The 228,375-nt window shown below is 64.0% G+C and carries 215 protein-coding genes, 7 tRNA genes and 1 other RNA gene (2 of these 223 cut by a window edge); 116 read left to right on the top strand and 107 right to left on the bottom strand.

Translation table 11 applies throughout. The annotated features are described in order from the left end of the window. Window positions 1-210 carry the 5' portion of a Holliday junction resolvase RuvX gene (ruvX, locus tag KQI12_RS02600; RefSeq protein WP_216570379.1) on the bottom strand. Its footprint begins 210 nt before the window's first position, so only the first 210 of its 420 coding nucleotides appear in the window; its start codon is at window positions 208-210; its stop codon lies off the left edge, out of view. A gap of 338 nt (window positions 211-548) precedes the next feature. On the opposite strand from ruvX, the gene rpmG reads away from it, so the two are divergent. The 7 genes from rpmG (at window position 549) to rplL (ending at window position 4,016) form a co-directional block, all read left to right on the top strand. Beyond that, the gene (gene rpmG / locus KQI12_RS02605) at window positions 549-713 is read left to right on the top strand and encodes a 50S ribosomal protein L33 (protein WP_087262704.1); all 165 of its coding nucleotides are present in this window, start codon (window positions 549-551) and stop codon (window positions 711-713) included. 42 nt (window positions 714-755) lie between these two features. Beyond that, window positions 756-1,022, top strand: coding sequence for a preprotein translocase subunit SecE (gene secE / locus KQI12_RS02610; RefSeq protein ID WP_216570381.1), 267 nt, complete (start codon window positions 756-758; stop codon window positions 1,020-1,022). Between the two features lie 12 nt (window positions 1,023-1,034). Then, on the top strand, window positions 1,035-1,559 hold the full coding sequence (gene nusG / locus KQI12_RS02615) for a transcription termination/antitermination protein NusG (protein WP_216570383.1): 525 nt from the start codon (window positions 1,035-1,037) through the stop codon (window positions 1,557-1,559). 82 nt (window positions 1,560-1,641) lie between these two features. Next, the gene (rplK, locus tag KQI12_RS02620) at window positions 1,642-2,067 is read left to right on the top strand and encodes a 50S ribosomal protein L11 (RefSeq protein WP_216570385.1); all 426 of its coding nucleotides are present in this window, start codon (window positions 1,642-1,644) and stop codon (window positions 2,065-2,067) included. 19 nt (window positions 2,068-2,086) lie between these two features. Then, window positions 2,087-2,779 (top strand): 50S ribosomal protein L1, encoded by a 693-nt coding sequence (gene rplA / locus KQI12_RS02625; RefSeq protein ID WP_216570387.1) that lies wholly within the window; start codon window positions 2,087-2,089, stop codon window positions 2,777-2,779. A gap of 222 nt (window positions 2,780-3,001) precedes the next feature. Then, on the top strand, window positions 3,002-3,547 hold the full coding sequence (rplJ, locus tag KQI12_RS02630; protein ID WP_216570389.1) for a 50S ribosomal protein L10: 546 nt from the start codon (window positions 3,002-3,004) through the stop codon (window positions 3,545-3,547). 88 nt (window positions 3,548-3,635) lie between these two features. Then, window positions 3,636-4,016, top strand: coding sequence for a 50S ribosomal protein L7/L12 (gene rplL, locus KQI12_RS02635; RefSeq protein ID WP_216570390.1), 381 nt, complete (start codon window positions 3,636-3,638; stop codon window positions 4,014-4,016). Between the two features lie 156 nt (window positions 4,017-4,172). Here rplL and xdhC read toward each other — a convergent pair whose 3' ends face one another. From xdhC to xdhA, 3 genes are read right to left on the bottom strand one after another with little or no spacing between them, the layout of a single operon-like run. Continuing rightward, window positions 4,173-4,661 (bottom strand): xanthine dehydrogenase subunit XdhC, encoded by a 489-nt coding sequence (gene xdhC, locus KQI12_RS02640; RefSeq protein WP_216570391.1) that lies wholly within the window; start codon window positions 4,659-4,661, stop codon window positions 4,173-4,175. Further along, window positions 4,654-5,541: a xanthine dehydrogenase subunit XdhB gene (gene xdhB / locus KQI12_RS02645; RefSeq protein WP_216570392.1), complete on the bottom strand. Its 888-nt coding sequence runs from the start codon at window positions 5,539-5,541 to the stop codon at window positions 4,654-4,656. Before xdhB ends, xdhC begins: the two co-directional genes overlap by 8 nt. A gap of 15 nt (window positions 5,542-5,556) precedes the next feature. Next, a complete protein-coding gene (gene xdhA / locus KQI12_RS02650; protein ID WP_216570393.1) occupies window positions 5,557-7,854 on the bottom strand; it encodes a xanthine dehydrogenase subunit XdhA in 2,298 nt (765 codons plus the stop codon). A gap of 347 nt (window positions 7,855-8,201) precedes the next feature. On the opposite strand from xdhA, the gene KQI12_RS02655 reads away from it, so the two are divergent. The 4 genes from KQI12_RS02655 to KQI12_RS02670 all read left to right on the top strand — a co-directional run bounded on the left by KQI12_RS02655 (window position 8,202) and on the right by KQI12_RS02670 (window position 10,346). Further along, window positions 8,202-8,289 (top strand) — tRNA-Leu (locus KQI12_RS02655). Window positions 8,290-8,486: 197 nt separating this feature from the next. After that, window positions 8,487-9,200, top strand: a complete 714-nt coding sequence (locus KQI12_RS02660; RefSeq protein ID WP_371817930.1) for a GNAT family N-acetyltransferase — start codon at window positions 8,487-8,489, stop codon at window positions 9,198-9,200. Window positions 9,201-9,457: 257 nt separating this feature from the next. Further along, window positions 9,458-9,997, top strand: coding sequence for a hypothetical protein (locus tag KQI12_RS02665; RefSeq protein WP_216570395.1), 540 nt, complete (start codon window positions 9,458-9,460; stop codon window positions 9,995-9,997). A gap of 169 nt (window positions 9,998-10,166) precedes the next feature. After that, window positions 10,167-10,346, top strand: coding sequence for a hypothetical protein (locus tag KQI12_RS02670; protein ID WP_216570397.1), 180 nt, complete (start codon window positions 10,167-10,169; stop codon window positions 10,344-10,346). Between the two features lie 253 nt (window positions 10,347-10,599). Here the strand turns inward: KQI12_RS02670 and KQI12_RS02675 are convergent. Further along, window positions 10,600-10,691 (bottom strand) — tRNA-Ser (locus tag KQI12_RS02675). 229 nt (window positions 10,692-10,920) lie between these two features. Here KQI12_RS02675 and KQI12_RS02680 point away from each other — a divergent pair. Next, entirely contained in the window at window positions 10,921-11,490 is a 570-nt protein-coding gene (locus KQI12_RS02680) for a xanthine phosphoribosyltransferase (RefSeq protein ID WP_216570399.1), read from the top strand. Between the two features lie 99 nt (window positions 11,491-11,589). Here the strand turns inward: KQI12_RS02680 and KQI12_RS02685 are convergent, their stop codons facing one another. The 6 genes from KQI12_RS02685 to KQI12_RS02710 form a co-directional block, all read right to left on the bottom strand. Further along, window positions 11,590-12,321, bottom strand: coding sequence for an NAD-dependent protein deacylase (locus KQI12_RS02685; RefSeq protein ID WP_216570400.1), 732 nt, complete (start codon window positions 12,319-12,321; stop codon window positions 11,590-11,592). Window positions 12,322-12,542: 221 nt separating this feature from the next. Further along, window positions 12,543-13,769 carry an aspartate kinase gene (locus tag KQI12_RS02690; protein WP_216570401.1) on the bottom strand — a complete coding sequence of 409 codons (1,227 nt, stop codon included), beginning with the start codon at window positions 13,767-13,769 and terminating at the stop codon, window positions 12,543-12,545. 106 nt (window positions 13,770-13,875) lie between these two features. Then, window positions 13,876-15,075 (bottom strand): homoserine dehydrogenase, encoded by a 1,200-nt coding sequence (locus KQI12_RS02695; RefSeq protein ID WP_216570402.1) that lies wholly within the window; start codon window positions 15,073-15,075, stop codon window positions 13,876-13,878. A gap of 28 nt (window positions 15,076-15,103) precedes the next feature. Beyond that, a complete protein-coding gene (locus tag KQI12_RS02700) occupies window positions 15,104-15,541 on the bottom strand; it encodes an ACT domain-containing protein (protein WP_216570403.1) in 438 nt (145 codons plus the stop codon). Window positions 15,542-15,744: 203 nt separating this feature from the next. Beyond that, window positions 15,745-15,943: non-coding RNA, 6S RNA (gene ssrS / locus KQI12_RS02705), on the bottom strand. Between the two features lie 38 nt (window positions 15,944-15,981). Beyond that, on the bottom strand, window positions 15,982-16,284 hold the full coding sequence (locus tag KQI12_RS02710; RefSeq protein ID WP_216570404.1) for a DUF1292 domain-containing protein: 303 nt from the start codon (window positions 16,282-16,284) through the stop codon (window positions 15,982-15,984). 269 nt (window positions 16,285-16,553) lie between these two features. On the opposite strand from KQI12_RS02710, the gene KQI12_RS02715 reads away from it, so the two are divergent. The 4 genes from KQI12_RS02715 (at window position 16,554) to KQI12_RS02730 (ending at window position 21,579) form a co-directional block, all read left to right on the top strand. Further along, window positions 16,554-19,130 (top strand): transglycosylase domain-containing protein, encoded by a 2,577-nt coding sequence (locus KQI12_RS02715; protein WP_216570405.1) that lies wholly within the window; start codon window positions 16,554-16,556, stop codon window positions 19,128-19,130. Window positions 19,131-19,301: 171 nt separating this feature from the next. Continuing rightward, window positions 19,302-20,159 carry a sigma-E processing peptidase SpoIIGA gene (locus KQI12_RS02720; protein ID WP_216570407.1) on the top strand — a complete coding sequence of 286 codons (858 nt, stop codon included), beginning with the start codon at window positions 19,302-19,304 and terminating at the stop codon, window positions 20,157-20,159. 17 nt (window positions 20,160-20,176) lie between these two features. After that, window positions 20,177-20,896 carry an RNA polymerase sporulation sigma factor SigE gene (gene sigE, locus KQI12_RS02725; protein ID WP_216570408.1) on the top strand — a complete coding sequence of 240 codons (720 nt, stop codon included), beginning with the start codon at window positions 20,177-20,179 and terminating at the stop codon, window positions 20,894-20,896. A 95-nt stretch (window positions 20,897-20,991) separates the two neighbouring features. Further along, window positions 20,992-21,579, top strand: coding sequence for an AAA family ATPase (locus KQI12_RS02730; RefSeq protein ID WP_216570410.1), 588 nt, complete (start codon window positions 20,992-20,994; stop codon window positions 21,577-21,579). Between the two features lie 566 nt (window positions 21,580-22,145). Here the strand turns inward: KQI12_RS02730 and dapF are convergent. From dapF to KQI12_RS02760, 6 genes are all read right to left on the bottom strand, one after another. Beyond that, a complete protein-coding gene (dapF, locus tag KQI12_RS02735; protein ID WP_216570411.1) occupies window positions 22,146-22,952 on the bottom strand; it encodes a diaminopimelate epimerase in 807 nt (268 codons plus the stop codon). A gap of 35 nt (window positions 22,953-22,987) precedes the next feature. Continuing rightward, complete coding sequence (locus tag KQI12_RS12755; RefSeq protein ID WP_216570412.1) at window positions 22,988-23,515, bottom strand: ANTAR domain-containing protein; 528 nt, start codon at window positions 23,513-23,515, stop codon at window positions 22,988-22,990. A gap of 135 nt (window positions 23,516-23,650) precedes the next feature. Next, window positions 23,651-24,982, bottom strand: a complete 1,332-nt coding sequence (glnA, locus tag KQI12_RS02745; protein ID WP_216570413.1) for a type I glutamate--ammonia ligase — start codon at window positions 24,980-24,982, stop codon at window positions 23,651-23,653. A gap of 154 nt (window positions 24,983-25,136) precedes the next feature. After that, window positions 25,137-25,772: a histidine phosphatase family protein gene (locus KQI12_RS02750; protein WP_216570414.1), complete on the bottom strand. Its 636-nt coding sequence runs from the start codon at window positions 25,770-25,772 to the stop codon at window positions 25,137-25,139. A 14-nt stretch (window positions 25,773-25,786) separates the two neighbouring features. Beyond that, entirely contained in the window at window positions 25,787-26,737 is a 951-nt protein-coding gene (locus KQI12_RS02755; RefSeq protein WP_371817932.1) for an AEC family transporter, read from the bottom strand. Window positions 26,738-27,075: 338 nt separating this feature from the next. After that, window positions 27,076-27,678 carry a Type 1 glutamine amidotransferase-like domain-containing protein gene (locus tag KQI12_RS02760; protein ID WP_216570415.1) on the bottom strand — a complete coding sequence of 201 codons (603 nt, stop codon included), beginning with the start codon at window positions 27,676-27,678 and terminating at the stop codon, window positions 27,076-27,078. A 218-nt stretch (window positions 27,679-27,896) separates the two neighbouring features. On the opposite strand from KQI12_RS02760, the gene KQI12_RS02765 reads away from it, so the two are divergent. The 4 genes from KQI12_RS02765 to KQI12_RS02780 all read left to right on the top strand — a co-directional run bounded on the left by KQI12_RS02765 (window position 27,897) and on the right by KQI12_RS02780 (window position 31,864). Then, window positions 27,897-28,703 (top strand): replication initiator protein A, encoded by an 807-nt coding sequence (locus KQI12_RS02765; RefSeq protein WP_216570416.1) that lies wholly within the window; start codon window positions 27,897-27,899, stop codon window positions 28,701-28,703. Next, window positions 28,700-29,548, top strand: a complete 849-nt coding sequence (locus KQI12_RS02770) for an ATP-binding protein (RefSeq protein ID WP_371817933.1) — start codon at window positions 28,700-28,702, stop codon at window positions 29,546-29,548. The genes KQI12_RS02765 and KQI12_RS02770 overlap by 4 nt, the downstream gene beginning before the upstream one ends. Before the next feature lie 113 nt (window positions 29,549-29,661). Further along, entirely contained in the window at window positions 29,662-31,353 is a 1,692-nt protein-coding gene (locus KQI12_RS02775) for a glutamine--tRNA ligase/YqeY domain fusion protein (RefSeq protein WP_216570418.1), read from the top strand. Between the two features lie 55 nt (window positions 31,354-31,408). Next, complete coding sequence (locus KQI12_RS02780; RefSeq protein ID WP_216570419.1) at window positions 31,409-31,864, top strand: phosphate-starvation-inducible PsiE family protein; 456 nt, start codon at window positions 31,409-31,411, stop codon at window positions 31,862-31,864. 100 nt (window positions 31,865-31,964) lie between these two features. Here KQI12_RS02780 and gltX read toward each other — a convergent pair whose 3' ends face one another. Beyond that, window positions 31,965-33,452 carry a glutamate--tRNA ligase gene (gltX, locus tag KQI12_RS02785; protein WP_216570420.1) on the bottom strand — a complete coding sequence of 496 codons (1,488 nt, stop codon included), beginning with the start codon at window positions 33,450-33,452 and terminating at the stop codon, window positions 31,965-31,967. Window positions 33,453-33,691: 239 nt separating this feature from the next. On the opposite strand from gltX, the gene trpS (KQI12_RS02790) reads away from it, so the two are divergent. From trpS (KQI12_RS02790) to KQI12_RS02805, 4 genes are all read left to right on the top strand, one after another. Beyond that, window positions 33,692-34,699, top strand: a complete 1,008-nt coding sequence (gene trpS / locus KQI12_RS02790) for a tryptophan--tRNA ligase (protein ID WP_216570421.1) — start codon at window positions 33,692-33,694, stop codon at window positions 34,697-34,699. Between the two features lie 21 nt (window positions 34,700-34,720). Continuing rightward, window positions 34,721-35,845, top strand: coding sequence for an MraY family glycosyltransferase (locus tag KQI12_RS02795; RefSeq protein WP_216570422.1), 1,125 nt, complete (start codon window positions 34,721-34,723; stop codon window positions 35,843-35,845). Beyond that, complete coding sequence (gene wecB / locus KQI12_RS02800; RefSeq protein ID WP_216570424.1) at window positions 35,842-36,987, top strand: non-hydrolyzing UDP-N-acetylglucosamine 2-epimerase; 1,146 nt, start codon at window positions 35,842-35,844, stop codon at window positions 36,985-36,987. The genes KQI12_RS02795 and wecB overlap by 4 nt, the downstream gene beginning before the upstream one ends. Window positions 36,988-37,073: 86 nt before the next feature. Next, entirely contained in the window at window positions 37,074-37,850 is a 777-nt protein-coding gene (locus KQI12_RS02805; protein ID WP_216570425.1) for a hypothetical protein, read from the top strand. 21 nt (window positions 37,851-37,871) lie between these two features. On the opposite strand, the gene KQI12_RS02810 is transcribed toward KQI12_RS02805, so the two are convergent. Genes KQI12_RS02810 through KQI12_RS02820 form a run of 3 tightly spaced genes read right to left on the bottom strand, consistent with a single transcriptional unit; the run spans window position 37,872 to window position 38,976 of the window. Beyond that, complete coding sequence (locus tag KQI12_RS02810; RefSeq protein WP_216570426.1) at window positions 37,872-38,180, bottom strand: hypothetical protein; 309 nt, start codon at window positions 38,178-38,180, stop codon at window positions 37,872-37,874. Beyond that, the gene (locus KQI12_RS02815; RefSeq protein WP_216570427.1) at window positions 38,164-38,649 is read right to left on the bottom strand and encodes a hypothetical protein; all 486 of its coding nucleotides are present in this window, start codon (window positions 38,647-38,649) and stop codon (window positions 38,164-38,166) included. Before KQI12_RS02815 ends, KQI12_RS02810 begins: the two co-directional genes overlap by 17 nt. Window positions 38,650-38,691: 42 nt before the next feature. Beyond that, entirely contained in the window at window positions 38,692-38,976 is a 285-nt protein-coding gene (locus KQI12_RS02820; RefSeq protein WP_253290777.1) for a hypothetical protein, read from the bottom strand. A gap of 106 nt (window positions 38,977-39,082) precedes the next feature. On the opposite strand from KQI12_RS02820, the gene KQI12_RS02825 reads away from it, so the two are divergent. Together KQI12_RS02825 and KQI12_RS02830 are read left to right on the top strand one after the other, a co-directional pair. Next, window positions 39,083-39,553 (top strand): YfcE family phosphodiesterase, encoded by a 471-nt coding sequence (locus KQI12_RS02825; protein WP_216570428.1) that lies wholly within the window; start codon window positions 39,083-39,085, stop codon window positions 39,551-39,553. 141 nt (window positions 39,554-39,694) lie between these two features. Next, complete coding sequence (locus tag KQI12_RS02830) at window positions 39,695-40,336, top strand: TetR/AcrR family transcriptional regulator (protein ID WP_216570429.1); 642 nt, start codon at window positions 39,695-39,697, stop codon at window positions 40,334-40,336. 347 nt (window positions 40,337-40,683) lie between these two features. Here the strand turns inward: KQI12_RS02830 and KQI12_RS02835 are convergent, their stop codons facing one another. From KQI12_RS02835 to KQI12_RS02850, 4 genes are all read right to left on the bottom strand, one after another. Further along, window positions 40,684-41,556: a YitT family protein gene (locus tag KQI12_RS02835; RefSeq protein WP_253290778.1), complete on the bottom strand. Its 873-nt coding sequence runs from the start codon at window positions 41,554-41,556 to the stop codon at window positions 40,684-40,686. Between the two features lie 17 nt (window positions 41,557-41,573). Further along, window positions 41,574-43,394, bottom strand: a complete 1,821-nt coding sequence (recQ, locus tag KQI12_RS02840) for a DNA helicase RecQ (protein WP_216570431.1) — start codon at window positions 43,392-43,394, stop codon at window positions 41,574-41,576. 101 nt (window positions 43,395-43,495) lie between these two features. Continuing rightward, the gene (locus KQI12_RS02845) at window positions 43,496-44,179 is read right to left on the bottom strand and encodes a DUF2461 domain-containing protein (RefSeq protein WP_216570433.1); all 684 of its coding nucleotides are present in this window, start codon (window positions 44,177-44,179) and stop codon (window positions 43,496-43,498) included. Window positions 44,180-44,289: 110 nt separating this feature from the next. Further along, complete coding sequence (locus KQI12_RS02850) at window positions 44,290-46,185, bottom strand: VanW family protein (RefSeq protein ID WP_216570435.1); 1,896 nt, start codon at window positions 46,183-46,185, stop codon at window positions 44,290-44,292. Between the two features lie 611 nt (window positions 46,186-46,796). Between KQI12_RS02850 and KQI12_RS02855 the strand changes: the two genes are divergently transcribed. Then, window positions 46,797-48,002 carry a 5-bromo-4-chloroindolyl phosphate hydrolysis family protein gene (locus KQI12_RS02855; protein ID WP_216570436.1) on the top strand — a complete coding sequence of 402 codons (1,206 nt, stop codon included), beginning with the start codon at window positions 46,797-46,799 and terminating at the stop codon, window positions 48,000-48,002. Window positions 48,003-48,080: 78 nt separating this feature from the next. Here KQI12_RS02855 and rpiB read toward each other — a convergent pair whose 3' ends face one another. From rpiB to hrcA, 7 genes are all read right to left on the bottom strand, one after another. Continuing rightward, entirely contained in the window at window positions 48,081-48,518 is a 438-nt protein-coding gene (gene rpiB, locus KQI12_RS02860) for a ribose 5-phosphate isomerase B (protein ID WP_216570438.1), read from the bottom strand. A 67-nt stretch (window positions 48,519-48,585) separates the two neighbouring features. After that, window positions 48,586-49,380: a histidinol-phosphatase HisJ family protein gene (locus KQI12_RS02865; RefSeq protein ID WP_216570440.1), complete on the bottom strand. Its 795-nt coding sequence runs from the start codon at window positions 49,378-49,380 to the stop codon at window positions 48,586-48,588. Between the two features lie 19 nt (window positions 49,381-49,399). Beyond that, window positions 49,400-51,559, bottom strand: a complete 2,160-nt coding sequence (locus KQI12_RS02870; RefSeq protein ID WP_216570442.1) for a phospholipid carrier-dependent glycosyltransferase — start codon at window positions 51,557-51,559, stop codon at window positions 49,400-49,402. Between the two features lie 55 nt (window positions 51,560-51,614). Beyond that, entirely contained in the window at window positions 51,615-52,784 is a 1,170-nt protein-coding gene (gene dnaJ, locus KQI12_RS02875; RefSeq protein WP_216570444.1) for a molecular chaperone DnaJ, read from the bottom strand. Window positions 52,785-52,850: 66 nt separating this feature from the next. After that, the gene (gene dnaK, locus KQI12_RS02880; RefSeq protein ID WP_216570445.1) at window positions 52,851-54,728 is read right to left on the bottom strand and encodes a molecular chaperone DnaK; all 1,878 of its coding nucleotides are present in this window, start codon (window positions 54,726-54,728) and stop codon (window positions 52,851-52,853) included. Between the two features lie 45 nt (window positions 54,729-54,773). Beyond that, a complete protein-coding gene (gene grpE / locus KQI12_RS02885; RefSeq protein WP_371817936.1) occupies window positions 54,774-55,331 on the bottom strand; it encodes a nucleotide exchange factor GrpE in 558 nt (185 codons plus the stop codon). A gap of 11 nt (window positions 55,332-55,342) precedes the next feature. Continuing rightward, window positions 55,343-56,425 carry a heat-inducible transcriptional repressor HrcA gene (gene hrcA / locus KQI12_RS02890; RefSeq protein ID WP_253290779.1) on the bottom strand — a complete coding sequence of 361 codons (1,083 nt, stop codon included), beginning with the start codon at window positions 56,423-56,425 and terminating at the stop codon, window positions 55,343-55,345. Window positions 56,426-56,901: 476 nt separating this feature from the next. Between hrcA and KQI12_RS02895 the strand changes: the two genes are divergently transcribed. Beyond that, on the top strand, window positions 56,902-57,138 hold the full coding sequence (locus KQI12_RS02895; RefSeq protein WP_371817937.1) for a helix-turn-helix domain-containing protein: 237 nt from the start codon (window positions 56,902-56,904) through the stop codon (window positions 57,136-57,138). Window positions 57,139-57,195: 57 nt separating this feature from the next. On the opposite strand, the gene KQI12_RS02900 is transcribed toward KQI12_RS02895, so the two are convergent. The 7 genes from KQI12_RS02900 to KQI12_RS02930 all read right to left on the bottom strand — a co-directional run bounded on the left by KQI12_RS02900 (window position 57,196) and on the right by KQI12_RS02930 (window position 63,317). Further along, on the bottom strand, window positions 57,196-57,966 hold the full coding sequence (locus tag KQI12_RS02900; RefSeq protein WP_216570449.1) for an MBL fold metallo-hydrolase: 771 nt from the start codon (window positions 57,964-57,966) through the stop codon (window positions 57,196-57,198). Between the two features lie 31 nt (window positions 57,967-57,997). Beyond that, complete coding sequence (locus KQI12_RS02905; RefSeq protein ID WP_253290780.1) at window positions 57,998-59,368, bottom strand: MATE family efflux transporter; 1,371 nt, start codon at window positions 59,366-59,368, stop codon at window positions 57,998-58,000. A 93-nt stretch (window positions 59,369-59,461) separates the two neighbouring features. Continuing rightward, the gene (locus KQI12_RS02910; RefSeq protein ID WP_216570451.1) at window positions 59,462-60,595 is read right to left on the bottom strand and encodes a cysteine desulfurase family protein; all 1,134 of its coding nucleotides are present in this window, start codon (window positions 60,593-60,595) and stop codon (window positions 59,462-59,464) included. 78 nt (window positions 60,596-60,673) lie between these two features. Beyond that, the gene (locus tag KQI12_RS02915; protein ID WP_216570452.1) at window positions 60,674-61,183 is read right to left on the bottom strand and encodes a ferritin; all 510 of its coding nucleotides are present in this window, start codon (window positions 61,181-61,183) and stop codon (window positions 60,674-60,676) included. Window positions 61,184-61,268: 85 nt separating this feature from the next. Continuing rightward, a complete protein-coding gene (locus KQI12_RS02920; protein ID WP_216570453.1) occupies window positions 61,269-61,700 on the bottom strand; it encodes a cytidine deaminase in 432 nt (143 codons plus the stop codon). A gap of 220 nt (window positions 61,701-61,920) precedes the next feature. After that, window positions 61,921-62,700, bottom strand: coding sequence for a TraX family protein (locus KQI12_RS02925; RefSeq protein ID WP_253290781.1), 780 nt, complete (start codon window positions 62,698-62,700; stop codon window positions 61,921-61,923). Next, window positions 62,697-63,317 carry a LexA family transcriptional regulator gene (locus KQI12_RS02930; RefSeq protein WP_216570454.1) on the bottom strand — a complete coding sequence of 207 codons (621 nt, stop codon included), beginning with the start codon at window positions 63,315-63,317 and terminating at the stop codon, window positions 62,697-62,699. Before KQI12_RS02930 ends, KQI12_RS02925 begins: the two co-directional genes overlap by 4 nt. A 205-nt stretch (window positions 63,318-63,522) precedes the next feature. Here KQI12_RS02930 and KQI12_RS02935 point away from each other — a divergent pair, with 205 nt between their 5' ends. The 14 genes from KQI12_RS02935 to KQI12_RS03000 all read left to right on the top strand — a co-directional run bounded on the left by KQI12_RS02935 (window position 63,523) and on the right by KQI12_RS03000 (window position 76,995). Next, window positions 63,523-63,759, top strand: coding sequence for a hypothetical protein (locus KQI12_RS02935; protein WP_216570455.1), 237 nt, complete (start codon window positions 63,523-63,525; stop codon window positions 63,757-63,759). Then, window positions 63,719-64,813, top strand: a complete 1,095-nt coding sequence (locus KQI12_RS02940; protein ID WP_216570456.1) for a sigma factor-like helix-turn-helix DNA-binding protein — start codon at window positions 63,719-63,721, stop codon at window positions 64,811-64,813. The genes KQI12_RS02935 and KQI12_RS02940 overlap by 41 nt, the downstream gene beginning before the upstream one ends. A 99-nt stretch (window positions 64,814-64,912) precedes the next feature. Next, entirely contained in the window at window positions 64,913-65,740 is an 828-nt protein-coding gene (locus KQI12_RS02945; protein WP_371817938.1) for an N-acetylmuramoyl-L-alanine amidase, read from the top strand. 97 nt (window positions 65,741-65,837) lie between these two features. Next, window positions 65,838-66,164: a hypothetical protein gene (locus tag KQI12_RS02950; RefSeq protein ID WP_216570458.1), complete on the top strand. Its 327-nt coding sequence runs from the start codon at window positions 65,838-65,840 to the stop codon at window positions 66,162-66,164. Between the two features lie 126 nt (window positions 66,165-66,290). Continuing rightward, the gene (locus KQI12_RS02955; RefSeq protein ID WP_216570459.1) at window positions 66,291-67,346 is read left to right on the top strand and encodes a D-alanine--D-alanine ligase; all 1,056 of its coding nucleotides are present in this window, start codon (window positions 66,291-66,293) and stop codon (window positions 67,344-67,346) included. A gap of 40 nt (window positions 67,347-67,386) precedes the next feature. Beyond that, window positions 67,387-68,784, top strand: a complete 1,398-nt coding sequence (murF, locus tag KQI12_RS02960) for a UDP-N-acetylmuramoyl-tripeptide--D-alanyl-D-alanine ligase (RefSeq protein ID WP_216570461.1) — start codon at window positions 67,387-67,389, stop codon at window positions 68,782-68,784. A gap of 98 nt (window positions 68,785-68,882) precedes the next feature. Continuing rightward, on the top strand, window positions 68,883-70,802 hold the full coding sequence (locus KQI12_RS02965) for an ABC-F family ATP-binding cassette domain-containing protein (RefSeq protein WP_216570463.1): 1,920 nt from the start codon (window positions 68,883-68,885) through the stop codon (window positions 70,800-70,802). Then, complete coding sequence (locus tag KQI12_RS02970; RefSeq protein WP_216570465.1) at window positions 70,799-71,587, top strand: YdcF family protein; 789 nt, start codon at window positions 70,799-70,801, stop codon at window positions 71,585-71,587. The genes KQI12_RS02965 and KQI12_RS02970 overlap by 4 nt, the downstream gene beginning before the upstream one ends. A 33-nt stretch (window positions 71,588-71,620) precedes the next feature. Then, window positions 71,621-72,685, top strand: coding sequence for a peptide chain release factor 1 (prfA, locus tag KQI12_RS02975; protein WP_216570467.1), 1,065 nt, complete (start codon window positions 71,621-71,623; stop codon window positions 72,683-72,685). A gap of 19 nt (window positions 72,686-72,704) precedes the next feature. Further along, the gene (locus KQI12_RS02980; protein WP_216570468.1) at window positions 72,705-72,974 is read left to right on the top strand and encodes a hypothetical protein; all 270 of its coding nucleotides are present in this window, start codon (window positions 72,705-72,707) and stop codon (window positions 72,972-72,974) included. A 32-nt stretch (window positions 72,975-73,006) separates the two neighbouring features. Next, window positions 73,007-74,032, top strand: a complete 1,026-nt coding sequence (locus tag KQI12_RS02985) for an L-threonylcarbamoyladenylate synthase (protein ID WP_216570469.1) — start codon at window positions 73,007-73,009, stop codon at window positions 74,030-74,032. Beyond that, window positions 74,029-74,631, top strand: a complete 603-nt coding sequence (gene coaE, locus KQI12_RS02990; RefSeq protein WP_216570470.1) for a dephospho-CoA kinase — start codon at window positions 74,029-74,031, stop codon at window positions 74,629-74,631. Before KQI12_RS02985 ends, coaE begins: the two co-directional genes overlap by 4 nt. 139 nt (window positions 74,632-74,770) lie before the next feature. Beyond that, window positions 74,771-76,180: an aminopeptidase gene (locus KQI12_RS02995; protein WP_216570471.1), complete on the top strand. Its 1,410-nt coding sequence runs from the start codon at window positions 74,771-74,773 to the stop codon at window positions 76,178-76,180. A 131-nt stretch (window positions 76,181-76,311) separates the two neighbouring features. Then, entirely contained in the window at window positions 76,312-76,995 is a 684-nt protein-coding gene (locus tag KQI12_RS03000) for a ClpP family protease (RefSeq protein WP_216570472.1), read from the top strand. Between the two features lie 60 nt (window positions 76,996-77,055). Here the strand turns inward: KQI12_RS03000 and KQI12_RS03005 are convergent, their stop codons facing one another. Then, window positions 77,056-77,544: a pyridoxamine 5'-phosphate oxidase family protein gene (locus KQI12_RS03005; RefSeq protein ID WP_216570473.1), complete on the bottom strand. Its 489-nt coding sequence runs from the start codon at window positions 77,542-77,544 to the stop codon at window positions 77,056-77,058. A gap of 135 nt (window positions 77,545-77,679) precedes the next feature. Here KQI12_RS03005 and KQI12_RS03010 point away from each other — a divergent pair, with 135 nt between their 5' ends. The 9 genes from KQI12_RS03010 to KQI12_RS03050 all read left to right on the top strand — a co-directional run bounded on the left by KQI12_RS03010 (window position 77,680) and on the right by KQI12_RS03050 (window position 86,459). Further along, entirely contained in the window at window positions 77,680-78,240 is a 561-nt protein-coding gene (locus tag KQI12_RS03010; protein ID WP_216570476.1) for a GNAT family N-acetyltransferase, read from the top strand. 87 nt (window positions 78,241-78,327) lie between these two features. Further along, entirely contained in the window at window positions 78,328-79,431 is a 1,104-nt protein-coding gene (locus KQI12_RS03015; RefSeq protein WP_216570478.1) for a glycosyltransferase family 4 protein, read from the top strand. Between the two features lie 32 nt (window positions 79,432-79,463). Continuing rightward, window positions 79,464-81,005, top strand: coding sequence for an O-antigen ligase (locus KQI12_RS03020; RefSeq protein WP_216570480.1), 1,542 nt, complete (start codon window positions 79,464-79,466; stop codon window positions 81,003-81,005). Window positions 81,006-81,087: 82 nt separating this feature from the next. Further along, a complete protein-coding gene (locus tag KQI12_RS03025) occupies window positions 81,088-82,029 on the top strand; it encodes a metal ABC transporter substrate-binding protein (RefSeq protein ID WP_371817940.1) in 942 nt (313 codons plus the stop codon). After that, window positions 82,026-82,787 carry a metal ABC transporter ATP-binding protein gene (locus tag KQI12_RS03030; RefSeq protein WP_216570482.1) on the top strand — a complete coding sequence of 254 codons (762 nt, stop codon included), beginning with the start codon at window positions 82,026-82,028 and terminating at the stop codon, window positions 82,785-82,787. Before KQI12_RS03025 ends, KQI12_RS03030 begins: the two co-directional genes overlap by 4 nt. Next, the gene (locus KQI12_RS03035) at window positions 82,787-83,635 is read left to right on the top strand and encodes a metal ABC transporter permease (RefSeq protein ID WP_216570484.1); all 849 of its coding nucleotides are present in this window, start codon (window positions 82,787-82,789) and stop codon (window positions 83,633-83,635) included. The genes KQI12_RS03030 and KQI12_RS03035 overlap by 1 nt, the downstream gene beginning before the upstream one ends. 98 nt (window positions 83,636-83,733) lie before the next feature. Further along, the gene (locus KQI12_RS03040; RefSeq protein WP_216570486.1) at window positions 83,734-84,591 is read left to right on the top strand and encodes a patatin family protein; all 858 of its coding nucleotides are present in this window, start codon (window positions 83,734-83,736) and stop codon (window positions 84,589-84,591) included. Between the two features lie 136 nt (window positions 84,592-84,727). Continuing rightward, window positions 84,728-86,095, top strand: coding sequence for a citrate/2-methylcitrate synthase (locus KQI12_RS03045; protein ID WP_216570488.1), 1,368 nt, complete (start codon window positions 84,728-84,730; stop codon window positions 86,093-86,095). Window positions 86,096-86,198: 103 nt separating this feature from the next. Beyond that, a complete protein-coding gene (locus tag KQI12_RS03050; protein WP_216570490.1) occupies window positions 86,199-86,459 on the top strand; it encodes a heavy-metal-associated domain-containing protein in 261 nt (86 codons plus the stop codon). Window positions 86,460-86,534: 75 nt separating this feature from the next. Here KQI12_RS03050 and KQI12_RS03055 read toward each other — a convergent pair whose 3' ends face one another. From KQI12_RS03055 to yfcE, 3 genes are all read right to left on the bottom strand, one after another. Beyond that, on the bottom strand, window positions 86,535-87,848 hold the full coding sequence (locus tag KQI12_RS03055; protein ID WP_216570492.1) for a polysaccharide deacetylase family protein: 1,314 nt from the start codon (window positions 87,846-87,848) through the stop codon (window positions 86,535-86,537). 153 nt (window positions 87,849-88,001) lie between these two features. After that, window positions 88,002-88,520, bottom strand: coding sequence for a Gx transporter family protein (locus tag KQI12_RS03060; protein ID WP_216570494.1), 519 nt, complete (start codon window positions 88,518-88,520; stop codon window positions 88,002-88,004). Next, on the bottom strand, window positions 88,502-89,083 hold the full coding sequence (yfcE, locus tag KQI12_RS03065; protein ID WP_216570496.1) for a phosphodiesterase: 582 nt from the start codon (window positions 89,081-89,083) through the stop codon (window positions 88,502-88,504). Before yfcE ends, KQI12_RS03060 begins: the two co-directional genes overlap by 19 nt. A gap of 140 nt (window positions 89,084-89,223) precedes the next feature. Between yfcE and KQI12_RS12760 the strand changes: the two genes are divergently transcribed. Further along, window positions 89,224-89,739 carry a TIGR04076 family protein gene (locus KQI12_RS12760; protein ID WP_371817941.1) on the top strand — a complete coding sequence of 172 codons (516 nt, stop codon included), beginning with the start codon at window positions 89,224-89,226 and terminating at the stop codon, window positions 89,737-89,739. Here the strand turns inward: KQI12_RS12760 and spoVAE are convergent. Both spoVAE and spoVAD read right to left on the bottom strand, forming a co-directional pair. Continuing rightward, entirely contained in the window at window positions 89,736-90,104 is a 369-nt protein-coding gene (gene spoVAE, locus KQI12_RS03075) for a stage V sporulation protein AE (RefSeq protein ID WP_216570498.1), read from the bottom strand. The genes KQI12_RS12760 and spoVAE overlap by 4 nt on opposite strands. 18 nt (window positions 90,105-90,122) lie before the next feature. Then, window positions 90,123-91,139 carry a stage V sporulation protein AD gene (spoVAD, locus tag KQI12_RS03080; protein WP_216570500.1) on the bottom strand — a complete coding sequence of 339 codons (1,017 nt, stop codon included), beginning with the start codon at window positions 91,137-91,139 and terminating at the stop codon, window positions 90,123-90,125. A gap of 191 nt (window positions 91,140-91,330) precedes the next feature. Here spoVAD and KQI12_RS03085 point away from each other — a divergent pair, with 191 nt between their 5' ends. From KQI12_RS03085 to KQI12_RS03110, 6 genes are all read left to right on the top strand, one after another. Further along, complete coding sequence (locus KQI12_RS03085; RefSeq protein WP_216570502.1) at window positions 91,331-91,939, top strand: hypothetical protein; 609 nt, start codon at window positions 91,331-91,333, stop codon at window positions 91,937-91,939. A 37-nt stretch (window positions 91,940-91,976) separates the two neighbouring features. Beyond that, complete coding sequence (locus KQI12_RS03090) at window positions 91,977-92,720, top strand: acyl-[acyl-carrier-protein] thioesterase (RefSeq protein ID WP_253290782.1); 744 nt, start codon at window positions 91,977-91,979, stop codon at window positions 92,718-92,720. 66 nt (window positions 92,721-92,786) lie between these two features. Further along, on the top strand, window positions 92,787-94,262 hold the full coding sequence (gene guaB / locus KQI12_RS03095) for an IMP dehydrogenase (protein WP_216570505.1): 1,476 nt from the start codon (window positions 92,787-92,789) through the stop codon (window positions 94,260-94,262). A gap of 140 nt (window positions 94,263-94,402) precedes the next feature. Next, window positions 94,403-97,786, top strand: coding sequence for a PD-(D/E)XK nuclease family protein (locus tag KQI12_RS03100; protein ID WP_216570507.1), 3,384 nt, complete (start codon window positions 94,403-94,405; stop codon window positions 97,784-97,786). Further along, window positions 97,771-101,388, top strand: coding sequence for a helicase-exonuclease AddAB subunit AddA (addA, locus tag KQI12_RS03105; protein ID WP_216570509.1), 3,618 nt, complete (start codon window positions 97,771-97,773; stop codon window positions 101,386-101,388). Before KQI12_RS03100 ends, addA begins: the two co-directional genes overlap by 16 nt. A gap of 73 nt (window positions 101,389-101,461) precedes the next feature. Then, window positions 101,462-102,367, top strand: coding sequence for an AEC family transporter (locus KQI12_RS03110; RefSeq protein WP_253290783.1), 906 nt, complete (start codon window positions 101,462-101,464; stop codon window positions 102,365-102,367). On the opposite strand, the gene KQI12_RS03115 is transcribed toward KQI12_RS03110, so the two are convergent. Beyond that, window positions 102,345-103,736: a sodium:alanine symporter family protein gene (locus KQI12_RS03115; protein WP_216570512.1), complete on the bottom strand. Its 1,392-nt coding sequence runs from the start codon at window positions 103,734-103,736 to the stop codon at window positions 102,345-102,347. The genes KQI12_RS03110 and KQI12_RS03115 overlap by 23 nt on opposite strands. Before the next feature lie 194 nt (window positions 103,737-103,930). Here KQI12_RS03115 and rpmE point away from each other — a divergent pair, with 194 nt between their 5' ends. The 9 genes from rpmE (at window position 103,931) to KQI12_RS03160 (ending at window position 111,656) form a co-directional block, all read left to right on the top strand. Further along, the gene (rpmE, locus tag KQI12_RS03120) at window positions 103,931-104,137 is read left to right on the top strand and encodes a 50S ribosomal protein L31 (RefSeq protein WP_216570514.1); all 207 of its coding nucleotides are present in this window, start codon (window positions 103,931-103,933) and stop codon (window positions 104,135-104,137) included. An 88-nt stretch (window positions 104,138-104,225) separates the two neighbouring features. After that, entirely contained in the window at window positions 104,226-104,738 is a 513-nt protein-coding gene (locus tag KQI12_RS03125; RefSeq protein ID WP_216570516.1) for a flavin reductase family protein, read from the top strand. Window positions 104,739-104,775: 37 nt separating this feature from the next. Beyond that, window positions 104,776-106,080, top strand: a complete 1,305-nt coding sequence (gene hflX / locus KQI12_RS03130) for a GTPase HflX (protein WP_216570518.1) — start codon at window positions 104,776-104,778, stop codon at window positions 106,078-106,080. Between the two features lie 4 nt (window positions 106,081-106,084). Next, a complete protein-coding gene (locus KQI12_RS03135) occupies window positions 106,085-106,648 on the top strand; it encodes a GNAT family N-acetyltransferase (protein WP_216570520.1) in 564 nt (187 codons plus the stop codon). Beyond that, window positions 106,645-107,274, top strand: coding sequence for a YigZ family protein (locus KQI12_RS03140; protein WP_216570522.1), 630 nt, complete (start codon window positions 106,645-106,647; stop codon window positions 107,272-107,274). Before KQI12_RS03135 ends, KQI12_RS03140 begins: the two co-directional genes overlap by 4 nt. Window positions 107,275-107,369: 95 nt before the next feature. Further along, on the top strand, window positions 107,370-108,374 hold the full coding sequence (locus KQI12_RS03145) for a deoxyguanosinetriphosphate triphosphohydrolase (protein WP_216570524.1): 1,005 nt from the start codon (window positions 107,370-107,372) through the stop codon (window positions 108,372-108,374). Window positions 108,375-108,396: 22 nt separating this feature from the next. After that, window positions 108,397-110,157, top strand: coding sequence for a DNA primase (gene dnaG / locus KQI12_RS03150; RefSeq protein ID WP_216570526.1), 1,761 nt, complete (start codon window positions 108,397-108,399; stop codon window positions 110,155-110,157). 4 nt (window positions 110,158-110,161) lie between these two features. Further along, entirely contained in the window at window positions 110,162-111,478 is a 1,317-nt protein-coding gene (gene rpoD, locus KQI12_RS03155; RefSeq protein WP_371817942.1) for an RNA polymerase sigma factor RpoD, read from the top strand. Between the two features lie 102 nt (window positions 111,479-111,580). Next, window positions 111,581-111,656 (top strand) — tRNA-Ala (locus KQI12_RS03160). 155 nt (window positions 111,657-111,811) lie between these two features. On the opposite strand, the gene KQI12_RS03165 is transcribed toward KQI12_RS03160, so the two are convergent. From KQI12_RS03165 to KQI12_RS03190, 6 genes are all read right to left on the bottom strand, one after another. After that, window positions 111,812-112,120, bottom strand: coding sequence for an MGMT family protein (locus tag KQI12_RS03165; RefSeq protein WP_216570528.1), 309 nt, complete (start codon window positions 112,118-112,120; stop codon window positions 111,812-111,814). Further along, a complete protein-coding gene (locus KQI12_RS03170; protein WP_216570530.1) occupies window positions 112,117-113,067 on the bottom strand; it encodes a 3'-5' exonuclease in 951 nt (316 codons plus the stop codon). The genes KQI12_RS03165 and KQI12_RS03170 overlap by 4 nt, the downstream gene beginning before the upstream one ends. Before the next feature lie 27 nt (window positions 113,068-113,094). Further along, a complete protein-coding gene (locus KQI12_RS03175) occupies window positions 113,095-115,248 on the bottom strand; it encodes an ATP-dependent helicase (RefSeq protein ID WP_216570532.1) in 2,154 nt (717 codons plus the stop codon). A 145-nt stretch (window positions 115,249-115,393) separates the two neighbouring features. Continuing rightward, complete coding sequence (gene tsf / locus KQI12_RS03180) at window positions 115,394-116,311, bottom strand: translation elongation factor Ts (protein WP_216570534.1); 918 nt, start codon at window positions 116,309-116,311, stop codon at window positions 115,394-115,396. 102 nt (window positions 116,312-116,413) lie between these two features. Beyond that, window positions 116,414-117,136, bottom strand: coding sequence for a 30S ribosomal protein S2 (gene rpsB, locus KQI12_RS03185; protein ID WP_216570535.1), 723 nt, complete (start codon window positions 117,134-117,136; stop codon window positions 116,414-116,416). A 144-nt stretch (window positions 117,137-117,280) separates the two neighbouring features. Then, window positions 117,281-117,862, bottom strand: coding sequence for a hypothetical protein (locus tag KQI12_RS03190; protein ID WP_216570536.1), 582 nt, complete (start codon window positions 117,860-117,862; stop codon window positions 117,281-117,283). Window positions 117,863-117,968: 106 nt separating this feature from the next. Between KQI12_RS03190 and KQI12_RS03195 the strand changes: the two genes are divergently transcribed. The 9 genes from KQI12_RS03195 (at window position 117,969) to KQI12_RS03235 (ending at window position 125,943) form a co-directional block, all read left to right on the top strand. Then, complete coding sequence (locus KQI12_RS03195; RefSeq protein WP_216570537.1) at window positions 117,969-119,201, top strand: class I SAM-dependent rRNA methyltransferase; 1,233 nt, start codon at window positions 117,969-117,971, stop codon at window positions 119,199-119,201. 52 nt (window positions 119,202-119,253) lie between these two features. Next, window positions 119,254-119,655 carry a Mini-ribonuclease 3 gene (locus KQI12_RS03200; RefSeq protein ID WP_216570538.1) on the top strand — a complete coding sequence of 134 codons (402 nt, stop codon included), beginning with the start codon at window positions 119,254-119,256 and terminating at the stop codon, window positions 119,653-119,655. A gap of 3 nt (window positions 119,656-119,658) precedes the next feature. After that, a complete protein-coding gene (locus KQI12_RS03205) occupies window positions 119,659-121,386 on the top strand; it encodes an NFACT family protein (RefSeq protein WP_216570539.1) in 1,728 nt (575 codons plus the stop codon). 12 nt (window positions 121,387-121,398) lie between these two features. Further along, window positions 121,399-122,091 carry a response regulator transcription factor gene (locus KQI12_RS03210; RefSeq protein ID WP_216570540.1) on the top strand — a complete coding sequence of 231 codons (693 nt, stop codon included), beginning with the start codon at window positions 121,399-121,401 and terminating at the stop codon, window positions 122,089-122,091. Window positions 122,092-122,338: 247 nt separating this feature from the next. Next, window positions 122,339-122,689: a hypothetical protein gene (locus KQI12_RS03215; RefSeq protein ID WP_216570542.1), complete on the top strand. Its 351-nt coding sequence runs from the start codon at window positions 122,339-122,341 to the stop codon at window positions 122,687-122,689. A gap of 67 nt (window positions 122,690-122,756) precedes the next feature. Next, window positions 122,757-123,065 (top strand): hypothetical protein, encoded by a 309-nt coding sequence (locus tag KQI12_RS03220; protein WP_216570543.1) that lies wholly within the window; start codon window positions 122,757-122,759, stop codon window positions 123,063-123,065. Window positions 123,066-123,201: 136 nt separating this feature from the next. Next, the gene (locus KQI12_RS03225; RefSeq protein ID WP_216570545.1) at window positions 123,202-123,723 is read left to right on the top strand and encodes a hypothetical protein; all 522 of its coding nucleotides are present in this window, start codon (window positions 123,202-123,204) and stop codon (window positions 123,721-123,723) included. A 100-nt stretch (window positions 123,724-123,823) separates the two neighbouring features. Next, the gene (locus KQI12_RS03230; protein WP_216570547.1) at window positions 123,824-125,074 is read left to right on the top strand and encodes a hypothetical protein; all 1,251 of its coding nucleotides are present in this window, start codon (window positions 123,824-123,826) and stop codon (window positions 125,072-125,074) included. Window positions 125,075-125,391: 317 nt separating this feature from the next. Then, entirely contained in the window at window positions 125,392-125,943 is a 552-nt protein-coding gene (locus tag KQI12_RS03235; RefSeq protein WP_216570549.1) for a hypothetical protein, read from the top strand. A gap of 81 nt (window positions 125,944-126,024) precedes the next feature. On the opposite strand, the gene KQI12_RS03240 is transcribed toward KQI12_RS03235, so the two are convergent. From KQI12_RS03240 to KQI12_RS03315, 16 genes are all read right to left on the bottom strand, one after another. Continuing rightward, entirely contained in the window at window positions 126,025-126,600 is a 576-nt protein-coding gene (locus KQI12_RS03240) for an HdeD family acid-resistance protein (RefSeq protein ID WP_216570550.1), read from the bottom strand. A 70-nt stretch (window positions 126,601-126,670) separates the two neighbouring features. Continuing rightward, window positions 126,671-127,144, bottom strand: a complete 474-nt coding sequence (locus KQI12_RS03245) for a YbaK/EbsC family protein (RefSeq protein ID WP_216570551.1) — start codon at window positions 127,142-127,144, stop codon at window positions 126,671-126,673. Next, window positions 127,144-127,536 (bottom strand): thioesterase family protein, encoded by a 393-nt coding sequence (locus KQI12_RS03250; protein WP_216570552.1) that lies wholly within the window; start codon window positions 127,534-127,536, stop codon window positions 127,144-127,146. Before KQI12_RS03250 ends, KQI12_RS03245 begins: the two co-directional genes overlap by 1 nt. A 161-nt stretch (window positions 127,537-127,697) precedes the next feature. Then, on the bottom strand, window positions 127,698-128,762 hold the full coding sequence (locus tag KQI12_RS03255) for a PotD/PotF family extracellular solute-binding protein (RefSeq protein ID WP_216570553.1): 1,065 nt from the start codon (window positions 128,760-128,762) through the stop codon (window positions 127,698-127,700). A gap of 77 nt (window positions 128,763-128,839) precedes the next feature. Continuing rightward, window positions 128,840-129,694, bottom strand: coding sequence for an ABC transporter permease (locus tag KQI12_RS03260; protein ID WP_216570554.1), 855 nt, complete (start codon window positions 129,692-129,694; stop codon window positions 128,840-128,842). Beyond that, a complete protein-coding gene (locus KQI12_RS03265; RefSeq protein WP_216570555.1) occupies window positions 129,691-130,500 on the bottom strand; it encodes an ABC transporter permease in 810 nt (269 codons plus the stop codon). Before KQI12_RS03265 ends, KQI12_RS03260 begins: the two co-directional genes overlap by 4 nt. Then, window positions 130,490-131,617 carry an ABC transporter ATP-binding protein gene (locus KQI12_RS03270; protein WP_216570556.1) on the bottom strand — a complete coding sequence of 376 codons (1,128 nt, stop codon included), beginning with the start codon at window positions 131,615-131,617 and terminating at the stop codon, window positions 130,490-130,492. Before KQI12_RS03270 ends, KQI12_RS03265 begins: the two co-directional genes overlap by 11 nt. Window positions 131,618-131,775: 158 nt before the next feature. After that, complete coding sequence (locus KQI12_RS03275) at window positions 131,776-132,744, bottom strand: RluA family pseudouridine synthase (RefSeq protein ID WP_216570557.1); 969 nt, start codon at window positions 132,742-132,744, stop codon at window positions 131,776-131,778. A 92-nt stretch (window positions 132,745-132,836) separates the two neighbouring features. After that, entirely contained in the window at window positions 132,837-133,970 is a 1,134-nt protein-coding gene (locus KQI12_RS03280) for a nitrogenase component 1 (protein ID WP_216570559.1), read from the bottom strand. 55 nt (window positions 133,971-134,025) lie between these two features. Beyond that, entirely contained in the window at window positions 134,026-135,222 is a 1,197-nt protein-coding gene (locus KQI12_RS03285; protein WP_216570561.1) for a nitrogenase component 1, read from the bottom strand. Then, window positions 135,215-135,970 (bottom strand): AAA family ATPase, encoded by a 756-nt coding sequence (locus KQI12_RS03290; RefSeq protein WP_216570563.1) that lies wholly within the window; start codon window positions 135,968-135,970, stop codon window positions 135,215-135,217. The genes KQI12_RS03285 and KQI12_RS03290 overlap by 8 nt, the downstream gene beginning before the upstream one ends. Next, window positions 135,874-137,184 (bottom strand): ABC transporter substrate-binding protein, encoded by a 1,311-nt coding sequence (locus KQI12_RS03295; protein WP_253290784.1) that lies wholly within the window; start codon window positions 137,182-137,184, stop codon window positions 135,874-135,876. The genes KQI12_RS03290 and KQI12_RS03295 overlap by 97 nt, the downstream gene beginning before the upstream one ends. A gap of 38 nt (window positions 137,185-137,222) precedes the next feature. Beyond that, window positions 137,223-138,014: an ABC transporter ATP-binding protein gene (locus KQI12_RS03300; protein WP_216570567.1), complete on the bottom strand. Its 792-nt coding sequence runs from the start codon at window positions 138,012-138,014 to the stop codon at window positions 137,223-137,225. Further along, complete coding sequence (locus tag KQI12_RS03305) at window positions 138,014-139,054, bottom strand: iron ABC transporter permease (RefSeq protein ID WP_216570569.1); 1,041 nt, start codon at window positions 139,052-139,054, stop codon at window positions 138,014-138,016. Before KQI12_RS03305 ends, KQI12_RS03300 begins: the two co-directional genes overlap by 1 nt. A gap of 4 nt (window positions 139,055-139,058) precedes the next feature. After that, window positions 139,059-140,282 (bottom strand): molybdopterin molybdotransferase MoeA, encoded by a 1,224-nt coding sequence (locus KQI12_RS03310; RefSeq protein ID WP_371817943.1) that lies wholly within the window; start codon window positions 140,280-140,282, stop codon window positions 139,059-139,061. A 167-nt stretch (window positions 140,283-140,449) separates the two neighbouring features. Further along, window positions 140,450-141,364, bottom strand: coding sequence for an NTP transferase domain-containing protein (locus tag KQI12_RS03315; protein WP_216570571.1), 915 nt, complete (start codon window positions 141,362-141,364; stop codon window positions 140,450-140,452). A gap of 185 nt (window positions 141,365-141,549) precedes the next feature. Here KQI12_RS03315 and KQI12_RS03320 point away from each other — a divergent pair, with 185 nt between their 5' ends. Beyond that, complete coding sequence (locus KQI12_RS03320; protein WP_216570573.1) at window positions 141,550-141,879, top strand: cupin domain-containing protein; 330 nt, start codon at window positions 141,550-141,552, stop codon at window positions 141,877-141,879. 38 nt (window positions 141,880-141,917) lie between these two features. After that, window positions 141,918-142,256, top strand: a complete 339-nt coding sequence (locus KQI12_RS03325) for a cupin domain-containing protein (RefSeq protein WP_216570575.1) — start codon at window positions 141,918-141,920, stop codon at window positions 142,254-142,256. 83 nt (window positions 142,257-142,339) lie between these two features. On the opposite strand, the gene KQI12_RS03330 is transcribed toward KQI12_RS03325, so the two are convergent. From KQI12_RS03330 to KQI12_RS03345, 4 genes are read right to left on the bottom strand one after another with little or no spacing between them, the layout of a single operon-like run. Next, entirely contained in the window at window positions 142,340-143,341 is a 1,002-nt protein-coding gene (locus tag KQI12_RS03330; RefSeq protein WP_216570577.1) for a DUF4340 domain-containing protein, read from the bottom strand. A gap of 1 nt (window position 143,342) precedes the next feature. Further along, window positions 143,343-144,734 (bottom strand): GldG family protein, encoded by a 1,392-nt coding sequence (locus KQI12_RS03335; RefSeq protein WP_216570579.1) that lies wholly within the window; start codon window positions 144,732-144,734, stop codon window positions 143,343-143,345. Between the two features lie 14 nt (window positions 144,735-144,748). Further along, window positions 144,749-145,453: an ABC transporter permease gene (locus tag KQI12_RS03340; RefSeq protein ID WP_216570581.1), complete on the bottom strand. Its 705-nt coding sequence runs from the start codon at window positions 145,451-145,453 to the stop codon at window positions 144,749-144,751. Continuing rightward, entirely contained in the window at window positions 145,453-146,490 is a 1,038-nt protein-coding gene (locus KQI12_RS03345) for an ABC transporter ATP-binding protein (RefSeq protein WP_216570583.1), read from the bottom strand. The genes KQI12_RS03340 and KQI12_RS03345 overlap by 1 nt, the downstream gene beginning before the upstream one ends. 196 nt (window positions 146,491-146,686) lie before the next feature. Between KQI12_RS03345 and KQI12_RS03350 the strand changes: the two genes are divergently transcribed. Then, window positions 146,687-147,805: an SLC13 family permease gene (locus tag KQI12_RS03350; protein ID WP_216570585.1), complete on the top strand. Its 1,119-nt coding sequence runs from the start codon at window positions 146,687-146,689 to the stop codon at window positions 147,803-147,805. Window positions 147,806-147,857: 52 nt separating this feature from the next. Here the strand turns inward: KQI12_RS03350 and KQI12_RS03355 are convergent, their stop codons facing one another. The 3 genes from KQI12_RS03355 to rpmB form a co-directional block, all read right to left on the bottom strand. After that, on the bottom strand, window positions 147,858-148,199 hold the full coding sequence (locus tag KQI12_RS03355) for a cytochrome C biogenesis protein (protein WP_216570587.1): 342 nt from the start codon (window positions 148,197-148,199) through the stop codon (window positions 147,858-147,860). 13 nt (window positions 148,200-148,212) lie between these two features. Beyond that, window positions 148,213-149,040: an RNA methyltransferase gene (locus KQI12_RS03360; protein ID WP_216570589.1), complete on the bottom strand. Its 828-nt coding sequence runs from the start codon at window positions 149,038-149,040 to the stop codon at window positions 148,213-148,215. A gap of 203 nt (window positions 149,041-149,243) precedes the next feature. Continuing rightward, window positions 149,244-149,432 (bottom strand): 50S ribosomal protein L28, encoded by a 189-nt coding sequence (gene rpmB, locus KQI12_RS03365; protein WP_216570591.1) that lies wholly within the window; start codon window positions 149,430-149,432, stop codon window positions 149,244-149,246. A 244-nt stretch (window positions 149,433-149,676) separates the two neighbouring features. Here rpmB and hprK point away from each other — a divergent pair, with 244 nt between their 5' ends. The 9 genes from hprK to KQI12_RS03410 all read left to right on the top strand — a co-directional run bounded on the left by hprK (window position 149,677) and on the right by KQI12_RS03410 (window position 161,419). After that, window positions 149,677-150,621 carry an HPr(Ser) kinase/phosphatase gene (gene hprK, locus KQI12_RS03370; protein ID WP_216570592.1) on the top strand — a complete coding sequence of 315 codons (945 nt, stop codon included), beginning with the start codon at window positions 149,677-149,679 and terminating at the stop codon, window positions 150,619-150,621. Between the two features lie 348 nt (window positions 150,622-150,969). Beyond that, entirely contained in the window at window positions 150,970-151,692 is a 723-nt protein-coding gene (gene pyrH / locus KQI12_RS03375) for a UMP kinase (protein ID WP_216570593.1), read from the top strand. A 1-nt stretch (window position 151,693) separates the two neighbouring features. Next, entirely contained in the window at window positions 151,694-152,248 is a 555-nt protein-coding gene (gene frr, locus KQI12_RS03380) for a ribosome recycling factor (RefSeq protein ID WP_216570594.1), read from the top strand. 46 nt (window positions 152,249-152,294) lie between these two features. Further along, window positions 152,295-153,059 carry an isoprenyl transferase gene (locus KQI12_RS03385; RefSeq protein WP_216570595.1) on the top strand — a complete coding sequence of 255 codons (765 nt, stop codon included), beginning with the start codon at window positions 152,295-152,297 and terminating at the stop codon, window positions 153,057-153,059. 1 nt (window position 153,060) lies between these two features. After that, window positions 153,061-153,885, top strand: coding sequence for a phosphatidate cytidylyltransferase (locus KQI12_RS03390; RefSeq protein ID WP_216570596.1), 825 nt, complete (start codon window positions 153,061-153,063; stop codon window positions 153,883-153,885). Window positions 153,886-153,902: 17 nt separating this feature from the next. Beyond that, on the top strand, window positions 153,903-155,042 hold the full coding sequence (locus tag KQI12_RS03395; RefSeq protein WP_216570598.1) for a 1-deoxy-D-xylulose-5-phosphate reductoisomerase: 1,140 nt from the start codon (window positions 153,903-153,905) through the stop codon (window positions 155,040-155,042). Between the two features lie 59 nt (window positions 155,043-155,101). Further along, complete coding sequence (locus tag KQI12_RS03400; RefSeq protein ID WP_216570600.1) at window positions 155,102-156,157, top strand: RIP metalloprotease; 1,056 nt, start codon at window positions 155,102-155,104, stop codon at window positions 156,155-156,157. A gap of 25 nt (window positions 156,158-156,182) precedes the next feature. Next, window positions 156,183-157,220 (top strand): flavodoxin-dependent (E)-4-hydroxy-3-methylbut-2-enyl-diphosphate synthase, encoded by a 1,038-nt coding sequence (gene ispG, locus KQI12_RS03405; protein ID WP_216570602.1) that lies wholly within the window; start codon window positions 156,183-156,185, stop codon window positions 157,218-157,220. Between the two features lie 35 nt (window positions 157,221-157,255). Then, entirely contained in the window at window positions 157,256-161,419 is a 4,164-nt protein-coding gene (locus tag KQI12_RS03410; RefSeq protein ID WP_216570604.1) for a PolC-type DNA polymerase III, read from the top strand. Between the two features lie 84 nt (window positions 161,420-161,503). Here the strand turns inward: KQI12_RS03410 and ypeB are convergent, their stop codons facing one another. The 4 genes from ypeB to KQI12_RS03430 all read right to left on the bottom strand — a co-directional run bounded on the left by ypeB (window position 161,504) and on the right by KQI12_RS03430 (window position 165,726). Further along, a complete protein-coding gene (ypeB, locus tag KQI12_RS03415; protein ID WP_216570605.1) occupies window positions 161,504-162,868 on the bottom strand; it encodes a germination protein YpeB in 1,365 nt (454 codons plus the stop codon). Window positions 162,869-162,960: 92 nt separating this feature from the next. After that, entirely contained in the window at window positions 162,961-163,614 is a 654-nt protein-coding gene (locus tag KQI12_RS03420; protein WP_216570607.1) for an HAD family hydrolase, read from the bottom strand. Between the two features lie 70 nt (window positions 163,615-163,684). Next, the gene (locus KQI12_RS03425) at window positions 163,685-164,704 is read right to left on the bottom strand and encodes an inorganic phosphate transporter (RefSeq protein ID WP_253290785.1); all 1,020 of its coding nucleotides are present in this window, start codon (window positions 164,702-164,704) and stop codon (window positions 163,685-163,687) included. 71 nt (window positions 164,705-164,775) lie between these two features. Next, window positions 164,776-165,726, bottom strand: a complete 951-nt coding sequence (locus KQI12_RS03430) for an aldo/keto reductase (protein WP_216570609.1) — start codon at window positions 165,724-165,726, stop codon at window positions 164,776-164,778. Between the two features lie 202 nt (window positions 165,727-165,928). On the opposite strand from KQI12_RS03430, the gene feoB reads away from it, so the two are divergent. Next, window positions 165,929-168,271, top strand: a complete 2,343-nt coding sequence (gene feoB / locus KQI12_RS03435; RefSeq protein ID WP_216570610.1) for a ferrous iron transport protein B — start codon at window positions 165,929-165,931, stop codon at window positions 168,269-168,271. A gap of 88 nt (window positions 168,272-168,359) precedes the next feature. On the opposite strand, the gene KQI12_RS03440 is transcribed toward feoB, so the two are convergent. The 5 genes from KQI12_RS03440 to KQI12_RS03460 all read right to left on the bottom strand — a co-directional run bounded on the left by KQI12_RS03440 (window position 168,360) and on the right by KQI12_RS03460 (window position 175,008). Beyond that, window positions 168,360-170,636: a xanthine dehydrogenase family protein molybdopterin-binding subunit gene (locus tag KQI12_RS03440; protein ID WP_216570611.1), complete on the bottom strand. Its 2,277-nt coding sequence runs from the start codon at window positions 170,634-170,636 to the stop codon at window positions 168,360-168,362. Between the two features lie 5 nt (window positions 170,637-170,641). Continuing rightward, a complete protein-coding gene (locus KQI12_RS03445) occupies window positions 170,642-171,121 on the bottom strand; it encodes a (2Fe-2S)-binding protein (RefSeq protein WP_216570612.1) in 480 nt (159 codons plus the stop codon). Continuing rightward, window positions 171,121-171,990, bottom strand: coding sequence for a xanthine dehydrogenase family protein subunit M (locus KQI12_RS03450; protein ID WP_216570613.1), 870 nt, complete (start codon window positions 171,988-171,990; stop codon window positions 171,121-171,123). Before KQI12_RS03450 ends, KQI12_RS03445 begins: the two co-directional genes overlap by 1 nt. A gap of 17 nt (window positions 171,991-172,007) precedes the next feature. After that, window positions 172,008-174,305 carry a xanthine dehydrogenase family protein molybdopterin-binding subunit gene (locus KQI12_RS03455; protein ID WP_216570615.1) on the bottom strand — a complete coding sequence of 766 codons (2,298 nt, stop codon included), beginning with the start codon at window positions 174,303-174,305 and terminating at the stop codon, window positions 172,008-172,010. A gap of 64 nt (window positions 174,306-174,369) precedes the next feature. Next, window positions 174,370-175,008, bottom strand: a complete 639-nt coding sequence (locus tag KQI12_RS03460; RefSeq protein WP_216570617.1) for an NTP transferase domain-containing protein — start codon at window positions 175,006-175,008, stop codon at window positions 174,370-174,372. A 306-nt stretch (window positions 175,009-175,314) separates the two neighbouring features. On the opposite strand from KQI12_RS03460, the gene KQI12_RS03465 reads away from it, so the two are divergent. From KQI12_RS03465 to pgsA, 10 genes are all read left to right on the top strand, one after another. Further along, window positions 175,315-175,399: transfer RNA gene (locus KQI12_RS03465), tRNA-Leu, on the top strand. A gap of 190 nt (window positions 175,400-175,589) precedes the next feature. Then, window positions 175,590-176,999 carry a hypothetical protein gene (locus KQI12_RS03470; protein ID WP_216570618.1) on the top strand — a complete coding sequence of 470 codons (1,410 nt, stop codon included), beginning with the start codon at window positions 175,590-175,592 and terminating at the stop codon, window positions 176,997-176,999. A 29-nt stretch (window positions 177,000-177,028) separates the two neighbouring features. Then, the gene (locus KQI12_RS03475) at window positions 177,029-177,715 is read left to right on the top strand and encodes a response regulator transcription factor (RefSeq protein WP_216570619.1); all 687 of its coding nucleotides are present in this window, start codon (window positions 177,029-177,031) and stop codon (window positions 177,713-177,715) included. A gap of 31 nt (window positions 177,716-177,746) precedes the next feature. Next, window positions 177,747-179,153, top strand: coding sequence for a HAMP domain-containing sensor histidine kinase (locus KQI12_RS03480; RefSeq protein ID WP_216570620.1), 1,407 nt, complete (start codon window positions 177,747-177,749; stop codon window positions 179,151-179,153). 86 nt (window positions 179,154-179,239) lie between these two features. Beyond that, entirely contained in the window at window positions 179,240-180,220 is a 981-nt protein-coding gene (locus tag KQI12_RS03485; RefSeq protein WP_253290786.1) for a DUF1385 domain-containing protein, read from the top strand. Between the two features lie 43 nt (window positions 180,221-180,263). Beyond that, window positions 180,264-181,148 (top strand): peptide chain release factor N(5)-glutamine methyltransferase, encoded by an 885-nt coding sequence (gene prmC, locus KQI12_RS03490; RefSeq protein WP_216570621.1) that lies wholly within the window; start codon window positions 180,264-180,266, stop codon window positions 181,146-181,148. Window positions 181,149-181,260: 112 nt separating this feature from the next. After that, complete coding sequence (gene recA / locus KQI12_RS03495; RefSeq protein ID WP_216570622.1) at window positions 181,261-182,415, top strand: recombinase RecA; 1,155 nt, start codon at window positions 181,261-181,263, stop codon at window positions 182,413-182,415. Then, entirely contained in the window at window positions 182,416-183,081 is a 666-nt protein-coding gene (locus KQI12_RS03500) for a regulatory protein RecX (RefSeq protein ID WP_216570624.1), read from the top strand. Between the two features lie 446 nt (window positions 183,082-183,527). After that, window positions 183,528-184,859: a 30S ribosomal protein S12 methylthiotransferase RimO gene (rimO, locus tag KQI12_RS03505; protein WP_216570625.1), complete on the top strand. Its 1,332-nt coding sequence runs from the start codon at window positions 183,528-183,530 to the stop codon at window positions 184,857-184,859. A 4-nt stretch (window positions 184,860-184,863) separates the two neighbouring features. Next, window positions 184,864-185,391, top strand: a complete 528-nt coding sequence (pgsA, locus tag KQI12_RS03510; RefSeq protein ID WP_216570626.1) for a CDP-diacylglycerol--glycerol-3-phosphate 3-phosphatidyltransferase — start codon at window positions 184,864-184,866, stop codon at window positions 185,389-185,391. Between the two features lie 93 nt (window positions 185,392-185,484). On the opposite strand, the gene KQI12_RS03515 is transcribed toward pgsA, so the two are convergent. From KQI12_RS03515 to sigG, 5 genes are all read right to left on the bottom strand, one after another. After that, on the bottom strand, window positions 185,485-187,620 hold the full coding sequence (locus tag KQI12_RS03515; RefSeq protein WP_216570627.1) for a M28 family peptidase: 2,136 nt from the start codon (window positions 187,618-187,620) through the stop codon (window positions 185,485-185,487). 216 nt (window positions 187,621-187,836) lie between these two features. Continuing rightward, the gene (locus tag KQI12_RS03520; protein ID WP_216570628.1) at window positions 187,837-191,292 is read right to left on the bottom strand and encodes a peptidase; all 3,456 of its coding nucleotides are present in this window, start codon (window positions 191,290-191,292) and stop codon (window positions 187,837-187,839) included. Beyond that, window positions 191,273-193,831, bottom strand: coding sequence for an RND family transporter (locus KQI12_RS03525; protein WP_216570629.1), 2,559 nt, complete (start codon window positions 193,829-193,831; stop codon window positions 191,273-191,275). The genes KQI12_RS03520 and KQI12_RS03525 overlap by 20 nt, the downstream gene beginning before the upstream one ends. Window positions 193,832-193,836: 5 nt before the next feature. After that, complete coding sequence (locus KQI12_RS03530; protein WP_216570631.1) at window positions 193,837-194,454, bottom strand: TetR/AcrR family transcriptional regulator; 618 nt, start codon at window positions 194,452-194,454, stop codon at window positions 193,837-193,839. 306 nt (window positions 194,455-194,760) lie between these two features. Next, entirely contained in the window at window positions 194,761-195,531 is a 771-nt protein-coding gene (gene sigG, locus KQI12_RS03535; RefSeq protein ID WP_216570633.1) for an RNA polymerase sporulation sigma factor SigG, read from the bottom strand. A gap of 296 nt (window positions 195,532-195,827) precedes the next feature. Here sigG and KQI12_RS03540 point away from each other — a divergent pair. Continuing rightward, a tRNA-Gly gene (locus tag KQI12_RS03540) sits at window positions 195,828-195,901 on the top strand. 687 nt (window positions 195,902-196,588) lie between these two features. Here KQI12_RS03540 and KQI12_RS03545 read toward each other — a convergent pair. From KQI12_RS03545 to KQI12_RS03555, 3 genes are read right to left on the bottom strand one after another with little or no spacing between them, the layout of a single operon-like run. Next, the gene (locus KQI12_RS03545; protein WP_216570634.1) at window positions 196,589-197,548 is read right to left on the bottom strand and encodes a TlpA disulfide reductase family protein; all 960 of its coding nucleotides are present in this window, start codon (window positions 197,546-197,548) and stop codon (window positions 196,589-196,591) included. Beyond that, window positions 197,545-198,420, bottom strand: a complete 876-nt coding sequence (locus KQI12_RS03550; protein ID WP_216570635.1) for a 4Fe-4S binding protein — start codon at window positions 198,418-198,420, stop codon at window positions 197,545-197,547. The genes KQI12_RS03545 and KQI12_RS03550 overlap by 4 nt, the downstream gene beginning before the upstream one ends. A 25-nt stretch (window positions 198,421-198,445) precedes the next feature. After that, window positions 198,446-198,592 (bottom strand): CD1871A family CXXC motif-containing protein, encoded by a 147-nt coding sequence (locus KQI12_RS03555; protein WP_216570636.1) that lies wholly within the window; start codon window positions 198,590-198,592, stop codon window positions 198,446-198,448. Between the two features lie 142 nt (window positions 198,593-198,734). Here KQI12_RS03555 and KQI12_RS03560 point away from each other — a divergent pair, with 142 nt between their 5' ends. The 5 genes from KQI12_RS03560 to KQI12_RS03580 all read left to right on the top strand — a co-directional run bounded on the left by KQI12_RS03560 (window position 198,735) and on the right by KQI12_RS03580 (window position 203,601). Further along, complete coding sequence (locus tag KQI12_RS03560; protein WP_216570637.1) at window positions 198,735-199,412, top strand: response regulator transcription factor; 678 nt, start codon at window positions 198,735-198,737, stop codon at window positions 199,410-199,412. Then, window positions 199,409-200,545: a cell wall metabolism sensor histidine kinase WalK gene (locus KQI12_RS03565; protein ID WP_216570638.1), complete on the top strand. Its 1,137-nt coding sequence runs from the start codon at window positions 199,409-199,411 to the stop codon at window positions 200,543-200,545. Before KQI12_RS03560 ends, KQI12_RS03565 begins: the two co-directional genes overlap by 4 nt. A 108-nt stretch (window positions 200,546-200,653) precedes the next feature. Further along, a complete protein-coding gene (locus KQI12_RS03570) occupies window positions 200,654-200,893 on the top strand; it encodes a hypothetical protein (protein WP_216570640.1) in 240 nt (79 codons plus the stop codon). A gap of 108 nt (window positions 200,894-201,001) precedes the next feature. Then, complete coding sequence (gene pap, locus KQI12_RS03575) at window positions 201,002-202,468, top strand: polyphosphate:AMP phosphotransferase (protein WP_216570642.1); 1,467 nt, start codon at window positions 201,002-201,004, stop codon at window positions 202,466-202,468. A gap of 29 nt (window positions 202,469-202,497) precedes the next feature. Then, window positions 202,498-203,601, top strand: a complete 1,104-nt coding sequence (locus KQI12_RS03580; RefSeq protein ID WP_216570643.1) for a M20 family metallopeptidase — start codon at window positions 202,498-202,500, stop codon at window positions 203,599-203,601. Window positions 203,602-203,658: 57 nt separating this feature from the next. On the opposite strand, the gene KQI12_RS03585 is transcribed toward KQI12_RS03580, so the two are convergent. Then, on the bottom strand, window positions 203,659-204,543 hold the full coding sequence (locus tag KQI12_RS03585; RefSeq protein ID WP_216570644.1) for a DMT family transporter: 885 nt from the start codon (window positions 204,541-204,543) through the stop codon (window positions 203,659-203,661). Between the two features lie 171 nt (window positions 204,544-204,714). After that, the gene (pepF, locus tag KQI12_RS03590) at window positions 204,715-206,520 is read right to left on the bottom strand and encodes an oligoendopeptidase F (protein WP_216570645.1); all 1,806 of its coding nucleotides are present in this window, start codon (window positions 206,518-206,520) and stop codon (window positions 204,715-204,717) included. Between the two features lie 163 nt (window positions 206,521-206,683). Between pepF and KQI12_RS03595 the strand changes: the two genes are divergently transcribed. Both KQI12_RS03595 and trpS (KQI12_RS03600) read left to right on the top strand, forming a co-directional pair. Beyond that, window positions 206,684-207,253 (top strand): TetR/AcrR family transcriptional regulator, encoded by a 570-nt coding sequence (locus KQI12_RS03595; RefSeq protein ID WP_216570646.1) that lies wholly within the window; start codon window positions 206,684-206,686, stop codon window positions 207,251-207,253. Between the two features lie 13 nt (window positions 207,254-207,266). Continuing rightward, window positions 207,267-208,325 (top strand): tryptophan--tRNA ligase, encoded by a 1,059-nt coding sequence (gene trpS / locus KQI12_RS03600; RefSeq protein ID WP_216570647.1) that lies wholly within the window; start codon window positions 207,267-207,269, stop codon window positions 208,323-208,325. Window positions 208,326-208,413: 88 nt separating this feature from the next. Here the strand turns inward: trpS (KQI12_RS03600) and KQI12_RS03605 are convergent, their stop codons facing one another. From KQI12_RS03605 to KQI12_RS03635, 7 genes are all read right to left on the bottom strand, one after another. Next, entirely contained in the window at window positions 208,414-209,076 is a 663-nt protein-coding gene (locus KQI12_RS03605; protein ID WP_216570648.1) for a cyclase family protein, read from the bottom strand. 33 nt (window positions 209,077-209,109) lie between these two features. Then, window positions 209,110-210,120, bottom strand: a complete 1,011-nt coding sequence (locus KQI12_RS03610; protein WP_216570650.1) for a substrate-binding domain-containing protein — start codon at window positions 210,118-210,120, stop codon at window positions 209,110-209,112. A gap of 29 nt (window positions 210,121-210,149) precedes the next feature. After that, the gene (locus KQI12_RS03615) at window positions 210,150-211,139 is read right to left on the bottom strand and encodes an ABC transporter permease (protein WP_216570651.1); all 990 of its coding nucleotides are present in this window, start codon (window positions 211,137-211,139) and stop codon (window positions 210,150-210,152) included. Further along, window positions 211,136-212,665: a sugar ABC transporter ATP-binding protein gene (locus KQI12_RS03620; protein ID WP_216570652.1), complete on the bottom strand. Its 1,530-nt coding sequence runs from the start codon at window positions 212,663-212,665 to the stop codon at window positions 211,136-211,138. Before KQI12_RS03620 ends, KQI12_RS03615 begins: the two co-directional genes overlap by 4 nt. A 146-nt stretch (window positions 212,666-212,811) precedes the next feature. Continuing rightward, window positions 212,812-213,705: a LysR family transcriptional regulator gene (locus KQI12_RS03625; RefSeq protein ID WP_216570653.1), complete on the bottom strand. Its 894-nt coding sequence runs from the start codon at window positions 213,703-213,705 to the stop codon at window positions 212,812-212,814. After that, window positions 213,702-214,403 (bottom strand): response regulator, encoded by a 702-nt coding sequence (locus tag KQI12_RS03630; protein ID WP_216570654.1) that lies wholly within the window; start codon window positions 214,401-214,403, stop codon window positions 213,702-213,704. Before KQI12_RS03630 ends, KQI12_RS03625 begins: the two co-directional genes overlap by 4 nt. Next, on the bottom strand, window positions 214,391-216,022 hold the full coding sequence (locus KQI12_RS03635) for an ATP-binding protein (RefSeq protein ID WP_216570655.1): 1,632 nt from the start codon (window positions 216,020-216,022) through the stop codon (window positions 214,391-214,393). The genes KQI12_RS03630 and KQI12_RS03635 overlap by 13 nt, the downstream gene beginning before the upstream one ends. A 139-nt stretch (window positions 216,023-216,161) precedes the next feature. On the opposite strand from KQI12_RS03635, the gene KQI12_RS03640 reads away from it, so the two are divergent. Next, on the top strand, window positions 216,162-216,872 hold the full coding sequence (locus KQI12_RS03640; RefSeq protein ID WP_216570657.1) for a hypothetical protein: 711 nt from the start codon (window positions 216,162-216,164) through the stop codon (window positions 216,870-216,872). 633 nt (window positions 216,873-217,505) lie between these two features. Here the strand turns inward: KQI12_RS03640 and KQI12_RS03645 are convergent. Next, on the bottom strand, window positions 217,506-218,264 hold the full coding sequence (locus tag KQI12_RS03645; protein ID WP_216570659.1) for a helix-turn-helix domain-containing protein: 759 nt from the start codon (window positions 218,262-218,264) through the stop codon (window positions 217,506-217,508). Window positions 218,265-218,425: 161 nt separating this feature from the next. Here KQI12_RS03645 and KQI12_RS03650 point away from each other — a divergent pair, with 161 nt between their 5' ends. Next, entirely contained in the window at window positions 218,426-218,761 is a 336-nt protein-coding gene (locus KQI12_RS03650) for a hypothetical protein (RefSeq protein ID WP_216570661.1), read from the top strand. 54 nt (window positions 218,762-218,815) lie between these two features. Here the strand turns inward: KQI12_RS03650 and KQI12_RS03655 are convergent. Both KQI12_RS03655 and KQI12_RS03660 read right to left on the bottom strand, forming a co-directional pair. Then, window positions 218,816-218,891: transfer RNA gene (locus tag KQI12_RS03655), tRNA-Thr, on the bottom strand. 83 nt (window positions 218,892-218,974) lie between these two features. Continuing rightward, window positions 218,975-219,919 carry an L-lactate dehydrogenase gene (locus KQI12_RS03660; protein ID WP_216570664.1) on the bottom strand — a complete coding sequence of 315 codons (945 nt, stop codon included), beginning with the start codon at window positions 219,917-219,919 and terminating at the stop codon, window positions 218,975-218,977. A 229-nt stretch (window positions 219,920-220,148) separates the two neighbouring features. Here KQI12_RS03660 and KQI12_RS03665 point away from each other — a divergent pair, with 229 nt between their 5' ends. After that, window positions 220,149-221,012 (top strand): class I SAM-dependent methyltransferase, encoded by an 864-nt coding sequence (locus KQI12_RS03665; protein ID WP_216570666.1) that lies wholly within the window; start codon window positions 220,149-220,151, stop codon window positions 221,010-221,012. A gap of 56 nt (window positions 221,013-221,068) precedes the next feature. Here the strand turns inward: KQI12_RS03665 and KQI12_RS03670 are convergent, their stop codons facing one another. Further along, window positions 221,069-222,661: a potassium/proton antiporter gene (locus tag KQI12_RS03670; RefSeq protein ID WP_216570667.1), complete on the bottom strand. Its 1,593-nt coding sequence runs from the start codon at window positions 222,659-222,661 to the stop codon at window positions 221,069-221,071. Window positions 222,662-222,850: 189 nt separating this feature from the next. Here KQI12_RS03670 and KQI12_RS03675 point away from each other — a divergent pair, with 189 nt between their 5' ends. From KQI12_RS03675 to KQI12_RS03695, 5 genes are all read left to right on the top strand, one after another. Continuing rightward, window positions 222,851-223,153: a metalloregulator ArsR/SmtB family transcription factor gene (locus KQI12_RS03675; RefSeq protein ID WP_216570668.1), complete on the top strand. Its 303-nt coding sequence runs from the start codon at window positions 222,851-222,853 to the stop codon at window positions 223,151-223,153. Continuing rightward, window positions 223,143-224,015, top strand: a complete 873-nt coding sequence (locus KQI12_RS03680; RefSeq protein ID WP_253290787.1) for an NAD(P)/FAD-dependent oxidoreductase — start codon at window positions 223,143-223,145, stop codon at window positions 224,013-224,015. Before KQI12_RS03675 ends, KQI12_RS03680 begins: the two co-directional genes overlap by 11 nt. Before the next feature lie 60 nt (window positions 224,016-224,075). Continuing rightward, the gene (trxA, locus tag KQI12_RS03685) at window positions 224,076-224,393 is read left to right on the top strand and encodes a thioredoxin (protein WP_216570670.1); all 318 of its coding nucleotides are present in this window, start codon (window positions 224,076-224,078) and stop codon (window positions 224,391-224,393) included. A gap of 145 nt (window positions 224,394-224,538) precedes the next feature. Next, window positions 224,539-224,622: transfer RNA gene (locus KQI12_RS03690), tRNA-Leu, on the top strand. A 95-nt stretch (window positions 224,623-224,717) separates the two neighbouring features. Next, window positions 224,718-225,194 (top strand): helix-turn-helix domain-containing protein, encoded by a 477-nt coding sequence (locus tag KQI12_RS03695; RefSeq protein ID WP_216570671.1) that lies wholly within the window; start codon window positions 224,718-224,720, stop codon window positions 225,192-225,194. Between the two features lie 86 nt (window positions 225,195-225,280). Here KQI12_RS03695 and KQI12_RS03700 read toward each other — a convergent pair whose 3' ends face one another. After that, window positions 225,281-226,657, bottom strand: coding sequence for an MATE family efflux transporter (locus KQI12_RS03700; protein ID WP_216570672.1), 1,377 nt, complete (start codon window positions 226,655-226,657; stop codon window positions 225,281-225,283). Between the two features lie 10 nt (window positions 226,658-226,667). After that, complete coding sequence (locus KQI12_RS03705) at window positions 226,668-227,030, bottom strand: MarR family winged helix-turn-helix transcriptional regulator (protein ID WP_216570674.1); 363 nt, start codon at window positions 227,028-227,030, stop codon at window positions 226,668-226,670. 349 nt (window positions 227,031-227,379) lie between these two features. On the opposite strand from KQI12_RS03705, the gene alr reads away from it, so the two are divergent. Further along, window positions 227,380-228,375 carry the 5' portion of an alanine racemase gene (alr, locus tag KQI12_RS03710; protein ID WP_216570676.1) on the top strand. It continues 144 nt past the right edge of the window, so only the first 996 of its 1,140 coding nucleotides appear in the window; it begins with the start codon at window positions 227,380-227,382; the stop codon falls past the right edge of the window.

Consider the following 228,375-nt stretch of genomic DNA (forward strand, 5'->3'; position numbering starts at 1 on the left):
CCGGGGGCCCTCGGTGCCGTCCATGTTCCGGGGGAAGCCCATGACCAGCTCCTCCACGCCGTGACCGGCGATGAGGCGGCGGATCTCCTCCGCCACGGTCTCGCTCTTCCGGCTGTGGATGACGGTGGTGAAGCCGGCCAGCAGGCCGGTGGCGTCTGAGATGGCGATGCCGGTGCGGGCGTCGCCGTAATCGATGGCCATGATGCGCATGATGAGAGATCTCCCTTCGTTTCGTTCTCCTCTATTATCCCGGGCGGGAGGAGAAAAGTCAACACAGGGAAAACGGAAAAAATGTGCTTGACAGGACGGGGGAGAGCGTGATATGCTAAGAACACCTATGAAAGAGGGCTTTTCTTTCGTGCGCGTTTTTACGGTGTGACGGGCATGGAACCCTCCCCTCCGAGCGAGGACATAGGGAGGCAGACATGCCGAGTCCGCACCGTGACGATACGGGCGTATCACGCCCACGTCGCTGGATTCGGCCAAGAGCTGTGTCCGGCGTTTTTTTATGCCCGCACGGCTCAACAATTGAAGGAGGTGCCGAACACATGGCAAAGGCAGGTTCCCGGGTGAAGATCACCCTCCGCTGCTCCGAGTGCAAGCAGAGGAACTACAACACCAACAAGAACAAGAAGAACACTCCTGACCGTCTGGAGCTGAACAAGTACTGCCCCTTCTGCAGGAAGCACACGGTCCATAACGAGACCAAGTGATGAGAGCGACCAACAGCTCATTGAGAAAGAAGGGTGTACTGGATGCCTGATAACGAGAAGAACGAGCAGGCTAAGGCCGCCAAGAAGGACTTGAAGAAGTCCAAGCCCGGATTCGGCGCCCGCGTCAGCAAGTGGTTCCGCGAGATGAAGATCGAGCTGAAGAAGGTCCAGTGGCCGTCCCGGAAGCAGACCGTCAACAACACGTTGGTCGTCATCGCCTGCTGCATCGTCGTGGGCATCTGCATCTGGGCGTTCGACTGGCTGGCGCAGTCCATCTTCGCCGCGCTCATGAACCTGTTCAAGGGCTAAGGGGCGGCGGATATGGCAGAGAATGCGAAATGGTATGTCGCGCACACCTATTCTGGTTACGAGAACACCGTGGCCGCCTCGATCGAGAAGGCAGTCGAGAACCGCGGGATGCGCGACCTCATCTTTGAGGTGAACATCCCCATGGAGACGGTGACTGAGATCACCGACAACGGACCCAAGACCGTGGACCGCAAGGTGTTCCCCGGCTATGTGCTGGTGAAGATGGTCATGACCGACGAGACGTGGCACCTGGTGCGCAACGTCCGCGGCGTGACCGGCTTCGTGGGCTCCGGCAACAAGGCCATCCCCCTCACCGATGAGGAGGTCGCCGCCATGGGCGTGGAGAAGAAGGAAGTCGTGGTCGGCTACGAGGTGGGCGACCGCGTCAAGATCACCGACGGTCCCATGGCGTCCTTCCTGGGCGCTGTGGAAGAGCTCGACCTGGAGCGCGGCAAGGTCCGCGTGGTGGTCGAGATGTTCGGCCGCGAGACCCCTGTCGAGCTGGAGCTCGATCAGGTGGAGCGGCTCGACGATTGAGCGGACGGCCTGACCGCCCGCACGTGGGAGGGACCTGACCGGTCCCGTCTCAACCACATTTAAGTAGGAGGTGCTGTTTCAAATGGCACAGAAAGTTACTGGTTACGTCAAACTGCAGATCCCGGCCGGCAAGGCGACTCCCGCTCCCCCTGTGGGCCCCGCCCTCGGCCAGCACGGCGTGAACATCGCCGCTTTCACCAAGGAGTTCAATGAGCGGACCAAGAACGAGGCCGGCATGATCATCCCCGTGGTCATCACCGTCTACGCGGACCGTTCCTTCACCTTCATCACCAAGACTCCTCCCGCCGCTGTGCTCATCAAGAAGGCCTGCAGCATCGAGTCCGGCTCCGGTGTGCCCAACAAGACCAAGGTGGCCACCATCAGCAAGGAAGATGTGCGCAAGATCGCGGAGACCAAGATGCCTGACCTGAACGCGGCCAGCATCGAGTCCGCCATGAGCATGATCGCCGGCACCGCCCGTTCCATGGGCGTCGTCGTGGGCGACTGAGCCAGAGGAGGGATCGAGAATGTTTAGAGGTAAGAAGTACGTCGAGAGCGCCAAGAAGATCGAGAAGGGCGCCCTCTATGATGCCGCCGAGGCGATGGACCTGGTCGTCAAGACCGCTACTGCCAAGTTCGACGAGACCGTCGAGCTGCACGTGAAGCTGGGCGTCGATTCCCGCCATGCGGATCAGCAGGTCCGCGGCGCCATCGTCCTGCCCCACGGTACCGGCAAGACCCAGCGCGTGCTGGTCTTTGCCAAGGGCGACAAGGCGGAGGCCGCCAAGGCCGCCGGCGCCGATTTCGTCGGCGAGATGGACATGGTCCAGAAGATCCAGTCCGAGAACTGGTTCGACTACGATGTGGTCGTGGCCTCCCCTGATATGATGGGCGTGGTCGGCCGCCTCGGTAAGGTCCTGGGCCCCAAGGGCCTGATGCCCTCCCCCAAGGCCGGCACCGTCACCCCCGACGTGGCCAAGGCCGTCAAGGAGATCAAGGCCGGTAAGGTCGAGTATCGTCTGGACAAGACCAACATCATCCACTGCCCCATCGGCAAGGTCTCCTTCGGCGCTGAGAAGCTGACCGAGAACTTCAACGCCCTCATGGGCGCCATCGTGAAGGCCAAGCCTTCTGCCGCCAAGGGCCAGTATATCCGCAGCTGCGTCACCGCCACCACCATGGGCCCCGGCGTGAAGATCAACAGCGCCAAGCTCGTGTAAGCAACGGTATCACGACTGCAGCCCCGCAAAAAATGTATCATGTTCGGACAGGTCGTGCTTGACACGACCTGTCCGGTGTGATATAATACTCTGCGTGTTCAAAGACAGCAGGCATCCAAATAAGCCCTGCCGAGGATACAGCAACTGAAGAGCTTTCTTTGTGCTGTTTTCGTGCTTTGGGCATGGGAAGAGCATTTTTTATTTCATGGAGGTGAATCCCACATGCCTAACGCAAAAGTCCTGAGTGAGAAGCAGGCGGTCGTCGCCGAGCTGACCGAGAAGCTGAAGAGCGCCTCCAGCGGCGTTCTGGTGGATTATAAGGGCATCACCGTGGCCCAGGATACCGCTCTGCGCGCCGAGTGCCGCAAGAACGAGCTGGACTACGCCGTCGTGAAGAACACCCTGGTGCGCTTCGCGATCAACAACGTGGGTCTGGAAGAGATGGACTCCGTCCTGAACGGCGCCACCTCTCTGGCCCTGAGCCATGGCGACCCCATCGCGCCCATGCGCGTGCTGGCCAAGTTCGCCAAGCAGTTCAACGGTGAGAAGTTCACCATCAAGGCTGGCTTCATGGACGGCAAGGTGCTGTCCCTGGACGAGATCAAGGCTCTGGCCGAGCTGCCCTCTAAGGAGGTCCTGCAGGCTCAGGTCCTGGGCACCATGCTGGCCCCCATCACCAGCCTGGCCATCGTCCTGAAGGCCATCGCCGAGGAGAAGGGCGGCTTCGTCGAGGCCGCTCCTGCCGAGGAGGCTCCCGCCGCCGAATAAGGCACGCGGAAACAGACCCCAGCATCCCCTGGAATGGGGAGAACGAAACAACACATCTATATGATCAAAATTTAGGAGGTATCTTATCATGGCTAGCGAGAAGATCACTGCTCTGATCGAAGAAGTCAAGGGCCTGACCGTCCTGGAGCTGTCCGAGCTCGTCCACGCTCTGGAGGAGGAGTTCGGTGTTTCCGCCGCCGCTATGGCCGCTCCCGCCGCTGGCGGCGCTGCTGGTGGCGAGGCCGCCGCTGAGAAGACCGAGTTCGACGTCGTGCTGACCGGTTTCGACGCCGCCGGCAAGATCAAGGTCATCAAGGCTGTCCGCGAGGTCACCGGCCTGGGCCTGGCCGACGCCAAGGCTGTCGTCGAGGGCGCTCCCAAGGCTCTGAAGGAGGGCGTCTCCAAGGACGAGGCCGAGGAGCTGAAGAAGAAGCTGGAAGAGGCCGGCGCCAAGGTCGAGCTGAAGTAAGTCAGCCCGTTCAAAAGGCATCGAAGGGTCCCGGAGCATCTGCTCCGGGACCCTTTTCGCATCCGGACCGTGCCGATCGGTGGGGACGGGACCGCAGACAGGAAAAGAAATGCCCGCCGCAGGACGAATCCTGCGGCGGGCGTTCATTTTATATAGTCACTCGGCGTGCTGTCGGGCCAAGTTCTCCTCCACGGCCCGCTCTACGGCGTTCAGGATGTTCTCGTAGCCGGTACAGCGGCACAGATGGCCGGAGATCAGGCGGCGGAGCTCCTCCCGGGTGTAGCGGCGGCCGGTGCCCACGATCTCCACGGCGGTGAGGATCAGGCCGGGAGTGCAGAAGCCGCACTGGATGGCGGCCTCCTCCACGAAGGCGGTCTGGATAGGGGAGAGTTCCCCGTTGGGGCCCCGGAGGCCCTCCACGGTCAGGATGCTGTGTCCGTCGGCCCAGACGCTCAGATAACAGCAGGAATTCACGGCCTTCCCATCGATCAGGACCGTGCAGGCGCCGCATTCGCCCACCTCACAGCCCTTCTTCACGCTGGTGAGGCCCAGACGCTGGCGCAGTGTGTCCGTGAGGCATTCCCGGGGATCCACCGCCAGCTCCTGGGCTTTGCCGTTGACGGTCATATGGATGATCTCAAGCATGGATCGCACCTCCCGCGTCGATGACAGCCTGCCGGAACGCCCGGCGGCACAGTTCCCTGGCGATCTGGAACCGGAAGGCTTTGGAGGCCCGCCAGCTGTCCCGGGGCTGGAGCTCGGTGAGGACGTGTTGGCCCAGCTCCTTCACCAGAGCCTCGTCCAGCGGACGGCCCACGGCCAGAGCCTCGCTCTCCGGACAACGGACCGGAGTGGGGGCCGCCACGCCGTAGGCGATGCGCAGGGCCTCCACCCTCTGTCGGTCCGGGGAGAGCTTCACACGGACGGCACAGCCCAGAGTGGAGATCTCCATGGCCTCCCGCTTACCGTATTTCAGATAGCGGCCGTACCAGCCCTCATACTGCTCCGGGGCGATGCGCAGGGCGGTGAGGATCTCCTCCCGGCGGCGGACGGTCCGGCCGGGACCGGTGTACCACTCCAGGATGGGGACCCGGCGGACGCCCTCAGGGCCGGTGAGCTCCAGCTGGGCCTCCAGAGCCAGCAGGGAGGGGGCGCTGTCGGCGCTGGTGACGCCGTTGCAGACGTTGCCGCCGATGGTGCCCATGTTGCGGATCTGGGGACTGCCCACCTGATCCACCGCGTCGCACAGCATGGGGACGCGGGGACGCAGGACGGGAGAGGCGTGGATCTGGGAGAAGGTACAGCCGGAGCCGATGACCAGTGTGCCGTCGGCCTCCCGGCGGATCTCCCGCAGTTCGGGGAGACCGTGGATGCTGACCAGATGACAGCCCGCATGGCGGCCCTCCCGGGTCTGGATCAGCACGTCGGTGCCGCCGGCGATCGGCATGGCCTCCGGATCGCGGACCAGAGCGGCCACCGCGTCGGCCACGCTGGCGGCCTGGTGATAGCTTTGGATGTCATACACGGTGAGACACCTCCTTCAGTCGTCGATGAGGCCGGCCGCGGTGAAGGCGGCGACCAGTTTCTGTGGGTCCAGGGGCAGAGAGTCGATGGCCACGCCGGTGGCGTGGAGCACCGCGTTCCGGATGGCGGGCGCGCCGGGGATGGCCGGGGGCTCGCCCAGCGCCTTGTTGCCATAGGGGCCCGTGGGGTCAGGGACCTCCACGAAGGCGGCCTGGAGCTCCGGAGTGTCCAGAGCGGTGGGGAGCTTGTAGTCCAGCAGATCTCCGTTCAGGGGGCGGCCCTTGTCGTCATACCGGAGCTCCTCGCTGAGGGCATAGCCCAGTCCCATGCTCATGCCGCCGTGGACCTGGGCCTCCGCCAGCTTGGGGTTGAGCAGGGTGCCGGAGTCGTGGACGTTGACGATGTGCAGGACCTTCACCTTGCCCAGCGGGATGTCCACCTCCACCTCGGCGAAGCAGCAGCCGCTGGCGAAGGTGTTGACCTTGCACTGGGAGGTCTCCTCGGCGGTGATGTGCTCGGAGCGGTCCAGGCTGTAGAAGGCCTCCACCGCCACATCGGCCACGGAGCGGAGGGGGGCGCCGTCGGCGGCGTCCACGATCTGATCGTCCCGCAGGTCCAGCTCCTCCACGGAGCGGCCCAGGACATAGGCGGCGTAGTCCAGGATTCGGGCCTTGAAGGCCAGAGCGGTCTTTTTCACTGCCATGCCGCTGACATAGCTCTGCCGGGAGGCGTAGGCGCCGGTGTCGAAGGGAGTGATGTCGGTGTCCTGCACGGTGGAGATATGGACCTTCTCCAGCGAGAGGCCGATGGTCTCGGCGGCCATCTGACTGAACACGGTGTCGGCGCCCTGGCCGATCTCGGTGGCGCCCATCTGCACCTGCACGGAGCCGTCCTGATGGAGCACCATGCGGCAGGAGGCCGTCTCCAGCGAGATGGGGTACACGCCGGTCTTGTAGCAGAACATGGCCATGCCCACGCCCCGCCGGATGGGGCCGGTCTGGTCCCGGTACCGCTCCCGGAGCGCGTCCCAGTGGATCATCTCCCGCCCTTTCTGGACGGCGGCGGCGAGGCCGTAGCTGACGAACCGGATGTGAGTATGGGGGTCCTCATAGCCGGCCTGGATGCCGTTCTTCCGGCGGAACTCCAGCGGGTCCATGCCGATGGCCAGGGCCAGATCGTCGGTGAGGGCTTCCGTGGCGAAGCAGGACTGGGGGATGCCGTAGCCACGCATGGCGCCGCCCACGCCGATGTTGGTGTAGACGGTATAGGCGCTGCACTCCAGAGCCTTCTCGTCCCGGTAGAGCTGCTTGAAGCCGTTGATGGCGTTGGCCGCGATCGCGTGGCCGTGGGAGGCGTAGCCGCCCTGGTTGGACCAGGCCTCACAGCGCCGGGCCACCAGAGTGCCGTCCCGCCGGACCGCGCCGTCCACATGGAAGCCGATGGCGTGGCGGAGCCGGGTGCAGGTGAAGGTCTCCTCCCGGGAGAGCTCCAGCTTCACCGGGCGGCCGCCCAGCTGGAGGCTGAGCCAGGCGTTCAGGGGCTCATAGAGCACGTCCTGCTTGTTGCCGAAGCCGCCGCCGATGTAGGGCTTGATGACCCGGATGCTGCCCCAGGGGAGGCCGGTGGCCTGCCCGACGACCCGGCGGACGATGTGGGGGATCTGGGTGGAGGACACTACGGTCAGCTTGCCGTCTTCCTGCCAGGCGAAGGAGACGGGGGGCTCGAGGTGGCAGTGCTGGACGGGCTGGGTCTGATAGGTCTTATGGAGGACCACCAGGTCCGGCTCGGAGGCCTCCGCCTCCTCATAGGACATCTCCCCCAGATGGAAGCCGGAACGGGCCAGGATGTTGTCCGGCTTCTCCGCGTGGATGGGCTTGGCTCCGGGGGCCGTGGTCTGCTCCGGGGTCAGATAGGGCTGGAACGGCTCGTAGTCCACCCGGATGAGACGGGCGGCCCGGGCGGCGGCCACATCGTCCTCGGCCACCACGGCGGCGATGTCGTCGCCGTAGAAGCGGACCCGGCGCTCCAGCAGGAGGCGGTCCGCCACGTCCTGATGGGCCTCCTCCACGGACCAGGGGTGGCCCGGGGTGGGGTAGAGGGTCTGGGGCACGTCGAAGCAGGTGAAGATCTTCACCACGCCGGGGACGGCCAGGGCTTCCTCCAGATGGAAGGCCTTGACCTCGCCGAAGGCGATGGTGCTGTGGACTACTTTGGCCACCAGATAGCTCCGGGGCTCCAGATCGGAGGTGTACTTGGCCGTGCCGGCGGCCTTGTCCCGGGCATCCACCCGGGGGACGGATCGGCCGATGGTCATATGAGATCGCTCCTTTCGGTGCAGTGACAGGATGAGAGACAGGGACGATCCGGGCAGATATCGATAGAAGGGCGGCCCGATATCGTTCGTCTTTAGTATAAAGCCGGCAGGAGGACTTGTCGATCTGCATATCAGAAAAAAGTAATATAAAGAGTCGATATTTCCTTGTTGGATCGGGATAGATATCTGAAAAATACACGAAATCGGCCGGACGAGAGGGGCGATGACGGGGCTGGGAGCCGCCTCCAAGAAAAAAGTGAGAAAAAATCGAAAAAAAGACTTGCCAAACCAGACGGGATATGATAGTATAAATCCTGCGCTGAGCGGTGCGCGGCGCAGAACGAAATGCACGAGTGGTGGAATTGGCAGACTCGCTAGATTCAGGTTCTAGTGTGCATTACGCACGTGCGGGTTCAAGTCCCGCCTCGTGCACCAAGGAAGAGACATCTCATTCGAGATGTCTCTTTTCTTTTCCCTCCGTTGACAGGCCGGGGACGCCGTGCTATCATGGAGGCAGTTCCGGGATACGGAACGATCATCCTGCCCCAACGGGGCCAAAAGGAGCACGCTGTTTGAAGAACAACACGTTGGAGTCGGCGGCCTGACCGGGAGGTCTGTGCCGTCTGTCCCACTTGGACCTCCCGGTCATCGTGTGGAAGCATGGGACACACTGTGACATCATCGAGGAGGAACTGGAATTGTACCATCATCCCATCATCATCGACACCGGCCGCATCCGCATCCGCCGGGAGGAGCCCGCCGACTATCGGGCCGCGGAGGCCCTGACCCGGGACGCGTTCTGGGACCGCTACCGTCCCGGCTGTCTGGAGCACTATGTGCTCCACTGCTTCCGGGACCGGCCGGAGTTCGTGCCGGAGCTGGATCTGGTGCTGGAGCAGGACGGGATTTTGCTGGGCCACGTCATGTACGCCCGGGCAGAGATCCGGGCCGATGACGGCCGGAGGGTCCCCATCATGACCTTCGGGCCCATCAGCATCCGCCCGGACTGCCAGCGGCAGGGCCTGGGGAAGCGTCTGCTGGACGCCTCCATGGATCTGGCCCGGACCATGGGGGCCGGAGCCCTCTGCATGGAGGGCGACATCGGCTTTTACAGCCACTGCGGCTTCCGGGAGGCCTGGCGCTCCGGCATCGACTACTACGCCATGCCCCGGGGCGTGCAGGCGCCCTTCCTCCTGCTCCGGGAGCTGGAGCCGGGCTGGCTGGACGGGGCCTCCGGCGTGTACCAGCCGCCGGAGGGCTACTTCGTGGATGAAGCGGAGGCGGAGGCCTTCGACGCCGCCTTCCCGCCCCGGGAGGAGCACGCCCTGCCGGGCCAGCTGGGCTGAGGACAGCCGCTAAGGAACGAACGGTCCTGTCCCCTTCGTGAGAGGGGGCGGGACCATTTCGTCTGCGTGGGAGCCCGCCAGGTCGAGGGGAGAGAGGCGCGATAACGGTCGATCTGGCAGACGAGGATGATGCCGGGATGACCGATCGGAGCGTGCGGCGCCGGACTCGCCATAGACGTCCGGGCAGATCTGTGCTATACTGAGGACAGAAACATCCACATCCCAGTGCGGGGCGTCCGCGAAAGGAGAGGCTCGATATGGCAGACATCCATTATCGTCAGGACACCGCGAAGCGGTCCACCCGCGCGGTGGGGAGCATCGTCGCGGGCGTGGTGGTGCTGGGGATCCTCTCGGCCGTCACGGAGGGCATCCTGGTCTGGCACTACGACTGCGCCGCCGGTACGTTCCTGTGGGACATCTCCTATCAGCTCGCGCAGGTCCTGTCCGCCTTCTCGTCGGTGGTGCGGGTGCTCTTCGTGGTCCTGGTGGCCTATCAGATCGGGAGCCTCCTGCGGACGGCCAAGGGAGGCGGGAAGGACGCCGCCCCGGTCTGGGCTGCACGGCAGAGCCGGCCTGCCGTCCGGTCCGCCGTCAAGACGGCCTCTTTCCAGAAAAAGCCCGTTGCCCACCGGGAGGTGGACCTCTTCGAAGACGTGGACCGGCCGATCCTGGCCCCCGCCGAGGAGCTGGAATCCTACATCAAGCGTCAGGCCCGCTGGGAGAGGAAGCTGGAGCGGGACATGAGCCGCAAGGATGCGGAGTGCGAGCACTTCGCCAGCGGAGATCGAACGAAATGACACTGGACATCGAAGCCCGCCCCGATCGTTTGGAGCGGGCTTCTTTCTGCCTGTTTTCTCACTTGCGTCAGTTGCTTTATTGAAGTGATAAAATAACAAGGTCTGGCACGTCTATGGGAGCCAGACGGATCCCCCACTCAACGACCTCATCGATGCGTTCAACCAGACGGTGGGAAAGGAGCAGCGGATCAACGTGCAGGTCACCTCCGTGACCAACACCAACACCATCCACGAGCTGTTGCTGGCCGCCGCCAACAGAGAGTCAGGTGCCTGGGAGCTGCCCGACCTCATCGTCTCCTGTCCCAAGACGGTGATGGCCCTGCCCGATGACAGCATTCTGAAGGTATAAACATAGGGACACCCTCACGGTATGGATGAGGGTGTCCTTCCATTTTATCTGCCGGTTTATGTACGTTTATATTGGTCTGTATCAGGCGTCGCAGAAGCATCCGTCACCATTTCGGCACCACAGTATGCAAATAATGAATGTGTTATACCGTCTGCTGACTGCAAAAGTATGATGTCTGTATCTTGATTTGAGGAAGGGCAACAAGCGCAGGAAGCAAAGAAGAAACCCGCTGAAACATTTGATCTCAGCGGGTTGGCGGAGATGGAGAGATTCGAACTCTCGCGCGCTTTTAAGGCGCCTACTGCATTTCGAGTGCAGACCCTTCAACCACTTGGGTACATCTCCAGATGAAAAATATTCAGTTCTTATGAATGGATCACATGATTTCGAGTCAGCCTCGTTACGACCACTTCGATACATCTCCAGAAAAAAGGACTTTACTACTATACCGCATTTCGCGCCGTTTGTCAATCTTGCGAAGGGCGGAGAAATGTGCTATCATCACACAGAGGACCACCGGGCGGGCCTCGTCTGCCCGTCCCCGAAAGAAGAAAGGAAGCATGGAGAGAGCCGTATGAAGGAACTGAGACAGCGCATCCTGGAGGAAGCCCAGATCGGAGAGGGCGACATCATCCACGTGGATATGTTCCTGAACCACTGTATGGACATGGACCTGATCGAGCGGGTGGGGAACGAGCTGGCCCGCCGCTTCAAGGGGGCCGGCGTCACCAAGGTCCTCACGGTGGAGAGCTCCGGCATCGCCATCGCCTGCTTCGTGGGCCGGGCGTTGAAGGTGCCGGTGATCTACGCGAAGAAATTCCAGACCGGATACATCGACCCGGATGTCTATGCCGCCGAGACCCACTCCTTCTCCATGGAGAAGTCCTATACCGTCCGGGTCTCCAAGAAGTATCTGGACGAGGACGATGTGGTCCTGATCGTGGACGACATCCTGGCCAACGGCCAGTCCACCCTGGCCCTGCTGGAGCTGGTCTCCAAGGCGGGCGGTGAGGTGGCCGGCGTGGCCGCCGCCATCGAGAAGGCCATGCGGGACGGCGGGAAGGTCCTGCGCCGCATGGGCGTCCGGGTGGAGGCCGTGGAGACGGTGGAGCGCATCGAGAACGGCACCATCGTCCTGGCCTGAGCCTGCCCGTCCCTGCGTCTTGTTCCATACCGGAAGCCCCGGCGGCCGCGGATCAGCGGTCTGCCGGGGCTTTTTCATCGAAGAGGCCCTCTCGTTCGGTCAGGCACGGACCTCGATCTGGGCGAAGAGCTGTCCGATGGGGGCGTGGACGATCAGGTCGGCCCGGTGGTCGTAGGGGGTGGGGGTCTTGTTGACCAGCACCAGACGGCTGCCGTCGTAGTAGTTGATGAGCCCCGCCGCCGGATAGACGGCCAGAGAGGTGCCGCCCACGATCAGCAGGTCCGCTCCGGCGATCGCCTCCACGGCGCCCCGGACCACCCGGTCGTCCAGCGCCTCCTCATAGAGGACCACGTCGGGCTTCACGATGCCGCCGCAGACCTTGCAGCGGGGGACGCCCTCGCTGTGGACGATGAAGTCCAGATCGTAGGGCTGATGGCACTCCATACAGTAGTTCCGGTGGACCGAGCCGTGGAGCTCCCAGACCTTGACGCTCCCGGCGGCCTGATGGAGGCCGTCGATGTTCTGGGTGACGACGGCGTCCAGCTTCCCGGCCTGCTCCAGCTCCGCCAGCTTCCGGTGGGCGGCGTTGGGCTTGGCCTCCGGCCAGAGCATCTTCTCCCGGTAGAACCGGAAGAACTTCTCCGGCTCCCGAAGGAAATAGCTGTGGCTGATGATGGTCTCCGGCGGCTCGTCGTAGCTCTGGTTGTAGAGCCCGTCCACACTGCGGAAATCGGGGATGCCCGACTCGGTAGACACGCCCGCGCCGCCGAAGAACACGATGCGGCGGCTCTCATCGATCCAGCGCTGGAGCTGTTCCAGTTTCCCGTCCATAGATGGACCTCCCTCCGGGCCCCTGCGGAGCCCTTGTTCGATACCTCCATCATAGAGCCAGACCGGGTGGGATGTCAAGAGAAGAGCCGCTGGAGGAGCCCGAGCGCCGTCAGATGGAGGGGGTAGAAGGCATGAGCCCCCCACTTGGCCCATCCGCCGGTCCGCCCGTGGATACGACCGCCCCCGGCGTCCCATCAAAGGACGCCGGGGGCGGAGAAGTTTTAGTTATGGCTGCCGAACTGGGAGAAGAAGCGGTCGTGGATCGCCTGGACGGCGCGGTCGGCCTCGCTCTTGGCCACCAGCACGGAGATCTTGATCTCGGAGGTGGAGATCATATTGATGTTGATGCCCGCGCCGTAGAGGGCCTCGAACATCTGGGAGGCCACGCCGGAGTTGTTGACCATGCCGGCGCCCACGATGGAGATCTTGGCCACGTTGTCCACGATGTCCACATGGTCGTAGTGCAGGGAGGCCTTGCGCTCCTCCATCAGCGCCTTGACCCGCTCCATATCGCTGTGGCCCACGGTGAAGCTGATGTCCTTGGTGTGGTTGCGGCCGATGGACTGGAGGATGATATCCACGTTGATCTTCTCCTTGCCCAGCATGGAGAATACCTTGAAGGCGATACCGGGCTCATCGGGCAGGCCGATGACCGCCACCCGGGCGATGTCCGTATCCTTGGCGACGCCGCTGACATAAACTTTTTCCATATCTTTCGTGACCTCCTTGACTTTGGTGCCCGGCTGACCGGAGAAGCTGGAGAGGACCTCCAGATCCACGTTGTAGCGCTTGGCCATCTCGACGGAACGGTTGTGCAGGACCTGGGCGCCCAGACTGGCCAGCTCCAGCATCTCGTCGTAGGTGATCTCATCCAGCTTGCGGGCGCCCTTCACATGGCGGGGATCGGCGGTGTACACGCCGTCCACATCGGTGTAGATCTGGCACAGGTCCGCGTGGAGGGCGGCGGCCAGAGCCACGGCGGAGGTGTCGGAGCCGCCCCGGCCCAGCGTGGTGATGTCGTCATACTTGTTGATGCCCTGGAAGCCCGTGACGATCACGATGCTCCGGCGGTCCAGCTCGGCCAGCACCCGCTCGGTGCTGACCCGCTTGATGCGGGCGTTGCCGTAGGTGGAGTTGGTCTTCATGCCCGCCTGCCAGCCGGTCAGGGAGATGACCGGATAGCCCATGGCCTCGATGGCCATAGCGCACAGGGAGCAGGAGATCTGCTCGCCAGTGGAGAGGAGCATATCCATCTCCCGCTTGGATGCCTTCGGGTTGATCTCCGCCGCCTTGGCGATGAGGTCGTCGGTGGTGTCGCCCTGAGCGGAGAGCACCGCCACCACATTGTGGCCCCGGCGGTAGGTCTCGGTGATGATGCGGGCCACGTTGCGGATCTTATCCGCGTCGGCGACCGAGGAGCCGCCGAATTTTTGTACGATCAGTCCCATGTGTATGTCCCCCTAAGTCAGAAAATGCGGAGCGCCGGCGGCTGACCGCCGGGCCGTGGGATGCGATGTCTCTTCCTTCTATGTTATGTGTCCCGGTCCGGCCCGGTCAGTCCAGCACCCGCAGGACCAGCCCAGCCGCCCGGCCGCCCAGGGCCGCCTTCAGGTCCTCCGCGCTCATGGCGGGCATCAGGAAAGCGGATCCGCCCTCCGGAGCGTCCTCCACGGTGACGGCGCCCTCCGGCAGACAGGCGTCTTCATCGGCCAGACGGACGTACCAGCGGCTCTCCAGACCGTCGGCGGAGACCACCAGGTCCTCCGCGCCCTCGCCCCACTGGACGGCGGGACGGGCCGACTTGCCCCGGCGGACGATGTCGGACACGTCGGCCACTACGGCGGAGGCGGTGGGCCGCTTGCCCGCGCCCTGACCGTAGAACATGACCTCGCCCACGGCGTTGCCCCGGACGGTGATGGCGTTGAACACATCCTCCACACCGGCCAGAGGCTCGGACGCCGGGATCAGATGGGGGGCCACATAGACGGTCAGACGGCCGTCCTCCCGCCGCAGGGCCCGGCCCAGCAGCTTGATGCGGAAGCCCGCCGCCTCGGCCCAGCGCTGGTCGAAGAGGGTGACCTCGGTGATGCCCTGAGTGGCCACCTGGCGGGGATAGACCTGCCGCCCGAAGGCCAGAGAGGCCAGGATGCAGATCTTCCGGCACACGTCGATGCCCTGGATGTCGGCGGTGGGATCGGCCTCGGCATAGCCCTTCTCCTGAGCCTCCTTCAGCGCGTCGGCGAAGGAGAGGCCGCCCTTGGACATCCGGGTCAGGATGTAGTTGGTGGTGCCGTTCAGGATGCCGGAGATGGCTTCGATCTCATTGGCCGCCAGACATTGGCTCAGGGGACGGATGATGGGGATGCCGCCGCCCACGCTGGCCTCGAAGAGATAACTCACGCCGTTGGCGCGGGCCAGCTCCAGGAGCTCGCACCCGTGCTCAGCCACCAGCTCCTTGTTGGCGGTGACCACGCTCTTGCCGGCCCGCAGGGCCCGCTCGGTGTAGTCCTTGGCGGCGCCCACGCCGCCCATGACCTCCACCACGATGTCCACGCCGGGGTCGTTCTCGATGACGGAGAAGTCCCGGACCATCTTGTCCCGGAAGGGGCTGTCCGGGAAGTCCCGGCGGACCAGGATATAGGACAGGCCGATCGGCCCGCCGGAGCGGCGGGCGATGCCCTCACGGTTCTCGGTCAGGACCTCGGCCACGCCGGAGCCCACCACGCCATAGCCCAGGATCGCTACGTTTGCCATATGCTTCTACCTCTCTTCGATAGGATGCTCAGCCGGCCAGGATCTCACACCGGACCACGCCCTCGACGGCCAGGGCCTGGGCCAGCAGCTCCTCCAGCGGGAGCAGGAGGCCGGAGGTCTCCGCGCCGATGGTGACGGCGGCACAGCCGTTGGAGGGGATGCCCTGGTTGATGGTCAGGATGTTCCCGCCGCTCTGGGCGAACACGTTCAGGACCGCGGAGAGGACGCCCGGCTCATCCTTGAGCAGGATCTGGAACGTGACGATCCGTCCGTGGAGCATATCGTTGAAGGGGCGCACCGCGTCCTTATACTTATAGAAGGCGCTCCGGCTGATGTCCACCTTGCGGGTGGCGGCGTTGACGGTCTTGACCTCGCCGGTCTCCAGAAGGCGCTTGGCCTCCGCCACTTTCAGGAAGATCTCCGGCAGCGCGCTGGTCTCTACGATGAAATAATTGGGTGTCTTCAAGGTGCTCCCCCTCTTTGTGTCCGTGCCTGAAAAGCAACTGTTCGTGTAATGGTATCATTTTAGCACATTGCAGTATGACATTCAACCACCGGGACGAAAATAGATCGTACAGTTCTCAATACTCAGATACGCTGTTTTTCGTCAAAATGACCTGCTGGACCGGCGGCCAAGTCAAAATAAAAACCCCACAGACCGAAGTCTGTGGGGCCCCCGCAAAAGCCGTGTGAGCACATTTAAAACCTGCACGAATGGCAGGTGGGTCGTCTCCACAACGCTTATCTGCTTCCAACTTCCAGTGTCCCGATGAAGGGGCCGGGAGGCCTGCAAACCACGCTGTGAGGGGACGTCCCGTTTGAGAAATGTGGGTTTAAATCGAACCCATCACGTACCCAGCAGGAAAATAGATCTGTTTTATCCGACCGTGGCGGGGGAGAGGAGGCTCACTCCTCGTCCTCATCCTCGAAGAGGTCCTGCATGACGGCCTCGTAGACGCCGTCCATCTCGCCGGAGTCCTGGATCGTGACCAGCTGGTCCTCGCCGTCCACGTTGACCACCTTCAGGATGACCAGACCGCCGTCCTCGTCCTCTTCGGGATCCTTGGTGTCCTCGTCGCCCTCTGTCACGGTCAGGAAGGCCATATAGACCGCGCCCTGGTACTCCACCGTGGTGCAGTACTCCAGCTCGAACTCGTTGCCCTCCTCGTCGGTCAGGGTGATGAACTCACCGCCGAATTCCTCACTCATCGTCTCACCGCTTTCCTGTGGTCTTCCGCTCTCCCACAGACAGCGGAGCTTTTTGCATCCCTATTGTAACCCGTATCGCAGAAAAATGCAAGCCATTGACGGACGTATTTTTTACGATTTTCTAAAATCAGGAGGAGCTGTCATGATATAGGGTGGACGATCCCCCCTCGGATGCTTATAATAAAGGGACCGGGGGGACAGGCCCCCGAAGTTCTGGAACAGTCATCCGTCCCGGTCTGGCGCCGGGAAACGATACCGGAGGTGTCACTTTGGCAGAAACGATGAATCGAAGCGGCGGGCGGGAGCCCGTCCGACGGGGAGGCGGTGTGCTCCGGGGCATCCTGAAGGGCATCGGCACCTTCTTCCTGATCGGCGTCCTGACCTGTGCGTTCTTGGCCTGCTTCGGGGCGGTCTATCTGACGCGGGAGATCCTGCCCAACGCCCATGTGGAGGCGCAGGCCTATTCCACCGCCCTGGCCAGCACGATTTACTACACGGACAAGGAGACCGGACAGCCGGTGGAGCTCCAGTCCCTCTACGGCTCGGAGAACCGGGTGTGGGTGCCCTATGACCAGATCCCCAAGGACCTGATCGACGTCACCGTGGCCATCGAGGACAAGCGGTTCTACGACCACCGCGGCGTGGACTGGATCCGCACGGGCTACGCGGTCCTCAGCATGGCCAAGGGCAGCGACATCCAGGGCGGCTCCACCCTGACCCAGCAGCTCCTGAAGAACATGACCCAGTATAAGGACGTGACGGTGAAGCGCAAGATCCTGGAGATCTTCCGGGCCCTGGACTTCGAGAAGAGCCACACCAAGGAGGAGATCCTGGAGCTCTACCTGAACTACATCTATCTGGGCCAGAACTGCTACGGCGTGTCCACCGCCGCCGAGAACTACTTCGGCAAGCCGGTGGGGGAGCTCTCTCTGGCGGAATGCGCCAGTCTGATCGCCATCACCAACAACCCCTCGCTCTACAACCCCTATCTCCACCCGGACAACAACGCCAAACGGGCCCTGCTGGCGCTGGACGCCATGCTGGACCAGGGCAAGATCGACCAGGCCCGGCACGATCAGGCCGTGGCGGAGGTCAAGGCGGGGCTCACCTTCACCAAGGGCTCCGGTGACGCCGACACGAGCACCACCAACGTGCTGAGCTGGTACGCCGAGCAGGTGGTCCGGGACGTGATCCGGGACCTGAAGGCCCAGTATGAGTACACCGACGAGGTGGCCAGCAACATGGTGTACAGCGGCGGCCTGAAGATCTACGCCTGCATCGACCCGGACGTGCAGAGCGTGGTGGACTCGGTCTATCTGGACCGGAGCAACCTGCCCCAGACCTCCTCCCGGGGCGAGCCGCTGGAGTCCGCCATGGTGGTGCTGGACGCGGACGGGAAGGTGGTGGCCATGGCCGGCGCCATGGGCGAAAAGACCGCCAACCAGGTCCTCAACATGGCCACCATGAGCCGCCGTCAGCCCGGCTCCTCCATCAAGCCCCTCTCCGCCTACGCCCCGGCGCTCGACCGGGGGCTCATCACCCCAAGCTCGGTGCTGGACGATACCCCGGTGCTGGAGCTGAACGGCTCCGCCTGGCCCTCCAACTCCTACGGCTACTACTGGGGCCGTGAGCTGGTCAGCAAGGCCGTGGAGCAGTCCGCCAACACCATCCCCGCCCGGATCATCCAGGATCTGGGCATCCGCACCTCCATGGAGTACCTCCAGGACAAGTTCCACCTGAGCACCCTCGTCACCGCCGCCGACAGCGCCAAGAGCAACGACGAGGGCCTGGCCCAGCTGGCCCTGGGCGGCCTGACCAAGGGCGCCACGGTCATGGATATGGCGGCGGCCTACTCCGTGTTCCCCCGGAACGGCGTCTATCAGGCCCCCCGCACCTACACCAAGGTGACCCAGGAGAAGGACGGCCAGGAGATCGTCCTGCTGGACCACACCGAGCCGGAGCAGGAGAGCGCCGTGAAGGCCACCACCGCCTGGTATATCAACTCCATGCTGGAGAACGTGATCAAGAGCCCCAACGGGGTAGGCACCGGCCGGGAGGCCAACTTCAGCGGCATGACCATCGCGGGCAAGACCGGCTCCACCAACGATTACAAGGACCGCTGGTTCGTGGGCTACTCCCCGTACTACACCGCCGCCGTCTGGACCGGCTATGCCGACCATCCGGAGCGCATCAACAACGGCTCCACCAACCCGGCGGCCCAGCTGTGGCGGAAGGTCATGCAGCCCATCCATGAGGGCCTGTCCGACAAGGACTTCGACGCCCCGGACGGCCTGGTGACGGTGAACATCTGTCTGGACAGCGGGAAGAAGGCCGGGGCCAACTGCCTGCTGGATCCCCGGGGCAGCCGGGTGCAGGCCGCCTACTTCTTCAACGGCGACCAGCCCACCGACTACTGCGACGTCCACACCAGCACAGTGCAGATCTGCTCCGAGAGCGGTCAGCTGGCCGGGGACTACTGCCCGGAGGAGGACCTGCGGACCGTCTCCTATCCCAGCTTCCAGCGGGACTCCATGGGCGCCAGCGCCCGGGACAGCGCCAGCCGGCTGGAGTATGTGGAGGCGCAGGGCACCTGCACAGTCCACACCAGCGCTCCGCCCGCCTCCTACGACCCGTCCACGTTCGACCCGTCCGACGAGAGCACCTGGCCCCCGGCCAGCCTCTATCCGGGCTTCGACATCGACGACCCCAGTACCTGGCCCACGGCGGAGGCCCCCTCGCCGGAGCCCAGCGATGAGCCCGGCGGCGGGGACGAGCCCACCCCCGCTCCCTCGCAGGAGCCGGACCCCACACAGGAGCCGGAAGTGGCCCCGCCGGCGGAGGCATGACAGCATACCGGACCGGACCAAAGAACGCCCGTCCCTTCATCAGCGAAGGGGACGGGCGTTTTTATATACATGGGGACGGGAGGCCGGTCGGGGATGGGCCTCCCGTTTTTTGACAAGTTCCCCGCCGGACGGGCCGTATAATAGGCCCATCGGCGGGAAGGAGATGGTGGGATGACGGTGGTGTATCTGGACGCGCTGGTCCTGCTCAACGGCGTCATGGACTATCTGCTCCTGCTGGCGGCGGGACGGGTGGCGGGGGAGCCTCTCCGGCGGCTCCGGCTGGGGGCGGGGGCCCTGCTGGGCGGGCTGTACGCCGGGGCGGTGTTCCTGCCCGGGCTGGGCTTCCTCGCGCACCCGCTCTGTCGGCTGGGGGCGGCGGTGCTGCTGCTCCTGACCGCCTACGGCGGGAGCCGGCGGCTCCTGCGGGTGAGCCTGGTGTTCTTCGCCGTGTCCGCCGCCTTCGGCGGGGGCATCTTCGCCGCGGCCCTGCTGGGCGGCCGGGGGATGGGCCTGCGGAACGGGGTCCTCTTCTGGTCCGGCATGGACCTGCGGGTCATCCTGCTGTCGGCGGCGGGGTGCTATGCCCTGCTGGGAGTGGTGCTCCGCCGGTCCGCCGGGGACAGCCCCCGGACGCTCCGCACCGCCGTGGTGCGGCTGGAGGGGCGGAGCGTGTCCCTCACCACGCTGGTGGACACGGGGCACACCCTCACCGACCCGGTGACGGGCCGGACCGTGCTGGTGGCGGAGGGGGAGCGGCTGAGGGCCCTCTTCCCGCCGGAGGCCGTGCCGGAGCCCGCCGACCTGCGGGACCCGGTGCGGGGCCTGGAGCGGCTGGGGAGCGGCCCGCTGGGGAAGCGGCTCCGGCTCCTGCCCTACCGGGCGGTGGGGGTGGAGCAGGGCTTGCTGCTGGCGGTGCGCACCGACGGGGTCCGGGTGGGGGAGGAGGAGATGGGAGCGCTTCTGGCGGCCCTGTCCCCCACGCCGGTGTCCGACGGCGGGTGCTGTTCCGCCCTGATCGGCGCCCAGTGAGAAAGGAGAGGAACGACATGGCTCTGGCTCTGCGCCTCCAGGAGAAGCTGCTGGAGGCTCTGGCCCGGCTGGACCTGCTCCTGCCGGGGAAGATCATGTACATCGGCGGGAGCGACGTGCTCCCAACGCCCCTGTCCCGGGCGGAGGAGGGCGAGCTGACCGCCCGTCTGGCCCAGGGGGACGAGTCCGCCAAGGCCCGCCTCATCGAGCACAACCTGCGGCTGGTGGTCTATCTGGCCCGCCGCTTCGAGAACACCGGCGTGGGGCTGGAGGACCTGATCTCCATCGGCACGATCGGGCTCATCAAGGCGGTGTCCACCTACCAGCCCGCCAAGAACATCAAGCTGGCCACCTACGCCTCCCGGTGCATCGAGAACGAGATCCTCATGTACCTGCGCAAGACCGCCAACCGCCGGACGGAGGTGTCCCTCGACGAGCCGCTGAACACAGACCGGGACGGCAACGAGCTCCTCCTCTCCGACATCCTGGGCACCGAGAGCGACCTGGTGGTCCGGCCCATCGAGGAGGACGTGGACCGCCAGCTCCTGGCCAAAGCCCTGGAGACGCTGGAGCCCCGGGAGCGGACCATCATCGACCTGCGCTTCGGCCTGGGCGGGCGGCAGGAGCGGACCCAGAAGGAGGTGGCCGACCAGCTCGGCATCTCCCAGTCCTACATCTCCCGGCTGGAGAAGCGCATCATCGCCCGGCTCAAGCGGGAGATCCTGCGGCTCATGTGAGACAGAAGGACGGATCAGGACGGGTCTTGGATGGAAAAATTGGACATATCCGCCAAGCTGTGCTATAATGGGACCCACAAAGGAGGTGTCGTTCTATGAAACAGACCATCATTTCCATCGGCCGGCAGTACGGCTCCGGCGGCCGGATCATCGCCCAGAGGCTCTCGGAGGAGCTGGGGATCCCCTACTATGACAAGGAGCTGATCGAGAAGGTGGCGGAGCAGACCGGCCTCACCGAGAACTACATCCGACAGACGGAGGCCCGTCCCACGGGCAGCTTCATGTTCGACCTCTACAACATGACCCAGACCCTGCCTCTGCCGGATCAGGTGTTCATCGCCCAGTCCAAGATCATCAAGGAGGCGGCTCAGAAGGGGCCCTGCGTGATCGTGGGCCGGTGCGCCGACTATGTGCTGGACGACTGCCCCCACTGCCTGCGGGTGTTCGTCATGGCCCCGCTGGACGAGCGGGTCCGCCGGGCGAGGGAGGAGTACCACGTGGAGGCGGTCCATCTGGAGAGCTATGTGACCCGTCAGGACCGGTACCGCGCCTCCTACTACAACCATTTCGCCGGCAAGAAGTGGGGCGAGATGGGCAACTATGACCTGTGTGTCAACAGCCGGATCGGCATCGAGGAGACCGTGGAGGTCATCAAGCAGGCCGCGCTGGCGCTGGATGAGTGAGTGATCCCGCCCACGGGGGCGGGACGGGGGATGTCCTCGCCGGACGGGCGCCCTGCGCGGGCAGCGCCCCATTTCTTTTTCTGGGCGCCAGAAAAAGAAACGGGGGAAAGAAAAAGAGTGCCAGAGGGGGCGGGCCTCCCCTCTGGACACCCCCTATGCGCTCGTTTCCTCCCGATTTGCTCGTCCGGCCTCTATCCTCGTCGCGGATGGCTTCCAGTCACGCTCTTCGAAGCGACCGGGCCATCTTGTCTTTTGAGCCAAAAAACGTCCGTCGGGAGCGCCGGGCAAACGTGTGTATGCTGCCATGCTCGCGCGGGACCTGCCGCCTTCGAACGCCAGCCGGGGACGCATTGGGGGGAGTCCAGAGGGGGATCGACTGTCCCCCTCTGGCATTCTTTTTCTTTCCCCTCTTTCTTTTTCTCATGGGAGAAAAAGAAAGGGGGCTCCCGCCGAGCAGGCGGCCCGTCCGGCGAGGACATCCCCCTGCCCCGTGGGGCGGCCTATCCGACCCAAAGCAGAAAGCAGAGCGCCCTGACCATCCAGACCGGACGGCCAGAGCGCTTTCCTCATGTCTCTATGGGGAACTCCCCCTCGAACACGGCGGCCACGGGGCCGGTCAGGGAGAGGTGCCCGTCCCGGGCCCAGCGGAGGGCGAGGGTCCCGCCGGGGAGCTCCGCCTCCACCTCGGTGTCCCGGGCGGCCCGTCCGGCCAGGACGGCGGCGGTCAGGACGGCGCAGGCCCCTGTGCCGCAGGCCGGAGTCTCCCCGCTGCCCCGCTCCCACACCCGCAGGCGGAGCCGCCGGGGGGAGAGGACCGCCGCGAACTCCACGTTGGTCCGGCGGGGGAAGCTGGGGTGCCGCTCCACGACGGGCCCAAGACGGGCCACGTCCACCGCCGCCGGGTCGGCGCACCAGAGGACCGCGTGGGGGTTGCCCACAGACACCGGGCGCACCGTCAGGGGACCGTCCGGCCCCCGGAGCGTCCGCTCCGGACCCCAGCGGGGGACGCCCATGTCCGCCGTGGCGGAGACGACGGCCCCGCCGGCCCGGTGGAGGACCAGAGACCGGAGCCCGGCCAGCGTCTCCACCGTCATCCGGTCCCGGAGGACCAGCCCCCGGGCCCGGGCGAAGGCCCCGGCACACCGGAGGCCGTTGCCGCACATCTCCCCCTCGGAGCCGTCGGCGTTGAAGATCCGCATCCGGATATCGGCAAGGGCCGACGGCCCCACCCAGATGAGTCCGTCGGCCCCGATGCCGAAGCGGCGGTCAGAGACCCGCCGGGCCAGGCCGGGCAGATCCGCCGCCATATCCTCTTTCGTGCCATCCACATACACATAGTCGTTGCCCAGGCCCTGCATCTTGGTGAAGCGCATATGGGACCTCCTCCCCGGATGGCGGGAGCGGCCGGTCAGTCCTCCTCCAGCAGGAGGCGGGCGGTGGCGGAGAGCTTCCGTCCGCTCTCCATGCTCTTCTTCTGGAGCAGGCGGTGGGCCTGCTCCTCGCTGATGTGGGACCGCGCCATCAGGCGCTCCTTGGCCAGACGGATCAGGACCTCCTCCTCCTCGCTCCGGGCGGGACGCAGGTCCGCCTCGGCGGCCTGGAGGGCCTGCCGCACGCCGTCGATCAGGCCGCTCCGGGTCAGGGGCGTGGAGAGGCAGACCAGCCGGGGGTCGCTCCAGCAGAGGCTCAGCAGGCTCTCCGAGGCGATGAGCAGCATGCTCCGCCCGGCGGGCAGGTCGAAGAAGAGCTCCTCCGCCGTGCCGTCCGGCAGCTTGAAGCCGCAGATGACGGTGGGGATCCTCTGCTGGGCCAGGAGGGTCTTGACCTCCGCCGCCGTGTGGCAGCAGAGGGGCCGGGCCCCGCCGGCGCTCTCCAAAAGACGGCGGATCTTCTGACTGGTCGAGTCCTGTTCAAAGGCGATGACGATACGTTCCACGTGCGATCAGCTCCCGCTGGTTCAGTGTATGCTCTGCTGCCGGATGGGATGCGCGGGGACGCGGCGAGTCCCGCAGTAGAGGGAGATGGTGGAAGGGGAAGGAGAAGGGGCGCGGGGGACAGAGCCCTGCTCGGCTCAGTACAGCGTGATGTACTTCTCCCGCTCCCAGGAGCTGACGCGGGTCTTGTACTCGTACCACTCCTTGCGCTTGCCCTCGATGTAGTAGGAGGAGACGTGGCTGCCCAGGGCATCCATGAGGAGCTGGTCCTTCTCCAGCTCCTTGATGGCGCTGGACAGGGAGTCGGGCAGGTTCTCGATGCCGTGGGCGGCGCGGGAGGCGTCGTCCATGGCGTAGATGTTCTCAGTGATCTCGGCGGGCGGGGTCAGGCCGCGCTCGATGCCGTCCAGACCGGCGGCCAGGCAGACCGCCAGCGCCAGATAGGGGTTGCAGGAGGGATCGGGGGAGCGGAGCTCCACCCGGGTGGACTGGCCCCGGGCGGCGGGGATGCGGATCAGGGCGGACCGGTTGGAGGCGGACCAGGCCAGATAGCAGGGGGCCTCGTAGCCGGGCACCAGACGCTTGTAGGAGTTGACCAGCGGGTTGGTGATGGCGGAGATGCCCTTCACGTGCTCCAGCACGCCGGCGATGAAGCTGTACGCCGTCTTGGACAGGCCCCGGCGGTCGCTGGGATCGTAGAACACGTTCTTGCCGTCCTGGAAGAGGGACATATTGATGTGCATGCCGGAGCCGCACACGCCGAAGATGGGCTTGGGCATGAAGGTGGCGTGGAGGCCGTTCTTCTGGGCCAGGATCTTGACGGCCAGCTTGAAGGTCATGATGTTGTCGGCGGCGGTGAGGGCGTCGGCGTACTTGAAGTCGATCTCGTGCTGGCCGGCGGCGTTCTCGTGGTGGCTGGCCTCGATCTCGAAGCCCATCTCCTCCAGGTTCAGGCAGATCTCACGGCGGGTGTTCTCGCCGTGGTCCAGGGGGCCCAGGTCGAAGTAGCCGGCCTCGTCGTTGGTCTCGGTGGTGGGATTGCCCTGCTCGTCGGTCTTGAACAGGAAGAACTCGCACTCGGGGCCCACGTTGAAGGTGTCGAAGCCCATGGCCTGCATCTTGCCGATCATCCGCTTCAGCACGTTGCGGGGGTCGCCCATGAAGGCGGAGCCGTCGGTGTTGTGGACGTCGCAGATCAGGCGGGCGGTCTTGCCGAACTGGGGCCGCCAGGGGAAGATGGTGAAGGTGTCCAGATCGGGATAGAGGCACTGGTCGGACTCGTCGATGCGGACGAAGCCCTCCACGGAGGAGCCGTCGAACATGATCTGGTTATTGACGGCCTTCTCCACCTGCGAGGCGGTGAGGGCCACGTTCTTCAGCTGGCCGAAGATGTCGGCGAACTGCATACGGACGAATTTGATGTCCTCTTCTTTGACGATGCGGATGATGTCTTCCTTGGTCAGTGCCATGGATCGGTTCCCCTTTCACGGATAAAGTTGGATATCGGATGCCGGACCGGACTGGAAAAGGCGCTCCTCTCCCCTCGCAGACGGGGAGACGGAACGCCCTTGTTCGCGTACTATGCCGGCGTTTCTCTTGCGAAGTGCCTTTGTTGAAATACTATCATATCCCATCGGCCTTGGCAATGGGCAATTTCACCGAACCGTCCGGGGCGCCGCCCCAGCCCCAGCTTTGGAGCCGGTCCGTGTCCAGCTCGGCCCACTGGGCGTTGCCCAGATGGAGCCCCCTGCCCATGACGGCGAAGTCCCAGCCGGAGAGCCAGCAGACCACGCCCTTGATCACGGCGGAGTGGCTCACCACCAGCACGGTCTCCTCCGGCCCGGCGGCGATGGCTTCCAGCGCCGGGAGCGCCCGGTCCAGCATGGCACGGAAGGACTCGCCCCCCTCCGGCGCCATGCCGAGGCGGTCGGCCTGATAGCGGGCGAACTCCTCCGGCCAGCGCAGGCGGATGTCCGGCCAGCTAGTGCCCTCCCAGTGGCCGAAGGAGATCTCCTCCAGGGCGTCCACCGGCTCCGGGACCAGCCCCAGGAGGGCCCCGGCGGTCTGGGCGGTCTGGAAGGCCCGGCGCTTGGGGCTGGCGCAGAGCCGCTCCGGCCGCTCTCCGGCGGCGATGAGGCGGCGGGCCAGGGCGGCGGCCTGTGCCTGCCCGGCGGCGTTGAGGGGGGTGTCGCTCTGTCCCTGGATGCGCCCGGCGGCGTTCCAGTCGGTCTGCCCGTGGCGGGCCAGCAGGATCCTCATAGCGCGCCCTCCTCTCAGGCCAGATATCCCGCGGAGCGCAGGAGGAAGAGCCAGAAGGTCAGGGTCAGGGCAGAGAGCAGGGTGGTCAGCACGATGACGCTGGAGGTCAGCACCCCGTCGTTGCCCATGCGCTCGGCCATGACGTAGCTGGTGGGGGTGGTGGCGCTGCCCAGCAGGATGACGAGGCAGGCCAGAGAGGCGTCCCGGAAGCCCAGGGCCACCGCCGCCGGCAGGAACACGGCGGGGAGGACCACCAGCTTGACGAGGCTGGCGGCGAAGGTGGGGCCCAGCTTGGAGAGGGCCTTGCGCCCCTCGAACCCGGCGCCGATGCAGATCAGCGCCTGAGGCGTGGCCAGAGAGGACACGGAGGCGATGGTCTTGTTGAGGATGGTGGGGAACTGGATGCCCAGCAGGGAGACGACGGAGCCCAGAGCGATGCCGATCAGCAGGGGGTTGGTGACGATGCCCTTCACGGTGGAGGCGATGGAGGGGCCGGAGCGGTCCGTCCGCGTCCCCTCCACACTGAGGACCAGCACGGCGTAGATGTTGAAGAGGGGCACGCTGCCGACGATCATCATGGGGGCGGGGCCCGCGTCGCCGTAGAGGTTGACCATCAGGGCCACGCCCATGACCGCCACACTGCACCGGTAGCTGGCCTGGACGAAGGCGCCCACCATGCTCTTGTCCTTCAGGAAACGCCTGGCAAAGAGCCAGATGGCGAAGAAGGCGATGGTGGTGGAGAGGGCGCAGAAGCCCGCCAGCTTCCCGTCGAAGCCGGTACGCAGGTCGCTCTCCGCCATGTCCTTGAAGAGCAGGAGGGGGAGGATCACGTTGAAGTTGAACTTGTTGGACACGGCCACGAACTCGTTGTTGAGCAGCCCGATCTGCTTCAGCACATAGCCGAGGGCGATGACCAGGAACACGGGGAGCGTGCCGTTCAAACTGAACATCAGGCTTTCCATCATAAGGGGCTCACGCTTTCTTTCGTTGGATGTCCTCTATTTTAGGGCAGAGAGGGGAGAGAAGTCAAGCGGAGCGCGGACCGTGGGACGTGGGGGGGCGGCCCCCGAAGGATCTGAAAAATTTCTCCCTTTTTACAAAAGTGTGTCTGATGCATACTAACTCATAATTATACGAAACACCACACTTTTATTCATTTTCTATTCATTTCCGGCCAATGGGTATTCATTTTTGCTCTAAGTTATCATGCAATTTATTAGAATGGAATTTTTGAAAGAGCCAGCACCTTGAATGGGCTGACTCTTTCAATGTCACTTGTAGTTGACAAACTGGAATTTTCAAATTAGTCTTTGCAAATGACCTTTGGATCTTCACCATCAATTACAATTCCCTGACGGTTGTTGATCGGGCATAGATTCAAATCCGAAAACTCAGTCATTATTTTCTCGGTAACTTTCTTAAATGGTGCTGTAAGATAATGCGGAAGAACATAGAAATCGATCAAATCGATCCCTGCATCATCTTCTTGTGAGTAGTCCTCCGGCTTTTCATCCATTTGCTCGATATATTGGATGTTTGGAGCGCATATAATTGCGCCTGCCGACTCGCCGATCATCAATTTTCCATTTGCCAATTCCTTTTTCAGCAGTCCATCAGTTCCCGTTTTACGGAGCTGGTCCATAAGAAAGAAAGAATTTCCGCCGGTAAAATATATTACATCTGCTTCTTCAAAAACAGACTGTATCGTTGAATAAGCCTCCGTTGAAATATCAATTTCAGTTATGATCGCTCCCAACTTTTTGAATAATTTTCGAGCCGAGCCGACATAACCGGTGTAGCCTTCACGCAGTGAAGCTGTTGGAATGAATGCGACTTTCTTATTTTCGATTTCTTCCTTTATCAGACTTCCTACACTTGAAAAGTGCGAACATAAAAATAATTTCATCAATATTCTCCTTTATAAATTTCGATTTGTATAACAGTAGTCTAACACACGTTGTTTAAAAATACTACAGCCGATCCAATGTCTGTAATTTGCCCTAAAATTTCAAAATATTTTTGCGGAAAGATGTACGTCCGCGTCCTACAAAGGGCCTCTGGGAGACCACCGGTGAGAGGGCCGTCCCGGAGAGACGGGCCTCGATCCGATCACAGGAGGTCCTTATGAGATACTACCGAAAAGACACGCCCTTACCTTCCTTCCTGCCCCTGCCCCGGTTCTTATTAGGGCTGGAGCTGTCCGTGAACGCCAAGCTGCTGTACGGACTGCTCCTGAACCGGACCACCCTCTCCCAGCGGTCGGACGAGTGGGTGGACCCGTCGGGACGGGTGTTCCTCGTCTATCCGATCCGGGACATAGCCCGGGACCTGGGCCGGAGCGAGCGGACGGTGAACAGCGCGTTATCCGAGCTGGAACGGGCGGAGCTCCTCACCCGGACCAGAAGGGGGTGGAGCCAGCCCAGCCGGATCTATCTCCAGATGCCGGATGACACCAAGTCCTCTGCGGGACTGGATGCGCAGGATATGGTACATCCAACGCGCAAGATCTGCGCCATGGATACGCAGGAGACTGCACGTCCGGATGCGCAGTTTTTGCCTCCTAGTAATACTGAGAGAAAACAGACTGAGGAGAAGCAGACTGAGGGAGAGAGAAGGGACGCGCCCGCCCATCGGCTGGGGGAGTATCGAAACGTCAGGCTCACGGAGGAAGAGCTGGAGCGTTTACAGACCGACTTCCCGGACCGGTATCGGGGGCACATCGAACGCCTTTCTGTGTACATGGCCGTCAGCGGGAAACGCTATGCCGACCACGCCGCCGTCTTGCGCAAGTGGCTGGCGGAGGATGCCTCCGGGTCCCAAACGGATGGATGCGCAGCCGGATACCGGTGCGCGGGGACCGGGAGAGGCCGCTTCCGCACGAGCCGTGACTACGACTACGACGAGGTCTACGAGGAGGGGGAATGCCTGTGAGCGTGGAGCGTTGTCGGTCCGGGGCCGACGCCGGACCGGTGCGGGACCGGGGGGACTACATCGACCCGGCGGACGGGCTCCGGCACTGCGGCAAGTGCGGGGGCGCCAAGGAGGCCTGGTTCCCGGCGGAGGTGCGGGCCTTCACCGGCATGGACCGCCGCCCCGCCGAGTGCCCCTGCGCCGCCCAGGAGCGGGAACAGCGGGAGGTGGAGGACCGGGAACGCCTCCGCCGGAACAGGATCCAGCGCCTGCGGGCGGAGGCCTTCCGGGATCTGCCGGGGGAGGGGTGGCGCTTCGAGACCGCGCCGGTGCGGACGCCTGCGCTGGAGAAGGCGCGGCAGTACGCCTGCCGCTGGGACGACTTCTCCCGGGAGCAGATCGGCCTGCTGCTCTTCGGGGACGTGGGCACGGGCAAGACCTTTGCCGCCGGGTGCATCGCCAACGCCCTGATCGACCGGGAGGTGTCCGTCCGTTGCGTGTCCTGCTCCCAGATGGTGGACCGGATGCAGAACGCCCGGGGCGAGGAACGGGAGCGGTACCTCCGGGGCCTGACGGAGTGCGGCCTGCTCCTGCTGGACGACCTGGGGGCGGAGCGTTCCACCAGCTATGGCCGGGAGCGGGTACTGGACCTGGTGGACCGGCGGCTCCTGTCCGGGCGGCCCATGCTGGTGACCACCAACCTGCCCCTGTCCGCGCTGCGGGAGGCCTCCGGGCTGGAGGAGCGGCGGATCTATGACCGGGTGCTGGAGATGTGCGCCCCCCTTCGGTTCTCCGGGGAGAGCTTCCGCCGGGGGAAGGGGAGGGCTCGGACCGCCCGGGCCGCCGCGCTGTTCAACGAGCGTTGAGAGCGGGGCGTGTGGGGCTTGCCAAACCGGGGGCGGGCAGTATATAATAAAAAAACCGTCTGTCCGCCCTCGGAGGGGGGCTGGACGGCGGAACTATGAATGGAGTGAATGACATGCCTGACGAACGGAACGGCCCTGTGATGGCCCAGAACTTTATCCATGATTTCATTGATGAGGATATCGCGCAGGGCGGTCAGTTCCAAGGCATGACCGTCCATACCCGCTTCCCGCCGGAGCCCAACGGCTACCTGCACATCGGCCACGCCAAGGCCATCTTCGTGGATTTCGGCACCGCCGAGAAGTACGGCGGCCTGTGCAACCTCCGCATGGACGACACCAATCCCACCAAGGAGGACGTGGAGTATGTGGAGGCCATCCAGGAGGACATCCACTGGCTGGGCTACGACTGGGGCGACCGGTTCTTCTTCGCCTCCGACTACTTCGACCAGATGTATGAGCAGGCCGTGGGCCTCATCAAGAAGGGCCTGGCCTATGTCTGCGAACTGACCCCCGAGGAGTTCCGGGAATACCGGGGCGACGTGAACACCCCCGCCCGCTCCCCCTGGCGGGACCGGCCCGTGGAGGAGTCCCTGGACCTGTTCGCCCGGATGAAGGCCGGCGAGTTCCCCAACGGCAAGTACACCCTGCGGGCCAAGATCGACCTGGCCAGCGGCAACTTCAATATGCGGGACCCGGTCCTCTACCGCATCAACCATATGCGCCACCACCGGCAGGGGGACAAGTGGTGCATCTACCCCATGTATGACTTCGCCCATCCCCTGGAGGACGCCCTGGAGGGCATCACCCACTCCCTGTGTTCGCTGGAGTTCGAGGACCACCGGCCCCTGTACGAGTGGGTCATCGCCCACTGCGACGTGCCCTCCCATCCCCGCCAGATCGAGTTCGCCCGGCTGGGCATCAACTACACCGTCATGAGCAAGCGCAAGCTCCGCCAGTTGGTGGAGGAGGGCAAGGTCTCCGGCTGGGACGACCCCCGGATGCCCACCCTGTGCGGCCTGCGCCGCCGGGGCTACACCCCCCGGGCCATCCGCAATTTCTCCGAGCGCAACGGCGTGAGCAAGGCCGCCTCCACCGTGGAGTTCTCCTTCCTGGAGCACTGTCTGCGGGAGGACCTGAACGAGACCGCCCAGCGCCGCATGGCCGTCCTGCACCCGGTGAAGCTGGTCATCACCAACTATCCCGCAGGCCAGAGCGAGACCTTCACCGTAGAGAACAACCCCAACCGGCCCGAGGACGGCACCCGCGAGGTCACGTTCTCCCGGGAGCTGTATATCGAGGCGGAGGACTTCCTGCCCGCCCCGGCGCCCAAGTACAAGCGTCTCTACCCCGAGGGGCCCGAGTGCCGCCTGAAGGGCGCCTACGTCATCAAGTGCGTGGGCTATGAGACCGACGAGCAGGGGAACGTCACCGAGATCGCCGCCGAGTACGACCCCGACAGCCGGGGCGGCGACCCCGCCGACGGCCGCAAGATCAAGGGCGCCACGATCCACTGGGTGGACGCCGCCACCGCCGTGGACGCGGAGGTCCGGCTCTACTCCAACCTGTTCTCCGATGCCGACCCCGACGGCGGCGACAAGAATTTCCTGGACTGTCTGGATCCCCACTCTCTGGAGGTCCTGACGGGCGCCAAGCTGGAGGCCAGTCTGGCCGGCGCAGAGGCCCCCGCCTCCTACCAGTTCCTGCGGCAGGGCTATTTCTGCGTGGACAACAAGGACTCCAAGCCCGGCCATCTGGTGTTCGACCGGTCCGTGAGCCTGAAGGACAGCTTCAAGCCCCAGAAGTGAGCTCCGCCCCGAACGCCCCGACCCTCCGCCCATAGAAAGGACGAACGAGACACGAATGGATACAGACCTTCTGAAACTGCGCATCCCCATGTTCATCTACCGCGTGGCCCAGGCGCTGGAGCTTCTGGTGAGCTTCTTCGTGATCGCCGCGATCGGCCTGTCCCTCTGGTCGGTGCTGACCGAGCTGGGCATCCTGGCCCAGAGCGGCGGCGGGACCGATATGCTCCAGGAGTTCCTGGGCACCGCCTTCACCGTGGTCATCGGCATCGAGTTCCTGAAGATGCTCAGCCGCCACACCATGAGCTCCGTGGTGGAGGTGCTCCTCTTCGCCATCGCCCGCCAGATGGTGATCGAGCACACCAACGCGATCGAGAACCTCATCATGGTGGTGGCGATCGGCATCCTGTTCCTGATCCGGAAGTACCTCTTCATCCCCGGTCTGGACGATAAGAAGTACATCCCCCACCACAAGGAGAAGGCCGCCGGACCGGAGGACGCGTACTCCAAATAAGCGGGAAGGCCAACGAACGAAAAACACGGCTCAGGTCCCCACAAGGGGGACCTGAGCCGTGTGGCTTTTCCTGTTTTTTGGAGCGGGCCGCGTTCCGCCGTTACGCCAGCTTTTCCAGCCCCAGCTTCAGGCGGCGGAGGGTCTCGTCTCTGCCCAGGATCTGGCAGAGCTCCACCGCGCCGCCGGGGGTGACGGCCTTGCCCGCCGCGGCGATGCGCACGGGCCACATGAGGGTGGCGTTCTTGACCTCCAGAGAGGCGGCCAGCGCGATGAGGCCGTCATGGATGGCCTCGCCGGTCCACTCGGGCAGGGCCTCCAGCGCGGGGATGGCGGCCTCCAGCATGGCCTTGGACACCTCGGGGGTACACTTGGACTTCTTGTTGGTGAACAGCTCCACGCCGTACTCGGGCAGGGCGTCGAAGAAGTCCAGCTTCTCGGGGATGTCGGTGAGGCGCTCGCACCGGGCCTGGAGCAGAGCGGCGATCGCCCGCGTGGAGTAGGCGGGGTCGGAGACGCCCTGACGGATGTAGGGGAGGGCCGCCTCATGGAAAGCCTCCGGGGTCATGGAGCGCAGGTAGTGGGCGTTGAAGTAGGTCAGCTTCTCGATGTCGAAGATGGCGGGGGACTTGGAGATGCCCGCCACGTCGAAGGCCTTGGCCAGCTCCGGCAGGGTGAAGAACTCCCGCTCGCTGTCCTCGCCCTTGGGGGACCAGCCCAGCAGGGTGACGTAGTTCACCACGGCCTCGGACAGATAGCCCATGGCCAGCAGGTCCTCGTAGGAGGGGTCGCCCTTGCGCTTGGACATCTTGTTGTGCTGGTCCCGCATGACGGGGGAGCAGTGGATGTAGGCGGGGATCTCCCAGCCGAAGCCCTGATAGAGCAGGTCATACTTGGGGGCGGAGGACAGGTACTCACTGCCCCGGACCACATGGGTGATGCCCATCAGGTGGTCGTCGATCACGTTGGCGAAGTTGTAGGTGGGCAGGCCGTCGGACTTCATGAGGATCTGGTCGTCCAGAGTGGCGTTGTCCACGGTGATGTCGCCGAACACCACGTCGTGGAAGGTGGTGGAGCCCTCCCTGGGGATCTTCTGGCGGATGACGTAGGGCACGCCGGCGTCCACCTTGGCCTGAGCCTCCTCCGGGGAGAGGGCGCGGCAGGGGTCATCGCCCCGGTCGAACGCGCCGGAGTCCTCCTCCGACTCGGTCTTTTCGCAGAAGCAGTAGTAGGCATGGCCCTTCTCCACCAGCAGGCGGGCGTACCTGCCATAAAAGTCCCGGCGCTCGGTCTGGACATAGGGGCCGACCGGGCCGCCGATGTCGGGGCCCTCGTCCCAGTCCAGGCCGCACTTGCGCAGGGTCTTGTAGATCACGTCCACCGCGTCGGCCACCAGACGGCCCTGATCGGTGTCCTCGATGCGGAGCAGGAACTTGCCGCCCTCATGCCGGGCGATCAGCCAGGTGTAGAGCGCGGTGCGCAGGTTGCCCACGTGCATATAGCCGGTGGGGGAGGGGGCGAAGCGGGTGCGGACCTCGCCCTTGGGGATGCGCGCCTCCATCTGGTCGAACCAGTCGTTATCCAAAGTCATGTGGTGATCCCTCCATCTAAAAGCTCAGAGCCCGCCGACGCGGCCTCCGGTATGTTCCTTTTCCTATTATAATGCCTGATGGGGAAAGCCGCAAGCCCGGGAAACGCGGTTTTCCATGCCGGGCAGGGAGCGGGCGTCCGCCGTCCGTCCTCCAAAACCGCCGCAAAGCATTGTAAACCGCCCCGGATCATGCTATACTTGGACAATATGGAAACGACACGCAGCGAGGTGTTTCAAACATGGAAAATGAGAAAAAAGTGATGCTCTCCGGCATCCAGCCCAGCGGAGACCTGACTCTGGGCTCCTATCTGGGCGCGATCAAGCACTGGGGCGCCCGGGCCGAGGAGTTCGACTGCTACTACTTCATGGCCGATATGCACTCCATCACCGTCCGGCAGGACCCCGCCGCCCTGCGCCGCCGCACGCTGGAACAGCTGGCCCAGTACATCGCCTGCGGCCTGGACCCGGAGAAGAACACCCTCTTCATCCAGTCCCATGTGCCGGAGCAGGCCTGTCTGGGCTGGGTGCTGAACTGCTACACCATGTTCGGCGAGCTCTCCCGCATGACCCAGTTCAAGGACAAGTCCGCCAAGAACAAGGAGAACATCAACGGCGGCCTGTTCACCTATCCCGCCCTGATGGCCGCCGACATCCTGGCCTATCAGCCCGACTTCGTGCCCGTGGGCGAGGACCAGAAGCAGCACGTGGAGCTGACCCGCAACGTGGCCCAGCGCTTCAACAGCATCTACGGCGAGACCTTCAAGATCCCTGAGCCCTACATCCCCAAGGTGGGCGCCCGGATCATGTCCCTCAGCGACCCCACCAGCAAGATGTCCAAGTCCGACAAGGACCCCAACGGCTCCATCTACCTGATGGAGCGCCGGGAGGACATCCTGCGGAAGTTCAAGCGGGCCGTCACCGACTGCGACACGGAGCGGTGCGTCCGCTGGGACCCGGCGGCCAAGCCCGGCGTGGCCAACCTGATGCAGATCTATTCCGCCTGCACCGGCAAGCCCTATGAGGACATCGAGCGGGAGTTCGACGGCCTGGGCTACGGCGCGTTCAAGCCCGCCGTGGGCGAGGCCGTGGCCGACCTGCTCCAGCCCATCCGGGAGGAGTCCGGACGTCTGCTGGCCGACAAGGCCTATCTGGAGAGCGTCTACCGCGCCGGCGCCGAGAAGGCCAGCCATACCGCCTGGAAGACCCTGCGGAAGGTATACAAAAAAGTGGGCTTCGTGGCCCGCTGACCGGAAAAGGAGTCCTATCCTATGCGAATGTCGCTGGAGACCATCGGGATCGTGCTGGGCGCCCTCGTCACGGCCTTCCTGGTGTCCCTCATCACCACCCCCATCGTCAAGAACCTGGCGCAGAAGTGGGGGGCGGTGGACGTGCCCAAGGACGGCCGCCGGATGCACGACCACCCCATCCCCCGGATGGGCGGCCTGGCCATCTTCCTGGGCTTCCTGCTCAGCGTGATCCTGTTCTCCCCCTTCCTCCGGCCGGGCGGCCTGACCGTCCAGCTCCAGGGGATGCTGATCGGCGCGGTCATCATCGTGGTGCTGGGCATCTTCGATGATATCTACGCCTTGCCCGCCCTGCCCAAGCTGCTGGTGCAGATCGTGACGGCGGTGATCGCCGTGGCCAGCGGGAACCTGATCGATACCGTGTCCAACCCCAACATCTTCTCGGCGGCCCCCTACTGGCACCTGGGCTGGCTGGCCTATCCCGTCACGGTGCTGTGGATCGTGGCCGTGACCAACGCCGTCAACCTGATCGACGGTCTGGACGGCCTGGCCTGCGGCGTGTCCGCCATCAGCTCTATGACGGTGCTGGTGATCGCCCTCACCGTGGCGGAGCCCTCGGTGGCGGTGCTCATGGCCTGTCTGGCGGGGGGATGCCTGGGCTTCCTGCCCTACAACATGAACCCGGCCAAGATCTTCATGGGCGACACGGGCTCCACCTTCCTGGGCTATGTGCTGGCGGTGGTGTCCATCCAGGGCCTGTTCAAGTACTACACCCTGATCTCCTTCGTGGTGCCCTTCCTGATGCTGGGCCTGCCCATCTTCGACACCTGCTTCGCCTTCATCCGCCGCATCGCCCACGGCCAGAGCCCCATGCACGCCGACCGGAGCCACATCCATCACCGGCTGATCGACATGGGCCTGAGCCAGAAGCAGGCGGTGGGCGTGCTCTACGTGATCTCGGCGATCCTGGGCCTGTCCGCCGTGGTGCTGACCACGGTGGGCTCCCTGCGGGCCATGCTGCTCCTCTTCGCCCTGTTCATCGCGGGGGCCATGTCCATCCTGCTCTTCCTCCACGGGGAGGAGAAGAAGCACGACGTGGACAGCGGGCCCGCCGTCCACGACCATAAGGATAAGGAGGAAGAACGATGAGCGTACGCGTCATGACGATCTTCGGCACCCGGCCGGAGGCCATCAAGATGGCCCCTCTCATGAAAGAGCTCCAGAGCCGCCCCGGCATCGAGGCCCTCTGCTGCGTCACCGCCCAGCACCGGCAGATGCTGGATTCCGTGCTGGAGATCTTCCGGCTCACGCCCGACTACGACCTGGACATCATGGAGCCCCGGCAGACCCTGTCCACCATCACCACCAAGTGCCTGCTGGGCCTGGAGGGGGTGTTCGAGCAGGCGAAGCCCGATCTGGTGCTGGTCCACGGAGACACCTCCACCACCTTCGCCGGGGCCCTGGCCGCCTTCTACCACCGGATCCAGGTGGGCCATGTGGAGGCCGGCCTGCGGACGTGGGACAAGTGGTCCCCCTTCCCGGAGGAGATGGACCGGAAGCTGGTGGGCGACATCGCCGACCTGCACTTCGCCCCCACCAAGGCCAACCGGGACAACCTGTTCCGGGAGGACATCAGGGACGGGGTGTTCATCACCGGCAACACGGTGATCGACGCCCTCAAGACCACGGTGCGGCCGGACTTCCGCTTCACCACCCCGCTCCTGAACGAGCTGGACTACGCCGGGAAGAAGATCGTGCTGGTGACCTGCCACCGGCGGGAGAACTACGGCCAGCCCATGGCGGACATCATGACCGCCCTGCGCCGGATCGCCGAGGACTTCCCCGATGTGGAGCTGGTCTACCCGGTGCATCTCTCCCCCGTGGTGCGGGAGGCCGCCGGGAAGTACCTCTCCGGCCATCCCCGCATCCATCTGATCGACCCGCTGGACGTGGAGGAGATGCACAACCTCATGGCCCGGGCCTATCTGGTCATGACCGACTCCGGCGGACTACAGGAGGAGGCCCCCGCGCTGGGCCGCCCCGTGCTGGTCCTGCGGAAGGAGACCGAGCGCCCCGAGGCCGTGGCGGCCGGCACCGTCAAGCTGGCCGGCGTGGAGCAGGAGACCGTCTATTCCATGGCGGCGGAGCTCCTGACCGACGAGGCGGCCTACGCGGCCATGGCCCACGCGGTGAACCCCTACGGCGACGGCCACGCCTGCCGCCGGATCGCCGACGCCATCGAGTGGAAGTTCGGTCTGCGGACCGATCGGCCGGAAGCGTTCGGTATGTGATCAGAGGAACAAGGCCCGAAGGGGCGGAGACGAGGGCTTTCCGGTCCGCCGTCCCCGTCCTTTTTTCGTGGAAAGGAGCTGAACCTATGGAGAGCAGGAGCCGCAATATCCTGGTGGTGCTGATCGCGCTGGTGATCGCGGTCGGCGTGTTCTCCAGCTTCGGCATGGACTCCTTCACGCCGGAGTCGCCGCCGATCACCCTGCCTCCCGTGGAGGACGCGTCTGCCGGAGACGGGGACGGCGCGGACGGGGACGGCTCTCTGGAGCTCCTCCGGGTGGAGGTCACGCCGGAGACTGTCCAGGACGTGATCGCCACCCTGGCCCGGCCCGCCAGCTATTCCCGTCAGGTGACGGTCAGCCTGCCGGAGACCGGCGGGAGCATCACCTCCCGGATCTGGTCGGACGGGGGCTGGACCCGGTCGGACACCACCCTTCCCGGCGGCACGGTCCGCCACAGCATCGTGGGGGATGGGACGGTCCGGTACTGGTACGGGAACAGCCGGAGCTATGCCGCGGCCCCGGCCGACCGGTGGTCCGCCGATCTGGAGGGCCCCCATATCCCCACCTATGAGGACCTGCTGGAGGTGGAGCGGAGCCGCATCACGAAGGCGGGCTATGAGGACAAGGACGGCGCGGCCTGCATCTATGCGGAGGTGAGCGATCCGTCCACCGGGGACCTGTCCCGCTGGTGGGTGGCCGTGGACAGCGGCCTCCTCACCGCCGCCGAGCTGGTGGAGGACGGCGTGGTGGTCCTCCGCATGACGGCCTCCGCGGCCGAGCGTCCGGTGGCCGCCGGCGCGGACTTCTCTCTCCCTGACCGGACGGTGCTCCATACGGTCCAGCCGGTGGAGAGCGGACAGTAGCCGTCCCGCGCTCCCCGCGCCTCACTCCTCCTCCAGCCCCAGCAGGAGCAGGAGGCCCAGGGTGAGGACCAGCTCCATGTCGTCCCCCTCCCGGAAGAGGAAGAAGAGGATCAGCAGGAGCAGGATATCCCCGGTGTCCAGCTTCTCCAACCCCACCCGCGCCAGCAGGCGGCGGAGGAGGCCGCTCTCCGTCTCCCGTTCCGGCGGGGGAGGGGGGACCGGCTCCTCCGGCATGGGAGGCGGCGGAGGCGGCTCCGGAGGACCGTCCTCCGCCGGGCGGCGGACATAGCCCCCGGCCTCCGGTATGTAGCGGTTATAGAACTGGGCCATGGTCCGTATCCTCCTTCCCGAAGAGCTGGAGGGCCGCCCGAACGAGCCGGGAGAGGCGTGCGATCGCCACGGCCCGGTCGATCTTGGCCTGCCGTTCCTCCTTGAGGAAGGGCTTGAGGGCGGTCAGGAGGGCGGCCTTCCGGTCGTCCCCGGCCCGGTATCCCGAGAGGATCCGCAGGGCCCGCTCCACCAGCGCCGGGTCCAGCCCGCCCAGCAGGGACAGCGGGCCGTCCGCTCCGCCGGACAGGCCCTCCAGCAGTCCCCGCAGCTCGCTCAGCTCCGGCGGCGGGGCGGCCGGGGGAGGGGGCTCCACCGGCTCGAAGCCCTCGGGGGGCGGGGGAGGCGGCTCCGGTGTCCCGGCCGGCCCGGAGCTCCCCCCGCCGGTCAGGGACCGGGCCATGGAGACGATTTGGCTCATGGCCTGGGGGTCGCCCAGGATGGCGTTCAGTTGTTCCTCGAATCCGGCCATACCGCGCGTTCGCTCCTTTCCGGCCTGATGGATCGGGCGGGGTCAGTCCTTCGGGGCCCGCTCCCGGAGGCGTTCCGCGGCGGCGGCGCCCTCCCGGCTCTCCACCACGGAGCGCACCAGCCCCATCAGCGGGGCGGCGTCCCCTCTGGCGGCGGCGTCGGCGGCCGTCTGGAGGCCGCCTCCTGCGGACTGCTCCAGCAGGCGCAGGAGGGCCTGGGCATCCGGGGAGCGGAGCAGGGACTCCAGCGCGGCCCGGTCCTTCAGGAGCGCGGCGGCCCTTGGGTCCTTCGTCAGTGCGTCCAGCGGGGGATGAGGCTGTTCCATCATGAGATCCTCCTCCATCGTTGCAGGATATGAGCCGCCGGCGGGCGGCGTCACTCTCAGTATATGTGGGCGGACCGGGAAGGTGCGCCGGAAAGGGAAGAGTCACGGTATGAAGATCTTGGTGTTTTCCGATTCCCACGGGAACGTGGAGCATATGGCGGAGGCGGTGGAGCGGGACCGGCCGGACCGCATCTTCCATCTGGGCGACGTGGAGCCCGACGCCCGGGCCCTGCGGCGGCGGTTCCCGGACATCCCCATGGACTGCGTGCCCGGCAACTGCGACGGCCGCCGGCCCGACCTGGAAGAAGAAAAGCTGGTGGAGGCGGAGGGCCGCCGCATCCTCCTGATGCACGGCCACACCCGGAACGTGAAGCTGGGCATGGGCCAGGCGGTCTGGGCCGCCCGGGAGGCGGAGGCGGACGTGCTCCTCTTCGGCCACACCCACGAGGCCTTCTGCACCTATGAGCAGGGCCTGTGGATCATGAACCCCGGCACCATCCGGGGGAGCTGGGCCGGAGCCACCTACGGCGTCATCACCATCCAGGGCGGCGATCTGGTGTGCTACGGGCTCAAGGTGTGACGGGCCCTTTTGGGCATGGGCCGGAGAGGATGGCCATGGATCGTGAAAAAAGTAACAAAAAGTGCTTGCCAAATCGAGCGATAGATGGTAGAATCGTTACTGAACTTAGAGCCTAAAAAAAAAACCAGAGGTGTGAATGCGTTGAGTAAGAAACAGGCATTGACCGAATTCCACAGAAGCTCGATCCTGGCGGCGGCGAAGGAGCTGTTCGCGGAGCACGGGATCGAAAAGACGACCATGGATGACATCGCCCGGAAGTCGGAATACAGCAAGGCCACCCTGTACGTCTATTTCCAGAGCAAGGAAGAGATCGTGAACGCGATCCTGCTGAGCAACATGAAGCTCCTGCAGAAGAAGATCCAGACCGCGATCGACACCAACGCCAACTGGTTCCACGCCTACGACGCGATCTGCGCCGCCATCTTCCACTTTTACAGCGAGAACCCCGCCGCCTACGAGGTCGTGGGGAGCGACGGCATCATCGATCTGAACGGGGCCAAGCTGGACGAGACCATCCAGGAGATCGTCAAGGAGAACGACGCCACCGACAAGCTCCTGGAGGACTTCCTCCGGAAGGGCGCGGCCGAGGGCATCGTCCGCATCGGCCTGTCTCCGGCGGAGATCGTGGTGCAGTTCTGGGCCATGCTCTCCGGTCTGGTGCAGATGGCCGACAGCAAGAGCAACTATCTGGCCCACTGCCTGAAGATCGAGCGGGAGGAGTTCCTGCATCACGGCGCCCGGATGCTCCTGGACGCCATCACCAAGGGACGTACCGTGGAGTAACAGAAGATCGGAATGAAAAGCGAGCCTGCCGCCATCCTTTGGCGGCAGGCTCGCTCAGACTGTCAAAAAAGTGATTTCTCACGTTGAACGATGCAAGAGCCTCGCAGAGTTCCGTCACCCGCAGGTGACGGAATCAGATGTAAGGCGTTTTTTCTGAGGACATGTGCCTCAGAAAAAACTCTTCTCAGGCCGCAACCATGCGAGCGCAGCGAGTGCGCGCGGCGGCCTGCATCTCATCGAAGAAATGCTTGCATTTCTGAGAAGCGTGTCGAACTTTTTCGACACGCTGAGCGAGCCTGCCGCCATCCTTTGGCGGCAGGCTCGCTTTCGTTCGTTCGGTCCAAAGCTCACTCGATCGGCCGGATATAGAAGTTCCCGAGGACCTCGTGGGAGTCCATGACGTTGACGAAGGTGCCGGGCATATGCTGGTCGATGTAGAGGCTGATCTTGCGGATATCGCTGTCCGAGAGGACAGTGTAGACCACATAGCGGTGCTTCTTGGTGTAGGCGCCCTCGCCGGGCCAGACGGTGGCGGAGTGGTTGGCGATCCGGATCAGGGCGTCGGTGAGCTGCTCCGGGTCGTCGGTGACGATGAAGAGGGTCTTTTTCTTATAGCGCTTGTAGCCCGCGTTGATGACCTGCGTATAGCAGAACTGGTAGATGATGGAGTAGAGGGCCTTGTCCATGCCGAACTGCCAGCCGTAGATCAGGATGATGGCGGCGCTGAAGTAGAGCATATAGTTGAAGGAATTAGCGTTCTTGAACTTGGCGGCCATGGACATGGCGATGAAGTCGGTGCCGCCGCTGCTGGCTCCGCTGTTCAGCACCAGTACGATGCCCACGCCGCCGAAGATCGCGCCGAACACCGCGATCAGCAAAGGGTCGTCCACGATCTCGTACTTGGGCAGGACGTCCACCAGCACCGAGGACAGGAAGATGCTGAAGAAGGACAGGACCGTGAAGCGCCGGCCCACATAGTGGAAGGCGATGAAGGCGGGGATCAGGTTGAAGCCCACGTTGAGCACCGAGAAGGGCAGCTCGATGTGGAACCAGCGCTGGAACAGGGACTGGATCAGGATCGACAGGCCGGAGAAGCCGCCGGGGACCAGATCGCCCGCAGTGATGAAGGTGTTCATGTTCAGGGCGAAGATGACGCTGCCCGCCAGGAGCATGGCCAGCTTCCCGGCCTGACGGACCAGCTCGTGCTGTTTCAGTTTCATCATAAAGACCTCCGTCGTTATTCTTGGATCGCAGCCAGGAACTGCTTGCCGTACTGGGCCAGCTTGTGGCTGCCCACGCCGGGGACCCGCTCCATCTCCGACAGGGTGGCGGGGCGGCGGGCGGCCATCTCCCGCAGGGTCTTGTCGGTGAAGATGACGTAGGCGGGCAGGCTCTTCTTGCGGGCCAGCTCCGCTCGGAGGGCCCGCAGGCGCTGGAACAGGGCCTCGTCCGCCGGGTCGCCCAGATGGACCGGGGCGGGCGGGGCCTTGGGGGCGCTCCTGGGCCGCTGGGGCCTCATGCGCATGGTGAAGCCGGACGGGGCGGCCCGGAGCTCCTGGGCCCGGGGGCCCTCCACGATGAGGGGGTAGTCCCCCTCGGTGACGGCCAGACAGCCCTCCTCCACCAGATGGCGGATCATGTCCTTCACCTGCGGCGGCCGGCGGTGGGCCAGGGCCCCGAAGGACCGGCACCGGTCCAGGTCCCAGCGGAGGGTCCGCTCGTTCTCCTTCCCGCAGAGCAGATCGGCGAGGGTGGCCGCGCCGAAGCGGCCCCGGCACTCCTCCACGGCCCCCAGGATGGCCTGGGCCTCTTTGGTGATGTCCACGTCCTGCCACCCGGCGTCGCAGTTGGAGCAGTGGCCGCAGGGGCCGGGGGGCGGCGTCTCCCCGAAGTAGCGGAGGATGAAGTGCCGCAGACAGTCCGTGGTAGTGGAGTAGTAGGTCATGGTGCGCAGACGGTCCAGCTGCCGCTGGCGGAGGGCGGAGACGGTCTCATCGTCCACGTCGGCGGGGGCCTGGGACTGCTCGATCAGGAAGCGGCCCGTCACCACGTCCCGGCCGCTGTACAGCAGGACGCAGTCGGCGGGACTGCCGTCCCGGCCCGCCCGGCCCGCCTCCTGATAGTAGCCCTCCAGGTCCAGCGGCATATTGTAGTGGACCACATAGCGCACGTTGGACTTGTCGATGCCCATGCCGAAGGCGTTGGTGGCCACCATGACGGTGGACTCGTCGGCGGCGAAGGCGTCCTGGGCGGCCAGACGCTCCTCCGGCGTCAGGCCCGCGTGGTAGCGGGCGGCGGCGATGCCGTGTTCCTGCAAAAAGGCGCAGACCTCCTCCACGTTCTTCCGGGTGGAGCAGTAGACCACGCCGCTCTCATCCCGCCGCCGCAGGAGGATGGAGAGGAGCTCGTCCTTCTTGTTCTGGGGGCGGCGCACCTCGAAGTACAGGTTCTTCCGGTCGAAGCCGGTGGTGGTGAGCACCGGGTCCCGGAGCTGGAGCTTTTGGAGGATGTCCTCCCGGACCTCCGGCGTGGCGGTGGCGGTGAAGGCCCCCAGCGGCGGCCGGGTGGGGAGGGAGTCCAAAAACGCCGGGATCTTCAGGTAGCTGGGCCGGAAATCCGTGCCCCACTGGGAGACGCAGTGGGCCTCGTCCACCGCCACCAGCGAGATCTGAGCTTTTTGGGCGAAACGGAGGAAGCCGGGGCTCTCCAGCCGCTCCGGGGCCACATAGATGATCTTATATCGGCCCTGCCAGGCCCGCTCCAGAGCCAGAGCGTACTGCCGTTCCGTCAGGGAGCGGTTCAGATAGGCCGCCGGGATGCCCGCCTGCACCAGGCTCCCCACCTGGTCCTTCATCAGGGAGATCAGAGGCGAGATCACCAGCGCCACCCCGGGCAGCATGATGGACGGGAGCTGGAAGCACAGGGACTTGCCCGCGCCGGTGGGCATGATGGACAGCACGTCCTTCCCGTCCAGCAGAGCGTCCACCGCCCGCTCCTGTCCCGGCAGGAAGCCGCTGTATCCGAAATAGGACTGGAGCATCTCCGATTTATAGGACATAGCAGGACCTCCTGTCATCGAGATCGGTCGAGAGTGGGATGGATCGTATCGTTAGGGGACGGCATCAGGACCGGATCGGAGCGCAGAGACAGACGTCCCGCTCAACGATCCCTCGGGTCCGGATCTCCGTCCAGGGCGGTGAAGAGGTCGTAGAAGGGCCGCAGGAAGGAATAGCCCTCCACCAGCTTGTCGGCCAGGTCATGAGAATAGAGGATGGGCCCCAGCTTCTCCCGGTGCTCCAGGACGGGGCTCTTCCGGTCATACCAGGGCTGGAGGAGGGGAGAGGGCGCCGTGCCCTTGGGGCGCTTGTAGGTCTCGCCGCCCAGCGTGAACTCCTCCTGCCGCTCCAGCCGCCGGGCCAGCCGTTCGAAGTCCTTGGGCGCCCGGTCGATCCGGGCCCGGAGCCTTGCCATGGTCAGAGGCGTGGCGGACCAGTAGCCCAGCCCATAGGACCAGCCCTCCGGAGCCAGCTCGAACCAGAACACCGGTCGGGCGGAGAAGCGGTCCTCCCCGGGCCGCTCCAGCGAGAGCCACAGATGGTCCTTGTAGGGCCCCCGCCCGTAGAGCCGACGGGCGTCCCGGTAGATCCGCGAGACCTTCCAGCACAGGCCGGGGACGGCGTGCTCCGCCTGGAAGCGGTCATAGACCTCGTTGGCCAGCTCCTTCATGGGCTGGTAGAAGTGGGTGAGATACTCAGCCTTATGGGCCTCGAACCAGGGGCGCTCGTTGTTGAAGCGGATGCCCCACATGAAGTCCACAGTGGCGTTGGAAAAGCCTTGGAACACGGTGATATCCTCCTTCGGGGAAACGGGATCGGGAAAAGGGAGACGGCCCCCGGAGGGACCGTCTCGAAGATGCGGACGGACGATAGGGATCCAAGCCCTCCCATCAGACGTTATTGTGCCTCCGGGGGCAGGACCGGCGTATCCGGGGCCGTGGAGGCCGCCGGAGCGGGCGCCGGTGTGGCAGTCGGGGTAGGAGCGGGAGCGGCTGTCGGCGTTGGGGCCGGCGCGTGGGTGGGCGCGGCCGTGGGATCGGCCGTAGGATGCGTGGAGGGTGCCGGCGTGGCGGTGGGCTGAGCGGAGGCGCTGGCGGCGGGGGAAGGCGTGGCCGCCGTGGGGGTCTTGGTCATGAGACCGGTGGAGGTGTCGATGCCCAGCCGGCCGGCGTCCGCGGGATTGTAGAAGTATACTGCGTTCCGGGCGCTGAATTTGTCGGTGTGGATCACGGTGTCACTGACGGTCTTGCCGCTGGCGTCCACCAGACGCTGATGGACCTCCACCACCTTGCCGGTGTAGGCGGTGCGGGTGGAGTCCTTCTGAGGCTTGGAGCCCTGCGGCACGGAGCTGTTGGGCTCGTAGACCGTCTTGGGGGCGGTGGTGCCCACCACGACGGAGTAGGGCTCACCATGGATGCCGGTGGTGTTGGTGCCATAGATGGTCACGTTGCACCAGCGCTTTCCGCCGCTCTGGGTGAGAGAGGCGGCGATCTTCACCGGGTAATCCGTGTCGTTCTGGAACTTGAAGTCCAGACTGTCGCCGTAGACGGTGGCATCCATGCCGGAGGGCATATAGCCCACGTCGTACTTGTGCTTGGTGCGCTCCACGGTCTTGAGGTCCGCCTTGAGGGTGGTGTAGTAGATCGTAGAGGAGAGCTGGCATATGCCGCCGGCCCAGGTGTCCTGAGTGGTGCCGCTCACATAGGCGCCGGCCTTCCGGAAGCCGCCGGCCTGAGAGTAGGGCCCCACGGTGGCGTTGTAGGAGAAGGTCTCGCCGGGGAGGAGGATCGTGCCGTTGACCCGCTCGCAGGCCAAGCCCACGTTGTGCCAGCGGTTGGAGCCGCCGGCGGTCTTAGTGGAGGACTGGCCCAGTACGTCCTTGAAGAGGTTCGCGTTGAGCTTGGCGGTGGTGATCTCCGGCTCGGTCAGGGACAGGGACAGGGAGCAGGTCTCGCCCTCCGCGGTCTGGGCGAGAGCGGCCTTGGCGTCCGCGGGGTCGAAGCTGACGCCGGTGACGGAGGAGACCACCTGCTTGGTCTTTTTGTCCAGATAGGCGTCGGCGGGCTCGGTGTGGACCTGCTGATACATGGCGTCATAGTCCGGGTCCGGTGGGGCCTCCGTGATGACGGGCACGTCGAAGGAGGCGGCAGAGGTCTCGCCCTTGCGGAGCATCTCGTCGAACTCGCCGATCAACGTATCCTCCAGGGCGGCCACGTCGATGGCCTGACCGGTGGTGCCCTTGGTGAGCTTCAGTGTGGAGCCCTCCACGGACCAGGTGGTCTCCACCATGGGATCGGTGATGTGCGCCTCCGCCTCGGTGACGGCAGAGGGGGTCTGGGGGAAGGAGATGGCGGCATCGCCGTCCGTCCCCTGTCCGAAGAGGGCGGCCAGATAGCGGACGCCCGCCCCGATGCCCTTGGCCCCATGCCCGGCGGCATCCTTGAGCGCGGCGTCCGCGTCGGCGGAGACCTCCGCGCCAGTGACCGTGAAGGTCTGCCCGCCGCAGGTGAAGCCGGCGGAGAGCTGGGCCAGCTTGCCGGGGAGCTCCCGCTCCAGCTTCTGCGCGGCTTCGTCCTGTGTCAGTCCGCCCACATCCACGCCGCTGATGGTGGTGTTGGGGAGGAGCTTCCCGCTGGACGAGACCGCGTAGGAGAAGCCGCCGTATCCGGCGGCCGCCGCGATCAGGACCACCGCCGCGATGATGGGGGCCTTGCCGCCCTTCCGGGCATTCTTCTCCTGGCGCTTCCCGCGCTCCGAAGAGGGAGCGGTCCGTTTGCCTTGCTGTCGTTCCATGTAAGATCAACTCCAAATATGAGGTAAAAACGAAACACTTCTCTATATTATAGGAGGCTGAGAAGGAAAATGCAATTACAGAACGGTAACATCGGAGCGTCCGGATAGGATATCGCCCCACAGGGCGGGGTGATGTGTCCTCGCTTGCGCAGCCGTTGGCTACTTTTTCCCGCCGCGGGCGGGGACGGGGGATGCGCTCGCCGCGCGGGCCGCCTGCTCGGCGGGAGCCCCTTTTCTTTTTCTCACGTGAGAAAAAGAAAAGGGGGAAAGAAAAAGAACGCCAGAGGGGGCGGACCTCCCCTCTGGACACCCCCTATGCGCTCGTTCTCTACCTAATGTATAGGGGCGCCCTCTGTGGTCGTCCCTTCGTCCGGCAGTCGCGCGGAGCGCACGACAGAGAGCCTGCTGAAGGGCGTCGGGGACGCCGCCCCTACGATGGTCTGGATATACAAAGCGTCCCCGTCCGATCCAGCCTTTCGAAGTGGCGGACCGCCTCCGATGACATTAATAGAATTTTCATCCCTCCCGTCTGAAAAATATGATACAATGGTATGGACCGGGGACGGAGGCGTCTCCGGCACCGATCAATGACGAGCAGGGAGGTCCCCGATATGGCGGATCATAAGAACGATATGGACAACAACAACGAAGTGGTCTCCTGGATCATCATCGTGGCCGCGCTGGCATTCTTTTGGCCCATCGGTCTGGTGCTCCTGTTCCGCAAGCTCTCCGGGGGCGGCGGGAAGAGCATCGTCAGCCGCTCCGTGACCACCACGCGGACCACCTCCAGCCGGATCGGCACGGCGGAGCCCGGCACCCAGGGGGTCTATGAGAGCCAGACGGTCCGGGAACGGACCGTCCGCCGCCGGACGGAGGCCGGACCGGCCCCTGCGGCCCGCACGGTCCGCCGCCGCACGCCGGCGGAACCAAAGAGCCTGAGCCTCAAGCGGGGCCGGAGCATGATGATCGCCGGCGGCGTCTTCACGGGCGTCAGCGCGGTCGCTGTGCTGGGCACGGTCTTCGAGATCATCGACAGCATCCTCTACGGCTGGTTCTCCTTCCGCGACATCGGGGAGCTCTTCGTCCCGGCGGGGATGTGCGGCGTGGGGCTGGTGCTCCTGACCGTGGGTCTGCGGGAAAACCGGCGGAGCAAACGCTTCCGCAAGTATCTGGCCCTGATCGGCCGGCAGGAGTCCGTGCCGGTGGAGCGGCTGGCGCAGGCCATGCCCGTGTCCGTCCATACGGCCTGCGCCGACCTTCAGGAGATGCTGGACGAGGGGCTCTTCCCCACGGGCTTCCTGGACATGGCCCAGGGCCGCCTGATCCTCAGCGGCGAGGGCATCCGGGTGGAGGCCCCGGTCACGAAGAAGCCCGGCCCGGTCCCCGCGCAGGACGAGGACGAGCGCACGCTGGCCCGGATCCGGGCGGTGAACGACGCCATCGAGGACCCGGTCATGAGCGCCAAGATCGACCGGATCGAGGAGATCACCCGCAAGATCTTCGCCTACCAGAAGAAGGAGCCGGAGAAGGGGGGCCAGCTCCGCACCTTCCTGAACTACTATCTCCCCACCACCCTGAAGATCCTGGATTCCTACGCCCAGCTGGAGGAGCAGGGCGTGGAGGGCGAGAACATCACCACCGCCAAGGCCCGGATCGAGGGCATGATGGACAAGGTGGTGGAGGGCTTCGAGAAACAGCTCGACAAGCTCTTCGAGGACACCGCCATGGACATCACCACTGATGTGAAGGTGTTGGAGCAGATGCTGGAGAAGGACGGCCTCTCCGGCGGCCCGGGCGGTATGACGCTGGGCCTCTGAGGACGAGACGAAAATGGAGCCTGACGGGCGCCAGAGGGCGGCCTGTCAGGCTCCTGATCTATTTTGGGAGGCGCTCTATCACGCCTCGATGGCGGAGATCAGGTCCACCCGGCGCTGATGGCGGCCACCCTCGAACTCCGTGTTGAGGAAGGTCTCCACGATGCGGTCGGCCATGTTGGGGCCGATCATGCCGCCGCCGATGGCCAGCATGTTGGCGTCGTTGTGGCGGCGGGTCATCTCGGCGGAGAGGGGCTCGGAGCACAGGGCACAGCGGATGCCCTTCACCTTGTTGGCGGTGATGGAGATGCCGATGCCGGTGGTGCAGACCACGATGCCGCGCTCACAGGCGCCGGAGGCCACAGCCTCCGCGGCGGCCCTGCCGTAGACGGGGTAGTCCACGCTCTCGGTGGAATAGCAGCCGCAGTCCTGTACCTCATAGCCGTGGGACTCCAGCCAGCTCTTGATGTGCTCCTTCATGGCGAACCCGCCATGGTCGCAGCCCAGAGAGATCTTCATGTTTTTTCCTCCTCTTGATCCATGAAAAATATATCAGAACGCCCCGCCCGTCCGGACGGGACGGTCCTCACAGAGCCATCTGTGTAGGGATGTGCTTGTCGTAGACGGTCACATAGCGGAAGCCCGTGTCCCGCAGGAGGGCATAGGCCTCGGGGAGGCCCAGGCCCACCCGCTCGGGATAGTGGGCGTCGGAGCCCACGGTGATCAGCTCGCCGCCGCAGTCCCGGTAGCGCTCCAGGATGGGCCGCCAGGGCTCGATCGTCTTGCCGCAGTAGGTGTTCAGCTCGATGCCCCGGCCGGTCTCCACCACCCGGCGGAGGACCGTGTCGATGGCGTCCTGATACCGGTCCAGCCGGATCTCCGGGGGCATATAGCGCAGGGGGTAGATGATGTGCCCCAGGATGTCGTAGGTCTCCGGGAGCTCCACCAGACGGAGCATGGAGGCGAAGTAGTCGTCCAGCGCCGCGTAGCAGGTCTCGGGACGGTCATAGGACAGGAAATAGAAGTCCTCGCCGCCCTGCTCAGGGCTCATGTTGTGGAGGGAGCCGATCACGAAGTCCAGCTCCGGCTGGGAGAGCATCCTCCGGGCATAGTCCGGGTCGAAGGGGGCGCTGCCGTACTCGATGCCGAACCGGAGGACCAGCTTGTCCCGGAAGGCCGGGAGAGCGGCGCGGAACTGCTCCAGAGCGGGGCCCCAGTCATAGTCCGGGGCGATGCCGCCGTGCTCCATGATCCGGTCGTAGTGGTCGGTGACGCAGAGCTGGGACAGGCCCGCCGCGACGGCGGCCTCCGCCATCGCGGACAGAGGCGCGTTGCCGTCCGGGGAGAGGAGGGTGTGGGTGTGGTAGTCGATATAGTACATAGGACACGCTCCTTTTCTGTCAGAAGGGCCAGGAGGGGAACCACTGGAGGGACCAGGTGGTGTACCAGCGGGGGACCATCAGGCCGATGAGGACGGGATAGAAGGCGGCATACAGCACCACGGCCCCCGCCGTCATGGCGCAGACGCCCCGCCGCATCCAGGGCAGGCCCATCTCCAGGAGCTGATCGCACACATAGGCCAGGGCGATGCACAGGAAGAGGATGGAGGGGAAGTAGTGGTACTCGAAGGTGGTCCGCCCGATCAGGAGCCAGGGCCCGAACTGGGAGAGATAGCCCACCAGCAGGAACAGGGCCCGCCCGTCAGCCCTGGGGACGGTCCGGGAGAGGAAGAGGCCGAGGGCCAGATAGAGGCCCAGGCCCAGCACCAGCAGGGCCCCGTTCCGGGCCAGGACCGCCGGCTCCAGCGCCGGGTCGAAGATCTGGTCCACCTCCACCAGCGCGGCGGCCATGGCCCCGGCGGAGAGGAGGAAGAACAGGAACTTGGACCGGGGACGCCGGAAGGCCTGGGCGGCACAGCTCAGCAGGGCCAGCAGTCCGCCCCAGCACACCACGGGGTCAGAGAAGGCGGCGAAGGCCGACTTGGAGCCGGGCACCGAGGTGCTGTCCAGATAGTACAGGATGGGCCGGGCGTCCGTCACCCACTGGAACCAGCGGGAGGAGTAGGGGTGGCTGTCGTGGACGCCCTCGTGGTAGGAGAGCATATACTGCTGGTTCCGCCACATCTCCGCGATGGTGTTGGAGAGGGAGCCGTCCCCGGCCGCGGCGGCGTAAGGCCAGTAGGACAGGGTGTAGATGCAGGCGGGCATCACCACGAAGCACAGCACCGAGAAGGCCAGCGTGGCCGCCAGCCAGGGGCCCAGGGCCGTCCGGGCGCCGTCCTTGTCCCGGGGCCAGTCCCGGAGCTTCTGGTACAGGCCGATGAAGTAGAGGGCCGCCAGGCCCAGTCCGCCGTAGATCACGGTCCATTTGCTGGCCGCGCCGATGCCCCAGAACAGGCCGGACAGGAACAGCCAGGGCGCGCCCTTCCGGAAGGGCGTCCCGGCGGGAAGGACCAGATACCGGTACAGGAAGTAGTACATGGCCAGGATGAAGAACACCGCATAGGTGTCGATGGTGGCGATCCGGGTCTGGGTCAGGTGCATGAAGTCGAAGGCGAAGAGGGTGGTGCCGCAGACCGCCGCGGCGGTCCGGCCGAACAGGTTTTTCAGGAACACATAGAGCAGGGGCAGGGAGATCACGCCGAACAGGGTCCCCATGAAGCGCCAGCCGAAGGGCACCATGCCGAAGAGACGGATGCCGATCCCCAGGATCAGCTTGCCCAGCGGCGGGTGGGAGATCTCATAGGGATACACGTCCCGGATGTGCTCATAGGCCGTCCGGGCGTGGTAGATCTCATCGAAATAGGTGGAGTTGGTCCAGTCGGGCCGGTCCGGCACGGTGTCGGACTCGTCGAAGAGGGCGGCAGCAGTGCCGGGATCGTCCGGGACGACCTGGACCCCGTCCGCGTCGTACAGGGCCAGCTCTCCCAGCTCGAAGGGGTCCTTGGCGGTCTTGGACGTGATCCGGAGATACCGGACCTCCACCGGGTTCTCCGGCTGGATCTCCAGCCACTTGAACAGGTCGGCGTAGTGCTGGGGCATGGCATAGCTGGGGTCGTAGCCCTCCGCGTCGGCCCAGTAGCAGATCGTGTTCCCGGACTCGTCCTCCCGGGTCCAGAGGGTGGACCAGCGCTGGCCGTCGGGGGAGACCTCCACGTTATAGTCCCCGGTGCCCAGACCGGTGTAGTACATGAGGCGGCCGATCACCACGGGCTGGGAGAAGGAGGCCTCCACCGTGTCGCCGGTGCCGGAGAAGCTCTGGAAGGACTGGGGGTCCGTGAAGGAGCCCAGCCGGAAAAAGGCGGTGAAGGCATACAGCGCCGTCACCAGCAGGACGGGCAGGACATCTGACCGCTCCATAGGGAAGCACTTCCCGGCGAAGGACAGGGGAGGAGACGGCGGGAGGGAGCCTGTGCCTTCGCGCCCCCGGAGGATGCTCTCATGGACGGAGGCGGGGGACCGGAGGGCCCGCCAGTAGGAGAAGAAGAACACGAGGAGCGCCGTGAGCAGCGCCACTGGGAAGAGCAGCGTGGGCCGGACGGTCTGGAACAAGAGATCCATAGGATACCTCCTGAGAACAAAAAATAGAGGGTGGACGGGATGTCCACCCTCTATTTTATTTCTTCTTCTTCATTTTGTCAAAGAATCCTTTGAGACCTTCCTCCTCGCCCTCGGCGGGGAGCTCGCCCATGGCGCGTCCGAAGGCCCGCAGGGCCTCCTTCTGCTCCCGGTCCAGGCCCCGGGGCACATCTACCGACACGGTGACATATTGGTCGCCCCGTCCCCGTCCGCTGACGGAGGGGATGCCCTTGCCCTTCAGGCGGAAGGTGGCGCCGGGCTGGGTGCCCTCGGGGAGGGTCCACTTGACGTTGCCGTCGATCGTGGGGATCTCCAGCTCCGCGCCCAGCGTGGCCTGGAGGAAGGAGACCTTCTGCTCCAGATAGACGTTCATGCCGTCCCGCTTGAAGCGGGCATGGGGCCGCACGGAGACGCTGATGATCAGGTCGCCGGCGGGGCCGCCGTTCTTGCCCGCGCCGCCCTGGCCGCGCAGGGAGATGGCCTGCCCGTTGTCGATGCCGGCGGGGATCTTGGCGGTGATCTTCCGGGTCTTGCGCACCGCGCCCTCGCCGTGGCAGGTGGAGCAGGGGCTGTGGATGATCTTGCCGGTGCCGTGGCACTTGGGGCAGGAGGTGGTGGTGGCGAAGGAGAAGGCGCCGCCGCCCCGCTGGATGCGGATCGTGCCGGAGCCGTGGCAGTCGGGGCAGATCTCGGCGGTGGTGCCGGGGGCACAGCCGGTGCCCTTGCAGTCGTCGCACGCTTCGCTCCGGGTCAGCTCGATCTGCTTCTCACAGCCGAAGGCGGCCTCCTCGAAGGAGATGGTGATGGCGGCCCGCAGGGTGTCGCCCTTCATGGGGCCGGCCCGGCGGCTCCCGCCGCCGCCCCCGAAGCCGCTGAAGCCGCCTCCAAAGAAGGAGCCGAAGATGTCGCCCAGGTCGATATCGCCGAAGTCGGCGCCGCTGAAGCCGCCGTATCCGCCGCCCGGGTTATAGTTGGGGTCCACGCCCGCATGGCCGAACTGGTCGTACCGGGCCCGCTTCTCCTTGTCGGAGAGGACCTCGTAGGCCTCGTTGACCTCCTTGAACTTGGCCTCGGCCTCCTTGTCGCCGGGGTTCAGGTCGGGGTGGTATTTCTTGGCCAGCTTGCGGTAGGCCTTTTTCAACTCATCGTCCGAGGCGCCCTTGCTGACGCCCAGGACCTCATAATAATCTCGTTTTTGTTCCGGCATTGGTGGTCACCTCTTTACATGGGAAACGGCGGGGCAAGAAGCCCCGCCCCGCCGTCTCGTTTCAGATCACTGCTTGTTGTCGTCGTCCACGACCGTGTAGTCGGCGTCCACCACGTTGGGGTCGGAGCCCGCGCCGGACGCGCCGCCGGCCTGCTGACCGCCGAAGCCCGCGCCGCCCATGTCGGGGCCGGCCTGCGCGCCGCCCTGAGGAGCGGACTGGGCGTACATCTTCTCGGCCACGGGGTAGAAGGCCTTGCTGGCCTCCTCGGTGGCGGCCTTGATGGCCTCCACGTCATTGCCCTTCAGCGCTTCCTTCAGCTTGCTGACGGCGGCCTCGACAGCGGCCTTGTCGTTGGCGTCGATCTTGTCCTTCATCTCGTCCAGGGCCTTCTCGGTCTGGTAGACCACCTGATCGCCCTGATTGCGGACGTCCACCTCTTCCTTGCGCTTGGCGTCCTCGGCGGCGAACTGCTCGGCCTCCTTGACGGCCTTGTCGATGTCCTCCTTGGACATATTGGTGGAGGAGGTGATGGTGATGTGCTGCTCCTTGCCGGTGCCCAGGTCCTTGGCGGAGACGTTCACGATGCCGTTGGCGTCGATATCGAAGGTGACCTCGATCTGAGGCACGCCGCGGCGGGCCGGAGCGATGCCGTCCAGGTTGAAGCGGCCCAGAGTCTTGTTGTACTGCGCCATCTCACGCTCGCCCTGCAGGACGTGGATCTCCACAGAGGTCTGGTTGTCGGCGGCGGTGGTGAAGACCTGGCTCTTCTTCACGGGGATGGTGGTGTTGCGGTCGATCAGCTTGGTCATGACGCCGCCCATGGTCTCCAGACCCAGAGACAGGGGGGTCACGTCCAGCAGGAGCAGGCCCTTCACGTCGCCGGTGAACACGCCGCCCTGGAGGGCCGCGCCCATGGCCACGCACTCATCGGGGTTGATGCCCTTGAAGCCTTCCTTGCCGGTGAGCTTCTTGACCATGTCTTGCACGGCGGGGATACGGCTGGAGCCGCCCACCATCAGGACCTTGTGGATGTCGTTGCCGGAGAGGCCGGCATCGCTCATGGCCTGCTTCACGGGGCCGCTGGTGGCCTCCACCAGATGGGCGGTCAGCTGGTCGAACTTGGCCCGGGTCAGGGTCAGGTCCAGATGCTTGGGGCCGGTGGCGTCGGCGGTGATATAGGGCAGGTTGATGTTGGTGGAGGTCACGCCGGACAGCTCGATCTTGGCCTTCTCAGCGGCCTCCTTCAGGCGCTGCATGGCGACCTTGTCGCCGGACAGGTCGATGCCGGAGTCCTTCTTGAACTCGGCGGCCATCCAGTCCATGACGCACTTGTCGAAGTCGTCACCGCCCAGACGGTTGTTGCCGGCGGTGGCCAGCACCTCGATGACGCCGTCGTCGATGTCCAGGATGGACACATCGAAGGTGCCGCCGCCCAGATCGTAGACCATGACCTTCTGGGACTCTTCCTTATCCACACCGTAGGCTAGAGCGGCGGCGGTGGGCTCGTTGATGATACGCTTCACGTCCAGACCGGCGATCTTGCCGGCATCCTTGGTGGCCTGACGCTGAGCATCGGTGAAGTAGGCGGGGACGGTGATGACGGCCTCGGACACGCTCTCGCCCAGATAGGCCTCGGCGTCCGCCTTCAGCTTCTGGAGGATCATGGCGCTGATCTCCTGGGGAGTGTAGGACTTGCCGTCCACGGTGACCTTGTGGTCGGTGCCCATCTCACGCTTGATGGAGCTGATGGTCCGGTCGGGGTTGGTGATGGCCTGACGCTTGGCCACCTGGCCCACCATGCGCTCGCCGTCCTTGGAGAAGGCCACGACAGAGGGGGTGGTGCGGTTGCCTTCCGCGTTGGGGATGACGACGGCTTCGCCGCCCTCCATGACCGCCACACAAGAGTTCGTCGTACCGAGGTCGATACCAATGATCTTAGACATATGAATTCCTCCAATTATATCGAAACGATGTTTGTTTCAACGGATTCAGTTCGCCACTTTGACCATGGCGAAGCGGATGACCTTGTCACCGGACTGGAAGCCGGTCTGGAACACCTCTACCACGGTGTTCTCGCCCACGCTGTCGTCCTCCACGTGCATCACGGCGTTGTGGAGGTTGGGGTCGAAGGTCTGTCCCAGCGCGGGGATCTCCTCCACGCCCAGCTTGGACAGGATGTCCTTCAGGCCGGTCATGGTCATCTCCACGCCTTTTTTGTAAGCCGCGTCGGCGGTCTCCTGCTTGAGGGCCCGCTCCAGATTGTCATAGACAGGGAGGAAGGCCAACACTGCGTCGGACTTGGCGCTGGTGTAGGCGTCGGCCTTCTCCTTCTGGGTGCGCCGGCGGTAGTTGTCGTACTCGGCGGCCAGACGGAGGTACTGGTCCTCCTTTTGGGCCAGAGAGTCCTTCAGAGCCTCCAGCTCCGTCAGCAGGGGATCGGGGCCGTCGGACTCGGGGGCGGCGGTGTCCTCCACCGCGGGCTCCTGGGCCTCGGCCGCAGTCTCAGCCGCCTGCTGGGCGGCCTGTTCGTTCTCTTTCATGCTCAAGAGGATCCCTCCTAATGTTCTTCATTCGTTGTAGGGGAGGCGGGGAGCCCGCCGTTCCGGCCGAACATCCGGTCCAGCCCGGCCGCGAAATAGGACAGGCGGGCGGTGAGCTTGGCGTAGTCCATCCGGGTGGGACCGACCACACCGATGACGCCCCGCATCCCGTCGCCGATGTCATAGCTGGCCATGACGACGCTGCTGTCCTTCAGGGCGGCGTCCACGTTCTCCGGCCCGATGAGGATCCGCATCCGGTGATCGTCCTTGGGGACGGGCATCCGGGCGGCCTCCTGTTCCTCGGAGAGGTAGCTCATCAGAGGCTGGGCCCGCTCCAGGTCCTGATACTCCGGCAGCTCCAGCAGGTGGGACAGGCCGGCGGTGTGGACTCTGCGGTGCTCCAGGCTCTCCAGCACCTCCATGGCGAAGGACACCACCAGGCTGATCAGCCCGTAGGCCTCGCCGGCGGCGTGCTGGGCCACCCGCATGAGCTCCGGCGTGATCTCATCCAGCGCCAGATCGGTGAAGGTGGTGTTGAGCAGAGTGTTGAGCATCTGGAGCTGTGCCTGAGTCAGATCGGTGGGGAGCTGCACCAGCTTGTTTCGGACGAGGTTGTTGTCCGTCATGACCACGATGATGAAGGCGTTGCGCTCCACCATCAGCAGATCGAACCGCCGGATCGTCACCCGCTCCATGCCGGAGGACAGGGCGAAGGCCGGATAATTGGTGAGCTGGGAGATGACCCGGCCCGCCTCCGCCACCACCCGGTCCAGCTCCCGCATCTTGAGCTGGAGGGCGCGGTTGATGCGCTCGGTCTCCTGGATGGAGAGCTTGTGCTCTTCCATCAGCTCATTGACGTAGAAGCGGTAGCCCTGGGGGGACGGGATGCGTCCCGCGGAGGTGTGGGGCTTCTCCAGGAGCCCCATGGACTCCAGATCGGCCATCTCGTTGCGGATGGTGGCCGAGGACACCGAGCGGTCCAGAGAGTTGGCCACGGCCTTGGAGCCCACCGGCTCCGCCGTAGAGATATAGCTCTCGATGATGGCACGGAGGATCTTCTTTTTGCGCTCGGTCAGATCCACACGCGTCACTTCCTTCATTGAACGGTTTAGCACTCATCATCTCTGAGTGCTAAAGATAATGTACCACCCTTCCCCGCGAATGTCAATAGGGGGGATGTAAATTAAATGTGAACGAAAAAGCACGAAAATATGGACAGCAAACTGCCCGCCGCAGAGCGTCTCGGCGTCTCTGCGGCGGGCAGTCGGGAGAGGGGTGTGCTAAAAAAGACAGGGCCTGATCGGTCAGGCCTCATCCGATGGTCCGGTTTTTCACCCAGGAGTGAGGCTTGTCTCCGGAGTGGGCGGCCCTGGAGCTCGGAATTGACCACGAGAAGCACGACTTGGATCTTGGACGGGAAGCACCAGGCGACCAATGCCACGACCAAAGGCAGGATGAGCGTCATGTATCACGCCCCCTCTCTTTTGTCTGATATGGTCAGTTTATCTCGAAATGAGATAAAAGTAGATATCTCGATCCGAGATTTTTCATGATAAGGTGGAAGGAGGTGATCTTCGTGCGGCTGCGCGATCTGCGGGAGGATGGAGATCATACCCAGCGCTGCATCGCAGAGCATCTGAACATCCGCCAGAATACCTATTCGCAATATGAGACGGGACAGCGGCAGCTTCCGGTGGACATCCTGATCCGGCTGGCGGCGTTCTATCGGACCTCCACAGACTACCTGCTGGAGCTGACCGACGTACGGACGCCATATCCTCCGGGGAGCCGTGCCCCATCCGGAGAAAAATGAAACAGCGCCTCCCGCTCCCGTGATGATACACGGAGCGGGAGGCGCTGCCGATCGGGGTCAGAAGATCAGCTCGTCCCCGGTGCGGAGGGGGAAGAAGCGTCCGGGGACGGCCTGCTGGAGGAGGGCCAGGGCAGGGAGCCCGGTGCAGTGGCCGGTGTAGATCCGCTCCACCCCCAGCTCCTCGGTGAGGCGATGAGCCAGAGCGGTGACGGCCTCCGGCGGGACGCCCAGAGAGCCCATGCCGTGCTTCCCCACCAGATGGAACCCGCCCACGAGAGCATGGACCCGCCGTCCGGGGAAGCGCCGGAGCAGATCGGCCACGATCCAGTCCGGCCCCGCGTGACAGCAGGAATTCATGACCACCAGACCCCGCTCCGTCTCAGCGGCCAGGGACTGCTCGTGGTCGACGGCGTCGGGGACCAGATGGAGACCGGGGGCCAGCAGGCGGGGGCCGTCTGCCAGATCGAAGCGGCGGGCCCAGGTCTGGAAGAGGTCCGGGTCCACTCCGGCAGGACGCTTGGCGGCGTCGGCGGTGTCCCTCCGGTACTCGTCCCGGGCGCCGGGACGGGCCAGCACCGGTGCGTGGCCGTTCCGGGCGAAGAAGGCGGGGAGGCCTCCGGCGTGGTCGTCATGGCCATGGGAAAGGGCGGCCCGCTCCACCAGCGCCAGATCGAGGTCCATCCGGTCGGCATTTTGGACCAGGAGCCCGGAGGTCCCGGCGTCCAGCAGATAGCGGTGCCCCTCATAGTCCAGATGGAGGGACAGGCCGTGCTCGGGGGCCAGATGGCTGAGGCTGAAGTTCTCGATGAGGACGCGGACGCGGAGCATAGGCTCCCCCTTTCCAGATGGGGCCGGAGCCTCACGCGCCGGCCCGGGTGATGTCGTGGATCCAGGCTCCGGAGCGGAAGCGCAGGATGCCCAGGGTAGACTTGACGAACTGCTCGATCGTCACGGCGATGTAGACCCAGGTCACGTCCAGCCGGAGGACCAGAGCGAAGAAAGCGGCCAGCGGGATGGAGACCAGCCACATGGCGGACACGTCGATGATGGCGGCCATCCGGATGTCGCCGCCGCCCCGGAGGACGCCCACGGTGTTGGTGGTGTCGAACGAGCGGAACGGCATCAGACAGCCCGCAAAGGTGAGGATCAGAGTGGCGATGGAGGCGGAGGCTTCCGTCAAATGGAAGAGGGGATAGACCACCGCCGGGAGCCAGGTGTGGGCGGAGAGCACCAGCAGGACGCCGATCACACCGCCGCAGAGGAAGGACAGGGTGTCCAGAGCGGCGGCCACGCCGAAGACGGAGGATTTCCGCCCCGCGCCGATCTCCCGCCCGATGATGATGGCGGAGGTGTTGGCGATGGCCATCACAGCCACGATGCAGATATCCTCGATGTTGCCGGCGATGGCGCGGGCGGCCAGGATGTGGGTGCTGTCCGCCATATGGCCCAGGATCACCTTATACATGGAGGTGCCCAGGCCCCACATGGCCTCATTGATGACCACAGGGGTGGCGTAGCGGAAGAAGCGGGCGGCCATCTCCCGGTCCGGCTGGAACAGGAGGGCGGGCTTCAGCCGAAAACGCTTGTGGAAGGCCGCATGGGTCACCATGATGACGAATTCCAGGATCCGGGCGGTGAGCGTAGCGGCGGCGGCGCCCTGGACGCCCAGCGCGGGAGCGCCCAGATGGCCGAAGATCAGCACCCAGTTGAGAAAGGTGTTGGTACACATGGAGGCGGCGTAGATGCCCAGCCCCAGCTTTGGGTCCTCCATGCTCCGGTAGGCTCCGGTATAGACGCCGGTGAGGCTGTTGAAGAGATAGGAGGGCCCCACGATCCGGGCATATCCAGCGGCCAGAGGGATCAGCTCCTGATTGTCGGTCAGCAGTCCGATGATCGGATAGGGGAAAAAGAAGAGGGCGGCGGCGAAGAGGGCGGACAGCCCTCCGGCCAGCAGGAAGCCGATGCCCATGACCCGGTTGATGGAGTCGGTGTCGCCCCGGCCCCAGTACTGGCTGATCAGTACGGAGGAGCCGCTCTGGAGACCGAAGATCACCAGCTGGATGATGAACACAAGGATGTTGGCCTGAGACACGGCGGCCAGCGGAGCTTCTCCCAGACTGCCCACCATGAAGGTGTCGATCATGCCAAGGGAAGTGGTGATCAGGTTCTGGAACAGGATGGGGAGGGCCAGAAAGAGCAGATGCTGATAAAAATCCCGCCCCCGTTTCATATAAGAGAACATACACACATCACCGGCGGCAAAGCGGAGCCGCCGGTCCTTTTTCCTTACTTTTATGATAGGTGGGAGATGGACTCCCTGAGATCAGGCCCCCACCCGGTCGTTCCGGATGGCGGCCAGGGCATCGGCCAGAGCGTCCACCTCCTCCTTGGTGGAGCCGGGGCCGAAGGACACCCGCAGGACCCCCATGAGGGTCCGCTTGGGCAGGCCCAGGGCGGCGAACACATGGCTGGGCTTGCCCTTGTGGCAGGCGGAGCCGGAGGACACGCAGATGCCCTGGTCGCTGAGGGCCCGGACCAGCATCTCGCTGGGATAGCCGGGGAGGGAGACGGCGCAGATGTGGGGGGCATCCCCGGCGCTGACCACCTCCAGGCCGTCCACCTTGGAGCGGAGCTGGTCCAGCGCGTAGGCCTTCAGCTCCGCCATATGGGCCCGGTACTCGTCCCCGTGGTCCAGCCAGAGCTGGCAGGCGGCGGCCAGAGCCGCGATCTGATGGGTGGCCTCCGTGCCGGAGCGGAGCCCTTTCTCCTGCCCTCCGCCCCGGATGAGGGGCGGGAGCTTGAGCCCCTTCCGGATGTACTGGACGCCGATGCCCTTGGGGGCCCGGATCTTGTGGCCGCTGATGGTCAGCAGGTCCACGCCCAGCTCATCCACGGTGAAGGGGACCTTCAGGAAGCCCTGTACCGCGTCGGTGTGGAAGAGGATCTCCGGGGAGAAGGCCTTCGCGATCCGGACGCACTCGGCTACGGGCTGGATGGTGCCAAGCTCATTGTTCACCAGCATCATGGACACCAGCACCGTATCGTCCCGGAGAGCGGCCCGCAGGTCGTCCGGGGAGACATGGCCGCTCTTGTCCGGCTTGAGGCGGGTGATGGAATAGCCCTTGCCCTCCAGCGCCTTCAGCGGCTCCAAAACAGCGGAGTGCTCGATGGCGGTGGTGATGATGTGCTTCCCCCGGCGGCGGCCCAGCTCCACGGCGGCCTGGATGGCCCAGTTGTCGCCCTCGGTGCCGCAGGAGAGGAAGGTCACCTCCTCCGGCGAACAACCAAGAGCTTGGGCGAGCACGGCCCGGCGGGCCTCCAGCCGCTTGGCGGCCTCCTGACCGAAGGCACAGCGGGCGGAGGGGTTGCCGAAGCCGGCGGTCATCTCCTCCAGCGCGGCCTGAGCGGCCTCCGGGCAGACGGCGGTAGTAGCGGCGTGATCCAGATAGGCGAACATAGACGGTCGATCTCCCTTTGATCCTCTTCAGCGTTCAGGATCCAAAATAGTCGTGCGCGATGGTGTCCCGTCCGGTCCTCACAGGACCAGGGAGGGGGCGGTGTAGACGCGGGCCTTGAGCTCGCTGTTGAGCATATACAGGCCCTTGGCGTCGGTGCCGAAGAGCTCCATCTTGGTGATGAGGTCGCTGGCGTTCTTCTCCTCCTCGCCCTGCTCCTTGACGAACCAGTCCAGCAGCTGCATGGTGCGGAAGTCCTTGACCGCGTAGGCGGCGCCGTAGATCTCATCGATGAGGGAGGTGACGTACTTCTCGTGCTCCAGGGCCTTCTTGAGGGGAGCCATGTTGTCGCCGCGGGTCCACTCGGGGGCGTCGATGGCGGTGAGGGTGACGGCCTCGCCGTTGTTCTGGAGGTACTGATAGAACAGCATGGCGTGGTCCCGCTCCTCCTGAGCCTGCACCTTATACCAGTTCTCGAAGCCGTCCAGACCGGCGGAGGCGTAGTAGTTGGCGAAGTCCAGATAGAGGTAGGCGGAGTAGAACTCCTTGTTGATCTGGGTGTTGATGAGCTTGGCGACGTTCTCGTTCATGACGGCGCTTCCTTTCTTTGTCATCCTATCGTTATTTGGATATCCCATTCGGGAGCATGCGTGAGGGGGAGGGGCAGAGGGGCGGTCAGCCCTTGTCGTGCATGGACAGGTCCTCAGGTCCGAAGGACAGGGGGAGGAGCTCCTCCAGCGTGGTCTCGATGAAGTCGTCCTCAGTGCGGGCGATGTAGATCTTCATGCCGGGCAGGGCGAATTCCCGCAGGACCTGCCGGCAGATGCCGCAGGGGTAGGCGTAGCCCCGGTCCTCCACGGGGCAGTCCTTGGGAAAGCCGGCCACAGCCAGAGCGGCAAAGCGCGTCTCCCCGTCAAAGACGGCGCGGAAGGCGGCGGTGCGCTCAGCACAGTTGGTAGCGCCGTAGGAGGCGTTCTCGATGTTGCAGCCCTGATAGACCTTGCCGGACTCCGTGAGGAGGGCGGCGCCCACCCGGAAGTGGGAGTAGGGCACATAGCTGTGCTCCTGGGCCTCCAGTGCCAGGCGGACCAGTTCCTTTTTATCCATGGAAGAAAGCTCCTTTCGGTCGATATCGAAGCCCGCCTCTGATGGGACAGAAGAGGGACACCTATTATATCACGGACGAAACAGCGCCGCAAGCCCCGATGGGGGCGCATATGGAGCAGGATACCGGACTCCCGGTCCGAGCGAAGATCCGCGTGAGCGGGCCGGATCGTTGAGACCGGCACGGGGCCGTCACGTTCGGCGAGGATGCCCGGACGGCGCCTCATCTGCACAGAGCCAAACATGCCAGCACCAGCAGATGGACGGGATAGAAGGCGTAGCAGACGTACTGGACGGCGGGACCATGAGGTCCCTGCCGGCCCTGATAGCACCAGATGGGCAGGAGGGCCAGCACCGCTGTGGCCTGCTGGGGGAACTCGAAGGAGAGGCCGCCGAGGGCCACAGGCACGGTCATGCCGCCCAACAGCCAGCCGTTCACCACGATCAGCCCCAGGAGCTGTCCCAGACGGCAGGGCCGGCTCCGCCCCCGGAAGAACCAGAAGATCAGCACGGTCAGGATGCCGGGGCCAAAATAGTCGCACATGGTCAGAGATCCGACCTCATAGCCGACGAAGGCGACGGCACAGCCGGACAGCCCCGTGAGCCATGGCCTGCCCAGGGACTGGATCCGCCGGATGGCGCAGATGGACAGAAGAGCCAGCAGGAAGGTCCAAAGCACGTTCTGATGGAAGGGCCAGAAGGGGACGCCGGAGCTCATCAGGTCGAAGGGGACCTCGGAGATCAGAGCGAAGATCAGGAGCCGCCGCAGATACCGCCTCATGCTGTGGGTATGGACAGCGCCCTCGGCGGCCAGGAAGGCGAAGATCGGGAAGGCCAGCCGCCCGATCCAGTCCAGCACGCCGTACTGGGGCAGGACAGTGGCCCAGAGGTGGTCGCAGAGCATGGCGCCCATGGCCAAGAGATGGAGCCCGAAGGAGCTGATCCCTCCGGCGGGGACGTCCTCCGACCGGACCGGGAGCGTGTCGTGTCTCATAGGCGTCATAGCAGGAACTCCACCTTGACTACCTTCCCCAGCACCTTGATCTTGGTCCGCCGCAGGTCGTAGATCTGGGGCTGGAAGCTGGGGTCGGTGGACTGGGGCATGAGGGTGACGGTGGACTCGGTGGCGTAGAAGCGCTTGACGGTGGCGTCCTCGTCGCCTACCATGACCACGGCCACCTCGCCGTTCTCCACCTCGTCCTGACGGCGGACCACGATCAGATAGCCGTCGTTGATGCCGATGGCGTTCATGCTGTTTCCGGAGACCCGCAGGGCGAAGTACTCCGCCCCGCCGTTCAGGTCTGTGAAGGTGTAGCCTTCGATGTTCTGCTCCGCGTAGATCGGGAGCCCGGCGGAGATCCGACCCAGGATCGGGATCCGCTGGGTGGGCTGATAAGGGACCGCTCCGGCGGGGAGCGGCGGGTCCTCCAGCCCCAGCAGATAGGCGGGCGTGGTATCCAGCGCGGCGGCCAGCTTCTCCAGTGTGGAGGATCTCAGGTCCACCAGCCCGGTCTCGTACTTATGGATAGCGGCCTTCTTGAGGCCGAGCTTGGCCCCCAGCTCCTCCTGGGTCATCCCGGCGGCCCTGCGGAGCGACTTGATGCGCTGTCCGATGGTCATACGATCACCTCATCATCTGAAAGTATCTCAAATATAACACTGGCCAAGAGAAAAAGCAAGAAAAATATCTTGACAGGATACTTCTGAGCTGATATAGTACGGAGTATCCTGATAAGATACTAACGAGCGGGAAAGACGGCTCCGGATGGAGCTGCTGTACCTGAAAAGTATCTTGATAAGATACTTGGAAGAGAGAGGTGGAACGATGGCGACCCTATTGGAGCTGTCCCAGCGGTATTTGGAAGAGGCGGTGCGGCTGAAAGCCTGCCTGCGGGCCCTGACGGCAGAGGCGGAGCAGGAACGGGACCCGCACCGGCGCAGACGGATCGAACACGACAGGAGACTGGTGGACCAGATGCTCCGGGAGGCACGGGAGGTGGCGGGTGTCACGCGGCACTACTATGATGAAGGCTACTGGCGGGACAAACGCTATACCCTCTGACCTCCTGGTCCAAGAGCACCGGGAGACGATCCAGAAGCTGAAGGAGAAGGAGGCGGCGCTGGAGGCCCGTTTGGAGCGGGATCCGGGGAGCTTCCAACTCCAGTACGACCTGGAGCTGGTGAAAGAGATGCTCCGGGACACCCAGGCCGCCGTCCGGCAGATGCGGCCCAGAAACCACCGGAGGCATCGAAGGACCCGGTGGATCAGTCTGGACGGCCAGAGCTGGCAGTGGATGGAGAAGATGAGCTGGGACCGGCTGGAGTCCTTCGAGCATGACCGCCGGGTCCAGCGGGAGTGGATGAAGGCCGTCCTGGACGACGGGACCACCCAGATGACCATCCGTCAGCGGCAGGTGTTCGAGCTGGTCTACAAGCGGGGCTTCTCCCAGAAGGCCGTGGCGGACCTTCTGGCGGTGGACGCCTCCACGGTCCACAAGACCCTGTTCCGGGCCGTGGAGAAATTGAAACGCTACGCCGAGGGCCGGGAGCTGGTGCGGACCTGCACCCGGCCGGACGGGTCCATGGATCTGCGCCGGGTGGTGGCCGAGACCGCCCTGCTGACGGACCGCCAGCGGCAGGTCCTCCAGCTGGCCCTGGAGGGGAAGAACAGCCAGCAGACGGCGGACCGGCTGGGCGTCTGCCGGTCCACGGCCCACCTGACCCTCAAGCGGGGGGAGCGGCGGCTGAAAACGCTGACCAAGTACCTGAGCGGGCCGGAGATCCGGGCCATCCGGGACCGGAGGATCCGCCGGGAGGCCCTGGACTGGCGGGTGAGCTGCAAGGAGCTGGCGGACAAGTACAAGGTGAGCCTCAGCGTCATCTACCACCTGACCGCCGGGAGCCGCCGCTGGGACGGCATGACCGCCCTCCAGCGGGAGGTGTGGGTCAGACGGCAGGAGGGGCAGAGGCCGAAGGACATCGCCCGGGATCTGGGCATGGACGTGCGGAACGTCTATCAGGCCCAGATGAGGGCGAAACGGGCCGCCGGGCGCCAGACGGAGATGGGGACCGCGGAGGGAGAGGGGAGTGGGAAGAAACGCGCGGGGGATACATAGGATGATCGTTGGGCAGACATGGCCCAAATGACTGACAACCAAGGAGGCTTTACAGTGGAAGGACGTAAAAAATGGTATCGTGTGGCGCCAAACGTGGGTGTGAACGTGAGGAATGGGCCTGGAACGGCCTATGACAAGGCGTTCTCCTTGTCGTATGGGACGGCGGTGGAGATCGGCGAGACGAAGGATGGATGGGGGCGATGCTCCGACGGATGGGTGTGTATGGACTATCTGGAGCCGGTGTCGGAGACGGAGCCCCGGCAGACGGACACGGGCCTCGTCATCCAGCGGAGCCTCATCCCGGCGGGGCGGAAGAACCGGCCGGGCGGGACCAATGGGGACCGGTACATCACGATCCACGAGACGGGGAACTTCGCCCGGGGCGCGGACGCGGCGGCCCACGCCGCCTACCTGAAGAGCGACGCCGCCATCAAGGCCCGGATGAGCTGGCACTACACCGTGGACGACCACGCCGTCGTCCAGCACATCCCGGACGGGGAGAAGGCGTGGCACGCCGGGGACGGGGCCAACGGTCCGGGCAACAGCCAGAGCATCGGCATCGAGATCTGCGTGGACGCCGGCGGAGACTTCGCTCAGGCGAAGCGGAACGCCGCCGCTCTGGTGCGCCTGCTCCGGAAGGAGCACGGGATCGGCCTCGGGAACGTGGTCCAGCACTTCCACTGGAACGGGAAGGACTGCCCCCACACCATCCGGCACACCGCCGGGGGCTGGGCGGACTTCCTGGCCCTGTGCGGGAGCGCCGCCGCCCAGCCGGAGCAGAGCGGCCTCCCGGCGGCGGTGGACGTGCTGGTCCGGGCGGGCGTCGTCACCAGCCCGGATTACTGGAAGCGGGGCTCCGGCTGGAGCGACGCCAATGTGGCCGCCCTCATCCGGGCCATGGCGGCTTATATAGAGAAAAAGAGATGATGGGCGGGGCGGCATGGTCCGGGAGACGGGCGTGCCGCCCTTTTTGTATGGCTCCGGACCGTCCACGCTTGCCAAGGGCGGTCTGATATGATACACTGTGGAAGCTTATCGAGTGGGAGAGGAGCGGTGCGTCATGCTGACCGAGGGAGATCTGCGCTATCTGGAGGGACTGGTGGGCCTCTACCGGGATTACGGGGAGGACGTAGGGTCCGCCGAGATGGGCCGGATCACCGTGGGCCTGCTGGAACGGCTCCGGGCTGGGGCGCCCACAGCGGCGGACTGCGCCTGGCTGCTGGAGCGGCTCCGGGGACGGATGGACACGGCCCGCGCCGCGGGGGATCCCGGGGACCCCGCCCTCCAGGCGTTTTTGGAGAAATGCCGCGGCATCGCCGGACGGCTGGCTGAGCAGGCGGAACAGGCGTAAAAATGCCCTTTTCCAGGAAAAACGGCGGATCGTGCATTGAGTATCCGGACGGACTATGCTATAATACCCCATGTATGCATATACTGGAAGGGCAAGTCGGCCTGGAAGTGAGATAGAGGTGTGTCTATGAAGATAGTAGTGTTGGCCGGGGGACTGAGCCCCGAGCGCAATGTGTCCTTCGCGTCGAGTACCATGATCGCGCAGGCGCTCCTGCGGAAGGGCCATGAGGTGGCCATGGTAGACTCGTATCTGGGGCTGGAGGACTATGAGCATCCCCTGTCGGACCTGTTCCGTCTGCCCCCGCCTCTGCCCGACCCCAGCATCAAGGAGCAGGAGCCGGATCTGGAGGCGGTGAAGGCGTCCCGGAAGCTCAAGAGCGGCAGCCTCTTCGGTCAGGGCGTCTTGGCCGCCTGTGAGATGGCGGACGTGGTGTTCAACGGCCTCCACGGCGAGAGCGGGGAGGACGGCCGCATCCAGGCCGCGCTGGATATGCTCGGCATCCCGTTCACCGGCTCCAACTATCTGGGCAGCGCCATCGCTATGGACAAGAACTACACCAAGCGGCTGGCCGAGGCCGACGGGATCCTGACCCCCCAGTGGCGGACGGTCCGGCTCACGGACGAGGCCATCGAGGAGACCGAGCGGTGCCAGTCCCTGCCCTGCGTGGTGAAGATCCCCAACGGCGGGTCCTCCGTGGGCGTGTTCATCTGCCGCACGAAGGAGGAGCTGGGCCATGCGCTCCAGCAGAGCCGCCGCTTCGGCTCCAAGGTGCTGGTGGAGCAGTACATCCAGGGCCGGGACATCTTCTGTGCCGTGCTGGAGGGGGAGAGCCTGCCTCCCATCGAGGTCATGCCCAAGAGCGGCTTCTATGACTATAAGAACAAATATGTGGTGGGCGCCTCTCTGGAGATCTGCCCCGCCAAGATCGACGGCGCGGTAGAGGCCCAGATGCGCTCCGCCGCCAAGCGGATCCATGAGCTGCTGGGCCTGACCGCCTACTCCCGGAGCGACTTCGTGGTGGATGACGAGGGCCGCCCCTGGTTCCTGGAGGTCAACACCCTGCCCGGCATGACGGACGCCAGCCTCCTGCCTCAGGAGGCCGCCGCCGTCGGCATCGACTACGACACCCTGTGCCAGAAGATCGTGGACGCCTCTCTGGCGGACCGGCGTGAGGGGAAATAAAAAGAAATGAGGGGGCCGCGGGGTCCCAGGAGGAGATTCGATGGAAGCCATCACCGTACGCGAGATCATGGAGGCCGTGGGCGGCCAGTTGCTGGGCCAGTACGACGACCTTGACCGGACGGTCGTGAGAGTGGAGACCGACAGCCGCACCATCCATGAGGGATCCCTGTTCGTGCCCCTGTCCGGCGAGCGGTTCGACGGACACGCCTATATCAACACCGCTCTGGAGGGCGGCGCCGCCGGATGCTTCACCCAGCGGGAGCGGGAGACCTATCTCCCCGGCAAGTTCTATATCAAGGTGCCCAACACCAGCCGGGCCCTGCGGGATCTGGCCAAGCACTATAAGAAGCGGTTCCACATCCCCTTCGTGGCCCTGACGGGCTCCGTGGGCAAGACCACCACCAAGGACATGGTGGCCGCCGTGCTGGGGGAGAAGTACAAGGTCCTCAAGACCGAGGGCAACCTGAACAACGACATCGGCGTCCCCATGACCCTCCTCCGCCTGGACCGTGAGCATGAGATCGCCGTGCTGGAGCTGGGCATGAACCACGCCGGTGAGATCGACTACCTCTCCGACATCGTGGAGCCCGACGTGGCCCTGATCACCAATGTGGGCGACTCCCACATCGAGTTCTTCGGCAGCCGGGAGAAGATCCTGGAGGCCAAGAGCGAGATCTTCCACCATGCCAAGGAGGACTGCTTCGTGGTCCTGAACGGCGACGATCCTCTCCTGCGCTCCCTCCAGCCCAAGCTGCCCTATGAGGTCCAGTGGTGCGGCGCCAGCGAGGGCTGCGACTACCGGGCGGTGGACGTGGTCAGCGACGGCAAGAGCCGCATGACCTGCCATGTGGACGGCCCCGGCCTGTCCTGCGACGTGGAGATCCCCGCTCTGGGCGAGCACATGATCTACCCCACTCTGATGGCGATGGCCGTGGGCCGGCACTTCGGCCTCTCAGAGCGGGAGGTGGTGGACGGCGTACTGCACTTCGCCCCCACCAAGATGCGGATGAACATCCTCCACCGGACGGATGGCATCACGATCCTCAACGACACCTACAACGCCAACCCCCAGTCCATGCGGGCGGCGGTGGAGGTCCTCTCCAACACCAAGACGGCCCACAAGGTGGCCGTGCTGGGCGATATGTTCGAGCTGGGGCCCCTGGCCCCCGCCCTCCACGCCGGCGTGGGCGAGTATCTGGGCAAGGTGGGCAGCATCGACTGTCTGGTGGCCGTGGGCGAGCTGGCCCGGCACATCTATGACGCCGCCAAGGAGACGTCCATGGAGGAGGTCTACTACTGCCCGGACAAGGAGAGCGCTCACGCGGTGCTGGACAAGGTGACGCGGCCGGACACCACGATCCTGGTGAAGGCGTCCCGGGGCATGGCCTTCGAGGACCTGGTGGAATATCTGAAGAGCATCACCAAAGAGGCAGAATGAACACGCAGGCCGCGGGATCCCCAGTGGGACCGCGGCCTTTCCCGTGACCGGCGGGGCCGCCCGCCGGACCGAAAAAACGACGAGAAAAAGAGGACGATATGATCGATATATCCGTATCCGGCCTTGTGAAGGAATTCGAGGTCGGCACACGCATCCTGGACGGCCTGACCTTCCAGATCGACCAGGGCGAGCGGGTGGGCCTGCTGGGCCGGAACGGCGCCGGCAAGACCACCTTCCTGAAGATCCTGACCGGAGAGCTGGACTATGACGAGGGCGAAGTGGTGGTGGCCCCGGGCAAGACCATGGGCCTCATCTCCCAGATCCCCGTCTATCCTCCGGACTACACGGTGGAGGACGTGCTGAACACAGCCTTCCAGCGGCTCCACGATATGGAGCGGGAGATGGGGGAGCTGACCGAGCGCATGGCCCACGATGACGACCCGGCCATCCTCCATCGCTATGACAAGCTGGCCGCCGCCTTCGAGTCGGGCGGCGGCTATGACACCGCCACCGAGCTGGGCAAGGTCTGCAACGGCCTGCTGATCTCTCCGGAGATGCGCCGCCAGCTCTTCGCCTCCCTGTCCGGCGGAGAAAAGACCCGGGTGAACCTGGGGCGTCTGATCCTGGAGGACACCGACATCCTCCTGCTGGACGAGCCCACCAACCATCTGGACCTGCGGGCCACCGAGTGGCTGGAGGAGTATCTGGACAAGTTCAAGGGCACCGTGCTGGCGATCTCCCACGACCGCTGGTTCCTGGACCGGGTGGTGGAGCGGGTCATCGAGATCCAGGACGGCAAGGCGGAGTTCTACGCCGGCAATTACAGCTTCTACGCGGAGGAGAAGGAGCGCCGCTACGAGGAGAAGCTCAAGCAGTATGAGAAGGAGCAGGCCAAGATCGCCCAGCTCCAGGGCGCGGCGGACAAGATGCACCTGTGGGCCTTCATGGGCAACGACAAGCTCCACAAGCGGGCCTTCTCCATGGAGAAGCGGATCGAGCGCCTGCGCAGGACCGACAAGCCAAAGAAGGAGAAGAAGCTGGAGGTCCGCTTCAGCGAGCGGGACTTCCAGGGCGACGAGGTCCTGCTGATGAAGGACCTGGAGAAGCGCTTCGACGGCCGGACCCTGTTCCGGGATGTGGACCTGCTGGTGGAGGGCGGCGAGCGGATCGCCCTGCTGGGCGACAACGGCACCGGGAAATCCACCTTCATCAAGATGATCATGGGGGAGGAGGTCCCGGACCGGGGCAAGATCCGCCGGGGCCCTACCGTGAAGATCGGCTACCTGCCCCAGATCATCCACTTCGACCATCCGGAGCGGAACTTGGTGGACACCATGCTCTATGCCCAGGACTGCTCCACCCAGACGGCCCGGGACCGGCTGGCCGCCTTCAATTTCCGGGGCGAGGACGTGTTCAAGCCCGTGTCCACCCTGTCCGGCGGCGAGCAGAGCCGTCTGCGGCTGTGTATGCTCATGGACGAGAGCATCGATCTGCTGATCCTGGACGAGCCCACCAACCATCTGGACATCGCCTCCCGGGAGTGGATCGAGGAGGCCGTCACCGATTACGAGGGGACCCTGCTCTTCGTGTCCCACGACCGCTATTTCATCAACCAGTTCGCCAGCCGGATCTGGATGATCCAGGACGGGAAGATCCTGGACTTCCGGGGCACGTTCGAGGAGTTCCGGGCCTATCAGGAGCGGCAGAAGCAGCTGGAGCAGACCGCCCGGTCCGCCGCCCCGGCCAAGCAGAAGAGGAAGGAAGAGGCGGCGGCCAAGCCCCCCAAGCGCTCCGGCGGCACCAAGATGCTGGAGAAGCAGGTCAACGCCGCCGAGCGGGAGGTGGCCCGGGCCGAGGAGGCCATCGAGGCGCTGGACGCCCAGATGGCGGAGGCCTCCTCCGACTATGTGCGCCTCCAGGAGCTGTGCGGTCAGAAGGAGACCATGGAGCGGGAGCTGGCCGCCCTCTATGAGAAGTGGGAGGAGCTCTCCGCCGCGCTGGAGGAGGCACAGGCATGAGGCCGGCCTGCCGGGAACGGCGGGGGCGGCCTGTCCCGCCTCTCCTGCCTGCCCTGCTGTTGACGGCCGCGGCGGTGTTGACCCGGCTCTTCGCCTCGGGGGCCTACAAGTTTTTGGGGCTGGTGCTGGGCTGTTTCGCCCTGCTGGCCCTCCTGCTGGGGGCGGCGAAGCTCTGCGGACCGCCGCGGGACCGATGGCTCCGCCGGACTGCGGTCGCCCTGACCATCCTCGGCCTCGTGAGCTTCGGAGCCGGGGAGGCTGTGGTGATCGCGGGCGCCCACAGTGAGATCGCCGGGTCGCCGGACGTGATGATCGTCCTGGGGGCCCAGGTGAAGCCCTGGGGGCCGTCGGTCCTGCTGAAGGACCGGCTGGACACGGCTCTGGCTTATCTGGCGGACCATCCGGACATGACCGTGGTGGTCTCCGGCGGCAAGGGGGATGACGAGCATCTCTCCGAGGCCCAGTGTATGTACGACTATCTCACCGCCCACGGGGCGGACGGAGACCGGATCCTCCGGGAGGACCAGTCCCGGAACACCTGGCAGAACTTCCGGAACAGCCTCCGGCTCCTGCGGGAGCGGGGGGACGCGCCGGAGGCCGGGGAGGTGCTGGTGGTGTCCAGCGGCTTCCATCTGGCCCGGGCCCGGATGCTCTTCCGCCGGGTCTGGGGCGGGACAGAGGGGCCGTCTACGCTGGCGGCTCCCAGCACCGATCTGCCCGCCCGGCTGAACAGCTATGCCCGGGAGGTCCCGGCCCTGTTCAAGTCCTGGGCGCTGGACCGGTGAGCCCACACGACACACGACAGTTGAGGAGCGACTATGAACGATAGATTGCAGGCCCTGGACCTGCGCTTCCAGGCGCTGGAGGCCCAGCTCAGCGCGCCGGAGACCTACGGGGACCCGGAGCTGGTGGCCAAACTGAATCGGGAGCAGAAGGAATTGGAGCCGGTGGTGACGGCCTGCCGGGCGCTGGAGCGCCGGAAGGCCGACCGGGCTGACGCCGAGGCCCTGATGTCCGACCCGGAGCTGTCGGACATGGCACGGGAGGAGTTCGCGCAGGCCAAGGCCGACATCGAGCGGCTGGAGGGCGAGCTGAAGATCCTCCTCCTGCCCAAGGACCCCAACGACGGCAAGAACGTGATCCTGGAGATCCGGGCCGGAGTGGGCGGCGAGGAGGCCGCGCTCTTTGCCCACTCCCTCCACCGGATGTATACCATGTATGCCGAGTCCCGGGGCTGGAAGGTAGAGCTGGCCAGCCTTAGTGAGACCGAGCTGGGGGGCGTGAAGGAGCTCTCCATGGTGATCGAGGGGGAGGGGGCTTACTCCCGGCTGAAGTTCGAGAGCGGCGTCCACCGGGTCCAGCGGGTCCCGGAGACCGAGAGCGGCGGCCGGATCCACACCTCCACCGCCACGGTAGCGGTCCTCCCCGAGATGGAGGAGGTGGACGTGAAGCTGGATCCCGCCGACATCGAGATGCAGGTGTTCCGCTCCTCCGGCGCCGGAGGCCAGCACGTGAACAAGACCTCCTCTGCCGTCCGGCTGATCCACAAGCCCACAGGCACCGTAGTGGAGTGCCAGCAGGAGCGGAGCCAGTTCCAGAACCGGGACAAGGCCATGCGCATCCTGGCCTCCAAGCTCTATGAGGCGGAGCGGGAGCGGGTGGACCGGGAATTCGAGAGCCAGCGCCGCACACAGGTGGGCTCCGGCATGCGCAACGAGCGGATCCGGACCTACAATTTTCCCCAGGGGCGGGTGACGGACCACCGGATCGGCCTGACCCTCTACAAGATCGACGCGGTGATGGACGGCGGTCTGGACGAGCTCATCGACGCTCTGGTCACCGCGGATCAGGCGGAGCGACTCCAGGCCGAACATGGACAGTGACAGAAAAGAGGAGAACGATATGGAACTTCGCATCCACTATACCGCCCTGCCGGAGGGCATGGACGGACGGGCCCTCCAGCTGGAGTTGGCTGGGCTCCTGGAGGAGGACGGCTGGCCCGTGGGCTCCGGCCCTGAGGCGGACGGGGGCTGGCTGGACCTGGAGCTGGAGGACGAGCGGGTGGACCCCAAGTATGGGATCCTGGCCGTGAAGCACTATCTCCAGCGCCGGGGCTTTCCCAGGGACACCACCATCGAGCTGGCAGGCACTCCCACCGGCATCTATGAGTGATCGGGATATCTGAGCAGAAATCAGGTGCAGTGATGAAAACGAAACGCTTTACGGCAGAAGAAGCGGCCCAGGCGGCGGAGATCCTGACCTCCGGCGGCCTGCTGGGCATCCCGACGGAGACGGTCTATGGCCTGGGGGCCAACGGCCTGGACCCGGAGGCGGTGGCCCGGATCTTTGCGGCCAAGGGCCGCCCCCAGGACAACCCCCTCATCCTCCACATCCCCTCGGCGGACTGGCTGGAGCGGTACTGTGAGCATGTGCCGGAGGCCGCCTGCGCGCTGGCGGCGGCTTACTGGCCCGGTCCACTGACCATGATCCTGGAGCGGAAGCCCATGGTGCCCGACGTGGTGACGGCGGGGCTGGACACGGTAGGGATGCGCTGTCCCTCCCACCCGGTGTGCCGGGCGATCCTCACGGCCGCCGGGGTCCCGGTGGCCGCCCCCTCCGGGAACACCTCCGGCCGCCCCAGCCCCACCACCATGGCGGATATGCTGGAAGACATGGACGGGAAGATCGAGGGCATCGTGGACGGCGGCCCCTGCTCCGTGGGCGTGGAGTCCACGATCGTGGACCTGACGGTCCGGCCGCCCCGGCTGCTGCGCCCCGGCGGGATCACGCTGGAGCAGCTCCGGGCCGTACTGGGCGAGGTGGCGGTGGATCCCGCCGTCACCCGGCTCATGGGCGCGGGGGAGCAGCCCCGGGCGCCCGGCATGAAATACCGCCACTATGCCCCCAAGGCCCCGGTGACGGTGGTGCGGGGCGACCCGGCGGAGAGCGCCCGGTGCATCCGCCGCAGGATCGGAGACCGGGACGGCGTCATCTGCTTCGATGAGTTCGCCGCCCTCTTCGAGGGCCACCCTGTGGAGACCATCGGTCCCAAAGACGATCAGAGCGAGCAGGCCAGGCGGGTGTTCGACGCCCTGCGAGCCTTCGACGGCACCGACGCGGCCCAGATCTGGGCCCAGTGCCCCGACCCGGTGGGGATCGGGCTGGCCGTGTCCAACCGGCTGAACAAGGCCGCCGGGTTCCATATCATCGACGCGGAGGCAGAGCCATGAAAACGATCGGCATCACCGGTCCCACCGGGGCCGGAAAGACCACGGCCCTCCGGGCCCTGACCGGCCTGGGGGCCGCCGTCATCGACGCGGACGCCATGTACCACGAGCTCCTGACCGATGACGAGGCGCTCAAGAAGGCCCTGACCGACCGCTTCGGGACGGATATCCTGGATCGCGGCGGACAGGTGGTCAGCAAGTGGCTGGGGGCGATCGTGTTCTCCGACCGGAAGGCGCTGGAGGACCTGAACGCCATCACCCACAAGGCCATCCGGACCGAGATCGCCCGCCGGACGGCGGAGGCAAAGGCTCAGGGCGTCCCCGCCGTGGCGATCGACGCCATCCGCCTGATCGAGAGCGGGGTGGGGAAGGACTGCGACGTGATCGTAGGCATCCTGGCCCCCAAAGATCTGCGGATCCGCCGGATCATGGCCCGGGAGGACATCCCGGAGAGCTATGCCCGGAAGCGGGTGGAGTCCCAGCCGGACGACGCCTTCTACCGGGCCCACTGCGGCGCGATCCTGGAGAACGGTCCCCGGGACACGGCGGAGAGCTTCGCCGCCCGGGCCCTGGACCTGTTCCGCCGGATCCTGGCGGACTGATCCGGGGCTGGAAAAACGGGGACAGGTGTGGTACCATATGGGATACATGATCCTGAGACACGGACATATCTCTGATGAAACGACAGGATATACGCTGTTGTACGATGTCTCAGAGACGATATAAGGAGGAAGTTTTCCGATGGACGACAAGAAAAAGAGCCTGGGCGACCTGCGCCGGGAGGCGCTGTGCTACGCTCCTAAGAACGGCTATGACCGCATCTCCGCCGACGAGGAGGCCGCTATGCGGGCCTACTGCGAGGAGTATAAGAAGTTCCTGGACGCGGGAAAGACCGAGCGGGAGTGCGTGGACGAGGCCATCCGTCAGGCGGAGGCCCGCGGCTTCAAGGCCTTCGTCCGGGGCATGGAGCTCAAGCCCGGCGACAAGGTCTACCGCTCCAACCGGGGCAAGGGACTGATGCTGGCCGTGGTCGGCAGCCGCTCTCTGGCTGAGGGCGTGAACATCGGCGCGGCCCATATCGACTCCCCCCGTCTGGATCTGAAGCCCTCTCCGCTGTACGAGGACAGTGAGATGGCCTTCTTCAAGACCCACTACTACGGCGGCATCCGCAAGTACCAGTGGGTGACCATCCCTCTGGAGCTCCACGGCGTGGTGGCGCTGAAGGACGGCACTGTGCTGAAGGTGTCCGTCGGCACCGGCGCCGGCGATCCGCTGTTCACCATCGATGACCTGCTGCCCCATCTGGGCGTGGAGCAGTCCAAAAAGCCTCTGGGCGAGGCGGTCCCCGCCGAGAGCCTGAACATCCTGGTGGGCAGCCGTCCCTTCAAGGACGATGAGGGCTCCGACCGGGTGAAGCTGGCGGTGCTGGATATCCTGAACCAGAAGTACGGCATCGTGGAGGAGGACTTCATCTCCGCCGAGCTGGAGATCGTCCCCGGCTTCCGGGCCTGCGACATCGGCTTCGACCGCTCTCTGATCGGCGCCTACGGCCATGACGACCGGGTGTGCGCCTACGCCGAGTTCGCCGCCATCCTGGAGCTGGGCACTCCGGAGCGCACCGCCGTGTGCATCCTGGCCGACAAGGAGGAGATCGGCTCCGAGGGCGTGTCCGGTATGCAGTCCGCCGCGTTCGACACCTTCATGTCCGACCTGTGCGACACCCAGCGGGTGCCCCTGAAGGCCTGCTATGAGAAGTCCTTCTGCCTGTCCGCCGACGTGACCGCGGCCTACGATCCCAATTTCGCCGAGGTCTATGAGAAGCGCAACAGCGCCCGGGTCAACTACGGCATGGGCCTGTCCAAGTACACCGGCGCACGGGGCAAGTCCGGCTCCTCCGACGCCTCCGCCGAGGTGGTGGCCTATGTCCGCCGGACGCTGGATGACGCCGGCGTGGTGTGGCAGATGGCCGAGCTGGGCAAGGTGGACGCCGGCGGCGGCGGCACCGTGGCCTGCTATATGGCCAACCGGGACATCGACACCCTGGACGCGGGCGTCCCCGTGCTGTCCATGCATGCCCCCTTCGAGACGGTGAGCAAGCTGGACTGCTATATGACCTATAAGGGCATGAAGGCCATCTACGAGGCCAAGTGAAACGCCCTGTCCAAAGCAAAGAGAATGCCCTGCGCGGACCGGCCACAGCCGGTCCGCGCGGGGCATTCTGTGTATGATCGGGCCGGCCTCTGGGCAAGCTGGCGGAAAGGACTGACAGGGAGGGGACTGCCATGGACGAAAAGCAGAACGAGCCGGGCGGGCAGGAGCAGGACATCCGGGAGCTGGGATCGTCTCTGATCCGCACGGCCCGTGGGACGATCCACACGCTGACCATCGTGGGCCAGATCGAGGGACACCAGGTGCTGGACTCCTCCAGCAAGACCACGAAATATGAGCACGTCCTGCCTCTGCTGGCGGCGGTGGAGGAGAGCGACGACATAGACGGGCTCCTGGTCCTCCTCAACACGGTGGGCGGGGACATCGAGGCAGGGCTGGCCATCGCGGAGCTGATCTCCGGCATGGAGAAGCCCACGGTCTCGCTGGTGCTGGGGGGCGGGCACTCCATCGGAGTGCCGCTGGCGGTGGCGGCCAGGACCTCGTTCATCGCTCCATCTGCCGCCATGACGATCCATCCGGTGCGGCTGAACGGAACGGTGATCGGGGTATCCCAGACCTTCCACTACTTCGCCCGGATCCAGGAGCGGATCCTGGAGTTCGTCTGCCGGAACAGCCGGGTGGAGCGGGAGGTGTTCACCGGCCTCATGCTCCGCACGGGAGAGCTGGCCGCCGATGTGGGGAGCGTCATCCATGGGGATGAAGCTGTGTCCATCGGCCTCATCGACCGGGTAGGCGGTCTGGCGGACGCCCTGTCAGAGCTCCACCGGATGATCGAGGTCCGGAAGTCCGCGCCCTGAGAACGACGCGCCCGGCGGGAGAGAGCGATCCCTTCCGCCGGGCGTGTCCGGTCTCGTCCGTCATTTCCCCCGGACCAGCTCGATGGCCTCTTTTCCGGTCATGTGCTCGATCTGGAGCTCCACCACGCAGAGGAGGGGGAGCTCCCGGTCGATGGCGGCCTGCCGGTGCTCCTGCGTGCCGGCGGGATGGTACTTCCGGGCCAGAGCGTCGATGGCGGCGCGGACCTCGTCCTCGTCTTCCAAAATACGGGCGGTGCCGAAGAGGATCACGCTCCGGAAGTAGGTGGTGTACTCCTCCGGTACGATCTGGTCCTGATCCACCACGCAGAAGGAGACCTTGGGGTCCCGGCGGATGGCGTCCATCTTGTGGCCCTCTTTGGCGCAGTGGAGCCAGAGCCGGCCGCCCTCATAGACATAGCTCAGAGGGACGGCATAGGGGAAGCCTCCGTCGCCGTTCACGGCCAGGACGCCGGAGGTCCCCTGCTCTAAAACTGCGGCACAGGCCTCGGGGGACAGGAGCTGGCGCTTTCGCCTCATATCACGGAACATATCGATGACATCCTTTCACGGTGTGGTATCCTACACACTCTACCACAGGCCGGCGGGGGAGGCAAGAGGGGCTTGCGGCCGGGGGCGGAGCGTGGTAGAGTAGAGGACATCCCATGTAGAGAAAGGACCCTGCTCATGCTGCGTTTCGTGAGAGAAGAGGACTGCGGCCGCCTGCTGGAGATCTATGACCAGTACATCCGAACGCCGATCACCTTTGAATATGAGATCCCCACGGAGGCGGAGTTCCGGGAACGGATCCGGTCCATCGGCCGGGGATACCCCTATCTGGTCTGGGAGGAGGACGGGCGTGTGCTGGGCTACGCCTATGCCCACCGGCAGATGGAGCGGGCGGCCTACGGCTGGAACGCGGAGCTTTCGGTCTATCTGGACCGGACGGCAGTGTCCAGGGGACTGGGGAAACGGCTGGCGCGGGCCGTGCTGGACCTGTTGGCGCTCCAGGGGGTCCGGATGGTGTACAGTCTGGTCACCGTGCCCAATGAGAAGAGCGAGGGCCTGCACCGGGCCCTTGGCTTCCGGCAGGCGGGCCTCCTGCGCCGTACCGGCTGGAAGGATGGGGCCTGGCACGATGTGGCCTGGTTCGAGAAGCCCATCGGCGGGGGAGAAGGGGCGCCCGCTCCGGTCCGCTCTGTCCACGATCTCCCGGCGGAGGCCGTCCGGGCGGTGCTGGAAAAATAGTGGACAAACCGGGCCGCAGACGGTACAATAAAGAGAACGGGCTCGTGCCCGCCTGAAAAATACCGAAGAAAGGGAGGTCCCCTTCCCATGATGAAGGTCCTCTATCTGCTGAATTTTGCCGGAAAGGCCGGCACGGAGCGATATGTGGAGACGCTGGTCCGCTATCTGGACCACAAAAAGGTGGAGGCCCATTTCGCCTACAACGAGGGCGGCCTGCTGGTGGAGCGGCTCCAGGCGCTGGGCGTGCCCTGCCGCCGGATCGAGATGCGCCGCCGCTTCGACTTCAAGGCCGCGAAGGAGTTGGCCAGACTCTGTGAGGAGTGGGACATCGACCTGGTCCACTGCCACTACCTGCGGGAGCACTACACCGCCCTGCTGGCGAAGCAGTATGACAAGCACATCCGGGTGGTGTACACCAACCATTTCGTGCTGGCCAACGATGCCGTGACCCGGCTCTCCAACCGCTGGATGGACAAGCGGCAGGACGGCATGATCGCCGTGTGCAACAAGGGGAAGGAACAGCTCATCGCCAACGGCTGGTCCGGGGACCGGATCCATGTGGTGTTCAACTCGGTAGATCCTGCCGCTTGGGCGGGGGACCGGTCCGAGTCCACCCTCCGGCCGGAGCTGGGCATCCCGGAGGACCGGTTCGTCATGCTCTGCGCCTCCCGCTTCGCCGAGGACAAGGGGCATAAATACCTGATCGACTCCCTGAAGCGGCTGACCGAGATCTCCAGCGTGCCCTTCACCATGGTGCTGGCCGGAGACGGTCCTCTGCTGGAGCCCGCCAGACAGCAGGTGGAGGCTCTGGGCCTCACGGAGCAGGTCAAGTTCATCGGCTTCCGAAAGGATATCAAGAACCTGTACAAGGGCTCGGACCTCTACATCAACTCCTCGGAGCATGAGGCCCTGTCCTATCTGATCATCGAGGCCATGGCGGCGGGCCTGCCCGTGATCGCCACCGATATGGGCGGCAACTCCGACATCGTGAACGACGAGGCTGGGTGCGGCCTGCTGGTGAAGTACGACGATCCCGTGTCGATGTCCGACGCCATGAAGCGGCTGATGGAGGATCCGGATCTGCTGGCCCGGTGCAAAGCCGGCGCCCTGCGGACCATCGACGAGAAGTTCGAGATCCACAAGTGGATGGAAAAGACCTTCGCCGTCTATGAGGCCGCCGCGGCGCGCTGACCCAACGCGATAAAAAAGGAGACTTGCAGTATATGTCCATCGTGGAAAACAGCCTGTTCCTGGGCTTCTTCCTGCGGCTCTGGCGGACGCTGGCCGGGGCGTGGGGAGACAGCGCTGTCGGACGAGGCCTGGAGGCTCTGGGGCAGACCCTGCTCCGCTGGGCCCGCGGGAGCGCGGTCTGCCGCTTCCTGTGGCGGGAGGGGACCCTGCCCCGCGCCTGGCGGGAGAGCCGGATGCGGGCCCTGTTCGAGTTCCTGCTGGATCTGCCCTGTGCCCTGGCGGCTTGGATCTACCGGGCCGGGAAGGGCATCTGGGACGGGAGCCTGCTCTTCCGGGCGGTGTCCGCCATGGGCGGCGCCACGTTCCTGTTCCTGGGCCTGTTCCTGTTCGGGATGCTGATCGCACCCCACGCGGTCTGGAACAATCTCTACGGTCTGCTTGGCACGCTGGCGCTGACCGCCCTCTTCGTGATCGGCGCGGCCAGCCGCCCCAAGCACCGGCTGGAGCCGTCCATCCTGGGGCCCTATATGCTCTGCTATCTGATCTGCATCGGCGGGGCTTTCGTGGGGAGCCTGTCCCGGAGCCTGTCCCTGCGGTTCTTCTTCTTCCATATCACCGCCTTCCTGATCGTCCTGCTGGCGGTCAGCTCGGTGAAGAAGTTCAGCCAGCTCCGGCTCATGGTGGCGCTGGCGGTGGCGGGCATCACGATCGCGTCCATCTACGGCTGCTATCAGGGCTATGTGGGCGTGGAGGTGGTGGCCTCCCAGCAGGACATGAACCTGAACTACGGCATGCCCGGCCGGATCTACTCGTTCTTCGACAACCCCAACAACTTCGCGGAGCTGCTGGTGATGATGATCCCGCTGGATATGGGCATCTTCCTGGCTGCCAAGACCTGGCGGGGGAAGCTGTGGTCCCTGCTGGCCCTGATCCCCTGCGTGGGGTCCATCGGCCTGACCTACTCCCGGTCCGGCTGGATCGGGCTGGCGCTGGCGGTCCTGGTGATGATCGCGCTGGAGAACTGGCGGCTGGTGCCCGCGATCGCCCTGCTGGGCCTGTGCGCGATCCCCTTCCTGCCGGAGACGATCTACAACCGGATCCTCACCATCGGCAACATGAAGGACACCTCCACCAGCTACCGCTTCGCGATCTACGAGGCGTCCGCGAGCTTGATGAAGGACTACTGGTATCCCGGCGTAGGCCTGGGCTCCGACGTGATGAACAAGGCGTTCCACGCCTATCCCACCATGTTCGACGGGAGCTGGCCCATCCATACCCACAACAACTATCTCCAGATGTGGGGCGAGACGGGCATCTGGGGCGTGCTGTCCTATGTGGCCCTGCTGGCCTACGGTATCAAGAGCGGCGTGAAGCAGTTCTTCCACACGGCGGACCGGGACGTGCGCCATATCCTGGCCGGCGCGCTGGGGGCCTTCTGCGGCATCCTGGTGATCGGCGTGGCGGAGTACACCTGGTTCTATCCCCGGAACATGTTCATCTACTGGTTCCTGTTCGGCGTGATCATGGCCTGTGTGAAGCTGGGCCGGATGTCCGCCAAGCGGGTCTCCCAGTGACCGGTGCAGGGACGGCTGTCTGGCCGTCCCTGCCGCAGTCTGTCTATCTTTTTTGCATATGCGTATCGTTTGAGGTGTTCGAGTGAAAAAAACAGCGCTTGCCGGCCTGCTGGCCGGCGCAGTGCTCCTGTCCGGCTGTGGGGCCGCGGGAGCGGATGAGGAGCAGACCCCCACAGTGGCGGCCACCACCTGGCCGGTGTACTGTCTGGCCTCCGCCGTGGCGGAGGGGGTGGACGGCGTGGAGGTGGTGCCGGTGGTCCACCAGTCCATGAGCTGTCTCCACGACTACACGCTGACCGTGGCGGACATGAAGGTCCTGGACCGGGCCAGCCTGATCCTGGAGAACGGCGTGGGATTGGAGGATTTCATGGCCGACGCTATGGAGGCCGCCCGCACCCCGGTGGTGGACTGCTCTCAGGACGTGGAGCTCCGCCATATGGACGAGGACGAAGAAGGCCATGACCACGAGGCGGAGGAGCATGACCACGACCACGAGGGCCACGACCATGGAGGATACGACCCCCACATCTGGATGGATCCGGACCGGGCCGCCCTCATGGCGGACAACATCGCCGACGCTCTGGCGGAGTGGGACCCAGACCACGCGGAGGCCTATCAGGCCAACGCGGCGGCGGCAGGGGAGCGGCTGACCGCCTTCGCCGAGGCGGGCCGGGAGAAGCTCTCCGGCCTCACGGAGCGGGAGCTGATCACCTTCCACGACGGCTTCGGGTACTTCGCTGAGGCCTTCGACCTGCACATCCTCCGGGCCATCGAGGAGGAGGAGGGGAGCGAGACCTCCGCCAAGGAGTTCCGGGAGCTCACCGCTCTGGTCCGGGAGCACGGTCTCCCGGCGGTGTTCACCGAGGTGAACGGCTCCGACGCCACGGCCCGGGCACTGGCCCAGGAGACCGGCATAAGCTGGTACCCCCTGAACATGATCATGAGCGGGGAGGGGAGCGGACTGGAGCCCTACCTCACCGCCATGGAGCAGAATATCGACACAGTCCTGGAGGCACTTTCATGAGCGTACAAAAACACCAGGGCGCCGGCTGTGCCGGCGCCTGCTGCCTGAAGCTGGAGGGCATGGGGGTGGACATCGGCGGCGCGCCGATCCTCCATGACGTGAGCTTCCATCTCCACTGCGGAGAGATCGTGGCCCTGATCGGCCCCAACGGAGCGGGCAAGAGCTCCCTGTTCCGGGCCATCCTGGGCCAGATCGGCCACACGGGCACCATCGACTTCCAGCGGGCGGGGGGCGGACACGCCCGGCCCCTGATCGGCTATGTGCCCCAGAGCCCCAGCTTCGACCGGGGAGACCCGGTCAGCGTGCTGGACTTCTTCGCCGCGGCCATCTCCCGGTGGCCGGTGTTCCTGCCCATCCCGAAGAAGCTCCGGGAGCGGGTCCGCGCCTGTCTGGAGCGGGTCCACGGGGCGGACCTGATCGACGAGCGGATGGGCACCCTGTCCGGCGGCGAGCTCCAGCGGGTGCTCATGGCGCTGGCGCTGGAGCCTCTGCCCCAGATCCTGATCCTGGACGAGCCCCTCTCCGGCGTGGACATCGACGGCGAGCGCCAGCTCCTGGATATGCTGGACGAGATCCGGCGGAGCTACGACCTGTCCATCCTCCTGTCCACCCACGACTTCGCCACGCTGGAGCGGTACACCGACAAGGTGATCCTGCTCAAGAGCAGCGTCCTGAAGGTGGGCACTCCACGGGAGGTCCTGTCCTCTCCGGAGTTCCGGGAGATCTTCCATCTGGACCTGGGAAAGGAGGAGGCGTGATGGAGCTTTGGTATTCGATCGTGGAGCTGCTGCCCTTCGAGTGGGCCCGGCCGGACAGTATGTTCTTCATGAAGAACGCCCTGCTGGCGATCCTGGTGATCTCGCCCCTGTTCGGCCTGCTGTCCACCATGGTGGTGGAGAGCCGGATGTCCTTCTTCTCCGATGCGCTGGGGCATTCGGCCTTCACGGGCATCGCCATCGGGTCCCTGTGCGGGCTGGCGGAGCCCATGTGGTGCGCCGTGCTCTTCGCGGTCCTGCTGGCCTTCCTGTTCACCTATGTGCGGCGGCATACGAACATGGCCAGCGATACGGTGATCGGCGTATTCTCATCCACGGCGGTGGCTCTGGGCATCTTCATCGCCACTTTGGGCGGCGGGAGCTTCACCAAGTACAATTCCCTGCTGATCGGCGACATCCTCAGCGTGGAGCCTGCCAAGATCGCCCTGCTGGCGGCGATCCTGCTGGCGACGGTCGTGCTGTGGGCATGTTCCTTCGATCAGCTCATGCTCTCCTCCGTCCACCCGGCTCTGGCGGACAGCCGGGGCATCCGGGTGTTCTGGCAGGAGACGATCTTCGCCGCCGCCATCGCCGTGGTGGTCACGGTGTCCATGACCTGGGTGGGCCTGCTGGTGATCAATTCCCTGCTGGTGCTCCCCGGCGCGGCGGCCCGGAACGTGGCCCGGAACCTGCGGCAGTATCACCTCTTCGCCGTGGCAGGGGCCCTGGCCGCAGGGGTGGCGGGCCTGATCCTCTCCTATGAGGCGGGGGCCTCCACCGGCGCGTGCATCACGCTGGTCCTGGCGCTCTACTTCGCCATCACCTTCTGCTTCCGCAAGCGGCGGATGTGACACGATACGATCCATCATCATCCGGGACGGCAGGGGAGACCTCTGCCGTCCCGTTGTCAGACACGAGAGATCTCGTGGATGCAAAAAGGAGGACTACTATGAAAACAGGACTGGTCCTGGAGGGCGGCGCCCTCCGCACGATCTTCTCCAGCGGCGTCACCGACGCCATGCTGGAGGGGGACATCGACTTCGACTATGTGATCGGCGTATCGGCGGGCATCGCCTACGGCGTCAGCTATCTCTCCAGACAGTTCGGCCGGAACCTGGAGATCCTGACCAAGTACGCCAACGACAAGCGCTATATGGGCAAGCGGAACCTGCTCAAGCCGGGGAACCACTGCTACTTCGGTCTGGAGTTCTCCTATGAGACCATCCCCAACGAGCTGGTGCCCTTCGACTATGAGACCTTCGCCGCCTGGCCCGGAGAGGCGGAGGCGGTCGTCACCAACGTGGAGACCGGAAAGGCGGAGTACCTGCCCGTGCCCCGGAGGGACGAGCGGTTCCTCCTGCTCCAGGCCACCTGCGCCATGCCTCTGCTGTTCCCCATCTACGATCTGGACGGCATCAAGTGTCTGGACGGCGGCGCCGCCGACGCGATCCCCTTCCGCCGGGCCTTCCAAAAAGGATGTGACCGGGCGGTGGTGGTCCTGACCCGGGAGCGCTCCTACCGCCGCAAGCCGGAACAGCTCCAGCCCCTGATCGACCTGTGGTACCGGAAGTATCCCAAGTTCTGCGAGACCATGCGCCGCCGGGCGGACACCTACAACGCCGACCGGGAGGAGCTCTTTCGGCTGGAGAAGGAGGGGAAGGTCCTGCTGATCGCCCCGGAGAGCACCGAGGGCTTCTCCCGGGTGGAGAAGGACGTGGCCAAGATCCGGGCCATGTGGCAGTCCGGCTACGACGCGGGCAAGGCCCGTCTGGATGAGATCCGGTCGTTTTTGACCAAAAAAGCATGAGCTTCCAAGAAGATTCCGGTGCCGATACATAGTTTGGCAACATTTATGTGATACAGTAGAGCCATCCGAAAGGATCGGCCCCAGGTCCGTCTCCGACGACTCATGGCCGAAGATACGCGAAATGGAGGTCATCCCAATGGCAAGCAATCCCCATTACAACGTAGTGACTGAGGCGATCCAGCGGCTGGCGGCGAAAACACTGGACAACAGCTGCATCGATCCGGACGATTACCTGCGCTATGACGTGAAGCGCGGCCTCCGGGACCTGAACGGAAAGGGCGTCACCGCCGGGCTCACGGAGATATCCGACATCGTGGCCAAGAAGCAGGTGGACGGCGTGCTGGTGCCCTGCCCCGGCGAGCTCTACTACCGGGGCATCAACGTGCGGGACCTGGTGGACGGAGCCCTGGCGGAGCGCCGCTTCGGCTTCGAGGAGACGGCCTATCTCCTCATGCTGGGCAAGCTCCCCAATGCGGCGGAGCTCCAGGAGTTCCGGGAGCAGCTGGCCTACTACCGGTCCCTGCCCAACAACTTCGTCCGGGACATCATCCTGAAGGCCCCCAGCAAGGACATCATGAACTCGCTGGCCCGGAGCGTACTGAACCTGGCCTCCTATGATGAGTCGGCGGACGACATCAGCCTGCCCAACGTCATGCGGCAGTGCCTCCAGCTCCTGGCGGTGTTCCCCCTGCTGGCGGTGTACGGCTATCAGGCCTACAACTACAAGAGCGGCAGCAGCCTCTATATCCACGCCCCGGACCCGGCCCATTCCACAGCGGAGAACATCCTGGCCCTCCTGCGGCCGGACTCCTCCTACTCCTACTGGGAGGCCCATGTGCTGGACATCTGCCTGACCCTCCACGCGGAGCACGGCGGCGGCAACAACTCCACCTTCACCACCCATGTGGTCACCTCCTCAGGCACCGATACCTACTCCTGTATGGCGGCGGCCCTGGCCTCCCTGAAGGGTCCCCGGCACGGCGGCGCCAACATCAAGGTGGTCCAGATGTTCGAGGACATGAAGCGCACGGTGAAGGACTGGAAGGACGAGGATGAGGTGCGGAGCTATCTCCAGGCCCTGCTGGACAGGCAGGCCTTCGACAAGTCCGGCCTGATCTACGGCATGGGCCACGCGGTGTACTCCCTCTCCGACCCCCGGGCGGACATCCTCCACGGCATGGTGGAGAAGCTGTCCCGGGAGAAGGACCGGATGGCGGAGTATGAGCTCTACACGCTGGTGGAGCGTCTGGGCCCCCAGGTCATCGCCGGGGACCGGAAGATGTACAAGGGCGTGTCGGCCAACGTGGATTTCTATTCCGGCTTCGTGTACCATATGCTGGATCTGCCCCAGGAGCTGTATACGCCCCTGTTCGCCATGGCCCGGATCGCGGGCTGGGGCGCCCACCGGATGGAGGAGCTGATCAACATGGGCAAGATCATACGCCCCGCCTACCGGTATGTGGGCGGACACCAGACCTATGTGCCCCTCCAGTCCCGGGCGTGAGGAACGCTGGTCTATGCTTGACATCAGCCTACCGGAGTGATAGGATAGCAGTTAGAGCGAACTAACCATCGCTATCATGCTATCATGAAGGAGCCGATCAGCTATGACGAGATATACCCTGTCCGTAGACGGGATGCAGTGTGGGATGTGTGAGAGCCATGTGAACGAGGCGGTCCGCAAGGCTTGCCCCAATGTGAAGAAAGTGACCTCCTCCAGCGCCAAAGGAGAGACCGTGATCCTCACGGAACAGCCGCTGGACGAGGCGGCCCTGCGGGCGGCGGTCGATGCCACCGGCTACATCGTGCAGGGCATCCACAGCGAGCCCTACGAGAAGAAGGGCCTGTTCTCCTTCCTGCACAAGTAAAACGGCGGATACAGAACGAGCGCCGGGACCTGTTTTTGAGGTCCCGGCGCTCGTTTTCACATCTGGATCTGGCGGTCATTTCGCCGCCGGCTCCTGGATCTGGTCCAGGATGGAGGCCTTCTCGGCCCAGTTGGTGCCATAGTCCGGCCGATCCACCGTATCCATGATCTTGCGGACATCGTAGAACTGCGTGTAGTCCTGCCCGCGCCAGCGGAGGGTGGTGCCGTCGGGGTGGAGCCGGTCACAGATGACGGCGGAGATGCCCTTCTTGATCTGGCTGTAAGAGTTGATGCCCACAGAGGCGAAGATCCGGAAGCCCTGGCTCTGGAGCCACTGGAACTCGGGGCCGTAGTCCTCGCCCTGGTCGTGGTCCCCGTCGGGGCGGGCGCCGTGGGGGTAGAAGAGGATGTTGGTGGGCCCCACCAGACTGCCTACCTCCTCCTGCCAGCGGAGGGTGTCCCTCTGGACCCGCTCCATGGAGGCGGTGGAGAGGCGGATGTGGCCCCAGGTGTGGGAGCCGAAGGTCCAGCCGGTCTCCTTCAGCCGGGCGATCACCGGCTTGACCGCTTCGATCTCGCTCTGGCGGTTCGCGTCGAAGGCGGCCCGCTTGGGGTCGTCGGCGGCGATGTCGATGTCGTTCTGGGTCCGGTAGCCCAGGATGCCCTCATAGCCTGTCAGAGAGAAGCAGCCCTTGGCCCCGTTCAGGGAGAAGTCCGGGTGCTCCCGGACGAACTTGTCCAGGATGGTAGTGGCGTCCAGATCCTGTGTGAGGAAGGTCTCGCCGGTGTTGGGGTCGGTACACTCGGCCCAGATGTCGCCGTCGTCGCCCAGCACCAGCTTGGAGGTGAAGCCCTCCGCCAGCATGTACTCGTAATAGTTCACGTCGTCGAAGGACAGGACCAGCGGCTTCTTGCCCTCGGGGAGCATGAGGGTGTTGCGGACCATCCGGGGCTGTCCCTCGGAATTGGTGGTCTCGCTCCAGATGTCGCACATGTTCACCAGGATGTAGTCCCGCTTGTAGAGCTCGTCCAGGATCTTGTTGAACTCATCCACCGTGACCATGTAGTCGTCCAGGCCCTTCTTCTGGTCCTCCGAGATGGTGGGGGAGCCGAAGGCGAACTCCGGATAGGCGATGACCGGATGGAAGAACAGGTGCTCCACCACCTGATCCGGGCCCCAGGCCTGGGTGAGCTGGTCCTGTGACCAATAGGTGCGCACGGCCTCCTCCGGATCGGCGGTGGGCTCCGGAGCGGGAGTCTCTGTGGGCGCGGCGGAGCCGGCGGGAGAGGCGGGAGAGGTGGGATCCGCGCCGCCCTTCTGACAGCCGGCGGCGGAAAGGGCCAGCAGCAGGGCCAGAGAGAGGGCCGTGCCGCGTTCGATCAGTTTCATGAGTGATGACATCCTCCTATGTATCGATCAGTTTAGGACCATGATACAACAGATGGGCGGAAAAGAAATCACAGAGAAGTTACAGATTTTTTTTCAGAGTCCATCGTCCGGTCCAAAGCCTTAGACGGAGAGACCGGGGGAAAAGTTTCCCGTTCAGGACCGGCTCTGCCGGGCGGAGGCGGGGAGGGGCACCCGGTGGACCAGCAGGATGGAGGCCGCCCCGGTGACGGCTCCCGTCACCAGCGAGCAGAGCAGGAGGGGAGCCAGATACACCAGCGGGGCGCGGCTCCCCAGCACGACCATAGCGGCCAGGATCTGCCCGGTGTTGTGGGCGGCGGCCCCGGCCATGGAGACGCCGTAGAGGGAGAGCCGCCGGCACCGCAGGAGCAGGGCCATGGTCCCGAGGGCCAGCAGACCGCCGGTGAGGGAGAAGGCCAGGGCCATCAGGTTGCCCCCCAGCAGGTTCCCGAGGAAGCACCGGGCCAGCAGGATCAGCAGGGCCTCCCGTCCGGAGAGGCTGCACAGGGCGTAGACCGTCACCAGATTGGCCAGACCCAGCCGCAGGCCGGGCAGGGGGATCAGGATCGTGAGCGGGGCCAGGCCCTCCGCCACCGAGAGGGCCAGCGCCAGCGCCGTGAGGACGGCGCACCGGGTCAGCCGCGAGACGGACAAGGGGCATCCTCCTTCCCGTCCAGAGACCAGACGCGGAACACGGATCCGTCCTCCAGATCCAGCCACCGGAAGAGGCCGTCCTCCAGCGTCATGCAGCTGTGCGGGCTGTCCTCCTTCGGGATGGACACGGAGCCGGGATCCAAATAAGAGAAGGTCCCGGTCTCCACGCAGGCGGGGACATGGGTATGCCCGTGGAGGAGCACGTCCCCCGGCTGGAGCTTGGGAGGGGCGGCCAAGTTGTATTGGTGTCCGTGGGTGGCGAAGATCAGGTGTCCGGACTGCTCCAGAAGGGCGTAGTCCGCCATCACCGGGAAGGGGAGGACCATCTGGTCCACCTCAGCCTCACAGTTGCCCCGGACACAGAAGATCCGGTCCGCCAGCGGGGACAGGAGGGCGATGACCTCCTTGGGAGCGTACTCCCGGGGCAGGTCGTTGCGGGGGCCGTGGTAGAGCAGGTCCCCCAGCAGGAGGAGCCGGCCGGCCCCCTCCGCCCGATAGGCGTCCAGCAGACGGCGGGTCCAGTAGGCCGACCCGTGGAGGTCGGAAGCGATGAGCCATTTCATAGGGGAAACTCCTTTGCATCGTAGGATCTATCCCCCAGTATACCATAAAAGCGCCCGCTCGGGAAGCGGGCGGCGGCCGGTTGACGGGACGGCCTCCCGAGCGTATGATGGACGCATCGATCGAAAGGAGGACGTCAGCTATGACCAACAAGGAAATTTTAGCGCTGCTGAGAGCCGAAAAGCATCGCAAGAAAACGCCGGAGGAGCTGGCCTGGCGGGAGAAGTTCGAGCGGGAGGTCCTGTCGAAACTGGTGCAGTTCGGGGACGATATGGGGGAAGACGTGAAAACGCCTCCTACGACCAGCGGCCGCGTTCTGGAAACAGGGATGAGGAGGACCAGCATGAAGAAATGTCGGATCACCGTGATGCGGAGAGCCCGGTATGATGACCTGATCGGGCGCTATGAAAACCCCATCCAGCACGCCTGCGATCTGGAAGAAGGACAGGTGTTCCTCGCCAACGGCTGGCAGAGGCCGGAGGGGCTCTGCGTCAGTGCGTGGGAGTCCATGTCCCCCTTCGTGCTGGCCCTGTCCCACGGAGGGAGGGGGCTCTACGACGGCTGGATGAAGGACCCCCGCTCCGCCATGATCTCCTGCAACGACGGCTTCCGGCCGGTGAGCTTCTACATCGAGGCGCTGGACGAGGACGCGGACTAGCCCTTGGGCTTGGCCCGGCAGAGCAGGGCGGTGAGGAAGGCGAAAAAGACGGCGGCGGAGATCCCGCCGGCGGCCGCCGTGACGCCGCCGGTCAGGACCCCCAGAAGGCCCTGCTCCGCCACGGCCTTCTCCACACCGGAGGCCAGCAGCCAGCCGAACCCGGTGAGGGGCACCGTGGCCCCGGCCCCGGCGAAGTCCACCAGCGGCCGGTAGAGCCCCAGTCCTCCCAGCACCACTCCGGCCACCACATAGGAGACCAGGATCTTGGCGGGGGTGAGGGCCGTCTTGTCGATGAGGATCTGGCCGATGAGGCAGAACAGGCCGCCGCACAGGAAGGCCCGGACCAGCTCCAGAAACAGCTCCATGATGGGACACGCTCCTTTCTAAGCGCCGCGGGTGGACAGGGCCACCGCGTGGCAGATGGCAGGGATGCTCTCCCCCTGCATGGTGGAGGTGGGGGAGAGGAGGGCTCCGGTGCCGCAGAAGAGGATGTCCTTCCACTTCCCCTGGGCCATGCCCCGCAGGAGGGGACCGGCCAGCACCGCGGCGGAGCACCCGCACCCGGAGCCGCCGCAGTGGACGTCCTGCGCCTCCGGGTCGTAGATCATCCTGCCGCAGTCCGCCACGTTCTTCAGGTCCATGCCGTCCCGGCGGAGCAGGTCCAGCAGGATCTCATGGCCCAGAGTCCCCAGGTCTCCGGTGACGATCAGGTCATAGTAGGAGGGCTTCCGGCCGGTGTCGGCCAGATGGGCCTCGATGGTGGCGCGGGCGGCGGGGGCCATGGCGGCCCCCATGTTGGCGGCGTCTTTGATGCCCTTGTCCACGATCTTCCCGATGGTCACATGGGTGACCTTGGGGCCGTCACCCTCGGCGGCAAGGACCACCGCTCCTGCCCCGGTGACGGTCCACTGGGCGGTGGGGGATCGCTGGCCCCCGTACTCCAGCGGCATCCGGTACTGCCGCTCCGCCCCGCAGAAGTGGGAGGAGGTGACGGCGGCGGTGAGCCGCCCGAAGCCCCCGTCCAGCAGCATGGCCCCCAGCCCCAAAGCCTCCGCCATGGTGGAGCAGGCCCCGTACAGCCCCAGGAAGGGCGTATCCAGTCCCCGGACGGCGAAGCTCGTGGCGATGCACTGGTCCAGCAGGTCCCCGGCCAGCAGACAGTCCAGCGAGGAGGCGGCCTGTCCGGCCTTCTCCAGCGCGGCGGAGAGGGCGGTCCTCTGCATGGCGCTCTCCGCCTTCTCCCAGCTGTCCTCGCCGAAGAGGTCGTCTCCGGCGATCTGATCGAAGGCAGCGGCCAGCGGGCCCTCGCCTTCCTTTTTCCCCACCACACTGGCGAAGCCCGCCGCTGCCGGCGGCCGGGCCAGAGCCACGGTCTGCCGTCCCCGTTTCCTGCTGTCCATGCCATCTGCCTCCTGTCCGTGAGATACGGGCTTAGTTTGAACAAAAAGCGGACCGATCATGCAGAACGATCTTGTCGCAGGGGGGACTGGTCAAATCTAGCGGCGGGGAGTATAATATTTTCATTATCGTTCGACGGCGTCCGGCATTGTCCTGCGGACACCGTCTCATCATTCGGACGAAGGAGGACACTATGGCGGAAGAAAAACGTACGATCGCCTATATCTGCCCTGCCTGCAAGCAGAGCGTCATCCTGGAGCGGAGCATCTTCCAGCTGGCGGCCGCGCCCAACGAGCTGCCCTGCCCCTGCGGCAAGTCCGCCCTGCGGGTGGAGATGATGGGGGACCGGATCGAGATGGACGTGCCCTGCGCCTTCTGCGGCAAGGACCACCACGTCACCTGTCAGAGCAACGACTTCTTCCATCGGCGGGGGCTGGCGTTCTCCTGCAATCGGTCCGGTCTGGACTGCTGCTATGTGGGCGAGGAGGACACGGTGTTCGCCGCCGTCCGCCGACTGGAGGAGGCCGTGGACAAGGTGGACAGGGACGCCGCCGAGCGGGGGACCTTCCTGGACGAGATCGTCATGCACGAGGTCCTCTCGGAGATCCGGGACATCGCCCGGCGGGGAGGCGTGTCCTGCTCCTGCGGGTCGAAGAAGTGGAAGCTGGAGATAAATTACAGCTCTGTGGATCTGGTCTGCGCCGAGTGCGGCGGCGACCTGCGCATCCCCGCCGCCACCCAGAGCGACATCGAGGATATCTGCTGTAAGCCCACCCTCCGCATCCATGGCCGGAAGGGCTGAGCCTCCGGCGGGAACGAGAGGAAAGCGAGGAACATCCATGTTTTTCACCTATCAGTATACCATCGACACCCGGGACACGGACCCCTTCGGCCAGTGCCGCCCGTCCGCCCTGCTGGGGATACTTCAAGAGGCGGCCACCGAGGCGGCGGTCGCTCTGAAGCTCTCCCGGGAGGAGATGCTGGAGCGGTACAACTGCTTCTGGATGCTGGCCCGGATCTGGTATCGCCTGGAGCGGCCCATCTACTGGAACGAGACCGTCACCATCAAGACCTGGCACCGGGGCGGGAAGGCCGCCTCCGTCTACCGGGACTTCGACCTCTATGTGGGGGACGACTGGGTGGGCGAGGCCGTGTCCACCTGGGTCCTGGCCGACCAGGACACCCATAAGCTCATGCGTCTGTCCGAAGTGAAGGAATTCGAGGACACCACCGGCGGAGACCTGTGCAAGGACCGCCGTCTGGGCAAGCTCCGCCTGCCCGAGGGCATGGCCCTGGCGGAGGAGCGCACGCTCCATTACAGCGACGCGGACATCAACCGCCATGTGAACAACAGCCACTACGCCGACGTGATCTGCGACGCCCTCCATCTGGAGCGCCTGGGGGAGGGGAAGTTCGTCTCCAGCCTCCAGGTGAGCTACCTGGCGGAGTGCTTCCCCGGCGAGACCCTGCGGATCGACACCGGCGAGGCCGAGGGCCTGTGGTATGTCCACGGCTCCGACCGGGAGGGGATGAGCCGCTTCGACGGTACGCTGGGCCTGACCGCGCTCCCGGAGGAGAATTAAATACTTGACAGTACCGATACCATCGAGTAGAATAGTTGAAATTCATTGTGTGATAGGAGATGCACTATGGTCAATACCGACGCCAGCCACAAGTTCACCAAGCAGGGGCTCACCTTTGATGATGTGCTCCTCGTGCCTGCCGAGAGCAGCGTGCTCCCCGCAGACATCGATCTGACCACCAAGCTCACCAAGAAGATCACCCTGAACATCCCCCTGATGAGCGCCGCAATGGATACCGTCACCGAGTACCGCATGGCCATCGCCATCGCGCGTGAGGGCGGTATCGGCATCATCCATAAGAATATGTCCATCGGCGCCCAGGCCGAGCAGGTGGACATGGTCAAGCGTTCCGAGAACGGCGTCATCACCAATCCGTTCTGGCTGGCCCCCGGCCACACTCTGGCCGAGGCGGACGAGCTCATGGCCAAGTACCGCATCTCCGGCGTGCCCATCTGCGACAACGGCAAGCTGATCGGCATCATCACCAACCGCGACATGAAGTTCGAGACCGACATGAGCCAGCTCATCGACAACGTGATGACCAAGGAGAACCTGGTCACCGCCCACGAGGGCATCACGCTGGAGGAGGCCAAGGACATCCTGCGCCGCCACAAGATCGAGAAGCTGCCCCTGGTGGATGAGAAGGGCAACCTGAAGGGCCTCATCACCATCAAGGACATCGAGAAGGCCAACGTGTATCCCAACTCCGCCCGCGATGAGAAGGGCCGCCTGCTGGTGGGCGCCGCCATCGGCGTCACCGCCGACGTGCTGGACCGCGTGTCCGCTCTGGTGGACGCCGGCGCCGACGTGCTGGCCCTGGACTCCGCCCACGGCCACAGCCACAACATCCTGGAGTGCGTCAAGCGCATCAAGGCCCTCTATCCCGATGTGCAGCTGATCGCCGGCAACGTGGCCACGGCCGAGGGCACCCGTGCCCTGATCGAGGCCGGCGCGGACTGCGTGAAGATCGGCATCGGCCCCGGCTCCATCTGCACCACCCGCGTGGTGGCCGGCATCGGCGTGCCCCAGATCACCGCCGTGTATGACGCCGCCTGTGTGGCCGCGGAGTACGGCGTGCCCGTCATCGCCGACGGCGGCGTGAAGTACTCCGGCGACATCGCCAAGGCGATCGCCGCCGGCGCCAACGTGGTCATGCTGGGTTCCCTGCTGGCCGGCTGTGAGGAGTCTCCCGGCGACACCGAGGTCTATCAGGGCCGTCAGTTCAAGGTCTACCGCGGCATGGGCTCTCTGGGCGCCATGGCCTGCGGCTCCAAGGACCGCTACTTCCAGCAGAACAACAAGAAGCTGGTCCCCGAGGGCGTCGAGGGCCGCGTCCCCTACAAGGGACTCACCGGCGAGACCATCTACCAGCTCATGGGCGGCCTCCGCGCCGGTATGGGCTACTGCGGCTGCGGCACCGTGAGCGAGCTCCAGCAGAGGGCTCAGTTCATCCAGATCACCGCCGCCGGTCTGCGTGAGTCTCACCCCCATGACATCTATATCACCAAGGAAGCTCCCAACTACACCGTGAATCCTCAGTGATCGGTCAGCATGATGGCCGATCCCGGAGAGACACCTGATCGGCTGTAAAGGAGCATCGCTTGCTGGAGGCCCGCGCCGGTATCGCTCCGGCGCGGGCCTTTTCCTGTCATCGAACGTCGAAGGAAGAAGGAGGGACCATCATGCTCCATCTGCTCCTGGGCCGCTCCGGCACCGGGAAGTCCGACCAGCTCCTGGAGCGCATCCGGGAGAGCGGCGGCGCCCGGCCCCAGATCCTCATCGTGCCGGAACAGCACTCCCACGATACGGAGCGCCGGCTCTGCGCCCTGGCCGGGAACCAGGTCTCCCGCTATGCCGAGGTGCTGTCCTTCACCCGTCTGGCCGGACGGGTGTTCTCCGTGTATGGAGGCGTGGCCGCCCCAGCGCTGGATGCCGGCGGCCGCCTCCTGCTCATGTACACCGCCCTCAAGCAGATCGGGGATCGGCTGACGGTCTACCGGAAGCCCTCCCGGCGGCCGGCGTTCCTGTCCGGCCTGCTGGCCACTGTGGATGAGCTCAAGAGCGGTCGGATCTCCTCCAAAGCCCTCTGGGACGCGGGGGAGGAGACCGGCGGCGGAGAAGGGGACAAGCTCCGGGACATCGCTCTGATCTTCGGGGCCTACGAGGCCCTGACCGCCCGGCAGGGGGCCGACCCCCGGGACAAGCTGGACCGTCTGGCCACCGCGCTGGAGGGCAGCCGGTGGGCCGAGGGGAAGGACTTCTATCTGGATGGCTTCACGGACTTCACCGTTCAGGAGCGGAAGGTGCTGTCCGTCCTGCTGGATCAGGCGGCCTCCGTCACCGTGGCCCTGACCTGCGACCACCCCGAAGAGACCGAGGGAGGCGTGGGGATCTTCTCCCCGGCCCGCCGGACTGTCCGCCAGCTCCTGCGTCTGGCGGGCGAGGCCCATGTGTCCGCCGATATCCAGGCGCGGACCGGGATGGTCCGGGACCGCCGGCCCGCTCTGGCGGCGGTGGAGGCGGAGCTCTTCGCCGCCCAGCCCGGACCCGCCCGGCTGGAGAGCGGGGGCGTGGCGCTGTTCGAGGCCCGGTCTCCCTATGGCGAGGTAGAGTGGGCCGCGGCGGAGATCCTGCGGCTGGTCCGGGAAGAGGGCCTCCGCTTCCGGGACATCGCCGTCTCCGCCCGGAGCATGGAGACCTACGGCCCCCTGATCGAGACGGTGTTCCCCCGGTATGGCATCCCGGTGTTCCTGGGGCAGATGAGCGATATCCTCCAGAAGCCGGTGCCCGCCCTGATCGCGTCGGCGCTGGACATCGCCGCCGGGAACTACCGCCGGGAGGATGTGCTCCGCTACCTCAAGACCGGCCTGACGCCCCTGACCGACGAGGAGCGGGACTTGTTGGAGAACTATGCCCTCAAATGGGATCTGCGGGGGAGCCGCTGGACGCAGGAAGAGGACTGGACCATGCACCCGGAAGGGTACGGTCAGCGCTGGACCGACGCGGACACGGCGGCGCTGGAGCGGCTCAACGCCCTGCGGCACAAGCTCATCGAGCCGCTGGAGGGCCTGCGGCTGGGCGTGGGCAGGAGCGGACGGGAGCAGACCATGGCCCTCTATCGCTTCCTGGAAGCCATCGATCTGCCTCAGCGGCTCATGGAGCGGCAGACGGCCCTGCGGGAGCGGGGAGCGCCTGCGCTGGCGGAGGAGTACGCCCAGCTCTGGGACATCCTCTGCGACGCGCTGGAGCAGTGCGCCCGGATCTTGGGAGACCTGCCGCTGGAGCGGGAGGAGTTCGCGCGGCTCTTCGCCCTGGTGCTGTCCCAGTACAGCGTGGGCGCGATCCCGGTGTCGCTGGACCGGGTCGGCGCCGGGGAGATGCCCCGGCTGGCCCATAAGCCCTGCCGGGCCCTGTTCCTGCTGGGGGCCGATGACGGCGCGATCCCCCAGGCCGCGCCCTCGCCGGGCCTGCTGACCGACGACGACCGGAGCCTGCTGGCCTCCTACGGCATGGAGCTGGCGCCCAGTCTGCCCGACAAGCTGGACCGGGAGATGACCATCGTGTATGAGACGGTGTGCCTCCCCACGGACCTACTGTCCGTGAGCTGGTCCGCTACCGGGGCCGGGGGCGAGGAGCATCGGCCCTCTTTTCTGGTGGGCCGCCTGCGGGGGCTCTTCCCCGGCCTTGCCCTCAAGAGGGAGAGCGGGGAGGGGGACGGCTTCCGCCTCTGCGCGCGCAAGCCCGCTCTGGAGCTGGCGGGCCGCCGCCCGGAGGTCCGGGAGGCCCTGCGGTCTCTGCCGGACTGCGCGCCCATGATCGAGCGGATGGAACGGGCCGCCCATATGGAGCGGGGACGGCTCTCGCCCCCGGCGGTGGCCGCCCTCTACGGATCCAGCGTGCCGATGTCGGCCTCCCGGATGGACAAGTTCGAGTCCTGTCACTTCTCCTATTTCATGCAGTACGGCCTGAAGGCCAAGGCCCGGAAGCCCGCCGGGTTCCAGGCCCCGGAGTACGGCACGTTCGTCCACTATGTGCTGGAGCACGTCCTGCGGACGCTGACGAAGGACGGGGAGGAGCCCGTCCCCCGAGATCTGGACGCCGAGCCCCTCCGGGCCCTGACCAAGACTCAGGTGGACCGGTATGTGGAGGAGGAGCTGGGCGGCCTGGAGCGGGAGACGCCCCGGTTCCGCTATCTCTTCCGCCGTCTGCTCAAGTCGGTGTACGCGGTGGTCGACAACGTGGTGGACGAGTTGTCCCGTTCTGATTTCCAGCCCATCGACTTCGAGCTGGGCTTCGGAAGGGGGAAGGACCTGCCGCCGGTGCAGATCCGGGCCGGCGGCATCACCGTCAGCGTCTCCGGCTTCGTGGACCGGGTGGACGGCTGGGTGGAGGGCGACAAGCTCTATCTCCGGGTGGTGGACTACAAGACCGGCCGGAAGTCCTTCGACCTGACCGATATCTGGAACGGCATGGGCCTCCAGATGCTCCTCTACCTTTTCACGCTGAAGGACGAGGGGCGGGAGCGGTACGGCCGTGCTATCGTCCCGGCGGGGGTGTTCTACCTCCCGGCCCGGGATGCGGTGCTGGCCGGGAGCCGGTCCATGTCGGAGCAGGAGCGCCGGAAGGCGCTGGACAAGGAGCTGGCGCGGAGGGGGCTGATCCTGGACGAGCCCGACGTGCTCTCCGCCATGGAGCACGCCGGACCGGAGGGCATCCGCTTCCTGCCGGTGAAGGTCTCCGCCAAGACGGGGGCCATCAGCGGGGATGCTCTGGTCTCTGCCGAGCGGCTGGGCCGTCTGGAGCGGCACATCGGCGGCATCCTCCGGGAGATCGCCCAGGAGATCGCCGCCGGCAACATCGCCGCGGATCCCTTCTGGCGGGGGCCGGAGCACAACGCCTGCCAGTGGTGCGACTACGCCGCCGCCTGCCACTTCGAGGAGGGGAGGGGCGGCGACCATGCCCGCTATCTCCCCACCGTGAAGGGGGAGGATTTTTGGAGGAGCCTGGACCGGGCGTCCGGGCATCCAGAGACGAGAGAGGAGGGACCCGGATGGGCTTCGCGCTGACGGAACAACAGCAGGCCGTGGTGGATGACCGGGGCGGGACCCTGCTGGTCTCCGCCGCCGCCGGCTCCGGCAAGACCCGGGTGCTGGTGGAACGCCTGTTGGACCGGGTGGAGCGGGAAGGGCTGGACGTGGACCGCTTCCTGGTCATCACCTATACGAAGGCCGCCGCCGCCGAGCTCCGCTCCCGGATCGTGGAGGAGCTGGCGGACCGGCTGGCCGCCCATCCGGAGGACGGACACCTGCGCCGCCAGTCCACGCTGGTCTACAAGGCCCAGATCTCAACGGTCCACGCCTTCTGCGCCCAGCTCCTCCGGGAGCAGGGCTATCTGCTGGATCTGGACCCGGACTTCCGCCTGCTGGACGAGAGCGAGGCGGGCCTGTTGATGCTGGACAGCCTCACGGACCTGCTGGAACAGCGCTATGACGGCCTGGAGGCAGAGGACCCTTTCGCCCGGCTGGTGGACACCATGTCGGCGGGCCGGGACGACAGCCGCCTGATCCAGATCGTGCTGGACATCCGGGGCCGGGTCCAGAGCCATCCCCATCCCGACCGGTGGCTGGACCAGCAGGCGGCGGCCTTCGACCTGACCGGCGCGGCCGAGGCGGGGGAGACCGTCTGGGGGCGGCTCCTGCTGGAGGACGCCGCCTGCCAGGCCCGGTACTGGGCGGGCCAGATGGCCAAGGCCCTGGAGCTGTGCGAGTGCGATGATGTGTTCCAGGGGAACTACGCGCCCAGCCTCTCCGCCACGCTGGACGGCCTGCTCCGCTTCGCCTCCGCCGCGGAGAAGGGCTGGGATGCCGCCCGGGCCCAGCTCCCGATCCCCTTCCCCACGCCGGGGAGGAAAAAGGTCCCCGCTGGTCTGGGGGACACGGAGCTGGTGAAGGATCTGCGCAAGCGGTGCAAGGCCCGGATGGACAAGCTGGCCGAGGGCTTCGCGGATGACAGCGCCGACCTGCTGGAGGACCTGCGGGAGGTCCGCCCCACGGTGGGCGCCCTCTTCACGCTGGTGCGGGACTTCGAGGCGGCCTATGCCGCCGAGAAGAAGCGCCGCGGGGCGTTGGATTTCTCCGACCTGGAGCACCGGGCGGTGGAGCTGCTGGTGCGTCCGGAGGGCGGCCCTACCGAGCTGGCGGAGCAGATCGCCCGCCGGTACGATGAGATCATGGTGGACGAGTATCAGGACACCAACGAGGTCCAGAACGCCATCTTCTCCGCCATCTCCCGGAAGGGGACGAACTTGTTTTTGGTGGGCGATGTGAAGCAGTCGATCTACCGGTTCCGGCTGGCCGACCCGACCATCTTTTTGGAGAAGTACCGGACCTTCCCCTCCTATGAGCGCGAGCGGGAGGGAGAGCCCCGGCGGATCAGCCTGAGCCGCAACTTCCGCTCCCGGGAGGAGGTGTTGGAGGGGGCCAACTTCCTGTTCCGGAACCTGATGTCCACGGAGTTCGGCGAGATGGACTACGGCCCGGAGGAGGCCCTCTATCCCGGCGGCGTGTTCCCCGGCGGGGAGGATACCGCCGTGGAGCTGGACGCTCTGGACCTGTCCGGCGACGATCTGGAAGAGGAGGACCGTCCCCGGGAGGAGCGGGCCGCCAAGCCCGGCAAGGACCTGCTGGAGGCCCGCTTCGCCGCCCGCCGCATCCGGGAACTGCTGGACGGGGGCTTCCGGATCCGCTCCGGGGATGCGGTCCGTCCGGCGGCGCCCTCTGACGTGGTGATCCTGCTCCGGTCCCCGGGCACGGTCCTGCACCACTATGCCAGAGCCCTGGGGGAGCAGAACATCCCCTGGGAGGCCGAGGGGGGCGGAGACTTCTTTGCCTCTACCGAGGTGAGCGTGGCTCTGGCCCTGCTCCAGATCGTGGACAACCCCCGGAAGGACGTGCCGCTGATCTCGGCGCTCCGGTCTCCGGTGTACGGCTTCTCCGCCGACCGGCTGGCCCAGCTCCGGGCGGGCTGTCCCGAGGGGGACATCTTCCAGACGGTCCGGGCCGGGGCCGAGCGGGGGGAGGAGGACTGCGCGGCCTTCCTGTCCGAGCTGGAGGATCTGCGCTTCGGCGCGGCGGACCTGAGCTGTTATCAGCTCCTGTGGCAGATCTACGACCGCTCCGACCTGATGGGCGTGTTCGGGAGCCTGTCCAACGGGGAGGAACGGCAGGCGTCCCTCCTCCTGCTGGCGGAGCTGGCCCGCCGCTTCGAGAGCGCCGGACACAAGGGACTGTATGGCTTCCTGTCCTATTTGGAGCGCCTGCGGGAGAAGGGAGAGCGGATCGCCGCCCCGGACCCGGGCCGGGAGGGCGGAGGCGTGCGCGTCCTGTCCATCCACCGCTCCAAGGGACTGGAGTTCCCCATCGTCCTCCTGTGCGGCCTGAGCCGCCGCCTGAACCGGGAGGATATGCAGAGGCCCATCCTGTTCCACCCCAAGCTGGGCGTGGGCCCCAAGCGGCTGGACTTGGGACGGATGATCGAATATCCCACCCTGGCCCGCCGGGCAGTGGCCCGCCAGCTGGATCGGGAGATGATGGCGGAGGAGCTCCGGCTCCTCTATGTGGCCGTGACACGGGCCAAGGACAAGCTGATCCTGTCCGTGGCCCTCACCGGGGGCGGGAAGGACATCGCCAAGCTGGCCCCGGACGCGGCCTGTCCGGCGGAGCCTCAGGCCCTGGCGGCCTGTTCGTCTGTGGGACAGTGGGTGCTCCTGCCGGTGCTGTGCCGGCCGGAGGCCGCTCCCCTCCGGGACGCGGGAGCCGTAGATGTGCCTCTTCCGGTGTGCCCCATGGGGCCCAAGTGGGACATCCGCTGGGTCCCCGGCGGACCATTGACGAAGGCCGCCGGACGGATCGGCATGGGCGTGTCCACCCCGGATGCGGCTCCGGCGGACCCGGACCCGGATCTGCTGGCCCGCTTGACTTGGACCTATCCCCAGGCGGCGGACGTGGAGCTGCCCTCCAAGCTGACCGCCACCCAGCTCAAGGGCCGGGAGCTGGACCGTGAGGCGGCGGAGGGGGCCGGACCGGACCGGGACGCCCCGGCGGCGGATCGTCTCCGCCCGATCCGCCGACCCCGCTTTGCGGAGGAGGAGTTCGGCCTGACGGCGGCCCAGAAGGGCACCGCCCTCCATCTGGTGATGCAGTATATCGACTTCGACAAGACCGCCTCCCCGGCTCAGGTGGGCCGGGAGATCCAGCGCCTGGTGCGGGAGCAGTTCCTGACCCCGGAGCAGGGCGAGGCGGTGGCCCCGGAGCGGATCGCGGCCTTCTTCGCCTCCCCGCTGGGGAAAGCGGTGCGGTCCGCGCCCTCCCTGCGGCGGGAATTCAAGTTCTCTATCCTGGTCCCGGCGGCGGACTTTTGGCCCCAGGCCGGGGAGGGAGAGCGGGTGCTCCTCCAGGGCGTGGTGGACTGCTTCTTCGACGGGCCGGAGGGCCTGACCGTGGTGGACTTCAAGACCGACCGGGTGAAGGGAGACGCCCTCCTCCGCCGGGCGGAGGAGTACCGCCCCCAGCTGGCCGCCTACGGCCGGGCGCTGGAGGAGATCTGCGGCCGTCCGGCGGCCCGCCGGGTGCTCTGGTTCTTTTCCGAGGACCGGGCGGTCGAGGTGTGACGGGAACGGCCCCATAGACCCATATCCTTAGCAAAGAAAGCGAGAGAACGAAAACATGATCAGTCTGCTGCTGATGAAACAGATCGGAGAGCTCTTCCTGATGATCTTGCTGGGCTTCGTCCTGGTGCGGGCGGGGCTCCTCCGGTCGGAGGACAGCAAGCCCCTTTCGGTGGTGGTCCTCTATCTGGTGTCCCCCTGCATGATGCTCAACGCCTTCCAGATCGAAAAGACGGAGGAGCTGGTCCACGGACTGCTGCTGTCCCTGCTGGCGGCGGTGTCCATCCATATCCTGCTCTTCCTGCTCATCACTGTGTTCGGGAAGGTGCTGAAGCTCACGGTGGTGGAACAGGCCTCGGTGATGTACTCCAACGCGGGCAACCTCATCATCCCGCTGGTCACCGCCATCCTGGGCAGCCAGTGGGTGGTGTTCACCAGCGTGTTCCTGGCGATCCAGGTGCCCCTGCTGTGGACCCACTGCCGCTCCCTCCTGAGCGGGGAGCGGAGCGCCTCGGTGAGGGACATCGTCCTCAACCCCAACATCCTGGCCACGGCAGGCGGCGCGGTGCTCTTCCTGCTGGGCGTGCGCCTTCCGGCCTTCCTGACCGAGCCCATGAGCTCCATGGGAAGCATGATCGGTCCTCTGAGCATGCTGGTGGCCGGGATGCTGATCGGCGGCATGGACATGAAGAAGGTGCTGTCCTTCCGGGGCATCTGGAAGATGTCGGCCCTGCGCCTGATCGTAGTGCCCCTTGTGTTGGCGCTCCTGCTGAAGTACAGCGGTCTGGCACATATGGCCGCCAACGGGACCACCATCCTGATGGTGAGTCTGCTGGCCGCCGCTACCCCCTCTGCCGCCACGGTGATGCAGATGTCCCAGATCTTCGACCGGGACGCGGAGTATGCAAGCGCCATCTATGTAGTGACCACCCTCCTGTGTATCGTCACCATGCCGGTCATCATCTGGGTCTATCAGGTATGAGCCTCCGGTCCCGGGCCTCCCAGCGCCGGAGGATGTCCAGCCCCTCCGGCGTCAGCAGGAGGAGGGCGGTCAGGACGGGCAGGGCCATGAGCCCGTTGAAGAGGTCCGCGGCCTGCCACACGGCGGACACGTCCCCGACGCTCCCCAGCACGATGGCGGCCAGGAACAGCGCCCGATAGCCGGCCTTTTTTCGAGAGCCCTCTCCCGCCAGGTGGGAGAGGGCTCTCTCGCCGTAATAGCTCCAGCCCAGCAGGGAGGTGAAGGCGAAGAGGAGGAGGCATACCGATACCAGCGGCCCGCCCCAGTCCCCCAGTGCCGTGGAGAAGGCGGCAGCGGACAGAGGGGCTCCCAGCATCGCCCCGGTGACGGTCCCGGATCGGATGGCCGCCTGAGCGGCGGCGGGATCGTAGACGCCGGAGGTGAGGACCGCCAGAGCGGTGACGGAGCAGATGACCAGCGTGGCGAAGCCCGTCTCGAAGATGCCCCAGAGGCCCTCGGAGGCCGGATCGTCGGTCTGGGCAGCAGCATGGGCGATGGCGGAGGAGCCCATCCCCGCCTCGTTGGTGAACACGCCCCGGGCCACCCCGTACCGCAGGGCGGCGGCCATGCCGTATCCCCCGGCGGCCTCCGGAGAGAGGGCGCAGGCGGCGATCTGCCTCAGAGCGCTTGGAAGGGCGGCGGCGTGGACGGCGATCGTGAACCCCCCGGCCCCCAAAAAGAGGAGGGCCATCAGGGGGACCAGCCGTTCGCTGACCCGTCCGATCCGGCCGACGCCTCCAAAGATGACCAGACTGCAGGCCAGGGCGGTGGACAGCCCGACCGCCAGCGGGTCCCAGCCGAAGGTGTCCTGGAGGGACGCGGCGATGGAGTTGGCCTGTACCAGGCTCCCGCCCCCCAGAGAGGCACACAGGCAGGCCAGGGAGAAGAAGCGGGCCATCCGCTTGAGGCCCAGGCCCCGCTGGATGAAGCACATGGGGCCACCCTGCCAGCCGCCGCCGGGGGCGGGCTCATGGAAGCGGACGGCCAGGGCCTTCTCGGCGAAGCTGGTCATCATGCCAAGCAGGGCGGAGATCCACATCCAGAACACCGCCCCCGGACCGCCCCAGAAGATGGCGGCGGCCACCCCGGCGATGCTCCCGGTGCCGATGGTGGAGGCCAGGGCGGTGGACAGGGCCTGGAGCTGGGTGAGCCCGCCTGCCGCGGACCGCTCCCGGCGGAAGAGCTGTCCCGCCGTGGCCCGGAGCCAGCGCGGGAGGGCGAAGAGCTGGAAGAACCCGGAAGCGCAGGACCACCATAGGCCGGTGAAGAGGAACAGCCCCAGGAGCCACGGGTCCCAGAGCGCGTCGCTGAGCTTGGCGAGGATGGACATGGCACACCTCCTGACGAGGGGCCGGACGGCCCCCTCCCAAGACCCATATGCGCCGTCTTTGGGCCTCATTCCCCGGCCCGGTCAAAGTGGAACGAAAAAAATTTGAAAAAACAGTTGCAATTTGCGGGAGATAGTGATAATATATCAGTTGCGTTTATGACGACTGATCCCCTGGGAGAAAGAGGTGAACATAAATGAAGGAAGGCATCCATCCTAATTACGAGCAGACCACTATCAAGTGCGCCTGTGGCAACGTGATCGAGACCGGCTCCACCAAGAAGGACATCAAGGTGGAAGTTTGCTCCAAGTGTCACCCCTTCTTCACCGGCAAGCAGAAGATGGTGGATACTGGCGGACGTGTCAGCCGCTTCAACAAGAAGTTTGGTCTGGAGCAGAAGTAAGTTCCCAATGAAAGCCCGTACCGGTCCCGGTACGGGTTTTTCTGTATCTCCACCATCCCACACCCATCCGTGAAAGAGGAGGCATACCATGTTCCAGAAGATCTGTCCCGCGGAGATCGACGACAACCTGTTCCATCTGCTCAACGACCAGTGGATGCTGGTCACGGCCGGTACGCCGGACCACTGCAACACCATGACCGCATCCTGGGGCGGCCTGGGGGTGCTGTGGCGCCGGGATGTGGCCATGTGCGTGGTCCGGCCTCAGCGCTATACCTTGAAATTCATGGACGAGTCGGACTACTTCACCCTGTCCTTCTTCGGCGACGGGAAGTATCGGAAGGAGCTCCAGCTCTGCGGCACCAAGAGCGGCCGGGACATGGACAAGATCGCCGCCTGCGGCTTCACCGTGGCGGCCGGCGCGGGGAACGCCCCCTATTTCCAGGAGGCGGAGCTGGTCATCGTCTGTCGGAAGCTGTACTGGCAGGATCTGGACCCCAGCCATTTCACCGATCCCGGCGTGCTGGACCAGTGCTACCCGGAGAAGGACTATCATCGGATGTATGTGGGCGAGATCGCGGAAGTCTTGAAGAAGCGGGACTGATCCGCCCCATGGACAGGAAAGGACCTGAGGAGGCCGTATGAGCGAACCGAACACCAGAGAGATCGACCGGGCGGTATTGGTGGGCCTGTCCGCCCACTGCCTCACCGCCGAGGAGAACGCGGACGAGCGCACCATGGAAGAGCTGGCCGCCCTGCTGGAGACGGCAGGGGGCGTCTGCGTGGGCACCGTCCTCCAGAACAAGGACACGCCTGACCCCCGCACCTTCATCGGCGAGGGCAAGGTAGAGGAGGTCCGGGCCCTGGTGGAGGCCACAGGGGCCGGCATGGTCATCTTCGACAATGCCCTCTCGCCCTCCCAGCAGAGGGTGCTCTCCGAGGAGCTGAAGGTGAGCGTGCTGGACCGGTCCGCCCTGATCCTGGACATCTTTGCCCAGCGGGCCCGTACTCGGGAGGGGCGGCTCCAGGTGGAGCTGGCCCAGTACCAGTACCTGTTGCCCCGTCTGACGGGCATGTGGGGCCATCTGGTGCGCCAGACCGCCTCCGGCGGAAGATCTCCCATCGGTACCCGCGGCCCCGGCGAGACCCAGCTGGAGACCGACCGCCGCCACATCCGGCGGAAGATCTCCAAGCTCAAGGAGGAGCTGGAGGAGGTCCGGCGGGTCCGGGGCGTCCAGCGGGAGCGCCGGATCAAGAACGAGGTGCCGGTGGTGGCCATCGTGGGCTACACCAACGCGGGCAAATCCACCCTCCTCAACAAGCTGACCGGAGCGGACATCCCCGCCAACAACAGGCTGTTCGACACTCTGGACACCACCACCCGGACCCTGGAGATCTCAGACACCTGCACGGTGCTGATCTCCGACACGGTGGGCTTCATCTCCAAGCTGCCCCACCATCTGGTGGAGGCCTTCAAGGCCACGCTGGAGGAGCTGAGCTATGCGGATCTGCTGCTCCATGTGATCGACGCCTCGGATCCCCAGTGGCGGGAGCAGAGCGCCGTGGTGGAGAAGCTGATCCGGGAGCTGGGGGCCTCAGAGACGCCCCGCATCGACGTGTTCAACAAGTTGGACCGGTACACGGGGGACATCGTGCCCCACGGGGCGGACATGGTGTCCATCTCCGCCCGGACCGGCCAGGGCCTGGACCGGCTCCTGGAGATGATCGGAGAGCGGCTGGACACCGGCGCCTGCCGGGTGGTGCTCCATCTGCCCTACGACCAGGGCGGCCTGCTGGATGCCCTGTACCGGGACGCCAAGGTGGAGCGGGTGGAGTACGCCGACACCATCGAGGTGACGGCGGTGCTGACCCCCATCCTGCTGGGGCGGATGCAGGACTATATCGTGGAGGGCTGGACGCCCCCCAAGGAACCCTGGGAGGACTGAGACCATGGAGCTGGAGACCGAGCGCCTGATCCTGCGGCCCTTCCGGCCGGAGGACGCGATGGACCTCTACGCCTATGCCAAGGACCCACGGGTGGGCCCGCCCGCCGGCTGGCGTCCCCATAGGAGCGTGGAGGAGAGCCGGGAGATCATCGAGACGGTGTTCTCCGCGCCCGGCGTGTTCGCCGTGGTGCCGAAGGAGCTGGGCCGGGCGGTGGGCTCCGCCGGATTCACCGGCCGCCACCGGAAGGAGGCCCGGGGGGCCGACGACGAGATCGGCTACTCCCTCAGCCCCGCCTGGTGGGGGAGAGGACTGATCCCGGAGGCGGTGGAGGCCCTGCTCCGCTATGGCTTCCGGGACATGGGCCTGGACACCATCTGGTGTGAGCACTACGACGGCAACCGGAAGTCCAAGCGGGTGATCCGCAAGTGCGGCTTCCGCTTCCGGTTCCTGCGGATGCAGCGTGTGCCGGACTTCGGCGGCGAGCCCCGCCTGAGCCTGATCTGGTCTATGGACCGCCGGGACTGGGAGGCCCGCCAGCCGCGGGCCGGAGAGGAGGAGCGTCTATGACCGAATATCTCATCCCCACCGGGGCCGCGGAGACCGAGTTCACGGAGAAGCGCTCCCGCTTCATCGGCCATGTCTGGCGGGTGGAGAGCGAGGAGGCCGCCCGGGCCTGCATCGACGCCATGAAGAAGCGCTATCACGATGCCCGGCACAACTGCTGGTGCTATCTGGTCCGGGAGGGCGGCATCGTCCGCTATTCCGACGACGGCGAGCCCCAGGGCACCGCCGGACAGCCCATGCTGGGCGTGTTCCAGAAGGAAGAGGTCACCAACGTCTGCTGTGTGGTGACCCGGTACTTCGGCGGGATCCTGCTGGGGGCCGGCGGACTGGTGCGGGCCTATACCCGCTCCGCCAAGGACGCTCTGGACGCCGCGGGGATCTCCGTGGTGCGCCGCTGGGTGGATGTAGCGGTGCCCTGCCCCTACTCCTTCTTCGAGCGGATGAAGCTGGAGGTGGAGAGCTTCGGCGGCGTGCTGGGGGAGACCGAGTACGGCGCGGAGGTGGTGGTCCACGCCCTCCTGCCGGAGGGCTCCGTGGAGGAGTTCCGGAGCCGGGTCACAGAGCTGACCGCCGGCGGTTCCGCCGCCCAGGTGGTGGGCGAGACCTTCAAGGACGTGCCTGTCCGCTGAAAAAAGAAAAAATTTTCGCCGGGAAGCAGGGATCCTGGGAGAAAAAGCGTATATAGACATAGAGCGTGTTTTGCGTCCCAGGGAGGTGGAGGTCCATGACCGTACGGGAACAGACGGAGCAGTGGGAGCGGCAGAGCCTGTCGCCCTATGCCTGCCGCGCCGCGGAGAGCCGAGGGCGCGCCCGCCCGTTGGAGCCCTGTCCCATGCGGACCTGCTTCCAGCGGGACGCGGACCGGATCGTCCACGCCAAGGCCTTCCGGCGGCTCATGCACAAGACGCAGGTGTTCCTGGCCCCGGAGGGGGACCATTACCGGACCCGCATGACCCATACCCTAGAGGTGGCCCGGATCGCCCGGACGATCGCCCGGGGCCTGCGGCTCAACGAGGACCTGACGGAGGCGGCGGCCCTGGGCCACGACCTGGGGCACACTCCCTTCGGTCATGCCGGGGAGCAGGTGCTGGATGAGATCATGCCCGGCGGCTTCGAACACAACGTCCAGTCCCTCCGGGTGGTGGACCGCCTGGAGGATGAGGGCGCGGGCCTGGACCTGACGTGGGAGGTCCGCAACGGCATCCTCTGTCACACCGGCGGCGAGCGGGCCGCCACGCTGGAGGGACGGATCATCCGTCTGGCAGACCAGATCGCCTATATCGAACATGACATCGACGACGCCGTCCGGGCGGGGGTCCTCTATCCCATGGACCTGCCTCTGGCCCTGACCCAGCGGCTGGGATTCTCCCACGGGGAGCGGATCGACACGCTGGTGTCCGATGTGATCGGGCAGAGCCGGGACCGGGACGATATCTGTCAGTCAGAAGAGTGCCGGCAGGCGCTGGCCGACCTGCGGAGCTTCATGTTCGGGGCGGTCTATCTCTCACCCACCGCCAAGGCGGAGGAGGGGAAGGCGCAGGACGTGCTCCGCTTCCTCTTCGAGCGCTACCGGAAGGACCCGGACGCCCTGCCGTCGGAGTTCCAGGACATCCGGGCCAGAGAGGGCGTGGAGCGGGCCGTCTGCGACTACATCGCGGGCATGACGGACAAGTATGCTGTGGAGCGGTTCCGGGAGCTGGCGATCCCCCGGTCCTGGGCCGTGAAATGACAGCGGGGAAGGAGGGGACCATATGGCCATACCAGAGGCGTTCATCGACGAGGTGGTGGCGCGGAACGAGATCTCAGACGTGGTCTCTTCCTACGTCCATCTGACCCGGAAGGGGAACAATATGTGGGGCCTGTGCCCCTTCCACAATGAAAAGACCCCGTCCTTCTCCGTGTCTACGGAAAAGCAGATCTATCACTGCTTCGGCTGCGGCAAGGGGGGCGGCGTGATCTCCTTCATCATGGAGATCGAAAACCTGCCCTTCGTGGAGGCAGTGCGCCTCCTGGCCCAGCGGGCCGGGCTGGAGATGCCGGAGAGCGGAGAGAATGAGGGCTGGCGCCGCCGGAAGGAGCGCCTCCTGACCTTGAACAAGGAAGCCGCCCGGTTCTTCCACGAGACGCTCAAGTCCCCGGCGGGGGCGGCGGGCGCGGCCTATCTGTTCCAGAAGCGGGGGCTGTCCCGGGGCATCGTCACCCGGTTCGGCTTGGGCATGGCGCCGGACCGCTGGGACAGCCTGATCCAGGCCATGGCGGAGAAAGGATACTCCAAGCGGGAGCTCCTGGACGCCGGCCTGGCGGTAGACAACAAGAAGGGGCGGATCTACGACCGGTTCCGGAACCGGGTCATGTTCCCCATCATCGACCTGCGGGGGGAGGTCATCGGCTTCGGCGGCCGGGTGCTGGACGACTCCACGCCCAAGTACCTGAACTCGCCGGACACGGTGATCTACAACAAGAGCCGGAACCTCTTCGCCCTGAACATCGCCAAGAAGTCCAAGCTGGGGCGGATCATCCTGACAGAGGGCTATATGGACACGATCTCCCTCCATCAGGCGGGGTTCGACTGCGCTGTGGCCAGTCTGGGCACCTCTCTGACGCAGGAGCACGCCCAGCTCCTCTCCCGGTACACGAAGGAGGCGGTGATCGCCTACGACGGTGACGGGGCGGGCGTGAAGGCCGCCCAGCGGGCCATCCCGATCTTGGAAAAGACGGGCATCCAGGTGAAGGTCCTCCAGATCCGGGGGGCCAAGGACCCGGACGAATACATCAAGAAATACGGCCGGGAGGCCTTCGCCAAGATGCTCGACCAGAGCGAGAACCACATCGAGTACCGCCTGCGCCAGATCCAGGGGAAGTACGACCTGACGGACGATGCCCAAAAGGTGGAGTTCCTGCGGGAGGCCGCCGCCATGCTGGCCACGCTCCCCAGCCCGGTGGAGCGGGAGATCTACGGCGGACGGGCCGCGGAGGCCGCCGGCGTGACTCCGGCCGCCATGGAGCAGGAGGTCAAGCGGGAGCTCTCCCGCCGCATCCGGCAGGCGAAGAAGCAGCAGGAGCGGCGGGACCTGACGCCCGCCGTCCAGCTCCAGCCCAAGGAGTACGGCATCCGATACCCCAATATGCGCTCCGGACGGGCGGAAGAGGGCGTCCTGCGGCTGATGCTGCTGGAGCCCAGCCTCTTCCGGGAGACCGGGAGCTTGACGGCGGAGCAGTTCTCGGCGCCGCTTCTGGGGCGGATCTATTCGATCCTGCTCCGGCAGTTCCGGGAGGGCCGCACGCCCCAGGCGGCTAGTCTGGCCGGGGACTTGTCCCCAGAGGAGATGAGCTTCCTGAGCGGGATCATGGGGAGGCCGGAGTCGCTGGCCAACAGCCGGCAGGCTCTGCGGGACTACATCAACGTGATACAGACGGAGGCCGTGAAGCGGTCCGGCGCCGGGGACGGCGCGGAGGACCCGCTGTTGACGGCCATGGAAAAATTCAGAGAAAAAAAGGCCTACGGAGGATGAGCACATGAGTGAAAAGAAAATGAACGGGATCAAAAACGCCAAAGCCGCCGCCGCCCCCAGCGAGGAGCAGATCGAGGCCGGCCGCCAGGAGATCATGAAGGTCGTGGAGGGCGTCCCCGGCGCGGAAAAGCTCAGCGAGCTCATCGAGCGGGGCAAGAAGAAGGGCAAGCTCTCCGCCAGCGAGCTCATGGACGTGCTGGAGAACATGAATCTGGAGAGCGACCAGATGGACAAGATCTACGATGCGCTGGAGAACCTGGGCATCGACACGGCGGGGGACGACTACCTGCCCGATCTGACCGAGGATGTGCTCCCCAACGCGGAGGAGTTGGAGGAGATCCCCGAGGAGGAGATCGTGGATCCCAACACGCTGGTGGACGCCTTCAACATCGACGACCCCGTCCGGATGTACCTGAAGGAGATCGGCAAGGTGAACCTGCTGACCCCCGATGAGGAGATCCAGCTGGCGCAGGACATGGGCGCCGGCGACGCCGCGCAGGAACAGTGGGACGAGATCGAGCAGGCCCGGAAGAACGGCGAAGACTACCCCCTGACCAAGGAGGAGGAGACCGCCATCAAGAAGGCCATCCGCCGGGGCAAGGCCGCCAAGCAGCGTCTGGCTGAGGCCAACCTCCGTCTGGTGGTGTCCATCGCCAAGCGGTATGTGGGCCGCGGGATGTTGTTCCTGGATCTGATCCAGGAGGGCAATCTGGGCCTCATCAAGGCCGTGGAGAAGTTCGACTATACCAAGGGCTACAAGTTCTCTACTTACGCCACCTGGTGGATCCGGCAGGCCATCACCCGGGCCATCGCCGACCAGGCCCGCACCATCCGCATCCCCGTCCATATGGTGGAGACCATCAACAAGGTCATCCGCGTCTCCCGCCAGCTCCTTCAGGAGCTGGGCCACGACCCCTCTCCCGAGGAGATCGCCGAGGAGATGAACATGCCCGTGGACAAGGTCCGGGAGATCCTGAAGATCGCCCAGGAGCCCGTCTCTCTGGAGACCCCCATCGGCGAGGAGGAGGACTCCCATCTGGGCGACTTCATCCCCGATGAGGATGCCAGCGAGCCCTCTGAGGCCGCCAGCTTCACCCTGCTGAAGGAGCAGCTGGTGGAGGTGCTGTCCACTTTGACGCCCCGTGAGGAGAAGGTGCTGAAGCTCCGCTTCGGCATCGAGGACGGCCGTACCCGCACGCTGGAAGAGGTGGGCAAGGAGTTCAACGTGACCCGTGAGCGCATCCGCCAGATCGAGGCCAAGGCACTGCGGAAGCTCCGCCATCCCTCCCGCTCCAAGAAGCTGAAGGACTTTTTGAACTGATTTGAAAAAAGTTTGAAGAAAACGGTTGACAAATAGGGAAAGAACAGTTATAATATCCATCGTTGACTCGCCGATGAGCAAGAGCGGCGGGCCGATGGATATGGGGGTATAGCTCAGCTGGGAGAGCGCTTGAATGGCATTCAAGAGGTCAGCGGTTCGATCCCGCTTATCTCCACCAGACCGGAACATCGAAAGATGTTCCGGTTTTTCTATATCCAGATCGCTTTATGAGAAGAGTTATGTACAAACAGCGAGAAGCCCCGTTCGGGGCTCCTCGCTGTTTCCATCGGGATCCAGAAACCACCGGCCCGGCGGTCAGACAGGACGGTCCCCTCAACACGCCCACTGCCATACCTTCATATCCACCTTGCCGTTCGCCTTGAAGCCGACGCCCTCCATCTCCAGCAGACCTCGCTGTTCCGGCCAGCCGGGGGCGGTGCGGCCGCTCTGGTCCACCACCCGATGACAGGGGAAGTCGCCATAGGCGCTGGCCTGCCGCAGGACCCGGCCCACCAGACGGGCGTTCTTCGGCCGGCCGATCAGACGCGCGATCTGTCCGTAGGAGGCTACCCGGCCCTCCGGGATCTCGGACACGGCGGACAGGATCTCATAGCGCAGGTCCTCATCCAGTACCTGGCTCATGGGCGTCCCCTCCGATGGCCCCAGCAGCGGGAACGGCGGCGATGCCGTTTCTTGGAGGAGCCCTTGCAGAGGTGGGGCGTCCGGCACAGGGCGGTCTTGTAATCCCAGACCCGCTCCCGCGTGGCCGCCGGGATGGTCAGACGACCCTGCCAGAGGCCGTCCTCGGGCTGGCTCAGAGTCATGGAGCACAGGAACCGGCCGTGCTCCTCACAGCAGAAGGAGGACAGGTACTCCTGGTCGTTGCCGGGATACCAGGAGGTGATCCAGGACCGCTTCCCACACAGGGGACAGGCCCGGAGCCGGGCCCGGGGGGCGTCCAGCACCTGCATGGGATCGGGGAGCGGACCGATCTTCCGCTGGGGCTGGTCAGGGAAGGGACGGTCGCAGAGCTTCCCCTTCCCGGGAAGCCTGGGAGGCGGCTCCCAGGAAAGGGCCTCATCGGTCAGGAACTGCGCCACCATGGCGGTGTAGACCACATCGGACAGAGCGTCGTGGTAGTCGAAGATGTCCGGGATCCGGCAGTACTCCACCGCCCGCCACAGGGCGATCTGCTGGCCTTCAGCCCCGGCCTGGTGGCTGAACGCCCGCTGCACATCGCAGACCGGACGGAGCGGGGGGATAGGGACGTCCCAGTAGGAACCGTTCTGCTCCAGGGCGTCCAGATCGCCGGGGCCCCAGGCGGCACACTCGGTGTCCCCGCCGCACCAGTCCCGGAAGGCGGCCATGGCGGCGGAGAAGGTGAGCTCAGACTCCAGAGATGCCCGGAGAGAGGGGAGCTTTTTGGCGCCCTTGTCGAACTTTTTGTGGACCACCGGGCGGATGTAGACGTTGAATACGCCGGTGATCGGTCCGCCCAGACGGTCCAGCCGGACCGCGCCGATCTGCAGGATCTCGTCCAGGGGCTTCTGGTCATAGCCCCGATTCCATTCCAGGTCTAATATGATCATCGTATCGGTCCTTTGTCTCGTTCTCGTTCAGCGCCGCTCCAGCTTGGCCCGGAAGGAGATACGGCGGGGAGTCTCCAGATCGTCGAAGCGGATCAGGTGCGCACGCTTGTCCCGGTCCACCTCCAGCACGGTGCCCAGCCCGAACAGGGCGTGCTCCACCCGCTGGCCCACCGGGAGGGCCGGGTCATGCGCCTCCTCGGCCAGCCATTTGCTGTTATGGGCGATGTAGTCCCGGGCGGAGCGGATCAGCCCCTCCTGGGGCTCTCTGGGGAAGGTGAGCAGATCCCGGTCGATGTCCAGCAGGAACCGGGAGGGCCAGCAGGGGGAGCCGTCGAAGCTCCGGCCGTCCGCCTCGGAGAGGAAGAGGCCCTTCTGGGCCCGGGTCATAGCCACGAAGGCCAGACGGCGCTCCTCCTCCATGGCGGGCCGGGTGCGTACCTTCCGGGAGGGGAACACCCCCTCGTTCATGCCGCACAGGAACACATAGGGGAACTCCAGCCCCTTGGCGGCGTGGACGGTCATGAGCTTCACCCTATCGCCAGGCTCGGCCCGGTCCCGATCCGTGAAGAGGGCCACGTGGGAGAGGTAGTGCTCCAGGTCGCTCTCCTCGCCGCAGGAGACCTCGTACTCGTAGACCGACTGCTTCAGCTCCGCCAGGTCGTCCAGACGGGTCTGACTGCCCTCGGTCCGGAGCATCTGCTCGTAGCCGCTCTGGTCCAGGATGGCGGAGAGGACCTCAGAGATGGGCCGGCCCGAACGGCCGGCGGAGAAGCTCTCGATGAGGGAGACGAAGGAACGGGCTTTGGTGCCTTTGAAGAGCGGGTCCTCCAGCGAGTCCCGCAGGGCCTGATAGAGGGTGCAATCCCGCCGCTGGGCCTCCTCCTGGAGGAAAGCCATCCGCCGCCGGCCCAGGTTCCGCTTGGGCACGTTGACGATCCGCCGGAAGGACAGATCGTCCTGATAGACGATCATCCGCAGATAAGACAGGGCGTCCTTGATCTCGGCCCGGTCGAAGAACTGGACCCCGCTGTAGATGGCGTAGGGGAGCTTTTCGTGGAGGAACACCTCCTCCACCGGCCGGGTCACATAATGGGCCCGGTAGAGGATCGTCATGTCCCGGTATGGGACGCCCTGCTCCTCGTGGAGGGCCCGGATCTGCGCATAGATCCATTTGGCCTCGGCCTCCCGGCTCTCCGCGAAGCAGCATACCACCGGCCCGCCGGAGGGGAGGGTGGGACGCAGGTCCTTCTCCATCCGGTCCCGGTTCCGGCGGATCAGGGAGTTGGCCGCCGCCAGGATCTCCGGCGTGGAGCGGTAGTTCTCCATCATCAGGATGGTGCGGACGCGAGGAAAATGCTGGTCGAAGTCCAGCAGATGCCGGATGTCGGCGCCGCGCCAGGTGTAGATCGTCTGGTCCGGGTCGCCTACCACGAACAGGTTCCCATGATAGCCGCAGAGCACCTCCATGAGTTGGTACTGGATGGAGTCGATGTCCTGGAACTCGTCGATCATGATGTACTCCAGCCGCTGCTGCCACTTGCGCTTGATGTCCTCGTGCTGCTGGAAGAGGTACAGGGAGAATTTGAGCAGGTCGTTGTAGTCCAGGCCGAAGCACTTCTTCTCCTGATAGAGATAGCCGTAGAAGATGATATCGGCAGGGGAGGCGGCCTGGTCATACTTGCCCTTGAGGATCTCCAGAGACAGGTCGATCATATCCTTGTAGTACTCCGGCTCCTGGAAGAGCTTCCGGATCTCGATCATGTCCCGGGCGGCGGAGAAGGTCATGTCCCGGAGGCTGAGGCCCCGCTCCTCATAGATGATCTGGAGCATGGCGTCGATGTCCGAGTTGTCCAGCACCAGGAAGCTCTTGGGATACTGCACGGCGTGGCCGTCCTCCTGGAGGATGGAGACACAGAAGCCGTGGAAGGTGTTGATGTAGCCGGTATCGTCATCTCCGGTGAGCGAATGGATCCGCTGGCGCATCTCGTTGGCGGACTTGTTGGTGAAGGTCACGCACAGGATGTTCCCCGGCAGGATGCCCAGCTCCTCCACCAGATAGGCAAAGCGGCGGGTGAGGGCCCGGGTCTTGCCGGAGCCCGCCCCGGCGATGACGCGGACATAGCCCTCGGTCGCCGTGACCGCCGCCCGCTGTGCCTCATTGAGTCCCTCCAACAGATCCATCCGATCCGCTCCTCTCCAAACATACGTTCCCCTTATTATATCAGACGGAGGGCCGGCGCTCAAGAGCGGGGAACGAGAAGAAAAGGTCCCGGAGCGTATGCTCCGGGACCCGCTTGCGCTCAGTGATGTTCCGCAGGGGAGAGGATCACTTCGCCAGCTGCTTGGCGATCTCCTCAGCAAAGTTCTCCTGCTTCTTCTCGATGCCCTCGCCCTTCTCGAAGCGGACGGCGTTCTTGAAGGTGATGGTGCCGCCCAGAGCCTTGGCGCTGGCGGCGATATACTTCTCCACGGACAGGGAGCCGTCCTTCACGAACTCCTGCTGCAGCAGGCAGTTCTCGGAGTAGAACTTGTTCAGCTTGCCCATGACGATCTTCTCGCGGACCTGCTCAGGCTTGGAAGCCATCTTGGGGTCGTTGGCCATCTGGACCATCATGATCTTCTTCTCCTCGTCCAGGACGTCAGCGGTGACCTGGCTCTTGTCCCAGAAGCGGGGGTTCAGAGCGGCGATCTGCATGGCCACGTCCTTGCCCACGGTCTCGACCTGCTCGGCGGAGAGGTCGGTGTCCAGGTCGACCAGCACGCCGATCTTGCCGCCAGCATGGATATAGGGGACGGAAACGCCCTCGGTGAAGAAGGCGAAACGGCGGACCTTGATGTTCTCACCGATGACCAGGACCATCTCCTGCTGCTGCTCGGTGACGGTCAGGTCGGTGCCCACATACTTGCAGGCCATCAGGGCGTCCAGGTCGGCGGGCTTGTTGGCGGCCACGGTAGCGGCCACGCCCTTGACGAAGTCCACGAACTTCTCGTTCTTGGACACGAAGTCGGTCTCAGCGTTGACCTCGACCACCACGCCCATGCCGTCGATGACGGCGGCGTAGGCCATGCCCTCGGCGGCGATGCGGCCGGCCTTCTTCTGGGAAGCGGCCAGGCCCTTCTCGCGCAGGAGCTCGACGGCCTTGTCCATATCGCCCTCGGCCTCGGTCAGGGCCTTCTTGCAGTCCATCATGCCGACGCCGGTCATCTCGCGCAGCTTTTTAACGTCATTAGCAGTGATCGCCATATTAGATTACCTCCAGTTCGTAAATATGAAAGCGTAAAAAAGGAGCGCCCGCCCGCGCGGGCGGGCGCTTCCCGTTCATCCTGTGTGCGGTAGGACGCTGACTTACTCAGCGGCGGCCCCGGACTCCTCAGCGGGAGCGTCCTGGCCCTGCTTGCCCTCCTGGATGGCGTTGGCCATCACGCCGGAGATCAGCTTGATGGCGCGGATGGCGTCATCGTTGCCGGGGATCACATAGTCGATCTCGTCGGGGTCGCAGTTGGTGTCCACGATGGCCACGATGGGGATGTGGAGCTTGCGGGCCTCGTTGATGGCATTGCGCTCCTTGCGGGGATCCACGACGAACAGAGCGCCGGGGAGCTTCTTCATCTCGACGACGCCGCCCAGATACTTCTCCAGCTTGGCGATTTCGCCCAGATGCTTCATGACTTCCTTCTTGGGCAGCATATCGAAGGTGCCGTCCTCCTGCATCTTCTTCAGCTGGTTCAGACGGTCCACGCGGCCGCGCATGGTCTTGAAGTTGGTGAGCATGCCGCCCAGCCAGCGGGCGTTGACATAGTACATGCCGCAGCGGGTGGCCTCTTCCTTGATGGCCTCCTGGGCCTGCTTCTTGGTGCCGACGAACAGCAGGGTCTGGCCGGACTCGCCCAGAGAACGGACGAAGTTATAGGCCTCCTCCAGCTTCTTCACGGTCTTCTGCAGGTCGATGATATAGATGCCGTTGCGCTCGGTGTAGATGTAGGTGGCCATCTTGGGGTTCCACCGACGGGTCTGGTGACCGAAGTGGACACCGGCCTCCAAAAGCTGCTTCATAGAAACGACTGCCATGATCAATTTCCTCCTTTTGTTGTTGCCTCCACCCGCCTCATCTCCACTGCCCACCCTCGTGGGGCACCGGACATCAGATCGGCAGGTGTGCGTGATCATACCCGACTATTATATGATAGCTTTCCCGGAAATGCAAGCATTATTTTATGGATCCGGCTCTTTCGGCTTCGGCGGGAGCGGCCAGCCATCGGCGTCCAGCCGGATCTGGAGCCACAGCCGCCCTTCCAGACAGACCGGCTCCATGAGGCAGAAGAGGGGCGTCAGCGGGAGGGGACGGCCGGGCAGGAAGGGGAGCGCGGTCAGCCTGCCCCCGGCGCCGTCCCGGCAGACCGAGCCGGAGACACCGGAGGCCGCCGCCCGGAGCACCGGGTCCCGGAAGCACATGGACAGATCGCGCACGGAAGCCCATCCCGCCGGGACGGTGTGGGAGAGGCCGCGCTCCGGCCCGGAAGGACCGGCCTGGAAGGCCAGGACCGCCTCCCCGCCCGCGGGCGGCCAGAGGCCCTGCCGCTCCAGCTCGGACCGGGCCAAGTCCCGCCGGAGGACCAGCGCCCCGTCCTCGGGCAGGAAAGTCCCCAGCAGGAGCCGCCGGCCCTCTGGGCCGAGGAGCCAGCCCTTCCAGAGCCCCTGCCGGTCTTCCGGCCGCCGGGCCGCGATCCGCACCCGGCCGTCATGCTCCCGGAGGGACAGCTCACCGCCTCCGATGAGGGGGAAACTCCGGTCCATGCGCGACACCTCCTCGATATCATCCCGGCGGAACGGTTGTGTTTCCGGCGGATCTGCGGTATACTGGACTGTCAAAAGCCTTACGAACAGAACAGGAGAGGAAACTATGAAGCAGGAGCGCGGATTCGCGAGATGTGTGATCACGCCCAAGGGCGAGCGGGCCCTCACCGGCGGACACCCATGGGTATATGAAGGGGAGGTCGTCTCCATCGAAGGGGACTGCGAGAACGGCGGGCTGCTGGACGTGGTCAGCGGGAAGGGCCGCTATCTGGGCACTGGACTGCTCAGCGAGACCTCCAAGATCCGGGTCCGGCTGATCTCCCGCAACGCCAACGACAAGTTCGACGCCGCCTTCTGGGAGCGCCGGATCCGCTATGCCTGGGAGTACCGCAAGGCCGTCATGGGCCCGGTGGACATCGACTGCTGCCGGGTGATCTTCGGCGAGGCGGACCAGTTCCCCGGGCTGACCGTGGACCGGTTCCACGATCTGCTGGTGACCCAGACCCTGTCTCTGGGCATGGAGAAGCTCAAGCCGGTGATCTTCCCGCTCCTTTATCGGGTGCTGACCGAGGACGGCCAGACCATCCGGGGCATCTATGAGCGCAACGACGCGGCCCTCCGGGCGCACGAGGGCCTGGAGCAGAACAAGGGCTGGTATCCGCTGGAGGGCGTCCCCCAGCCGGAGCGGCCCCTGACCACTATCGTGGAGAACGGGGTGGAGTATGCTGTGGACGTGGAGAACGGCCAAAAGACCGGCTTCTTCCTGGATCAGAAATACGACCGTCTGGCCGTGGCCAAGCTGGCCCGGGGCCGGAGGGTGCTGGACTGCTTCACCCATACCGGCTCCTTCGCTCTGAACGCCGCCAAAGGCGGGGCGGCCCATGTCACCGCGGTGGACATATCTGAAACGGCGGTGGAGATGGCCCGGGCCAACGCCCGCCGCAACGGTCTGGAGGACGTCATGGACTTCCGGGCGGCGGACGTGTTCGACCTGCTCCCGGCGCTGGAGGCCCAGGGGGGACGGCCCTATGACTTCATCATCCTGGATCCTCCGGCGTTCACCAAGAGCCGCAAGACTATCGACGCCGCGGCCCGGGGCTACAAGGAGATCAATTACCGGGCCATGAAGCTCCTGCCCCGGGGCGGCTATCTGGCCACCTGCTCCTGCTCCCACTTCATGGATCCGGAGCGCTTCGAGCGGATGCTCCGCAGCGCCGCCCGGGACGCGGGCGTCCAGCTCCGGCAGATCGAGGCCCGCCAGCAGGCCCCTGACCACCCCATCCTGTGGAACGTGCCGGAGACCGATTATCTGAAATTCTACCTGTTCCAGGTGGTATGAGGAACGATCCACTATCAGCGTTGAACGCTCAACTGACCAAAGAGGAGACGTTATGGACTATTTTCATTTGAATGCGTCCCAGGACCAGATCGCGGGCATCAGCAATCTGGGTCTGGCCCATCTGGGGGACGCGGTGTTCGAGCTCATGGTGCGCTCCTGGCTCTGCCTCCACGGCAAGGCCAGCGCCCGGGGCCTGCACAAAGCCACGGTCCACTATGTGGCCGCCCCCGCCCAGGCGCGGGCCATGGAGAAGATCATGCCCTTGCTGAGCGAGGAGGAGGCCGACGTGTACCGCCGGGGCCGGAACTCCAGCCCCCATTCCATCCCCCAGAAGGCCAGCCGGGCCGAGTACCAGAGCGCCACCGGGCTGGAGGCCCTGTTCGGCTGGCTCTACCTCCAGGGCCGGACCGAGCGTCTGGATGCGCTCTTCGAGCGCATGATGATGGAGGGATGAGCCATGCCGTTGGACGCTGTCTGCCTCTCCGCTGTGGCGGAGGAGCTCCGCGCCTCCATCCAGGGAGGGCGGATCGATAAGATCTATCAGCCGGGCCGGGACGAGGTGGTGCTGGCCGTCCGGGGGAACGCCGGGAACGGGAAGCTCCTCCTGTCGGCCAGCCCCCAGCAGCCCCGGGCCCAGCTCACCACCGTCAGCCGGGAGAACCCCGGCACGCCGCCCATGTTCTGTATGCTCCTGCGGAAGCACCTGACCGGCGGCCGCATCCTGGAGATCCTCCAGCCCCCCATGGAGCGCCTGCTGGACTTCCGGCTGGAGACCATCGACGAGCTGGGCGACCGGGTGGAGCGCCATCTGATCCTGGAGTGTATGGGCCGCCGGGCCAACCTGATCCTGCTGGACGGGGAGGGGCGGATCACGGACTGCCTCCGCCGGATCGACGGAGACATCGCCTCCGGCCAGCGGCAGGTCCTGCCGGGGATGTTCTACCGTCTGCCCCAAAAGCCTGACAAGCTGGATCCCTTGACATGCACGGAGACAGAGATGGATGCCGCGCTGGCGGACCCCACCGGGAAAGCGCCGGACAAGCTTCTGCTGGACGGCTTCACAGGGCTCTCGCCCCTGATCGCGCGGGAGCTGGTGTTCCGGGCCGGAGAGGACAAGGAGGTCCTGCGGGCGGAGCTGGAGAAGTTCGTTTCTTCTGTAAAGGAGAAACAGTTTACACCATATCTGCTGGTGCGGGACGGCCGCCCGGTGGACTTCACCTTCCTGCCCATCCTGCAATACGGACCGGAGACTGCGTGCATCCGGCAGGAGAGCTTCTCTCAGCTGCTGGACGACTTCTACGCGGCCCGGGACCAGTCGGAGCGGGTGCGCCAGCGGGGCCAGGACCTGATCAAGTCTGTGACCAATGCCCGGGACCGGGTGGCCCGGAAGCTGGGCAGCCAGCGCCGGGAGCTGGACGCCGCCATGGACCGGGAGCGGCTCCGGGAGCTGGGGGACATCATCACCTCCAACCTCCACGCCATGCACAAGGGGCAGAGCGTCCTGCGGGCGCTGGACTTCTATGACCCGGAGGGCCGGGAGACCGACATCCCTCTGGATCCCCTGCGCACCCCCCAGCAGAACGCCGCCAAGTATTACAAGGACTACAATAAGGCCAAGACCGCCGAGGAGATGCTGACCATCCAGATCGAGAAGGGCGGGAAGGAGCTGGAGTATCTCAACAGCGTGCTGGAGAACATCGGTCTGGCCGAGGGCGAGCGGGATCTGCAGGAGATCCGGCAGGAGCTCGTCGACACCGGTTATCTCCGCCGCCCAAAGACCGCCGCCAAGCGGGAGAAGCGGGTCACCGGCAAGCCCATGGAGTTCCGCTCCACCGCCGGACTGCGGATCTCCGTGGGCAAGAACAACAGCCAGAACGACCAGCTCACCACCAAGATGGCCTATAAGAGCGACATCTGGTTCCACACTCAGAAGATCCACGGCTCTCATGTGATCCTCTGGACCGGGGGCGAGTCCCCGGACGCCCAGAGCCTCCACGAGGCGGCGGTGCTGGCGGCCTGGTTCTCCCAGGGCCGGGAGGGGAGGAAGGTCCCGGTGGACTACGCCCCGGTGAAGTATGTGAAGAAGCCCGCCGGCGCCCGGCCGGGCATGGTGATCTACACCACCTGTCAGACCGCCTATGTGGACCCGGACGAGGAGCTGGTGAAGCGGCTTCGCGTGAAGTGAGGAGGGACGACCATGGAGAACTGTCATGTCCTCGTGGTGGAGGACGACCCGGATATCAACCGTCTGCTGTGTACGATCCTGGGGGACGCGGGCTATGACTGCCGTCCGGCCTTTTCGGGCAGTGAGGCGGAGCTTTGGGCCACCCAGTACGACTACGACCTGGTCCTGCTGGACCTGATGCTCCCCGGCCTCACCGGGGAGGAGTTCATCCAGCGGATGCGGAAGAAAAAGACCATGCCGATCATCGTCCTCTCCGCCAAAGCGGAGCTGGAGGACCGGGTGAACGTCCTGCGTCTGGGCGCGGACGACTTCATCTCCAAACCCTTCGACAACGTGGAGGTACTGGCCCGGGTCGAGGCCCAGCTCCGCCGCGCCAGGGAGTTCTCCGGCGGGACGTCCGGCGGATCGATCCTCACCCACGGGGACCTGGTGCTGGACAAGGAGGGCGTCACCGTCACGGCGGGCGGGAAGCCCGTGGCCCTCACCGCCCGGGAGTTCGAGATCCTGGCCCTCCTCATGTCCTACCCCAAGAAGGTATTCACCCGGGAACAGCTCTATGAGCAGGTCTGGGGCGGGACCTTCATGGGCGATGACAATACGGTCAATGTCCATATCTCGAATCTGCGGGCAAAGCTGAAACACGCGAATGACGTGGAACATATCAAGACCGTGTGGGGCATCGGGTTCAAGATGGCGGACCAGTAACAGCATATCAGCGGCGAAGATCCAGACCGTTCCGGAACGTGGAGCGGTCTGGATCTTTTTGCGCGCTGCCAGTGAGGGTGACTCTCCCTTGCGGTGTTGAACGGGACGAAAGCGGTCCTCGGCATCTGAGCGGCGGGAGCGTGGGACACGACGGACTGACTCAGCGGTCAGTGGTATACAGCGCCGTCTATAGAAATGTGGGACGTCCCCAAAAACGAACGGGATACGAGAAAGGAGCAAAACGAATATGGATGAGATCTTTGACCTGATCGCCGCGCAAATATGGAACGAGAGAGAGGATCTGGTGGCCTATGGGGAGGTGGACAGCAGCCGCTTCCGGGTCTTGCTGGACGTGTACGGCTGGCTCGAGCAGGCGTTTCTGAAAAAGGGGATGACGCTGATCAAGTCCTATCTGACGGACAGTTCGCTCAGCATGTCGGCGATGACCTCCAAGGCGGAGCTGGACGGGGCGCGGCTGGAGGCCTTCCGGCGGGCGCTGAGCGAGGCCTCGGACTGTTCGCTCACCCCGCTGACCAATGGGCTGGTAGAAGTGACGGCCTCGGTGAAGGGCGTCGTGACCATCCCGGGGACCCAATGATCGTCCGCCAGACAGGGTGGACGATCGACCGAGAATATGATAGGATACAGAAAGAAGGATACGAAATATGAACATCGCATACATCCAGGATCCTAGGAAGAGAGACGATCTGGAGCAGATCCGGAGCTTTTTCCTCGACTACAGCCGGGAGGAACCGTGGAGCGACACGTTCGTCAGCGAGGTGCCGGACTTCGACGGCTCCGTGGATGCCGTCCTCCGGGTGGATACGGCGCTGATGGACTTCGCCGGCAAGACGCGCGTGGGATTCCTCGACGTCCTCGATAAGATCGACGGTCTGGAGGTCGAGCACGCAGGGTCGGATCACATCATCCTCAGACTCACGGTGAAGGATGTCTGGAAGCGAGTGGCCCTGTGAGAGGGACACTCATGACGGGAACATTCGTCCGATCAGACAGGAGGTCATCATGGCGCTACTCGATATGACGGCCGCCGCCGCGGTATACGCCTACCAGAGCCACGAGCGTGCCAAGCAGGCGGACTGGGATTAGCGCATGGCGGCGATGCGAGCGGAGGGCGAACGCCAGCGTGCGGTCGAACGTCTTTCCGAACAGCAGCGGGAAGAGGCGGTCAAGGCGGCGCTCCCGAGCGACCGTAAATTGGAGAGCCGCCTGCGTGCGGCGGTCCAGAACTGCACCCGCGAGGAGTCCGACGCGATCATCCGTGCGGTCTTTCGATATGCTTATGAGCATCTGGAGGAGGTCATGTGGGCGTCGGAACTGGGGAGCGGCTCTTGGGGCCGCTTCCTCAACGGGCCTTTGCGCGGTCAGCCATTCTCTCTCTGCACAGAGGAGTATCTGGAACAGGTGGCGAGCCAAAAGGGGAGAGAGGCGCTGGAGGACCGCGACACCGCTCAGGTGCTTGCCCGATTGGAGGACGCGGCGGTCGAGATCCTGCTCAATATGTCCGGCTATTACTCGTCTGCTCAGCTCGACAAATTCCGGCTGAGACGGGAAGAAGGAAAGGAGTTGGTCCCTCGTTATGAACGACTGCTTGGAATCCGTCCTCAAAAGTGAATGTTCGCTCATCGATCGGACGCTCCAGGCCGCGAAAAGGAACCAGATGTCCAGCGCGGCGGTCGTCTCTTCCCGTCTGGACGATCGGGTCGCGCATCTGATGGAGCAGGCGAAGCAGAAATCAGACGAACTGCGTGCGGCGGAACAGAGGCTCGATGACCTCTATCCCGGACTTCTGGTGGAGGAAGTCTCCAAAGTGGAGTACGCCGTCTGGTTCCGTGAGATCGAGTCGTTCCTGCGGACGGCCTCCGGAGAGGACTACGATGCGGTCTGCTGCTATCTCGGTGGGCACGACTACCTGCCGACCGACCCAAAGTCCGTTCATATGGCGGCTTATACGATCATCGAGAACGCGGCGTTCTCCGTATGCCATTTCTACTATGACGGCTCGAAGCTCGACCGGCCCCGGTATCTGATCGGCGACGTGCGTGGTGAGGTCTACACGCCCGGCCTTGCGGATTGGGCGGACCGGAAGCGGAAGGAGAGAGCGGAGCGGTATCAGAGCAAGATCGACTTGGGAGGAGGGTTTTGTCCGAGGTCTCAGTGGCTTTTGGATGAGATCCACAAGCTCCAGGATGTGATGCGGCGCAAGAAGTATACCGACCCGTTGGGTCTGAAGCGGCCGATCATGAACACAGACCGCTTCCTCTATCGTACCATCAAAGGCGGTGGGGTCCAGAACTACTGGGAGGAGTTGAGCAGAGTCGTCTCGGAAGGGGGCGACTCGATCTATGACACGGTGAGCTGGCTCCTGGGTGAGATCGACTATGACCCGGCGGATCCGGATGCGGTCTCAGTCGTGACGGATCTCCTGCTCCAGAAGGCGACGGCTCCTCTGGACAGCCGGTTCACGGTCCCGCCGTATTACGGCGGCGGCTGGTCCCTGTATAAAGATGTGACCAGCGCGGTCGGCGGCGCCCCGGAACGTGTGGTGTCTGTGTCGTTGGCGCGGAGGGAGCGTCTGCGGAAGCTGAGGCGCAGCAAAAAGAACATCCCATTCATCCGATATGACTACGAGCTGATGTGCAAACTGAGCGAGATCATGCACGCTCCGCCCTATCAGGAGGAGCGCGTTTTGGTATATGGGCCGCCGTTCGACAAGCTGGAATCCCAGGAGCAACACTCTGCAAGGATGCGCGTGGCAGAGCAAAAGGCGAAGGAGACGCAGAAAAAAGTCGCATGGAGTCTCGTTGCGTTCGCGTTCGTAGCGCTCGTGGTGTTTGCGATGGGAGCTGGCAATACGCTGGAAGAGGCGCTTGCCGGAGTCGTACCGATGTTCGCGGTCCCTGGCGGGATCGCAGCTATATGTGTCGGGATCTCGAAATACAGCGACTATGTCACTCATAACTGATAAAAGCCGAGGCGTCCAGCCTCGGCTTTCTCATGCTCAAAAATAAGAGGGGAGTGGGATCCGGTGCATCAGGACCTTCCCGATGACCGTCAGGGTGGAGCTGGAGTCCGGGAGCAGGACGACGTTCGACATCGCCCCCTCGGCATCCATCTTGTCAAAACACACCGGTGACGATATAATGCTCTTGGAACGATCGACGGAAAAGGGGCGATACCATGCGCTGTCCATATTGCAGAAATCCGGTCAAGATCTCTAAATGGTTCGGAAATATATACCGCTGGGAGTGCGGCTGGTGCGGAAACTTCGGCGACTATATAGTGCTCCCGCCGGCGCGGAAGCAGATCTTCAAGGTGGATCTGGCCCAGACCTGGGCGGGGCTCCAGGAGGAGCTCCGGGCGGCTCTTCCGGGACTGTATGACGAACTGGCGCCGGACCTCGGGAAGGTGTTCCTCCATGAAGTGACCTCCGCCCTGATCCGCGGGCTGGACCCGCTGGACGAAGAGAAGAAGGATGAGCTCTGGCTGTTCCTGGATGAGGCGGAGGGGCTGGGGTGCGCCTGCGGTCTGACAGACATCGAAGAGGCCGTGCGGCAGAAGAAGGCGCTCTACGCGGAGGAAGCGCTCCTGACGGCCAAGGACTGCGGGACCTTTTGGCAGGCGGTGGTGAAGACTGTCCCGACGGACACGCCGAAGAGAAGATCGGAGCTGGACCCGCATCTGGAGCAGTTCCTGTGGGGATTGGCTTACCTCGGGACCTATTTCGACCGGGCGCCAGCCGGAAAGGAGGCGCTCCGCGCCGCGGAGGTCCGGTATGAGCTGCTGCGGGACCGCCTCGCCGAGTATTGGCGGGAGCACCTGTGCCGGACGTAGACCGACCCGATATCAGGACGGCGGAGGAGAACGAAAAAGCAGAGACGGCCGCGATCGGCCGTCTCTGCTTTTTTCATAAGATCACTGGATATCCAGAGGATCCTCGTCGATGGGGCCGGCGTCCCGCAGGAGCTTCATGACCCGGGAGAGCTTCCACAGGGACCAGAGGTCGCTGATGCCCAGGAAGAGGAACGCGCCGCCGATCAGCATCGTCACCATCTCCGCCGCCGCGAAGGGCTTGCGGAACAGGACCACGCCCAGCGCGATCCCCAGCAAGCTCAGCAGGAGGGACACCCACCAGAGCCGATAGCCGTACCGGCACAGGGAGACGGCACGGCTCAGGGCCACCAGAGCGTCTACGATCACATAGAGCCCCACCGCCATGGACAGCACCTGGAACATGGCCAGGGGCCGGAGCAGGAAGGACAGGCCCACCACCGCGGCGATGATGCCGAAGAAGAGCTCCAGATAGAACCCGCCCACGGCCCGGTCCCGCAGGAGGAAGGCGATGATGTCCACCAGCCCGTACAGCAGGAGGGCAGTGCCCAGGATCTGGCACAGGGCGATCCCGCCGATCCCGGGCCAGGCCAGCAGGAGGCCGCCCAGGATCACATACAGGATCGAGGCCGCCAGAAAACTCAATTTGAAGCGTTTCATAGACAGGGACACTTCCTTTCATCCGTCATCCGTTAGGATGGACTGGACGGGCGGGATCCGTCCGTCCGGGTCATGCCCAATTCTTGCATACGTCGATCCAGCCGGCGCTGTGGGCGTACTCCTCCAGCTCCGGGCAGGTGAGCTCGATCGCGGAGTTGGAGCTCCCGGCGGCGGGATAGACCGTCTGGAAACGCTGGAGAGACACGTCCAGATAGGCGGTCACGTCGTCCCGGTCGATGCCGAAGGGACACACGCCGCCCACCGCGTGGCCGGTGAAGTCCAGCACCTGCTCCGGCGTGAGCATCTTGGCCTTGGTGTGGAACTGGGCCTTGTACTTGGCGTTGTCGATCTTGGCGTCCCCGGCGGCCACGATCAGGACGCACCGGTCCTCCACCAAAAAGGAGAGGGTCTTGGCGATCCGGGCGGGCTCCACGCCCACGGCCTGAGCGGCCAGCTCCACGGTGGCGCTGGAGATGGGGAACTCCAGGATGTCCCCCTCCCGGCCCAGGGTCCGGAAATAGGCCCGGCATCTCTCGATGGACATCAGGCCTCGCCCCGCTTCTGCGCTTTGGCCAGGAACCGGTCGTTGGCGATGATGAACCGCTCATGGGTGCCGCCGCCGATCGGGCCTGCGGCGTCGAAAGCCCGGACGGCGAAGGTCAGCTTCCGGCCGTCCACGGCGGTGAGCTCCGCTTCGGCCCGGACGGCCATGCCCACAGGAGAGGCGGCGTCGTGGCTGATGTCCAGACGGGTGCCCACGGTGCCGGAACCCTCTTCCAGCTCAGACTGGCAGGCGTCCACGGCGGCCTGTTCCATCAGGGCCACCATAGCGGGGGTGGCAAAGACGGGGAGGAGGCCGCTGCCCATGGCGGCGGCGGTGTTGGACTCAGAGACGATAGTCTCGGCATGGCCGATGAGGCCGGGATGGAGGGACATAGTGAAAAACTCCTTTCAAACTGACACGCTTCCGCGCGGCAGAGTCGATCTGTGAGACATTGTACCCCAAGCGGCAGGAAATGGCAAGCATCGACCGAAAAAGAGCGCCGCGCCTCTCCGTAGAAAGGCGCGGCGCTCGATACGCGCGGGGACAGATGAGATCAGCCTGCGTTCATCAGGCGGACCCACTGGTCGTTGTAGAGGGTCCGGGTCTCAGCGGGGAGGACGTTGTAGACCTCACACTGCTCGGTGGCGAACGTGGCGTCGGGGTAGGCGTAGGGATCGTTGGCCAGCTCCTCGTCCAGCTCCTCGCGGACGGAGAGCAGGGGGGAGGAGTAGTAGGTGGCCTCGCAGTTCTTCAGGCCCGCGTCGGTGGAGCACATGAAGTTGATGAAGGCCTCGGCGTTCTCCTTGTTCTCACAGCCCTTGGGGATGCACATGGCGTCCACATAGCGGTTGGTGCCCTCACGGGGCACGGCGAAGGCCAGATCCTCGTTGTTCTCGTGCATGGTCAGATAGTCGCCGTAGTAGTACACGCCGATGGCGGCGTTGCCGCCCTCCATCTTCTCGAAAATATCATCCATGACATAGGCCTGGACCAGAGGACGCTGGGCGATCAGCTCATCCACAGCGGCAGTGATCTCAGCCTCATCGGTGGTGTTGTAGGAATAGCCCAGCTTCTTCAGCGCGATGCCGATGGTGTCCCGGGAGTTGTCGAACATGAGGATGTCCCCGGAATACTTCTCGTTCCACAGCACGTCCCACGTCTCCATGTCCTCGCCCTCATCCACCATGGTGGGGTTGTAGATGATGCCCAGCGTACCGAACATATAGGGTACGGAGTACAGGTTCTCGGGATCATAGGCGGGGTTTTTCAGAGTCTCGTCGATGTCGCTGAAATTGGGGATGTTGTCGAAGTCCAGCGGCTCCAGCATATCCTCCTCGATCATCTGGCCGATCATATAGTCGGAGGGGATGATCACGTCATAGCCGGTGGCGCCGCCGGCCAGCTTGCCGTAGAGGGCCTCGTTGGACTCGAAGGTGGTGTAGTTGACCTTGATGCCGGTCTGCGCGGTGAAGTCATCGAAGATGGACTCGTCGATGTACTCACCCCAGTTGTAGACATTGACGACGCCGTTGGAGGCATCTGCGGCGGAGCCGCCGCCGCAGGCGGTCAGGCTCATGAGGCTGGCACCGGCCAGCGCGAGAGAGATCCACTTTTTCAATTCGATTCAGTTTGCTCCTTCCGATGTGGGATGATGATATCTTCAAGGCGTTCCGCCTCAAAGCCGGGGGGAGGGGGTCACTTGCCGTAGAGGGCCTTCCGGCGCTCCTGGGCCTGGCGGGCCTGATGGGCCTGCCGCAGGTTGAAGATCACCATGAGGATCACCACGGCTAGGAACATGAGGGTGCTCAGGGCGTTGATCTCCGGGCTGACCCGCTTCTTGGCCATGGAGTAGATCACCATGGACAGGGTCTGGGTCTGGGCGCCGGCGGTGAAATAGCTGACCACGAAGTCGTCGATGGACAGGGTGAAGGCCATGATGAGGCCATTGACCACGCCGGGCATGATCTCGGGCAGGACCACCTTCACGAAGGCGTGGAGACCGTGGTCGCCCAGATCCTGAGCCGCCTCATAGATGTTGGGGTCCAGCTGGCGCAGCTTGGGCGTGACGGACAGGATCACGTTGGGCACATCGAAGGTGATGTGGGCGATCAGCAGGGACCAGAAGCCCAGATTGAACCGCAGGCCCAGCGCCCGGCCGATGCCGCCGTTCCAGGCGTCCACCGCCAGGATGAAGAGGAGCATCATGCTCACGCCGGTGATGATGTCCGCGTTGGTCAGGGGGATGTTGTTGATGGTCATGCACACATTGCGGCTACGGCGCTTCATGTTGTAGAAGCCGATGGCCGCCGCGGTGCCCATGATGGTGGCGATCACCGCCGCGATGGCGGAGACCGCCAGCGTGATCCAGAGGGCGTTGAGGATCGCGGAATTGTCCAGCAGGTCCGCGTACCAGTCCAGCGTGAAGCCGGCCCACACCGCCCGGGATTTGGAAGCGTTGAAGGAAAAGACCACCAGCACCAGGATCGGGGCGTACAGGAAGAGAAAGCACAGGGCCAGGAACAGCCGGCTGAGGATACCGTTCTTTTTCACAGCGTGACGCCCTCCTCTCCATCGCCGAAGTGGTTCATGACAGCCATGCAGACCATGACGATGACCATCATGACCAGAGACACCGCCGAGCCAAGATGGGGGTTGTAGGCGCTGCCCAGGAACTGCATATCGATCAGGTTGCCCAGCAGGAGGGTCTTGCTGCCGCCCAGCAGGCGGGAGATCGCGAAGGTGGACACCGAGGGGATGAACACCATAGTGATGCCGGACAGCACACCGGGGAGGGACAGGGGGAAGATCACCCGGCGGAACACGGTGACGCTGTTGGCGCCCAGATCCTGAGCCGCCTCCACCACCTTGGGGTCGATCTTGGCGATGACCGAGAAGATGGGGAGCACCATGTAGGGCAGATAGTTGTACACCATGCCCAGCACGATGGCGCCCTGGGTGTCGATCATCTGGAAGGGCCCCAGGCCGATCAGGCCGAACAGGGTGTTGAGGAGACCGTTGCGCTCCAGCAGGAACTTCCAGGAGTAGGTCCGCAGGAGGAAGTTCATCCACATGGGCAGCATGATGAGCATGGTGGCCATGCGGTGGATCCAGCCCCGCTCCCGGGCCAGGAAGTAGGCCAGGGGATAGCCTGCCAGCAGGCAGACCACTGTGGCCACCGCGGCCAGCAGGAAGGAACGGCCAAAGGCGGTGGCGTACTGGGCCATGCTGTGGAAGTTCTCCAGCGAGAAGCCGCCGCCCGCCGCCGTGAAGGCATAGACGACGATGATGACGATGGGGGCCACCACGAAGAGGGCCATCCACGCCACATAGGGATAGGAGATGGCTTTACTCTTCATCGTCGTCCGCCTCCCGATCCTCGTTGAGCTCGTCATACTCAGAGGAGTAGGAGCTGTAATCACCGAACATACCGGAATAGCGGCTCTTCTTCATGATATGGAAGCCGTCGGGGTCGATCTTCACCCCGATCTTCGCCCCCTCGGGGGAGTAGTCTGTGGTCTGGATCAGCCACTTGAAGCCCTGGAAGTCCACGATGATGTCGTAGTGCATCCCCTTGAAGGTGACCTCCGTGACGGTGCCGGTGAGCTGGCCCTGCTCCACAGGGACGATGTCGATGTCCTCGGGGCGGACCACCACGTCCACGGGCTCGTTGGGGGCGAAGCCGCTGTCCAGACAGGGGAACTTCTTGCCGTACATCTGGATCACGCCGTCCTGCACCATGATGCCGTCGATGATGTTGGACTCGCCGATGAAATCGGCCACGAAGGCGTTCTTGGGCTCATTGTAGATGTCCTGCGGAGTGCCGATCTGCTGGATGTTGCCCTTGTCCATGACCACCACGGTGTCGGACATGGTGAGGGCCTCTTCCTGATCGTGGGTGACATAGATGAAGGTGATGCCCACCTGCTGCTGGATGCGCTTCAGCTCCACCTGCATATCCTTGCGGAGCTTCAGGTCCAGGGCGCCCAGAGGCTCGTCCAGCAGGAGGACCTGGGGGCGGTTGACGATGGCCCGGGCGATGGCCACCCGCTGCTGCTGGCCGCCGGAGAGCGAGTCCACAGCGCGCTTGCCATAGCCGGCCAGGTTGACCAGCTCCAGAGCCTCCTCCACCCGCGTCTGGATCTCCGGCTCCGGCACTTTGGCGATGCGCAGGCCGAAGGCCACGTTCTCGAAAATGTTCATATGGGTGAAGAGAGCATACTTCTGGAAGACCGTGTTGATCTTCCGCTTGTAGGGCGGCATATCATTGATCCGTTTGCCGTCGAAGAACACATCGCCGGAGGTGGGCTTCTGGAAGCCTCCGATGATGCGCAGGGTCGTGGTCTTGCCGCAGCCGCTGGGTCCCAACAGCGTAAGGAACTCCTTGTCATTGATATAGAGATCGATGTGATCCAGGATGACATCGTCGTCGAACTGCATATACAGGTCGGACAGACGGATCAACTCTTTTGCCATGTATCCTCCCCCATTTCATAGAGATAAGGGCGTACCCATTTGGCGGATGGGTACGCCCTTTTTGCAACGAGTCAACTATATCCGTTTCTGTCGAAAATGTCAATAACATTTACGGGAATTTTGCAAAGGAGACCGGAAGCCGGGCGGACGGCCCGCCGTCAGGGACGGCCGTCGCCAAAATATTCCTCCACGAAGTCCACCTGTCCGACCTGGAAGGACTTCCCGTCCATATACTGGAGGATCCCGGCGTCGGTGGTGAAATCGAAGGAGAGACGGTAGGAATACAGAGCCTGGAAGGAGCGACCGTAACGCTTATTGTCCTTCTCCCGGCCATACTTGCCGTCGCCCAGCAGAGGATGGCCCGCCGCGGCGAACTGGGCCCGGATCTGGTGAGTCCGGCCGGTGAGAAGGTCGCACTCCACCAGAGAGAGGCCGTTCCGGACCTTCAGCGTCTTGTAGTCGGTGACGGCGGTCTTGCCGCCAGGGACGGGATGGTCGAACACCTTGACCTGCTTCCGGGCCTCGTCCTTCAGGAGGAAGCCCTCCAGACGGCCGCTGGGGGGCGTCATCTTCCCGTGGATGATGGCCAGATAGTACTTGGAGAGCTCCCGGTCCCGGATCTTCTGGTTCATGATGCGCAGGGTCTCAGCGTTCTTGGCGGCGATGACGATCCCGCCGGTGTTCCGGTCGATCCGGTTGCACAGGGCGGGGGCGAAGGAGTTCTCCCGATAGGGGCTCCACTCCTTCTTCTGATAGAGGTAGGCCTGGATATGGGTGATGAGGGTGTTCACCCGCTCCGTCTCGTCCGGGTGGACCACCAGACCGGGCCGCTTGTTCACCAGCAGGAGGTTCTCGTCCTCGTACACCAGGTCCAGATGGGGCTTGAAGACGGAGAGGAAGGCGTTCTCCGGGGTGGGCGTGTCGAAGAACTCATCGTTGATGTAGAGCTGGAGCAGGTCGCCGATCTGGAGCCGCACGTCCCGCTTGGAGCCCTTGCCGTTGACTTTCACCCGCTTGAGGCGGATATACTTCTGGGCCAGCGGAGCGGGGAGGAGGGGCAGGGTCTTGGACAGCCAGCGGTCCAGGCGCTGTCCGGCGTCGTTCTTTCCGATGGTGAATTCTCTCATAACACAAGCCTCGTTTATTCAAAGTGAGAAGAGTATAGCACAGATCGGCGGAAAGCGCAAGATCTCCCACGGAACACGGGATGTCCGAGGCATCAGGGGCGCTCCGCCGCCCAGCGGCAGAGAGCCTGGTCCATCCGCTCCCCCGTCAGGAGCGGCACCTGGTCCCAGTGGAGGCAGCTGGACACAGCGGGGTGGGGGAGATCCGTCCGCCACCGCCACTGGAGGGGCGGGAGATGGGTGATGAGCGGGTCCGCGATGGCTCCCTGGAACTGCCCGGCCTTCAGGAGGCGGAGCAGATGGGCCTCGCCCTCCAGAGCCAGGTCGCCGGGAGCGGTCAGCGCGGGGTCCAGACCGAAGAAGCTGGCCACGGAGAGAGGACGCGGGTCCCCGTTCAAAAGAAGGGCCGCGCGCAGAGGATCGGCCATCACCTGATCGCCCACCAGCAGGAGAGGGTGACGGTCGGGGGAGGAGGGGGCTTGCTGGGTGTCTCGCAGAACGCGGCTCTTCCCATCCCGCAGAGCATCCCGGAGGAGCTCGGCCACCCGGTCGGCACACCGGGAGTCGATGGGGACCCCGGCCACATAGGGGATGCCCCAGCGCTGCTCCAGCTCCCGGGCGGCCCGGAGGCCGCTGCGGGACACCACCAGAGAGACCTGGGCGGAGGCGGCCCGGCGGACCTGCTCCAGACAGGTCCCCATGGCCAGAGAGCTGACCACGGAGAAGCCTCGGGCCGCCAGCGCGTCCCGGATGGCGCCGTCATTGCCGCCGGCGCCGAAGTCCAGAGGGGTCAGCCCCAGGATCGTGACGCCGTTGGGGACCGGCCGCTCCGGCGGACGCGTGAAACGCCTGATCAGAGCGGAGAGAGCCATCTCCACGCCCCGGTCGTAAGTGGAGAAGCCAGTGGTGGAGAAGCCCAGTGTGGGGATCCCGGTCCGAGCCTCCACCTCCCGGGCGATGCCGGGGAAGTCGGTGCCGATGATGGCGGGCACAGGACTGCCCAGCAGGGCGATGAAGTCCGGGTGATGCTCTTCCGCGGCCTGGACGGCCTTGTCCACCAGCTTATCGTCCCGCCCCAGGACCGCGTCCAGGGTGCGGTCCTGGGCGCAGAGGGTGGTACGGCGCGTTCGGTCCCAGCGGGGCTCATCGTAGTCCACATAGTTCCGGGTACAGCAGGAGGCGTCCTGGATCAGGATTAGACAGTTGAAGTCGAAGAGCGCGGAGCACACGCCGGAGTAGTCCCCGGCGAAGGGGGGGGAGATAGATCGAGAGCTGTCCCATGGTTCACCTCCAGGAAGTCGTATGGAGCGCCGCCTCAGCGATCCGCTCCATGAGCCGGACCACGCCGTGGTAGCCGAAGAGCCCCTCGTCCCGTTGGATGTCCACGAAATGGCGGGCCCGGAGCAGATAGGCGCTGTCGTAGCCGATGGCCAGACAGTTCCGGGGGATGCCGCAGGCGGTGATGTCCTCGTAGCGCTCACTGCACAGGACCGGGAGGTCCGGGAGCTGGGCGGTCAGCCAGTCCCGGTCGGCCCGGTCGGTCTCCTTCCAGTGGGCGGCGTAGACGGCTCGGAGCTGGAAGCCGTACCGGTGGAGGGCGGCGGCCAGGGCGAAGGGCTGCATAGCGGCGGAGGAGTCCACGACCACTGGCAGGTCTCGGGCACAGCCGAGCGCTCCGGCGATGGCCTGCTCTGCCGCCTGACGCTCCGCCGTCAGCGGGGGACAGGGCGCCCCCAGCGCGTCGGCAATGGTCTGGTAGTTGGCACGGATCTGGTCCAGGTCATAGGTGGCGGGGAGGAAGCGCCAGGGGATCCCCAACCGCTCTTCCAGCTTCTGGGCGGCGAAGCGCCCCATCTGCATGAGCACCAGGTCCAGACGGCTGGCGGCCATCTGCTGGTAGTCCTCATAGGTGGTCCGGTCGGTGATGGAGCGCACCTCGGTGACGCCGCAGGCCCGCAGGAAGGGATAGAGCTCCGAGGCCGGGTCCGGCTGGACGAAGGTCCCCAGCAGGTTGACGCCGCCATCCTTCTCCCGGGGGCGCAGGAAGGAGTACAGCCGTTCCTGCTGGCGCATCCCGGGAGGGATCGGGCCGTCCATGGCCACCGGATCGATGTGGAACACGGCGAAGGCTGTGTCCGGAAAACGGGCCTCCAGACCTGCCACCAGAGCGTCCTCGTCGGTGCCCAGAAAGTCGTCGATACAGTTCACATAGATCTGGAAGGCCCGGGGGCGGGGGGAGAGGAGCTCCAGCAGATCGGCCACCGCGTCGCCTACCATGTCCTCATATCCGCCGGAGCTCACATCGGCCTCGGTGATATAAAGGAAGGAGACGTGCTCCTTGGTGCCGTTGCGGATGGCCCGGATACCGCTCCTCCGGCCGCAGGCGGCGGGACATACATGGAGGCTGTGGCTCTCCGGGATCCGCAGGCTGATCTTAGGCCGGCCGTGGTGCGGGATGAAATAGGACAGACCCTCACTCATGACCGCACACCTCCAGCATACGCGCCGCCAGAGCGCGGTAGGCGTCCGCCATGGGGGAGGCGGGCAGGGCATCCATGACGGTCCGGTCCATGGACTCCGCCTCCTGCACCGCCGGGGAGCGGGGGAGATCGGCGAGGATAGAGGTGCCCAGCTCTCCGGCCAGACGCTCCACCTGTTCCCGCTCCCGCGCCACGTTCCGGCGGTTGAGGATGAGCCCGCCGAAGCGGGCATAGCCCCGATCTTGGAAGCGGGCCACCGCCCCGGCGATGTTGGACGCGGCGTACATGGACATCATCTCACCAGAGGTCACCACGAAGACTACATCGGAGTACTCGCCCCGCAGAGGCATGGCGAAGCCGCCGCAGACTACGTCCCCCAGCACGTCGTAGAGCACTACGTCCGGCCGGTAGACGCCGTAGGCATCCAGTTGGCTCAGAGTCTCGAAGGCGGTGATGATGCCCCGTCCGGCACAGCCGATGCCAGGCGTGGGCCCGCCGGCTTCTACGCAGAGGACGCCGCCCACGCCGGGGTGGACCAGATCCTCCAGAGCGGGGGTCCCGCCGGAGCGGAGCAGGTCCAGTACCGTCGGGATGGGGGCCCCGCCGGTCAGGAGCCGGGTGGAATCGGACTTGGGGTCGCAGCCGATCTGCATCACCCCCAGCCCTCGCTCCCGCAGGGCCAGAGACAGGTTCGCGGTGGTGGTGGATTTTCCGATGCCGCCTTTGCCGTAGATGGCGATCCGTAACATAGCGATGACCTCCGGTGGAAGATATAGGCCGTTTTGTCGCAAAACGGGCCGTTCAGAACGATAGGGACAGATGGCAGACGAGGACCGTCCCTGCCCGGCAGATCCCGGGCGGGGCGGTCCTGTCGTTTTCGAAGATACAGGAGCGGGGATCGACCGATGATCTTGGCGATCTCCTCGTCGGTCATATCATAGAGGAAGTAGTGGGAGTAGAAGTCCCGGACGTCCTGGGTCAGCTCCTCAGTGGAGTACAGGTCAGGATAGAGCTTGTTCAGGGTCCACAGGATGGTCAGGGGCTGCTCCACGGTGCGGTTGCCCCAGACATGAGCCACGGTGGGCACATAGTAGATGGCGTCGTCCCGGATAGCGGTGATGCCGGAGAGCTGGCTGTCGGCCTTGAGCTCGTCGGCCTGCTTGGAGGTGACCAGCATCACGTCGGGATCCCACTGGAGCAGGTCCTCGGTGGTGTAGGTCAGTGACTCCTCCGTGTGGGCGTCTTTGGTGACGCTGATGCCGCCGGCGGCCTCGATCCACCACTCGGCGATCATATGGGGCTGAGAACGGCCCGCCACATCGCCGTAGAGGACCGTCTTGCGGGTCTCGTCGGTGAGGCCGGAGGTCAGCTCCGCAGCACGGGCCACGGTATCGTCAAAGTAGGTGATGTAGTCCCCGGCCACGTCCTGTTTGCCAAGGATATCGCCCATGAGCTCTACGGCGGTCTTGACGTCCCCCACCTCGGACCAGGACAGGTAGACACAGGTCAGGCCCTTGTCGGCCAGCTCCTCGGCGGTGGACTTGGTCATGGTGAGGCACAGGTCGGGCTTGAGCTTGAGGACCTCTTCGATCAGCACCTCACGGTCGGCGTTCTCCAGCACGGGACCGTCGGCGATCTGGGGGGCGAACTTGTACTGCATGGCCCATTTGTCGTTCTTGGTGAAGCTGGGGGCCATCTCGTTGCAGATCTTGTCGCCGCAGCCCATGAGCTCGACGAACGCGTTGAGCACGCCCACCGCGCCGAAGGTGGCGATGGAATCGATCTCGGCGGGGATCTCCACCTCGCGACCGGCCATGTCGGTGATGGTCCGGGTGCCGGAGACCGCGGCACTCTCGGTGGGAGCGGGGGCGGCGGACTGGGCGGAGCCAGTGCCGGAGCAGCCGGCCAGAGTGCTGCTCAGGATGCTCACGGAGAGCAGGGAAGCGATCAGTTTACGGTCCATGTGTTTCATTTCCTCCTAAAATGGTCGTCGTTGGGGATCTATCGTGACTGACGGAGCAGGGGCACGCAGACAGGGACGGGAGGCATCCCATCCACCGAAGCGGTACTGACGCACACAGGCGTCTGGTAGAGGGCGGTGAGGGCCTCCGTGGTGACTACGTCGCCGGGAGCGCCCCAGGCCATGACCCGGCCGTCCCGCATGAGGACGGCCTTGGTGCAGACCAGGAAGGCGTGGTCGGGATAGTGGGACGTCATGAGGATGCCGTAGCCGGACTGGGCCAGCTCGTCCACCACCCGGAGGATCTTCACCTGATTGCCATAGTCCAGATTGGCGGTGGGCTCGTCCATGACCAGATAGTTGGCCTGCTGGGCCAGGGCCCGGGCCACCAACACCATCTGACGCTCGCCGCCGGAGAGCTCCTGGAACTTTCGGCGGGCCAGATGACCGATCTGGAGACGGTCCAGAGCTTCGGCCACCGTGTCGTGGTCCGCCTGTCGGTAGGACGCACCCGGCGGCAGGTGGGGGACCCGCCCCATGAGGACCACCTCACGGACCTCATAAGGGAAGGCCATGGCGGTGGACTGAGGGACATAGGCCAGCCGTTTGGCTCTGCCCCGATGGGAGAGATGGGACAGGCTCTGTCCGTCCAGCACGACCTCGCCGCCCTTGGCCTGGCTCAAACCGAGGAGACAGCGGAGGAGGGTGGTCTTTCCAGTGCCGTTGGGCCCCAGCAGACAGAGGATGTCGCCGCCCTCCAGCGCGAAGGACACGTCTTCCAGTACCGGTCGTCCGGGCTGGTACCAATAGCGCAGATGTTCGATGGAAAGCATCAGGACCACACCTTCCTCGTCTGGGACAGCAGGAGCACGAACACCGGCGTGCCCACCAGCGCGGTGACGACGCCCAGGGGCAGGTCTACGCCGAAGGAGCCCCGGATCAGGTCGTCGATGAAGAGCAGGAACAGTCCGCCCACCAGGAAGGACGTGGAGGCCAGACGGTGATAGGAAGCCCCTGTCAGCAGACGGGCGATATGAGGCACTACCATGCCGATCCAGCCGATGATGCCGCACACGCTGACCGAGGAGACCGTCAACAGGGTGGAGGACACGATGACCACCAGCTTGACCAGGGGCACATCGACCCCCATGGAGGCGGCCTCGTCCTCGCCGGCGGCCAGCGCGTCGATGGAGTGGCGGAAGAAGAACAGCAGGAGCAGGGAGACCACGGCCGCGGGCAGGAGGACCAACACGTCCTGCCCGTCCGCCTTGCCTAGACTGCCCATGAGCCAGAAGGTGATGGAGGGGAGGGCGTCATCCGGGTCAGCCAGCGTCTTGATGATAGAGAGGAGGGCCTGGAACAGGCTGGACACCACCACGCCCGCCAGGACCAGGATGGTCAAGTTGTCGCCGCCGAACATCCGGCTGATGAGGTAAGCTGCCGCCACCGCCAAGACACCGAAGCAGAAGGCGGAGAGCTGAGTCTGCCACCAGCTCATCCTCCACAGCATGGTGAGGGCCGCGCCGAAGCCCGCTCCGGCGGAGACGCCCAGGATATCCGGAGAGACCATGGGGTTCTTGAATAGGGTCTGGTAAGACGCGCCGGAGATGGACAGAGCTCCGCCCACCAGCAAAGCGGCCAGGATCCTGGGGAGGCGGACCTCCATGACCACTGTGATCAGAGTGTCCTCCACTGGAAGTGTCCGATGCAGGAGGCTGGCCCGGATGATGTCGAATACCGTGCCCGGCTCCACCGGGTAGCGCCCGATCAGGAAGGAACCGAAGAAAGCCGCCACCCACAACAGGGCAAAGAGGAGCGTCTTGAGCCAGAACCCATGGGAGGGATCCCGCTCAGAAGAAAGTCGTCGTTCCATTCGATCACACCAGCGGGGGGATCCCGGAGATCAGCTCGGGGGCCTTGAGGAGCTCCGCCTTCACCAGATCGCCGGCGGCATAGCCCTCCACGCCGATGGGGACGGTGACGAAGGCGTCGGTCTGGTAGAGGAGGGCGGGGACGCCGTCCAGCTTCCAGTCCAGCGGCGTGGCAGTGAACTCCGTCCCATCCCAGGCCAGAGCCACCCGGGAGATCCGCTCGAAGCTCTTGGGGGACTTCATGGGCTCGGTGAGCCGGGCAGTGACAGTGGGGGCCAGCGGGGCAGGGAGGCCGTAATAGTGGGCCGTCAGGGCGGACAGACACCAGTAGGCCGCCAGATAGCAGGCGCCCACGGGGCCGGGGACGTTGAGCACGGGCTTCCCGTCGATCATAGAGAGCCCGGCGGGACGGCCGGGGACCGCCCGGATGCCGTGGCGAAAGAAGGAAGCGCGGCGCTCCAGCATGGCGGCGTTGAAGTCCTCCTCGCCCCGGGAGGTACCGTCGTTGATGAGGATCAGGTCGGCGGCGGTGAGGGCCTGGTCCAGCGTGCGCTCCAGAGCGGCGGGGTCATCCTTGGTGATGGAGAACACCTGGACCTCCGCGCCGTACCGGCCCAGATAGCCGGAGAGGAGGCTGTTGACCTCGATGTTCTGGCCCCGCTGAGGCTTCTGACCGGCGGGGATCAGCTCGCTGCCGGTGGGCAGGAACGCGATCTTCAGAGGCCGGAAGACGGGGACCTCCGTGATGCCGCCCATGGCCAGAGAGGCCACCAGCTCCGGCGTCAGCCGGGTATGGGCGGGGACCAGGAGGGCGCCGGAGCGGACCAGGTCTCCCGCGGGGGCCACGGTCACCTCGTCCGGGTCGAAGCGGAAGCCCTCCCGGAAGCGGACGCCGTCCCCCTCCAGGATCACGTCCTCCACCGCGATGACCGTATCGAAGGCGTCGGGGAAATCATCGCCGGTGTCGGCCTGGACGAAATCACGGCCCTTCACCCAGCGGGAGGGATCGGGCAGGCCGTCAGCGAAGTCGGCTTTGCGGACCGCGATGCCATCGAAGCGGGAGGAGCGGACCACGGGCAGGGTGTTCACGGAGGTCAGGTCCTCCGCGGTGACCCGGCCCAGGCTCTGGGTCAGAGGGATCCGTTCGAGCTCCGGGGCCGGCTTCCAATGAGCTCGCATGAGGTCCAGTGCCTCTGAGCGGGTGACGCTGCGTTCCGGTTCGAATTTCACGATGATGCATCCTTTCTCTTTGTTCTGATCGTTCTGACGCTCTGGTATGAATGCGCCGATCGATATGCTCTATATAAGACTTTAAAAAACGAATCGCAATAAAAAAGCATACGATGAGTAGAAGGAAAGGAGCGGAACGTTCCGCTCCTTCGATGATGGGGCGTATCTCAGTCGGCACTGGGATGGTCGGAGAAGATCTCGTCATAGGCCTGCCGGACCATGGCCTGACAACGTTCCTCCAGGGCTCGGAACCGGTCGATCAGGTCCTTGCCGTAGTCGGTGAGGAAGGCGGCGCCGCCGTTCCGCCCGCCCTGCTGGCGCAGGACGACGGGCTTGCCAAGCTCATCCTCCATGATGAGGATCATGTGCCGGCCCTTGCTGTAGGAGAGGCCCATCTGCTGGCAGGCCTCCCGGACGGAGCCGGTGATCTCGATGAGGCTGAGGAGCTGTGCGGAGCCGGGGCCGAAAAAGGGCCGGTCGCCGCAGAGGCGCAGCTTGACGGTGGCGTGGATGCCGTGCGCCTGGCTCCGGGCCAAAAGCTGGGGGAAGAGGCCCATGGCGCGGGCCTGAGGCAGGGCACCCTCGTCCTCCAGAGGCAGGGGCGTCACCTGTCCCAACAGGTCCTCCAATGTGCCCATCTTCTCCAGCAGGACGGAGAGGGCCGCGGCCGGATCCACAGAGAGGATGCCGCCCGGCCGACCATCGATGACGGGACGGCACACAGGCGCCTCGGACTCCAGCAGGGCCTTCACAGAGGTCTGGGACAGGAAGGGGATATCGGCGGCGGTCAGAAGGACCCGGCCGCACAGCGGCGCGAGGAGCTCCAGCCCCCGGCGGAGCTGCTCCTCCGGGCTGGCCTGGGGAGAGACCTCCACGCAGAGGACGCCCCAGTGGGACATATGCTTTTCCATGGCCTCCCGGCCCCGGGCGGGGACGGGGAGCACCACATGGCGCACGCCGCTGAGCTGGAAGGTGCGAACCAGACGCTGGAGCACCGAACAGGAGCCCAGGACCTCCATAGAGTCGAAGGAGCCTGTTCGGGAGAAGGATGTAGTGGTCAGGATGACGGCTCCGGCAGTCATAACAGCACCTCACACGAATGATTTTCACGGATGATTCGTTTCATTATAACATAGGCCGATCCAGATCGTCAATCTATCCAGTGCGAAAAAGGTCGAGAGGGAGAGACGCTCCGGCCCTGCCTTGTTTTCGCGGGAGAGATGGGGTAAAATAGCGGAAGTACGATCTCAAAAAGGGAGGATGCAGGATGGAACAGCTCCGGAACCTGCCCACCGGCGGACCAGAGGCTCTGGTGGGGATGATCCAGATCCAGCCCGGACGGGTGGTCAGCATGGCCCTGTCCCGGAACGAGCACTGTCAGATGACCCTGCTGGCCTTCGCCGACGGCGAGAGCGTCAGCGAGGAGCAGTATTTCGGCGATACCTTCTATTATGTGCTGGAGGGCGAGATGCCGGTGCGCCTGGGCGGGACTGAGTACCGGCTCCGGGCGGGGGAGTGCATGGCCGTCCCGGCCCATACGCTCCACGCCGTGGGCGGGAGCGAGCCCTTCAAGCTCCTGCAGATCACCGTGCAGTGACCCCGAACGAAAGAACGAGATACAGGAGGAGACATATCATGGAAAAACTGATCCGCAATGTCGAGCACGCCGTCCCTCTGCCTCTGAAGGAGCTGGTCTCCTATGAGCCGGGCAAGGTGGTGAGCCTCACCATGTCCCAGCAGCCGGGCGTGGGCATGACCCTCTTCGCCTTCGATGCGGGGGAGGGCGTCAGCACCCATGCCGCCCCCGGCGATGCCATGGCCCACATCCTGGAGGGCGAAGCCCAGATCACGATCGACGGCACCGTCCACACGGTCCCCGCCGGGAGCGCGATCGTCATGCCCGCCGGCGTCCCCCACGCCGTGAAGGCAGAGCAGCGCTTCAAGATGCTCCTCACAGTAGTCAAGAAGGTCTGATTCCATCGGCGCATGGAACGAAAATGGCCCCGGACCCGCACGATCGGTGCGTGGCCCGGGACCTTTTTTCTTGGCGGATCCGTTCAGGAGGCGCTGTCCGGCGCGGCCAGAAGGGCCTCCCGGCTCAAGTCCTCCAGCACCTCTGCTGTGGTGGCGGGGAGCCGCTGGATGGCATCAGAGCCCTCCAGACGGGCGAAGCGGTAGGTGCCGTCTCCGTCCGCAAGGCCCACATCCAGCGTCAGACTCTGGCCGTCGCCATAGTCCACTGTCAGCCGCAGGGCCGGGGCATCCAGCCCGCAGGAGGCCATGGCGGCCTCGTCCGCCTGATAGTGATAGCAGGAGGAGAAGCGCAGATAGCTCAGCTCGGACAGGAAGGAACTCAAAGCGCTGTTGCTGTCGGGGACTGGCTCGCCGTCCACGGACCAGTGGTGCTCCACGGACTCGGAGGCATTGCCGTCCTCGTCCTCGGTGGTGACGGCCTCATCGGTCTTGGTGAGGGTCAGGACGGTGCCGTCCTTCTCCCAGCGGATCGAGGAGATATCATCCTCCGCCAGGTCGGGGATGTCCTCCGGCTGGGCCAGATCCATGAGCCCCACGTCCAGCGCGTCCGGCAGAGCGGAGGAGATGGTGTAGACCGTCCCCTCATCGCCCTCCACGGCGGCATAGCAGCCCTCGCCCACCGAAGAGCCGAGCAGCACGGTGACGGTCTCGCCGTCCGCACCGGTGACGGAGACGGTGCGGGTGGGGGCGTCCAGCCCATAGGCGGACAGGGCCTCCGGGTCGGGGATGGCCCGGACCGCGTCCAACTCGCCGATGTCATCGGCCAGAGCGTCCAGCTTGTCCGCGTCTGCCGGGAAGGCGGCGTCGCCGTCCCAGCTCCACCCGTCGCCGTCCTTGGTGAAGGAGAGGACCTCGCCGTCGTTGGCGGTGAAGGAGAGGCCGGAGATGTCGGACACCTCGGTCACATGGACGGTCTCGTCCGTTGCTTCCTGACGGCTGTTCCAGATCCGGAGGGCTCCATAGACGCCGCCGCACAGGACCAGGACGGCCCCCAGGACGGCCAGGGTCTTGGCTTGCTTGTCCATATCAGCGCTTCCTCCGTTTCGTCCAGACCACGAAGCCCAGGATCAGGATCCCCACCGGGAGGATCAGGAGATAGAGCGTGCTCCACAGTCCGGGGCTGGAGATCGTATTATAAGTGACGCTCAGGCTCTTGGCCGGGATAGACAGGTCGGTGATGTCGTCGAACCCGGCGGTGAGGACCTTCACGAAAAGACTCTGGTTCACCAGACTGGGGTAAGAGGCGAGCACGTCTCCGTCGATGAGAGAGGCGGAGCCCAGCACGGTCAGACGGCCGGTGACGCCATCCTCACCGGTCTTTTGAGAGACCGCGCCCAGCACATAGGTCCCCTGGATCTGCTGGCCGTCGGTGGTGACGGCATAGCCGCTGGCAGAGGTGGAGAGGAAGGCGCTCACGTCGGCGTCCGTGTCTTCGGACACCAGGAAGCCGCGGCTGTTGGTCAGGAGGGTCAGGCTGTCGGAGCTGAGGCCGCTGGTCACGTCAGAGCCGCTCATGATCTCGCCGGCGATGGCGAAGGGGGAGCCAAACTGGGGATAGTACCGCTCCGTATCGGCGATATAGCCGTCCTGGAGCTCCAGGCCCCAGTCGGACAGGAGCGCGGTCCAGTTGGGCAGATCCGCCTCGCTGTCGGCACAGAGGAACACCATCTGGCCGCCGCCGGACAGGTAGTCGGACAGCATGGCGCTCTCGTCGGCGGACAGGTCCGAGGTGGGGCCGTTCACGAGGAGCAGGTCGCAGTCCTCCGGCACCGCGCCGCTGAGCAGGAGGGTCAGGTCCTCTACATCGAAGTTGGACTTGTCGATGGCGTCCCGGATAGCGGCGGAGAGGGAGGACTCCCCGTGGCCGGAGACCGTATAGATCTTCTTGCTCACATCTCCGGTGACGGCAGAGATGGCGGAGGTGAGTTGGCCGTCCGCGTCGAAGCTGTCCTCTGAGGAGGAGAACATATCATAAGTGTAGGTGATGATCTCGCTGTAAGGGATCGTCTCCTGCTTGCCAGTGTCATCGCAGATCACCACCAGAGCGTCCGTGGAGGCGTCGTAGGCGGAGGCCTCGTTAGGATGGGCCACCGGGTCTACCTCCTTCACGGAGAGCCGGTCGGAGAGGGCGGCGTAGTGGTCCAAAAACTTGAGGATCCGCTCATCTGTGGCGCCATCCTCGGCCAGGACCACGATCTCTACGTCCTTATCCAGACCGGCCAGGAACTCTTTCGAGGTATCGCTGACCTGATAGAGGCTGTTGTCGGTCAGGTCGAACTCCCGCAGATGGGAGGGGAGCTGGCCCACGATCAGGTCCACCAGGATCACGATCGCCACGGCGGCGGCGGTGACGCCCGCCAGATAGCCGCCCCGGCGGAGGGCCCCAGTGTCACGCTTGGTCTCGTTCTTCCGTTTCATATCGAGCCCTCCTTTCAATTCCAGCGGCGCTTCTGGAGCGCCTGCACAGTCAGGAACACGAACAGGAAGGCCATGGACAGGTAGAGGATCAGGCCGCTCACATCGAAGACGTCATACTGGGCGAAGTTCTGGAACACGCCGGTGAAGGAAAAGACGGAGAGCGCGTCGCCCAGCTTGTCAGGCAGGAAGCCAGTGAGGCTGTCCCACAGGAAGAGGATCAGGAGGACGGCGAAGGTGCCGACGGCGGCGATGATCTGGCTCTCTGTCAGGGCAGAGAGGAACATGCCGATGGCCAGGAACACGCACCCCATCAGGAAGAAGGCCAGCAGGGCGGCGTAGTCCGACTTGAGATAGGCCTGCCCATTGGCGGCGATGATCAGGGGACAGAACGCCGCCAGAGCCACCGGCACCAGGAACACCGTCACCATGGCCAGATACTTGCCCATCACCACGGAGCTCAGAGAGACCGGGGCGGTGAGGAGGAGCTGGTCGGTGCGGGCCCGGCGGTCCTCCGCCATGGAGCGCATGGTCAGGATGGGGATGGTGAACATAAGGATGGTCATCAGGCTCATCAGAGCATAGGAGAACCGGGGATAGCCGTTATAGATATTGTAGGCCATGAAGTAGATGCCGGTGAAGAACACCAGAGCGGCCACGAACACATAGCCCGTCATGGAAGTGAAATAGGAGCGGAGCTCCCGCTTATAGATCGCGCGCATCAGTCCTCATCCTCCTCTCGCGGTCCATCGGAGGGCGCGGCCTTCGGCGAGCCTCCAGGGTTCTCCGTGTCCGGCCCGTCATCGGCCGGGGCGGGGGAGAGGGCATCGTCGGAGGTGAGCCTTAGGAAGATGTCCTCCAGCGTCATCCGGTCCCGGCGCAGCTCCAGGATGGGCAGCCCCGCCCCGGCGCAGGCTTGGAACAGGGACTCCCGGGCGTCGCAGTCCGGGGACTGCTTCAGCCGGAAGGCTGCCGCGCCTTCCTCGGGACAGGGCCGCGCTTCCACGGACATGACTCCGGGCAGAGCGCCCAGCAGAGAGAGGGCCTTGGCGGCATCGCCCTTCACAGTGACCTCCAGGGACGAGTCACCGGCCAGTTCCCGCTCCAGCTCCGCCGGGGAGCCGGCGGCCACCTTCCTGCCGTGGTGGATGATGAGGAGGTGGTCGCACATCTCCTGGATCTCGGACAGGATATGGGAGCTGAGGATCACCGTGTGGTCCTTGGCCAGGGAACGGATCAGGGAACGGATCTCGATGATCTGCTTAGGATCCAGGCCCACCGTGGGCTCATCCAGGATCAGCACCTTGGGGGACCCGAGCAGGGCTTGGGCCAGCCCCACCCGCTGTTTGTAGCCCTTGGACAGGTTGCGGATCAGCCGCTCCCGCACGGGGAACAGACCGGTCATCTCCATGACCTGATCGGTCTGATCCCGGCGCTCTCTTTTGGGGACTTTCTTCAGCTCCGCCGCGAAGGCCAGATATTCCTCCACGCCCATGTCGGGATACAGGGGCGGGATCTCGGGCAGATAGCCGATGGACTGCTTCACCCGCCCCGGCTCCTTTTGGATGGAATGGCCGTCTACGGATACATCGCCCTCCGTGGGGCCGAGATATCCAGTCATCAGGTTCATGGTGGTGGACTTCCCGGCGCCGTTCGGCCCCAGGAATCCGAAGATCTGGCCATCCGGGACAGTGAAGCTCAGATGGTCCACAGCGGTATGGCCCCCATACCGCTTGACCAGATCGCGTACTTCGATCACAGTTGGTCTCCTCCTTCTGTCGTTTGCACAGTCGCGCTGGTGTCCATAGTAGTGCGCCAGTCTGAAAATGGTCTGAAACTTTTATGAACTTTCTGTAAAATATCGGAGAGCGGAGGATCCCCTATCGGCGCTTGACGGGCCCCGCTCAGAGGAGTAGACTGTTTCTGACAAGAAAGAAGGAGAGAGGACGGATGGCATGAGAGAGAAGATCCTGAGGTGGGTCCGGGAGGAGCCGGTGCTCTTTGCGTCGGCGGTATGCGCGGTCGGGTCCATGGCATTGACGCCGCCGTCGGCGGCCTATCTGGGCTATCTGGACGGCCGGGTGCTGATCCTGCTGTTCAGCCTGATGGCGGTGGTGGCGGGGTTCCAGGACTGCGGGCTCTTCGAGGTGCTGGCCCAGCGGATGCTCTCCGGCCGGCATCCGGTCCGGGTCTTGGAGCTGACATTGGTCCTGCTGCCCTTCTTCGCGTCCATGCTGATCACCAACGACGTGGCGCTGATCGCCTTCGTGCCCTTCGCGGTAGTGGTGCTGGAGCGGCTGGACCGGAGGGGGCGGCTGATCCCGGTGGTGGTCCTCCAGACATTGGCCGCGAACCTGGGCAGCATGGCCACCCCGGTGGGCAATCCGCAGAACCTGCTCCTCTACGGCCGGTTCCATCTGAGCCTGGGGGACTTCTTCTCTGTGGTAGGCCCGGCGGCGGCGGTCAGCGGCATCGCCCTGACGCTGGTCTGCCTGACCGGGGAGCGGGAGAGCGTACAGGTGGATTTCCCCGAGCGGGCGGTCCTGCGGAAGCCCCGCCGGATGGTCCTGCTGACCGTGCTCTTCCTGCTGTGTCTGCTTTGCGTGTTCCGGGTCATCCCGGCCCCGGTGCTTTTGGCTGTGGTGCTGGGGAGCCTGCTCCTCTTCGGACGAGATCTGCTGCCGCAGGTGGACTACGGACTGCTGATGACCTTCGTGTGCTTCTTCGTGTTCGCGGGGAACATCGGCGGCAGTCCGCCGGTCCGGGGCTTGCTCACGGCGGTACTGTCCCGAAATACCGCGCTGATCACCGGGCTGGCCAGTCAGGTGATCAGCAATGTGCCCGCCGCTTTGCTCCTGTCCGGTTTCACAGAGGACTGGCGGGGGCTCCTGCTGGGAGCGGACATCGGCGGCCTGGGTACGCCGGTGGCCTCACTGGCCAGCCTGATCTCCATGCGGCTCTGCCTGAAAGCCGGCGCGGAGCCGGGGAAGTATCTGCGGACCTTCCTGCTGGCCAATGCCGCCGGGCTGGTCCTGCTCTCCGCTGTGGCCTGGCTATGGAGGCTGGCTGGATGAATCGACCATAAAAACGCGCGCCATCCCGTTTATCGGGATGGCGCACGTTCGTTCATCGGGAGCAGTCGAGTCCCGTCCGCCAGAGCGGGATCACGTCGATCACCGGCTCTTCATAGGGATGGACCCGCTTGATGGCGGCGATGGTCTCATCCACCCGCTCGGTGCGGCAGGTGACCTCCACTTTCAGCTCCGGCTCCACGCTGAGTTCGCCGGGGCGGCCCAGGTAGGGATCGGTGCCCTCCAGAGGACGCCAGGAGCTGATGACCCGGCTGTAAGAGAGGCAGGAGTCGTAATGCCCGATGTGCCCCGCGTCTACGGAGCGCAGGGCCTCCCGCAGAGGCTCCAGATGGGACTCGGGCAGGAAGATCTCCAGCTTGCAGAAGGCGAAGTCCACGTGGCGCCCCTCCTTACCGGGCCCGGAGCTGCCAGAAAGCCACAGCGCTGGCGGCGGCCACGTTCAGGGAGTCCACCCCGTGGGCCATGGGGATCCGTACCGTGTAGTCGCAGGCGGCAGTGGTCCGGTCGGAGAGACCGTCGCCCTCGGTGCCCAGCACGACAGCCAGCTTCTCTTCGACCATGAGCTTGGGGTCATCGATGGATACGGAGTCATCACTGAGGGCCATGGCGGCGGTGCGGAAGCCCAGCGCGCGCAAACGCTCCAGACCGGGGTGGGGCCAATCGCCGGGCGTATCTCCGATGCGGCCCCAGGGGACCTGGAACACGGTGCCCATGCTCACCCGGGCCGCCCGGCGGCACAGGGGGTCACAGCAGGTGGGGGTCAGCAGGACCGCGTCTACGCCAAGCGCGGCGGCGGAGCGGAAGATCGCGCCGACATTGGTGGTGTCCACGATGCCCTCCAGCACGGCCACCCGCCGGGCCCCGGCGCACAGCTCCTCCACGGCGGGGAGCTTGGGGCGGCGCATGGCGCACAGGATGCCCCGGGTGAGCTGGTAGCCGGTGAGGGCCTCCAGCACCGTCCGGCCAGCGGTATAGACGGGGATGTCCCCACAGCGGGCGATGATCCCGCTGGCCTGCCCCTCGATGTGGCGGCGCTCCATCAGGAGGGAGACCGGCTCATAGCCGGCATCCAGAGCCCGGTCGATGACTTTTGGGCTCTCAGCGATGAACACGCCCTTCTCTGGCTCCAGCCGATCGCGGAGCTGGGCCTCGGTGAGTCGGGCGAACACGTCCAGTTCCGGAGCGGAAAGATCGGTCAGTTCGATGATGTTCGGCATAGGAGCCCTTCCTCTCTGTCGTCAGTCCCGGGCCGCAGGGACGGCACGGGCATCGGCGCGGCCGTCTGCGCGGCGCGCCGATGAAAAATGTCATTTTATGATATATGATATCCCATCCGCGCTCAGGACGCAAGAGACAAGAAAATGGCCCCGTGCCGAACGACACGGAGCCATCGTTTCTCTCGTCCTGTGAGGGATATGGATCACACAGCGCGGGTGACCTTACCCGAACGGAGGCATCTGGTGCACACATAGACGTGCTTGGGCGTACCATCGACCACCGCCTTGACGCGCTTCACATTGGGCTTCCAGGGACGATTGGAGCGGCGGTGAGAGTGAGAGACCTGGATACCGAACACGACGCCCTTGTCGCAGAATTCACATTTAGCCATTCGCTTGACCTCCTCGCTTGTTGATATCACGCTATAAAAGCATCGAATGATATGATAGCAGAAAGAACGAAGGATTGCAAGGGGTTTTTACAAAAAAATCACACAGTTTTCGCCGGAGGATGGGGGAGCGCTTCCTACAAAAAGTTGGGAGAGACGGGGGTGGATACCGCCGGAAAGAGTTGCCAGACCGGCCGGAGACGTGGTATACTATCCACACAGACCCATATGTAGGGAGGAAGCAGTCATGTCTACGCCGCAGAGCGTCAAACTCGGTACCCTCATCGATGAATTCGACCTGGAAGTCCTCCGTGGGGCAGAGGGGCACCGGGACAGGGAGATCAATATCGAGGACATCAACCGGCCCGGCCTCCAGCTCACCGGCTTTTTCGACTATTTCGACCCGAGCCGCATCCAGGTGGTCGGTCTGGTGGAGAGCACCTATCTGGACGGCATCTCCAGCGAGGAGCGCCGCGCCCGCTTCGAGGCCCTGTTCCGCCACGATATCCCGGCCTTCATCATCGCCCGCGGGATGGAACCCTTCCCCGAGTGCATGGAGATGGCGGAGCAGTACGACCGCACGGTCCTGCGCACCAAGGAATCCACCTCGGGGATCATCAGCGCCATCGTCACCTCGCTCCACAACCATCTGGCCCCCCGCATCACCCGTCACGGCGTGCTGGTGGAGATCTACGGCGAGGGCGTCCTCATCCTGGGCGACTCCGGCGTAGGCAAGAGCGAGACAGCCATCGAGCTGGTCAAGCGCGGACACCGCCTGATCGCCGACGACGCGGTGGAGATCCGCCGGATGAACAACCGCACCCTCATGGGCACAGCCCCCGAACTGATCCGCCACTACATCGAGCTGCGCGGCATCGGCGTGGTGGATGTGCGGCGCATCTTCGGTATGGTGGCCATCAAGGAGGAGTCCGAGATCGACATGGTGGTCAATCTGGAGCCCTGGCGGGAGGACGCAGTCTATGACCGGCTGGGCCTGGACGAGCTCTATGTGGATATCCTGGACGTGAAGGTCCCCAACATCACCATCCCGGTGAAGCCCGGCCGGAACCTGGCGGTCATCATCGAGGTGGCGGCCATGAACAACCGAAACAAAAAGATGGGCTTCAACTCCGCTCTGGAGTTCACCAAGCAGATCGAGAGCCATTTCGATCAGGCGATGGGCAATATCTAAGCCATCTCAGATGGAACAGGGGAGAGTACGGGCCCGAAGCCCCGGCCTCTCCCTGTTCCATGTCCGGCGGCGCTTCAGAGCGCCGGATCCGGACATCCGGCCATGACGGTCTCCGCCAGATAGCGGACGAAGGCGGCGTGGGTCTCCACTGACAGCGGCGGCGGGCAGACCATCAGCCGCAGAGGACGGGCCGAAGAAAAAACTTTGCCTCTGGGCCTATGCAAACAGAGGAAAATACGTTAAAATAGCAAAAGACTGGGACTGGGCGGAGCGGGTCCGCGTGTCTCTACGCGGCGGACGCCCAGAACGACATAGAAGACAGAACAGATAGTATGGAGGGAACGATATATGAAAGAACCGCGATATCGCCGTATCCTGTTGAAGATCAGCGGAGAGGCTCTGGCCGGGGATGCCGGCCGGGGGCTGGACTTCGGCGTGATCGGCCGGGTCTGCGCCGCCGTGAAGGAGGCCCGGGCCATGGGCGTCCAGGTGGGCATCGTCATCGGCGGAGGCAACTTCTGGCGCGGCGTGAAGGACGGCGGCGGACGCATGGAGCGTACCCGCGCCGACCATATGGGCATGCTGGCCACGACGCTGAACTGTCTCGCTCTGGCAGACGTGCTGGAGCAGATGGGCGTGGAGGTCCGGGTGCAGACCGCCATCGAGATGCGGTCCATCGCTGAGCCCTATATCCGTTCCAAGGCCATCCGGCATCTGGAGAAGGGACGGGTGGTCATCTTCGGCTGCGGTACCGGCAATCCGTTCTTCTCCACCGACACGGCGGCGGTGCTCCGTGCCGCGGAGATCGACGCCGACGTGATCCTGCTGGCCAAGAACATCGACGGCGTGTACAGCGCCGACCCCAACAAGGATCCCACCGCGGTGAAGTACGACTCCATCACCTATGACGACGTGCTGGCTCAGCACCTGCAGGTCATGGACTCCACCGCCACCAGCCTGTCCATGGACAACAAGATCCCCGTGATCCTCTTCGCGCTGAAGGACCCCCAGAACATCATCCGGGTGCTGGAAGGCGAGAAGATCGGTACTATCGTGAAGGAGGAACAGTGAGATGAACGAGATCCACAAGCCCTATGATGAGAAGATGCAGAAGACCCTCGACGTAGTCGCCAGCGACTTCGCCAGCGTCCGCGCCGGCCGTGCCAACGCCGCTGTGCTGGACAAGATCGCCGTAGATTACTATGGCACCCCCACCCCCATCAACCAGGTGGCTTCCATCTCGTCCCCCGACCCCCGCACTCTGACCATCCAGCCCTGGGACGGCACGATCCTGAAGGCCATCGAGAAGGCCATCCAGACCTCCGACCTGGGCATCAACCCTCAGAACGACGGCCGTGTGATCCGCCTGTCCTTCCCCCAGCTCACGGAGGAGCGCCGCAAGGAGCTCTCCAAGCAGGTGAAGAAGTACGCCGAGGCCGGCAAGGTCGCCATCCGCAACATCCGCCGGGACGCTGTGGACGTGTACAAGGCCATGAAGAAAAAGAGCGAGATCACCGAGGACGATCTGAAGGAGTACGAGAAGGAGATGCAGGATCTCACCGAGAAGCGCTGCAAGCAGATCGACGAGCTGGCCGCCAAGAAGGAGACCGAGCTCATGGCCGTGTGATCCACGGCGTCCACCCTGATCCTGTATAATTGGTAGGAAATGACTTATGCCGATCATACCCATCTTTCAATCGAAACAGAGCGGGGCGGGCTCCGAGGCGGAGCTGGACCGGAGCCGCCTGCCCCGGCATGTGGCCATCATCATGGACGGGAACGGCCGCTGGGCGAAGAAGCGGGGCCTCCCACGGACGGCGGGCCACGCCGCCGGGGCGGAGACCTTCCGTACCATCGCCACCTATGCAAAGGACATCGGTCTGGACTATCTGACGGTCTATGCCTTCTCTACGGAGAACTGGAAGCGTCCGGTGGAGGAGGTCTCCGCCATCATGGGCCTGCTGAAGAAGTATCTCCTGGAGGCCATCGGCAAGATGGAGAAGGACCGGGTCAAGATGAAGTTCCTGGGCGACCTGAGCCCCCTCGATGACGAACTGAGGGAGCTCTGCCGCCGGACGGAGGAGATCTCCACCCACTATGAGGGCTGTCAGGTGAACATCTGCCTGAACTACGGCGGCCGGGACGAGATCGTCCGGGCCGTGCGGGCCTTCGCCGCCGACTGTGCCGCCGGGAAGGCGGACCCCGCCGCCCTGACAGCGGAGGGGTTCTCCGAGTACCTCTATACCGGCGGCATCCCGGATCCCGACTTGGTGATCCGGCCCAGCGGGGAGCTGAGGCTCTCCAATTTCCTGCCTTGGCAGTCGGCCTACGCGGAGTTCTACTTCACCGACGTGCTATGGCCTGATTTCGCTCCGGCGGAGCTGGACAAGGCGCTGATCGCCTATCAGTCCCGCTCCCGGCGGTTTGGAGGTGTCTGAGATGGGGAAGCGCATCCTGGTGGCGGTGGTGTTCATCCCCGTCATCCTCCTGGTGATCTTCGGGATCGCGCCGCTCCATCCGGCGGTCCTGCCGGCGGCGATCGCGGTCCTGTCGGTCATCGCGATCCATGAGGTCCTCTGGGCCACCGGACTGGTCCGGGAGCGGCTGGTGACGGCCGCGTCTCTGGTCCTGGCCGCACTGATCCCCTTCTGGGTGTTCCTGGGCGGGAGCGAGGCGTGGGCCATGACCGGGCTCTGGGTCTATGTAGTCCTCCTTTTCATCGCGGCGATCCATAGCCGGAAGACCCTCACCACCGAGCAGATGGGGGGCGCCTTCTTTTTTTCGGTATTCATCCCGTTCTTCCTGTCCTCCTTCGTGCGCATCCGCGCCATGGAGGAGTGGCGCTTCCTGATCATGCTGCCCTTCGTGGCGGCCTTCCTGAGCGATGCCTTCGCCCTCTTCGCCGGGATGCTCTTCGGCCGGCATAAGCTGGCTCCGGAGCTCTCTCCGAAAAAGACGGTGGAGGGCGCGGTGGGCGGCTTCGTGGGCGCGGTCGTGTCCCTGCTGGTCTATGGAGCGGTGCTCCAGCTCGGCTTCGGTCTGGGCGTGAGCTATCCTAGGATGGCCCTGTATGGGGCGCTGGGCAGTCTGGTCTCCCAACTGGGCGACCTGGCGTTCTCCTATATCAAGCGGGAGTACGGCATCAAGGACTATGGCAAGATCTTCCCCGGCCACGGCGGTGTGCTGGACCGGTTCGACAGCGTGATCTTCTGTGCGCCGCTCATCGAGGTGCTGGTCCGCTGTCTGCCTGCCATTTCTTTCTGAGAGGAGAGGAGGGAACCATGCAAAAACGGATCTCGATCTTGGGCTCCACCGGCTCCATCGGCCGGCAGGCGCTGGATGTGGCCCGCTCCTGTGGGGTAAAGGCCGCAGCCTTGACAGCTGACAAGAGCACAGACCGGATGGAGGCCCAGTGCCGGGAGTTCCAGCCGGAGCTGGCCGTGATGATGGATCCCGGGGCGGCAGAGGACCTGCGGGTCCGGCTGGCCGATACGTCCATCCGGGTGGCCGCCGGGATGGAGGGACTCATCGAGGCCGCCACCCTCCCCAAGGCCGACACGGTGATCACCGCCGTGGTGGGCATCGTGGGGCTCCGGCCCACTGTGGCCGCCATCCAGGCGGGGAAGCGGATCGGCCTGGCCAACAAGGAGACACTGGTCTGCGCCGGTGAGCTGGTCATGGACGAGGCCGACCGCTGGGGGGCCCAGATCGTGCCTGTGGATTCTGAGCACTCCGCGATCTTCCAGTGCCTCCAGGGGTGCCGGGACCGGAAGCAGGTCAAAAAGCTGATCCTCACTGCCTCCGGAGGTCCCTTCTGGGGCAAAAGCCGGGCGGAACTGGAGGGCGTGACGGTGGCCGACGCCCTGAAACACCCCAACTGGTCCATGGGAGCCAAGATCACGGTGGACTCCGCCAGTCTGATGAACAAGGGACTGGAGTTCATCGAGGCCATGCGCCTCTACCGGCTCCCGCCGGAGCAGATCGACATCGTGGTCCACCGGCAGAGCATCATCCACTCTCTGGTGGAATATACTGACAACGCCATCCTGGCCCAGCTGGGCGTCCCCGATATGCGGGTGCCCATCGAGTATGCCCTGACATGGCCCGACCGCGGCCCGGCGGTGGCCCAGCCGCTGGACCTGACGGCCTGCGGCGCTCTGACCTTCGCCAAGCCGGATGAGGAGGCGTTCCCCTGTCTGGCGCTGGCCAAGGCGGCGGCCCGGCGGGGCGGCACGGCGACGGCCATCCTGAACGGCGCCAACGAGGCCGCTGTGGCTCTCTTCCTGGCGGGGAAGATCGGCTTCCTGGACATCCCCCGTCTGGTGGAGGATGCCCTGCGGGCGGTCCCCGTCGGACCGGCGGATTCGCTGGAGGCGGTCTTTGCCGCGGACGAGGCGGCCCGGGCCTGTGTCAAGATCTGATCGCACTGGGGCGGCGCCGCATCGCGCCGCCCCATCCTTGCTTTTTATCTGGAGGTACTATGGTCTATATCCTGATCGCCATCCTGATGTTCGGGATGCTCATCGCCATCCATGAGTTCGGCCACTTCATCACCGCCAAGCTCCTGGGCGTCCGGGTGGAGGAGTTCTCCATCGGCATGGGCCCGCAGCTCCTGTCCCGGAAGCGGGGGGAGACCCGATACACCCTGCGGCTCCTGCCCATCGGCGGATTCTGCGCCATGGAGGGCGAGGAGGAGGATACGGACAGCCCCGGCTCCTTCCAGAGCAAGCCGGTGTGGGCCCGGCTCATCATCCTGGCGGCGGGGGCCTTCCTGAACTTCGTTACCGGACTGCTGATCGTGCTGATCCTCTTCGTGCCCGCCAAGGGCTTCCGCATGGAGACCGTGGGGGGCTTCCTGGAGGGCTATGGCATCGAGGGATGCGGCCTCCAGCCCGGAGACCGCTTCCTGGCCGTGGACGGCCAGCCTGTCCTGGTCTACGGAGACGCGGCCTTCCTGCTGGGCCGGGCCGGAGATACGGTGGACTTCCTGGTCCTGCGGGATGGAGAGAAGGTGGAGGTGGAGGCCCAGATCCCCTATCAGGAAAAAGACACGGAGGAGGGCCATACCCGCCTCCGGGGCATCCAGCTGGGGACGGAGGTCCGGCCAGCCACGCCGCTGGTGACGGTGGAGATGGCGGCGCGCCAGTCCCTGGACTATGTGCGCATGGTGTGGTACAGTTTGGGCGACCTGATCCGGGGCGCGGTGGGCTTCCGGGACCTGTCCGGACCGATCGGCATCGTCAGCGCCATCGGTCAGGTGGGGAGCCAGGCGGAGACCACGGCCCAGGCCTTCACCGGGATCATGACGCTGGTGGCCTTCATCGCCATCAACCTGGCGGTGATGAACCTCCTGCCGATCCCGGCTTTGGATGGGGGACGGATCTTCTTCCTGCTGGTGGGGGCTGTGGTGCGCCTCTTCACCCATGAGAAGCTGGATCCCAAGTATGAGAACGCGGTGAACATGGCGGGCTTTTTCTGCCTGCTGGCGCTGATGGTGGTGGTCGCCATCAACGATATATCCAAGCTGATCCGCTGAACGGACAAAAAGGAGCGATGGGAGCATGAGCAAGCAGATCCTGGTGGGAGGCGTCCCCGTGGGCGGAGGCGCCCCGGTGACCATCCAGTCCATGACCAACACCCGCACCGACGATGTGGAGGCCACCGCCGCCCAGATCCTTCGGCTGGAGGCCGCCGGATGCCAGATCATCCGGTGCGCCGTGCCGGACCTGGCGGCGGCCAGGGCGGTGTCCGCCATCAAGGCCCGGATCCACATCCCATTGGTGGTGGATATCCACTTCGACTACCGGCTGGCGCTGGAGGCCGCGGCGGCGGGGGCCGACGCGGTGCGAATCAACCCCGGCAACATCGGCGGGGAGGACCGGGTGGAGGCGGTGGCCCGGGCGTGTATGGACCGGGGCATCCCCATCCGCATCGGCGTGAACGGCGGCTCGCTGGAGAAGCCTCTGCTGGCCAAGTACGGCGGTCCTACGCCGGAGGCCCTGGTGGAGTCCGCCTTTGGGCACATCGCCCTGCTGGAGCGCTATGGCTTCCGGGACATCTGCGTCTCGCTCAAGACCTCCAGCGTGCCCAATACGATCGCCGCCTACCGCCTCATGGCGGAGCGGAGCGACTATCCACTCCACGTGGGGCTCACTGAGGCGGGCACGCCCCGGATGGGCGTCCTCAAGTCCGCGGTGGGCATCGGCGGCCTGCTGGCCCTGGGCATCGGCGATACGATCCGGGTGTCCCTCTCCGCCGACCCGATCCAGGAGGTCTATGCCGCCCGGGACATCCTCAAGGTGGTCGGTCTGCGGCATGAGGGGGCGGAGCTGGTCTCCTGTCCCACCTGCGGCCGCACGCGGATCGATCTGATCGGACTGGCCGAAGAGGTGGAGGAGCGGCTCAAGACGGTCACCAAGCCCATCACGGTGGCGGTCATGGGCTGCGTGGTCAACGGCCCGGGTGAAGCCCGCTCCGCCGATGTGGGTATCGCCGGCGGCGACGGGGAGGGCCTGCTCTTCCGCCATGGCGAGATCGTGAAGAAGGTCCCTCAGGACCAGCTCGTGGACGAGCTCTTCCGGCTCATCGACACCATCTGACCCATTTTCCTGATATCGTTGAGGAGCGTTGGTACATGTCTGCACAGAAGATCCCCTTTTTCACTCTGTTCTCCGCCTGGGAGCCGGAGGCGGCGCTGGGAGCCCAGCTCCGGCCGCTGATGGTGACCGGAGCGGTGATCGACCGGAAGGCCCGGACGCTCCAGGCGGAGCTGGAGGGGCCCGGTCCGCTCCCGGCCCAGCTCCTGGAGCAGACAGCCCGGGCGTTGGAGCGGGTCTATCGCCTGAGCCGGGCCGAGCTGGTCCAGCGGATGGCAGAACCGGTCCCGGTCCCCGCCCCGGTCCAGCCGGCGCCCGCCGTTCCCGCGGAGCAGGCGGTGCCGAAGGGACCGGCCGCGCCCTCTGACGAGGCGGGGGGGGGGGACTCCGCGGCGGACGCCTTCGCGAAGACCGAGGCCATCCGTCAGGCCGCCCTGAAAAAGATCAAGGCCGCTCCCGGACGGGACAAGCCGGAGCGGAAGAGCGCCTCACGGAGCGCGAAGCTCCTCTTCGGCAAGCGGGAGATCCGGGGCGTCCCGGTGCCCATGCATACGCTGGAGCTGGACATGGGCACCGTGATCGTGGAGGGCGATGTGTTCGCCGTGGACCATAAGGAGCTGAAGAAGCGGGGAGCCTGGGTGGTCTCCTTCGATGTGACCGATTACACCGGATCGGTGCGGATCAACAAGTTCTTCCCCGGCGAAGAGGGCAAGCCCATCGTGGACGGGGTGAAGAAGGGCCAGCATCTGGTGATCCAGGGCCGCTTGAACATCGACCGCTTCACCAACGACATGGTGCTGGAGCCCTATGCCATCATGGAGGGGACCAAGCCGGTCAAGACCGACGATGCCCCGGAGAAGCGGGTGGAGCTCCACCTCCATACCACCATGTCCAGCATGGACGCGCTGACCCAGGTGGGCCCCAAGCTGGGCCCGGACAAGAACGTGGTCAAACGGGCGGAGTCCTGGGGCCACCGGGCGATCGCCATCACCGACCACGGCGTGGCCCAATCCTTCCCGGACGCCTGGCACTCCGCCAAGAAGATCAAGATCCTATACGGGGTGGAGGCCTACTTCATCAACGACGTGGACGACCGGGTGGTGGTCCACGGAGGGGCGGATCAGGGCTTTGACGGTGAGATCGTCTGCTTCGACATCGAGACCACCGGCCTCAACCGGAAGAAGGATCTGATCACCGAGATCGGCGCGGTGGTCCTCCGCAACGGAGAGGTGGCGGAGACCTTCAACACCTTTGCTGACCCGGGCCGCCCGCTGGACCGGAAGATCGTGGAGCTGACGGGCATCACCGACGAGATGCTCCAGGGCGCCCCCAGCCAGGAGGAGGCCATCGACGCCTTTCTGGACTTCGCCGCCGGACGGCCTCTGGCCGCCCACAATGCGGACTTCGATATGGGCTTCATCGCCGAAGGCTGCCGCCGGATGGGCCGTCCCTTCGAGAACACCTCGCTGGACAGTCTGATCCTGGCCCAGAACCTGCTGCCCCAGCTCTCCAAACACAAGCTGGACGTCGTGGCGGAGCACCTGAACCTGCCCGCCTTCAACCACCACCGTGCCAGCGACGACGCGGCCACTGTGGCCTATATGCTGGTGCCCTTCTTCAAGATGCTGGAGGATCTGGGGGTCCATTCGATCCAGGCGATCAACCCGGCCATGACCAAGCTCCGGGGCGCGGGCAAGGCCAAGCGCCAGCCCAAGCATCTGATCGTGCTGGCCAAGAACCAACTGGGCCTGCGCAATTTGTACCAGCTGGTGTCCAAGTCCCATCTGGAGCACTACAAGCGCTATCCCATCATGCCAAAGAGCCTGATCGACCAGCACCGGGAGGGCCTCATCATCGGGTCTGCCTGTGAAGCCGGAGAGCTTTACAGAGCTGTGGTGGAGGGGAAGGAGTTCAGCGAACTCAAGCGCATCGCCTCCTGGTACGACTATCTGGAGATCCAGCCCCTGTGCAACAACGCCTTCATGCTCCGCAAGGGCATCGTCCAGAGCGAAGAGGAGATCCGGGCATTCAACCGGACCATCGTAGAGCTGGGCAAGGCCCTGGACAAGCCAGTCTGTGCCACCGGAGACGTCCACTTCCTGGATCCGGAGGACGAGATCTACCGGCACATCCTCCTGGCGACCAAGGGCTTCGACGATGCCGACTCGCCCCTGCCGATCTACTTCAAGACCACCGGTGAGATGCTCCAGGAGTTCTCCTATCTGGGGAAGGAGGAGGCCTATAACGTGGTGGTCCGCAACACCAATCTGGTGGCGGACTGGTGCGAGGACGTGGTGCCTCTGCCCAACGGCCTCTTTGCGCCCAAGTTGGAGGACTCCGAGGGCGAGCTCAAGCGGCTGGTATGGGGGAAAGCAAAAGCCCTTTACGGCGAGGAGCCGCCGAAGATCGTGGTGGACCGGATCGAGGTGGAGCTGGACGCCATCCTGGGCCGGCACTACGACGTGATCTATATGTCCGCCCAGAAGCTGGTGCAGGACTCGCTGGAGCACGGCTACCTGGTGGGCTCCCGAGGGTCCGTGGGATCCTCGCTGGTGGCCTTCATGTCGGGCATCACGGAGGTCAACTCCCTGCCGCCCCACTACCGCTGTCCCAACTGCAAGCACTCGGACTTTGAGACCGGACCGAAGGAGGGCTACGGCTGCGGCGCGGATATGCCGGACGCGGTATGTCCGGTCTGCGGGACCCCCTATGTGAAGGACGGGTTCAACATCCCCTTCGAGACCTTCCTGGGCTTCGGCGGAGACAAGGTCCCTGATATCGACCTGAACTTCTCCGGCGAGTACCAGGCCAAGGCCCATCGCCATACCTTCGAGCTCTTCGGAGAGAGCCATGTGTTCCGGGCGGGCACCATCGGCACCGTGGCGGAAAAGACCGCCTTCGGCTATGTGAAGAAGTATCTGGACGAGCGGGCCATCCATGTGAGCCGGGCGGAGGAGAACCGGCTGGCTCTGGGCTGTACCGGCGTGAAGCGCACCACCGGCCAGCATCCCGGCGGCATGGTGGTCATCCCTCAGGACCGGGAGATCTACGATTTCTGCCCGGTCCAGCATCCGGCGGACGACACCGGCACTGACATCGTCACCACCCATTTCGAATATCACTGCATGGAGTCCAACATCCTGAAGCTGGATATGCTGGGGCACGATGACCCGTCCATGATCCGCATGCTGGAGGACCTGACCCGGATGGACGCCAAGACCATCCCGCTGGACGACCCGGACACCATGTCCATCTTCACCTCCTCCGAGGTGCTCGGCTTCTCCGATGACCCGGTGCTGGGCCCCACCGGCGCGGTGGCCATCCCGGAGTTCGGCACGTCCTTCGTCCGGGGGATGCTGGTGGATACCCAGCCCACCCAGTTCGACATCCTGGTCCGGCTGTCCGGCTTCTCCCACGGCACCGACGTGTGGCTGGGCAACGCAAAGGACCTGATCGTAGATCAGGGCATCCCCGTCGGACAGGCCATCGGCTGCCGCGACGATATCATGCTCTTCCTGATCTCCTGCGGGATGCCGGAGAAGCGCTCCTTCAAGATCATGGAGGCGGTCCGAAAGGGCAGGGGACTGCCCGAGGGCGCCGAGGAGGAGATGCAGGCCGCCGGCGTGCCTGACTGGTACATCGGCTCCTGCAAGAAGATCAAGTACCTGTTCCCCAAGGCCCACGCCGTGGCCTACGTGATGATGGCCTACCGGATCGCGTGGTTCAAGGTCCACGAGCCGCTGGCCTTCTACGCGGCCTACTTCTCCATCCGGGCCAAGGCCTTCGATGCCACCTGCATGTGCTGGGGCATGGACACGGCCCGGGCCAAGATGAAGGAGATCGCCGCCAAGGAGAAGGGGGCCACCGCGGTAGAGCAGGACATGATGACCACGCTGGAGGTGGTCTACGAGTTCTACCTCCGGGGCTTCACCTTCCGGCATGTGGACCTCTATGAGTCCCACGCCACCCTCTTCCGGGTGGACCGGGAGAAGAAGGCCCTGATCCCGCCCTTCACGGCCATCCCCGGCTTGGGCGAGACGGCGGCCTGGTCCATCCTGGAACAGCGGGAGGGGAAGCACTTCATCTCCGTCGAGGAGTTCTCCGCCGCCTGCCCCAAGGTCTCCAAGACCCATATCGAACAGCTCAAGACCGCCGGCGCTCTGGACGGGATGCCGGACACGAGCCAGATCACCCTGTTTTGATGGGTGGAACGGTGGACCGCAGACCGTCGGGCTCCCGTCGAAGCATCCCGCTTCGATGAGAGCCGGCGGCCCGCGGTCCACGTTTCATATCACCAGCGTGCCGCTCTCGTCCTCCAGCAGGATCAGGATCCGCTCCTGCTCTCCTGTTTGGGCGTCCACGTAGAGGATATAGTGCCGCCCCTGCCCGTCCTGACACTTGAACTCGTGGCAGAGGACCTCGTCCTGCCCGGCGGTGGGGATCAGGGCCAGCTGATGGCCCAGCACCTCCAGACCGTCGGTCACCTGTTCCCGGGCGGACGTCTCAGAGACGGCCGGGGCGGGGAGATCCCGGGCCTGATGGGCCATGAGATAGTTCCGGGCCTCGAAGCCCACGATGGTCCCGTCGTCCAGCGCCACGGAGACCTTCACCTGATCGGGGTAGCAGAGCACGTCGCCCTCTTTGGCGGCGAAATGGATGGTGAGGGTCGTGCCCTGATCGATGAAATAGGACTCCGCCATGTCGGCATAGCCCAGCCGGGTCAGGAAGGCGGCCGCCCTGGCCGCCGCGTCCTCCCGGCTGAGGAGGGTGTCCCCGAAGGGCCGGGCGGTGAGGATCTCCAGCACCGCGCCGCCCTGCCGGGTCAGCTCCACATAGAGTTCCCCACCGGACACCTGGGCGGCGAAGCCATAGGTGGGGATCTGCCCCTCGGACTGGGACTGGAGGACGAAGGCCTCCGCCGGGAGCCCGAAGAGGGCCGCCGCCCGGGCCTGAGCCTCCTCCACGCTGATCTCAGCCAGCCCATCCAGACAGTTCGGGACCCGTTCGGCCAGATGGTCGGAAAAGGGCCCGTCGTAGATCAGGGTGGGCAGTTCGGAAAATTCGCGCTCGATCTCCTGGAAGGAGCTCCCGGCGGTCGTCTGGCCCTCCTCCGTGGCCTGAGAGAGCCGGTCCTGTACCTGAGACAGGTCCTCCAGCGTCACGGTCCCGGCATAGAGCTCCTGTTCCAGAGAACGGAGAGTCCGGTCCAGGGAGGCGGCCCGCTGGGACAGGGCCGTTAACGTCTCCCGCTGGTCCTCCGTCAGCCCCTGTGCGGCGGAGCGGCTGAGGGACATGGCATAGTCGCCGGTCTTGGCCAGGAAGGCGGCGGTCTGCTCCAGCTCCACGTTCCCGTAGGGGAGGGAGCCCAGAGCGGTCTGAGCCGCCAGCGCGCTCCGGAAGGAGTCGGTGCAGAGGGAGCTGAAGAGCTGGGGCGAGGTGGCATAGACCCCCTTCTGGAGGGAGGCGTCCAGCTCGGAGACGGAGGTGCTCAGCTCGGCGAAGGCATATTCGTAGGTCTTGTTCAGCAGATAGCGGTAGTGGGCCGCCCGGGCCCGTTCCCGGATGGCCAGTCCGCCCAGCAGGACCACGGACGCCGCCAGCAGGACGGTGATCCAGGTCCTGGCTCTGGGGGAGAGTTTGGGATGGTCCATAGAAAAAACGCCCCTTTTTCGGTAGTACTGTTAGTGTGTACCGAAAAAGGGGCGTTTTTGCCTGCTCATGAGAAGAAAAAGATACCATTTCGTCAGGGGGCCAGCAGGAACGATCCCAGCTCTTTGGGGTCCCGGGCGATGCGGGAAGCTCCATGGGCCTGGAGGAAGGGGATGTCCCGGAAGCCCCAGGACACAGAGATGCAGTCCATCCCCGCGTTGCGGGCCGTATCGATGTCCACGTCGGAGTCTCCGATATAGACGGCCCGCTCCGGCGGTACGTCCAGCTCCCGCAGGGCGGCGAACACGGTATCGGGGGCGGGCTTCCGGCGGATCTGGGCGGACTCGCCGATCGCCACGGGGACCGCGTCGCCAAAGTAGTCGCGGCACAGGTCCTTCACGGCGGCATCGAACTTGTTGGACACCACCGCCACGGCGATGCCCGTCTGCCGCAGATGGTCCAACAGCTCCGGGATGCCGGCATAGGGGGCGGTATGGTCCCGCATATGCGCCAGATAGTGGGCCCGGAAGAGCTCCAGACAACGGGCCTCATCCTCTGGGGCGGTCCCATCCGGCACGGCCCGGTGGAGGAGCATCGCCACACCATTGCCCACGAAGCGGCGGACCTCGTCCACGGTCCGGGCCGGGAAGCCGCGGGCAGTCAGGGCGTAGTTGGCAGACCCGGCCAGGTCTCCCAGCGTATCGAGCAGAGTACCGTCCAGATCGAAGACGGCGGCATCATAGGACATATCGATCCCTCGTTTTCCTTGGTATATCGGTCTGTGCTATCATACCACCGGCCGGGAGCGGACGCAAGCCTCACAGGGCAGACCGGGCCAGCAGGAAGGCCAGCAGTCCACAGCAGGGGAAGGTCAGGCCCCAGGCCAGCAGGAGGGAGCGGACCACGGACCGGTCGGCTCGTCCGCCGAAGGCCTGCCCGGCCCCCAAGATCGCCGCCGCCTTGGTGTGGGTGGTGGAGACCGGGAGGCCCAGCAGGGTACAGAGCAGGAGGACGGCTCCGCCGCCCAGGTCCGCCGCGGTCCCGGCGGCGGGAGAGAGCGGGATCAGCTCCCCGCCCAGCTTTTCCACGATCCGCCGTCCGCCCAGCAGGGTCCCGAGTGCCATGACGGCGGCGCAGAGGACGGCCAGCCAGGCCGGGACAGAGGCTTCACCGCCCCAGCGGCCCTGAGAGAGGGCGGTCCCCAGCAGGAAGATGGCAAGGAGCTTCTGACCATCCTGGGCCCCGTGGAGGAAGGCCATGGCCGCCGCCCCGGGGATCTGGGCCAGACGGTACGCCTGCTCCGGCCAGGGATGGCGGCGGAGGAGCCTCCCGGCCTTCCGTCCGCCCCACGCCCCCAGCAAAAGGGAGAGGGACAGTCCCGCCAGCACCCGGCACCATGGACCGGGTCGCAGAGCATCCCATCCACCGGGACCGGCCAGGGACGCCCCGGCCAGTCCGGCCAGGAGAGCGTGGCTCTCGCTGGTAGGGAGGCCCCGGGTCCAGGCCAGTACGGCCCAGAGAGACACGGCGGCCAGAGCCGCGCAGAGAGACACATAGGCCAAAGTGGGATCGCGGCCCAGATCCACCGACCCGCGGACGGTCCGGGCCACGGCGGGGCACCAGAGGGCGGCGCACAGGCTCCCCGCCAGATCCCCCGCCGCCGCCAGGAGGACGGCCCGCCGGAAGGGGAGCGCGCCGGAGGCCACCGCGGCGGCGATGGCATTGGGCGCATCCGTCCAGCCGTTCACCATCAGAACGGACAGGGCCAGCAGACTCACCAGAGCCAGACCGGGATCGTGCAGGGCTTGGGACAGGAAGCCGAGACAGGATGGGGACAAAGGACCACCTCCGCCCTATGGTACGGCGGAGGTGGTCCGATCATGTCAAGATCAGGATAGGAACGATCGGTTCAGTCCAGATACTGATGGACGGCCTGGTCCAGCATCGCGGTCTCCTCCGGGGAGAGGGACCAGTCGAAGGCGGCGCAGTTCTGCTCGACCTTCGCCCGGCTTTGAGCGCCGACGATGCAGGCGGAGATATCGTCCTTCTGGGCGGTCCAGTTCAGCGCGATCTGGGCCAGCGGCGTGCCGCCCCGCTGTTCAGAGATCCGGTCCATGACCTTCAGCAGCTCCATGATCTTGGAGAACATAGGCTCCTGAAAGTGCTTATAGAAGCGGTTCCGGCTGTCGGAGGGCGCGAAGGTCTGGAGCTGGCGGTAGGCTCCTGTGAGGATGCCGCCGCCCATGGCGCCGTAGGCCATGACGCCCATGCCCTGCCCGGCGGCCCAGTGGATCAGATCTTCACTGCCCCGGGCCACCATGGAGTACTGGGGCTGGAGAGCCTCGATAGGGCAGTACTGCCCAGCTTCCTCCATCTGAGCCTGAGAGAAGTTGGAGACGCCCACATGCAGGATCTTGCCCTCCTGCTTGAGGCGGGCCAGAGTGCTCATGGTCTCCTCGAAGGGCGTCTTGGGGTCAGGCCAATGGACGAGATACAGGTCGATATAGTCCGTCCGCAGGTTGCGGAGGGACTCCTCGCACTGCCGGCGGATCGTGCCGGCGGAGCCATCCCGGACATAGGTGCTGGCGTCCACGAACACATTGCCGCACTTGGTGGAGATGACCACGTCCTTCCGGGCGCCCATATCCTCCAGCGCTTTGCCCAGCAGACGCTCTGCCGCGCCACTGTTGTAGGCGGGAGCGGTGTCGATGAAGGTGACGCCATGCTCTACCGCGGCCCGGATGGCATCGGCGCGGGTATCCTCGGACTGCTCATACCACCCTACGCCGCCGATGCCCCAGGTGCCAAGACACAGCTCCGAGACCTTCATCCCCGTCTTTCCGAACATCTTGTATCGCATACGCTCGACCTCCTGTATCGTTTATCCGTTTGCGGGATCTTCCTCCATTATAGAACGTTCTCCGACGGATGACAAGTCTGCTCGACAGCCCTTGACGGGGGTGTTATACTAAACTAACGAACGGGGCCCGTTTGGAGTCGGGCCGCCGCGTTTGGAGAAGTTTGAATGGATATGATCGGAGAGAAGGAGGCATATGACCGGCATGACATTGCGAGACCTGCCGATCGGCAAGACCGCCACGATCCGCACTGTAGGAGGAGAGGGGGCCCTGCGCCAGCATTTCTTGGACATGGGCCTGATCCCCAATGGTGAGGTGACCATGGTGAAATACGCGCCCATGGGGGATCCCATGGAGCTGAGGATCCACAGCTATGAGCTGACCCTCCGGCTGGCCGACGCGGAGAAGATCGAGATCGGAGATGTGCGGGAGGCGGTGAAGGCACCGGCCCGCCCTACAGAGCGGCCGATCCCACACCCCGGCCTCGGCGAAGGCGGAAAGTTCCATAAAAAAGAGGGGGAGCATCCCCTGCCCGAGGGCACCGTCTTGACCTTCGCCCTGGCAGGGAACCAGAACTGCGGCAAGACCACCCTGTTCAACCAACTCACCGGCTCCAACCAGCACGTGGGCAATTTCCCCGGTGTCACGGTGGACCGGAAGGACGGTGTGATCCGGGGGCAGAAGGACACGCTGGTGACCGATCTGCCCGGCATCTACTCCATGTCTCCTTACTCCAGTGAGGAGCTGGTGACCCGGGGCTTCCTGCTGGACGACCGGCCCAAGGGCATCATCAACATCGTGGACGCGGGCAACATCGAGCGCAACCTCTATCTGACCATGCAGCTCATGGAGCTGGACATCCCGATGGTCCTGGCCCTGAACATGATGGACGAGGTCCGGGAGAACGGCGGTTCCATCCAGGTGAACCGGATGGAGGAGATGCTGGGCATCCCGGTGGTGCCGATCTCTGCCGCCAAGGACGAGGGCATCGATGAACTGATCGAGCATGCCGTCCATGTGGCCAGGTATCAGGAGAAGCCGGAGGAGATGGATCTCTGCGACGTGAACGACGACGGCGGCGCGGTCCACCGGTGCCTCCATGCGATCATGCATCTGATCGAGGACCACGCGGTCCGGGCAGATATCCCGGTGCGGTTCGCCGCCTCCAAGCTGACGGAGGGGGATCCGCTGGTGCTGGAGAAGCTCCATCTGGATCAGAACGAGGAGGAGACGCTGGAGCACATCGTCAAGCAGATGGAGAAGGAGCGGGGACTGGACCGCGCCGCCGCCATCGCCCATATGCGCTTCGACTTCATCGAGAAGGTCTGTGATGAGACGGTGGTGCGTCCCCACGAGAGCAAAGAGCGGGTGCGGAGCGCTAAGCTCGACCGGATCCTCACGGGGCGGTACACGGCGATCCCCTGCTTCGTCGGGATCATGGCGCTGGTGTTCTTCCTGACCTTCGGGGTGATCGGCGCGGGACTGTCCGACCTGATGGCCGCCGGGATCGGGGCGCTGGGAGGATGGATCGACCAGGCTCTGACGGCCTGCGGCGCGGCCGATGTGCTCCGTTCTCTGGTGGTGGACGGGATCTTCAACGGCGTGGGCAGCGTATTGCAGTTCCTGCCTACCATCGTGACCCTGTTCTTCTTCCTGTCTCTGCTGGAAGACAGCGGCTACATGGCGCGGGTGGCCTTCGTCATGGACAAGCTCCTGCGGAAGATCGGGCTGTCCGGCCGGAGCATCGTGCCCATGCTGATCGGCTTCGGCTGTACGGTCCCCGGCGTCATGGCCAGCCGGACCCTGTCCTCCGAGCGGGACCGGAAGATGACCATCCTCCTGACCCCGTTCATGAGCTGTTCCGCCAAGCTGCCCATCTATGCGTTCTTTTCCGCGGCCTTCTTCCCGAATTGCAGCGCGCTGGTGATGATCGCCCTGTATTTTGGCGGCATCCTCATGGGCATCCTGATGGCTCTCCTCCTGCGGGGGACCATGTTCAGGGGCGAGGCGGTGCCCTTCGTCATGGAACTGCCGAACTACCGTCTGCCTGGGGCCAAGAACGTGGGACAGCTCCTGTGGGAGAAGGCCAAGGATTTCCTCCAGCGGGCCTTCACCGTGATCTTCGTCGCCACGCTGGTCATCTGGTTCCTCCAGACCTTCGACCTGCATCTGGGGCTGGTGTCCGATTCCAGGGACAGCATCCTGGCCCTGCTGGCCGGGAGGATCGCCCCGGTGTTCCGGCCCATGGGCTTCGGGGACTGGCGGATCTGCACCGCTCTGATCAGCGGCTTCATGGCCAAGGAGAGCGTGGTGTCCACCCTGTCCGTCCTGTTGAGCGGGACCACCGACCTGCTGGCGGTCCTCACGGTCCGGTCGGCCGCCAGCCTGTTGACGTTCTGTCTGCTGTACACCCCATGTGTGGCGGCTGTCGCATCGATCCGCCGGGAGCTGGGCGGAAAGTGGGCGGCGTTCGTGGTGGTGGGCCAGTGTGTCCTGGCCTGGCTGGCGGCGTTCGCGGTCTATCAGATCGCCGGCCTGTTCCTGTGAGCGGTCGAACATAGAACAAAGGCGTATGGGAGCGATCCCATACGCCTTCACATTTTTTGGGGCTTGGTCCCGACCGGGACGAGAGGAGTCAGCCGCGGTCCTCGATGCCGGAACGAGCGGCCTTGAGGACCTTTTCCAGATCGGCGGGCAGGCTCCGCACATAACAGCCGGTGGCATCCGCGATCGCATTGACGATGGCGGGAGCGACGGCGCAGGCGGTCGGTTCGCCCAGTCCGCGGGCACCATAGGGGCCGGTGTTGGTGGGCTCCTCCACCACGATGGGGGAGAGGTCCTCCGGCATATCCATAGCGGTGGCGATCAGATAGCGGTCGAAGTTCCGGTTGCGGATCTCGCCGTCCTTGATGGCCAGGTCCTCATAGAGGGCGTAGCCAAGACCCATGGAGACGCCGCCGTCGATCTGCCCCTTGACCTCCTCCTTGTCGAAGGCGTGGCCCACATCATGGACAGCCGTGAACTTCTCCACAGAGACCTGACCAGTAGCCAGATCCACCTCCACCTCGGCCATACACACACCGTAAGCATAAGACTGATAGGCCTCGCCATTGCCGTTGGCCCGGTCATATTTCAGACCGGTGACGGTGTACCAGCCGTGACCGTAAGCGTTCTGGCCCTGAGCGTGGATCTCCTGCACCAGATGGAGATAGGTGACGAAATGCTCCGGGTCGGCGGGATCATAGATCTTCTCATCCTTGAACTCCAGCCGGCCGGCGGGGACGCCCAGCTCCTTGGCGGCGATGACGGACATCTTGTCCCGGACCTGCTGAGCGGCGTTCTTCATGGCATTGCCTACCACGACGGTGGTGCGTGTGGCCACGGTGGCGCCGCTGTTGGGCACATAGTTCGTATCCACAGGGCAGACCACGATCCGGTCCCGATGGACGCCCAGTGTCTCACAGAGCACGTTCACCAGCATCGTGTGACAGCCCATGCCCACCTCGCTGACACTGGTGAGGATCACGATGCTGCCATCCCAGTTCGTGAGCATGGAGACAGCGGAGGTATCCAGCCCCTGACCGGCGGCGCCGAAGGCCTCTCCACGGTGGAGGAGGGCCATGCCTACGCCGCGGACCTTGCCGAGCCCTCTGCGCCGTGCGCGGCTGGCCTTGGCGGCCTCCCGCCGGTCGGCCCAGTGGAAGTCCTCGTCTGCCCGCGCCAGACACTTGCCCAGAGACACGCAGGTCATGGTCTGGCCCACGGCGGAGACATCGTTCTCCCGGATATGGTTCTTCCGGCGGAACTCCATGGGGTCCATGCCCAGCTCCCGGGCCACCTCGTCCATGACGACCTCGCAGGAAAAGTCCACCTGCGGAGAGCCAAAGCCCCGCATGGAGTCAGAGTAGAGGTTGTTGGTGTAGGCGAAGGTCAGGTCGGTGTGGGCATTGGGCACCACATAGGGGCCGCAGGACTCGATGGCGGAACGGGTGGCCACCGGGTGGGACTTGGAAGTATAGGCGCCGCCGTCGCCCAGGATCGTGACCTGGATGGCGGTGAGCGTGCCATCGTCCTTATAGCCGACCTGATAGCGGCAGTGATAGGGGTGCCGCTTGGTGCCCTCCAGGATGGACTCCTCACGGGTACAGACCAGACGGACCGGACGTCCGGTGATAGTGGCGGCCACGGCGGCCCGGGAGGACATGACGGCCAGATCGTAGTTCTTGCCGCCGAAGGAGCCTCCGATGGTGGGGATCCGCAGGCTCACCCGGTTCTCGGGCAGGCCCAGAGTCTCACACACAGTCTGGCGGACGTTATAGGCACTGTTGGTGGGGGCATAGACCACCATGGACTGGAACTCGGGGACGGCCACTACGGCCTCGGGCTCGATGGGCATGTGCTCCTGACGCTGGGTGTCATACTCCCGGACCAGGATGTGGTCCGCCTCGGCGAAGCCAGCCTCCACATCGCCCTTGCCGGTCTGGTAGTGACAGAGCACATTGCCGTTGGGATGGAGCAGGGGAGCGCCGGGCTTGAGGGCCTCCTCCGGTGTGGTGACGGCAGGGAGGACCTCGTAGTCCACCTGGACCAGCCGGACGGCCTCCCGGGCCTGCTCCAGTGTCCCGGCCACCACCATGGCCACGCCCTCGCCCATGTACTTGGGCTCCACGGCGAAGATAGGCTTGTGAGTGGGCTGACAGGGGATGCCGGGGATATCCTTGGCGCTGACTATAGTGACGACGCCCTCTGCCGCGAGAGCGGCAGAGGCATCGATGGAGATCACCTTGGCGTGGGGATGGGGACAGCGGACCACTGCTCCGTGGAGCACGTCCGGAAATTTCAGGTCATTGACGTATTTCGCTTTGCCAAGGACCTTTTCCAGAACATCGATGCGCTGGTTCTTCTGTCCCATCTCCCTTACTCCTCTCCCCGCATGGCCCGGGCGGCATCTTCAGCGGCCTCGATCACCTGCTGATAGCCGGTGCAGCGGCACAGGTTGCCGGAGATGGCGGTCTTGATGGCCTCGCGGGAGGGGGCGGGATCCTTGTCCAGAAGGGCCTTCACAGACATGACCAGACCGGGGGTGCAGAAGCCGCACTGGAGGGCGTGGTGGTCCAGGAACGCCTGCTGGATGGGATGGAGAGACTCGTCGCTGGAGATGCCCTCTACGGTGACGATGCTCTTGCCCTCCATGGAGGAGGCCAGCACCAGGCAGGAGTTCACGTTCTCACCGTCCACCAGAACGGTGCAGGCACCGCACTCGCCTACGCCGCAGCCTTCTTTCGTACCGGTGAGGGCCAGATCCTCCCGCAGGACATCCAGGAGGCGGGCATAGGGCTTCACGTCCAGCTCTACCGGCTCACCATTGACCGTCATATGTACTTTGACCAGTTCCATCACTCAGCGACCTCCGTTCCATTCTCCAGAGCCCGACGGACCAAAGCGGTGATGACGGGCTGCTTATATTCCGTAGACCAGCGCACGCCGGTGCGCTCGATCATCTCATCGGCTACGGCCTTGGCGGCGTCATCGATGAGGGCGGCGTCGGGCCGGCGGCCCAGCAGGAGGGCCTCCGCCTTGCGGGCACGGTCCGGAGCGGCGAACACGCATCCGGGGGCCAGCGCCACATGGTCGATCACGCCCTCGGCGTCCTGATGGACCACCAGGGACACGTTCATCCGGGAGATGGACAGCGCCTTCCGGCGGCCCAGCTTCAGGAACACGGTGCGCATATGGGCCACAGAGGGGAAAGAGAACCCCAGAATGATCTCATCGGGAGCCAGAGCGGTCTTGCCGGGCTTTACGATCATGTCGGACATGGGGATGGTCCGCTGGCCGTTCGGGCCCTGGACTAGGGCATTGGCCTCCAGCGCGATCAGCACGGGCATCGGATCGGAGGCGGGGGAGGCGTTAGCGACCGCGCCGCCGATGGTGCCGCGGTTGCGGATCTGGGGGCTGCCCACGCTGGCGCAGGCGGCGGCCAGCAGAGGGGCGTGCTCCGCCAGCACGGGGCTGTGTTCGGCGGCGGAGTGGGTGGTCATGGCGCCCACATGGACGATGCCGTCCTCCACCCGGATGCCGGACAGCTCGGGCAGAGCGGACAGGTCCACCACATATTGCAGATCTTTCCAGCGGGCGCTCTTCTCCCGGACCTGTACCAGAAAATCGGTACAGCCGGCGATGGGACAGCTCCTGCCCGGCGTCTTGAGCAGGAAGGCACAGGCCTCCTCTACGGAGGCGGGTCTCACATAGTCATAGCGAAGCATCTCTCATTCTCCTCCTATCAGTCCAGCTCTTTGCCCAGCAGGACCTGCTCCATGCTGCAGGGATTGTGGCGTACGCGCTTGCCGGTGGCGTTGTACACGGCGTTGGCGATGGCGGCGGCGATGCCGTCCAGAGAGGGCTCTCCGATGCTCTTGGCACCGAAGGTGCCCTGGTCGGTGTCACACTCGAAGAGGTTCACGTCGAACTCGGGGATATCCATGGCGGTGGGGATGATGTACTTGTCGAAGTTGATCGTCTTCATGACGCCCTTCTTGTCGTACTTGATGTCCTCTGTGGTGCCGTAGCCCATGCCCTGGAGGGCACCGCCGCAGATCTGGCCCACAGCCAGAGCGGGGTTGATGACGGTGCCCAGATCGTGGGAGCAGGTGAGCTTCTTCACGTCCACATAGCCGGTCTCAGTATCCACCTCCACCTCGGCGATGATGACGCCGTAGGCGTACTGGGGCCACACCTTGCCCTGGCCGGTGGCGTGGTCGCTGTACAGGTCCTTGGGGGGCTTGTACCAGCTGTAATGGCCCATCTGATGGCCGCTCCAGATGGAGATGCCGCAGATGTCCTTCATGGTACGGGTGACGGAGGGATCGGCCTTCAGGAAAAAGATGCCGTTCTTCAGGTCCACCGCGTCCTTCTCCACGCCCATGATCTCGGCGGCATTCTCCAGCAGGATCTCACGGAGCTCCAGACCGGCCTTGCGCATGGATTGGGCACCCATAGTGGTGCCGCGGGAGGCCACGGTCATACCGGAGTCGGGGATGGAGTGGGTGTCGGTGCCGAAGAAGCGGATGGACTCATAGGGCACGCTCAGGGCCTCAGCGGCGATCTGAGCATAGGCGGTCTTGAGGCCCTGGCCGTTCTCGGCCAGACCGGAGTTGATGAGGATGGAGCCGTCCTCCATGACGGTGATCATGGCGCCGGAGGCGTCAGGAGTCTCACAGCCGGTGCCGCAGCCGCGCATCATGGAGACCATGCCGATGCCCTTGCGCTTGATGCCGGTCTGGTGCTTGTAGGCCTCGTGCTTCTTCACATAGTCGGTCTTTTCGGCGGAGTAGTCGATGATCTCCTTCAGGATGACGTGCTCCAGGACCTGGCCCACGCCATTGGTCTTGCCGTCCTCCACGCAGTTCCTGCGGCGGACGTCCAGAGGCTCCATGCCGATGGCTTCAGCGGCTTCCTCGATGAGCTGCTCCAGAGCGAAGAGGACCTGGGGATTGCCGAACCCGCGGAAGGCACCGCCCATGATGTTATTGGTGTAGACGCCGGTGATGTCGGTCTTGACGTTGGGGATACTGTAAGCGCCGGAGGAGTGGGCGCAGGCCTTCCAGTTGACGTACTGGGCCTGGTTGTTGTAGGCGCCGGCATCCACGTAGATGTCGTTCTGGAGGGCGGTGATGGTGCCGTCCTTTTTGATGCCGATCTTGCACTTGAGGGTGTAGGGATGGCGCTTGACGCTCTCCATCATCAGCTCCTCGCGGGTGAACACCATCTTCACGGGGCGCTTAGTGACTTTGCAGAGGTAGGCGGCGCGGGCAGCCACCAGACCGATGGACTCCTCCTTCCCGCCGAAGGAACCGCCGATGTTCTGCTGGAAGATGCGGACCTCGTTCATGGGGGCCTGGATGATGTCGGCCACATAACGGCGGGTGAAGAAGGGGTTCTGAGCGGAGGCATAGACGGTCATCTGGCCGTCGGCGGGATTTTGGACAGCCACAGCCGCCTCGGGCTCGATATAGCCGTGCTCCTGATGCTGGGTGGAATACTCCCGCTCCAGCACCACATCGGCCTCGGCGAAGCCGTCCTCCACATTGCCCTTGCGGAGCTTGAAGCAGGAGGGCATATAGCGGTTGTCGGCCTGGTCGTTCTCGTCGTGGATCTTGGGCGCACCCTCAGCGAAAGCCTGCTCCACACTGCTCATGACGGGCAGGTCCTCATACTCCACCTCGATGGCGTCCAGAGCGTCGTCCACCAGCTCACGGGACTCGGCAGCCACCATGGCCACACAGTCGCCGGCATGGCGGATATGGTTGGTCAGATAGGCGTAGCCGGACCAGGCGTCGGGCTTGGGCATATCGTCGGCGGTGACCACCGCATGGACGCCGCGGATGGCCTTGGCCTTGCTGGTGTCGATCTTCACCACCCGGGCATGGGCGCGGCCGGAGCGGAGGACGCCGCTGTAGAGCATCCGGGGGATGACGATGTCAGCTGCGTAGATGGCGCGTCCGGTGACTTTGTCCTCGCCGTCGATGCGGGGGACAGACTTGTTGATGACCTCGAACTTCTTGGAACCGTAGAGAGACACTTGACTTCTCCTCCTTTGATATATCTTCACGTTCTCTGGATCTTACTGGGGAAGGGGGACAGCGTCATGAGATGCTGCCAAGCCCACGCTCCCGCTTCCGGCTCACGCCGTACGTCAGGAGGAAACGATACTGCCCGGGCGTGTCCACGTCGATCTGACAGCCCAGACTGTCGGTAGGAAGGTCCATAGGAGGCGCCGGGAGGGTACGCAGGGCGCCTCTCAGCCCGCCCTCGCCCCGGAAGGCCACTACCTGCTCCACGGCCGGGCGGGTGAGAAGCACCGGGTGCTGGCCCCGGCCCTCCCGGACAGGGCGGCCCCAGAGGCTCCCGGTCCGGTCCAGCTCGGTCAGGAGCGCCCGGCAGACAGCGGGCTCTACCGCGGGCATATCGCCCGGCAGGAAGAGGACCTTGTCGTAGGCGGCGGCACAGGAGAGACCGATCCTCACGGAGGCGAACATATCTCCATCGGCATAGCGGGGGTTTTCCACACAGCACACCCGGGGATGCCCTCGGAACAGGGCTTCGATCGACCTGCCCTGATGCCCGACCACCACGAAGACCTGCTCCGCGCCGCTGGCCAGAAGAGACTCCACGGTAGACTCGATGATCGTGGTCCCCCCATAGCGAAGGAGCGGCTTGAAGGCGTTCATCCGGCTGGACAGGCCCGCCGCTGCCACCACGCCGGCGATCGTTGAATGATCCATAGCTTCACCTCACAGCACGGGAAATGACAGCCGACCTGCATGGACGATACAGTTTTCAATATAGGGATGCGGCTGTCTGCGCAAATCGTCGATAAAGTCATAATAAGACCTTATCCATAACTACGATACCACTCGCATAGAGGAAAGTCCAATATTTATTATTTATATATGCTATATTAAAAATAGAGATGGGCCATCCTCTGCAAGTATGGAGGAGACGGGAAAAAATTTTGCTTGTCAAATGGCGGTGGAGAGCGTATAATACAAAAAGGCTCCTATCCAGATCTGGTCAGGAGAGAGCCATCCGCCGGTGTGTCGGAATGGTAGACGAATTCGACTCAAAATCGAACGCTGTAATGGCGTGTGGGTTCAAGTCCCACCACCGGTACCAAGTCGGAGCAAGCAGTATCGCTTGCTCCGGCTTTTTTGTGTTCGGATATGGCGATCCTCTAAAAAATTATCGCACATTATCACGGATGTTCATCTACCGAAGCAGGGAAGATCGTGCTATAATGACGAGTACTGACCCATGACCACCCATCGCCGTGGCGGAACAAGATAGAGCTGGGAGGCAGATGCCCATGAAACACCATATGAAACGAGTCCTGCGCGGCATCCTGCTGGCCGCCGCCGTCGGCCTCCTGATGAGCGGGTGCGACCTGCACTCCGATGATGACCTCTACCATCTGCCGGAGCTGCCCACGGAGTTCAAGAACCTGACCAGTGAGATCAACGAGGTGCTGAGCCAGGGGGCGGAGTACGCCGCTCCCCTCGGCGGGGAGAACATCCAGAACATCCAGCTCCAGGATATGGACGGGGACGGCGCCGTCGATTCCGCGATCGTATTCTTCCGCATGAGCGGGGAGGAGGAGTCCCTGAAGATCTGCATCTACCACCAGCTGGGGGAGACCTATGAGCTGGAGGCGGTGATCGAGGGCAGCGGCACCGGCATCAACTATGTGGATTATGTGGATCTGGACGGCGTCCCCGGCAAGGAGGTCGTGGTGAGCTGGCAGCTCAGTGAGCAGATCCATTTCCTGGCCGCCTATTCTGTGTCCAGCGAGCAGGTGGTAGAGCTCCTCCAGACCAATTACAGCGTGTTCAAACTCTTCGATATGGACCGGGACGGGGACGATGAGATCCTGATCCTCAACACCAAGCCGGAGGGCGGCGGACAGGCCGAGCTCTACGACTTCCGGGACGGTCTCATGGAGCTGGACTCCACTGCCGCCCTCTCGGCCGGGATCAGCAGTATCCAGGAGGACAACGCCCGCAAGGGGACCCTGGAGGACCATGTGCCCGCCCTGTTCGTGACCTCTGACCTGCCGGCGGGCACCGGAGAGACCGGCGGACAGCTCACCGACATCCTGGTCTGGGAGGACCGCCCGGGACGGTCCAAGTCTCTCCGGAACATCACGCTGGACCCGGTGTCCAATGTCAGCGTGGAGACCCGCAGTCTCTACACCGGCGTCCGTTCGGCGGACATCGACAAGGACGGGATCATGGAAGTGCCGGCATCGGAGCCGCTGCCCGAGTTCGGACAGAGTACCGCTGCGGTCAACTTCTGGCTCAACCGGTGGTACCGGTACGACATGGACGGCGTCCGGAGCTATGTCCGCACCACCTATTATAATAAACAGGACGGCTGGTATCTGGACCTGCCGGAGGAGTGGGACGGACGGCTGGTCCTCTCCCGCAGCGATACCGCCGGCGGGGGCGAGCGGGCCGTGGTGTTCTCCTTCTGGGACAGGGAGTCTGGCCAGGAAGAGCCCGAGCCGTTCCTGGAGGTCTATCGGCTCTCCGGGAGCAACCGGACCAGCCGGGCCGTCCTGCCCGGGCGCTTCCGCCTGGGCGACAGCGGGGAGGACACCCCTACCGTGATCTATGCCGCCGAACTCCTGAACGGCGGAGGGGACTGTGGTCTGGACGAGGACGGGGTGAAGGACCGGTTCCACGTCATCCAGACAGACTGGGATTCGTTCGATCAATAAGCGCTCAGCGCACAAGGAGAGGGATCGTGTTGAAAAAGGTACTGGTATTGGAGGATGAGACCAATATCCGCAGCTTCGTGGTGATCAATCTGAAGCGGGCGGGCTATGAGACCATCGAGGCCGGCACGGGCGAGGAGGCGCTGGAGCTCCTGCGGCAGAACCCGGACACCAAGGTGGCTCTGCTGGACATCATGCTGCCTGGGATCGACGGCTTCGAGGTCTGCCGCCGGATCCGGGCCAGCAACAGCCAGATCGGTATCATCATGCTCACCGCCCGCACCCAGGAGATGGACAAGGTGACGGGCCTCATGACCGGAGCGGATGACTATGTGACCAAGCCCTTCTCTCCGGCGGAGCTCACCGCCCGGGTGGACGCCCTCTATCGCCGGGCCGGCGGAGTGGTGCAGGAGAACGCCGAAGAGATCCATCAGCCCCCGTTCCTCCTGAACACCCGGAACCGGACTCTGGAGAAGAACGGCCAGCGGGTGAAGCTGACTCAAGTGGAGTATTCCATCATCAAGCTCTTCATGGACAACCCCGGCAAGGCCCTCTCCCGGGAGGAGATCCTGGACACGGTGTGGGGCCGGGACTACTTCGGCGAGCTGAAGATCGTGGATGTGAACATCCGCCGTCTGCGTATCAAGATCGAGGACGACCCGACCAGTCCTACCTATATCAACACCGTGTGGGGCTACGGTTATAAATGGGGCGCGTGAGCGGCCCAGACCCTGAGCAGGTGGTGGATCCATGAAAAAGATGAAGGGCATCCGGAAGCGCTGGATCATGAACAGCATCAGCGCGGTCCTGGTGGTGGTCCTGTTGTCTGTGACTGCGTTCTCCGTGGCCATGGTCAGCTACTATTACTCCAATATGCGCACCGGCCTCCAGAGCAAGCTGACCGTTGCGGCCAATATGTTCAGCGGCTACAAGACCGAGGCGGACTACTATCAGAACGCCTCCGCCTTCGTCACGGGACAGTTCGAGGACAGTGATACGCTGAACTTCCAGATCTTGGACAGTGAGGGCGTCATGCACTTCTCCAGCCTGATCCAGATCGCCGGCTATCAGCCCGACACCCCCGACATCCGGGAGGCCCTGGGCGGGGTGCACATGGGCGTCTGGACCGGCTCCGACCCGGATACGGAGGAGCACGTGATGGCGGTCTCCTGTCCCTTGAAGGTGAACGGCGAGGTGGTGTCGGTGATTCGGATCGTCACCTCGCTGGTGCTGGTGGACCGGCAGATCGTGATCGTAGTGGCCGCCGCCCTGCTGGTGGGCCTGCTGGTGCTGGCTCTGCTCTATCTGTCCGGGCTGTATTTCGTCCGGTCCATCGTAGACCCTGTGGTAGAGGTCACCCGCACCGCCGAGCATATCGCAGCCGGGAGCTACGGCATCCAGATGGAGAAGCAGTTCGATGACGAGGTGGGCGACCTGATCGACGCCATCAACGATATGTCTCTGAAGATCAAACAGTCTGAGAAGCTCAAGAACGAGTTCATCTCCTCGGTGTCCCATGAGCTCCGCACGCCCCTCACCGCCATCAACGGCTGGGCCGAGACCATCATGAACGGTGAGGTCCGGGATGCTCAAGACGTGAAGAAGGGCATGGGCATCATCGTCAGCGAGGCCCGGCGCCTCACCAACATGGTGGAAGAACTGCTGGAATTCTCCCGCATCCAGGACGGCCGCTTCACCCTGTCGGTGGAGCCCATCGACATCAAGGCCGAGTTGGAGGACGCGGTGTATACCTATAAGGAGTTCTTCCGCCGAGACGGCATCGAGCTGACCCACACAGACTGTGAAGAGGAGTTCCCCATCATGAACGCCGACCCGGAGCGTCTGCGGCAGGTGCTGTGCAACCTGCTGGACAACGCCGCCAAGCACGGCGGCAGCGGCAAGCGCATCGACACGGCCATCCGCCGGGAGGGAGATCAGGCGGTCATCACCATCCGGGACTACGGCCCCGGCATCCCGGAGGAGGAGCTCCCACACGTCAAGACCCGGTTCTATAAGGGCAGCTCCAAGGCCCGGGGCAGCGGCATCGGCCTGGCGGTGTGCGAGGAGATCGTGACCCGCCATCAGGGCACGCTGGAGATCGGCAACGCCGAGGGCGGCGGCTGTATCGTCACGATCCGCCTGCCGATCGGAACATAAGTTCGGATCGGCTCTTGCGGGATGGTCCGCAGTCTGGTACAATAAAACGTGCAGAACATAAGAATGACACCCACAGGGAGGATCCCATGGCAGAAGAGAAGCAGGCTTCCGGCCGGAAGCCATTCAAGACGATGATCGGCGGACAGGCGCTGATCGAGGGCATCATGATGATCGGACCCGACCGGAAGGCCGTGGTGGTCCGCAAGCCGGACGGCACGCTGGAGGAACAGGTCAGCGACCGGGTCCTCATCAAGGACAAGTATCCGCTCCTGGGGCTCCCGTTCCTCCGGGGCATCTTCAATTTCGGCTCCTCTATGGCCAACGGCGTCAAAGCCCTCATGTTCTCGGCAGAGTTCTATGGCGGGGACGAGGGGGAGGAGGAGCCCTCCAGGTTCGAACGGTTCCTGGAGGAGAAGCTGGGGAGCGAGAAGCTCTCCTCTCTGATCGTGACTCTGGCGGTGATCCTGGGCATGGCCTTCTCTGTGGGGCTGTTCATCCTCCTGCCCACGGCCGTGGTGGGCGGGATCGGCTGGCTGTTCTCCGGGATGCCCATGTGGGTGCGCAATGTGCTGGAGGGCCTGGTCCGGATCGTGATCTTCGGGGGCTACCTGATCCTCTGCTCCAAGACCAAGGACATCCACCGGGTGTTCCAGTACCATGGGGCGGAGCACAAGACCATCTTCTGCTATGAGGCCGGTCTGCCCCTGACCGTGGAGAACGTACGGAAGCAGCCCCGCCACCATCCCCGGTGCGGCACCAGCTTCCTCTTCGTCGTGATCGTGACGGCGATCCTGCTGTCCAGCATCGTGTTCTCCTTCGTGGCGCTGACGGCCCCTCTCGCCCGGATGGGCGTCCACCTGCTCCTCCTGCCGGTGGTGGTGGGCCTGACCTATGAGCTCAACCGTCTGGTGGGCCGGTATGACAATGCCGTGACCCGGCTCCTGACGGCCCCTGGCCTCTGGCTCCAGAACTTCACCACCTTCGAGCCGGATGACTCCATGATCGAGGTGGGCATCCGGGCCTTCACGTTGGTCCTTCCGGAGGAGAAGGGCAAGGACGCCTGGTGAGGCTCGGACAGAGAACGGTTTATAAAGAGAGAGCGTGATCGTAATGGCGACGACTTACAATAACCTGTACCTGGACACCCGGCACAAGCTGAAGAGCGCCGGGATCGAGTCCGCTCAGCTGGAGGCCCGGGAAATCGTCTGTGCGGCGGCCGGGAAGAGCCGGGAGCAGTTCTACCGGGACTTGACTCTCTATGCCTCCGATCAGGTGGAGGCTCAGGTGACGGATCTGGTGGAACGGCGGCTGGCCGGGGAGCCGGTGGCCTATCTCATCGGCGAATGGGAGTTCTATGGGCTCCCCCTGACGGTGAGCCCAGACGTGCTGATCCCCCGGATGGACACCGAGGTCCTGGCGGAGCAGGCGATCCTGCTGGCCCGGGCGGCAGGAGAGGGGGGCCGTGTGCTGGACCTGTGCGCCGGGAGCGGCTGCGTAGGGCTGGCGGTGGCCGCCAATGTCCCCAGCACCCGGGTGGTATTGGCAGACAAGAGCGACGGCGCGCTCCGGGTGTGCAAGCAGAACGTCCGCCGAAACGAACTCAACGCCCGTGTGACCTGCATCCAGACCGACGCGCTGGAGCCCCCTCCGGCGGCCCTCTGGGATTTCGACGTGATCGCCAGCAACCCGCCCTATATCCCCAGCGGGGACATCGCCGGACTGGAGCCTTCGGTCCGGGACTATGAGCCCCGGATGGCCCTGGATGGCGGCACAGACGGACTGGACTTCTACCGGGCCATCGCCCGGGACTGGAAGAAGGCCCTGCGTCTGGGCGGCACGCTCCTCTTTGAAGTCGGGATGGGGCAGGCCCCTGATGTGGCAGAGCTCCTCCGCTGGGAGGGCTATCAAGACATCCGGATCTTCCAGGACACCCAGGGCATCCAGCGGGTCGTGTCCGGCGTGGCCGATATCGAGGACGGAGGACACGAAAGGTGAGTCCGTTTTATCGGACTTTGATACGGGTATCATAGTCTCAGACGAAGGACGGGACGCCCGTCCCATGAGATCTTGCAAGGACGGCCTCCGGGCCGGAAAGGATGATAGAAGAATGGCGGATAAGAAGAGGATCATCGAGGCGGCGGCGCCCGCCTCTGACAAGAAGAAAGCGCTGGAGACCTGTCTGGCGAACATCGAAAAGACCTATGGCAAGGGCACGGTCATGCGTCTGGGCGAGAATACCCATGTGGTGGTGGAGGCCATCCCCACCGGCTCTCTGGCGCTGGATCTGGCGCTGGGGATCGGCGGTGTGCCCAAAGGGCGCATCATCGAGGTGTACGGCCCCGAGTCCTCCGGCAAGACCACTCTGGCCCTCCATATCGTGGCCGAGGCCCAGAAGCGGGGCGGCGAGGTGGCCTTCATCGACGCGGAGCACGCGCTGGATCCCACCTATGCCCGGGCTCTGGGCGTGGACATCGACTCCATGCTGATTTCCCAGCCCGATACCGGTGAGCAGGGCCTGGAGATCTGCGAGGCGTTGGTCCGCTCCGGCGCCATCGATGTGGTAGTGGTGGACTCCGTGGCCGCACTGACGCCCCGGGCCGAGATCGAGGGCGACATGGGCGACTCCCATGTGGGCCTGCTGGCCCGCCTCATGAGCCAGGCTCTGCGGAAGCTGGCCGGCTCCATCGCCAAGACCAACTGCGTCGTGATCTTCATCAACCAGCTCCGCGAGAAGGTAGGCGTGGTCTACGGCAATCCGGAGGTCACCACCGGCGGCCGTGCCCTGAAGTTCTACTCCTCCGTGCGCATGGACGTGCGCCGGATCGAGTCCATCAAGAACGGCACCGAGGTGGTGGGCAACCGTACCCGGGTCAAGATCGTGAAGAACAAGGTCGCGCCGCCCTTCCGGGAGGCTGAGTTCGACATCATGTATGGCGAGGGCATCTCCAAGGTGGGCGAGCTGGTGGATTTGGGCGTCAAGCTGGACATCATCCAGAAGTCCGGCTCCTGGTTCTCCATGGGCGAGATGCGTCTGGGCCAGGGCAAGGACGCCGTGAAGCAGTATCTGAAGGAGAACCCGGAGGAGGCCGAGCGCATCGAGGCCGAGATCCGGGCCAACGCCTGGAAGCTCCTGCCCAGCCGGGCCAATGCGGCCCCTAAGACGCCCGCCGCCGCGCCCGCTTCCACCGGCGTCAAGTCTGCCGGGAAGGCGGTGGACGTGTCCGCCGAGGACTTCGAGGACGGCAGCGGGGCCGAGGCGTAAATGAAGCTGATCAAGCTGGCCCCCTCCCAGCGGGTGAAGGGACGCTGGCTCCTCTATCTGGAGGATGGATCGCTCCTGCGGGTGGGGGAGAACGAGGTGCTGGGCTTCGGCCTCTACGCCGGGATGGACCTGACTGGAGAGCGTCTGGCGGAGCTGACCGTCTCCGCCGCCCGGTCGGCGCTCCGGGAGAAGGCCCTGGCGGCCCTGACCGCCCGGCCGATGTCCCGGAAGGAGCTGATCGGCAAGCTGACCGCCAAGCCCCGCCGCACGAAGGAGGGGACAGAGCCTCCTGCTGTGGATCCCGCCGCCGCGGAGGAAGCGGCGGACTGGCTGGAGGATCTGGGCTATCTGAACGATGAGGCCTATGCCTCCACCGTGGTCCGGCACTACGCCGGCAAGGGCTATGGGGAGCGGAAGCTCCGGGACGAGCTCTACCGCCGGGGGGTGCCCCGAGACTACTGGGAGGCGGCACTGGAGGAGGTCCAGGACCCGGCCGGCGAGATCGACCGCTTCGTGCGGAAGAAGCTGGCGGGGGAGGACCCCGACGACCGGAAGGCTTTGAAGCGGGCTTCCGATGCGCTGGCCCGCCGGGGCTACCGCTGGGAGGACATCCGGGATGCCCTGGAGCGCTGGCGGGCGGAGGCAGAGGACTCTGAGTCCTCGTGAGGTCGGGCCGTTTCCGGACATGGATCTTGACAGGAACAGTAGAAATGGAGGGCTTTGGCCCTCCATTTCCCAGCGTGTCGAAAAAGTTCGACACGCTTCTCAGAAATGCAGGCATTTCTTCGAGGGAGACGCAGGCCGCCACGCGCACTCGCTGCGCTCGCACACTTGCGGCCTGAGAAGAGTTTTTTCTGAGGCGCATGTCCCCAGAAAAAACGCCTTGTATCTTATTCCGTCACCTGCGGGTGACGGAACTCTGCGAGGCTCTTGCATCGTTCCCCGTGAGAAATCACTTTTTTGACAGACACAGACTGAGAAATGGAGGGCTTTGGCCCTCCATTTCCGTTTTTATGGGTTGACTTTTTCGGCTGGTCGTGTAAACTTTACTTTTAGACTAATATGGAGAGGAGCCTGTCATCCTCTCGAAAGGACCGTTGGAGGGATCTGATTTGGATCATCGATATAAAGTGGCATTCGTCTCGCTGGGATGTGCCAAGAACCTTGTGAACACGGAACAGATGATGGCGCTGTGTCGGGAGGCCGGCTATGAAGTGACCGGCGACCCTGCCGGAGCGGATGTGGCCGTGCTCAATACCTGCGGCTTCATCGAGTCCGCCAAGAGCGAGGCCATCGACCACATCCTGGAGCTTGCCCGTCTCAAGGATGAGGGCAAGCTGAAGAAGCTGCTGGTGGCTGGGTGTCTGACCCAGCGCTACCGGGACGATATCCGCACCGAGCTGCCCGAGGTGGACGGGATGCTGGGCACCGGAAGCTATACCGATGTAGTCACCGCCGTGGCAGAGCTCATGGGCGGCGGGCATCCCGAGCATTTCGGCGACATCCACCGTACCTATGAGGACGGCGAGCGGATCGTGACCACCGCGTCCTACACCGCTTTCCTGAAGATCGCCGAGGGATGCAGCAACGGCTGTGCCTTCTGCATCATCCCCAAGCTCCGCGGCCGCTACCGCAGCCGTTCTCTGGAGTCCGTCCTCCACGAGGCCCGGGAGCTGGCGGACCGGGGCGTGAAGGAGCTGATCGTGATCGCGCAGGACATCACCCGCTATGGTCTGGATCTGGAGGACGGCACCACGCTGGCGGGCCTGCTGAAGGAGCTGTGCAGACTGCCCTTCCGGTGGATCCGGCTCCACTACCTCTATCCGGAGGTCATCACCGACGAGCTCATCGAGACGATCGCTTCAGAACGGAAGATCCTCCACTATCTGGACATCCCCATCCAGCACTGCAATGATGAGATCTTGGCTTCCATGCGCCGCCATACGACGAAGGCGGAGATCGAGGCCCTCTTCGCCAAGCTCCGGGCCGCTATGCCGGATCTGGTGATCCGCACCTCTCTGATCTGCGGTCTGCCCGGAGAGACAGAGGAGAAGTTCGAGGAGCTCTGCGATTTCCTGCGGGAGCAGAAGCTCCAGCGGGCAGGCGTGTTCCAGTACTCCCGGGAGGAGGGCACGCTGGCCGCCCGCATGGAGGACCAGGTGGATGACGATGTGGCCCGCCGCCGGGTGGAGCTGCTGGTGGACCTCCAGTCCCGGGTCATGGACGAGTGGAACGAGAGCCGCTTGGGCGAGACGGTGGAGGTCCTCTGCGAGGGCTTCGATCCGCAGGAGGGCTGTTATGTAGGCCGGACCTACGCCGATTCCCCCGAGATCGACGGCCGTGTCCTGTTCACCGCTGGGGGCGTGATCCCCGCGGGCGAGTTCGTCTATGTGCGTCTGACCGGCGTCTCCGATGGGGACCTGACCGGCGAGATCGAGGGGTGAGCCGATGAATCTGCCCAATAAGCTGACGATGCTGCGGATCCTCATGATCCCGGTGTTCCTGGTGGTGCTGTATCTGGGGATCCCCGGCGGCACCTACATCGCGCTGGCCGTGTTCGTCCTGGCCAGCGTCACCGACTTCGCCGATGGCTATCTGGCCCGGAGCCGGGGCCTGGTGACGGATTTCGGAAAGTTCATGGACCCGCTGGCGGATAAGATGCTGGTCATGGCCGCCATGTTATGGTTCGTAGAGGCGGGCCGGATGCCCGCCTGGGCGGTGCTGATCGTGGTGGTGCGGGAGTTCGCCGTCAGCGGCCTGCGCCTCATCGCCGTGGACAACGGCCGGGTGATCGCCGCGGCTTGGTCTGGAAAGGTCAAGACCGCCTCCACCATGGTGGGCATCTGCCTGATGCTCCTGCCGGTCCCCGGCTGGGTGGACCCCGTGGTCACGGCCGTGATCGTGATCACCACCGTCTACTCCGGCATCGAGTATTTCGTCAAGAACAAGGACGTCATGGACTGGACCAATATGTGACCTGTGCTCCAGCAGATAAGCAGATAAAAGGAGCCCCCGGATGATCGGATCGGTCATCCGGGGGCTCCTATCGTTATATGGAGTTGATGGAGTTTAGAAGGCGTTCAGCTTCTCGGTCAGCTGAGACAGGGCGTCCAGCTCACCGGAGACCTGCTCGTCCAGGCGCGCCGTCTCCTCGGTCCGGGCGGCCTTGAGGGCGTCCAGCTCGGCGGAGCAGTCGGCGCCGGCCTCCTTCTGCTGGAGGGACTCGATCACATCGAACAGGTCCACGTGGCCCTGGACCCGGCCCGCGCCCCACATGAGGCGGTCGGCGGGCTGATCCAGCACATAGTTGGTGAAGTGGTCGTAAGTCTCGCGGCTCCAGTCGTAGGCATACCAGTTGTTGTCCACCAGATAGAGGTAGTCATCCAGCGCGGCGGCGGCGTCATCCTGCTCCAACGCGGCGATCGCGCCGTCCAGCGCCGCGATGTTGTTGGTGCTGTGCTCATGGGGGAAGATGGAGACATCCTCCCAGGTCAGGCGGACGAAGCAGTCCTCCGCATAGCGGAAGGCCTCCAGCGCGGCGGTGTTCAGGGTGCGGCTGTCGGCAAGGAGCTGGTCGGCCTTGGCGGTGTCGCCGGCGTCCAGCGCCGTCCGATAGTCGGCGTTGACGGTGGAGACCTTCTCCCAGGCGCTCTTGGCGGCGGCATCGGCCTCGTCCAGCGCGGTGTTCAGGGAGGAGACCTGCTCTTCGCTCAGGACAGACTCGTCCATGCTCTCCCGCAGGGAGGAGAGGCGGGTGGAGAAGTCCAGGGGAGAGACGGCGCACCGGTCGTAGGCCAGCATCAGCATCCCGTACATCCCGTGATGGAACTGGAACGCCTCGGAGCTGTACGTGTCCTCGTTGTCGAACTGGCTGTGGTAGTGCGTCTGGGCGAAGCCGCCTCGCAGAGCCGTTACGGAGGAAGGCACACCGGCGATGGACAGGGAGAAGTCGTCAGACCAGGTCTGGGTGGGGACAATGACCTCGATGCCGTTGGGGAACACGCCCTCCACGGCGGGCACATCGTCCTTGAACCCCTCCACGAAGGTCTTGAGCTCATAGGAGGTACGGATCTGGTCCGTGTCGCCCTCATTCATAGCGGGGAGCTCGAAGTTGATGTCGGCCACCACCTTGCCCACCCATTCAGGATGGACCCGGAAGATCTCGTTATAGGCGCCGGTGGACCAGTCGTAGCGGGTATCGCTGACGCCCCACTCCTCGGCGGCCATGGCGGAGAACACCAGGGTCTTTTCCGGCTGATAGCCGCTGTCCACGATGGCCTTGGCGATGCCGAACATCAGGGCGATGGCGGCGTTGTCATCCTGGAAACCGGCAAAGTAGGAGTCATAGTGGGCGCTCATGAGCACCATAGCGTCGGGGTCACGGCCGGGGATCGTGCCCACGATGTTATAGGAGGTGCCGTCCAGGCCCACGGAGCTCTCGGCATCCAGCGTGACCTCCAGCTCCTTGGTGCCGGCCTGCTCCATAGCGGCCCGGATGGCGTCCGCGTCGGTCCGGGAGATGGAGAGAGCGGGGGCGTCTGCCGGACCGCACACGTCCTGGGCGTTCAGCGCATCGTCGCTGACCTCGGCATAGCCGCCGTTCTGAGCGGCCAGGACGGCCGCCGCTCCGTGGAGGTGGGCCTCATAGGCGGGATAGTTGATCCACCAGTCCGCCCGCTGGTCGATATCCACCAGCACCAGCTTTCCGGTCACATCCAGACCAGCCAGGTCGTCCTCAGTCCCTCGTCCGCCGTCCACGATCGTGAACGACTTGGCGCCGCCGGTGGAGAGGTCAGTCTGATAACCGCCCAGCTCCACGGTCTTTTCGCTCCCATCCGCCGTGGGGTAGGTGAGCCGCGCGTGGTCGAAGGTCCAGGTGTCCAGGGTGAACGCATCTTTCGTCACGTCAGAGAGCCCGATAGACTCCATCTCCGCTTTCAGCATATCACCCGTCGCGATCTCCGCGTCGGACCCTGCCGTGCGGTAGCCCAAAGCCTCGTTGGACTTGATATCCTCCAACTTCTTTGCCAGTCCGTAGGAATAATCCAGATCCACATGGTCCAGATAGGCGGCCTGAGCCGCCGCAAGGGTGGTGGCCTCGGAGGTCTGAGTGGCCTGAGGCTGGGACTGGGTCTGGCTGCCGCACCCGCTCAGGGTCAGCAGCATGGCGAGAGCGCCCGCAGTGCATCGCTTGGTCTGTTTCACTTATCAACATCCTTTACATCAAGTTCCACGCCGAAAAACGGCATGTTGGCATGTATCATATCAGAGCTGGGAGGACTTTTCAATAGTTTCGATCGAAAAAACTGTAAAAATATCACAAGGGAAGCCTGCTCTGCGCTGGACGGCCAGTCGTAGGCTCGACAGGTACAAAAGCTCCCGGCAGAGACGGTCATCTCTGCCGGGAGCGAAATGGGTACGTTATTTTTTCAATGCGGCTTCCTGTTCCTTGAGATGTTCTTCTTGGACCCGGAGCTTCTCCTGGGCCAGCTCCTTTTCCTTCACCGTGGGGCCCTTGTGGGGCTTGCCCTTGTGGCGGCGGATCAGGAGGAAGAGCACAGCGGCCAGGATCAGCACGCCGGCGATGCCGCCGCCGATCACCAGGGGGAGAGGGAGCTTTGCCTTGGGGACCAAGACCAGAGAACCGGAGGCAGGACCGGTGAACACCAGATAGCTTCCGTCCCGCTCCGCGTCATCCACCGGGGTGAGCGCGCCGTCCTGGAGGAGATAGAGCGTGTCGCCCTTGTCTACGGAGCGGACCCGGAGGGCCACGGTCTCCGGAACGGCGGAATCAGGGTCGATGATGCTGTAAGAGTAGCCCGCAAGATCGTCCCGGTCCAGAAGTCCCTCGTCCGGGATCCAGTTATCGATGGACAGATGGGCAGAGGGGGAGAAGGAGCCTTCCGCCAGCAGGACGGGCTGGCTTCCGCCGGAGGAGATCGTGGTGCTCCAGTTGTTGTACACCGCGTGGACGGTGGTGGGGCGAAGGATGTCGGCGGCGTCGAAGTCCTCCCACTCACCGTAGTAGCCGTTCCAAACAGGCACGGCAGGGAAGTCGGCTGGGTCGATCTGACCGCCGTATTCCGTGGGGATGGTCTTGACCACCTGACCGTTGGAGACGAAGGTGACGCTGAACTGGAGGAACTCTGCGGGCACGCTGGACAGGGCGGAGAAGTCCTCGAAGGAGAGGCCGGTGGTCTGACCGGCGAAGGTCACGCCGTCCACGCCTGCCAGAGATTCCTGGAGGAACCAGTTGCCCTGGATCGTGCCGCCGTCGTCCTCGCTGTCATCGGAGCTGTCGCCGTTGAGGGCATCGTTCAGCTCCTTCAGGAAGCTGGTGCTGTCATCGGAACCGGCGATCGCGCCCAGCTGTTCACCACCGTCGCTGTCGATGCGGGTCATGGCCACACAGCCGGAGATGTCCCGGCCCTGACCGGCGATGCCGCCCAGCATATCGCCGCCGGTCAGATCGGCCTGCGCAGAGCAGTCCTTGATGACCGAGCGGGAGACACCGGCGATGCCGCCGGCTTTTCCGCCGTCATCCTCGGAGGCGGCCACCTCCACGGGGCCGCGGCTGATGCAGTTCACGATGGCACCCACCATGCCGTTGCCCACGATGCCGCCGGCCACGGACTTTTTGGCGGTGACACCGCCCTCGTTCCGGGAGCCACGGACGGTGGCGGTCAGATAGGCGTCCGTGTCCAGCAGGAGCAGGTGCTCCTGGTCATCCAGATCCCACTCCTGCTCCGGGTCGGAGGCCACCTCCATGGAGACGTTGCCCACGATGCCGCCCACGTTCTGGTCGGCGTTGATGTCGGCCGTGTTCCGGCAGGAGCTGACCCGGCCCGCGCCCTCGTCAGCGTGGGCGTCAGAGACGTCCAGGATCTGGCGCTCCGGCTTCTTCGTCATCTCCATCAGGTCGGAGCGGACCTGGTCCAGCTGGTCCAGGATGGAGAGGGTGGTGTCATAGAGCTCCTTGCTGTGCGCAGAGGCTCCGCTGTTCATCTTGTCCATCTGCTTCTGGATGATCTGTAGCTGGGCATCGATATCATCAGCGGAGGAGTGGCCCTTGTCGTAGATAGTGTTCCAGTAGCGGTCCAAGGCTTGGGAGATCACATCCAGCTGGCTGTTGATGGACCGCAGGTCACCGCTGGAGGCGTCCGCGAAGGTCTTGGTCAGGGACCGGACCGCGTCTGTGGCATCCTGGAGGTCATCCAGTGCGTCGCTGGCCTGGTCCCAGTACTTCCGGGCGTCCTTGGAGGCGCCCTTGTAGATGTCGTTCAGTTCGGAGACCATCTCGGAAGCGGTATCGCTGATTTGGGAGATCCCGTTGGTGACCTTGTCCAGATGGCCGGAAGGGTCGATGCCCTTGAGTTCCTTGAACGCCTTGTTCAACTGCTGGAACAGCGCGTAGAGGTCACCGGCATAGTTGTTCTGACCGAAACCGGGATCGATATCGTCACTGCTCCCGCTGCCGATCTGACCGATCAGGTCCTGGATCTGCTTTGTGATGGACTCACAGGTCTTGAGGAACTTCTGGATGGCCTTCAGGTCATCAGAGAGGCCGTTCATGCCATTGATGACCTTCTGCATCTCATCGTCGATGTCGTCGAAGCTGTCCTCCATGGTGTCGAAGGCATCGCCCAGACCGGTGTCCACGGTGTCGGCCATATCGTCCACGGCTTTGCGCATGGCGGTGACGGCCGCTTTCATGGCGTCCAGCTGGCTGTCGGTGTCAGCGCGGAAGGCGTCAGTCCGGTCCAGCAGGGAGGTGAAGGTCTTGTTGATGATGCCGGTGGAGCCGTGGACGGTCTGGATCACCGCGTTGGTGTCCTCCAGCAGGTCGTTCACAGAGGTGTTGCTCCGCTTGCGGATCTCGTCCATGGCGTCGTTGATGATCTTCATGTCATCCACTGCATCGGTGGTGGTATCGTAGGTCTGCCGGGCAAAGATCCGCATCTGATCGGTGAACTCCGCCATAGAGCGGTCCAGCGCGTCGATCGGGTCGGTGCCGTAGGAGAAGCTGATGTCGGGCTCGAACTGGCCCACGATGCCGCCCACGTCCTTGCGGCCATAGATCTCGCCGCTGTTCACGCAGGAGACCACCGCACCGCTCTGGAGGCCCACGATGCCGCCGATATTGTAGCCTTTGTGGTCATAGCCCAGCACCGCGTGGTTCTCACTGGACTGGATGGTACCGGTGGAGCGTCCGGCGATGCCGCCTACGTTGCGCGGGGCATCGTCCTCCGCCTCCCGGCCGATCTCGCCCTGATTGGCGCATCGGTCGATCAGACCGTCGTTATGGCCGGCGATGCCGCCCACATCGGTGGTGCCGGTGAGGGATGCGGCGCTGGTGGAACTGCGGATGACGCCGGTGTCCTCATTGGTGCCCACTAGGCCGCCGACCTGCTTCTCGCCCCTGACGATTCCGGAGACGGAGCAGTCCTCGATGGTGCCCTTGTTCACGCCGGCCAGCAGGCCCACCTCGGTCTTGGAGCCTCCGGGACAGAGGTAGCCGTCCTCGATGGTGAGCCCGGAGACCTCGGCGCCCTCTTCTATGTAGCGGAACAGGCCCATCTGGGAGCCCTTCTTCTCCACGTGGTAATTGGTGATGGTGTGGCCGTTCCCGTGGAAGGTGCCGCAGAACACGGGGATGGACGTGAAGCTGCTGCCAGTCAGGTCCAGGTCGGTCTGGAGCTCCACGGTGAGCCCTCTGGAATAGGTGTCGTTGGCGCAGTCCCCGGCGAAGGCCAGGAACTCCTTGACATCGGTGATGGTGACGTTGTCACCGGCGGCGGAGGCGGCGGGGACCAGGCTCAGGCAGAGGGTCAGAGCCAGGAACAGCGCGCCTGCCCGCTTATGGATGGTCATTTTCATGGGTATCTTCCTCCTGCTGATCCTGCCGGGCGCTGTCCTCGGGGAGCTCCGGCGTGTCCCCGCCGGGAGTGGGGATGGACTTCTTGTTCTCCACATAGGCGTCCACACTGCCGTGGAGGATGCCGTTGAACTGGCCGTCCACGAAGCCGGACACATGGCCGCGCAGGTGGCCGTCCACCCGCATGATGCCCTTCTGCACCGTCTGCTCATGGCGTTTGCCCCGCAGGGTGATGGTGGTGCGCTCCAGGAAGCGGTCGCCCAGGAGCAGGAGCTGGGGCAGGACGGTCATCACCAGCACGATGGAGGTGAGGGTGCCCCGGCCAAGGGCCAGTCCCACGGAACCGATCGTGGCGTTGGTGGAGATCTTGGCGATCAGGAAGCCCGCCGCCGACATGATGCTGCCGGAGGTGAGGACGGTGGCGAAGCTCTCGTCCAGTGACTGGATGATGGCCTTCTTGTGGTCCATGGTGTCCCGCAGGGTCATGTAGCGGTTGGTGATGACGATGGCGTAGTCGATGGTGGCGCCCATCTGGATGGAGGAGACCACCAGGTAGCTGACGAAGAACATATTGACGCCTGTCAGGTAGGGGATCGAGAAGTTGATCCAGATGGAGCCTTGGATCGTCATGACCAGCAGGATGGGCAAGCTGGTGGATTTGAAGGTGAAGAGCAGGATGATCATGACGAACAGGGCTGTCAGGACGCTGATCTTCATGTTGTCGCCGGAGAAGGAGCTGGACATATCCCGGGCGTTGGTGGTGTTGCCCACCAGCATCACGTCATCGCCGTAGTAGACCTGGGCGATGGAGCGGATCTGCTCCAGCAGATCGTAGGACTCGGCGCCCTCCTGAGGGCAGTCGGCGATAAAGACCATCCGGTCCCAGTTCTCGCCCCGGAGCTGGGCGGTGCCCTTGTCCAGTGCGTCCTTCAGGTCGTCCATGTCCTGAGCCTGATTTCCCTCGAAGGAGACGACGCCCTTGTCCCGCTCATCCAGCATGAACTCCAGAGAGTCGATCAGGGGGATGGTATACTCATCCACGTCCTGGAAGATGGGGGTGTAGTCCTCCTTGTCGATGCCGTAGGCCTGATAGAGGACTTTGGCTACTTCGATGTCCACATCCACCAGATCGGCAAACTGGCGGGGAGTGAGGGAGTCCGTGAGATAGGTCACATCGCTGTCGTCCTTGACAGAGACGCCACCATCCTCATCGTCGTCCCCCAGGTCGGCCTCGGTATTGGCCAGGCCGGTGGCCTGCGTGATCTCAGGCAGCTCGGCGACCTCCCGCAGGATACGGCCCTCATCGTCGTAGTTCCCGGTGGGGACCAGCAGGGCGATGGTGGTCTTTTGACCAAAGGTGTCGGCTACCTTGTCATCGGCGATGCGCCAGTCGGGCTTATTGTCGAAGTCGGTGTCGTTCTCGATGAACACATAGTCACACTTGTTGGAGAGGACAGCGCCCACGGCGATGACCGCCACGAAGACGATGGGGAGGATGTACCGGAGCTTCAGGACCACCTTGCCCCAGAGGTTGATGTGGGGGACCAGGTTGCGGTGCCGGGTACGCTCGATAGACTTGCCGAAGAGCATCAGCAGACCGGGCATCAGGAAGAACACCGAGATCATGCTGAACAGGATGCCCTTCACCAGCACGATGCCCATGTCATAGCCCAGCTTGAACTGCATGAGCATCAGGGCCACCAGACCGGAGATCGTGGTCAGGCTGGAGGAGGAGATCTCCACGATGGCCTTGGAGAGGGCGGTGATGTCCGCCTCCCGGGAATCCAGACCGTTGTCGCGCTCCTCCATATACCGGTGGCAGAAGATGATGGCGTAGTCGATGGCCATGGCCAGCTGGAGCACGATGGCGATGGAGTTGGTGACGAAGGAGATCGTCCCGAAGATGTAGTTGGTGCCCATATTCAGGATCGCCGCCACGACGAAGACGATCAGATAGACGGGCACCTCCATATAGCTCTTGGAGGTGAAGAGGAGCACGGCCACGATGACCACAGCGGCGATCGCCAGGATCACGGACATCTCCTTCTGGAGGTCGGCAGAGGTATCCCGGCCCACGGTGGTGGAGGGGTAGACATCATAGCCGTCCAGCAGGGCCTCCACATCCTCCAGAGACTCCTTGGCCTTGGGGTCGTCTTCGTCGTAGTCGAAAGTGACGGTGAAGAGGGCGGAGGAGTCCTTGTAGTGGTCGGTGGTGTCGTCAAAGTCCACTTCAGAGACGCCCGGTATGTCCGCGATCTGGTCGGACAGGAGGGATGCCTCGTTGTAAGTGATGTTGGAGACCATGATGTTGGCGGTGCCCAGCGTGATGAACTCCTTGTCCATCACGTCCAGGCCCCGGCGGGTCTCGGTGGTCTCGGGGAGGTACTTGGTCAGATCGTCGTTGACCTGCACCTTGCTGATGGAGACCGCGGCGAAGATGGTGGCCGCCAGGAAGATCAGGAAGAACGCGTTGCGTTTGTCCACGATCAGCCGGGCCACCTTCTCCATGAAGGTCTCGCTGGATCTGTGTTCAGATGACATGGGGATCAGCCTCTCTTTTCAGTGCCTGCCGGCAGTCCGGGCAGGAATCGGTCCAGATGATGGATGATGGTCTCTTCCGGGATGGGAGCGTCCTGCTCCAGCCACCAGTGGATGAGCCCCACCATGGCGCCGGCATAGAAGTGCGCGGTGATCTGGGGGTCCAGGTCGGGGGACTCGGCCCGGAAAGAGGGCTCCTGAAGGCGCTGGCACAGGCCGTCCGCCAGGATGTCCTCCATCGCGTGGAGTTCCATGGCGTGGAACTCCACGCCATCGTCTCCGGCAAAGGCCGGGCGGAGGAGCTTCCGGTGGAGATCCAGAAAGACCAGAGCCCGGTGGGCCACTGACAGGAAAAAATCGTGGGATGAGAGTTCTCCTGTGTCTGGGGCATAGAACTGGAACTTCTGGAGCAGGCTCTGGATCGTGTAGTTCAGCAGGGCCTGCTTATCCTCGAAGTGGGTATAAAAGGTGGTGCGGTGTACCATGGCGCGATTGCAGATGTCGACCACGGAGATGGACTGGAAGGACTGCTCCTCCAGCAGCTCCAAAAGCGCCTTGACCAGGAGGCTCCGGGTGCGGCGTTGCCGCAGATCCTCCTTAGGGCCGGTCCGGGTGGTCTGGGTCATGAGCATGCTCCTTTTCTGCTGCCTTCCTGCTTCGATGGGAGGGCGGCATCTTTTTCGGTTCGATATAGGATAGCACGTACAGGAACATCTGTCAAGATAATCTACAAGTGTAGCGAAAAATGGACGGGCAGTATAATCCCACGATGCGGGATCCTGGACCGTGCCAGTCAGCTCATGATCATGTCTGAGCAGTCCTGTGTGTGCGGAAAACACAGGACCGGCCCGGGGTCGTCCTGCTTGGTCGGAGAAAAAGGAGAACATGGCCGGCCCTACCAGGACAGCCGGCCTCGCCGGCAGTTCGGCCGGTCACATATTCTGCCGTAACTGGCGGATCGCGTTCTTCTCCAGACGGGAGACCTGGGCCTGGGAGATGCCCACCTCGTCAGAGACCTCCATCTGAGTCCGGCCCTCGAAGAAACGGAGCCGCAGGATCTTCCGCTCCCGGTCGGTGAGCCGGGCCATGGCGTCCTTGAGCGCGATTCGCTCCAGCCAGTCCTCGTCGGTGTTTTTGGCGTCCTTCACCTGATCCATGACACAGACGGTGTCGCCGCTGTCCGAATAGAGCGGCTCGTAGAGGGACACCGGATCGGCGATGGCGTCCAGCGCGAACACGATCTCCTCGCGGGGGAGCTCCATGGCCTGCGCGAGCTCTTCCACCGACGGCTCCCGCTGGTGCTCGGCCAGGAAGCGCTCCTTCCTCTGGAGGACTTTATAGGCGGTGTCCCTAAGGGAGCGGGACACCCGTACCGCACCCCCGTCCCGGAGATACCGGCGGATCTCGCCGGCGATCATGGGGACTCCATAGGTGGACAGCCGGACGTTCAGCCCCACGTCGAAGCGGTCGATCGCCTTCATGAGCCCGATGCATCCCACCTGGAACAGGTCATCCACGTTCTCGCCCCGTCCACTGAACTTCTGGACCACGGAGAGGACCAGCCGCAGGTTCCCGGCGATGAGCTCATCCCGGGCGGCGGCGTCGCCCTCCTTCACCCGCTTCAGGAGGGCCATGGTCTCCTCGTTCTTCAGGACCTTCAGCCTGGACGTGTTGACGCCGCAGATCTCCACTTTTCCCACCATGTGCGCAAGACCTCCCACCATAGAAAGGATATGTATCCAGTATCTCCGAAGCGGCGGGGAACATACGGCGGTTTGGCCGGCCGCCCGCGCCGATGTCAGGACCGGACGAAGAAAGACGGAAAAAACTACTTGCCAACCGGTGGGGGATATGCTACAATATACAAGTCAATCGATGAGACACAGGGTCAGTACATCGGTAGTGCGTCGGCTTCCCAAGCAAAAGATGTATTCGCTCAGTAGTTTCAAGGATTCTTGAAAGCGGATCTTCCGGAATTGTCACTCTATGAATTTTATATGCGGATGTCGTCTAATGGCAGGGCCCCAGCTTCCCAAGCTGGCGACGCGGGTTCGATTCCCGTCATCCGCTCCAATGATCAGTTGCAAGATCGTTCGATCTTGCAACTGATTTATTTTTTGACTATTTTGTTGATTTCCTGCTTTACGAAATGTCACGCCATATGAAAAACAAAGCGTGGCATTTTTGCACACGCAAAAGGGACTGCCTGCTATCTCAGACAGTCCCTCGAAATATTTTTTTGATCCTGTTTGACCTCGTTATCCCACCGCTTGAAAAATCTTCTGTACGGACGCGATGTTGACCAGCGAGCTTGGCGGCAGGAAGCCGACCTGTTTTCAGCATACGGTCGATCACGAAGTGAGAGACCTTGAGCAGCTCCACCGATCGCAGACCGTCAGAAATGCGCCATATTCGGGAGGAGTCGTCGATCCTGTCGAAGTTACCATACGACACGCCTCGATGATCCTCTCGGTCTGCTTTTACGTTGCATCACAACGCCCCTCTAAAAAGCGAGAGGATCAGGAAAGATGACATGAGGCGGCGGATGCCGCATAGGTGGCGAAGGTTTTTCTTTGCGCATATTCCCATTTTTGATACCACGTTTGGGAACTTCACGACCTGTCCATCCCCCTTTGAAAGATGAACAGCGCTCCCTGCCTATGCAGGGAGCGCTGTTGTGTACCAATGATGCGCCGTTTCCTACCCCTATGAGACATCATATCGCCCATGAGGCCGATCGCTCAGCGCGCCGTCTGATCGTCAGGCCATATCGGCGGCGATGGTCTGGTCGATGAGCTTTTGCAGCGTCTCTGCCTGCTTCTTTTCTGTGATGGCGCCTACGATGGGGTCACCCACGATATTGCCGCTGCGGTCAACGACGTAGGTGGTGGGATAAGCATTGATGCTCATGGTGAACATTCCCGCCTCACCATCGGAGTCAAAATACACATTCTGATAGGTGGCGCCCTTCTTAGCCAGCACGTCCTTCGCCTCGGCAATGGCCGTCTCGTTGCCGTCCAGCGTGAAGGAGTTGATGCCGATGAGCCCGCCGCCCTTCTCCGCGAGTTCACGGTTCAGCGCGTCCAAATCGGAGAGCTCGCCCACGCAGGGATTGCAGGTGGTGAACCAGAAATTCACCACGGTGACGGCGTTGCCGGAGAACAGCTCGTCGCTCTTCACCGTGTTGCCATCCAGGTCTTTACCCTCAAAGGCGGGGAACTTCTGCATACTGCCGTCGTCGGGAGGGGTGCTCGTGTCGCTGCCCGCGGGCATGCTCATATCGCCGTCCATGGATTTCTGCATGATCTCGGGATACTTTTCTTCCAACTCGGCCACCTTGTTTTCAATATCGCTGATCTCCGTAGTGGACTCCTTCAGCCACTCATACTCCTTGTCGGTGAACTGCTCCTTGGCGTCCTCGACGGTACCCAGCAGGAAGTCGCCGTAGTTTTTCTCGTCCTCGATCATGGCCATGCCCTTGTCGGTCTCCATAAAGACCTTTTCCCACAGCTCGGTATTTTCCGACAGGATCGCTTTCTCCCGCTCCAGCAGCTCCGTATGCAGGGTGAGCGCCTCCTCGGCGGTTTTCGGCTCGTCGGTCATGGCGGAGCCGTTGCCGCTTCCATTCGCCATCTTGTCGTTGTCTCGCGTGCCGCAGGCCGCCAGGGCCAGCACCATCAGCACGGCAAAAGCCAGTGCAAAAATTCTCTTCATGTTCATTTTGATTCCTCCATCGTTGTTTTCTTTGGTGCTTCTTTCCCGTTGCCGAAGCCGTAGCGGAAGCTCACGGCGTTCGTCGGACAGGCGCGGATGCACATCCCGCAGCGGATGCACTCGGTATGGTTGGGCGTTTTCGTCACGTCCACGTCCATCTTGCAGGCTCTGGCACATTTCCCGCAGGAAATGCACTTATTTTCGTCCACCTTCATCTGGAAGAGGGACACCTTGTTGAACAGGGCGTAGAACGCCCCCAGCGGGCACAGCCATTTGCAAAACGGCCGGTAGAACAGCACGCTCAGCACGATCACCGACAGCAGGATGCTGAACTTCCATGTAAACAGCTTGCCCAGCGCCGCCCGGATGCCGGCATTGGCAAGGGACAGCGGGATGGCTCCCTCCAGCACGCCCTGCGGGCAGAGGTATTTGCAGAAGAAGGGGTCGCCCATGCCCACGTCGTTCACCAGGAACGCCGGCAGCAGGAAAACCATCACCAGCAGTACGGCGTACTTGAGATAGGTCAGTGGCTTGAGCTTCTTTGTGGAGAGCTTCTTTGTCGGGATCTTATGCAGCAACTCCTGAAACCAGCCGAAGGGACAGAGGAAGCCGCAGATAAAGCGCCCCAGCAGCACGCCCAGCAGAATGAGAAAGCCTGTGATATAATAGGAGAAGCTGAACTTGGACGAGCCCACCACTGCCTGAAACGCCCCGATGGGGCAGGCTCCGGAGGCCGCCGGACAGGAGTAGCAGTTCAGCCCCGGCACGCAGACGGTTTTCCCAGCGCCCTGATACAGTCCTCCCTTGAGGAAGTTCGGCAGATGCAGGTTGGTCAGCAACGTTGCACCCGCCTGGATCCAGCCCCGGAAGCGGGACATGGTCTGTGAAACGCCTGAAAACTTCTTACCCAATGCCCACACACTCCAGACATAATTTGATCGCTTTGCTCAGCACCATCGCCGCCTCGCCCCGCCATACGCCGAAGCACAGCATAGCGGCCCCGGCGAGCAGCAGCGTGACCTGCGCCGCGGCCTTTTTTCCATGACTCAATTTTTATCCCCCCTTCCGACTTTCTGCCCCATTATAGCACGGGGGAGTTAAAGCTGCTGTTAAAAACGAAAACTTAACGCGGATCTTATCCATTCCTGGTATACTGAAGACATTTGAAGAAATTTTGTAAAGGAGGATAGTCATGCGCCTTTTAGTCATTGAAGATGAACGTGCCCTGTGCGAGACGATCGTCCGCAGCCTGCGGCGGCTGGCTTACAGCGTGGATCACTGCTACGACGGAGAAAAAGCGCTGGAGCTGATCGGCGTTGAAAAATACGATCTCATCCTGCTGGATCTAAACCTGCCGGGGAAGGACGGCATGACGGTGCTGCGTACCCTGCGGCAGACTGACCGGGAGACGAGAGTGCTGATCCTCTCAGCCCGCAGCGAGGTGGAGGACAAGGTGCGGGGATTGGACGCCGGGGCTAACGACTATCTGGCAAAGCCCTTCCACTTAGCCGAGCTGGAGGCCCGCATCCGCAGCCTGACCCTGCGGCAGTTCATCCAGCGGGACGTGCTGTTGACCTGCGGAGCCTTGACCTTTGACACGCGCTCCCGCACCGCTTCCGCCAATGGGCAGACACTGACACTGACCCGCAAGGAAACGGGCATTCTGGAATATCTGATGATGCATCAGGGACGGCCGGTGAGTCAGGAGGAGCTGATGGATCATGTATGGGACAATAGCGTGGACAGCTTCAGCAATTCCATTCGCGTCCACATCTCAGCCCTACGCAAGAAGCTCCGGGGCGTCCTGGGCTGCGACCCCATCCGAAACCGTATCGGCGAGGGCTATCTGATGGGAGGCGAGGAAACATGAAACGGCTTTCTTTGCAATGGCGCATCACCCTGATGACCGTCCTGCTCATCGGCGTCACCTGCGTCATCATGAATCTGCTGCTCTGCTCCTCCGGTGTCTACTATATGGATATGATCACAGACACCCTACAGGGCGGCACTACGGTCATTATGGACAGGGAAGGAGCAGAGAGCTTTGATCCGCGGCTCATAACGCCTGACGAGGATCTGACCATCATTGTCGATGGAGCACAGGGGCGTTTTCGCGCGACCAACTGGTACATCACAGCTGTGGTGACACTGTTCAGCGGCATCCTGGCCTATTTTGTCAGCGGGCGTGCCCTCAAACCCCTGCGCAGCTTCGCCTCTCAGGTGGAGAAGGTGCAGCTGAACAATCTGGCGGATATGCGGATCGATGAGAACGTTTTGCCAGAGTTTCGACGGTTGAGCCACTCCTTCAACCAGATGCTGGAGCGGCTGGACAACGCCTTTGCCGCCCAACGTCAGTTCACCGGCAACGCCGCCCATGAACTGCGTACGCCGTTGGCGCTGATGCAGGCGCAGCTGGAGCTGTTTTCCGCGGAGCATCCTGACGTGCAGCCGGAGACGGCGGAGTTTCTCCGGCTTTTGCGGGAACAGACGGATCGGCTGACCCAGATGACCAAAACGCTGCTGGAAATGAGCAATTTGCAGCAGGTGGAACGGAATGAGCAGATCCAGATCGCCCCTATGATCGAGGAGATCTTCACCGATCTCGCGCCGCTGGCGGAAAAGAATGATATCTCACTTGAAATGGATGGCGACGGCGTCATGACCGGCAGCGATGTGCTGATCTACCGGCTGCTCTTCAACCTGACGGAGAACGCTGTCAAGTACAATCGTCCGGGCGGCTCGGTGCGGGTCCACGTTGCGCAGGAGCCGGAAAAGCTCTTGATCCGTGTTTCCGACACCGGCTGCGGCATTCCGGAGGAATATCAGCGCAGTATCTTCCAGCCCTTCTTCCGGGTGGACAAGTCCCGCAGCCGCGAGTACGGCGGCGCGGGGCTGGGGCTTTCTCTGGTGTGGGAGATCGCTGACCTCCACGGCGGGACGGTGTGGGTGGAGGAAAGCTCGAAGAAAGGCACCAGCATTGCGGTGGAGCTACCGACGCAGTGATATAGCGCACAAACTCTCCAGTGGCGCGAAAGGATAAATGTGGAACATCGTACAGGAGGTGCGTCAGCACAAAAAGCGTATCCTCTGGCACATGGACGAGCCGGACCTTTGGTGTTCTGTGCCGACCGCGGCAAGCCGCTGGTGCTGTACAAAGCCAGCACGATGGAAAAAGTGGAGCACGATCTCAAGTGCTGCGCCTATGGCAAAAAGGGCAAGACCGTCTGTACGACGCACCACATTCATCGACGAACTGACACCAGAGCTGCTGCGGCTGTCCATCTTACGCTGGGCTTCGATCGACGGGCAGTGCATCTTTTCCGTCAACACAAGGCAAGGCCAAAGTCCTGAGGACAGTTGTTGTCCTCAGGACTTTTTCATTTACTCCGAAGAGGCGTTGGGATATAATAAAAGATATACTGAGAGCATAGGATCATGGATGAAGATGGAGGAATCGCCATGCTGGATCGTTGGACGTTCGGGACTGATAAGCGGACGGAGGAGGAGCACAAGACGCTCCTGAAGGCCAGACGAAAGGACCTGGCCCAGCTTCAGCAGAGACTGAAGGAGGCCAAGCTCCCGGTCATCGTGCTGATCGAGGGCTGGGGCGCGGCGGGGAAGGGCGGACTAATCCGCTCTCTCATTCGGGAACTGGATCCCCGCTTCTTCAAGGTCCAGCCCGTCTCCATGCCCACAGAGGAGGAGCGCCGCTGGCCCTTCTTGAAACGACACTTCGCCTCCATCCCGGCGGCGGGGAAGATCCTCTTCCTAGACTCCGGCTGGGTGGACGAGACCGTCCGGGAGCGTCTGCGGGGAGACCTCTCTGATAAGGAGTACGCCCAGCGGGTGGAGAGCATCCGGATGTTCGAGCGCCAGCTGGCCGCAGGCGGCTATCTATTGGTCAAGCTCTTCGTCCACATCAGCGAGACCAGTCAGCGCTGCCGTCTGGAGAAGCTGGAGCGGGACAAGGACACCGCCTGGCGGGCCGGTGAGAACGACTGGCGGCAGAACAAGAACTATGTCCAGACTCTGGCGGCTTTCGACGATCTGCTGGAGGCCACAGAGATCCCCTGGGCCCCCTGGAAGATCATCGACGGGACCAACGCCATCCAGGCTCAGGCCGCGGCGGCGGACTGGATGTACCGGCAGATCTGCTCCGCTCTGGAGGAGCGCCCCATCCCGGACCACCCGGCCCGGGACTGGCCTCTTGTGGCCATGCCGGCCCTGGCTGATGTGCCGCTGGACAAGACGCTCCCGGGGGACAAATACGAGGAACAGCTCAAAAAGTGCCGGAAGAAGCTGGCCGCCCTCCACAATGAGCTCTACCGGAAGAAAGTGCCGGTGGTCATCGTGTTCGAGGGACAGGACGCCGCCGGAAAGGGCGGCACGATCAAGCGGCTGGCCTCCGCGCTGGATCCCAGGGGGTACGAGGTCTTGCCCATCGCCAGTCCCAGCCCGGAGGAACTGTCCCGTCACTATCTGTGGCGCTTCTGGACCCGGCTCCCCAAGACGGGGCATATCGCCATCTTCGACCGGAGCTGGTACGGACGGGTGATGGTGGAGCGTCTGGAGGGCTTCTGCTCCGAGGCGGCCTGGAAGCGGGCCTATGACGAGATCGACGAGTTCGAGCGGGAGCTGACCGAGGCCGGCACCGTGGTGGTGAAGTTCTGGCTCCAGATCGATAAGGACACCCAACTGGCCCGGTTCCAGGCCCGGCAGGATGACCCGGAGAAGCGTTGGAAGATCACGGACGAGGACTGGCGCAACCGGGAGAAATGGGACGAGTATCAGGCGGCGGTAGACGAGATGCTGGCCAAGACCAGCACGGAATACGCCCCTTGGCACATCTTGGAGTCGGTGGATAAGCGATGGGCCCGGATCCAGGCCATGAAGATCGTGATCGAGGCCATCCAGAAGGCTCTGTGAGGGGCGCCATCTCATCGTAGAAAGAAGTAATGACATTGGAGACCGTGTGTTTGGAACGGGCCATTGCACTGCGGGCCCAACTGCATGAGATGCCGGAGGCGTCTCTCCATGAGGTCAGGACCAAGCAGGTCCTGCTGGACCTCATTGACAAGGAAACGAACTTTACAGCGGTGGACCGCGGCCGGTGGGCCTACGCCTGGAAGAAGGCGGAGCGGTCCGACGGCCGCCCGCCGATCGCCTTCCGGGCGGATATGGATGCCGTGTGCGGGAAGGATGGGCGGCCAGGCCATTTCTGCGGCCATGACGGGCACAGTGCCATCTTGGCGGGGCTGGCAATGGAGCTCTCCCGGCGGGAAGAGCCTCTGGGCCGGGACGTCTATCTGATCTTCCAGCCAGCTGAGGAGATCGGCAAGGGGGCCGCTCTGTGCGCTGGACTGCTGGAGGAGCGGGGCATCGGTGAGATCTACGGCCTCCACAACATCCCCGGCCGCCCCCGTGGAAGTGTCCTCCTGCGGGATGGGACCTTTGCCTGTGCCTCCACTGGGCTGGAGATCGCCATGCACGGCACGCCGAGCCATGCGGCCTACCCTGAGGCGGGCCGGGACCCCGGCCCGACCCTGGCCCGTCTGCTTCTGGACGTACAGGATCTGACGAAGCGGACTCAGGAGACAGAAGGCTTCGTCCTCATGACGCTGATCGGCATGGACGTAGGGAGCGACAGCTACGGTGTGGCCGCCTCCGAGGGCGTCCTCCGTCTGACCGTCCGGGGCGAGCGGGAGCAGTCGTTCCAGCGCTATGTGGCGGAGATCCGCCGTCTGGCAGAGGATGCCGCCCGGCGGGACGGGCTGGAGCTGGGGCTCCGGACCATCGAGCCCTTCCCGGCCACAGAAAACCACAGCGCCAATGTGGAGCGGGTCCGCCGGTGTGCCCGGGATCTCGGGATGCCGGTGATGGATCTGGAGGAGCCCATGCGCTGGTCAGAGGACTTCGGCGTCTATCTCCATAAGATCCCCGGCGCATTCTTCGGCATTGGAGCCGGAGAGGACTACGCCCAGCTCCACACTACGGAGTTCCAGTTCCCGGATGCGGTCATCGCCCCGGCGGTGGACCTTTTTGCCGTGCTGGCAAGATGAGGAGAGATGAAGGAGCGGCCCTCTGTCTGAGTGAGATCGGACAGAGGGCCGCTCCTTTTATCGTTTCGGCCATCGGCCCTCCGAGAGGAAGAGGCCGGCCAGGATCAGGACGATGCCCAGTCCGGCCAGTGGCGTGATCGGCTCGTGGAGGATGAGGACCGAGGTGACGACCGTGATCACGGGGATCAGGTAGATGTATACGCTGGTCTTGACCGCTCCCAGCACCTTCACCGCCAGGTTCCAGGTGACGAAGCATAGAGCGGAAGCTCCGAGCCCCAGATAGAGGAGGTTCAGCAGGGGGACCGGGTCCGTCAAAAGGCTCAGGTCCGGATGGAAGCCGAAAACAGCCAGCGCGGGGAGCATGAACACGATCCCATAGCAGAACATCCGGCGGGTGGTGAGGAGCGTGGGATAGCCATAGCTGCTGATCTCCCGGGTCAGCAGGGAGTAGACCGACCAGATCAGGGCCGCCAGCAGGGACAACAGGTCGCCGGTGGGGTCCAGCTCCAGCTGTGCTCCGCTGAAGCTGATCAGGCAGATGCCCGCCATGGCCGCCGCGAAGCCCACGAAGAAGCTGGGGCGGAGCCGCTCCTCCCTGCCCAGCAGATGGGAGAGGAGTCCAGTGAAGAAGGGGGCCACCGAGACGATGACGCCTACGTTGGAGGCCAGTGTATAGGTGAGGGCGATGTCCTCCAGCAGATAGTACAGGCAGATGCCGCAGAGGCCCGCCGCGGCCATGGTCAGCTCCTGCCGCCGGCTCGTCCCCCGCAGATGGCGGGGGCAGACGAGAGTCAGGGCGGCCAGCCCGATGAGGAAGCGGCCGAACAGGATCTCCACCGGCTGGAAATCCGCCAACAGGAGCTTGGTGGAGATGAAGGTGGTGCCCCAGATGAGGATCGTGAGCAGGGCAGACAGGTGGCCGGTCCGTTTGTTTCGTTCCATGAGCAGGACCCTCCGAGTGAAAGATATCCCGGTATGCGCCGGGCGCCAGACCGAGGAAGCGGCAGAAGGCGTGGGTGAGAGGGCTCTGGTCGGAGAAGCCGGTCTGCGGAGCGGCCTCCGGGAGCGGAGCCCGCTTCCGGAGGCCGCGTGTCGGTCGTATTCGTGACAGGATCAGTCCTGCATGAGCGCTTCCATCTCGTCTAGCAGCTCACCGAAGAGGTCCAGAGCGGACTGGATGGGCTGGGGAGAGGTCATGTCCACCCCTGCGCCCTTGAGCAGGTCGATGGGGTCCTGACTGCACCCGCCGGACAGGAAATGGAGATAGTCCTCCACGGCCTTCCCGCCCTCGTCCAGGATGCGGCGGGAGAGGGCGATGGCAGCGGAGTAGCCAGTGGCATACTGGAACACATAGTAGTCGTAGTAGAAATGGGGGATCCGGGCCCATTCCAGCGCGATCTCATCGTCGGAGATCATATCCGGGCCGAAATAGGCCTCATTCAGGGCCTTGTACTCCCGGCTGAGCAGGTCGGCAGTGAGCGTCTCGCCCTGAGCGGCCAGCTGTCCCATGCGCAGCTCGAACTCGGCGAACATGGTCTGACGGTAGAGAGTGCCCTTGAACTGCTCCAGGAAGTGGTTGATGAGGTGGGCCCGGAGCGTCTTGTCCGTGGTGGTCTTGAGCAGGTGCTCCATGAGCAGGGCCTCGTTGCAGGTGGAGGCCACCTCAGCCACGAAGATCACATAGTCCCGGTAGACCGTGGGCTGGTCGCGGTTGGAGCGGTAGGAGTGGACGGCATGGCCCAGCTCGTGGGCCAGGGTGAACATGCTGTCCAGGTCGTCCTTGTAGTTCAGCAGGATATAGGGATGGACCATGGCGCCGGACATATAGCCGCCGGAGCGTTTGCCCACGTTCTCATACACGTCGATCCAGCGGTGGTCCAGTCCCTCCCGGATCACAGACTGATACTCGCTGCCCAAAGGGGCCAGCGCCTGATAGACCGTCTCCTTGGCTTCCTCATAGGGCACCACCGGGGCGCCGCCGGAGACCATGGGGGCGTACACATCGTACATGTGGAGCGCATCTACACCCAGGAGCTTCCGGCGGAGACGGACGTAGCGGTGCATCTTGTCCAGATTTTTCCGGACAGTGTCGATCAGGTTATGGTACACCGACTCGGGCACATGAGTGCCGTCCAGAGAGGCCGCCAGAGCGCTGGGGTAGTTCCGGGCGTCGGCGAAGAACTGGAGGCTCTTCATCTGGGAGGAGAGGATCGCGGCCAGACTGTTCTTCAAGCCGCCATAGGTGCCATAGAGCGTCTCGAAGGCGGACTTGCGGAGGACCCGGTCGTCGCTGGCCATCAGCAGGGTGAAGGAACCATTGGACAGGGGGTGGCGCTCCCCCTTGGAGTCCACCGCGTCGGGGAAGGTCATATCGGCGTTGGTCAGCTTGGAGAAGATGTCGTCTGGGGCTTGGGCCATGTCTCCGGCGGCGGCCAGCAGACGCTCCTCCGCGTCAGAGAGGGTGTGGGCCCGGCGGCGCTGGATGTTGTAGAAATACCGGCGGAAGAGCTCCAGCTTCGGCTCCTCCCGATAAAAGCCTTCCAGCTTCGCCTCGGGGATCGACAGGACCTCCGGCGTCTCGAAGGCGGTGGCCCGGCGGAACTCCACATAGAGGCTCATGCCCCGGCCCACCATGGCCTGATAAGCGTCCACACGAGTGTCCTCGTCGCTCTTCCGCTGGGCATACTCCAGAAGCTTGGACAGCCGCTCACCGGCGTCCTGTTCCAGCGTCACATAGTCATAGAGTGACCCGGCGCTCTCGCCCAGACGGCCGGCATAGCCGGCCAGCTGACCGATCTGCCCCCGGAGGGTATCGGCATCGGCCTGCCACGCCTCATCGGTGGGGTAGAGGTCGGCCGTGTTCCAGGTGTATCCAACAGGGATCTGATCTCGCTCTGGGATCTTCGTTTCAACAGGCATGGGATAGCCTCCTATCTGATATTCCATCTGGTTAGTATGGTATCACGGATGGACGGATATCTCAACCCCCCGGCTGGGAGATCTTGCCTTATTGAATGTTGACAGCGGTAACATCGACAGCGTATAATAGATCCATCTGCGAGAGCGGGGAGGGGAAACGGCTTTGAAGGAAGGCTATCACCATGGGGACTTGAAGCGGGAACTGGTGGAACGTGGGATCCAGATCATATCCGAGGGAGGACTGGAGGCGTTCTCACTTCGGGCCCTTGCAACGCGGTGCGGTGTGAGCCATAACGCAGTCTACCGCCATTTTGCCAGCAAGGAGGCGCTGATCGACTGCTGTCGGACCCATGTGACGGAGGAGCTGACAGCCGCTCTGGACAGGACGGCAGACGAGGCGGCGGACACCTCCGGCGGGGAGCTGGCCTATCGTCTGGGCGTGACCTATGTGGCGTTCTATGAGGCCCATCCGACTTATTACAGTCCCCGGTTCCGCAATACTGCCTGCCGTCTGGTCATCGGGCTGGAGGAGCAGGCGGAGGAGTACCCGCCCTTTGCCTTTTTCCGCCGGGCGTTCGCGGAGCAGGCGGAGCGGGGCATCCTGTCGGACGAAGAGGCGCTCCGCCGGCTGGCCCGGTATTGGGCGGTCCTGCACGGGACCATCGCCGTGCTGGTATCGCCCAGAGCAGAACTGCGCTGTCCCTGGCGGGAGTACCTGCGGGACATGGTATAGAGGAGGTCCAAGCATGAAGGAACAGATCATCTTGACGGGAGACCGGCCCACCGGGCGGCTCCATGTGGGACATTATGTGGGCTCTCTGGCCCGGCGGGTGGAGCTCCAGGATTCCGGGGACTACGACAAGGTCTACATCATGATCGCCGACGCCCAGGCCCTGACCGACAATGCTGAGCATCCGGAGAAGGTCCGGCAGAACATCATGCAGGTGGCGCTGGACTATCTGGCCTGCGGGCTGGACCCGGAGAAGTCCACCATCTTCGTCCAGTCGGCGGTGCCCGAGCTGACGGAGCTGACCTTCTACTACATGGATCTGGTGACTGTGGCCCGGGCCGAGCGCAACCCCACCGTGAAGGCGGAGATCAAACAGCGGGGCTTTGGGGCCAGCATCCCCATGGGGTTCTTCTGCTATCCCATCAGTCAGGCGGCCGACATCACGGCCTTTCGGGCCACCACCGTCCCGGCGGGGGAGGACCAGATGCCCATGCTGGAGCAGTGCCGGGAGATCGTCCATAAATTCAATTCCATCTATGGCGAGACGCTGACGGAGCCTCATATCCTGCTGCCCGCCAATGAGGCCTGCCGCCGTCTGCCTGGCATCGATGGGAAGGCCAAGATGAGCAAGTCTCTGGGCAACTGCATCTATCTGTCCGAGGAGCCGGAGGACATCAAGACCAAGGTGATGAGTATGTTCACCGATCCACAGCACCTGCGGGTGGAGGACCCGGGCAGGGTAGAGGGGAACCCGGTGTTCCTCTATCTGGAGGCCTTCTGCAAGCCGGAACATTTCACGGAGTTCCTGCCGGACTACCACGGGCTGGAGGAGCTGGAGGACCATTACCGCCGGGGCGGCCTGGGGGACGTGAAAGTGAAGCGTTTCCTGGAGCGGGTGCTCCAGGCGGAGCTGGCCCCGATCCGAGCCCGCCGAAAGGCATGGGAACAGCGTCCCGGCGATGTGTACGAGATCTTGAAGCAGGGGAGCATCCAGGCACGGGAGACCGCCGCCGCTACCCTCCGGGATGTCCGCGCCGCCATGCAGATCGACTACTTCGAACGGGGGAGTTTTTGAGCATCTCCCCGGTCAGAGGATGAAAATACCCGGCAGGTCCGATCGGACCTGCCGGGTATTTCTTTGTTCTGATGTTCTGCCGGGAGGCTCAGACCGCCGCCACCGCGCGGGCCGGGCCGCCGGAGAAGCCCTTCAGCTTGATGGGGAAGGCCATCAGGTAGCAGGACCCCAGCTTGGCCAGCTCGTCGGGGATGCTGATCTCCTCCAGGATCCAAATGCCGCCGGAGAGGAGGGCCTCGTGGCAGGGACGTCCGGTGCCTTCGTACCAGCCACCCATGCTCAGAGTGTCGATGCCGACGCCCTTGATGCCCTTGGCCTTGAGCCACTCGGCGCCCTCGCCGGTGAGATAGGGCCAGTCGTTCATGTATTCCTTGTCGAAGGAGCGCTTCTCGTTCCAGCCGGTGTCGAAGAGGACGATGGACCCCTCGTGGATCTTATCGGCATAGGGCTCCAGGTGGGACACATCGATGCCCTGTTTGGCCTGGATGATGCCCCGCAGGTCCACGATCACCGCATCGCCCTGGAAGAGGGAGACGTCCAGCTGATCGATGGTCTTGCCGTCGGGGAAGAAGTGGAAGGGGGCATCCAGATGGGTGCCGGTGTGGCTGTTGAGCCGGATCTGCTCCGCGTTGAAGCGGTCCTGTTCGTAGGTGGCCTCATAACGGACCACAGTGGGCTCGTAGGTGGGCCAGCCGGGGCAGTGATCGTACACCGGCTGAGAAAGATCGTAGAACTTCTTGAACTGTGTCATCCGATATCGCCTCGTTTTGAGATGCTGTGTCTGTTAGGACTCGCCGCCGTCGTCCAGAGCGACCTCGACCAGAGTGTCATAGACCTCGTCGATGTTGTCCTTGGTGACCAGCATGGTATCCATAGTGATCTCCTTCTCCACTTCCTTGCCGGCCAGATGGTCCACGATGGCCTGAGCGGCGTTGCGGCCCATCAGGACGGGCTGCTGAGCGGAGGTGCCGGCGATGCTGCCGTTGCGGATGCCTTCGACGATCTCAGGGGAGCAGTCGAACGCGGCGACCAGCACGTCGGTGCGGCCGGCGGACTCCAGAGCGGAGGCGGCGCCCATGGCGGGATCCTCAGAGTGGCAGAAGATGGCACCCAGATCGGGGTGAGCGGTGATCAGGTCCTGCGCGTAGGTCTCGCCCTCGGAACGGTTGACCTTCTCCATCTGCTTGAAGTCCACATCCACCAGGTTATTGGTGGCGATGCCTTCGTCGAAGCCGTCCTTGCGGAGGACGCCGTTGATGCGGGCCTGGTTCAGAGTGATCTGAGCCACCTCGGTGCCGGGCTCCAGCTGAGAGGCGATGTACTCGCCGATGGCCTTGCCGCCGGACTCATTGTCGGTGCTGATGAAGGAGAGGTACTCGCCGGAGTCGGTGCCGATGTCGCAGATGACCACGGGCACATCGGACTCCTGAGCCAGAGACAGGACGGAGGCGCAGGAGGCGGAGTCGGTGGGGGAGATGACGATGGCGTCCACCTGCTTGGTGATGGCGTCCTGAGCATTGGACATCTGGGTGTTGGCGTCATCCTTGGAGTCGTAGGTCACGCACTCGATGCCGTTCTTGGAGAGCTCATCCTCCACACCGTGGCGGACGTATCTCCAGAAGGGGACATCCAGGGACGGGGTCAGGTAGGCCACCTTGGCAGCGGCGGCATCGCCGCCGTTTCCGCTGTCGCTGGCGGCAGGAGCCGCCGTTCCGCCATTGCCGCCGCCGCAGCCGGCCAGCATACCGCCGATCATGGAAGCGCAGAGCAGGACACCGAGAGTCTTCTTTTTCATGTTCATTTCCTCCTTGTATATATGTGGGTTTACTTGGACTTCTTCACTTTGAGCTTGGAGAGCTTCTCCGCCAGGACGGCGATCACGATGACCGCGCCGATCGCGGTGCCCTGCCAGTAGGGGTTCACGCCCAGGATGTTCAGAGCGTTGCGCAGGAAGCCGACCAGGAACACGCCGATGATGGTGCCCCACAGGGTGCCCTTGCCGCCGCTCATGCTGGTGCCGCCGATGACGGCCGCCGCGATGGCGTCCATCTCAGCGCCGTCGCCATAGGTGGCGTCGCAGGCCATCAGGCGGCTGGTCATGATCCAGGCGGCCAGACCGCACATGAGGCCGGAGATCACATAGGCCATCATCACGTTGAACTTCACGTTGATGCCGGTCAGGCGGGCGGACTCCGCGTTGGAGCCGATCGCATACAGATAACGGCCGAACTTGGTCTTGCCCATGACCCAGATGAAGATGGCGAACATCACGAAGATGAAGAGGATGTACACGGGGAAGGAGCCGCCGATCTTGCCCTTGCCCAGGAAACTGTAGATCTCGGGGAACTTGGAAGCGGTGCTGGCGTTGGAGATCACGTAGTCCAAGCTCCGGCAGATCTTCATGGTGCCCAGAGTCACGATGAAGGCGGGGAGCTGGAGGTAGCCGATCAGGATACCGTTGACCAGGCCGACCAGCACGCTGATCACGATCATGGTCAGGACGCCCAGGATGATGTTCTGGGTGTTCATCAGGACCATACAGCCCACCATGCCGGACAGGCCCAGCGTACAGCCCACCGACAGGTCGATGCCAGAGGTGATGATGACCAGCGTCATGCCGATAGCCATCAGAGCCGTGGAGGAGACCTGGCTCATGACGTTCATGATGTTTTTGGTAGTGAGGAAATAGGGGGAGGCGAAGCTCAGGACCACGAAGAACACCACGAAGATCGCCAGCATGGAAAGCTCTGTTTTATATTCTTTGGCGATCCGCTTTCCGACACCGCCCGTTTGCATCGTACGCTCCTTGTTCATCGAGCCTCATCTCCTATGGTAGAATAATATCCGATCTTTTCTTCTGTGACCTCGTCCGACGACATGACCGCCGTGACCCGGCCCTCCTTCATCACATAGATGGTGTCGCACACGCCCATGACCTCGGGGATCTCAGAGGATACCACGATGATCGCCATGCCTTTGGAGGCCAGCGTCCGCAGGATCGCGTAGATGTCGGATTTCGCGCCGATGTCCACGCCGCGGGTGGGCTCGTCGATGATGAGGACCTTGGGATCCAGCAGGATCCACTTGGCCAGGAGCACCTTCTGCTGGTTGCCTCCGCTGAGGCTCTTCACCAGCAGGTCGATGTTGGCGGTCTTGATCTCCATCCGGCGGACCATGTCATAGCAGTCGGCCTCTTCCTGCTTATTGTTGAGGACGGCCCTGCCCCGGTCGGCCAGCTTGGCGAGGCCGATGTTCTTGAGCACGCTCAGCTCCTGGATCAGTCCCTCGGTCTTGCGGTCCTCAGGGACCAGGCCCAGACCGGCGGAGATGGAACTGCGGATGCTGTGTCCGGTGACCTCTTTTCCGTCCACGAGGACGGTGCCGCCGTTGCGGGGGTCCGCCTGGAAGATGGCCCGCATCAGCTCGCTCCGGCCGGCACCCACCAGACCGGAGAACCCGGCGATCTCGCCCCGGTGGACCTGGAAGGAGATATCCTTCACATAGTCGTTCTGGTCGGTGATGTTCCTCGCCTCGAAAACGATGGGCTCGTTCTTCCAATCCAGCTTGGGGATGTCGGTGCCGGCGCCGTAGAGGTCGCTGACCTCGCGGCCCACCATGGCCCGGATCAGGTCATCCTGTGCCAAGGTGGCGGTCTCCACGCCCTTCAGGATCAGTCGACCGTCCCGCAGGACCGTGATCCGGTCCGAGATCTCATAGATCTCATTGATCTTATGGGACACGATGATGAAGCCGACGCCCTCGGCCTTCAGCTTCCGGACGATTTGGAACAGGGTCTCGATCTCCTTCACGGAGAGAGAGGCGGTGGGCTCATCCAGGATGATGACATTGGCCTTGGTGGATACGGCCTTCAAGATCTCGATGACCTGCATCTGTGCCACCGAAAGGGTGGACATCTTGTCTCTTGGGTCGATCGAGTGCTCCATGCCGAAGAGCTTCAATAGGTCATAGGTGTCGGCCACCATGGCTTTCTTGTCCTGGAGGAACCCGCCTTTATAATATTTGGGATCTGCCAGGAAGATGTTCTCCGCGATGGACAGGTCGGGCACCGAGCTGAACTCCTGGGTCACGATGGAGACACCGTGGTCCACGGCCTCCCGGACGCTGGCGAAGTCCTCGACCTTGCCATTGACCTTCATCTGGCCGCCGTCGGCCTGGTGGATACCGGCAATGATCTTGGAGAGGGTGGATTTTCCTGCGCCATTTTCTCCCATCAGCGCGTGGACTTCCCCGCTCCGCAACTCAAAGTCGATACCCTCGATGGCCACCACGCCGGAGAACACTTTCTTGATGTTGGTCATTTCGATCAGGATCTCATTCAAAGTTCTCACTTCCCTTGGGTTTGCCGTTGGGCTATCTCTACGATCCGAATGATATCACAGTCGGCTTTTCTGTGCAAATATGTAAAAGAAATGCGTATCCATAGATTTCATCTATGGATACGCGGACTGATCCGATCGGTTCGATCTCAGGAGGACCGGAGCATCTGGAGATACCGCTTGGCCAGAGGCTGGAGGACCCGGTCGGCCTTCTTGATCCATCCCAGCTGGAGAGGCTTCACGCCGGTGAGGGGCCGGAAGACCACGCCGCAGCTCTCCATAAGAGAGCCGAGATAGGGCATGGCCACGGCGCAGGCGTCGGTGGAGACCAGCAGGTCCACCAGAGTGAGGCCGTCGCTGACCGCTACCCGGCGCTCGGCCTGGAGCATGGTCACGCCTTCCTCCGAGACATAGACGGAACCCTCTACGCCGTAGTCATAGGAGACCAGAGGATAGGGGGCCAGCTCCGACAGACAGACCGTGTCCTGAACGGCCAGCGGGTGATCCCGCCGCAGGAGGAGACAGGGCTCCGCGCGGCCGATGCTGTAGAACTCCACTTTCTCGCTCCGCAGATCCCGGAGGATGCCTGGTTCTTTCTCATCGGGAAAGTGGAGGAAGCCGATCTCGCTCCGCCCGGCGGCCACGTCGGCGATCACGTCGGTGGCCTTGCCCTCCAGGAGCTTCACGATATAAGAGGCCTCCTCCAGCTGGGACAGGAGCCGCATGGCGGCCTCGCCGGCGGGGGAGAAGTGCTGGACGCTCACGGAAAAGGTCTTGCGGTCGGGCCGTTTCTCGATGTACTTGTGCTGGACTGCTGCCATCTGCTCGTAGATGGTGCGGATGTCACTGAGGAGCTCTTCGCCCTGCTCCGTCACGGAAACGCCGGAGCGTCCCCGGTCGAAGATCCGGAAGCCGACCTCCTTTTCCACAGATTGGATCGCATGGGTGAGACTGGGCTGAGCGACATAGAGCTGTTTCGCCGCCTCACTGATCGAGGCGCATTGCGCCACGGTCAGCAGATATCCGATCTCCTTCAAGGTCATGGGCGTCCCTCCTCCGGGCGGCGGTAGCGCATCACCGGGCGGGGGCCGCCGCCCATCTCCACGCCGCTGACGATGTGTTTGGCCTCCAGCATCTCATTCAGATAGCGGCGGACCGCTACCTTGGAGAGCCCGCCGGCCTTGGCCAGCTCCTCCGCTGTGAGGCCTGTGTCCGGAGCCGCGTCCATGAAGTCCAGGATGGCCTGATACGCGGCCGGGTCCAGACCGCGCTCCTCCAGCCGGGCCAGCCGGGAGGCTTCCGAGTGTTGAGCAGGGTCCGAGAACATGGCGTCGATGCCGCTCTGGTCCAGCCCGCCCATGGCGTTGATGATCTGGTGCCGCTGGACGAAGCGCTCCAGAGCCTCGGAGAACCGGGCAGCCGTGAAGGGCTTGAGCAGATAGTCCACGATGCCGAAGGGGAGCGCATCCCGGATGTTTCCGGCGTCGTTGTCGCCGGTGACGACGATCACCTCAGTGCGCAGGTCCTCCTTGCGGAGCCGGTACAGGAACTCCTTGCCGTTCATCTGAGGCATGAACAGGTCCAGGACGATCAGGTCCACCGGATCCAGCCAGATGTAGTTCAGAGCTTCCTGCCCGTTGGAGAAGATGGCCGTGACCTGGAAGTCCGCCTCCTTCTCCACGGAGCGCTTGGTGCTCCGGGCGATGTCCGGGTCGTCCTCTACGATGATCACTCGGTACATAGGTCCTCCTCCCGGCCCTGGAGCCGCTGGAACGATACGGTGATGGAGGTGCCCTCGCCAGGCTCCGTGTCCACGTCGATCGTGCCGTGATATCTCTCCACCAGCTCCTTCACCAGAAAAAGACCGGTGCCATGCTCACGGCCCTTCGTGGACACGCCCTTTTCGAACAGGTGGGCCTGGATGTCCGCAGACATCCCGCGGCCGGTGTCCGTGACGGTGAGGATGGAGTAGTCCGCGTCGATGAACAGGCCAAGGCTGATCTCCTTGACCTTCACGTCGCTCTCCCGGAGTTCGTCGATGGCGTTCTGGAGCAGATTGCCCAGCACGGTCACATAACAGTCGAAGGAGATGCCCTCTGTCAGCTCCCGGCAGGAGCTGTCTGCCTGGAGATCCAGCTTGATGCCGCACCGGTTGGCCTCGGCTATCTTGCCGATGATGATGGCGGCGATCCCGTTGGACTCGATCTCCTTGGTGACCTTCCCGATATTGACGGAGGCGCCGCCCATGTCGTGGATGATGAAGTTCCTGGCTTCAGCCGGGTCCTGCTGTTCCAGATAGCCCAGGATCACATGGAGCTTGTTGTTGAATTCATGGCTGAAGGAACGGAGGGTGTCTACCATCTGGTTGGTCTCCGAGAGCTGCTGACCCAGACGGCGGACCTCTGTGACGTTCCGGGTGATGGAGGCAGCGCCGATCAGCTTGCCGTCCTCGTAGACGGGGATCGTGGTGGCCACATAGTCCTCACCACGGATCCGGGTGCTCCGGTTGTACTGGGCGGTGCCGGTCTCCAGCACCTTGAGCAGGACGGTCTCCGGAAAGATATCCTTGAGGGCGCCGTCATACTGGCTGAGCTGTTCGGAACAGCCGACCATCTTCAAAAAGGCCTTGTTCATCATGATGACCTCGCCTTTGAGGTTGATGGCCACGATGGCTTCCTCCAGAGCATCCAGGACCTCGTTGCGCTCATCCATCAGGCGGCGGTACTCCGCCACCCGGCGGCCACGGAGGATCTTCTGGGTCCGGCGGCGGATGGAGAGGGTGATGAAGATGCCCAACAGCAGAGTACCGAAGGAGATCACGATGAACAGCACCAGCAGGTACTGCATATCGGTGGAGGCGGAGCGGTGGAACACGGACAGGATCACATAGCCGATGAGCCGGCCGTGGCTCCGCACAGGGGCATAGACCATCTCTAGATCATAGCCGCTCCGGGCCACGGTGACCAGATAGGGGGCCGCCTCGGTGTGGACCCGGTCCTCACCTCCAAAGGAGAGCGTTCGCCCCACGAAGGCCTTGTTGGGATAGTAGCGGCAGACGCCGTCCTTATCGCAGATAGCTACGAAATCCAGGTCAGAGATGGACCGGATGTAGATGTCCAGATAGTTGCGGAGATAGGCGTCATATTCTGGGTCCTCGTCGTGTTCCAACGCCTCCAGCACGGGCCCGGCTTTGGCGATCGTGGTGGCCTCCCGGAGGAGGGACTCCTCCTGTTGACGGCTGCCGCGTCTGACCGTCACGGAGATCGTCAGGACCAGACAGAGCAGTACGGTGATGACGATCCCGAAGATCTGGAACAGATAAAGCTGATCTTCCACATCCAGTTTCTTTTTCTGATACATGGAGCGTTCCTCCCTTGATCCGAGCCCTTCTGACAGGCATGGCGTAAGGATGATTATAGAGCAGATCGGAAGAGGACGCAAGGTAGACGATCCTCTCTTTTTGTAGTATGATAAAGAAAAAGATAGGGGAGGGACACAGATGGACACCCAAAAAGCGGCTGGGGGCATGGAGTCTGGAAAGCCCAGACAAAAAATAGGACCATGGGTCCTGCTGACTGCCATCCTGCTGGCGGTGATGGTCTATCCGTTGGTGAGAAGATGGTACGGGGAGTTCCGCCTCAAACAGGTCAAGAGCCTTTTGGCAGAATGCAGATATGACGAAGCGGAACGAAAGCTCGATACCGTCCCCGCGAAGAGTTGGAACACGGAATGGGAGGAACTGGAAAGGGAGATATGGCGTGGAGAGGACATCTCCGCTCGTTTGGACAAGGCCGATGAAGCCGCGCAGAGCGGTGATTGGATGACCGTGTATAAAGAGTTGTACTGGCTGGACTATGATAAATGTTACAGGATGGGCAATGGAGCCCTCTACCGAAGAGCCAAGGAGATCGAGCGCCGGTTCCCGGCCGGGGTGTACCAGCAGTGTGACGCCGCACTGCATCCGGAGCCGGACCCTACCCCAGAGCCGACGTCCAGCCCCACCCCTGTGCCGGACCAGGGACAGGGATATACACCGAGCCTGCCCCATGTCGCGCCTGCCGTAGACCATTCCGATAAGAACACGACCAGCTCCGGCGGCGGAGACCCGCTCCATGAGTGGTATGGCTCCCCGGAGGACCTCTATGAGGCGGAGTCCGATAACTATGAGGATCTGGACGAGGCCTATGATGACTGGGAGCAGGACTGGTGATAGGGATATGAGTATGAAAAAAGCTGTACCTGATATCAGGTACAGCTTTTTTTGGAGCTGGAAACGTGACTTGAACACGCGACCTGCTGATTACGAAGTGTATCCGGGTACTCCGTCTGCTGCTTTTTAATGCTCTTTGAGGCTTTCTACCCGGTATATTGCGGGAGGTACGCCCTATCCGCTCCACTGTTTCCGTCCACTCGTTTCGTTGTGTGGGTCACGGTGTGGGTCACAATTCTCCACCATCATACAAAAAATTTTAATTATAGCATTCAGCGGCGCAGAATACAGCCAGAAAGCAATTTGCAAACCAGTCATATTTTGCGCCACCGTAGTCAATAAAAAGGTTCTTTGCGTTGAGTAGCTTTGATGAATACTTTAGGAATTCGGAAACACAACAGAAATCGCGCCGGCACCGTCATAATATTTCCGGCTTGACATCTGCTCCGTAGTAATCAGAAAGCTGACCTCGGAGCCGGCAGTGCCCTGACGGTCTTGCCGCTGACGGTTTTGGGCGTGGAGAGCATATTGGCATCGGGGGGTAACGGTAGATAATATGGCTGCTGTACGACAGCTTTTTTTCTTTTGCCGTCGTCCGGCAGTTACCTTTTCATATCTCGATTCAAATCAAGTCTATTCATACTTTTTTCCAACAACATATATTGGAAGAAATACGCTGCATAATATGATTGCCAAGAAAACATACTTCCCGATATTTTCCCATACGGCTACCGCCATACTGCTTATCAGAAGATTGAGAATTGGAAGCAGGATCATATTCAGGCACAAGGACAACCGAAGCGCTTGCACAATATGCGGCCAGTTGCGGTTATTGAAGTTTACCCCCGGAACATTTATACGAAATGGGCCATCATAGAAAATGTTCACATTATTTTCGTCATAAAGCCTTGAAAGTTTTGCCCGCACAAAGCAGCAAAAATACGCACCGAATACTACACACATAAGTACAAATGTTACCAAGGCGTCCATACAGGGTTTTGCTGTTGTATAGTTCAGAAATGTGCTGATGCCGCATATCAAAAGTGAGATTCCATAAATGACGATCCACTTGCTTTTAACATGATATGCTCTTTCAGGCGCTTCGTCCGCATAAGTGATTGCCGTCTTAACAATATCCTCAACTTTATCAGGTTTTAGTACATCATTGTTCGGCAATCTCTCACACACTAAAAGTTCCGAAACGGAAACATCCAACAGATTTGCCAGCGGGATCAATAGAACGGTATCAGGCAAGCTAACTCCCGTTTCCCATTTGCTTACAGCCTTATCGGATATACAGAGTTGTTCTGACAACTCTTTTTGAGTGATTCCTTTTTCTTTGCGAAGTGCGGCGACAAATGCGCCAAATTTCTTCTTATCAATATTGAACATTGATTTTAACCTCCTGTGATTGCTAAGATCATTATCGCTCTAACGTTGCCATTTCGCAACCGAATGGCAAGCGAGTTTCTATTTTGAGGTCGAATGCAGATAGAGTTCCCACAATTCCGCCAATTCTGTTTGAAAAACAGTTTATTAAACCATCCAGCAGGATGGGCAATGGAGCCCTCTACCGAAGAGCCAAGGAGATCGAGCGCCGGTTCCCGGCCTGGGTGTACCAGCAGTGTGATGCCGCACTGTATCCGGAGCCGGACCCCACCCCAGAGCCGACGTTCAGCCCCACCCCTGTGCCGGACCAGGGGCAGGGATATACACCGAGCCTGCCCCATGTCGCGCCTGCTGTAGACCATTCCGATAAGGACACGACCAGTTCTGGCGGCGGAGACCCGCTCCATGAGTGGTATGGCTCCCCGGAGGACCTCTATGAGGCGGAGTCCGATAACTATGAGGATCTGGACGAGGCCTATGATGACTGGGAGCAGGACTAGTGATAGGGATATGAGTATGAAAAAAGCTGTACCTGATATCAGGTACAGCTTTTTTGGAGCTGGAAACGTGACTTGAACACGCGACCTGCTGATTACGAATCAGCTGCTCTACCAACTGAGCTATTCCAGCGTCCCGTGGAGAAGTGCTCCACGAATACTAAGGATATCATAGATCAGTGGCCGCGTCAACCATTTCTGCGGAAATTTTCCGGATCAGAGCCTCAACTGCCCGACAGCTTCTCGGAGCTGGGCGGCGGAGGCCTCCAGAGCGGCTCGCTCCTGAGGGGACAGGGGGACCTCCAGGACTGTCTCCACGCCAGCATGGCCTAAGATGACCGGAAGACTCAGGGCGAGCCCCTCCAGACCATACTCGCCCCGGAGGACCACTGAGACCGGCAGGACGGCCCGCTCATCCCGGACGATGCAGGCGGCGATCCGGCTCACCGCCATGGCGATGCCATAGTAGGTGGCGCCCTTCCGGGCGATGATCTCATAGGCACTGTTCCGGACTTGCTCATAGAGGCCGTGGAGGGTCTGCCTTCGGCCATCCAGTCCACGGAGCGCGCAGAAATCGTCCAGACCCACCCCGGAGACGTTGGCTCCGCTCCATACGGCCAGTTCACTATCCCCATGTTCGCCGATGATGAAGGCGTGGACGTTTCGGCTGTCCACCTGGAGCCGCTGGCTCAGGAGCTGTTTCAGACGCCCGGTGTCCAGCACGGTGCCGGAGCCGATGACCCGCTCTGCCGGGAGGCCGGAAAGCTGCCAGGCGGCATAGGTCAGGATATCCACCGGATTGGAGACCACCATCAGGATCCCGTCGAACCCATGATCCCGGAGTTTGGGCACGATGCCCCGGAGGATCTGGATATTCCGGCCGATCAGATCCAGACGGCTCTCTCCCGGGCGCTGTCCGGCTCCGGCGGTGAGGACGATCAGGGAACAGTTGGCGGTGTCTCTATAGTCTCCGGCATAGATATCCATCGGGGCGGCATAGGGCAGTCCGTGGCTCAGATCCATGGCCTCGCCCTCTGCCTTGGCACGGTCCACATCCAGCAGGACCAGCTCGGAGAAGAGCCCCTGCTGCATGAGGGCAAAAGCGATGGAAGCGCCTACGAAGCCGCAGCCGATGATGGCCGCTTTACGGGGATCCGGCATAGCTGCCACACTCCTTTTCGACATCAGGATAGAGACAGGATGCCCGGAGCGGGAGCGGATCAGTCGAGAGGGACTGCAAAAAGGAACGAGCGGGACGAACTCAGATCATTTGGCCCGTTCCGCTCATTTTTCTTCTTTATATTACCACATTTTGGGCCAAAATTCAAGACTTGTCCTTTGTTATGGGATGTTGTAAAAGAAAAGGGAGGTGATGACGATGCAAACAGATATGACTGCGCTGGTAAGCTGTTTCGCCCGGTATTTCCATACCGCACACAGCGTTTGCCCCATCTATGCGGACCCTCTGGCGGAGAGGCTCCTGATGGAGGAGGAGCGCACACAGATCGGGAGCCATATGGCACAGGGGATCTCCTTTTTCGCGCCGGATTATCTGGGGGACGACCCGCTGAGATGGGTGGTGGACCACCGGATCGGACCAACGGTCCTGATCCGGTCGGCTTTTTTGGAGCGCCATCTCCAGCGGGAGCAGACCGCCGGTGCATGGCAATATCTGGTCTTGGCGGCCGGGTACGACGCTTCTGCCTATGGACGGGTCTCTTCCATGCAGACGTTCGAGCTGGACCGCCCTGAAATGCTCCGGGACAAGCGCCGACGGATAATGCGGGCCGGGATCGCGGCCGATCCCGTAGCCTATGTGGAGGCGGATCTGCTGGGGGAGTGGGCTGGACCCCTGCTGGCCGCTGGCTTCGATCGGACGGCCCGTACCGTGTGCAGTCTGCTGGGCTTCAGCTATTATGTGAGCCGGGACCAGCTCCTGGGACTGTTCCGGAGGCTCTCCGATCTGCTCCTGGCGGGGAGCGTCGTCCTGCTGGATTGGCCCTGTGAGGAAGAGGGGGAGACGGAACGGCAGAACCGGACCTTGGCGGCCGGGGCTCAGGCGGGCATGAAGGACCGCTGGAGCTTGGAACAGCTCTCAGAGGCGGCGGAGGACGCTGGCTTCTTCGTGGAGGAGACGCTGGACCATGAGGAGGCGGACCGGCAGTTCTGTTCCGCCCACAACGCCGCCGCAGGGCCGGAGGACCAGATCTATGCCTCGCTGGGGGTCTGCTATTCTCTCTTGAGAAAAATATAAAGTGATATAACTTTACAGAGAACAGGGGGCTAAGACGGCTCTGTCTCGATATCATTTTATCCGTTCGTGAGCACCAATATGTCCCCCGCTTGGAGGCGCAGGTCGCCGGTGGGGATGAGGGCATCCTCGCCCCGCTGGATCAGCACCACCAGAGACCCCTCCCAGTCGATCTCTGCGATCGTCTGTCCAGCCCAGTCGTGGCTGGGGCCGACGGTCACCTCGGAGAGGGAGAGCGGCACGGTGTCCTGATAGGCGATCGCGCTGAGGACCAGTATGTCTCCGGGCTGGAGGACGGTATCGCCCCGGGGGAGGACCCGCTGGCCGGAGCGGAGGACCATGGCGGCCCGGCTATCTGGAGGGAGAGGAGCATCCCGGAGCGGGATGCCCCTCCAGGGATGGTCCTGACCGATCCGGAGCTGGATGAACTGGATCGGCGTATCATCGCTGTAATCGCTGAAGGTCTTGAGCACGTCGCCCTGATCGTCGATCATATCCAGCTTTTGGGCACACCAGGGGAGCAGAGTGCCCTGGAGCCCGATGGACAGGAGGACCACGCAGAAGGCGATATGGAACAGGTCGTTTTGGAACACGGCGGGATCGATCACAGCCATGATGGCGAACACGATGGAGGTGGCGCCCCGGAGCCCGGACCAGGACACCAGCAGACGCTGGCGCAGAGGCGCCCGGAAGGGCCTGAGGATCAGCCAGACCGCGATCGGGCGGGCCACCAGTGTCAGGAAAGCTGTCACCGCCAGTGCGGTGGGGAGGACGGACGGCAGACGGGAGGGCGAGGAGAGCAAGCCAAGCAGGAAAAAGAGCGCGATCTGCATCAAGCTGGTGAGGCCGTCCATGAAGTGGACCAGTTCCTTTTTGCCTGCCCGCTTTTCTCCACCCAGCACGATCCCCACCAGATAGGCGCTCAGATAGCCGTTGCCGCCGATGATGCTGGGAAGGGCATAGGAGAGGAGCGCGATCGCGATCATCAGGAGGGGACCATAGTTGGAGTCTCCCGCCGGGAGCCGCCGGAGGGCCAGAACGGATAGAGCGGCCAGTGCCGCACCGCAGAGCAGACCAAAGAGGAGCTGTCCCAGTACCACCCGGATGACCATGCCGCCGGTGACGCCGCCGGCCATGACGCTCAGGAACAGATAGGTCAAGGTATAGGCGAAGGGGTCGTTGCTCCCGCTCTCCAGCTCCAGCATGGAGGAAGTGTGGAAGCGCAGGCTCAGCCGCTTGGAGCGGAGGATCGAAAACACCGAGGCGGCATCCGTCGAGCTGAGGATCGAACCCAGCAGGAAGCTCTCCGCCAGAGGGAACCGGAGGACCAGATGACAAAAGGCGCCAGTGAGCCCCGCTGTCAGGAGCACGCCTGCGGAGGACAGCAGGAGGGAAGGCGCCGCGACCCGGCGGGCGGCCCTCCAATTGGTACCGAAGCCGCCGTAGAAGATGATGGCTAGGAGGGCGGCGGTGCTGATCTGTTCGGCGAAGCCATAGTCGTCGAAGGGGATCTTGAGGAGCCCGTCCGAGCCAAACAGCATGCCCAGGCCGAGAAAGGCCAGGAGGACAGGGATCCCAACATGGGAGGAAAGCTTGCTGAGCAGGACGCTCAACAGGAGTACGACAGCGATGAGCAGGAGGAGAAGATCCAAGGGGCACATCCTTTCTGGAACACGGGGAGGATACCATATCCATAAGAAGTATGGCGGGTCGGATATAGGATATCATACCATACGATCATGGGAGGCGGCAAGCGGTCCGACTGACTTTGAAAAAACAGCTTGACATATCTGAATATCAGAATATAATGATATTAGGAAATACGAATGGAGGAGAGAGCCATGGAGGGATGTCCCTTCGAGAAACGTGCTTCGCTCCTGAAGGCGCTGGCGCATCCGCTCCGTCTGCGGCTGGTCCGGGGGCTGCTGCGCTGCGGATGCCGGAATGTGGGATGTATGGTGGAGCAGACGGGCCAGTCCCAGTCCTGCATCTCCCAGCATCTGGCCAAGCTGAAGGCGGCCGGGATCGTCCGGGCGGTGCGGAACGGGAACGAGATCTACTATGAGGTGTCCGATCCCAGAGCGGCGGCCGTGGTGGCGGCTCTGCTGGACGACTGCAAGGAGGATTATCACATTGCCCTATGATATCATCGTCATCGGCGGAGGACCGGCGGGCCTCTCCGCCGCAGTCCAGGCCCGGGCCCGGGCCCGGTCGGTCCTGGTGGTCGGCGCCCGGCCGGAGGACATCCCGCTCTGGAAGGCCGAGCGGGTGGAGAACTATCTGGGCCTGCCGGGGCTCTCCGGGCGGGAACTGCTGGAGCGTTTCGACGCCCATGCCGCTGCTATGGGCATCGAACGAAAGTACGGCCGTGCTCTCAACGTCATGCCGGACGGAGACGGCTTCTTCGTGGGCGTGGAGAGCGAGGTAGAGACGGCCAGTGCGGTCGTCCTGGCCACCGGCATCGCTCACGGGGGCAAATATCCAGGCGAGGCCGAGCATCTGGGGCGGGGCGTGAGCTACTGCGCCACCTGCGATGGAGGACTCTACCGGGGCCGCCCGGTGGCGGTGGTTGGCCAGTCTGCCGATGCGCCCGCCGAGGCGGTCTATCTCCGAAATCTGGGGTGTCGACCCACCTATGTGGCCCGGGAACGTCCGGCGGATCTGCCGGCAGACATCCCCTTCGTCCAGGGGACTCGGTTGGAGATCCTGGGGGACGGTCCGGTCTCCGCCCTGAATGTGGATGGGACGGATATCCCCTGTACCTGCGTGTTCCTCCTGCGGCCCTCCATGGCTCCGGCGGAGTTGGTGTATGGCCTGGAGCTGGACGGCCCACACATCGTCGTGGACCGGGATATGGCGGCCAGCATCCCCGGAGTGTTCGCGGCGGGAGACTGTACCGGCGGGCCCTATCAGGTGTCCAAGGCAGTGGGAGAGGGCCTCATCGCGGGCCACCGGGCGGCGGCATATGTGGACCGGCTCCGCAAAGCGGTGCCGCGGGATGGATGAAGATCTCGCTGGCGTTCCAACGAAACGATCCGACGTATGACAGAAAGGAAGTAAAACGATATGGCACTGTATCATTTCAACGCGGAAGGTCTGGAGAAAGCGGTCAGCAGCGGCGATCTGGTCATGGTGGACCTGTGGGCGCCCTGGTGCGGCCCCTGCCGGATGCTGGGGCCCACCATCGAGAAGCTGGCGGACCAGTACGAGGGCAAGGCGGTCATAGGCAAGCTGAACACCGATGACGAACAGGAGCTGGCCATGAAGCTGGGCGTCATGAGCATCCCCTGCGTCATTTTCTTCAAGGACGGCAAGGAGATCGACCGGAAGGTGGGCCTCATGCCTGCCCAAGCCTATACGGACGTCCTGGACGCGAACCTGTAAGCGCAGATATGATCCCTCTCCCCGGTCTTGCACCGATACGAGCCGGGGAGAGGGATGAAAAATATTCCCAGAAATTTTTGAAATGCGGTTGACAAACAGAGGACGGCATTATATAATAAATAAGCGTTCTGAGCCAGCAAGATATGCGGATGTGCTGGAACTGGTAGACAGGCACGTTTGAGGTGCGTGTGTCCATGACGTACGGGTTCAAGTCCCGTCATCCGCACCAGAACGAAAGCCCCGGAGTTGTGTGAGACGACTTCGGGGCTTTACTCATACCATCATCGATCAGATCGATCCGTCAAACGAAGAGGGGGGAGCCCTATGTTTTCGCTGGAACGCATCGAGAGCTATCGGGAGAACGACCGGCTGGAGGCCAAGCTGGCTACCGGAGGTCTGCCGGAGAGCCTGTGGGAGAGTTATTCCGCCTTCGCGAACACTTACGGCGGCATCATCCTGCTGGGGGTAGAGGAGCTGCCCGACCATACGCTCCGGATCCAGGGGCTCCTGGATGCCCAGGAGATGCTGGAGGAATTCCTGTCCATGGTCCAGGACCCGGCTGTGGTCAGCGTGGACCTGATGTCCGAAGGGAGGGCGGCCATCGAGCCCACCCCGGATGGAGACATCATCGTGATCCAGGTCCCTTGGGCGGAGGCCGCCGTCCGCCCGGTGTACATCGGAAAGGACCCGTACCGGGGCACCTATCGGAGGAAGGGAGACGGAGATATCCGCTGTCGTCCGGATGAGGTGGACGCCATGCTGGAGGCGGCCCGGGAGGCCGGGGGCGCGGCGGACCTGTGACCGCTGACTGTATGAAGCAAGGAACGTCCCTGTACCGCATCTGTGGGTACAGGGACGTTCCTGTTTTCTGAGACGATGCTCCAACGTCAGCCTTCGACCAGAGGCTCCTCCAGCCGGCGGATGGCCCGGCGGAATTGGATGGAGAAGAGGACCGCCGTGATCGTCACCGCCAGCACGTCGGCGATGGGCTCTGCCAGATAGACGCCGGTCGTGGGGTCAGAGACCAGGTGGGGGACCAGGAAGATCAGGGGCAGGAGCAGGACGAACTTCCGGATGACAGCCACGATGATGGAGCAGACGGCATTGCCAGTGGACACGAAGGTCATCTGGCAGGCGATCTGGATCCCGAAGAGGCACATCCCGCCATAGTAGATCCGCAGAGCGGAGGCGGTGAACCGGATCAGTGCCGCGTCCGAGGTGAACATGGCGGCAAAGAGCTGGGGGAAGAGCATAACTGCCGCCCAGAAGGTGACGGAGTATATCATACAGGACGTGAGCAGAAGGCGGAAGGTCTTTTTGACCCGGTCCGGCTTCCGGGCGCCAAAGTTGTAGCTGCTGATGGGCTGAGCGCCCTGGGCGATGCCCTGCATGGGGAGCATGGCGAACTGGGTCACGCTGGTGAGGATCGTCATAGCGCCCACAGCCATATCTCCGCCGTATTTCAGCAGAGAGGAATTGAAGGCGACGGAGATCACGCTCTCGCTGGCCTGCATGATGAAGGTAGAAGCGCCCAGTGCCAGACAGGGGAGGAGGATCTGAGGATCCAGACCGAGGTTTTCCCGCTTGAGCTTCAGCGTGGTCCGCCTGCCCCGTAGGAAGGCGAGGACCCAAATACAGGAGACGGCCTGAGAGATGACGGTGGCGGTGGCCGCACCGCGGACGCCCATGTTCAGGCCAAAGATGAGGATCGGATCCAGCACGATGTTGCAGGCCGCGCCGATCAGCACGGTGAGCATACTGGTGTTCGCATAGCCCTGGGCAGTGATGAAAGTGTTCATGCCTAGGGTGAGCTGGACGAACAGGGTGCCGACGGCGTAGATGTCCATGTAGGCGGTGGCATATCCGATCGTGTTCTCGCTGGCACCGAAGGCCAGCAGGATGTCCCGGTCCCAGATGAGGAGGACCGCGGTGAGGACCAGTGACACCAGTACTTGGAGGGAGAAGCACCCGCCCAGGATCCGCTCCGCCGTCTCATCATCGCCCTTGCCCATGAAGATCGACGCCCGGGGCGAGCCGCCGGAGCTGACCAGAGCGGCGAAGGCAGATATCACCATGATGATCGGCATACAGACGCCTACGCCGGTGAGGGCCAGACTACCATCCTCAGGCATATGGCCGATATAGATCCGGTCCACGATGTTGTAGAGCATGTTCACGAGCTGAGCTGTGACGGTCGGGACGGCCAGTTTGAAGAGCAGACCGCCGATGGGGGCAGTCCCTAAGAATTCCTTGCTTCGGTCCATGTCGTTCCTCCTATCCGATGTCTGGGTCCGGGGCCTGGTAGACCTCGATATTGTGTTCGACTTTCTCCAACAGGGACGAAACACAGTCCAACTCCTCCTGTGTGGCGCCATGCAGGAGGATGGAGAGGAACCGTTCCTGTGCCGCCCGGCCATCCGCTACGATCGGGGCGGCGGCATCCAGTAGGGAGAGATGGATCGTCCGCCGGTCATCCGGACGCCTCTGTCCCCTCAGGAGGCCCCGCTCCTGGAGGGCGCGGACCGCCACAGAGACATAGGACTTGGCCAGATGCCGGACGGCCACGATCTGAGCGGCTGTGTCGAATCCCGGATTGTTGGCCAGGAACAGGATCACATGGACTTCGATCAGATTCAAGCTGTATTTTTCGCAGACGGATATAAGAAGGTCCTGATAGAGATCTTGGCTGGAGATCCAAAATTCTGGTCTCAGCATAACGTCATCTCCTCATTAAATCGTTCTAAAAAGAACGATATGGAGTATACACGGAATGGAGACGGCTGTCAATCGTCCTCGCTTTTTGTGGCCTGCCGCCCTTGTAGCAGGGGGGAGTTTGTGCTATGATAAAGAAACTGCCGGGTGCGTGGATCGAAATACATGACCTGTGCCTGGCATCGGTTCAGAGGAAAGCGCCGTGAGACGGACGCTTGTCATACTGCCGCGGAGGGAGCATCCCTGTCGGCTGGCAGAGAAGGAGGACGCGGAGATGGAGAGCAGAGAGCGCCGTACCTGGGCAGAGATCGACCTGGGTGCACTGGAGCATAATTATCGAACGATCCGTGCGGCACTGCCGGAGGGCTGCCGCTTTCTGGGCGTGGTGAAAGCCAACGCCTATGGGCACGGAGCGATCCCGGTGGCCCGCCGTCTGGAGAAACTGGGGGCGGACTATCTAGCCGTGGCCTGTCTGGACGAGGCGGCAGAACTCCGGGTGGCGGGCATCACGCTGCCGATCCTGATCTTAGGGCACACTCCCGCGGAGTTCGCCGGAGATCTGGTCCGGATGCGTCTGACTCAGGCGGTGTGGGACGTGGATACCGCCAGGGCCATCTCGGACGCCGCTCAGGCGGAGGGGCGCACGGCCAAGATCCACCTCCAGATCGACACCGGGATGTCCCGCCTGGGCCTGCTCTGCGACGAGGCTCACCGGGCGGAGAGCGTGGAGACCATCGCCGCTATCTGCGCGCTCCCCGGCTTGGAGCACGAGGGCATCTTCACCCACTTCTCTGATGCCGACGGCAGTGAGGAGTACAGTATGCTCCAGCTGACCCGGTTCCTGGATCTGATCCGGGATCTGGAGGAGAAGGGACTCCGGTTCTCGCTCCGGCACTGCGCCGCCAGCGCAGCCACCCTTCGATTCCCCTGCGCCCATATGGACATGGTGCGTCCCGGCCTAGAGCTGTACGGCCACTACCCCGCTCCGGAGCTGGAGGGGCTGGATGGTCCTGGTCTGGAGCCGGTGATGACCCTCAAGACCCGTGTGGCCGCCGTCCGGGATCTCCCCGCCGGGGCCTATGTGAGCTACGGCCGTACAGCTCAGCTCAAGGAGGATACGAAGCTGGCGGTCTTGGGCATCGGCTATGCGGATGGCCTGGCCAGAGCCCTGTCCAACCGTGGCACGATCCTCATCGGAGGGAAGGAGCGGCCCATCACCGGCCGGGTGTGTATGGACCTGTGCATGGTCCGGGTGGACGGAGATGTCCAT

This window comes from Pseudoflavonifractor sp. MSJ-37, from assembly GCF_018917965.1.
Classification (GTDB): domain Bacteria; phylum Bacillota; class Clostridia; order Oscillospirales; family Oscillospiraceae; genus Pseudoflavonifractor_A.

Bases quoted from the DNA above. Each gene is read 5' to 3' on its own strand.
- rpmG (WP_087262704.1), top strand. From the start codon at position 549: ATGGCAAAGGCAGGTTCCCGGGTGAAGATCACCCTCCGCTGCTCCGAG.
- secE (WP_216570381.1), top strand. From the start codon at position 756: ATGCCTGATAACGAGAAGAACGAGCAGGCTAAGGCCGCCAAGAAGGAC.
- nusG (WP_216570383.1), top strand. From the start codon at position 1,035: ATGGCAGAGAATGCGAAATGGTATGTCGCGCACACCTATTCTGGTTAC.
- rplK (WP_216570385.1), top strand. From the start codon at position 1,642: ATGGCACAGAAAGTTACTGGTTACGTCAAACTGCAGATCCCGGCCGGC.
- rplA (WP_216570387.1), top strand. From the start codon at position 2,087: ATGTTTAGAGGTAAGAAGTACGTCGAGAGCGCCAAGAAGATCGAGAAG.
- rplJ (WP_216570389.1), top strand. From the start codon at position 3,002: ATGCCTAACGCAAAAGTCCTGAGTGAGAAGCAGGCGGTCGTCGCCGAG.
- rplL (WP_216570390.1), top strand. From the start codon at position 3,636: ATGGCTAGCGAGAAGATCACTGCTCTGATCGAAGAAGTCAAGGGCCTG.
- xdhC (WP_216570391.1), bottom strand. From the start codon at position 4,661: ATGCTTGAGATCATCCATATGACCGTCAACGGCAAAGCCCAGGAGCTG.
- xdhA (WP_216570393.1), bottom strand. From the start codon at position 7,854: ATGACCATCGGCCGATCCGTCCCCCGGGTGGATGCCCGGGACAAGGCC.
- KQI12_RS02665 (WP_216570395.1), top strand. From the start codon at position 9,458: ATGGCAGACATCCATTATCGTCAGGACACCGCGAAGCGGTCCACCCGC.
- KQI12_RS02680 (WP_216570399.1), top strand. From the start codon at position 10,921: ATGAAGGAACTGAGACAGCGCATCCTGGAGGAAGCCCAGATCGGAGAG.
- KQI12_RS02685 (WP_216570400.1), bottom strand. From the start codon at position 12,321: ATGGACGGGAAACTGGAACAGCTCCAGCGCTGGATCGATGAGAGCCGC.
- KQI12_RS02690 (WP_216570401.1), bottom strand. From the start codon at position 13,769: ATGGGACTGATCGTACAAAAATTCGGCGGCTCCTCGGTCGCCGACGCG.
- KQI12_RS02695 (WP_216570402.1), bottom strand. From the start codon at position 15,075: ATGGCAAACGTAGCGATCCTGGGCTATGGCGTGGTGGGCTCCGGCGTG.
- KQI12_RS02710 (WP_216570404.1), bottom strand. From the start codon at position 16,284: ATGAGTGAGGAATTCGGCGGTGAGTTCATCACCCTGACCGACGAGGAG.
- KQI12_RS02720 (WP_216570407.1), top strand. From the start codon at position 19,302: ATGACGGTGGTGTATCTGGACGCGCTGGTCCTGCTCAACGGCGTCATG.
- sigE (WP_216570408.1), top strand. From the start codon at position 20,177: ATGGCTCTGGCTCTGCGCCTCCAGGAGAAGCTGCTGGAGGCTCTGGCC.
- KQI12_RS02730 (WP_216570410.1), top strand. From the start codon at position 20,992: ATGAAACAGACCATCATTTCCATCGGCCGGCAGTACGGCTCCGGCGGC.
- dapF (WP_216570411.1), bottom strand. From the start codon at position 22,952: ATGCGCTTCACCAAGATGCAGGGCCTGGGCAACGACTATGTGTATGTG.
- glnA (WP_216570413.1), bottom strand. From the start codon at position 24,982: ATGGCACTGACCAAGGAAGACATCATCCGCATCGTCAAAGAAGAGGAC.
- KQI12_RS02750 (WP_216570414.1), bottom strand. From the start codon at position 25,772: ATGAGGATCCTGCTGGCCCGCCACGGGCAGACCGACTGGAACGCCGCC.
- KQI12_RS02755 (WP_371817932.1), bottom strand. From the start codon at position 26,737: ATGATGGAAAGCCTGATGTTCAGTTTGAACGGCACGCTCCCCGTGTTC.
- KQI12_RS02760 (WP_216570415.1), bottom strand. From the start codon at position 27,678: ATGAAATTATTTTTATGTTCGCACTTTTCAAGTGTAGGAAGTCTGATA.
- KQI12_RS02765 (WP_216570416.1), top strand. From the start codon at position 27,897: ATGAGATACTACCGAAAAGACACGCCCTTACCTTCCTTCCTGCCCCTG.
- KQI12_RS02775 (WP_216570418.1), top strand. From the start codon at position 29,662: ATGCCTGACGAACGGAACGGCCCTGTGATGGCCCAGAACTTTATCCAT.
- KQI12_RS02780 (WP_216570419.1), top strand. From the start codon at position 31,409: ATGGATACAGACCTTCTGAAACTGCGCATCCCCATGTTCATCTACCGC.
- gltX (WP_216570420.1), bottom strand. From the start codon at position 33,452: ATGACTTTGGATAACGACTGGTTCGACCAGATGGAGGCGCGCATCCCC.
- trpS (WP_216570421.1), top strand. From the start codon at position 33,692: ATGGAAAATGAGAAAAAAGTGATGCTCTCCGGCATCCAGCCCAGCGGA.
- KQI12_RS02795 (WP_216570422.1), top strand. From the start codon at position 34,721: ATGCGAATGTCGCTGGAGACCATCGGGATCGTGCTGGGCGCCCTCGTC.
- wecB (WP_216570424.1), top strand. From the start codon at position 35,842: ATGAGCGTACGCGTCATGACGATCTTCGGCACCCGGCCGGAGGCCATC.
- KQI12_RS02805 (WP_216570425.1), top strand. From the start codon at position 37,074: ATGGAGAGCAGGAGCCGCAATATCCTGGTGGTGCTGATCGCGCTGGTG.
- KQI12_RS02810 (WP_216570426.1), bottom strand. From the start codon at position 38,180: ATGGCCCAGTTCTATAACCGCTACATACCGGAGGCCGGGGGCTATGTC.
- KQI12_RS02815 (WP_216570427.1), bottom strand. From the start codon at position 38,649: ATGGCCGGATTCGAGGAACAACTGAACGCCATCCTGGGCGACCCCCAG.
- KQI12_RS02820 (WP_253290777.1), bottom strand. From the start codon at position 38,976: ATGATGGAACAGCCTCATCCCCCGCTGGACGCACTGACGAAGGACCCA.
- KQI12_RS02825 (WP_216570428.1), top strand. From the start codon at position 39,083: ATGAAGATCTTGGTGTTTTCCGATTCCCACGGGAACGTGGAGCATATG.
- KQI12_RS02835 (WP_253290778.1), bottom strand. From the start codon at position 41,556: ATGAAACTGAAACAGCACGAGCTGGTCCGTCAGGCCGGGAAGCTGGCC.
- recQ (WP_216570431.1), bottom strand. From the start codon at position 43,394: ATGTCCTATAAATCGGAGATGCTCCAGTCCTATTTCGGATACAGCGGC.
- KQI12_RS02850 (WP_216570435.1), bottom strand. From the start codon at position 46,185: ATGGAACGACAGCAAGGCAAACGGACCGCTCCCTCTTCGGAGCGCGGG.
- KQI12_RS02855 (WP_216570436.1), top strand. From the start codon at position 46,797: ATGGCGGATCATAAGAACGATATGGACAACAACAACGAAGTGGTCTCC.
- rpiB (WP_216570438.1), bottom strand. From the start codon at position 48,518: ATGAAGATCTCTCTGGGCTGCGACCATGGCGGGTTCGCCATGAAGGAG.
- KQI12_RS02865 (WP_216570440.1), bottom strand. From the start codon at position 49,380: ATGTACTATATCGACTACCACACCCACACCCTCCTCTCCCCGGACGGC.
- KQI12_RS02870 (WP_216570442.1), bottom strand. From the start codon at position 51,559: ATGGATCTCTTGTTCCAGACCGTCCGGCCCACGCTGCTCTTCCCAGTG.
- dnaJ (WP_216570444.1), bottom strand. From the start codon at position 52,784: ATGCCGGAACAAAAACGAGATTATTATGAGGTCCTGGGCGTCAGCAAG.
- dnaK (WP_216570445.1), bottom strand. From the start codon at position 54,728: ATGTCTAAGATCATTGGTATCGACCTCGGTACGACGAACTCTTGTGTG.
- hrcA (WP_253290779.1), bottom strand. From the start codon at position 56,425: ATGAAGGAAGTGACGCGTGTGGATCTGACCGAGCGCAAAAAGAAGATC.
- KQI12_RS02900 (WP_216570449.1), bottom strand. From the start codon at position 57,966: ATGCTCCGCGTCCGCGTCCTCATCGAGAACTTCAGCCTCAGCCATCTG.
- KQI12_RS02905 (WP_253290780.1), bottom strand. From the start codon at position 59,368: ATGAAACGGGGGCGGGATTTTTATCAGCATCTGCTCTTTCTGGCCCTC.
- KQI12_RS02910 (WP_216570451.1), bottom strand. From the start codon at position 60,595: ATGTTCGCCTATCTGGATCACGCCGCTACTACCGCCGTCTGCCCGGAG.
- KQI12_RS02915 (WP_216570452.1), bottom strand. From the start codon at position 61,183: ATGAACGAGAACGTCGCCAAGCTCATCAACACCCAGATCAACAAGGAG.
- KQI12_RS02920 (WP_216570453.1), bottom strand. From the start codon at position 61,700: ATGGATAAAAAGGAACTGGTCCGCCTGGCACTGGAGGCCCAGGAGCAC.
- KQI12_RS02925 (WP_253290781.1), bottom strand. From the start codon at position 62,700: ATGACGCCTATGAGACACGACACGCTCCCGGTCCGGTCGGAGGACGTC.
- KQI12_RS02930 (WP_216570454.1), bottom strand. From the start codon at position 63,317: ATGACCATCGGACAGCGCATCAAGTCGCTCCGCAGGGCCGCCGGGATG.
- KQI12_RS02935 (WP_216570455.1), top strand. From the start codon at position 63,523: ATGGCGACCCTATTGGAGCTGTCCCAGCGGTATTTGGAAGAGGCGGTG.
- KQI12_RS02940 (WP_216570456.1), top strand. From the start codon at position 63,719: ATGATGAAGGCTACTGGCGGGACAAACGCTATACCCTCTGACCTCCTG.
- KQI12_RS02955 (WP_216570459.1), top strand. From the start codon at position 66,291: ATGAAGATAGTAGTGTTGGCCGGGGGACTGAGCCCCGAGCGCAATGTG.
- murF (WP_216570461.1), top strand. From the start codon at position 67,387: ATGGAAGCCATCACCGTACGCGAGATCATGGAGGCCGTGGGCGGCCAG.
- KQI12_RS02965 (WP_216570463.1), top strand. From the start codon at position 68,883: ATGATCGATATATCCGTATCCGGCCTTGTGAAGGAATTCGAGGTCGGC.
- KQI12_RS02970 (WP_216570465.1), top strand. From the start codon at position 70,799: ATGAGGCCGGCCTGCCGGGAACGGCGGGGGCGGCCTGTCCCGCCTCTC.
- prfA (WP_216570467.1), top strand. From the start codon at position 71,621: ATGAACGATAGATTGCAGGCCCTGGACCTGCGCTTCCAGGCGCTGGAG.
- KQI12_RS02980 (WP_216570468.1), top strand. From the start codon at position 72,705: ATGGAACTTCGCATCCACTATACCGCCCTGCCGGAGGGCATGGACGGA.
- KQI12_RS02985 (WP_216570469.1), top strand. From the start codon at position 73,007: ATGAAAACGAAACGCTTTACGGCAGAAGAAGCGGCCCAGGCGGCGGAG.
- coaE (WP_216570470.1), top strand. From the start codon at position 74,029: ATGAAAACGATCGGCATCACCGGTCCCACCGGGGCCGGAAAGACCACG.
- KQI12_RS02995 (WP_216570471.1), top strand. From the start codon at position 74,771: ATGGACGACAAGAAAAAGAGCCTGGGCGACCTGCGCCGGGAGGCGCTG.
- KQI12_RS03000 (WP_216570472.1), top strand. From the start codon at position 76,312: ATGGACGAAAAGCAGAACGAGCCGGGCGGGCAGGAGCAGGACATCCGG.
- KQI12_RS03005 (WP_216570473.1), bottom strand. From the start codon at position 77,544: ATGTTCCGTGATATGAGGCGAAAGCGCCAGCTCCTGTCCCCCGAGGCC.
- KQI12_RS03010 (WP_216570476.1), top strand. From the start codon at position 77,680: ATGCTGCGTTTCGTGAGAGAAGAGGACTGCGGCCGCCTGCTGGAGATC.
- KQI12_RS03015 (WP_216570478.1), top strand. From the start codon at position 78,328: ATGATGAAGGTCCTCTATCTGCTGAATTTTGCCGGAAAGGCCGGCACG.
- KQI12_RS03020 (WP_216570480.1), top strand. From the start codon at position 79,464: ATGTCCATCGTGGAAAACAGCCTGTTCCTGGGCTTCTTCCTGCGGCTC.
- KQI12_RS03030 (WP_216570482.1), top strand. From the start codon at position 82,026: ATGAGCGTACAAAAACACCAGGGCGCCGGCTGTGCCGGCGCCTGCTGC.
- KQI12_RS03035 (WP_216570484.1), top strand. From the start codon at position 82,787: ATGGAGCTTTGGTATTCGATCGTGGAGCTGCTGCCCTTCGAGTGGGCC.
- KQI12_RS03040 (WP_216570486.1), top strand. From the start codon at position 83,734: ATGAAAACAGGACTGGTCCTGGAGGGCGGCGCCCTCCGCACGATCTTC.
- KQI12_RS03045 (WP_216570488.1), top strand. From the start codon at position 84,728: ATGGCAAGCAATCCCCATTACAACGTAGTGACTGAGGCGATCCAGCGG.
- KQI12_RS03050 (WP_216570490.1), top strand. From the start codon at position 86,199: ATGACGAGATATACCCTGTCCGTAGACGGGATGCAGTGTGGGATGTGT.
- KQI12_RS03055 (WP_216570492.1), bottom strand. From the start codon at position 87,848: ATGAAACTGATCGAACGCGGCACGGCCCTCTCTCTGGCCCTGCTGCTG.
- yfcE (WP_216570496.1), bottom strand. From the start codon at position 89,083: ATGAAATGGCTCATCGCTTCCGACCTCCACGGGTCGGCCTACTGGACC.
- KQI12_RS12760 (WP_371817941.1), top strand. From the start codon at position 89,224: ATGACCAACAAGGAAATTTTAGCGCTGCTGAGAGCCGAAAAGCATCGC.
- spoVAE (WP_216570498.1), bottom strand. From the start codon at position 90,104: ATGGAGCTGTTTCTGGAGCTGGTCCGGGCCTTCCTGTGCGGCGGCCTG.
- spoVAD (WP_216570500.1), bottom strand. From the start codon at position 91,139: ATGGACAGCAGGAAACGGGGACGGCAGACCGTGGCTCTGGCCCGGCCG.
- KQI12_RS03085 (WP_216570502.1), top strand. From the start codon at position 91,331: ATGGCGGAAGAAAAACGTACGATCGCCTATATCTGCCCTGCCTGCAAG.
- KQI12_RS03090 (WP_253290782.1), top strand. From the start codon at position 91,977: ATGTTTTTCACCTATCAGTATACCATCGACACCCGGGACACGGACCCC.
- guaB (WP_216570505.1), top strand. From the start codon at position 92,787: ATGGTCAATACCGACGCCAGCCACAAGTTCACCAAGCAGGGGCTCACC.
- KQI12_RS03100 (WP_216570507.1), top strand. From the start codon at position 94,403: ATGCTCCATCTGCTCCTGGGCCGCTCCGGCACCGGGAAGTCCGACCAG.
- addA (WP_216570509.1), top strand. From the start codon at position 97,771: ATGGGCTTCGCGCTGACGGAACAACAGCAGGCCGTGGTGGATGACCGG.
- KQI12_RS03110 (WP_253290783.1), top strand. From the start codon at position 101,462: ATGAAACAGATCGGAGAGCTCTTCCTGATGATCTTGCTGGGCTTCGTC.
- KQI12_RS03115 (WP_216570512.1), bottom strand. From the start codon at position 103,736: ATGTCCATCCTCGCCAAGCTCAGCGACGCGCTCTGGGACCCGTGGCTC.
- rpmE (WP_216570514.1), top strand. From the start codon at position 103,931: ATGAAGGAAGGCATCCATCCTAATTACGAGCAGACCACTATCAAGTGC.
- KQI12_RS03125 (WP_216570516.1), top strand. From the start codon at position 104,226: ATGTTCCAGAAGATCTGTCCCGCGGAGATCGACGACAACCTGTTCCAT.
- hflX (WP_216570518.1), top strand. From the start codon at position 104,776: ATGAGCGAACCGAACACCAGAGAGATCGACCGGGCGGTATTGGTGGGC.
- KQI12_RS03135 (WP_216570520.1), top strand. From the start codon at position 106,085: ATGGAGCTGGAGACCGAGCGCCTGATCCTGCGGCCCTTCCGGCCGGAG.
- KQI12_RS03140 (WP_216570522.1), top strand. From the start codon at position 106,645: ATGACCGAATATCTCATCCCCACCGGGGCCGCGGAGACCGAGTTCACG.
- KQI12_RS03145 (WP_216570524.1), top strand. From the start codon at position 107,370: ATGACCGTACGGGAACAGACGGAGCAGTGGGAGCGGCAGAGCCTGTCG.
- dnaG (WP_216570526.1), top strand. From the start codon at position 108,397: ATGGCCATACCAGAGGCGTTCATCGACGAGGTGGTGGCGCGGAACGAG.
- rpoD (WP_371817942.1), top strand. From the start codon at position 110,162: ATGAGTGAAAAGAAAATGAACGGGATCAAAAACGCCAAAGCCGCCGCC.
- KQI12_RS03165 (WP_216570528.1), bottom strand. From the start codon at position 112,120: ATGAGCCAGGTACTGGATGAGGACCTGCGCTATGAGATCCTGTCCGCC.
- KQI12_RS03170 (WP_216570530.1), bottom strand. From the start codon at position 113,067: ATGATCATATTAGACCTGGAATGGAATCGGGGCTATGACCAGAAGCCC.
- KQI12_RS03175 (WP_216570532.1), bottom strand. From the start codon at position 115,248: ATGGATCTGTTGGAGGGACTCAATGAGGCACAGCGGGCGGCGGTCACG.
- tsf (WP_216570534.1), bottom strand. From the start codon at position 116,311: ATGGCGATCACTGCTAATGACGTTAAAAAGCTGCGCGAGATGACCGGC.
- rpsB (WP_216570535.1), bottom strand. From the start codon at position 117,136: ATGGCAGTCGTTTCTATGAAGCAGCTTTTGGAGGCCGGTGTCCACTTC.
- KQI12_RS03190 (WP_216570536.1), bottom strand. From the start codon at position 117,862: ATGGACCGGAGTTTCCCCCTCATCGGAGGCGGTGAGCTGTCCCTCCGG.
- KQI12_RS03195 (WP_216570537.1), top strand. From the start codon at position 117,969: ATGAAGCAGGAGCGCGGATTCGCGAGATGTGTGATCACGCCCAAGGGC.
- KQI12_RS03200 (WP_216570538.1), top strand. From the start codon at position 119,254: ATGGACTATTTTCATTTGAATGCGTCCCAGGACCAGATCGCGGGCATC.
- KQI12_RS03205 (WP_216570539.1), top strand. From the start codon at position 119,659: ATGCCGTTGGACGCTGTCTGCCTCTCCGCTGTGGCGGAGGAGCTCCGC.
- KQI12_RS03210 (WP_216570540.1), top strand. From the start codon at position 121,399: ATGGAGAACTGTCATGTCCTCGTGGTGGAGGACGACCCGGATATCAAC.
- KQI12_RS03215 (WP_216570542.1), top strand. From the start codon at position 122,339: ATGGATGAGATCTTTGACCTGATCGCCGCGCAAATATGGAACGAGAGA.
- KQI12_RS03220 (WP_216570543.1), top strand. From the start codon at position 122,757: ATGAACATCGCATACATCCAGGATCCTAGGAAGAGAGACGATCTGGAG.
- KQI12_RS03225 (WP_216570545.1), top strand. From the start codon at position 123,202: ATGGCGGCGATGCGAGCGGAGGGCGAACGCCAGCGTGCGGTCGAACGT.
- KQI12_RS03230 (WP_216570547.1), top strand. From the start codon at position 123,824: ATGGAGCAGGCGAAGCAGAAATCAGACGAACTGCGTGCGGCGGAACAG.
- KQI12_RS03240 (WP_216570550.1), bottom strand. From the start codon at position 126,600: ATGAAACGCTTCAAATTGAGTTTTCTGGCGGCCTCGATCCTGTATGTG.
- KQI12_RS03245 (WP_216570551.1), bottom strand. From the start codon at position 127,144: ATGTCCATCGAGAGATGCCGGGCCTATTTCCGGACCCTGGGCCGGGAG.
- KQI12_RS03250 (WP_216570552.1), bottom strand. From the start codon at position 127,536: ATGTCCCTCCATCCCGGCCTCATCGGCCATGCCGAGACTATCGTCTCT.
- KQI12_RS03265 (WP_216570555.1), bottom strand. From the start codon at position 130,500: ATGAAGAGTAAAGCCATCTCCTATCCCTATGTGGCGTGGATGGCCCTC.
- KQI12_RS03270 (WP_216570556.1), bottom strand. From the start codon at position 131,617: ATGGCAAAAGAGTTGATCCGTCTGTCCGACCTGTATATGCAGTTCGAC.
- KQI12_RS03275 (WP_216570557.1), bottom strand. From the start codon at position 132,744: ATGAGAGAATTCACCATCGGAAAGAACGACGCCGGACAGCGCCTGGAC.
- KQI12_RS03285 (WP_216570561.1), bottom strand. From the start codon at position 135,222: ATGAGTGAGGGTCTGTCCTATTTCATCCCGCACCACGGCCGGCCTAAG.
- KQI12_RS03290 (WP_216570563.1), bottom strand. From the start codon at position 135,970: ATGTTACGGATCGCCATCTACGGCAAAGGCGGCATCGGAAAATCCACC.
- KQI12_RS03295 (WP_253290784.1), bottom strand. From the start codon at position 137,184: ATGGACCGTAAACTGATCGCTTCCCTGCTCTCCGTGAGCATCCTGAGC.
- KQI12_RS03300 (WP_216570567.1), bottom strand. From the start codon at position 138,014: ATGCTTTCCATCGAACATCTGCGCTATTGGTACCAGCCCGGACGACCG.
- KQI12_RS03305 (WP_216570569.1), bottom strand. From the start codon at position 139,054: ATGGAACGACGACTTTCTTCTGAGCGGGATCCCTCCCATGGGTTCTGG.
- KQI12_RS03315 (WP_216570571.1), bottom strand. From the start codon at position 141,364: ATGACTGCCGGAGCCGTCATCCTGACCACTACATCCTTCTCCCGAACA.
- KQI12_RS03320 (WP_216570573.1), top strand. From the start codon at position 141,550: ATGGAACAGCTCCGGAACCTGCCCACCGGCGGACCAGAGGCTCTGGTG.
- KQI12_RS03325 (WP_216570575.1), top strand. From the start codon at position 141,918: ATGGAAAAACTGATCCGCAATGTCGAGCACGCCGTCCCTCTGCCTCTG.
- KQI12_RS03330 (WP_216570577.1), bottom strand. From the start codon at position 143,341: ATGGACAAGCAAGCCAAGACCCTGGCCGTCCTGGGGGCCGTCCTGGTC.
- KQI12_RS03335 (WP_216570579.1), bottom strand. From the start codon at position 144,734: ATGAAACGGAAGAACGAGACCAAGCGTGACACTGGGGCCCTCCGCCGG.
- KQI12_RS03340 (WP_216570581.1), bottom strand. From the start codon at position 145,453: ATGCGCGCGATCTATAAGCGGGAGCTCCGCTCCTATTTCACTTCCATG.
- KQI12_RS03350 (WP_216570585.1), top strand. From the start codon at position 146,687: ATGAGAGAGAAGATCCTGAGGTGGGTCCGGGAGGAGCCGGTGCTCTTT.
- KQI12_RS03360 (WP_216570589.1), bottom strand. From the start codon at position 149,040: ATGCCGAACATCATCGAACTGACCGATCTTTCCGCTCCGGAACTGGAC.
- rpmB (WP_216570591.1), bottom strand. From the start codon at position 149,432: ATGGCTAAATGTGAATTCTGCGACAAGGGCGTCGTGTTCGGTATCCAG.
- hprK (WP_216570592.1), top strand. From the start codon at position 149,677: ATGTCTACGCCGCAGAGCGTCAAACTCGGTACCCTCATCGATGAATTC.
- pyrH (WP_216570593.1), top strand. From the start codon at position 150,970: ATGAAAGAACCGCGATATCGCCGTATCCTGTTGAAGATCAGCGGAGAG.
- frr (WP_216570594.1), top strand. From the start codon at position 151,694: ATGAACGAGATCCACAAGCCCTATGATGAGAAGATGCAGAAGACCCTC.
- KQI12_RS03385 (WP_216570595.1), top strand. From the start codon at position 152,295: ATGCCGATCATACCCATCTTTCAATCGAAACAGAGCGGGGCGGGCTCC.
- KQI12_RS03390 (WP_216570596.1), top strand. From the start codon at position 153,061: ATGGGGAAGCGCATCCTGGTGGCGGTGGTGTTCATCCCCGTCATCCTC.
- KQI12_RS03395 (WP_216570598.1), top strand. From the start codon at position 153,903: ATGCAAAAACGGATCTCGATCTTGGGCTCCACCGGCTCCATCGGCCGG.
- KQI12_RS03400 (WP_216570600.1), top strand. From the start codon at position 155,102: ATGGTCTATATCCTGATCGCCATCCTGATGTTCGGGATGCTCATCGCC.
- ispG (WP_216570602.1), top strand. From the start codon at position 156,183: ATGAGCAAGCAGATCCTGGTGGGAGGCGTCCCCGTGGGCGGAGGCGCC.
- KQI12_RS03410 (WP_216570604.1), top strand. From the start codon at position 157,256: ATGTCTGCACAGAAGATCCCCTTTTTCACTCTGTTCTCCGCCTGGGAG.
- ypeB (WP_216570605.1), bottom strand. From the start codon at position 162,868: ATGGACCATCCCAAACTCTCCCCCAGAGCCAGGACCTGGATCACCGTC.
- KQI12_RS03420 (WP_216570607.1), bottom strand. From the start codon at position 163,614: ATGTCCTATGATGCCGCCGTCTTCGATCTGGACGGTACTCTGCTCGAT.
- KQI12_RS03430 (WP_216570609.1), bottom strand. From the start codon at position 165,726: ATGCGATACAAGATGTTCGGAAAGACGGGGATGAAGGTCTCGGAGCTG.
- feoB (WP_216570610.1), top strand. From the start codon at position 165,929: ATGACATTGCGAGACCTGCCGATCGGCAAGACCGCCACGATCCGCACT.
- KQI12_RS03440 (WP_216570611.1), bottom strand. From the start codon at position 170,636: ATGGGACAGAAGAACCAGCGCATCGATGTTCTGGAAAAGGTCCTTGGC.
- KQI12_RS03445 (WP_216570612.1), bottom strand. From the start codon at position 171,121: ATGGAACTGGTCAAAGTACATATGACGGTCAATGGTGAGCCGGTAGAG.
- KQI12_RS03450 (WP_216570613.1), bottom strand. From the start codon at position 171,990: ATGCTTCGCTATGACTATGTGAGACCCGCCTCCGTAGAGGAGGCCTGT.
- KQI12_RS03460 (WP_216570617.1), bottom strand. From the start codon at position 175,008: ATGGATCATTCAACGATCGCCGGCGTGGTGGCAGCGGCGGGCCTGTCC.
- KQI12_RS03470 (WP_216570618.1), top strand. From the start codon at position 175,590: ATGAAACACCATATGAAACGAGTCCTGCGCGGCATCCTGCTGGCCGCC.
- KQI12_RS03480 (WP_216570620.1), top strand. From the start codon at position 177,747: ATGAAAAAGATGAAGGGCATCCGGAAGCGCTGGATCATGAACAGCATC.
- KQI12_RS03485 (WP_253290786.1), top strand. From the start codon at position 179,240: ATGGCAGAAGAGAAGCAGGCTTCCGGCCGGAAGCCATTCAAGACGATG.
- prmC (WP_216570621.1), top strand. From the start codon at position 180,264: ATGGCGACGACTTACAATAACCTGTACCTGGACACCCGGCACAAGCTG.
- recA (WP_216570622.1), top strand. From the start codon at position 181,261: ATGGCGGATAAGAAGAGGATCATCGAGGCGGCGGCGCCCGCCTCTGAC.
- KQI12_RS03500 (WP_216570624.1), top strand. From the start codon at position 182,416: ATGAAGCTGATCAAGCTGGCCCCCTCCCAGCGGGTGAAGGGACGCTGG.
- pgsA (WP_216570626.1), top strand. From the start codon at position 184,864: ATGAATCTGCCCAATAAGCTGACGATGCTGCGGATCCTCATGATCCCG.
- KQI12_RS03520 (WP_216570628.1), bottom strand. From the start codon at position 191,292: ATGAAAATGACCATCCATAAGCGGGCAGGCGCGCTGTTCCTGGCTCTG.
- KQI12_RS03525 (WP_216570629.1), bottom strand. From the start codon at position 193,831: ATGTCATCTGAACACAGATCCAGCGAGACCTTCATGGAGAAGGTGGCC.
- KQI12_RS03530 (WP_216570631.1), bottom strand. From the start codon at position 194,454: ATGACCCAGACCACCCGGACCGGCCCTAAGGAGGATCTGCGGCAACGC.
- sigG (WP_216570633.1), bottom strand. From the start codon at position 195,531: ATGGTGGGAAAAGTGGAGATCTGCGGCGTCAACACGTCCAGGCTGAAG.
- KQI12_RS03545 (WP_216570634.1), bottom strand. From the start codon at position 197,548: ATGAACATGAAGAGAATTTTTGCACTGGCTTTTGCCGTGCTGATGGTG.
- KQI12_RS03550 (WP_216570635.1), bottom strand. From the start codon at position 198,420: ATGTCCCGCTTCCGGGGCTGGATCCAGGCGGGTGCAACGTTGCTGACC.
- KQI12_RS03560 (WP_216570637.1), top strand. From the start codon at position 198,735: ATGCGCCTTTTAGTCATTGAAGATGAACGTGCCCTGTGCGAGACGATC.
- KQI12_RS03565 (WP_216570638.1), top strand. From the start codon at position 199,409: ATGAAACGGCTTTCTTTGCAATGGCGCATCACCCTGATGACCGTCCTG.
- pap (WP_216570642.1), top strand. From the start codon at position 201,002: ATGCTGGATCGTTGGACGTTCGGGACTGATAAGCGGACGGAGGAGGAG.
- KQI12_RS03580 (WP_216570643.1), top strand. From the start codon at position 202,498: ATGACATTGGAGACCGTGTGTTTGGAACGGGCCATTGCACTGCGGGCC.
- KQI12_RS03585 (WP_216570644.1), bottom strand. From the start codon at position 204,543: ATGGAACGAAACAAACGGACCGGCCACCTGTCTGCCCTGCTCACGATC.
- pepF (WP_216570645.1), bottom strand. From the start codon at position 206,520: ATGCCTGTTGAAACGAAGATCCCAGAGCGAGATCAGATCCCTGTTGGA.
- trpS (WP_216570647.1), top strand. From the start codon at position 207,267: ATGAAGGAACAGATCATCTTGACGGGAGACCGGCCCACCGGGCGGCTC.
- KQI12_RS03605 (WP_216570648.1), bottom strand. From the start codon at position 209,076: ATGACACAGTTCAAGAAGTTCTACGATCTTTCTCAGCCGGTGTACGAT.
- KQI12_RS03610 (WP_216570650.1), bottom strand. From the start codon at position 210,120: ATGAAAAAGAAGACTCTCGGTGTCCTGCTCTGCGCTTCCATGATCGGC.
- KQI12_RS03615 (WP_216570651.1), bottom strand. From the start codon at position 211,139: ATGAACAAGGAGCGTACGATGCAAACGGGCGGTGTCGGAAAGCGGATC.
- KQI12_RS03625 (WP_216570653.1), bottom strand. From the start codon at position 213,705: ATGACCTTGAAGGAGATCGGATATCTGCTGACCGTGGCGCAATGCGCC.
- KQI12_RS03630 (WP_216570654.1), bottom strand. From the start codon at position 214,403: ATGTACCGAGTGATCATCGTAGAGGACGACCCGGACATCGCCCGGAGC.
- KQI12_RS03635 (WP_216570655.1), bottom strand. From the start codon at position 216,022: ATGTATCAGAAAAAGAAACTGGATGTGGAAGATCAGCTTTATCTGTTC.
- KQI12_RS03640 (WP_216570657.1), top strand. From the start codon at position 216,162: ATGGACACCCAAAAAGCGGCTGGGGGCATGGAGTCTGGAAAGCCCAGA.
- KQI12_RS03645 (WP_216570659.1), bottom strand. From the start codon at position 218,264: ATGTTCAATATTGATAAGAAGAAATTTGGCGCATTTGTCGCCGCACTT.
- KQI12_RS03650 (WP_216570661.1), top strand. From the start codon at position 218,426: ATGGGCAATGGAGCCCTCTACCGAAGAGCCAAGGAGATCGAGCGCCGG.
- KQI12_RS03660 (WP_216570664.1), bottom strand. From the start codon at position 219,919: ATGCCGGATCCCCGTAAAGCGGCCATCATCGGCTGCGGCTTCGTAGGC.
- KQI12_RS03665 (WP_216570666.1), top strand. From the start codon at position 220,149: ATGACTGCGCTGGTAAGCTGTTTCGCCCGGTATTTCCATACCGCACAC.
- KQI12_RS03675 (WP_216570668.1), top strand. From the start codon at position 222,851: ATGGAGGGATGTCCCTTCGAGAAACGTGCTTCGCTCCTGAAGGCGCTG.
- trxA (WP_216570670.1), top strand. From the start codon at position 224,076: ATGGCACTGTATCATTTCAACGCGGAAGGTCTGGAGAAAGCGGTCAGC.
- KQI12_RS03695 (WP_216570671.1), top strand. From the start codon at position 224,718: ATGTTTTCGCTGGAACGCATCGAGAGCTATCGGGAGAACGACCGGCTG.
- KQI12_RS03700 (WP_216570672.1), bottom strand. From the start codon at position 226,657: ATGGACCGAAGCAAGGAATTCTTAGGGACTGCCCCCATCGGCGGTCTG.